This window comes from Sorangium sp. So ce385 (assembly GCF_051474135.1).
In the GTDB taxonomy this organism is placed as follows: domain Bacteria; phylum Myxococcota_A; class Polyangia; order Polyangiales; family Polyangiaceae; genus Sorangium; species Sorangium cellulosum_D.
In genome coordinates, this window is record NZ_CP150337.1 from 7,211,331 (window position 1) to 7,442,016 (window position 230,686).

A 230,686-nucleotide genomic window follows, 5' to 3' on the forward strand; every position below is an offset into this window, starting at 1 on the left:
GTGAGCTGATTGCGCACCTCGAAGACGTCGATCGTTCCGCCTTTTGCCTCGCTCAGGATGAGCTTGTGCCCGCTGGACACCGAGAGGAAGTCGGGAGCCTTCCCCTCGATGGTGCCGGTCGGTGACTCCTTCGGAATGCCGAGCACCGTGCGCACGCCGTCGTCGCCGACCCCAACGAGCGACCGGCCGTCGTCCACCAGGAATTTGGCCGCCTTCTTCTCGAAGATGTTTACCGGCTTGGTCGTCATCGCCCCGGTGAGGTTCTTGTACCCCCTGACGCGGTTCGTCTTGACAATCTGCGCGAACGCCTCCTCGATCTCGGCGATCTCCCCGGCCACCCGGATCGCGGACGGCCTGAGCCCCCCGCTGGTCTTGGCCGCGCGCCACATCGGCCCGACCGCCCCGAGCCCGAACCCCACCCCCGAGAAGATCCGCTCCTCGTCGCTGAGCTCCTGCCCCGACGGCAGGCAGAACGCCCTCCCCGTCACCGCCTCGCACAGGTCGAGCGCCGGCCCCACCACCGGCACGAACCCCACCCCGATGCGCGTCGTCGCGTGCACCAGCGTCTGCATCACCTCCGCGTACGCCTCGACCCCCTCGCCGACCGTCGACATCGCCCCCGCGAACGCGCTGATCGTCTGGTAGAGCTGCGTCTGCTCCAGGTCGAGCCCGTCCCCTGTCCACTGGTTCAGGCTGTCCTTCATCTGGTCCGCCAGCGCATCGAACCGCGGCTTGAGCACCGTGTCCACCACCGCGCGCAGGTCCGCGGGCACCGGCGTGTCCACGAACCAGTCCGACGCATCCATGAACCGCCGCACGACCGCCGTGATCCGGTTCTGCGCCTTCAGGAACGCGTTCGTCTCCGAAAGCGACACGCCCATCCGGTCGCGCAGCGCGATCTCCAGCGCCGCGCTGTTCTCTCGCCACGCCCGCACGTTCGCCACGAAGTCGGCCCGCGCGACCACGACCCCGCCGCTCACGTCGGCCTCCAGCGCCGCGATCACCGCGTCCGCGTACGCCGCATACGGATCCCTCCCCTCCTCGAACGCCCCGTCCACGTCCGCGATGTCCGGCACCTCGACCCACGGCACCTCGCTCTCCCCGAGCGCGTAGTTCCACAGGTCGTCCGGGTCCCACCCCTCAGCGCGCGCGTCCTGCGTCGCGAGGTCCGCCACCGCATCGGCCTGCGCGCCGAACTCGTCGAGCAGCCGCGCGAGCTCGCTCTCCAGGTCGCTGACGCTCTTCTTCAGGTCGTCGACGAGCTGCTCCATCGCCGCCCGCGTCTCCGCGTCGACCACGTCCTTGTACCGGTCGAGGATCGCGTCGAGGTCGGTCCGCGAGATCTCGTCCAGCGGCCGGCTCACTAGGTCGTGCAGCTCCGTGTCGAGCTGCCGCAAGAGGTCCATCCGCGCCCGGAGGTCCGCGACCCTGGCGGCGTTGCGGAGGAGCTCCGTCATCAGCCGGGCGATCCTGACCTCCAGCTCCGCGATGTCGCGCGCCAGCGCCGGGTTGATCTCCGCGAGGCTCAGGTCGACCGCGGTGCTGCCCTCGAACCCGGCCCCGTCGCGGCGGATGTCGAAGAGCGGCTTGTTCAGGCCGAGCGGCTCCGAGACGAGGTGCACCACCTCGTGCGCATGGGTACACCAGTTGCCGCCGTTCGTGGTGTGGACCCCGAAGTGGAAGTCGTTCCTTCCCATGCGGAGCAGCACCGAGTCGAACTCCGCTTCGCGCGTGTTGCTCGCGGAGCCGTCGCCGTGGCTCTGCAGCGCGCCCGGGACCCCGTAGGTGGGCAGCGGCGTCTGGTTCACATCGAAGATGGCGGTGCCCTCCGTCTCCAGCTCAGGGATCCCGCACGACTCGACGTCGTGGTGGCTCCTCCAGAGCACGGTGTATGGCGTGCCGGCCCACGCGAACGACGGCGCCAGCACCGCCAGCATCATGACCAGCGCGACGAGCTTCTGCAGTACCGTGGCGCGAAAGCCACGCCGCGCGACCTCCTCCGACCGGCTCATGTCCCCTCCGCGCCGCGCACGGCGACGTCATACGCGATCGCGGCGGCCTTCACGTCGCCCGCGTCGAGCCTCGCCTGCGCGGCGTCGAGCGCCGCCGCGGCCATCCCCTTCTCCCGCAGCGCCGCTAGCCCCGCCGCGATCTTCCGCGGCAGGCCCGTCTTGAGCTCCGCCTCCGCGGCGTCGAACCGCCCGCGGAGCACCGCGCACCCGGCCTCGCGCCACGACGCCCCCGCCGCCTCGCAGAGCGGCCGCATCTGCATCAGCGCCACGAGCGCCCCGCACCGTTCGGCCAGCAGCGGCAGCCCCAGTTTCTCGCTGACCGGCGGCGCCACCGACAGCGCCTCCACCCGCGCGCGCGCCCCCTCGCCGAACACCTCCGACGCCCTCTCCATCCGCGACCGCGCGATCGCCTCGCGCGCCCTCTCGTCCGCCTGCAGCACGTGGAGCGCCTGCCGCCGCAGCGCGATGCCGCCGATCAGCGCCGTCGCCGTCGCGTCGCTCCGGGCGACCCGCCGCTGCGCGTAGCCCAGCATGGCGCTCAGCGAGCGCAGCGCCCCCGAGGTCATGTCCGGCACGACCGCGCCGTGCGTCGCGAGCACCTCCTCGTGCGGCGCGATCGCCTCGTCGAACGAGACCGCGAGCGCCTGGAGCTCCGCCGACAGCGTCATGATCTCCGCAGCGAGCTCGTTCGGCGCCCGGCTCGCCTCGCGCGCCGCCTCGAGCACCGCCTGCTCCGCGCCGTCGAGGCCGTCGATGCCCGACCGCGACGCCTGCTCCGAGAGCGCCGCGTACGCCGCCGTCTCCGCCGCCTCGGTCGCGCGGTACGCGGCGAACCGCGCCGCGACGCCCGCGTACCGGGATCGCAGCGGCCCGGCGTCGCTCCGGGCCTGCTCGAAGATCGCCTGCACGACCGCCATCGCCTGCTTGTCGGCCGCGAGCGCGGCCATAAGCGGTTCCTCCTCGGCGCTCGCCTTACCGGTCATCGCCTGCCGGAAGTTGTCGGCCGCGCGGACCGGCTCCTCCTTCAAGATCGCCTCCTGGCGCAGCCTGGACTTCAAGAGCAGCCCGAGGAGCCTGCCGTGCAGGGTCGCCCGGAGCGACTCGGCGTTCTTCTGCTCGTCGCGCACGTAGGCCACCGCCCGATCGATGTTGTCGAACCAGGCCTGGAGCGCCGCCGCGTCCGCGGCGAGCTCGTCGAGCATCACGCCGTTCGGCCCGAATGCCCACATCTGGATCGGCAGCTCGCCGTCCTCCTCGGCCTCGCTCCAGGCGCTGCCCGGGCCCTCGCTCGCGTCCACGCAGTGCTCGACGACGCTGGTGTTTGCTTGCGCGCAGAACATACCTGGCGCGTAGTCCTCGCGCGGCCACAAGCACCCGCACGCCGTCGCGCCCAGCGCCAGGGTGGCCACGGCCGCCACCACGATGGCCGCACACCGCCTCGTTATCCTTCTCATATGCATTCCGCCACCCCTGCGTTTTTTCTCACCCACTCACGCTCGCCCGCGCATTCCCCGGGTGCAAGCGCCCACACAGGAGCGGTAGGACATTGCTCAGCCGAGGTGCGCGCCGAAGCGCACTCCCAATCTCAATGCCTCCGTCCTCACCGCTCAGGCCATGAGCTGGGGGGTTACGCCGGTCCGAGGTGGCAAGAAACCGGCGGCCTGAGCGCGACGCGCGCTCACGAATCCTCTTTCAATCACTGAAAGTCCCATTCAGAGCGCAAGCGCCTCAAGGGCCTTGTCGACGTGGCGCTCCGCCCGACATCGCCTCTGCCCGAGCAAACCGAGCTCTCCATGGCCGCGCGACGGAACGAGACGCTCGTCAGGCTGCGCCCTGGTTCGACGGGGGGTCGACCACGGCCCACGCCGCGATCAAGAAGCGCAGCTGCCTCGGCCGCGCGAACTGCAAGGCGCCTCGGCGCAAGCCCGCCGCGACGCCGCCCAGGCCCACCGCCGCGCCGCCCGAGCCGGGCGAAGCGTCCGGCGAGACCGACGTCTAGTAATTGTCCACACAATTGGAACCGCTGGTGCCGGCACGATGGCTTCCCGCGCGCGCCCGAGACCTTCCCGCGCGCTCCGGAAGCTTCCCGCGCGCGCCCGAGACCTTCCCGCGCGCTCCGGAAGCTTCCCGCGCGCTCCCGAGACCTTCCCGCGCGCGCCGGAGCACGAGGTTTCGCGTACTTAGCGGCGTCCGCCGCGTCCCCGGAGCCGTCCAGCGCGCGCCGGGAGACGAATTTCCCGGGAAATTCGACCCTCCGCCCCGCGCGCGAAGCTTCCGGAGCGCGCGCGAAGCCTTCCGGACCGCGCGCGAAGCTTTCCGGAGCGCGCCGGAAGCCTCCGTCCCAGCGACGGAACCGCTCTCGCGCGCGACGGAAGCCCCCCAGCCCACGAAGGGGCCTCCGCCCCCCGCCCCGTCGCTCCGGCGGCGCTCCGACCTTCCGCGCGCCGTCCGCTTCCTGCATCAGCGCGAGCCGCAGTAGATTCGCGCGCCATCATGCGCCGTCCCGCCCCGCTCTTCCTCGCGCTCTCCGCTCCCCTCGCCCTCGCCGCAGCAGGCTGCTCGTCCGGCGCCACGCCCCCGGCCGAGCGCCACGCCGCGCCGCAGGCGGAGGCGCTCGCGACCGCGCCGGCGAGCGCCGCGCCGCCGCCGGCCGATCCGCCCGCGATCGCGGCCGCCTCCGCGAGCGCCGCCACCCCCGCCCCCGCGGCCTCCGCTCCCGCCGCCAGCGCATCAGCCTCCGCCGCCCCCGCCGCCAGCGCCGCGGCCGAACCGGCGGCGACCGCCGCGGCCCCGGCCGACGCCGGGCCGCTCCCGAAGGTGAAGGTCGCGAACATCGGCATGCACATCGGGGGCGGCCCCCACGACGACTTCACCAAGGAGCCGATCAAGCGCTCGGTCGCGCCCCACTTCGACGACTTCCGCCGCTGCTTCGCGCTCGCGGAGGACCCGACCAAGGGCGGCGACTTCGGGATCGACCTGCGCATCGAGAAGGACGGCGGCAAGGCCGAGGTGCGCAAGCCGCGCACGGCGCTCAAGGGCGAGGCGTTCACGAAATGCGTGGTCGGCGTCTTCGAGCGGATCGACTTCCTCAAGCCGAGGCGAGGCCCCACCGTGGTGAGCTACTCGCTCCGGTTCACCCCGTGAGCACGCCCGATCTCACCCAGGGCGCCCATGCTTCGGCAGCGACCCGCGCGACGCCTCCACGGCCGTCTCGCCGGCGCGGTCGAGCGCGTACTTGAAGAGGATCGGGCCGACCACCTCGTTCAGCGCCACGCACCCGATGACGAGCGCGCGGAAGCCGGCGCCCAGGCTCGGGAACGCGCGCTCGATCGTCAGGCTGATGCCCAGCGTGAGCCCGGCCTGCGAGACCAGCCCGCACCACGCCCACTTGCGCAGCACCGGCGGGTCGTCCGCGAGCCGGTTGCCGATGCGGCTCGCCACCCAGGTCACGAAGGCGCGCGACGCGCCGAAGAGCAGCGCGACCGGCCACATCATCTTGAGCAGCGGCAGATCGAGGTGCGCGCCCGCCGTCGCGAAGAACAGCACGAACACCACGCTCGCGGCGTCCTCGACGGCGTGCACCAGCTTCTCGCCCTGCTTCGACAGGTTCGCGACGACGAACCCGGCGACCACGAACACGAGCAGCGCGTCGAAGCGGAGGTAACGCAGCACCTCCGTGGCCCCGAAGCCGAGCGCCACGAACACGAGGATGAGCTGGCGGCCGATGAGCCGCATGTAGGCGGCCAGCGCGAGCCCGAGCGTCGTGCCGATCGAGATGCTCCCGAGGATCTCGCGGCCGAGCAGCTCGATCTCGTGCATCGACATCGTCGTGCCCGGCTCGATCAGCGGCCGCACCGTGGAGAGCGCGACCGCCGTCACGACGATGACGATGATGTCCGACGTCATCACGAACGCGAGCGTGTTCATCGCCACCGGCCCCGTCGCGCGCGTCTGCGAGAGGATGCCGAGCACGGCCGACGGGCTGCGCGTGACCGCGATGACGCCCCAGAGGACCGCCACGCCGAACGCCGCGGCGATCGGGAGGTCGGCCGCGAACGGGACGAGCGAGCGCGCGGCGAAGAAGACGCCGGTCATCGCCACGAACACGAGGACCGTCTGCACGAGGTTGTGCAAGAGGAGGCTCCTCAGGCTCTTCTTGACCATCTCGATCCGGAGCTCGGCCCCGCCGGCGAGCGCGATGAGCGCCAGCGCGAGCGCGTTGACCCGCGAGATCTCCTCGACGGCGTGGTGATCGATGAGCTTGAGGACGTGCGGCCCCGCGAGGATGCCCGCGAGGATGTAGCCGGAGAGGTGCGGCAAGCGGAGCGGCTCGACGAGCTCGCTCGCGAGCGTGCCCGCGAGCAGGAGGAAGCCGATCGAGGCGATGGTGCCCGCCGGGCCGTTGTCGTGCGGGACCGCGCGCGTCGTCGCGTAGAGGACGCCGAACAGGATCACCAGCGCGACCGCGTGCGTGAGGTGGTTCAGCGGGCCCTTGGGGGCCGAGCCGTGATGGCCGGAGGGAGGCGCGCCGTGCGGCTCGGGGGCGGCGGGGGGCCCGGCCGGGCCGGCGGGCGCGTCGGGCCGAGCGTCAGGGAGTGCTGCTGCGCTCACGGGGACACCTCCTACCCCTCGCCCCGCTCGGCCACCGGCGGCGGGACATCGCCCTCGCCCGGCGCGGCGTCGCGCGCGGCGCGGCCGAGCCCGCGGCCGAAGAAGAGCGACTCCCGCTCGGGCGCGGCGAGCTCGCCGGCCTTGCGGAGCGTGGCGCGCAGCGCCTGCGGCCCGACGAGCTCGCCGAACACGGCCGCCGCCGCCGCGGCGACGAGGACCGTGTGCCCGACCGGGCCCGGGAAGCGCAGCGCGAAGGCGAGCCCGACGCTCATGGCGACGGCGCCCGACGAGAGCAGCCCGAGGCCGAGCCAGGGCGAGGCGTCGCGCGCGTCCGGCGACGCGACCCGGAAGACGAGGCCGGTCGCGAGCTTGCCGAGGACGCGCGCCGCCAGCGCGATCGCCACGATCCAGGGCAGGAACGGCGCCGCCTTCGGGTTCACGTGGGCGCCCGCGAGCAGGAGCGCCGGCAGGATGACCGGGCGCTCGGTCGGCGCGATCATCGCGACGATCTCCTCGCGGTGCCGGGAGAGCGCGGCGATGGTCACGCCCATCGCGAACGTCGCGAAGAGCGGCGACAGGCCGACCCGCGCGCTCGTGCCCATCGTGAGCAGCGACGTGCCGAGGAGCACGCCCCAGCTCTGGATCAGGCGGAAATCGCTGCCGAGGAGCACGACCGCGATGAGCCCGAGCACCACGCCGATGAGCGCCGTGACGATCGTCCACCCCCAGAACGGGAGCGGCCAGTGGCCCGTCGCCTGCGGGACGAGCGCGAAGGCGCCGCCCATCATGAGCAGCGGTCCGAGGTCGTCGCAGTCGGCGATGTCGGCGATGAGGTCCGAGAGCTTGCCGCTCGCGCTGTAGCGCTGCGTGACCCAGAGGACGGCGTGCCGCGTCGTCTCGGCGGAGACGGCGCCCACGCCCGCCGCGAGCAGCACCCGGTCGCCGCGCTCCAGCGACGGCGCGCCGCGCGCCGCCGCGAACCACACCGCGGCGGCCACGGCCGAGCCGGTGAGCAGGCTCATGAGCACGCCGAGCGCCATGCGCGACGGGCGGACACGGCGGTTGCCGACGAAGCCGAAATCGAGGCCGACCACGACCGCGAGCCAGCCGAGCGCGACGCCCGCCACGGGCTCGAACGCGGCGAGCGACGAGGGCTCGAGCAGCCCGAGCGCCGAGGGCCCGAGCACGAAGCCGAGCACCACGTACTCGGCGCCCGAGGGGAGGCCGATGCCCCGCAGCACGCGGCCGCTGACGAGCGAGCTGCCGAGGTACGACAGCACGAGCAGCCCCATCAGGAGCCAGATGGCGTTCACGAGGCCGCGCCCCGATCCGGCGACGCGCCGCGCGGCGCGCCGCCGGAGGGCGACGGCGCGCGCCCGAGCGGGATGCCGGCGGCGACGAGCGCCTGCGCCAGGGCGGTGAGCCAGCGGCTGCGCACGTCGTCGCCGTCGCACGCCATCGTGGCCCGGAAGTGCGCGCCCCCCTCGTCGATCGCGACCAGCGCGGCGCGGGCGCGGCTGCCGAGGGTCGATCCGGTCTTGAGGAGCAGCTCCCGCACGCGGTCGAGATCCGCGGAGGGGTCGACGCTGATCTCGACGGACACGAGCGGAGGGCGGCCGCGGACGCGCGTCGGGTGGAACAGGCTGAGCAGGTGGGGCACGCGCACGACGCACCCGTCCTCGTCCTCGAGGCGCGCCTCGAGCAGCGTCAGCTCGCGGACCCGCCCGGACCGGCCGCCCACGTCGGCGACGTCGCCGACGCGCAGGCGCCGCCCGTAGATGACCGAGAGGCCGACGGCCGCCGAGGCGATGAGCGGCGTGCCGGCGAGCCCGGCCGACGCGAGCACCACGAAGCCGACCCGCGTGAGCGCCCCCTCGTCGGTGCCGGTGATGAGCGGCGCCGCGAGCAGCAGCGCGGCCACGAGGATGCCGAAGCGGACGAGGACCCCGGTCGCGACCGCGAGATCCGAGGGGAGCCACCCGAGCGACGTCTCGCCACGGCTGACGCTCCCGAAGAACAGCCCGACGAAGCGGATGAGGACGATGACCGCGAGCGTCGCGAGGATCGCGAGCACCAGCACGGGGACGCTCCGCGCGATGCGCCCCATGAGCTCCGACATCGGCGCGAGCACGAAGCCGGTGAGCTTCTGGCTGTAGTTGCGCGTGGACTCGAACAGGGAGAGCGCGAAGAGGATCCAGATGTAGGCGATGCCCAGCCGGACGAGGACGCCGGCGGCGCCGAGCGCGACCGAGAGCGCGCCCTGGGACGCGGCGGGCCGGAGCATCTCGATGCCGCGGACGTGCAGCGCCGGGAGCCGCTCCGGGTGCTCGGCGACCCACGCGCGCGACCGCTCGACGAGCTCGCCGACCTTGCGGAGCAGGAGCAGCGCGATCAGCCCCGAGAAGACGAGCAGCGAGAAGGAGAACACGCTCGTGGCGAGGCGGCTCCGGCTGTGCTCCTTGGCGAGGACGTCGCGCACCGTGGCGGCGATCGCGGCGGCGTGGACGGAGACGGTGGTGGTGCCCGCCGCGACGGCGTCCTCGGGACCGATGTGGATGAGCGGGCTCTCGCCGACGTAGATCACCGCCACGCCCGCCTGCTCGTCGACGCGGACCTCGGGGATCTGCTTCTCCTGGGCGGCGCGCTCCAGCACCTTCGCCGCCTCGCGGGCGCGCTCCGGGGGGGAGAGGCTGCCGCGGTGCACGCGGATGGCGAACACCGTGCGGCCGAGCAGCTCGACGCGCGCCTCGGGCTGCTCGACCGCCGGCGGCTGCGGCTGGGGGTCGGGCGCGCGCGGCTCGGCCGGATCGGCGGCCGGCGGCGGCGGCGCGGGCGCCAGCACGACCTCCGCGGCCGCCGACCGGGGCGGCGCGGGCGACGGCGCGACGTGCACGATCGGCGGCTGCACGGGCGGCGGCTGGGCCGCGGGCTGCGCCGGCGGCGTCGCGGCCGCCTGCTCGGGCGGCCCAGCCGCGGGCGGCGAATCCGCCGCGGGCTGCGCCGGCGCGGCGGCGAGCTGCGCGGCGGCGAGCTGCGCGGCGGCGAGCTGCGCGGCGGCGAGCTGCGCGGCGGCGAGCTGCGCGGCGGCGAGCTGCGCGGCGGCGGGCGGCGCCGCGGTGGCCTGCGCGGGCGCGGATTGCGCCGGCGGCGCGGAGGCGGCCTGAGCGGCCGGCGCCGACGCGGCCGGCGGGGCCGACGCCGGCGCAGGCGCGAGCTGCGCCGGCGGCGCGGAGGCGGCCTGAGGGGCCGGCGCCGCCGTGGCCCGCGCCGATCGCGGCGCGGCCGCCGAGGCGGCGGGCGGCGCGGGGGTGACCTGCGCGGGCGGCGGCGGCGCGGCCGCGCGCTGAGAAGGCGGCGCTGGCGCCCGCTGCGGCGGCGCGGGCGCAGCCTGCGCGAGGGGCGCGGGCGCAGCCTGCGCGAGGGGCGCGGGCGCAGCCTGCGCGAGCGCGCCCTGCGCCGCGTCGGCGAACGCTGGGCCGGCGAGAGGGACGAGGCCGGCGAGCGCGGCCAGAAGCGCGGGGAACAGCCGCTGCACGCCGGCACTTTCGGCCGGAGGCGGTGCGCCGGTCAAGGCAGGACAGCGCCGAGGCCGCTCGCGGGGACCACGGGCGCCCGCGCGACCGCGGCGGTCGAGGCCGCGGCCGCTCCGACGATCGCCCCGTCCGCGCCCGCCCGATGACGGTTCGCCTTGCCGCCGACGCGGGGCGCTGGCAGGGCGCCCGCGTGGCAAGGACCAAGAAATCCGTGGCCCCGTCGCTGCTCGTCGGCGACATCGGAGGCACGAACACCCGGCTCGCGCTCTACGACGCCTCCGGCGACAAGCCGCTCTCCGAGGCGGTCTTCCGCAGCCGCGAGCACGCGAGCTTCGAGGAGATCGCCCTCCCGTTCCTCGTCCGCAGCGACGCGCCCCACCCCGCCGTCGCCGTGCTCGGCGTCGCCGGCCCCATCAAGGACCACGTCGCCACCATCACGAACCTGCCCTGGCGCCTCGCGGAGCGCGAGCTGTCGCGCCGGCTCAAGATCGCGCGCGTCCAGCTCGCGAACGACCTCGTGGTCGGCGCCCGGGGCTGCCTGCACATCCCCCGCTCCTCGATCGCGCCGCTCACCGAGCGCCGGCCGCGGCCGAAGGAGAGCAACCTGGCCGTCATCGCCGCCGGCACCGGCCTCGGCGAGGCCCGGCTCGTCTGGGACGGCGCCCGCCACCTGACGCTCCCGACCGAGGGCGGCCACACCGACTTCGCCCCGCGCTCCGCCCTCGAGGTCGAGCTGTGGCAGTTCCTCGCCGAGCGCCACCCGGATCACGTGAGCTACGAGCGGGTCCTCTCGGGCGACGGGCTCGGCGCCCTCTTCGATTTCTTCGCCGCACGCGCCGCCCGCGTGCCCCGCGCGATCGAGCGCCGCCTCGCCGAGGGCGACCGCAACGCGGCGATCGCCGAGCTCGGGCTCGCGCGCGCGTTCCGGCCCGCCGCGCGCGCGGTCGACCTGTTCGTCGAGATCTACGGCGCCGAGGCGGGCAACCTCGCCCTGCGCGAGCTCGCGCTCGGCGGGGTCTTCGTCCTCGGCAACATCGCGAGGAACCTCGTCACCGCCCGGCGCGAGCTGTTCATGAAGTCCTTCCTGAAGAAGGGCCGCCTCACGCCCCTCCTCGAGGGGGTGCCCGTCGCCGTGGTCACCGATCCCCTCGTCGGCGTCCGCGGCGCGCTCGCGATCGCGCGGGAGCTCGCCGCGCGCGGCGACGACGCGCCCCGGCGGCGCGCGCCGTCCCGCAGGTCCTGAGCGCGGCGCGGCGCGCGCCTCACCGCGCCCCGCGCGCGCGGCGCCGCCTCAGCGCGCGCCGGCGTCGTCGGCCCCGCCCGCGCCCCCGGGCGCCGGGATCTCGAAGACGAAGCGCGCGCCGCCGCGCGCCCCGGCCTCGACCCAGATCGAGCCCCCGTGCAGCGCGACGATCCGCCGCGCGATGTACAGCCCGAGGCCGGCCCGGCCCGCGCGGCCGCCCCGCCGCTGGAAGCGCTCGAACACCGCCGCGCGCTCCTCGGGCGCGATGCCGGGCCCCGCGTCCTCGACCGAGCAGCGCACGCGCGCGCCCTGCACGTCGAGCGCGATGAGGACCTCGGCCCCCCGCGGCGAGTGCCGGATCGCGTTCTCCACGAGGTTCAGGACGACCTGGTAGAGCCGCCGGGCGTCGCCGTCCACGAGCGCGGCGCCCGCGGCCGCGCGGCGGAGCTGCACCCCCGCGTCGGCCGCGATGAGGGCCACCGTGTCGACCACCTCGGCGACCACGTCGCCCAGGGAGAACCGCTGCGGCTCGATCCGCAGCTCCCCCGCGTCGGCGAGCGCGGCGTCGAGGATGTCCGAGATGAGCGACGTCATCCTGTCGACGTTGCGGAGGAGCCGCCCCGCGATCGTCGCGCGCTGCGCCGCCGTCGGAGGGCTCTCGGCGTGCTCGATGAGCGACCCCTGGAGCCGGATGGCGTGCAGCGAGGCCTTCAGGTCGTGCGACACGATCGACAGGAGCTCGTCGCGGTGGCGCCCGAGCTCCTCGAGCCCGGCGCGCGCCGCCTCGAGCTCGGCGCCCTTCGTCGCGAGCTCGCGGGCGATGTCCGCGAGCGCGGTCGTCAGCGTGATGGCGGCCTCCTTGATCCGGACCGCCTCGTCCCGCGCGGGAGCCCGCCCGAGCAGGATGCGCGATCCGTCCGCGGCCGGGACCACGAGGAACCTCACCGGCTCCTGCCCCTCGCCCTCGCGGCACACCTGGAGCTCCCACGTGGCGGGCGCCTCGTGGGCCAGCGCGGCCGCGAGCTTCTCGCGGCTCTCCTCGTGGAACAGCGACGCGACGTCGGTGCCCGGCGCCGCGGCGCCGCCGAGCCGCCGCTCCACCGCCGCGCTGGCGTGGGTGATCTCGCCGCGCTGCACCACGAGCAGGAGGTCGTCCTCGCTCGCGAGGAGGGCGCCGAGGAGCGCCGCGGCGTCCGGCTGCGTCACCGCCACGCCCGCGCGACCTCCACCGCGCGCGAGGCCGACGCGGCGACCGCATCGGCCCCGAGCAGCTGAATCGCGTCGGGCAGCGCGGCGACGGCGCGGCCGCCCGCGAGGACCTTCACGCCGGGCACGTCCTCGCGCACGCGCTGGACGAGCGCGCGCGCTGCCGGCAGGTGCTCGCCGAGGGTGACCGACACGGCGAAGAGCTTCGTCTCGCTCCGCCGGAGATCCTCGAGCCCGCGCGCGAGCGAGATCCCCCCGCTCGCGAACGTCGTCTGCCAGCCGTCGAGGGCGAGGAGATCGGCGACCATGCGCGCGCCGAACGCGTGGAGCTCGGGCTCGACGTAGCCGACCACCGCCCTCGGGCCTCCCGCCGGCCACCGGATCAGCGGGTAGATGGAGGCGACGGCGGTCTGCGCGACCGCGGTGGCGAGGTGCTCGTCCGCGACGCTGATCCGGTTCTCGTACCAGCGGCGCCCGACCTCATCCATGGCCGGCACGACGATGCGCTCGTAGACGTAGCCGAGCCCGTTGCCGATCGCGGCGTGCAGCACGCTCCGCGCGGCGACGTAGTTGCCCGTCAGGATCGCGGCGGTGAACAGGCGCGCCTCGGCGTCGTCGCCCCCGGCGATCCACGGCTCTCGGCTTGCAGCTCCTCCCTCGCCCGACGGCATCTGCGCGCGTGTCGTGGCTTCTGGCGCAAGGAGCCAGGGCGTCAAGCCTCGCGCCGCGCGGAATCGCCGCGGCCGCGCGCCAGCCGCTCGACGCGCGCTGGAGCGCAGCCGCCGGCGCGCGGCGCGCAAGAGGACGCGCCCGGGCGCCCGCTACCCGGCCTGCGCCGCCGCCGCGTCGAGCAGCCAGACGAGCCGTCCGGCGCCTCCGCGCACGGCGCGCGCCGGCACCTCGTCGGCCGGACCCGGCCGCTTCGCCTGCTCCACGACCGCGCGCTTGCTCGCCCCGCGCGCGAGCAGGAGCTTCATCCGCGCCTCCCGGATCACCGGGGCCGTCAGCGTGAGCCGCGCCTCCAGCCCCTTGTCCGGCTGCGCCGGGATCGCGGCGACCAGGCGATCGTCGATGCCCACCGCCCCCGTCCCGGGGAAGAGCGACGCCGTGTGCGCGTCGTCGCCGATCCCCAGCGTCATCAGGTCGAACGCCACCGCCGACGCGACCCCGAAGCGCGCGCGCAGGAGCGCCTCGTAGCGCGACGCGGCCCCGGCGAGATCGGCCGCCTCCCCCTCCATGCGGAAGAAGCGGTCCTCCGGGATGCGCGCCGCCTCGAGATCCCGGCGCGCGGTGCCGTAGTTCGAGCGGGGGTGGTCGGGCGCGACCGCGCGCTCGTCCACCCAGAACCACTCGGTCTGCGCCCACGGGAGCGACAGCGCCGCGAGCCGCTGGTACGCCGGAGACGGCGTGCCCCCGCCCGAGAGCGCGATCCGCGCGACGCCGCGCGCCTCGATCGCCGCCGCGATCGCGCGCGCCATGAGCTCCGCCCCGAGGATCGCGAGCTCCGCCGCGTCCGCCGCGACGAGCGTCTCTTCACCACCGTTCATCTCGGTCCTCCTCCCGGCCTCGTCAGAGCGCGCTCCACGCCGCGGCGGCGAGCACCGCCTCGCGCAGCAGGCGATCGCCCTCCAGCGAGTCGATCGTCTTCGTCAGCACCCACGTCTCGTCCCGGTAGCCGAGCGGGTGCAGGTGGTCGGCGGACCGCGCCCCCTCCATCGTCCACCGCGCCGTCGCGGGCGCCTTGTCGAGCCGCACGCAGCCGAGCGAGAGCGGCTCGCCGCGCAGCGACGTGAAGAGGCGCACGCCGTCGATCCGGCGCTGCGCCTGCTCCCCGGCCGGCGGCCCGTCCAGGAGCGCGATCTCGATCGGCGCGCCGTCCGCCGCGCGGGCGCGGCCCGAGACGCCGGCGCCGCCGGGCTGCGCCGGCCCCCGCGACTCGAACGTCCAGCCGAGCCGCGACCCCATCCACCCGAGGAGCAGCGCCGCCGGATCCGGCTTCGCCCCCGCGCTGCGCGCGATCTCCACCCGCCGGATCGCGCGGCACGCCTCGGGCATGTCGTCGAAGAACCGGGCCACCAGCTCGCGGAACGAGAACGTCCGCACGAACGCCCGGTCCGCGAGCGGCGCCTTCGTCCCGCGCGCCACCTCCGCGATCCGCTCGATGCACGTCTCGGCCGAGTCGAACACCAGCCGATCGCAGATCGGCGCGAGCGCGTCGCCGAGCACGTTCGGCGCGCCCGGCGCGAGCTCGACGATCACCGCCACGTCGGAGATCGTCAGCGCGCTCACCACCGACGCGACGCGCTCGGCGGCGGCCACCCCGAACGTGAGCTCCACGCGGTCGTAGCAGATCGGCACCTCCCCGGCGCGGCGGCACGTGGCCGACCAGTCGGCCTGCACGCTCAGCGGATCGAGCCGGTCGTCGAGCGTGATGAGCAGCGTCCGGCCCGCGTGCGTCTCCGCGAGCTCCTCGGCCTGCTCCTTCAGGCGCTCGACCTCGGCGCGGCTGCCCACCGCGACGAAGTTCATCGTCGACGCGCGCGTCTTCGGGGCCGGCTCCGGCCGCGACTCGTCGGGCGACGACCAGAACTCGGCGAGCTCCGACTCGACCCGCTTGATCACCTCGGCGATGCGCCCGGCGCTCACGGCCGCCTCCACGCCCGCTCCGGCGGCTTCCGCTCGCCGCACGCCCCGCGCGCGCCCTCGGACGGCTGGACCAGGGCGTCGGCCTCCTGCGGACCCCACGTGCCCGCGGCGTAGCGCGCGATCGGCGCGCTCTGCGTCCGCCACCCCTCGAAGATCGGATCGACGAAGCCCCACTGCGCCTCGACCTCGTCGGCGCGCGTGAACAGCGTGGCGTCGCCGCGCAGCGCGTCGAGCAGGAGCCGCTCGTAGGCCTCGGGCGTGCTCGAGCCGAACGCGGCGCCGTAGCGGAAATCCATGGTCACGCCGCGGATCGCGATGCCGCTGCCCGGGATCTTCGCCGCGAACCGGAGCGAGATGCCCTCGTCGGGCTGGAGGCGCATCACGAGCGCGTTCGGCTCCTCGGTGGCGCCGGGGGCGCCCTTGAACAGGCCGTGCGGCAGCGGCTTGAAGTGCAGCACCACCTCGGCCACCCGCTTCGCCAGCCGCTTGCCGGCGCGCAGGTAGAACGGCACCCCGCCCCAGCGCCAGCTGTCGAGGTGGAGCTTCATCGCGACGTAGGTCTCGGTCATCGAGTCCTTCGCCACGTCGGGCTCCTCGGTGTAGCCGGGCACCTTCTCGCCGCGCACGATGCCGGCCGCGTACTGGCCGCGTACGGTCGACGCCAGCACGTCCGGCCCCTCGATCGGCCGGAGCGTCCGCAGCACCTTCACCTTCTCGTCGCGCACCGCGTCGGCGTCCCACGACGACGGCGGCTCCATCGCGACGAGCGTGAGCAGCTGGAGCGCGTGGTTCTGCACGATGTCCCGGGTGATGCCGACCTTCTCGTAGAACTTGCCGCGACCCTCGACGCCGATCTCCTCGGCCACGGTGATCTGCACGTGGTCGACGTGCTGGCGCGACCAGAGCGGCTCGAAGATCGTGTTGCCGAACCGGAGGACGAGGAGGTTCTGGACCGTCTCCTTCCCGAGGTAGTGGTCGATCCGGTAGATCTGCGACTCGGCGAGGTGGGCGAGCAGATCGCGGTTGAGGGCGCGGGCGCTCTCCAGGTCCTCGCCGAACGGCTTCTCGACGACGACGTGCTGGAACGGCGCGTCCTTCTCGTGCGACGGCGGCGCGACGAGGTTCGCCGCGCGCAGGCCGCGCACGATCGGCGCGAACTGGTCGGGCGCGACGGCCAGGTAGAAGACCCGGTTTTTGCGGGTGCCGCGCTCGGCGTCGAGCCGCTCGAGCTCCGCGGCGAGCCGGGTGTACGTCTCGGCCTCGTCGAACGACCCCTGGACGTAGCTGATGCCCTTCTCGAGCTCGCTCCAGGACGCCTCCTCGAGCGGGCGCCGCGAGTACTTCCCGACCGCCTCGCGCATCTCCTGGGCGAAATCCGGTTTCGGACGCCGCGCCACGCCGACCACGGCGAAGCCGCCGGTCAGCAGGCGGCTGAGCGCCAGGTTGTAGACCGCAGGCAGCAGCTTGCGACGCGTCAGGTCGCCCGAGGCGCCAAAGATGACGAGCGCTGCAGGCGAGGCGGTTCGCTCCTCGGGCATTCCTTCGCGAAGCGGGTTCTTCTCGGCTTGGGTCATGGTGGATGAGCTCCGATCGGCGACGACGGGCACGATGCCCGCGCGCCTCCGCGGCGTAGGGTAGCTCCGATCGCGCCGGCGGAAGGCGGAACGAAGCGCGGGCGGCGCCGCGGCGACGGCTTCGCGCGGGCGTGCGGGCCGAGCGCGGGCGGGTTGGCCGAGCGCGGGCGGGTTGGCCGAGCGCGGGCGGGTTGGCCGAGCGCGCGGCGGCGCCGAGCGTGTCCGCCGGCTCGCGGCGCCCTTCCATCCGATCGCGACCGGTACTAGGCTCCCCCGCGCGATGGCCGCGCCGGTGCTCCCGCGAATCCGCGTCCCCCACCCCCATGTGCGGTGCGACAGCCAGGTGCTCGCCGGCAGCCCGCACGTCACCGGGTCGCGCGTCCCGGTGCGGCGGCTCTGGGCGTGGCACCGCGGCGGCGCGTCGGTCGAGACGCTGCTCAAGCGGTACCCGAACCTCGGGCCCGCGCGCGTGCTCGACGCGCTCGCGTTCGCCTACGACAACCAGGAGCTCATCGAGGCCGACATCGCCCGCGAGCAGGCGCTCTTCGAGAAGCAGGGCGGGCCCACCGTCGGCGCGCGCCCGCTCGCGCAGCTCGACCTCCCCTTCGACGAAGGCGACGAGTGATCGCGGTGGGGCGCGCGGCGCGCCGCCGGACATCTCGGCTCGGCGCGCTCAGCTTGTTTCTTTACAGCCATCGTGACTTAGGGCAATAGGGCGCTCTATCTCTGCTGGGGCCCGGAGTGCGGGGCTGCTCGGCGTTGCGAGCGATGGCCGCGCGGGATCGCGGCTGTCCTGGCTTTCAAGGTCGCGGCCGTTGGTGTAGGGTCCGCGCCCCATGGGGTACCCGTCGAGGTGCCGGAGGGTTTCTGAGATGAGCGTCAATCGATGGAAGTTGGTTGCGATGCCCGTTGCCCTGCTCGGGCTGGCTTCGCCTCTCCTCGTGAACTGTGGCGGCAAGGGGATCCCCGGCGCGGACAGCCTGCCGGGGCCCGCTGGTGACCTGGCGTCCGCCGCGGGCGGCTGCGAGGAGCTGAAGAACGGCGGTATCGCCAACCTCAAGTTCGAGGGCGGCGCCGATGTCGAGGGCAAGATCAAGGGCTTCCTCGAGGCCGCCGCCTCGCTCGACAAGCTCACGGCGGACCTGGAGGCGGACCTCATCGCCTCGTGCGGCAAGCTCGGCAAGGACCTCGGCATGAGCGAGGCGGAGCTCAAGGCCGAGCCGGGCGGCGGCAAGGGCGCCGAGAAGGTCTGCAACGCGGTCTCCGCCAAGGTGAACGCCGCCGTGAAGGCGAACGCCGAGGCGAAGCTCGCGGTCCAGATCGATCCGCCGAAGTGCTACGCCGACATCAACGCCATGCAGAAGTGCCTCGGCGACTGCGGCTCGCCGGTGCAGCCCGGCAAGCTCGAGGCGAGCTGCGAGGGCGGCGAGATCAGCGGCAAGTGCGACGCCGAGTGCAAGGGCAAGTGCACCGTCGACGCCGGCGCGGCGTGCTCCGGCACCTGCAACGCGAGCTGCTCGGGCAAGTGCGAAGCCGGCTTCAAGGGCACCTGCGGCGGCAAGTGCGACGGCAAGTGCGACGGCAAGGACTCGAAGGGCGCGGCGTGCGCGGGCACCTGCGAGGGCAAGTGCGACGCCAAGGCCGAGGGCTCCTGCACCGGCACCTGCGACGGCTCCTGCTCGGGCTCCTGTGAGATCAAGGGCTCGGCCAAGTGCTCGGGCTCCTGCTCGGGCGGCTGCAGCGCCGAGATCAAGGAGCCGAAGTGCTCGGGCGAGTTCAAGCCCCCGAGCGTCGACCCGAGCTGCCAGGTGCAGTGCACGGCGAAGACCGCCGGCGAGGCGAAGTGCGATCCCCCGGCCGTCCGCATCGTGGCGAACGGCAAGGTGAACGCCGACGCGCAGAAGCTCATCGCGGCGCTCCGCACGTCGCTCCCGGCGATCGCCAAGGTCCAGCTCGGGACCGGCAAGAAGCTGGCGGCGGCCGTGTCCGGCGTCGGCAAGGCGGGCGTCGAGGTCAAGGACGCGGCGCTCAAGGCCGGCGGCAAGGCGGTCGCCTGCGTCGCGGCCGCGGTGGACGCGTCGGCCAGCGCGACGGCCTCGATCGACGTCAACATCAAGGCCAGCGCCAGCGTCAGCGGCTCGGCCAGCGGCTCGGCCAGCGGCGGGACCTGATCCCCGGAACGGCGTGAGTCCGGACGCGGCGGCGGTCACCCCCTCCCGGGGGGTGCCGCCGCCGTCGTCATTTTCGTCCCCGACGCGAGATCGACAGCGCAGTTCTGGATGCGGGCTCACGTTCCTTGTCGCCGCGCGGGGCGCGGGCGTCCGGGCGAGCACCGGAATCGCCACCCGGACGTGACATGCACGTTTCTTGTCGAACCCGGCAAGATGCAGCAGGCCCTGAAGGCGCGGCGCGCCGCGAGGCGGCAAGATGGCAAGATGGCTGCAAAAGTGGCCATCGCGCTCCGTCACGGCGCCGCGTCCGGAGTATCATGACGGTTCTGCGGGTGATGACGGGGTACTCGGAAGGGCAGGTACGATGGTCGGCGGTCCCTTGATCGAGCGCGGCGCCAGGATCGGCGAGTACACGATCGACGAGCCGCTCGGCGAGGGCGGCTTCGGCGCGGTGTTCCGCGGCCACGACGAGTCCGGGAACGTCGCCGCCATCAAGATCTTCAAGGAAGTGAGCGCCCAGAACGTCGGGCAGCTCTTCGCCCAGCAGAACGAGATCGAGGCGCTGCTCCGGCTGCGCCATCCGTCGCTGGTGAAGCTCTCCTCGTATGGCGTCCTCGACGGGATCGGCCTCTACCTCGCGATGGAGCTCGTGCAGGGCGAGACGCTCGACCGGTACCTCGCGCGGATGGGCTCGCTCGACACCATCGAGGCCCTGCGCATCGCGCGCCGCGTGGCCGAGGCGCTCGCCCACTGCCACGCGCTCAACGTGCTGCACCTCGACCTCAAGCCGAGCAACATCGTCCTCACCGATCCGTACGAGCCGCGGCTCAAGATCCTCGACTTCGGCCTGGCCACGCTCACGGTGAGCTTTCAGCCCGAGCACGCCCGCGTCAACGCGGGCACCATCGCCTACCTCGCGCCCGAGTGCCTGAAGCGGGGCGGGCTCGCGCGCCCGAGCCCCCGGATGGACCTCTACGCGGTCGGCGTCGTGCTCTACGAGCTGCTCGCCGGCCGCCTCCCGTTCGCGGACGGCACCGTCGACAGCGTCATCAACCAGAAGGTCTACGGCACCCTCGTGCCGCTCTCCACCGTGGCCCCGGAGACGCCGGCGCCGGTCGTGGCGCTCGTCGAAGAGCTCATGCATCGCGACCCCGCGCGGCGCTTCTCGAGCGCGGCCCGGCTCTGCGCGCGGCTCAAGGAGCTCTACTACGTCACGCTCCACGGCACCTCGCAGCCCCCGGCCGCCGACGCGGCCGAGCGCGAGCGCGACGCCGCCCCGCCCGAGGCCCTCGACGACGCGCCGTTCATCGGCCGCGAGCTGGAGCTCGGCCGGCTCGCCGAGCTCCTCCAGGGCGCGGTGTGCGGCGAGCCGCGGCCGGCCGTGCTGGTCGGCGACACGGGCGTCGGCAAGAGCCGCCTCGTCGCCGAGCTGCTCCGGACCGTCGAGCAGACGGGCACGGCCATCGTCGCCTACGGCCGGTGCCGCGAGCTCTCCGGCCTCGTCCCCTACTCCGCGATCCGCGAGGCGCTGACGCAGGTCGCCCTCTGGCTGGAGCGGCACAACGACAGCCGCGCGGCGCGCATCCGCCGGCTGGTCAGCCTCGTGGTCGCCGACGACGCCGCCCTGCTCCAGGGGCTCGTCCCCGAGCTGATGCGGGCGGTCGGGCTCGCCGACGAGGGCGGCGCCATCGGCCCGGGCGGCACGCGCTGGATCGCCGATCTCCTGCTGCGGCTGCTCGGCGCGATCGCCGAGGAGATCCCCGTGGTCCTCGCGATCGAGGACGTCCACTGGGCCGACGAGGCGACGCAGGACGTGCTCCTCCGGATCTCGGACCAGCTCGGCGAGCGGCCGATCCTGCTGCTCGGCACGGCCCGTCCGCCGTTCCCCGGGCGCAGCGCGCACGGCTCGACGCTGCCCCCGCCGGCCTCGGCGGGGCTGCGCGGCTCGCCCGGCTCGTCGCCGATGACGCCGCGCTCGGCGGGGTGGCTCGCCTGGAAGGGCGTCGAGCGCCTCGACCTCGGCCCGCTCCCGCCCGAGGCGAACCGGGCGCTGCTCTCCGCGCTCGGCCGCGGCGCCGGCGACGACCTCGTGCAGGAGCTCGTCCGCCGCGTCCCGCTGCTCGCCGCCGGCAACCCGCTCTTCAACATCCAGGTCGTCCGCAACATGGAGACCGAGGGCTTCCTGCAGCGCGGCCGCGGCGGCGCGCTCGAGATCTCCCGGGCCGACGCGCACTACCGCGCGCCCGCCTCGGTCTCGGACGTCCTCGCCCGCAGCATCGAGGCGCTCGATCCGACGACGGTGCAGGTCCTCGGCGTGGCCGCGCTCATCGGCCGCCAGTTCCTGCGCGACGATCTCGTCGAGCTCGGCCTCTTCGGTCCGGCGGCGGTCGACAGCGCCCTGCGCGACGCCGCCGCGCACCACATCTGCCTGAGCGAGGACGGCGGCCTCACGTCGTTCTCGCACGACGCGGCGCGCGAGCAGCTCGCCGCGCGCGTGCCGCCCGAGGATCGCGGCGAGGTCCACCGGCGCATCGCGCGGCGCATCGAGCTGCGCGGCGGCGATCCGGGGACGCTCGCGCACCACGTCGAGCGCGCCGGCGAGCTCGACCGCGCCGCGGAGACGTACCTGCTCGCGGCGAACGAGGCCGACCGCCTGCAGGACCCGCACGGCGCGAGCCGCCGGCTCAAGCAGGCGCTCGCGCTGCTCGAGCGGCTGCCGCTCGACCCGGCGCGGATCGAGCTCCGGGCCCGCTGCGCCCACGAGCTCGCGCGCGTCGCGTGCCTGCTCGGCAGCACGGCGGAGCCGCTCGATCTGCTCCGGCGCACGCAGGGCGCGCTGCCGGACACGCCGCTCGTCACGGCGGCGCTCTCCAGCGCGCTGTCGCGCGTGCACTACGTCCGCGGGGAGTTCGCCGACGCCGTGGCGCACAGCCGCAAGGCGCTCCAGGCGATCGGCGCGAGCCCCGAGCTCCGCCCGTACCAGTGCCTGCCCGCGAACATCCTCGGGCGCGCGCTGTGCGCGGCGGGCAAGGTGGGCCCGGCGACCGAGCCGCTGCGCCGCGGCTGCGAGCTCGCGGAGGCGGCGGGCGAGTACATCGAGCTGTGCCACTCGCGCGGCATCCTCTGCGTCGCCCTGAGCCAGGCGGGCTGCTACGCCGAGGCCGAGCAGAGCGCCGCCGACGCCGCGCGCCTGGCCGAGCGCCTGCGCGACCCCGTGCGGCTGCTCGGCACGTGGTTCTACTACGCGGTGCTCGCCGAGGGCCGGTTCGACTGGGACCTCGGGGTGCGGTCGACCGCGCAGCTCCTCTCGTACGCCGAGGAGCACGGCCTGAGCGGGCTCTACCTGTACGTCGGCACGATGTACGCGGGCCGGCACCAGTTCCACGTGGGCCACCTGGCGCGGGCGCGCGTGCTGATCGCCAACGCGTGCAACCTGAGCGGCGTGCTCGGCATCGGCATGGGGCGCGGCTGGGCCGAGGGGTACCTGGGCGACGTGCTCTTCGTGCAGGGCCAGCACCGCGAGGCGCTCGCCGCCTACGACCGGGCGATCGAGATCGGCTCGGCGGGCACGGGCGACGCGTACGCCGTGGGGCTCGGCCGGGTCGGCCGGGTGCACGCGCTCGCGCTCCTCGGCGGCGACGCCGGCGAGCTCCGGGCGTACGGCCGGGAGACGCTCGAGCTCATCCGCGCCTCGGGCAACCGGACGCAGCTCGTGACGGCGCTCGAGCGCTGCGCCGAGGCGTTCGACGCGGTGGGCGACGAGGCGGAGGCGCGCGACGTCCGCGCCGAGCGCGAGGTGCTCGTCGACGAGCTCGGCCTCGTCGAGCCGACGTTCTGGCCGCGGCCTCCGGTCGAGGCGGCGTTCCAGGGTCCGCCGCGGTCGTACTGGGCCGACGCGCCGCGCGAGGTCCGGTCGTCGGCGCCGAGCAGCCTGGGCACGACGCAGATCGTCGGCGCGACGGTGGCGGAGCTCGCGGCGGCGGCGACGCTCGCGATCACGGAGGACGACCTCGGCGCGCGGACGCACGTGGCGATCCCGCGGCTGCGCCACGTGACGCTGCTCGAGACGCTCGCCTCGGTGGAGGGCTTCGTCCCGCGCTTCGACGGGCCGGAGGCCCCGCCGGTCGCGAAGTGACGGCGGAGGGGGGCGCCGCCGCGGCGCCGGCCGGTCCGATCGAGGTCGCGCGCACGGCGCTCGCCCACGCCTGGGCGATGCTGTTCCTCGTCGTGCTGCTCCCGGTCGGCCTGCTCTGCTTCCCCTTCGATCCCCGGCAGCGGATGCACGACCGCCTGTCGGTCGTGTGGGCGGCCGGGGCGCTCTGGCTCGTCGGCGTGCGCGTCGAGGCCGAGGGGGCCGAGCGCGTGCGGCCGGGCGAGCGCTATGTGATCGCGGCGAACCACCAGAGCACGCTCGACATCCTCGCGCTCCTCGTGGTGCTGCAGGCGCGCGCGCCGTTCCGCTTCCTGGCGAAGCGGGCGCTGTTCCGGGTGCCGGTGCTCGGCTGGGGCATGCGCCTCTACGGCCACACGCCGGTCGACCGGGGGCGCGCCCGCGGCGCCGTGGCGGATCTCGGCGCGGCGCAGCGCAACCTGATGCGGCGGTGGTCGACGGTGTTCTTCCCCGAGGGCACGCGGAGCGCGACCGGCGGGCTCTTGCCGTTCCGGCCGGGCGCCTTCCGGGTCGCCGCGGCGGCGGGCGCGCGCGTGCTGCCGGTGACCATCGTGGGCGCGGGCGCGCTCCAGCCGAAGGGCCGCTACGCCGCCGCGCCCGGCGTCGTGCGGGTCGTCGTGCACCCGCCGCTCGATCCGCCCGGGCCGTCGCTCGAGGAGCTCCGCGCCTCGATGGAGGCGTGCCGGGCCGCGGTGGCGTCGGCGCTGCCGCCCGCCCTCCGCGGGGCGGGTGAGCCGGGGAGCGGGTGAGCCGCCTGGCGGGCTCTGCTCCCTGGAGCGCGGGCGTCACGGTGGGCAGGAGCGCGGCGCTCGACCTCCCGACGCCCTCGCGCGCCGAGGGGCCCTAGAGCAGGCTCGGCGAGCGCCCTTCACCTTCCTGCGACAACGTCCCTTTACGAGCGACAAGCGATGAGGATTCACCGCGCTCGCGGCGAAGGCTCGCTATCCCGGGGCCGATCTCCGCGACTTCGATCGCGATCCCGCGGAGACAGAAGAGACCCGATGAATCCCGGATCCGTCAACGACTCACTCCTACACGACGTCAACCCAACGGCACCACGCACCTTACGCTCCCCCAACGACTCGACGACAGCCAACAACGTCGCAGACGCCAACAGAATTCTACCTTGCTGGCGTCGGGAAATAGAACATAGTTGCCTGGTTCCAGGTTGCCATGAGAAGCGCACATTTCATGCGCTTCCTGACGCCGCATGACCTTGTTCGCCGGAGACGCTCGTAAGGCTAGCGCTTCAGCCCACGGCGAGGTGAGTCCAGACGGCGCCATACGTCGCCAGACGGCGCCGTCGATCGAGCCGCTTCGTCTTACCACGCGGACGCCGACGCCCTCCGTAGTCTCTTTCTGCCCGCTTTGGACAGCCGTCCATTCGATGCCTGGGGCGGAGCCAGTTCAGCACAGATGTCGTCTTTGTGCAGCGCTGCGAACCGGTGCAAACATGTCGAGCAACATGAAAGAAGGCGAGACGTTAGGCGGCCAGTACAAGCTCGTCCAGCGGCTCGGCAAGGGCGGGATGGGCGAGGTGTGGGAAGCGGCCGACGTGCTCGACGGGCGCAAGGTCGCGCTCAAGTTCATCGCTTGCAAGACCGACGAGCTCCGGAAGCGCTTGCTCAACGAGGCGCGCCTGTGCGGCGCCTTGAGGCACCCGAACATCGTCGAGATCCACGAGGTCGGCGAGACCGACGACAAGGATCCGTTCCTGGTGATGCAGCTCCTGACCGGCGAGACGCTCGCGGACCTGCTGGATCGCAAGAAGCGCATCGATCCGCCCGCGCTCGTCGCGCGGATCGGCCGTGACATCGCGAGCGCCCTCGACGCCGCGCACAGCGCCAACATCATTCATCGTGATCTCAAGCCCGCGAACATCTTCCTCCACCGCGAGCCCGACGCCGAGGAGCGCTCGTTCACGGTCAAGGTGCTGGATTTCGGGGTGAGCAAGAGCCTGACCGCCACCGGGGTCCAATCGACGATGACCGGCCTGGCGGTCGGGTCGCCTGCGTACATGAGCCCTGAGCAGCTGTCCATGAGCAAGCGGCTCGACCACCGAACGGACATCTGGTCGCTCGGGATCATCCTGTACGAGATGCTCACGGGCATGCGGCCGTTCCGGGGCGCGACGGTCAACGACGTGGTGCATCAGGTTCTGTTCGAGCCGATCCGGCCGGTGTCGCACCGGCTGCGGAGCGTGCCGCCCGCGCTCGACGAGCTCGTGGCGCGGTGTCTGGAGCGGGATCGCAACAACCGTTTCCCGGACGCGACGAGCCTCGCGAGGTGCCTCGCGTCCATCGCCGAGGTGGGCGCCGTCTCGCGCGCGATCGTGGACATGTCGTTACCGCCCGCGTCAAATCCCGAGCAAGCGTCGATGGCCTCGATGCCCGACGCTGGTCCAGCGAGCCCGGCGAGCCCGAGGCGTGCTCCGCTGGACTTCGGCCTGGGCGGGAGCCCTCCTGCGTTTCCCCGGCGACCCATGATGTCGTCGTCCCCCGCGACCGCGGTCACGGAGTGGCAGGAGAGCACGCTGCCGCTGCCGCCGGGCGCACCGGCCTCTCCCGGCGCGGCCCATGCCGCCACGGAGGCGGCGGGCGGGACGCGGCGAGCGCCGCGGCTGGCGCCGACAGGAACGCAGCTCATGCCCCCCTCGTCTCCGATCGCATCGCCGCTGCCGGCATGGCGGCGCGAGTCGCCATTGGCAGCCGAGGCGAGGCACCCGGCCGTGGACACCCGGAGCGCCTCGTCGGCAGAGCTCTCGCCTCAGGACGGCGCGCTGGCGCACCCGCCGGAAGAGGCGCTGGGCCATGGGGCGGCCACGGAACACGTCCCCGGGGTCACCACGACGACCGCGCCGATCGCGCGGCCAGCGGCCGAGGGAGCTCCGGCGAGCGCGTCGAAGTCACAAAGGCGCGGTCGGGACGCGGGCGCGTGGCTCTATGTCGCTGTCGGGGCAGGCATCATCTCGACGATCGCAGCGCTCGTGATCGTCGTCATGCTCGGTGCATCGTCGGACGAGCCGAAGCCCGCGGAAGCGCCCACGCCGCCGGCATCTCCCGGGCAAGCGCCTCCTGCGACGGAGACATCAGCGGTGCTGCCGGAGGCTCCGCCGATCCCGGACGCCGCCCCGACGACGACCGAGGAGGCGGCCCCCACGCCCTCGACGAAACTGTCCCCGCCGACAACGTCCCAACCGGCAACTCCAGGCGCTCCCCCCCTACGTCCGCCTGCCCGCGCGGTGAAGCCATCCATCAAAGAGCCGTTGCGCCAGCCCTGTAAACGGTTCATCAAGACTCCCGGCTGCTATGAGCCGAAGCCAAAACAATAGCATTGCCTCGTCATAAGCTGATTTGCCACGGGTGCTGCCTCGCGCGCGGCTTCGGACAGGGGCCGAACCTCCGGCGTTGAGACTGCAACCCGACCAGGGTCGGACAGGACCTCTGAACGGGGTCCGATCGGCGCAGCACGGGCGGTCAGCGGGATGGGGGCGGGGCATCGCTCGCCCCAGAAAGCACAGGTGCAGAGATGGGGGCACGGAGGGTTAACGGGCGATGGTGGGCCGCGGGGCTGGTGCTGACGAGCATGGCGGGCAGCGTGCCGGCCGTGGCGCAGACCGAGGTCGCGCCGGCCGCGGCGCCTGAGGCCTCCCCGGGCGCGGGGGCCCAGCGGGCGCAGGGCGCGGCCGTCCGACAGCGGGAGGCGTCGCGGCTGTACGACGAGGGGGTCAAGGCAGCGAAGGCCGGGAAGTGGGAGAAGGCGCGGCAGCTCATCCTGGAGTCCTTTCAGCTCGAGCCGAACGCTGAGAAGGCCGCGAACCTGGGTAAGGTCGAGTTGCGCGCAGGGAAGCTGCGGGAAGCGGCGGAGCACCTGGCGTTCTTCCTGCGGGAGGCGCAGCAGATCCGGCCAAGGGACCGGGCTGACGCCGAGGGGATGCTGGCCGAGGCCAAGGCGAAGATCGGGACGGTGACGGTCCAAGTCGAGGCAGGCGCCGAAGTGCTGGTGGACGGGCATCCGGTGGGTACGGCGCCGCTCGGGAGACCGGTGTTCGTGGAGCCGGGGAGCCGGCGCTTCGAGGCCAGGAAGCCCGGAACGACGCCCGCGAGCCAGGAGCTGCAGGTACAGGCGGGGTCCGCGCCGGAGGTCCAGCTCACGCTGGCGGCGAGCGCGGGGCCGGCAATCCAGGCGGTGGAGGCGCCGGCGGCTTCCGCATCGGTGATGGAACAGAAGCCGGCAAGCGTGGTCGTGGTGAGGCCGACGGTCGGATCGGGGAACGTGGCCGACACGAGCCCCGGTACGGCAAGCCCGAGCTGGCGGACCTGGGGCATCGTGGGCGGGGCAGGCCTCGCCGTCGTGGGGGTCGGCGTGGGCGTGGGGTTCTCGGCGGCCGCGGCCGCAAACAACGCTGATTTCGTGAAGGAGCGCGACCGGCTCGTGAGGGAGACGCCGATCGGGCAAACAATCTGCCCGGAGCGGGAGAATGACGTTCGATGCCAGGAGTTGACCGACTTCGCGAAGGTCAGGGACAGGGATCAGGCCATCGGCATCGCTGGGTTCGCGGTGGGCGGGCTTGCGGCTGCGGGGACACTGGCGCTCGTCCTCTGGAAGGCCGAGCGACCGGCGCAAGCTGCGCGGACCGAACCGGCTTTTATCGTTGTACCATCTACCCACGGGGTATTTGCGGCAGGCACTTTCTGAACGGATGCAGATGGATGGAGGTCAACACCATGCCACAGCGCGAGATCCGGACATTCGCCTGGGTCGGCTCTGCCTCGATGGGCATCGCCAGTTTGTTCATGCTGCAAGGAGTAGGGTGTTACGAGCGCGTCGAGGCAACTTACAACGACAATGGCGAATGCTCCTACGACAGGGAACGATGCCGAGCGGCGAGCTCCACCACCGGGGCAGGCGGAGCACCGAGCGGATCCGGCACAGGAGGAGCGGAGAGCAGCGCGTGCACATGCGAGGACAACCCGTGCACGACATGCGACGAACAGAAAAACTGCAAACACACTCCACTGGTGGCGGGCACGCCCTGCGACCCCCTGGGGAAGATCTGCGATGGTCATGGCAGCTGCGAATTTTGCCTCAACGGCGACGAGGCATGCTCGACGGAACCGTGCCCCCTATGCATCGGCGCGCCATGCAACGGACACAACAACGACGCTATCTTTTGCAAGGGCGGCTCGTGCGTCGACGGACACTGCAAAGAGTGCGGCGAATGTCGCTCCTGGAACCCCACCAACAAACTATGCACCTACATCGGCTTCAACGTGAAGGACGATCGACCAGGGGTCGCTTCATGCACAGGCGACATGGCGTGCGACGGCAGGGGCGGATGTTATAAGGCGATTGGGGAAGAATGCAACATAAACAACATCGAAAGAGAATGCATCGGCATCTGCGCTCGCAGAAACGACCAGGACCCTTTCACATGCCTGATTGACGAAGGAGACCCATGCAACGAACCCCACGAATGTGTACCCAATTACACGTGCATCGGACCCGCGGACGATAAGACTTGCCAACAGGGGGCCGCGAATTCCGAATAACAATTATCCAGGAAAACTACGGCACCTCGAACACCGAAGCTCCGCTCTTACTCCCCGCCCGTGACGACCTGCGCGTCGCCCCGCTCCTGTTGTTCTTCTTCGGTGCCTTCGGCGTCCCCTGCACGCCGCCCCCAATCACCGCCGACGATGCAGCAGACGCTGAGGTCTCCGCCTTCAACGTCTCGGTCGGTGTCGAGCGCGGCACCTCCGCGCTCGCAGCTGCAGGCGCCCTCTCCTCTCCTCCATGGCGCACCGAGCTCGCCAGCGCCGACGGGCCGCCCATCTGGCTCTCCACCCGTGCCCCGCTCATCCCGAGCACGACCGCTGCAGCCGCTCCCCCGATCGCCAGCGCGACCCCGACCCCGATCAGCAGCCCGAGCTGCCTTCGTGACCTGGTGAGATCTTCCGTTACGACCTCGATCTCCGTCTCCGCGGCGGCGAGCCCCTTCGCGCGCTCGTTCGTCCTTCCCGACCTCGCCCCCACGGCGACCGCCCCATCGCCGCGAGCGGCCATCTCCACGCGCTCGATCCGCTCCCCGCCCAAAGCCCCCGCGGCATCTCCCATCCCCGCCAGCGGCTGGCCCTCATCCGACGTGTGCCCAGCCCGCGCCGGCGCGCCCGCCACCGCGCGCGCGGCCCCTCGCTCCGGCGCTGGCCCCCCGTCGACTCGCTGCCACCCGGCCATCACCGGCTGCCGCGCGCCCCGGACCTCTTGTGCCCCGAAGAGCTGCTCCGCGACCTCCCTGGGCTCGTGCGGCACATCCCCGAGCCGCAGCACCCGGCCGCCCTCTGCTTCGGCCCTGGCCTCGTGCTCCGGCACGAACCGGACCGACACTCCGCCCAGCATGTCCGCCTCTCGACCGTTCGAGATCGCCGTCCAGCGGATATCCGACTCGACCAAGACCCCGGCGATCCGTGCCGCGCACGCCGCGATCGCGTCAAAAGGCTCGTCCGGCCCGTGCACGATCACCACCCGCCTCGGAGGATCTGCCGCCGCCGCCGTCCACCGGAAGCCAAGGAGGCTCGGCTCGGGCGCTGGCAAATCAGCAAAATCCACGATGTACCCGCGGAGGATCGGCAACAGCGCGTCAGCGTTCTGACCGTACCGCACGTACGTGTGGTACCAGCCGCTCCCCGACGCCTCCGAGTCGACCTCCGGCAGCAGCTTGCGATGGAACGAGAGCGCCACCTCGTAGAAACCCGCCGCGTCGAGGTGCCGGTCGATCGCCGCGATCGCGTGGCAGAACGGCGGATCTTGCCTGCCAGCGTGATCCTTGGCGCCCTGGATCCGCAGCCCGAAGAGCAGCGCCACGCCCCCGTGGCCGGGCTCGTGCTGCGTGTCGTCCCGCGACAGGTTGCCGATCGCGAACGCGTACTCGTGCCGGGAGCGAGGCTCGATGTAGTTGATCAGCTGCGTGAGGTGGCTGAAGTGCTGCTGCGTGAGCGGCCCCTGCGGCACATCGGGCCGGTAAATGAAGTCGATCTGGTGCCCGGGCACGTTCCCATGCAGAAAATGATACCAGACCTCTCCCGGGGCGGCCTCGTAGGTCGGCACGACATAGCCCGCCGCCGGCGCGTCGTGTTCCGTCATCGCTCACCCCGCTCCTCACCCCCGTGCGGCGCGGGCGGCTTCGGGGGCGGGCCCGGAATTCTTATCGTGCTCTTCAGCCCGGCCACGCGCTCGGACGTCGCGGCAGCCCTGGGCAGCGGCGGCGGCGCCGCGAGCTCGGCCACCGAGATCACCGGATCTTCCGCGATCGCCGCGGGCTCCGGCGCGGGCGCCGCGGGGGGCAGCTCAGGCGACGGCCGCTCGCTCGGCGCAGGCACCCTCGGCTCCGAGACGTCGGACTTCATGCGCTGGAGCAGCTGGACGTCGTAGGCGCTCTTCGGGAGGATCCGCTCCACGAAATGCGAGAACAGAAGGTGGGTCGAGTGGCCGTAGCTCGCCGACCCCACGAGCACCCGCACGCTGACCTGGGTCGAGAACCTGTTCAGGTTCTCGAGCAACGTCGCGTACAGCTTCTTCGCCTGCTCCTCGACCTGCGCCGGCGTCCCAGCGAGCAGATCGCTCTTGTTGATGAACAGCACGACCGTCTTGCACGAGGTCAACGTCTTCGGCGCGAACAGGAACTTGAGCACCTGGGCCTGGAACTCCTGGAGCTGCTCCTGGATGCGGCTCTGCTCGAACTGCTTGGCCTCCTTGCCGCCGAGGTCCACCACGATCAGCACGCCGTGGATCTCGTCGACGATGAGCTGCTGCACCGCCTCGACGATGTGCTCGCCGCCCCAGTCATGCACCTCGAAGACGTGCTCGATCACCACGTCCTTCTGCGGCACGTGGCTCACCGTCCGCTCGTACCGCTCGAACTTCGTGCCCTCGAGCGTGCCAAGATCGATCAGCGGATTCGCCCATTTGAGCGTGAGCGAGGTCTTCCCCGTCGCCTTCACCCCGAGCGTCAGTATCCTGTACGTCTTCCGGACGATCTTCGGGCGCCGCTCCAGCTCGGCGCTGAGGCTCTTGATGTGCCCGTCCATGTACTCGAGGCAGCTCTCCGCCCTCACGTGCTCCTCGTTCAGCGCGGTGAGCGTGCCGCCGAGCCTGCCGTTCTCGACGTGCAGCAGCTCGATCTTCCGCTCGGCCTGCTCGAGCTCGCGCGCCAGCTTGGACGCGCGGACGCCGATGAGCACGAGGACGCCGACGACGCACGCAGCCACCAGGGCGATGAGGATGATGACGACAGGGATCATACGCGCCTCACGTGAGTAAACGACCAGAGCAGATCGCGGAGCCGTCCGACCATCACGTCGATGCTCATCGTGCCCCGCGCTCGAGCTACCGAGGCCGCATCGGCTGCGGCATCCGCGCCGTCCCGTGTCTGATCGCGGTAGATGGCCGCGTCATCGAGGCCGATGGTGGTGTGTCGCAGAGCAGGTTCGCTCTCGTTCGAAGCGGCCAGTCACCGAACGTCGCGGCAGCGTACATCCTTGCAGCGCCTCCGGCCAGGGCTCGCGCCTTCCATTGTTTCCGGCTCGACGTGAGGTCCGCGCGCGACGGACGGCCAGCGAAGGCAGGGATGTCCGACGTTCATCGACGGCTTCCCTCTCCGGCCCGAGCGGTGCGACCATGCTCGGTCTCGCCGGTCCCGCGGCGGACGCTGCCCGTGGGCGCGCGGGCAAGGGCCGGTATCGAGCGCCGTCAATTTCTCGTGGAGGTAAAGCGCATGCACCAGCGATCTCGATGGGTACTCTCCTGGCTGCTCACAGCGGCCGCCGTGGCGACGGCGGCTCCTGCCGACGCCGACGTCACCATCTCGGGGGACGTCACGCCCGGCAACCCGAGCGATCCGTGGGACCTCGGGCCCAACCCCCTGCGGATCGGCAGCGCCAGCGAATTCGGGGCGCCGACCTCGGGCGAAGTCATCATCAGCCATCAGGGGACGTTGATCAGCGCCGGCGCCAGCGTGGCCACGTGGCCGGAGGCCACCGGCACGGTTCGCGTCACCGGGTACGGATCGACGTGGATCAACAGCGGGCTCCTGTCGATCGCGGCCGGCGGGCAGCTCTACATCCGCACGGGCGCCCAGGCGGTCACCGACGCGCTCCAGGTCGGCCTGTACGGCTATGGGGTCACGGGGTCCGTGATCGTCGAGGGCTATGACTCCGCCCTGACGAGCCAGGCGGACACGCACATCGGCGGCGGCGAGTCGAGCAGCTATCTCGAGCTCAGGCAAGGAGCGACCTTCTCCTCGAACAACGTGTACATCACCACCTGCTGGCCCTGCGGGGGCGCGGCGATCGCCAGGGGCTCCGCGACGAGGTGGTTCAACACGGGCGAATTCGTCGTGGGCGCGGGGGGCTCCGGGTCGCTGCTCGTCGAGCAGGGCGCCCAGCTCTTCACCGTGAACGCGCGGATCCATCTCACCGAGGACGAGCTGGTCGGGCCCACCAGCACCGCGGTCGTGCGCGGCTGGGGCGCCACCTGGACCAACGAGGGGCTCCTGCGCGTCGGGGACTTCGGTCACGGCGAGCTCAGGGTCGGCGCGTACGGCAGCGTCGTGACCGAAGACGCGGAGATCCGCTCGCTCGGCGGCAACGGAGTCCTCGCCGTCGACGGGCCTCATGCGTCATGGCGCAACAGCGGTGACGTGCTGGTCCTCACCGCGGAGCCGACGGCGCCGGCGCTCGTCATCGCGAAAGGCCACGCCAGCATCGGCGGCTCGCTCCGGACTGGACCGCTGCACCCGACGTTCGATCCTCCTCACCCGGGGCCGGTCGCTCGCCTCGCGGGGGGCGACCTCGCCGTGGGCGTCATCGAGCTGCCGGAGGGCGATTTCGACTTCGCCGGCGGGCGCCTCCACGTCGCCGGCGTCGCCGGCGATCTCGTCAACGCGCAGGCCGGCGAGCTCTCCGTGGGCGAGGAGCACGCCTTAACGACCGTCTCCGGCGACTACGTCCAGGGCCCGAGCGCCGCGCTGGCGATCACGGTCGCGGGGGCGGGCAGCGCGCCGCTGCTCCACGTCGACGGGGACGTCAGCCTCGATGGAGCGCTGGAGGTCCTGCCGGCGGACGGGTCCGTGTCCTTCCAGGCCGGGGACATCGTCACCCTGCTCGGCTGGAGCGGCGAGCTCACAGGCACGTTCGCGGCCGTGGACATCGCGCTGCCGCTCGCGCCGGGCCTCGCCTGGGACACCTCGGCGCTGTACACGACCGGCGAGATCACCGTCGTCCCTTCCTGAGGTGTCAGGCGCGACGAACATCGCCGGATAGCCGGAGCCGCGGATGACCAGGCCGAGCAGCGGCGCGCCGAGGAGCGTCCCGGCGTCGAACAGCACGGAGCAGAACATCTGGCGCAGGAAGTATGTCAAGAGCATATGTCTGTCGCCTCCATAGGAGTAGGTGCACACGCGGCCCACCCGCCCTTGCCCCTTCCGCTCGCCCGGCGGACCCTCCGTCGCATGAACAACCGCATCACTCCAGCTCCGCTCGCCGCCCTGGGTCTCCTCTCCTGCCGGCTCACGGGCTGCACGTGTGGTCGCAGGACGAGCTCCTGGACACGCTCCTGGCCGAGGAGGAGGCCGCCGCCCCCGAGGCGAAGCCGCTCACTCATCGTGAGCCCTCCGCGCCAGCGAGGCCGCTCCCGAACAAGCGGGGCTTCCTGCGCCTCGTGACCGAGCCGACGCCCGCGTTGAAGCAGCGCCGCAAGAGCGAGCCTCCGCCTCCGCCGGCGTCCCCGGTCCAGGTCGTTCCTCCGCCTCCTCCCGAGCCTCCGCGCGGCCCGGTCCAGTTGTCCCTGTTCGATCCCCCGGAGGGGTCGTGAGTGCTGCACTTCGCTTGCGCAGAGTGCTGTACTTTGAGCACGAGTGCTGCACTTCGATACAGAGTGCAGCACCATCGCTCAGCTACCCCGACCGCACCGCTTCCGGTTACATCGGCGACCTAATCCCTCGCGCACCGGATCCCGAAGGTGTCATAGGGGTCAAGCGGGTCGAAGGCGACGCGGGAGGAGTTTTTCAGCCTCTCTTCGCGGTCCCTCCAGCACCCGCCCCGGTGCACACGAGGCGCATCGTCCGAGGATCCAGACACGCTGCCACAATCGTTGCATTCTTCGGGAGGTTCTTCCGCATCCACGTCAAGGACCCACTCACACATGCTGCCGGCCAGGTCCGCCTGGTCCCACTTCCCGTCGCCCTTGGGTGACCTCGACCCAACGGGCAGGATGTCGTTGAACGCGCACTGCGGAGCAACGGCCTCGTCGCCACCGCACCAGTACGAAGCGAAGCTGCCGTCTATCAACGCTGAGTCTGCCGGATTCGACCACGGATACACCCGCTGTTCGGCTCCGCCGGCCGCCGCATACATCGACTCCATCTCGGTCGGCAATCGGCCCCCATCCCACGCACAGAACGCAAACGCCTGGTACCACGTGACACAGTTCATCGGCAAATTCTCATGGTTACTGACCTCGTCCGTCCATGTCGGGAAACCCTCCGACGGCCTGCAGTTCACATCTTCCTTCAGCTTCGCCGCATCCACAGGCAGCTCGCTGTCAAACCTCGGATCCCAGCCGCTCCCCGCGATGCGCGGATGCGCCCCCGCTCCCGCTGCGGGCTTGCTCCCCGGATACGCCTCCACGAATTTGCGGAACCGCCCCACCGTCACCTCGAACCGATCCAGCCGGAAGTCGCTCACGGTGGCCGTAAACTCCGGGTCGTCGCTCCGGGTGAACGTTCCCCCGCGCACCATCGCGCTTGCGCAGCAACTCTCCTTTCCCGTAGGCCCGCATGCGGCCGGCAACCCGGCGCAGCTCAATCCGGTGTCCTCCTGCTCATACTCACTCCAGTCCACTCCGACGATCTGCGCGCAGCCAGCCGATGCGCAAACCACGAGCCCGACCAGGGCCGTCGCCGCTGACACCTTCACCCCCGTCGCTCCAACCATGGTGTACAGCGTCTCCCTCGCGCGTCCCCGTCGTCAAGCTCGCGCTCCTGCGGAGCTCGCTGCCCGGTCGGTCGCGGGTTCCTGGCGGGCTCCCGCGGTCGTCAGAAGATCCAGACGGGCGGTCTCGCCGCCGGCGGCGCGGTTCGAGCTGCGGAGAGATCTCGGTCGATCAGGCGGTGATCGGGATCCACGGTGACGCGGGTGACGGGCTCCGCGAACGGGACCTGCGCGCTCGCGCTCGGCGACGAGGGCGCGAGGCCAAAGTCGACGACGACCCGCGCGGCGCCGCTCTCGCCGGCGATCTCCACCTCGACGGCGCAGCCGTAGAGGACGCCTCGCGCGCTCTCCTGGGTCACGGTCACGGTCGCGCGACCGTCCTGCTGCTCCACCTGGACGGCGAAGCTGGGCCACTCCGGCGCGCCCTGGCCGAACACCCACGCGTCGAAATAGGCACCGAGGTCGCTCGACGAGGCCCGCTCGAGCGCGGATTTGAGCTCCGTGACGCTGCGCGCGCCGGGCGTGGAGAGGAACCCCCGGATGCCCTCGAGCACCGCGGCCCGGCCCAGCAACGGCTCGAGCTGCAGGTAAAGCACCATCGGGCCGGGGCCATAGGCATCGCCGTAGAACGTATGCACCGGGGGCGTCGGGTCCTCGGTCGGGCGCGGGTAATGGGCCGCAAAGGACGAGATGAAGTCCCAGTAGCTCCGCGTCGCGGCGGCCTCGCCCGGCGGCCGCCGCTCGTCCTCGAAGACGTACGCCAGGTACTCGGCGGTCGCCTCCTTCCAGACGAAATCCGCGGCCGAGGCGAGCGTGGTCCGGTTGCCAGCCCACTGGTGCGCGATCTCGTGCATGAGCACGTGCATCACGGCGTCCGCATAGCTGCTGCCGAGGTGCGGGAGCTCTTCGTTCAGCAGGATGTTCGCGGGGTGCTCGAAGCCGGCCCACTGGGTCGGCGCCCCGGCCACGCGGAGCTCGTCGCCATAGGGGAACGGGCCGAGCAGGTCGGTGATCCAGGCCAGGAACTCGCCCACGCTCGCGGGGTCGAGCGAAGAGGCGATCTCGCCGCCGGGCACCTCGTAGAAGACGAGGTCGACGCCGCCCGCGCTCGTGAACGGCCGCCGCTGCCACAGCGGGTCGGCCGCGAGCGCGAAGCCCGAGTACGTCGGCGCGAGGGTCCCGCTGATGTCGCAGCGGGTCACGCCCGCGCCAGCGGTGAGCGTGCCGGGACAGAGCACGACGGTCCCTTCCGGGTGGGTCACCTCGAAGTGGAACTCGGCGAGCCGGGAAGGGTCGTTGTCGCAGGGGCCGAAGCGGTCGCATCCGCCGACCCAGCTGAGGAGATAGGTGAACTCGCCGCCCGCCTGGTCGACCCGGCGCGAGAAGCCGACATCCAGGCCGAAGTCCGTCGCCTCGGCGATCACGGTAGACGCCCCGAGCTCGATCGACGCGCCGGGCGCGGCGTCCGCTCCGCAGAGGCGCAGGGCGCCGTCCGCGAGCGTCGCGCTCGCCGCGGGCGCGCCGTCCCAGTGCGGCTCGTCGACGGCCTGCGCACGACAGGCCACGTCGAAGCAATTGCCTCCAGGCGGCAGGACGTGCACCGAGACGCGCGAGGTGGCGCGCGCCGTCGCGAGGTCGAAGGTGTAGTCGTAACGGCGGACCTCGCCCGGGAACGGGTTGGCGGGCGCCGAGCCGCCCGCGCCGCCGGTGCCGTCGCCGCCGGTGCCACCGTCGCCGCCGGTGCCACCGCCGCCGGTGCCGCCGCTGCCCGCGCCGCCGCTGCCCGCGTCTGCGGGGGAATCCATGTCCGCGTTGGAGGAGCAACCGGCGGCTGCCAGCAAGCCGGCGAGGAGGAGACACCCGAAGGAGCGTTGGCGCATGCAGCATGCGTATACTCTCGTCGCGGGCGCGCTGAAACACGCGCGTGCCCAGGTGCGAGATCCGACACATCCCCGCGCGCCGTTTCATCAATTTCTCGCTGAGGATCTCCCGATGCGCATGAGACGATCGCTCGCCGAGGACCGCCCTCCGGCGCCCCGTCGTCGAGCCCGCGCTCCTGCGGAGGTGGACGCCCAGAAAGAGCCGCCCCTCGGAGCACGACGGCGTCAGGCGTCTCTTGCATCTCCATGCTAGGAGAGCCGCGCGCCTTCCTGCGCAGATCGGTCGCCGGCGCTTCGTTTCCGGGGGGAAGGCGCCCTGTCTGGTTTTCTCACACCGCGAGAGGATATGCGCAACGTAGACAGCGCCAGCCGATGGTTCGGGCTCGCGCTCCTGGCAGCAGCGGCGGGCATCGGGTGCGCACGGGTCGTCGTCGATCCGCTGCCCAGCGCGACAGAAGAGCCGGCGCTCAGCGCGACCGGAACGGGGGGCTCCCCTGGCGTCACGACGGGCGACGGCGTGGGCGGGTCGCCGGAGCCGGGGGCAGGCACCGGCGGCGACGCCGGCGGCCACGGCGGCAGCGACGCGTGCGCCGGACCCCTCGAGTTCTCCGACCCGGCGCTCGAGGCCGCGGTGCGCGAGGCCGTGGGGAAGCCCTCGGGCCCGCTCCTCCCGGCCGACGTCGCGTCCCTCGAGGTCCTCGCCAGCGATTTCGGGGTCCAGTCGCTCTCCGGCCTCGAGTGCGTCAAGTCCCTCGTGGAGCTGCACCTCGCCGACAACCTTGTGGCCGATCTCACGCCGCTGTCCTCGCTCGCAGCGCTGCGCTTCCTGAATGTGCAGGGGAACTCCATCACGGACATCACGCCGCTGTCCTCGCTCGTCCAGCTGGAGGCGCTGCTTCTGGACATCAACGACATCTCGGACATCACCGCCCTCGGCTCGCTGACGAACCTGCGTATCCTGGGCATCGGCCTGAACCCGATCAGCGACATCGGCCCGCTCGGCGCGCTGGTCGAGCTCGAGAGCCTGGGCCTGAGCGGCCTGTCCATCTCGACGCTCGCGCCGCTGTCCGGCCTGTCGAAGCTCAGCGAGATCTATGCGACCGAGGCGGGGCTCGGCGACATATCCGTCCTGTCGACCATGCCCAACCTGCGCGCGATGTCCTTCGCGGGGAACCGCATCTCCGATCTGTCTCCGCTCTCGACCCTCTCTCGGCTGACCGACATGGATTTCTACGACAACTCGATCTCCGATCTGTCACCCCTCGCCGCCAACCCGAACATCGGCAGAGGGAGCTCCGTGGAGCTCAACGGTAACCCGATCGACTGCGCCGCGCAGGCGAGCAACATCCGCGCGCTCGAGGCGCGCGGCGCGGAGGTTCACGTGGACTGCCGATGACCCCGCGCGGCGCTCGCCGGGGTCGACGCCGCCGGGCGCGGGCGGCGTCTGCCCGCGGGTGTCGGGCGGACGCTCGACGCCGTCCTAAGGGCCCGTTTCCTCCGCGTCGGGGCGGCCGGCGCCGTCCGCATTCATGGCCGCCTCCTGCGCTTGCTCCATGCGCTTCTGCGCGACCCGCATCGGCTCCTCGAGCGCATACGCAACCCATCCGAGCCGCCCGTTCCGCGCCGAGAACTCCGGCCAGTCGATCGCCGGCTCCTCGCGGCCCCCTGCCTCGAACGCTGCGCAGATGACCTCCACGTCGCGCTGGTGGGCAGCCACGTCCTCCGGCGTCGCCGGCGGCCGCACCTCCACCTCGGCGGACAGCACGCGCGCCACCTGGTCGGGCTTGTAGCCGAGCGCCGTGAGCACGAGCCTCGCCTCTCGCTCGGTCGTCACGCCGACGGCGAGCGCGGACCAGATCCGCTCTGCAGTCTCGTACTCCCAGTCTGCCCAGAGCTCGCGGGCTTCGTGCTCCAGGGCCGCCTCCCACCGCCGGTCCGCGGCCTCGGCCGGCGCCCCCGGCGCGGGCTCCCCCGGCGCCCCCACCGCCTCGCCCCACGGTGTGTCCGCCGCTCTCCCCATGACCCTTACGGGCATGCGGCGGAGGGTACCACGACCGCCGCGCCGGCGTTGGCGACGGTCGATTTCCGAACGGACCCGGTGAGCTCCCCGCAAATCTGGGCATGAGCACACTCTTTTCCCCGGCCGACGACCCCTCCCACGCCCCCAGCTGGAATTCCGTTCACGCCGCCGCGATGAAGCTCCTCCCCCGCTCGCTCCGGCTCCTGGGGGTCGCCGAGCCCGACGTCGACGACCTCGCCCAGGAAGTCCTGCTCGCGGCGTACGAGAGCCTGGATCGGTTCGATCCCGCCTACCCCGCCGCCTCGCCGCCGCCGCAGGAGGCCGGCCCGGCCGGCGACCCGCCGCCGCAGGACGCCCGGCGCCAGCACGGCGACGCGGCGGCGCGCTGGGTGTACGGGATCGCGTGGCGGAAGGTCAGCCACTACCTCGACCGCGCCTACCGCCGCCGCGAGGTGCCGAACGGCTTGCACCCCGGGCCGTACCACCAGGCCGCCGACCCCGCGCCGAACAGCGAGGAGCGCCTCGCCCAGCGAGAGCAGCGCGCGCTCGCGGTCGAGGTGCTCGGCACGATCAGCCCCGAGCGGCGCATCCTGCTCGTCCTGCACGAGGCGTACGAGGTGCCGATCGTCGATGTCGCGCGCGCCCTCGGCATCAACTACAACACCGCCACCAACCGGCTGCGCCTCGCCCGCGAGGAGTACCGCGCGGCCGTCGCGCGGCTGCGCCCGGAACAGCGACAGGCGCTGCGCGCCGGCTGGCTCGTGTTCCCGCTGGCGTCCGACTTCCTCGTGCGCGACGGCGGCGCGAGCGCCTCGGCGCCGGGCGCGCCCGCGCCTGCTCCGGCGGCCGCTGGGCCGTCGAGCGCGGCCGCTGGGCCGTCGAGCGCGGCCCCTGGGCCGCCGCACTCGCCGCCTTCGCCCTCACCGCCGGCTCCCCCGCCCCGCGCGCCGGCCCCTCGGAGCCTGCAGCCGACGCTCCGCCAGCTCGCCCTCGCCCTCGGGTCGGCCGCGGCGGGCGTCGCGGCGACCGTCGCCGTGCTGCTCGCCCTCGCGGCGCCGCCGGCCCTCTGGGCTCGCCGCTTCGGGCCGGGGCTGCCCGAGCTGCCGCCCGCGAGCGTCGCCTGCCTCGCGGCAGCCCCGCCGCCGCACTCGCCGGCAACGCCGGAGATGCCGGCGCCGCGGTCCGCCGCTCCCCTGGCCGAGGTGCTCCACCTGCCGTGCCCTGCCCCTTCGCGCGATCCGCAGGCCGCTCCGCCGGCGGGCGAGCGGGACGACACCTTCGCGCAAGAGCGCCGGCTGCTCACCGAGGCGCAGGAGCGGCTCTCCGCCGGCGACCCCGCCGGGGCGCTCCGGCAGCTCGCCGCGCACGAGGCGCGGTTTCCCGCGGGCCGGCTGAAATCCGTGCGGGAACAGCTCCGCGCCGTCGCCCGGACGCGCCCCGCCGCGAGCGCGCCGAGCGCGCCGAGCGCGCCGGCAGGAGAGCCGTCGCGATGAGCGCGCCCAGCGCCGGGTCGGGGATCGAAGCGCGCGCCGTCGCAGCGGCCGTGAGCCTGCTCCTGCTCGCCGCAGCAGGCCTGGGCCGCATCGCGGCGGCGCACGCCGCGCCGGAGCCGCCCCGGGCCGCGGTGCGGCTCCACCTCGCGCGGGGCCCGGGCGCCGAAGCCTGCCCCGGCGAGGCGTTCCTGCGCGCGGAGGCGGCGCGCGCGCTCGGCGCCGACCCGTTCGAGGCCGGGGCACCGCGGGTGCTCTCGGTCCGCATCGCGCAGGAGGGGCCGGAGCTCACGGCCTCGCTGGCGCTGCGCGACCCCCACGGCGAGACCCAGTGGGCCGAGGCGTTCAGCACCCGGAGCGGCTGCGAGGAGCTGCTCTCCGGCGTGGCCCTCGCGATCGTGGCGCAGCTCCTGAGCGCGCCGGAGCAGGCGCCGCCCCCCGGTCCGCCGCCCGGCGCCTCGCCAGCGCCCGCGCCCTCCCCCGCCCCCTCGCCCTCCGCCGCTCCCGCCCCCTCGCCGTCCCTCGCGCCCTCGCCGCCCCCTCCCCGAGCGCAGCGCGCCCCGCGAGAGCCACCTCCCCGCCCCGCGCTGCCGCCGGCACGCGCGCAGCCCGAAGCGGCGCCGGCCCTGGCCGGGCGGCCGCAGATCGAAGCGGGGCTCGGCGCCACCCTGAGCCTCGGGATCACGCCGGGGCCCGCGGCGGGCATGACGCTCTCGTTCGGCGTGCGCCGGCCCGACTGGTCGATCGCGGTCGAGGGGCGCGGGCTCGTGTCGCTGGCGCAGGAGGTCGAAGCGGTGCCCGTCGGCACCAGGGCCTTCACCGCGGCTGCCCTGGCCTGTCATCGCGGCCGGATCCTGTTCAGTTGCGGGGTTGCGTCCGTCGGCGTGACCCGGTTCGTCCCTCGGGCCCCGTGGACCATCAGCTCACCTGGCCAGCCAATACTCGGCATCGGCCCGCGGTTCGGCAGCGCGTGGCCCTTCTCGGACCGGTGGTCGGCGCACGCTTACGCGGAAGCGGTCTGGATCGTCGCGGACGCGGTCCTTCGACGCCAGAAAGATGGAAGCCAACTCCCCGCCCCCGTCACCTGGTCCTCACCCGCGATCGGCGCCGCCTTCGGATTCGGCGTCACGGCAACCTACTGAGCGCGCTCGAAGGACCACGGAATCTTCCGACACCAAACCTGATAATTTTCAAATGGAACCCGTAATGAGCCATGTAGCCGACGATTTCATCATCGAACTCCGTTGTCAGCGCGGAGCACCGTCAGGTAGCTTGCCCGGTATGCGCACCTTCTCCTGGTTGTTCGTGGGATTGTTCTCGTGGGTGGGCTGCTCCGGCGACGCGATCATCCACGGTCCGTGTCAGCCCCAGGAGTACGGTCACCCTGGCTGCCCGTGGCCCGAGGAAGGCGGCGGCGGCGCCGGCGGCGAGGGCGGCGGCGGCGGCGCCGGCGGCGAGGGCGACGCGGGCGGCGGCGGGGCCGGCGGCGGCGGCGAGGAGAGCGCCTGCGCCGGCGATTGCGTCCCGCCGGCGCCGCTCGGCTGGTTCGGCCCGGCGCTGCTCTGGTACGGCCCGCCGGACCAGGCGCCCGACTGCCCCGCCGAGGCGCCGAACGTCGGCTACCAGGGCTTCGCCGACCTGGCCCCCGCGCCGCTCGCCTGCGCGGCCTGCCGCTGCGACCCGCCCGCGTCGGCGTCGTGCGAGCTCCCGCTGGGCTGGTCGGCGCACGCTTCGGCATGTCCCGGCGACGCCCCCGGCAGCGTCGGGACCGCCTTCGCGGCGCCCGAGGGCTGGGACGGCGCGTGCACCGCCGCGAACGCGATCCCCGCGGGCCAGGACTGCGGCGGGAAGCCGTGCGTGCAGTCGCTCTCGGTCGACGCGCCGGCCGTGCGGGTGACCGCCGCGTGCACGCCCAGGGTGGACGAGCCGCCGCCGCCGGCGCGCGAGGATCCGTGGAGGACCCGGGCGCTCGCCTGCCTGCCCGGCGCCTACACGGAGTGCCCGGACGACCGGAGCACCTGCATGCCGTCGCCCGGGGAGGCCGGGGTGCCGCCGCCCGGCGGCTTCCTGACGTGCATCTTCCACGAGGGCGAGGTCACCTGCGGGGAGCCGTACCTCGACCGGCACGTCTTCTACGGCGGCGTCGAGGACACGCGCGGCTGCTCCGCGTGCGGCTGCGGGGCGCCGGAGGGGGCGTCGTGCACGATCATGGCCTCGGTCTACAGCGACGGCGCGTGCGCCGAGCAGGTCGCGTCGACGCTGATCAGCTCCATGGCGCCGTTCTGCGGGGTCACGCCGCCCGGCGTCGGCCTCGGCAGCAAGTCGGCGGAGATCGTCGCCGTGGATCCCGGCGCCTGCGCGCCGAGCGGCGGCGAGCCGATCGGCGAGCTCGCGCCGGCCGCGCCGTCGACGTTCTGCTGCCAGGCGTGAGGCCGCGCGGGCATCGCCGCTGGGCAGGACGACCCGACAGCTCGGATGGCGCTCTCGTCCCGCGGGCGAGGTAGTGTAGAGAGGCTCGACCGGGCGGCGGTCGAGCTTCGGCAGCAGGACGGCGCACCCATGTACATCCGCAAGATCCGGATCGAAAACATTCGCTGCTTCGGAGGAGGCGAGCGCCGCGTCGAGCTCGACCTCGCCCGCCCGGACGGCACTTTCGCCGGCTGGACCGTCGTCGCCGGCCGCAATGGCGCGGGCAAGACCACCTTCCTCAAGGCCATCGCGCTCGCGGCCGCGGGCCCTGCGGCCGCCCGCAGCCTCGTGCCGAGCTTTGCCGGCTGGGTTCGCAAGGGCGCCACGTCCGGGACCATGGGCGTCGAGCTCGGCGGCTTCGACGGCAACGATGGATTCACGGGCGGAGAGACCGGCCCCCGGGAAGCCTTCTGGGCAAACCTCACCCTCGAGGCTCAACCGGACGGGCCCGAGCCCAGCGTCATGGCCTCGGAGGCCGGCAAGCGCCTCACGTACGCCGAGCGGGGTCCCTGGGCCGAGAACCCGAAGGGTTGGTTCCTCGCCGGCTACGGCCCGTACCGGCGCCTGTCCGGGCACACGGCCGACAGCGTACGTCTCATGGCGGGCCCGGGTCGCCTTGCCCGCGTCGTCAGCCTCTTCCGGGAAGACGCCTCGCTCGCCGAGTGTGTCGACTGGCTGCGCAACGAGGTGTACCTGCGCCGTCTCGAGGGCAAGCCCGGCGCGAAGCAGCTCGAAGAGCGTGTCATCGCGCTGCTCAATCACGACGATCTCCTGCCGGGCGGGATGAAGATCCACCACATCGACTCGGACGGGCTCTGGACCGAGCGTGACGGCGTGCTCCTGCCCTTGCACGACCTCAGCGACGGCTACCGGACCGTGATCGCGCTCGTGCTCGATCTGATCAAGCAGATCCACGGCTGCTTCGGCCATTTCGAGGTCCGCGAGGACGGGAAAGAGAAGGGGTCGCTCTTCGTCCCTGCCGCGGGCGTGGTCCTCATCGACGAGATGGACATGCATCTGCATGTGGCGTGGCAGCAGCGGATCGGCTTCTGGCTCAAGAAGCACTTCCGGGGCATCCAGTTCATCGTGACCACACACAGCCCCTTCATCTGTCAGGCCGCTGATCCGAAGGGCCTCATCCGGCTGCCGGCGCCCGGCAGCGGCGAGCGCGCCGAGCACATGCCCGACGAGCTCCTCAAGGTCATCGTGAACGGCGATGCGGATGCCGCGGCGATGACCGCGCTGTTCGGCCTCGAGCACACGCACTCCGCGGAGGCGGAGCAGCTCCGCGAGCGGGTCGCGGAGCTCGAGGCAAAGCTCATCCGGGATAAGGCCACGAAGGAGGAGGAAGAGGAGCTGGCGCGGCTGGCGGCCGAGCTGCCCGAGACCGGCAGCGCGGCGGTGGAGCGGGCGCTGCGCGCGATGAGGGACACGGGATGAGGCGGGTTTCACGTGAGCCGCTGAGCGAGGCGGCGCTGGCGTTGCTCTGCAGGCGGACATGTCAGATCGCGGACGCCGGCCACAGGCACCGGACGATCTCCGAGCGATGGCAGGCACGCAAAAGGGAAGCCGCCCGCCTGTGGGATCAGGAGAGGACCAGGGCGTTCGACGAGATCAATGCCGTCCTCCGGCGCATGGCGCCGAGCACTGACCTGTGTATGTACTGCGAGCACAGCGCCGGGAGCGACATCGACCACTTCTGGCCCAAGGAGAAGTATCCAGCGCGCGCGTATACCTGGGAGAACTATCTCTGGGCCTGCTCCATCTGCAACACCCATTTCAAAGGCACGCAGTTCCCGCGGGACGAGCGTGGCAAGCCGCTCCTCATCAACCCCGCTGAGGAGGATCCGCGCGACCACCTCGAGCTATCGCCGACGACGGGCAAGCTCCTCGGCAAGACACCAAAGGGCGAGAAGACGCGAATCGTCCTGGGTTTCCACAAGCGCGGCTACCTCGACGAGGCGAGACGCGATGCGTTTCGCGCCATCCAGAAGCTCGTGGCCGCTTATGCCGAGGCGTGCCAGGGCGGCGATGCGGAAGAGGCCCGCGCCTGCCAGCGCCTCATCTGCCGCCACCCGCTGGCCAGCACCTTGAGCACCCTCCTCCAGCTCCTCGATAGCCCCCGCGGAGCCTCGCTGATCGACCCCCGCTGCCGCGCCGCCGTCGAAGCCCACCCCGAGATCCGGACCTGGCCGTGACTCCAGACCTTTCCCTGGGTACGTCGAGGCCAGCGTGAGATGCAGGCCCGCGGAGGAGCCCTGCCGCCCTCGGCGCTCAGCCAGGCGCGCCCTGCGGATCCGCCTCGCCCAGCAGGGCGAGCGGATCGACCCACTGCGTGTGCACGGAAGGCAGGTGGATCGGTCGCTCCGAGGTGATCAGGATGGCGGGGCCGGTCGACAGGTAGCTGACCGGTGGGAGGAGCGGCTCGATCTGCGCGGCGCTGCGGGCGTTGGTGAAGATCAAGATCGGGCGATAGGTCACGATGGTAAAGCGGTAGTTGCCGCGCAGCGTGTCTTCGTCCTGGGGCGGCGGAAAGTCCCGAAATGGGCTCACGCGTTCGAGGACGGACAGCATCGCAGCCCTCAACCAGGACGGCTCCCGCCACGTCGCGCCCCGGAGATCCACGTGGACCTCCGGTCCGTAGTGGGGGGCGAGCTCCTGCGCGAGGCGGCGCGCCAGGCTGACGTTGCCGGCGGGGTCGAGGCTCCAGATCAGCACCGGCCCTTGCGCGAGCCGATCGAGAAGGAGCACGAGATCCTCCTCGCGATCGAGCGGGGCGCGGTCGTTCACCGGCTCCGGTGCGGGCATCGCAGGCTTCTGTTCTTGCGGCTCGGACGCCGGCTCCATGCCCCCTCGCGCAGCGCCTGGCACGCCCATCGGCGACCCTCCAGAGCCCTGAACGGCCAGCGGCGGCGGCGCGGCCGGCCGCGGCGAACCGCCCCACCCCGGCGGCGATCCATATCCACCGAAGCCCTGGCGCGGCGCGGATTGTGCAACAGCCGATTCATCAACAGCCGATTCTGCAATAGCACAAGCGGGCAGGCGCGGCACATCCAGTGACATCACCCCTCCCAACGGGCTATAGCCCAGGTTCGGCGCGCGGTCTCGCATGCGGCGCTCGTCGAGCTCGCGGAGCTGCTCGGCCGCCGCGCGGACGCCGCGCGCCACGGCCGCCCAGGCTTCATGGCGATTGCGCCAGCTCGACACCGGCTTGCCCCCCGTGGGGAGCGGGTCGAGCCTGGCGAAGGGAGCGCTTTGCCAGTCGCATTCGTGCACGAGGATCGCGACGACGCGCGCCTCACCGGCGTCGTGCCGCTCGAGCGCGCGCATCATCTCCCCCTCGTAGCAATCGTCCTGCGCCAGGAAGTGGGCGCTGACCAGCAGCAACACCATGCGCGCGGCTTCCAGGCGCGCGGCGATCTCCCGCGACGGCTCCTCCCCGGGCTCGACGTGCGCCCGGTGCCAGGTGCGGATCAGCTTCTGCCGCACCATCAGGCCCAGGTGGACCTCGAGCCGCGTGCGGTGCGACCTGTCGATCGGCGCGTGGGAGATGAAGACGTCCACGGGCTCCGGCGCGGCGACGGAAGCGGCGGAGACGCCGTGAAACATGTTCATGCTGAAATCCGCCGGCGGCGGCGGGGGCGGCGGCGCGGACGGGGGCGGCGGCGGTGCGTACGCGGCCATCGGCGCCGTGGTGGTTCGTGCGGGCAGGCCGCCGCAGTAGAGGCAGCGCCGCTGCCCCTCTCGGTACACCCACCGCATCCACCCGCACTGCGGGCACCGCTCCTCCCCCATGGGCGAATCCTACTCTGGTACACCCACAGCATCCACCCGCACTGCGGGCACCGCTCCTCCCCCATGGGCGAATCCCACTCTCTCCTGCTCGGCCGTGAAGCCGGGCGACGAAGGGCAAGGCCGGCGTGACATGTCACGGCCCGCCGTGACATGCGACCGTGACATGTCACGGTCGCACCGTGACATGTCACGCAGGCGCAGCCAGCGCCGCCGAGGCCCGGCTCCGGGTGCGCGTCGACGCGACGAGGCGCTCTCCCGCGGCCCGCGCGGCCCCTGAGCCTGAGCGCCGCGAGGACCGGGACCTCGGCGCCGCCGCGGAGGCGAGCGCCCGAGGGAGGCGCGGCTGGCGCGCCGGTTGCTTTGTCTTGCGGCGGCGCGAGGTGTGTCTCTGGGCGTTCCTCCAGGACGTACCTCGCCGCGAGCCCATGACCGCGGCAGTATCCCCGATGCGGCCGCCACCAGCGCAGGCCCCCGAGGGGCGACCCTGCGCTGCTCCCATCCCGTGGAGACCTTATCCTATGAACCAGCTCGGCCGTGCGTCGCTCGTCTTCCTGTCTTCCGTGGCCTCGATCGCGCTCGCGGGGTGCTACGTCGAGAGCGCGGCTGATCCCGTGTTCGAGGAGGGAGAGCTCGGCTCCGCGCAGTCAGCCCTGTGCGACATCGGGGACGTCGTTCCGCATGATTTCCTTGCCGTCCACCAATTAGAGAGGGTCTACTCTCAGTCGCCGTCAGGAGCCTATCACGACTCCAACTGCACCGGAGGTTACGTCGTCGATGCGGCACACGACAGGTTCCTCCATACTCTCCAATTCGAGGCGTCCTGGGAGGACAACGGGCTCCTCAATGAGATCAACTGCATTACGGCCCATGTGGACATGGACATTTACGGCTATGATGCCGATCACCATTATTGGAAGGCCACCAGCGATGTGCCCCCCATGAATGGGACATGGAGCGCGACGAACGGCTGCCAGGTCCGTATGCGTCGTATGGTGGAGGACCCGTATCAGTTCCGCATGTTTCGAGTGTCGGCGAAGGCATGGCGCTACGTCTTCGGCGCTTCGACGTTCAAGCCGGTGACCGTCAATTTCCTGGGATGGTAGTAACGAGCGCCGACCACCCGCGCCTCGATGCTCGACCGCCGGAACGGCGTTGCGCGTGCTATCCTCGCCAGGATGCTCGCGGTGGGGGGAGCCTCTTCATGCCGTCGCTGCCCGCGCTAGAGCGATGCATCGGGCGCGACGCGGCCGTGGACGAGCTGGCCGCCGCGATCGCGCGCGAGCCGCCGACATACACGCTCGTCGTCGGCGCGCCGGGCATCGGCAAGAGCACCGCCCTCCTGGCGGCGCTGCATCGACCGGAGGTGGCGGCGCGGTTCGGGGAGCGGCGGTTCCTCGCGCGGCTCGACGCCGCGACGGACGCCGAGTCCGCCGTCGCCGCGCTGGCCGCGGCGCTGGACATCGCGCCGGGGCCGGACCTGCGCGAGCGGGCGCTCCTCCACCTCGCCGAGCGCCCTGCGGCGCTCGCGCTCGACGACATCGACACGGCCTGGAACTCCTTCGACATGGCGGAGGTCGAGCTGCTGTTCACGCAGCTCTCGCGGGTGCCGGGGCTCTCGCTCGTCGCCGCGGTGCGGGGCTTCCTGCGGCCGAGGCACGTCGCCTGGAGCCGAACCGTGGAGATCCATCCGCTCGATCCGGCGCAGGCCGAGGAGATGTTCTGCTCCATCGCGGGCGAGGCGCACCGCGGGAGACCCGAGCTCGCGGAGCTCCTCGCGCAGCTCTCGGGCATCCCGCTGGCCATCGCGCTCCTCTCGCGCTCGGCCCGAGGCGCCGACCTGCCGGCCCTCCTCACGGCGTGGGAGGCGCGCGGGATAGCGCTGCTGGAGCCCGACGGCGAGCCGGCGGACCGGCTCCGGAGCTGGAGGGCTTCCCTGGAGCTGACGATCCAGTCGCCCCTCGGGGCGGAAGGGTACAACCACCGGATGCTCTCGTTGCTGGGCGTGCTCCCGGAGGGGATCACGCGGAGCGATCTCGCGGCGTTCGTGGACGGGCTGGGGAGCAGCGTGGCGAGCGGTGTGGCAGGGGTCCGTCTGGCGACCTTCGCCGGAGATCGCGTGCGGATGCCCGCGCCCGTGCGCGCGTACGTGGCGGCGGCCTACCCGCCGTCGACCGAGGATCTCGAGGAGGCGATGGATCGTTACGGCTGGCTCGCCGACGAGCTGGGCCCTCTGGCCGGACATCCTGGCGGCGCCGACGCGGTGGCGCGGCTCAATGCCGAGGCGTCGAACCTCGACGCGATGATCCAGCGCGGGCTGCAGCGCGCCGACGCGTCGCGGTGGATCGACGCGGCGGTCGCGCTGACCCGCTTCGCCTGCTTCTCGGGGAACGCGCCGCCTTCCCTGTTCGAGCGCGCGCTCACGGCGGCCCGGCGCGCCGGGGACGCGCGGCGCGAGGCCGCCTGTCTCGAGAGCCTGGGCGATATCGCGATGGCGCGCTCGCGGCACGAGGCGGCGACCGCGCGCTTCGAGGATGCGCTGCCGCTCTACCGGAAGCTCGACGAGAGAAAGCACGCGGCCCACTGCATCAGGAGCCTGGGTGCTATCGCGCTGGCGCGCTCGCAGCACGAGGAGGCGACCGCGCGCTTCGAGGAGGCGCTAGGGCTGTACCGGGAGGTGGGGTCCGTGCCCGGCGAGGCCGGCTGCATCCATCACCTCGGTCGGGTCGCGGTTCGGCGCTCGTGGTACGCGGAGGCGAGCGCGCGCTTCGACGAGGCGCTGCGGCTCTACCGGAAGGCGGGGTCCGTGCTCGGCGAGGCCCATTGCATCGAGGGCCTGGGCGATATCGCGTTCCAGCGATCGCGGTACCAGAAGGCGAGCGAGCGCTACGAGGAGGCGCGGCTGCTCTACCGGAAGGTGGGGAACCTGCGCGCCGTGGGCAGGTGCATCGAGGCCCTCGGCGACATCGCGCAGCGCCGCCGCGACGGTAGCGCCGCGCGCGATCGCTACGCGGAGGCGCTCGCGTGCTACCGGCAGATCCCGGACCCGTTCTTGATCGGCAGCGCTCACCGCCGCCTCGCCGCCATTGCGGCCGAGCCCGCCAGCCGGCAGGCGCACCTGGAGGCGGCGGCCGCGTCGTGGCGCGGCATCGGTCGGGTCGACCTCGTCGCCCTCATCGACCGGGAGCTCGCCGGCTCCGGGGAGCCACGGTGAGCCCCTGAAGAGCGGTGCCGGCTCGATCCCGAGCTCGTCCATGTTCACCTCGACGCCGGCGCGCTCGTCGAGCTCGCGACCCAGGGTCTCGACGCCGGCGCGCCCGTCGAGCTCGCTGACATCTGGTCTCGATCTACCGCAATTCCGCGATTGTAACCACGGCGGCGGGCGCACTCATCACGTTTGTCATCGTCGGCGCGGCAGCGGGGTGGCACAAGGGCAGCGGCCAGGTATGTTTGTTTACAATGACACAGAATAACGGGGACGAAGATACTCCGCCGACGATAGCTCGGCTCATGCGGTGGGGCGATGGGTTCTTCGAAGGCATCGCATGCCTTGAAGGGCTCTTGAACTGGATCGGATCCGGCTCCTCTTCTATAGCGGATTTGGCAGTCGACCCTGCGACGCTGAGCAGTCGAGTAGAGGCGTTCGAGAGCGCACTATCAGAACTCAAGGAAGGCGTTGCAAGCGGGGAAATGGAAGGAGGACCTCCCGTAGGCGATGACGACATCGCTCGGGCGCATCGCCTCAAAACCCTGCTGAAGACCTGGACCCCCGGTAGCGATCTACCATCAGAGGTCGCGACGCTTGCTGAACAGCTCATCGCCAACTTCGGCGATGAACAGGAACCAACAAACACTCCCTAGCCGACGGTCATCTCCTGCCACCCACGTATACACAGTACGCACGCCCTGTGTTGCGCATGACGAAGCATCCATCGCCGTTCGATGGATAGTGGTACACGCAGACTTCCCTCGGCTTCTTTATGCAGCCAGTAAGGTTGCCTCTACCTGCGTTGCTCTTGTACGGATGCTTGTACGATGGCCGGCATACGACGCCCGCCTCAGCACACCTGACCATGCATTCCGCGGAACTCTCATTCTTGCAGTGCACCACCCAACGCAAATCCTGCGCATCCACTGCAACCGGCTCCACCTCGGTCGCATCTGCGGGCGGTTCTTCCACGGTGGAGTTGTCCAACGCTTCCGTCTCTGGAGCGACGCTGCAAGCAGCGTAGAACAAGACCACCAGCGGCACTGCGCACACGACGGCAACAGCCGACTTCATGGCCACTTCTCCTCCACCCTCTCCGTCACACCACCGACCATAGCTCCATGTGGCTCACGCTGGCCTTGCGCATGCGAAGAGCAGGCCAGATGCAGGTCGTCGTCGGATTCGTAGGCCCGATTCACAGCAGCCAGGAGCGATGTTGGAGAACGTCAAGGGTCGTTGGACTGGCCCACCCGACCGGTGCGGCCGAAGGGGCAAGGGGGTAGGACGTCGGCCCTGCACGTCCGTTGGGAGCGGAGCGCCCCGTCGCGTGGGTGTTCGTCAACCATCCGGTGGACGAGCGGCGCGAGGCCGCCTGCCTCGTGAGCCCGGGCGAGCTCGCGATGGCGCGCTCGTCGCCCCGCCGCCATCGCGGCCCGGCTCGCCAGCCGGCAGGCGCACCTGGAGGCGGCGGCCGCGCCGTGACGCGGCATCGGTCGGGTCGCCCCCGTCGCCCTCACCGACCGGGAGCTCGCCGGAGCCGGGAAACCACGGTGAACCCTGAAGAGCGCCGGGCCTGCCACGGCGTCGCTCCCGGGCGCTCCCCGACAGCAGCCCGCCCTCTGCGCAGCCCGTCCGCCGCCGGCGAGCGCGCCCGCTCTCTCTCGAGCGCCCCGCTTTCTCTTGAAAGGCTGTCCCCCGCCGCACATACCCCAGCGTCGCTCCCCGCTCTACGTTCCACGTGTAGTAAAGGCACGCAACGTTTCATGACCGAAGCCCGCTCCAGATCTCAGCTCGTGGTCGTCGGCTGCTCGGCCGGGGGCATCGAGGCCCTCTGCACGCTCCTCTCAACCTTGCGGTCCCCGTTCCCGGCCCCGATCGTGATCGCCCAGCACCTCGACCCCAGGCGGCAGAGCCACCTCGGCGACGTCCTGCGCCGCCGCAGCGAGCTGCCCGTCCGGACCGTCGCCTCCGCCTCCCCGCTCGAGGACGGCGTCGTCTACGTCGTGCCCCCGGGCCGCGACGTGGAGATCACCGACCATGAGCTCCGGCTCCAGACGGAGAGCAGCCCGCGACCCAAGCCGTCGGTCGACACGCTCTTCCGCACCGCGGCCGAGGCCTTCGGCGAGAACCTCGTCGCCATCGTCCTGACCGGGAACGGCTCCGACGGCACCGTCGGCGCCCGCCACGTCAAGAAATGCGGCGGCACCGTCATCATCGAGAACCCCGACACCGCCAAGTTCCGGGGCATGCCCGAGTCGCTGGCCCCGACCACGGTGGACATCGTGGCCGACATCGATCGCATCGGAGGCATCCTCGGCGAGCTCCTCACGGGGGCGTACGTCGAGCCGCCGCCGGACGAGGACAGGCGGCTCCAGTCGCTCCTCGACCTCGTGCGCGAGCGGAGCGGGATCGACTTCAAGAGATACAAGCAGGCGACCATCCTGCGCAGGCTCCGGCGCAGGATGGCGGCCACGGACACCGAGACCATCGACGAGTACATGCGCTACTTCGCCGAGCACCCCGAGGAGCACCAGCGGCTGGTCAACAGCTTCCTCATCAAGGTCACCGAGTTCATGCGCGATCCGGAGCTCTTCGCGCACCTCCGGGACGTGGTCCTGCCCGCGCTCGTCGCGCACGCCCGCAACGACAACAAATCGCTGCGGATCTGGTCGGCCGGGTGCGCCACGGGAGAGGAGGCGTACTCGCTCGCCATCCTGGTCAGCGAGCTGCTCGGCCCCGAGCTCGACAGCTTCAACGTCCGCATCTTCTCGACCGACCTCGACAGCGAGGCGGTCGCCTTCGCCCGGCGCGGGATTTACGGGGCGAGCGCCGTCGAGGAGCTGCCGCACGAGCTCGTCGAGCGCTACTTCGTCTCGATCGACGGCCAGTATCAGGTGAAGAAGCGCATCCGCAACCTCACCGTCTTCGGCGAGCACGACCTCGGCCAGCGCGCCCCGTTCCCGCACCTCGATCTCGTGCTGTGCCGCAACGTGCTCATCTACTTCACGAGCGACCTCCAGCGCCGCACCCTCCACCTCTTCGCCTTCTCGCTGCGGGAGGGCGGCTACCTCGTGCTCGGCAAGGCCGAGACCACGAGCCCGCTGAGCGAGTACTACGTGACCAGCGACATCCACCACAAGGTCTACGTGCGCCGCGGCGAGCGCATCCTCGTGCCCCCCTCGGCCATCGCCGCCCCGGCGCCGCCGCCCCGGCGCGCGCCCCGCGGCAAGTCCTCCCTCGTGCCCCTGCGCGGCGTCACGAAGGACCTCCCGCGCGCCCGCATGTCGATCGACGTGCTGCTCTCGAGCTTCCGCGTCGGGATCGTCCTCGTCGACAGCCGCTACGACATCCTGGAGATCAACTTCACGGCGCGGCGCCTGCTCGGCATCCACGGCACGGCGCTCGGTCAGGACCTCGTTCACCTCGCGCAGTCGGTCCCCCACCGGCCGCTGCTCGAGGCGATCGACGCCGCCTTCCGGGGCGAATCGTCGGACCCGATCGAGGTCGCCGTCGAGCCGACGCCCTCGGGCGAGCCGTCGTACATCCAGATCACCTGCCACGGGCCTCGCGGGGAAGAGCCGGGCAAGGTCGAGGCGGCGCTGATCGTGGTCGAGGACGTCACCGAGGTCGTGCGGCGCCGGAAGGTGAGCCAGGAGATCCTCGGCCGGGAGGCGCAGCTCCGCGCCGAGCTCGCGGCCGCGAAGACCGAGCGCGAGCGCGTCGACGAGCGCTTCGCCGCCGAGCGCGAGCAGCTGCGCCGGGAGAACGAGGCGCTCGGCGCCGCGCTCTCGCAGCTCGAGTCCACCCGCGGGCACGACCAGTCGGCGATCCAGCGGCTGACCGAGCAGAACCGGCGGCTGCTCCGGGCCAACGAGGAGCTCACGTCGGCGCACGAGCAGCTCCGCGCCGTGAACGAGGAGCTGATGGTCTCCACCGAGGAGGCGCAAGCCGCCATGGAGGAGGTCGAGACGCTGAACGAGGAGTTCCAGGCGACGAACGAGGAGCTCGAGACCGTCAACGAGGAGCTGCAGGCGACGATCGAGGAGCTCAACACGACGAACGCCGATCTGGAGGCGCGGAGCCGCGAAATCCAGGAGCTCGCCGCGCCGGTCGAGGCGGAGCGGGCGCGGCTCTCGGCGATCCTGCGCAGCCTGGGCGACGCGCTCCTCGTGGTCGACGGCGCGGGGCGGCCGGTGCTGATGAACGACGCCTACCAGGCGATGTTCGGCGGGAGCCGGGTCACGGCGCACGACGAGAAGGGCCGGCCGCTGCTGTACCAGGACACGCCGGAGCAGCGGGCCGCGCGCGGCGAGAGCTTCCAGATGGAGTTCACGATGCCCGCCCCTGGCGGCTCGACCCGGCACTTCGAGGCCACCGGCCACCCCATCGGCGGAAGCGGCCCGACCGGCAAGGACGCGGCCGAGCGGGGCGTGATCGTCATCCGCGACATCACGGAGCGGAGCATGCGCAAGCTGCAAGAGCGCTTCATGGCGATGGCGAGCCACGAGCTGCGCACGCCGCTCGTTCCGCTGCGCGGCTACCTCGACATGCTGAGCACGCTGCTGCCGGCGGACGGCGATCCGCGCGTCGCCCGCTTCGCGTCGCTCGCCCGCGCCCAGAGCGAGCGGCTCGAGCAGCTGGTCGACGACCTCGTGAGCGCGACCCGCATCCAGACCGGCAAGTTCGAGCTCAAGCTCTCGGCGGTGGAGCTCGCCTCGCTGGTCTCGCAGGTCGCCGAGAGCGCCCAGACGCTCGGGCCGACCCCGAAGATCCACCTCGATCTCCCCGCCGCGGCGGAGCCGATCGTGGTGAACGGCGACGCCGCGCGGCTGGAGCAGGTCCTCATGAACCTGATCAGCAACGCCTTCCGGCACGCCGACGGCTCACCCAAGATCGATGTGCGCCTGCGGCACGCGGGCGGCACTGCCGAGCTCGACGTGGAGGACTACGGCCCTGGCATCCCCGCGGCCGACGTGCCGCACGTGTTCTCGAGCTTCTACCAGGTGGATCGGCCCAAGAACACCTCGTCCGGCGGCATGGGGCTCGGGCTCTTCATTTGCAAGGAGATCGTCAGGGCACATGGAGGGCAGATCTTCGTACGCAGCGCGGAGGGTAAGGGAGCGACCTTCACCATCAGGCTACCCCTGATCCCGAATCGAGGTGCGCACGATTGATGCACTGGGTTCACGCTGCTTTCCTGCGGACGGCGGAGAAGGGATGATGGCGAAGCGGGCGAAGATCCTCGTGATCGAGGATGATCGCGACTCGAGCGAGATGCTCCTGGAGATGCTGGGGATGGCCGACTACGAGGTGGAGTCGGTCCACTCGGCGGACCAGGCGGTCGCCGCGCTGACGGAGCGGCGTTACGGGGCCGCCCTGCTGGACCTGACCGTGAGGGGGGCGACGACGGCCGAGCTCGTCGCGCGGCTCCTGGAAGTACCGGAGCGGCCGCCCATCGTGATCTTCTCGGCGCGCATGCCGGAGGATCTCCGGATGGCGGCGGAGCAGCTCTCGGCGGCGGCGGTGCTCCAGAAGCCGGCCAGCATGGCCACGCTGCTGAGCACGATGGATCGCGTGGTTCGCCCGGCGGCGTGAGCGGTTGCTCCGACGGGGCGCGTCAATGCCAACCGCATTTCCTTGAGGAGGCCCGCTGTGCCAGGACACGACATCATCACGCTCGGGGCGTCGGCGGGCGGTGTGGAGGTGCTGATCGCGCTCATCGGGGGCCTGCCTTCGAACCTGCCGGCGTCGGTGTTCGTGGTCCTGCACCTGCCGTCGACGGCCCGGAGCATGCTTCCGCAGATCCTCGAGCGGACGACCCGGATGCCGGTGGCGACCGCGGTCGACGGCGAGCCGATCGAGCGCGGGCGCATCTACATCGCGCCGGTGGACAACCACCTGCTGCTCGGCGAGGGCGTCGTGCGGGTGGTGTACAGCGCGAAGGAGAACGGCCACAGGCCAGCGGTGGATCCGCTGTTCCGGAGCGCGGCCGCGGCGTACGGCCCGCGCGTGGTCGGCGTGGTGCTGTCGGGCACGCGCGACTGCGGCACCGCTGGGCTCCTGGAGATCAAGCGTGCCGGCGGCGTCGCGGTGGTGCAGGATCCGAAGGACGCGCTGTTTCCGGAGATGCCGCAGAGCGCGCTCGACAACGTGCCGGTGGATCACTGCGAGCCCCTGGCGCGCCTGCCGCCGCTGCTCGTCGATCTGGTGCACCAGGGGACAGGAAAGGCGCCCGAGGAGGCGAAGACGTCCTACGGGCTCGTGGGGGAGAACGTGGAGGCACTCGAGAGCGAGTTCACGTGTCCGGAGTGCGGAGGCAACCTGATCCGGAATGGTGATGGCGCGATGCTCAGCTTCCGGTGCAAGGTCGGCCATCGATACTCGCCGGAGGGGCTGGAGGACGAGCAGGCGGAGGCGCTCGAGGCGGCGCTGTGGGTCGCGCTCCGCACGATCGAGGACACCGTGTCGCTGGCGCGCCGGATGGCGAAGCGCGCGGAGGAGCGGAATCAGCTGCACGTGATGGCCCACTTCGAGGAGAAGGTCCGGGCGGCGGAGGCGCGGGGCGCGCTGGTCCGCCGGGCGCTGATGGGCAAGGAGGCGGGGAACGGGTCGTCGCTGCGCCCGCGGACGAGGCGCTCGTAGGGGCCGGAGGGCCGGGGCGGGCGGGCGAGACGGGCGCTAGCGCGGCTCGCCGCCGGGCAGCTTGCCGAAGCGCTGCTCGAGCTCGGCCAGCCGCGCCGCGAGCAGCTTCGCCTCGTCCTGCGCCGCGCGCGCCCGCTCCTCGGCCGCGCGCGCCTGCTCCTCGGCCGCGCGCGCCTGCTCCTCACCCGTGGGCAGCACACGCCCCTCGGCGTCGAGCCAGCGCAGCCAGTCGACGTCGAGGTTGCGATAGGTGCCGCGGCGGACGCCGAGCCCGAGGTGCAGCCGCGGGCTCGCCACGTCGCCGTTCCCGCCGGGCGCGACGGGCACGTAGGACATCGTGGCGTTATCGAGCGCATACGCCTCGAGGACGCCCGTCGGCAGGCTCGCCGCGGGGAGCGGTTTGCGCGAAAAAAGTTCGTGCGAGCGCGTAATGGGCAGCATGGTTAGGTGAAGGCCATGCATTTCACCGAGGTGATGCGCGAGCTCGAGCGGCTCGGCACCGAGCAGAACCGGAAGGTCTACCTGCGCCACGGCGCGACCGAGCCGCTCTTCGGCGTGAGCTTCGCCCACATGAACGCGCTGGAGAAGCGGATCAAGCGCGACCACGAGCTCGCCGAGGCGCTCTGGGCGACCGGCAACGCCGACGCGCGGACGCTGGCGGCGGCGATCGCCGATCCGGGGCGCTTCACCCGGGACCAGCTCGAGGCGTGGCTCGACGGCCTGCGCTCGCCGCTCCTCATCGACCTGGTGGTGAAGCGCATCGCCGCGAAGACGCCGTTCGCCCGCGAGGCGATGGCGCGCTGGACCGCCTCGGACGACGAGTGGGTCGGCCGCGCCGGCTGGAAGCTGCTCGGCGCGCTCGCGGAGGAGGACCCGTCGCTGCCCGACAGCCTGTTCGAGGAGCGGCTGGAGGCGATCGAGGCGTCGATCCACCGGGCCAGGAACCGCGCCCGCGAGGCGATGAACGGCGCGGTGATCAGCATCGGCGGCCGGAACGAGCCGCTGCGGGGAAAGGCGCTCACGGCGGCGCGGCGCATCGGCAGGGTCGAGGTCGACCACGGCGAGACGAGCTGCAAGACGCCCGACGCGGGCGCCCACATCCTGAAGCAGTGGGCCGGCCGGAAGCCGGCCGCCGCGCCGGCGGCGAAGGCGGTCGGGGCCAGGGGCGAAAAGCCGACCAGGGCCGCCGCTGCCAAGCCGGCCGGCGCTGCAAAGCCGGCCAGGGCCGCCGTTGCCAAGCCGGCCAGGGCCGCCGCTGCCAAGCCGGCCAGGGCCGCCGCGCCGGCCAGGGCCACCAAGGCGCGCCGCGGCGGCGAGGAGGCGGCCTCGTCGGCGGAGAAGCCGAAGAGCGACGCCTCGCCCCGCCCCGCCCCGCGCCGGGGTTGACCGGGGCGCGCGCCGCCCGGCGCCGGATTACGTCGGATGCGCCGCCGCGATGGCCTCGTCCCGCGCCCCGAGCAGCTCCTTGCGCGTGAGCCGCTCGACGACCTCGCGCGTGAGGGCCAGGTGGTCCTCCTCCTCGTGCAGGCGGCACCGGAACGCCTCCCTCGCCTCGGCGTCGTCCGCCTCGTCGGCGAGCTCGAGCAACAGCTGCCAGCCGGCGTTGTCGACGAGCTCCGCGGTGAGCAGCGCGTGGAAGAGGTGGGCCGGGTTCTGGTCGCCGTCGAGCACCACCTGCTCGAGCCCCCGCGACTCGATCTCGATCAGCCGCGACATCTCGGTCTCGGCGTGCGCGTCCCCGCCGAGCGCGCGGATCTGCTCCTCGAGCCACTCCTCGTGCTCCTTCTCCTGATTCCGGTGCTCCCGGAGCCGATCGAGCAGGTTCAGCAGGCTGGGATCGGCCGTGCGGCCGACCTTCTGGATGGTGGAGTCGTACAGCTTCACGCTCGCGCGCTCGAACGTGAGCCGCTCGTTGAGCAGGTCGATGGCCTTGTCCTTGTTCACCTGTGCAAGCTTCTGCATGGATGCCTCCGGCCGGGGCAGATGCGATTCGCAGGCCGCCGAGCGGCAACGCGCGCCCGGCCGGTGCGCGCGGCGGCGCGGCGGCGAGCGGCGGCGCACGGGGGCAGGCGCGCGCCTGCCCGCGCGCGAGGCGAGGGCGCGCCGATCAGAGGTGCTCGGTCAGGTACTCGACGATGGTGCGGTTCGCGAAATGGCTCGCGACCGGCGACCGGTAGCCGTGCCGCTCGCCCGGGAACACGACCATGTCGAACCGCCTGTCCGCGGCCATGAGCGCCTCGATCATCTTGGCCGTGTGCGCGAAGTGCACGTTTTCATCCATGAGCCCGTGCATCAGCAGCAGCTTGCCGCGCAGGTTCCCCGCGTGCTTCGAGAGGTCGGTCGCCTCGTACCGGGCGGCCGCCTGGTCGAGGAGCCCCATGTACCGCTCGGTATAGCCGGTGTCGTAGAGCCGATCGTCGGTCGCCGGCGAGCCCGCGACGCCGACGTGGAAGCGGTCCGGCGCCTTGAGGAGCGCCTCCAGCGCCATCCTCCCGCCATAGCTGTGGCCGTAGATGCCCACGCGACCCGCGTCGACGTACGGCAGCGTCTTCAGGAACTCGAGGCCCGCGATCTGATCGGCGAGCTCGACCTCGCCGAGGCGCCCGTGGATGGGCGCCTCGAACGCGCGCCCGCGGTTGGCCGAGCCGCGGTTGTCGAGCTGGAAGACCACCACCCCGCGGTCGGCGAGGTGGTTCCAGAAGAGGAGCGGCGACCAGGAGTTGAACACCGTCTGGACGCCGGGCCCGCCGTACACGCTCACCACGACCGGGTAGCGGCGGCCGGGCTCGATCGCCCGCGGCGCGAGCAGCGCGCCGTAGAGCGTGTCGCCGCTCTCGGCGCGCACCTGGACGATCTCGGGGGCGCGCAGGCCGAGGTCCGCGAGCTCGGGGTCGATCGGCGCCGGCATCGCGCCGAGCTCGGCGTTGCCCTCGCCCCGCACCGCGGCCTTCCACGGGCGACCCAGGGCCGAGTGGACGTCCACGTACCCCGGCCCCTTCGGCTCCACGGTGACGAAGTGCACCCCCGGCTCCGCCGTGACCCGCTTCACCTCGCCGCCCGCGAGCGGCACCGTGTAGAGGTGCCGCTCGGTCGGGCCGTCCTTCGTGGCCACGAAGCGCGCCTCGCCGCGCTCCTCGTCCGGCGCGGCGAGCGCGGTGATGTCCCAGTCGCCCGCGGTGAGCTTCGCGAGCTCCGCGCCCGAGTCCGCGTCGCGCAGCGCGAGGTGACGGTGGCCGCCCGCGGCGGTCACCCAGAGGAACCTCGGCGAGCGCTCGAGGGGGCGCATCTCGCCGAAGTCCGCCCAGCTCGGCGAGGTCTCGACGACGACCTCGGCGGCCTCGCCCGAGCGCGGGTTCGCGCGGAGGAGCGCGAGGCGCTTCTGGTCGCGCGAGAGCGCCTGGAACCAGAGCGCCTTGCCGCCGTCGGCCCACGCGAACCGGCCGAGATAGCGCTCCTCCTGGCCGCCCTTCCACGCGAGCCAGGTCGTCTTCTTGGTGGCGAGGTCGAGCACGCCCGCCCGGACGCGGGGGTTCTTCCCGCCGACGCGCGGATAACGCACCATCTGGAGATCTTCCTTGCCGTCGCGGACGCCGAAGACGGGCACCCGCTCGACGTCGCGCTCGTCGACCTCGAGGTAGGCCACCCGGTCGCAGCCGGGGGAGATCCAGAAGCCGCTCGGCTCGTCGAACTCCTCCTGGCCGTTGAAGTCGGTGAGGCCGCGCGAGACGCCCTCGGGCGCGCCGCGGGTGAGCGCGGTCTCGCGGCGCGAGGCGACGTCGATCATGAAGAGCTCGCGCCCGCGGACGAACACGACGCGCTCGCCGCCGTCGCACACCTTGGGATCGATCTCCGGCTCGGGCGTGCTGGTGAGCCGCGCGATCGCGCCCGCCGGGTCGCGCAGGAAGAGGTCGCCGCCGAAGGGGATGAGCATCACCTCTGCGCGCTTGGCCCATGAATACGCGGTGATCCCCCGCGAGAACATGCGCTGTCGCTCGCGGCGGAGCTCCTCCTCGCGGGAGAGCGGCTTCGACTCCTTCAGCAGGTCGCCCGACGCGACGAGCTGCCGTGTCTCGCGCGACGCGGTGTCGAAGGCGAAGAGCGCCTGCTCCGGCCCGTCCGGCCGCCGCTGGAGGTAGGTGACCAGCTTGCCGCCGGGCGCGTACTGGACCGCCCTCGGCAACCGCGCGCCGAGCGGCGGCTGCCGGCCGAGGTGCGCATACGTGACCCGGCTCGCCTCCGGCCCGGCGATGGCCGTCTTGCCCCCCGCGTCACCCACCTTCGGCGCCGCGCCGCCGCCCGGCGAGGCCGCGGCCGGCGCGCCCGCCCTCACCGGCGGCGAGCCGGCCGGCGGGGCGCACCCGGCGGCCGACGAGAGGGCCAGCGACGCGAGCGACAACCACGTTGCGGGGAGCGATGTTGCGGTGAGCGGCCTTCGCATGGCCGCGATCTCGCCCGTCGCCGCGACGAAGTCAAACCGCGCTGCGCCCCGCGGGCGCGGGGCCTCACCGCCCGAGGTAGAGCTCCAGGCTCTTCTCGAGGTGCGGCAGGCCGAGCGACTTGGCGATGAATCCATCGGCCCCGCACGCGTCGGCCGTCTGCGCGAGCGCGTCCACCGCCAGCGCAGAATAAAGGACGATCCTGGTCCTCGCGATCTCCGGGTCCCGGCGGATGAGGGTGACCAGGGTCGGGCCGTCGAGCCCGGGCATCCTCACGTCGAGGAGCACGAGCGACGGCCGGTGCTTCGCGATCCGGTTCATCACGCCGAAGGCCTGCGGCACCTGGATGACATCGACCCCCTTGCGCCGCAGGACGCGCTCGACCACCGAGGCCACCGCGATGTCGTCGTCGACGACCATCGCGCTCTGCGCGGCGGCGCGCTCTCGCGCCGAGCCGCCCTCACTCCCATGCACGTCTGACATGTAGTCTTCCGTCCTGTCGCCTTCACGCAGTGTAGCCGCGCCCGCGGCGCAGTCTCGTCGGAATGGGCTGCTCTCACGCGAAACCGGATTTCCCCGATACGCACACATTCGACATGGGATGGAACAGACGTGAACCGCTCACCGCCTCTGCGGGCGCGGCTCAGGCGCCCCGCTCGGACTCGAGGGCTTCGCGCGCGCGCGCCCACTCGGCCTCGAGCGCGTCGAGGCGCTCGCGCGCCTGCCCCGCGAGGTCCTCGCGCGCGGCGCGCTCGAGCGCGGCGCAGCGCTCCGACGCGGCGAGCGCGCCGAACATGGCGCTGCTCCCCTTGAGCTGGTGGGCGGCGGCGGCCAGCGCGCCCGCGTCCCCGCGCGCCAGCGCGGCGCGCATGTCGCCGAGGAGCTCGGCCGCGCTCGCGAGCTGCACGTCGATGAGCCCGGCGAGCTCGCCGGGCCCGTCGATGATGCCCCGCAGCGTCGCCAGCGTCTCGCGGTCGAGGGGCGGCGCCGGCGCCGGGGCGGCCTCGATCGCGGCCGGCCCCTCCGCCCTCGCCGCCTCCGCCGCGCGGCGGAGCACCGCCACGAGGGGGTCGATCTGGATCGGCTTCGCGAGGAAGTCGTCCATGCCCGCCGCCCGGCAGCGCTCGCGATCGTCGGTCATCACGTTGGCCGTGAGCGCGACCACGCGCGGCCGACCGCGGGCGCCCCCGCGCAGGGCGCGGAGCCTCCGGGTCGCCTCGAGCCCGTCGAGCTCCGGCATCTGCACGTCCATCAGGAGGACGTCGTAGGGCCGCCGCTCCAGCGCCTCGAGCGCCTCGAGGCCGTTCGCCACGATGTCGGCCCGGTAGCCGAGCCGCTCGAGCAGGAGGCCGATGACCTTCTGGTTCACGGCGTTGTCCTCCGCGACGAGGATCGCGAGCGGCGCCTCCCGCCCGAGCGAGGCGTCGAGCCCGGACGCCCTCGCCGCCGGCGGCGGCGGATCCGGGGCGCGCCGGGCGGCGATGGCCACGTGGAACGTCGAGCCGACGCCGGGCGCGCTCTCGGCCCACACCCGGCCGCCCATGAGCTCGGCGAGCCGCTTCGTGATCGCGAGGCCGAGGCCGGTGCCGCCGTGGCTGCGCGCGACCGACGCGTCGGCCTGGCTGAACGCGCGGAACAGCCGATCCATGCGATCGGCCGGGATGCCGACGCCCGTGTCGCGCACCTTGATGTGGATCGCGCACGGCGGGTCCACGGCCGCGCCGCCCGGCTCCGCCGGCGCGGCGGGCGCGATCGCCTCGTCCGCGCCCAGCAGGGACACCTCGACCGTCACCTCGCCCCGCTGCGTGAACTTCACCGCGTTCCCCGCGAGGTTCACGAGGATCTGCCGGAGGCGCGTGGCGTCGCCGTAGACGGCGGCGGGCACGTCCGGCGCGATGCGGATCCCGAGCGCGATCCCCTTGCTCGCGGCCTTCGGCGCGAGCAGGTCGAGCGCGCCCTCGACGCACGCGCGCAGCGCGATCGGCCGGCTCTCGAGCTCGAGCAGGCCCGCCTCGATCTTCGAGAGGTCGAGGACGTCGTCCACGATGGCGAGGAGCGCCTCCCCGCTCGTCCGGAGCGTCTCGACGAGGTCGCGCTGGTCGGCGGTGAGCGGCGTGTCGAGGAGCAGCCCGGTCATCCCGAGCACGCCGTTCATGGGCGTCCTGAGCTCGTGGCTCATGGTCGCGAGGAAGCGCGACTTCGACGCGTTCGCCGCGTCGGCGGCCTCGCGGGCCGCCGCGAGGGCGGCGTTGTTCTCGCGGAGCTCCTCCTGCGCGAAGTGCTCGGCGGTCACGTCCATGAAGATCCACAGGCGCCCCCGCTCGCCGAGCACGCTCGTCGGCGTCGTGGCCACGCTGAGCGCCCGGCGGGGCGGCCCGGAGAAGATCCAGCGCCAGTCCCGGAGCTCGGCGCCGGACCGCGAGAAGGCGGCGACCGCGTCCCGCTGGATCTCGGCGCGGTTGTCGGCCCGCGCGCGCAGGTTCGCCATCGCGCGCGCGACGTCGGGGAGGCGCACGACCCCGCCCTCCACGCCGAGCAGCGCGGCGGCCGCGCTGTTCACCCACGCCTCCGAGCCCCACTCGTCGAGGAAGACGATCCCGTGCGGGAGCGTCTGCACGATCGCCTCGAAGCGCGCGCGCAGCGCGTCGGCGCGCAGCGCCTGCCCGCGCAGGTGGACGAGCGCGTGCAGGAGGCCCGGCAGCGCCTCGAGCAGCGCCCGCTCCTCGTCGGCGAACGGCGCGGCGGCGCGGCGGACGAGCACCAGCGCCCCGTCGATCCCGCCGACGCGCGACCACGGCAGGACCGCGGTCGCGCCGCGCAGCGGCTTCGGGATCGCGAAGAGCGCGCTCGTGTCCCGGTAGACGCCGCGGCCGAGCTCGATCGCGCCCCCGAAGAGCGCCGGGGTCGTGACGCTGTCCGGCAGCACGCCGCGCGGGTCGCTCGCGAGCACCTCCGCGGTGACCTCGTCGACCCGCCGCAGCGCGAGCGCCGCGTCCGCGCCGGCCGCGTCGCGCACGACCGGGATCACGCGCCGGAGCGCCGCGTCCGCGTCCCCCTCGGCCGAGGCCTGCGAGAGCGCCGCGAGCACGCGCTTGAGCGGGGGGCCGAGGTCCACCGCCGCCGGCTCAGCTCAGGAACCGGCGCAGCGCCTCGTTGACGGCGGCGGGCGCGCTCAGGTGCGGGAGGTGCCCGTACGCGTCGATGACGGCGAGCCGCGCGCCGGGGATGCGGCCGGCGAGGTACCGGCCGACGGCGACCGTCCTGTCCCCCTCCCCCACCACGCGGACGTTGTTGCGCCGGAACGCCTCGGAAACGCTCATCGCCTCACCCCTTCGCGACGAGCGTATCCGCGGCGCCCCGCCGCGTCTCCCGCCCTGGCCAGGCTCAGCTCGCGATTCGCCGCAGCACGATGACCGGCCGGCCGGCCTCACGCGAGCGCTCGAGATCCACCTTACAGTCGAGCATCCAGTCGTTGTCGTCGTCCGGGTCGGCGATGATCTGCTCCACCACCCACGAGCCGCCGTCCTCGGCCGGGTGGATGATCGTGTTGCTCGGGCTCCGGGCGACCGGATCGGTGCGGATCGCGGCGTGCTCCGCGTAGAAGCCGCGGAGCGCCTCCTCCAGCCGCTCCGCCGTCCAGGGGGCTTCCTCGCCCTCCACCATCTCGGCGGCCACCTCGTAGTCGCGACGGGCGAGCGCGCGCAGGAAGAAGAACAGCTCGTTCCTGACGAGCACCGTGAAGTCCTTCGCGTTGCGGGTGACGTCGAACGCGGACGGCTCCACGGCGCCGCCGGGGGAGGCCGCGCGCGGCTGGTACGACGGGTCGCGCAGCCGCTCCCACTCGTCGAGGAGGCTCGAGTCCACGCCGCGGATGAGCGCCCGGAAATAGGCGATCATGTCGCTCGTGTCGGCGTCCTTCGCGTAGTCGGGGACGGTCTGGACGAGCGCCTTGTACACCTCGGAGACGTACCTGAGCAGGAGCCCCTCCGCCCGCTCCAGGTTGTACTCCCGGATGTACTCGCCGAACGACAGGTATTGCTCGTACATCTCGCGCGCGACGCCCTTCGGCCGGATGTTCTCCTGCCCGACCCAGGGGTGCCGCCGCGCGTAGTCGTTGAACGTGCCGTAGATGAACTCCGCGTTCGGCTTCGGATAATCGAGCTTCTCGAGCTCCTCCATCCGCTGCTCGTACTCCACGCCGGCCGCCTTGAGCTCCGCGAGCTTCTCGGTCTTCAGCCGATCGAGCTGCTTCTGCAGGATGAGATCGGGGTTTTCGAGGATCGACTCGACGAGCGTCAAGAGATCGAGCGGATAGGTGCCGGTGTCGGGATCCAGCTTTCCCACCGTCTCGAGCACGTAGAGCGAGAGCGCGTGGTTCAGCGAGAAATCCTCCTGGAGATCCGCGTTGATGCGGATGCGCTTGCCCGGCCCGTCGTCCTTGGGGACGAACTCGATGATGCGCGCCTCCACGAGGGAGCGGAACAGGAGCATCGCCGTCCTGCCGTGCTGGCGCCGGACCGCGGGCCGGTCGTGGGTGCTGCGGACGAGCCGCTTCATCGCCTGACACCCGCCCTCCTCGCGGCCGAGCACGTTGACCAGCATGCCGTGCGTGACCTGGAACCGCGACACGAGCGGCTCGGGCGGCGACTGGATCAGCCGCTCGAACGTCTGCCGGTCCCAGTGCACATAGCCCTTCTCCGGCGGCTTCTTCTTCACGATCTTCCGCCGCTTGGCCGGGTCGTTCCCCGCCTTGGCCTCGAGCCGCATGTTCTCGATGACGTGCTCCGGGGCCTGCGCCACGACGCTGCCCTGCGTGTCGAACCCCTTGCGGCCGGCGCGGCCGCTGATCTGCTGGAAGTCGCGGACGCTCAGGATGGCCGTCTTCTCGCCGTCGAACTTGCAGAGCTTCGTGAACAGCACCGTGCGGATCGGGATGTTGACGCCGACGCCGAGCGTGTCCGTGCCCGAGATGATCTTGAGGTGCCCCTGCTGGGCCAGCTTCTCGACGAGGAGCCGGTACTTCGGCAGGAGCCCCGCGTGGTGCAGCCCGATGCCGTGCTTGACGAAGCGCTGCACCTCCCGGCCGTAAGGGCTCGAGAACTTCACCCCGGCGAGGGCGGCGGTGATCGCCCGCTTCTCCTCCTTGGTGCAGTAGTCCTGGCTCATGAGGTTCTGCGCCTCCTCGGCGCAGGCCCGCTGGGTGAAGCTCACGATGTAGATCGGCGCCTTGCCGTTCTTGACGAGGGTCGCCACCGTCTCGTGCAGCGGCGTCTCGCGGTACTCGAAGTCGAGCGGCACCGGGCGCACGGTCGACTTGATCACGGCGGTCTGCTCGCCGGTGAGGCGCGCGATCTCCTCCTGGAAGAACTCGGTGCCTCCCATCGTGGCGCTCATGAGCAGGAACCTCGCCTGCGGCAGCGTGAGCAGCGGGATCTGCCAGGCCGCCCCGCGGTCGCGATCCGAGTAGTAGTGGAACTCGTCCATGATCACGTAGTCGCAGAGCGCCTTCTCGCCCTCGCGGAGCGCGATGTTCGCGAGGATCTCGGCCGTGCAGCAGATGATGGGCGCGTCGCGGTTCACCGACGCGTCGCCGGTCAACATTCCCACGTTCTCGGGGCCGAAATCGTTGCAGAGCGCGAAGAATTTCTCGCTGACGAGCGCCTTGATCGGGCACGTGTAGTAGGACTTCATCCCCTCGGCCATCGCCTTGAAGTGCATCGCGGCCGCGACGAGCGACTTGCCCGAGCCGGTCGGGGTGTTGAGGATGACGTTCTTGCCGCCGAAGATCTCGAGGATGGCCTCCTCCTGCGCCGGGTAGAGCTCGAGTCCGCGCTCGGCGACGTAGTCGAGGAAGCCGTTCAGGAGGTCGTCGGCCGTGAAGTCGTGGGGGGACGGCGGGAGGCGGGCGAGGAGCGGAGCGGCGGCTTGGTCCATGGCGGCTGGGACGCCCGTCGAGGGGGCGCACCATGCAGAAGCCTGGTTCCACGGAAAATGCAAGCAAACTCCTCCGTGTCCCGGTCGGATCGCCGGGCCTCGCGCGAGGCCCGGACGGAAAGGGCTCCGAGGACAGGCGGGGTGAGCCGATGACGTGCGCTCGATCCGGCCTGCCATGCTGCCGTAACACGCCGTGTTCGTGATAGCGTGGCCGGACAAGCGGGGGGACGCCGCACGCGCACGTCCGGGGGGCACGTGGGGCGGGCCGGTGGCCTGGAGAGCGGACGGACAGCGATGGGGGAGACCGCCGGACAGCCAGCCTGGTCGATGTGCTCATCCGGCAGGGGGTGCGCGCAGATCGAGGCGCCGGCCGGGCGGCTCCTGCGCGTCAGCGGCTCGCTCTGCCGGCTGCTGGGCTACGCGGAGCGGGAGCTGCTCGGGAAGAGGCTGTTCGACCTGGCGCTGCCGGAGGACCGGACGAGCTCGCTGGCCGCATGGCGCTCGATGGTCGAGGCCGGCGAGGAGGAGCTCACGTTCGAGATGCGCTGCCGCTGCAAGGACGGCGGCGTCCGCTCGCTCCAGCTGACGGGCGTCTCCGTCGGTGACGCCCGCGACCCGCCGTATCGCGTGGTGGTGTTCGTCGAGGACATCACCGAGCGGCGGCGCGCCGAGGAGCGGGCGCTCGCGGCGGAGCAGGCGCTGGCCGAGAGCGAGGCCAGGATGCAGCGGCTGTTCTACAGCAACATGGCCCCGATGGCGTTCTGGATGCCCGACGGGCGCATTGTCCAGGCGAACGACGCGTATCTGCAGCTCGTGGGCTGCACGCGGGAGGAGCTCGCGGCCGGCCTGGTCCGCTGGGATTCCGACGCGCTGCCGGAGGAGCGCCGCGCCGGCGATCGCGCGCGGGCGGAGCTCTTGTCGGGCCGGTGGACGTTCGCGCCGTTCGAGAGGACGTATGTGCGGCGCGACGGGACGCGGATAAGGATGCTCGTGAGCGGCTGTCTGCTGCCCGCGGGGCGGTTCGAGGACGGCGGCTTCGTGCTCGCGCTCGACATGACGGCGCTCCGGCGCGCGGAGGCGGCGTTCCGGCAGAGCGAGCAGGTCTTCCGCGCCATCGGCGACTCCATCGATTACGGCGTCTGGGTCAGCGACCGCGAGGGCCGGAACGTCTATACCAGCGAGGCGTTCCTGCGCATGGCGGGGTTGACCCAGGCGGAGTGCGTGGCGGGCGGGTGGCTCGACGCGATCCACCCCGACGACCGGCACAAGGTGGCGATCTTCCGGCGGTACCTGCGGACGGGTGAGCCGTTCGAAGAAGAGATCCGCTACGTCGGCGCGGACGGCGCCGCTCACCCCACCCTCAGCCGGGCCGTCCCGATCCGCGACGCGCGGGGCGAGATCACCGCCTGGGTCGGCCTGTGCCTGGACATCGGCCGGCTCAAGCGCACGGAGGAGGCGCTGCGCGAGAGCGAGCGCCGGCTCCGGGCGGCGCTCGACGACGCGCGGCGGGTCATCGCCGAGCGCGAGCGCCTGGAGGACGAGCTCCGCCGGCGCGAGCGGCAGCTCGCGTCGCTCATGGCGAACTCGCCCGACGCGATCTACCGCATGAATCTGGATCTGCGCTGCACGTTCATGTCGCCCACCTCGCTGGCGGTCACGGGGCTCCCGCCGGAGCACTACGTCGGCAGGACGCCCCGCGAGAACGGGCTCCCGCTCGAGGTGTGCGAGGCGGGCGAGGCGGCGTGCCGCGAGGCGCAGAGGACGGGCAAGCCGCAGCGGATGGAGTTCGGCCTCGGCGCGCGGAGGTTCCGCGCCCGGTACATCCCCGAGCTCGGTCCCGACGGCGCGGTGGAGTCGTTCATGGGGATCACCGAGGAGGTCACCGCGGAGCGGCTGGCCGAGGAGGAGCGCCAAAAGCTGCTCGAGAGCGAGCGCGCCGCGCGCGACGAGGCCGAGCGCGTCAGCCGCGTCAAGGACGACTTCGTCGCCACCCTCTCGCACGAGCTGCGCTCGCCCATCAACGCCATCCTCGGCTGGGCCCGCATCCTGCGCAGCCGGACCCCCGAGCCGCAGGCCCTCGCGCGCGGGCTCGAGGTCATCGAGCGCAACGCGCGCCTCCAGGCCGACATGGTCTCCGAGCTGCTCGACATGAGCCGGATCGTCTCGGGGAAGCTGCGCCTCGACGTCCAGCCGGTCGACCTGCCCGCGGTCCTCCAGGGCGCGCTCGAGGCGGTCAAGCTCGCGGCCGAGGCCAAGGGCCTCACGGTCGTCTCGAGCGTCGAGCCCGAGCCGCTCTCGCTCAAGGGCGACCCGGCCCGGCTCCAGCAGGTCGCCTGGAACCTGCTGTCGAACGCGGCGAAGTTCACCCCGGCCGGCGGGCGGATCGACGTCGCGCTCCGGCGCGCCGGCGCGCACGCCGAGCTGTCGGTCAGCGACACCGGCCCGGGCATCGCCCCGCAGTTCTTGCCGCACCTGTTCGAGCGCTTCCGCCAGGCGGACGCCTCCTCGACGAGGAAGCACGGCGGGCTCGGCATCGGGCTCTCCATCGTCAAGCACCTGGTCGAGCTGCACGGCGGCACCGTGCAGGTCGACAGCCCGGGCGAGGGACGCGGCGCGACCTTCACCGTCAGGCTGCCGCTCGCCGGCATCTCGCCCCAGGCGCCCGGCGCGACGCAGCGGCCCCCCGCCCCGCGCGCCGAGGCGGCGGCCGTCTCCTCGGCCGACGAGCTCACCGGCGTGCGCGTCCTCGTGGTCGACGACCAGCCCGACGCGCGCGAGGTCGCCCAGCGCGTGCTCGAGGACTGCGCCGCGCGCGTCACCACGGCCGGGTCGGCCGCGGAGGCGATGGCCGTGCTGGAGCGCGAGCGCCCCGACGTGCTCGTCAGCGACCTCGGCATGCCCGGCGAGGACGGCTTCCAGCTCATCCGCAAGGTGCGCGGCCTCGACCCCGCGCGCGGCGGCGCGACCCCGGCCGTCGCGCTCAGCGCACTGGCGCGGGCCGAGGACCGGGCGCGCGCGCTCGGCGCCGGCTACCAGGCCCACGTCGCCAAGCCGCTCGACCCGGCGGAGCTCGTGGGCGTCGTCGCCGCGCTCGCCAGGCAGCGGGCCACGGGGTGAGACGCGGTTGTTCCTGGGGAGCGCGTCGGATAGGTAGAGATCCAGCCAGCGTCGAGCGTCACCGGGCGCACGGTCGACGTGATCACGGCAGTCTGCTCGCCGGTGAGCCGAGTGATGTCCTCCGGGAAGAACTCGATGCCTCCCGTCGTGGCGCTCATGAGCAGGAGTCTCGCCTGCGGCAGCGTGCCTTGAAATGACGGGATTACGCGAGCAAACGCCTCCATGTCCCGGTCGGACTGTCGGGCTCCGAGCGAGACCCGGACGGAAAAGACTCCGAGGACAGGCGGGGTGAGCCGACGACGTGCGCTCGATCCGGCTGCCATGCTGCCGTAACACGCCGTGTTCGTGATAGCGTGGCCGGACGAAACGGGGGGGACGCCGCACGCGCACGTCCGGGGGGCACGTGAAACGGGCCGGCGGCCTGGAGAGTGAACGGACAGCGATGGGGGAAATCGCCGGACAGCCAGCCTGGTCGATGTGCTCATCCGGCAGGGGGTGCGCGCAGATCGACGCGCCGGCCGGGCGGCTCTTGCGTATCAGCAGCTCGCTCTGCCGGCTGCTGGGCTACGCGGAGCGCGAGCTGCTCGGGAAGAGGCTGTTCGACCTGGCGCTGCCGGAGGACCGGACGGGCTCGCTGGCCGCATGGCGCTCGATGGTCGAGGCCGGCGAGGAGGAGCTCACGTTCGAGATGCGCTGTCGCTGCAAAGACGGTTGTATCCGCTCGCTCCAGCTGACGGGCGTCTTCGTCCGCGACGCCCACGACCGGCCCTATCGCGTGGTGGTGTTCGTCGAGGACATCACCGAGCGGCGGCGCGCCGAGGAGCGGGCGCTCACGGCGGAGCAGGCGCTGGCCGAGAGCGAGGCCAGGATGCAGCGGCTGTTCTACAGCAACATGGCCCCGATGGCGTTCTGGATGCCCGATGGGCGCATTGTCCAGGCGAACGACGCGTATCTACAGCTCGTGGGCTGCACGCGGGAGGAGCTCGCGGCCGGCCTGGTCCGCTGGGATTTGGAGCTGCTGCCGGAGGATCGTCCCGAGGACGAGCGCGCCCGGGCGGAGCTTTTGTCGGGCCGGTGGACGTTCGCGCCGTTCGAGAGGACGTATGTGCGGCGCGACGGGACGCGGATAAGGATGCTCGTGAGCGGCTGTCTGCTGCCCGCGGGGCGGTTCGAGGACGGCGGCTTCGTGCTCGCGCTCGACATGACGGCGCTCCGGCGCGCGGAGGCGGCGTTCCGGCAGAGCGAGCAGGTCTTCCGCGCCATCGGCGACTCCATCGATTACGGCGTCTGGGTCACCGACCGCGAGGGCCGGAGCGTTTATGCCAGCGAGGCGTTCCTGCGCATGACGGGGTTGACCCAGGCGCAGTGCGCGGAGGGCAGGTGGCTCGACGCGATCCACCCCGACGACCGGCACGAGGTGGCGACCTTCTGGCGGTGCCTGTGGACGGGCGAGCCGTACGAGAAAGAGCTCCGCTATCTCGGCGCGGACGGCGCCGTCCACCCGGCCCTCAACCGGGCCGTCCCGATCCGCGACGCGCGGGGTGAGATCACCGCCTGGGTCGGCCTGTGCCTGGACGTCGCCCGGCTCAAGCGCACGGAGGACGCGCTGCGCGAGAGCGAGCGCCGGCTCCGGGCGGCGCTCGACGACGCGCGGCGGGTCATCGCCGAGCGCGAGCGCCTGGAGGACGAGCTCCGCCGGCGCGAGCGGCAGCTCACGTCGCTCATGGCGAACTCGCCCGACGTGATCTTCCGGCTCGACCCCGAGATGCGGTGCACGTTCACGACGGCCGCCGTCGAGGCGGTGACCGGGTTCCCGCCCGAGTACTACCTCGGCAAGCACGGCTTCGAGACCGTCCTTCCGCGGGAGATGTGCGAGGCCAGCGAGGCCGCGTGCCGCGAGGCGGCGAGGACGGGCAAGCAGCAACGGATCGAGTTCACCCTGGGCGAGCGGAGATACCGGACGCGCTTCATCCCCGAGCTCGGTCCCGACGGCGCGGTGGAGTCGTTCATGGGGATTTGCGAGGACGTCACCGCGGAGCGGCTGGCCGAGGAGGAGCGCCAGAAGCTGCTCGAGAGCGAGCGCGCCGCGCGCGACGAGGCCGAGCGCGTCAGCCGGGTCAAGGACGACTTCGTCGCCACCCTCTCGCACGAGCTGCGCTCACCCATCAACGCCATCCTCGGCTGGGCCCGCATCCTGCGCAGCCGGACCCCGGAGCCGCAGGCCCTCGCGCGCGGGCTCGAGGTCATCGAGCGCAACGCGCGCCTCCAGGCCGACATGGTCTCCGAGCTGCTCGACATGAGCCGGATCGTCTCGGGGAAGCTGCGCCTCGACGTCCAGCCGGTCGACCTGCCCGCGGTCCTCCAGGGCGCGCTCGAGGCGGTCAAGCTCGCGGCCGAGGCCAAGGGCCTCACGGTCGTCTCGAGCGTCGAGCCCGAGCCGCTCTCGCTCAAGGGCGACCCGGCCCGGCTCCAGCAGGTCGCCTGGAACCTGCTGTCGAACGCGGCGAAGTTCACCCCGGCCGGCGGGCGGATCGACGTCGCGCTCCGGCGCGCCGGCGCGCACGCCGAGCTGTCGGTCAGCGACACCGGCCCGGGCATCGCCCCGCAGTTCTTGCCGCACCTGTTCGAGCGCTTCCGCCAGGCGGACGCCTCCTCGACGAGGAAGCACGGCGGGCTCGGCATCGGGCTCTCCATCGTCAAGCACCTGGTCGAGCTGCACGGCGGCACCGTGCAGGTCGACAGCCCGGGCGAGGGACGCGGCGCGACCTTCACCGTCAGGCTGCCGCTCGCCGGCATCTCGCCCCAGGCGCCCGGCGCGACGCAGCGGCCCCCCGCCCCGCGCGCCGAGGCGGCGGCCGTCTCCTCGGCCGACGAGCTCACCGGCGTGCGCGTCCTCGTGGTCGACGACCAGCCCGACGCGCGCGAGGTCGCCCAGCGCGTGCTCGAGGACTGCGCCGCGCGCGTCACCACGGCCGGGTCGGCCGCGGAGGCGATGGCCGTGCTGGAGCGCGAGCGCCCCGACGTGCTCGTCAGCGACCTCGGCATGCCCGGCGAGGACGGCTTCCAGCTCATCCGCAAGGTGCGCGGCCTCGACCCCGCGCGCGGCGGCGCGACCCCGGCCGTCGCGCTCAGCGCCCTGGCCCGGGCCGAGGACCGGGCGCGCGCGCTCGGCGCGGGCTACCAGGCCCACGTCGCCAAGCCGCTCGACCCGGCGGAGCTCGTGGGCGTCGTCGCCGCGCTCGCCAGGCAGCGGGCCACGGGGTGAGACGCGGTTGTTCCTGGGGAGCGCTTCGGATAGGTAGAGGTCTTTCCGGCGCCGTTCCGGGGGCGATCGCGAGCAGGCCATGGTCCAGCAGATCTCCGTGAAAGAGCTCTTTCTGAAGCTGAAGGCGGGCGAGCCCGTGGTGCTCCTCGACGTGCGCACGCCCGGCGAGCACGAGGTCGCGGCGCTGCCGGGCAGCACGCTGATCCCGCTGACCGAGCTCGCCGAGCGCGCGGACGAGGTCGCGGCCCCCGAGGGCGCGCTGATCGTCGCGTACTGCCACCACGGCGTCCGGAGCCTCTCGGCCGCCGCGATCCTCGAGAAGCTCGGCCACGCGCGCGTCGCCTCGCTCCAGGGCGGCATCGACGCGTGGTCGGTCCACATCGACGAGAGCGTCCCGCGGTACTGACGCGGGGGCGAGCTCCTGCCGCGCGCGCTGGGACTCCAGCCGTCGGCCGTGCTGACCGGAGGCCGCCCGGCCGCCGCGCCGTCATCCGCCTCGGCTTCTCATGTGCTCCAGGGTGCCTCGGGGCGCGTCGCTCGCGATGGCGCTCTCCAGCCCCTCGGCCGCGCCCAGGGCGGCCTCGTGCGCGCGCGGGAGCATCGTCGCCTCGTACTTGCGCACGGCGGTGTCGAGGTCCGGACACGCGCTGATCGCGAGGGCGAGCTCGGCCCCGTCGAGCATGGCCAGGTTGGCGCCCTGGCCGGAGAAGGGCGACATGAGATGCGCGGCGTCGCCGAGCAGGGTGACGCCGGGGCGGGTGGCCCAGGTGTGCGGGACGGGCAGGGCGTACAGCGGCCGCGGGGCAAAGCTGTCGTCGCACGCGCGCAGCAGCGCGCGCAGCTCGGGCGCCCAGCCGGCGAACGCATCCAGCAGCCTGGCCCGCGCTGCGCCGGGGTCGTCGAAGTCGATGCCGCAGGTGTCCACCCAGCCGTCCGGGACCCGGAGGGCGACGTAGGCGCGGACATGGCCGTTGCTGTTGCGCTGGGCGATGAGCCCCTTGTTGTCCGACAGGGCGAACATGCTGCCGCGCCCGACGAGGCGGGCGACGTCGGGGTGCCGGCGGTCCACGTCGTCCAGGCGGATCTCGATGAAGGTCACGCCCGTGTAGCCGGGCGTTGCGGGCGAGACCAGCGGACGCACCCGCGACCACGCGCCGTCCGCGCCGACCACCAGGTCGAACGTCCCGGCGCTGCCGTCGTCGAAGACGGCCTCGTGGCGGCCGTCGCCGGCCGGCCGGATGGCGCGCAGGGGACGGCCCCACTGGACCACGCCGGGGTCCAGCGACTCGAGCAGCAGGCGGCGCAGATCCCCGCGGTCGATCTCGGGATTGAGCTGCTCGTCGCTGCCGGCGATGTGCTCGAAGAGGAGGGTTCCCTCGCCGTCGAACAACCGCAGATCCTGGCCCTCTGGGCGCGAAATCTCGAGGAACCGCTCGTACAGGCCGGCCGCGCGGAGGGCGACTTGCCCGCTGTCGGCCTGCATGTCCAGCGTCCCGCCCTGGGGCCTCGCCGTGGGGGAGGCCTCCCGCTCGAACACCGTCGCGCTGATCCCACGGGTTTGCAGCACACGGGCCAGGGTCAGGCCGCCGGGGCCGCCGCCGACGATGGCGATGCGGGGTGACTTGGGTCGTCCCATCGAAAACCTCCTGATGCCCCGCGCGACGCTCCGCGAGGGACGGGCTCGTTCGCAGCGGCTCGACCCTGGACGACCACGTCCAGAGGCGCCGCTCTGGTCAGCAACCTAGCGAGCGACCCAAAAAGTGCAATGACTAAACTTTATTCGTTAGTCAATTCTTGAGACGCCTACGCTTGTAGGATAAGGTGAGACACATGACGCAGCCGATCGGTCGTCGCGAGCGCAAGAAGGCCCAGACGCGCAAGGCGCTGGCGGACGCCGCGTGGCGGCTGTTCGCGGAGCGCGGGTACGACCAGGTGACGGTCGCGGACGTGGCGGAGGCCGCGGACGTCTCGGTGACCACGCTGTTCAAGCACTTCGAGAGCAAGGAGGCCCTGGTGTTCGACCGGGAGTCCACCGTGGAGGCCGGCCTCGTGGCCGCCGTGCGCGAGCGGGGCCCGGGTCGATCGATCCTGGACGCGCTGCGCGCGCACCTGGCGCGCGCGCCGCCGCTGGACCCGGCCGTGAAGCAGGACCTCCGCCGCTTCACCGAGGTGGTGAGCCGCACGCCGGCCCTGCGCGAGTACGCGCGGCGGATGTGGATGCGCCACGAGGACGCGCTCTCCCGCGCCATCGCCGAGGAGACCGGCGCCGCCGCGGACGACATCGCCGTCCAGGCCCTGGCCCGGTATGCGCTGGAGGCCGTCGCCCTGGCAGAGCATCACCCCGACCCGCAGCGCGCCTTGAGCGTCGTCTTCGACCTCCTGGAGCGCGGATGGGGCAAGTACGGCGCGCGCCCGAGCTCGCCCGGTCCCGGATAGCGCACGTCGTCATCGCGTCGACCCAGCAGGCATGAGCGGCGCCGACCCAGCAGGCGTGAGCGACGCCGAAGTCCGGCCATCCGGCCGGACTTCGGGCGGGCCTACCTGGCGGAGCTAGTTGAGGGCGGCGGCGCCGAGCCGGAAGTAGAGCCTCCGGCGCGCGCCGCACGCGCTGCAGGCGACCTGCGCGACGCGGAGGCGGACGCCGTCCAGCGTCTCGGCCGTGTGGTCCTCCACGCGGAGGGCGCCGCGGCAGCGCGGGCACGGGATCGACCGCGCGGCCACCTCGACCTGCGAGGCTGCGTCGAGCGCGATGGCGCGCTCCGGGGTGTGGCCCGGCTCGAGCAGCGCGAGCCGCTCGATGTCGCGGGTGAGCTTCTCCGCCGCGCGGTCGCCCGCGCGCCGGGCGGCGCGGGCCGAGAGCTTCTTCTTCGCCATGGGTCTCCCTGCGCTCCGGGTCTACCAGCTACCGGTCGTCGCGGATCGCGGGCGCGGGCTCATGAGGGGCCGGCGCCTTGGGGTCGTGCGCGGCGCTGCCCGGCGGGCGCGCCGGAGCGCGCGCCGGCTTGCGCGGCGCCCCGTCCAGCCGGGGGTCGGGCGGCGTCTTGGGCCCGGAGGCGGCGGACGAGGGAGCCGCACCCGGCCCCGCCCCGCCGGCCGCGGCGGAGCCGGGGGGCTGCGACGGAGCCGCCGCGCCGGCCGCGCCCTCCAGCGCCTCGCCGGCCGACGCCGGGGTGTCCGGGGGCTCGGGCTCGCCCGCGGCGTCGAGCGACGAGGCGTGGGCCGGCGCCCGCGAGGCCGGGCCGGACGAGGGGGCGACGTTCGGCGACCTCTCGGGGCGGCGGGGCCAGAGCGTCACCCCGACCGCGACCGCGGCGGTGAGGGAGGCGGCCGCGGCGATCCGCGCGGCCGCGCGGCGGCGCTTGCGCAGCATGAGGGAGCTCTGCTGGCCGGGGCGGCGCTCGGTCACGACGGGCACGCTCCCGATGCTCTCCTCGCCTTCGGTCGGCGGGCGCGCCGCGAGCAGCCGGTAGGGCCAGGGCAGCGTGGGGCCGTCGTCCTGCGCCATCCGCAGCGTGGGGCCGTCCTCGCGCGCCATCGTCAGCGTGGGCCCGTCCTCGCGCGCCATCGTCAGCGTGGGGCCGTCCTCGCGCGCCATCATCAGCGTGGGCCCCTCGTCGCTCGAGACCGGCACCGAGGTGCGCTCGCCCGGCGCGGCGTCGCGGGTGCGGAGGGCGTCGGCCGCCGTGCCCGGGCTGGGCAGGGTCGTCACGTGGTCGCCGCCGGGCGCGACCACGGTGGCGCGGCGGCTGAACCTCCCGTCGGGGTCGTCGTCGGCGCCCGGGCGCGGCCAGGTCGCCGCGGCGCCCTGGAAGCGCGCCGCGCCGGCGGGCGTGGTGCTGGCGGTGGGGTCGGGCGGGAGCGGCGGGGGCGGCAGCGAGGGGAAGGCCTTGCCCGCGGCGATCGCCTCGATCTGGTCGCGCGCGCGCGCCGAGTGCTCGGTGCCGTACGGGGCGAGCGCGCGCGACAGCTCCACGACGCTCTGAAAGCGCTGCAGCACGTCCTTCTCCAGGCAGCGCAGGATGATCTCCTCGAGGTGGACGGGCAGCTCCCACCGGTGCACGCGCGGCGGCCTGGGCGCGTCGGTGACGATGGCCACGAAGAGCGCCGAGATGGAGGGCGCGTCGAAGGGGAAGCGCGCGGTGAGGAGCTGGTAGAGGATGATCCCGAGCGCCCAGACGTCGGTGCGCGCGTCGACGTCCTTCGTGCAGCGCACCTGCTCGGGCGACATGTAGCAGGGGGAGCCGAGCATCATCTCCGACGCCGTGAGCTTCCCGTCCTCCTCGGCGGCGTCCTCGGCCGACTTGGAGAGGCCGAAGTCGAGCACCTTGACCAGGGGGACGCCGCTCGTGCCGGTCGTGAGGAAGAGGTTTCCCGGCTTCAGGTCGCGGTGGACGATGCCGCGCGCATGCGCCTCCGCGACCGCCTCGCAGCTCTGGAGCACGTAGTCGACGGCCTCGGAGACCGGCAGGGGGCCGCGGGCGTCGAGCACCTGCTGGAGGTCGCGGCCGCGCAGGTACTCCATGACGAGGTACGGCAAGCCCATCTCGGCCGTGCCCACGTCGATGACGCGGGCGACGTGGTCGCTCCGGATCGCCGCGGCGGCCCGCGCCTCGCGCAGGAAGCGGGCGCTCGCGCCCGGGAAGTCCTTGGCCCGCGGGAGGAGGAACTTGACCGCGACGCGCTGGCGCAGCGAGACGTGCTCTGCGACGAAGACAACGCCCATGGAGCCTCGGCCCAGGCTGCGCTCGAGGCGATATCTCTGCGCGAAGACCTCACCTATTCTTGGGATGCCTGCGGCGGATGCGGGCGCATCCGGCTTCATGGCCCGACCTCCATCGGCTCACTATAGCCGCACCGGCGTCCATTTTGACGCGAAGATGCGGGCGTCAGGCGCCGCCAGGCGGCGGTATGCGGGGGAAGCGCAGCGCGTGCGCCGCGGTCGCACGGATTGCGTGGGTCGCGCCGGGGCGCGGCGCACGTCCTGCGCAGAGCGGCAGCTCGCGGTAGCGCACGATCTCTGCGGCATGACCGGCAGCGGAAAGACCGGTCTCGTCATGGTCCTCGTCGAGGAGGCGCTGCGCTCGGGCGTCCCGGTGCTCATGATCGACGTGAAGGCGGCCTGGGTCGTCAGGGCGGGAGCAAGGCGAGCTGCTCTTCGAGCTCCTTCGCCTCGCTGGGCATCCGGAGCTTGCGGTAGAGGGCGAGGGCCGCGGACCACCGCGCGCGGGCTCCTGCGGGCCTGCCCTCGTCACGGTCAAAGACGCCCATCACGTCGAGACATCGGGCCTCGTACTCCGTGTGGCGGAGGGCACGCGCCTGCTCGAGGGCCTCTTCGAGATGCTGCCGGGCTTGCAAACGCCGCCCGCTACGGTGATCGAGCATCGCGATCTCGATGCTCGTGGCGAGCCTGCCAGCCTCATTCCCGATGCGCCGCTCCAGCTCCAGCGCCCTCTCGTACAGCGTGCGCGCCTCGTCCACGCGCCCCTGATCCGCGTCCAGGGTCGCGAGCGCGTGCAGCGTCGCCGCCTCCCCCTGCACATCCCCGACGCGCCGCTCCAGCTCCAGCGCCCTCTCGTACAGCGTGCGCGCCTCGTCTATGCGCCCCTGCTGCGCTTGCAGATTCGCGAGCGCGTGCAGCGTCGCCGCCTCCCCCTGCACATCCCCGACGCGCCGCTCCAGCTCCAGCGCTCTCTCGTACAGCGTGCGCGCCTCGTCCACGCGCCCTTGCTGCGCGTCCAGGACCGCGATCTGGTGCAGCGTCGGCGCCTCCCCCTGCACATCCCCGACGCGCCGCTTCAGCTCCAGCGCCCTCTCGTACAGCGTGCGCGCCTCGTCCACGCGCCCTTGCTGCGCGTCCAGGACCGCGAGCTCGTGCAGCGTCACCGCCTCCCCCTGCACATCCCCGGCGCGCCGCTTCAGCTCCAGCGCCCTCTCGTAGAGCGTGCGCGCCTCGTCCACGCGCCCTCGCTGCGCTTCCCGCATTGCGCGCTCGTGCACGTCGGCCCCCGGCCTCCCCTCGTCTCCGGTCGCGTCGGATCGCGGCTGGATCGCTCCAAACGTCGGCGCCATCGCCTGAAGCTTCGGCGAAAGCCGCCCCCCGCAATACCAGGCGAGCGCCGCCATCGCTGCGATCCCCGCAAGCCAAGCCCAACGCTGCCCCGCTTCGCGCACGCCGTCCCTCATTCCACGCCAGGGTCGCGCTGTCATTGGAACAGGAAGGTGGAAGAGCAACCAGGCGTTCTTCCTGCCTTCCCGCCGGCACGTGAGACCAGAAGGGGCTGATGATCGCACCAGCCATGCCTCTGCGCGCGCGAGGTGGCGAGAGCCTGCGCCGCCTCGCGCTCGGAGCATTGCGACGTCGCGCCCGCCGTGGCACGAGCGCGCCCTCATGCCGACCCGCCCCTTCGCCCTGGGCCGCTCTCGCCCGCTGTCGGGTGATCCCGGCGCCGCTGCCGCGCGCCCGCTCGAGCTCCCCGCGCACCACCTCGTGACCCACGGCGTGGTCGTCGGCATGACCGGCAGCGGCAAGACCGGCCTCGTCATGGTCCTCGTCGAGGAGGCGCTGCGCTCGGGCGTCCCGGTGCTCATGGTCGACGTGAAGGGCGACCTGCCCAACCTGCTCTTCACCTTCCCGGAGCTCTCCCCGGCCGAGTTCGAGCCGTGGATCGACCCCTCGGCGGCCGCGCGCGACGGCCGCGGGACGGCCGACGTCGCCGCCGAGCTCGCGGCGCGGTGGCGCGCGGGGCTCGCCGCCTCGGGGCTCGGGCCGGCCGACGTCGCCGCGCTCCGCGCCCGCATGGCGCCGCGCCTGCTCACGCCGGGCACCACCGCGGGCGAGCCGATCCACGTGCTGTCGGCGCTGGAGACGCCCTCGTCGCTCTGGGACGAGGACGAGGAGGCCGCCCGCGAGGCGCTCTCGGCCTCGCTGTCGCTCCTGCTCCGGCTCGTCGGGCGCGACCCGGATCCGGCGCGGAGCCGCGAGCACGTGCTGCTCGCGCACCTCGCCGAGCGGCGGCTGCGCGAGCGCCGGGCCGCGGGGCTCGAGGAGCTGCTCGCCGACCTCGCCGCGCCGCCGATCGCCGCGGTGGGCGCCCTCGACGTCGACGCGTTCTTCGCCCCGAAGGAGCGGCAGGCGCTCGCGCGCGAGCTCAACACCCTGCTCGCCTCCCCCACGTTCGCGACGTGGCGCAAGGGCGCGCCGCTCGACGTCGCGGGGTGGCTCGCGCCGGACGCCCGGAGCGGCAAGACGCCGGCGGTGATCGTGAGCGTCGCGCACCTGGAGGACGACGAGCGGCTCCTCGTCCTCGGGCTGCTGTTCGATCAGCTGCTCTCGTGGGTGCGCGGCCTCGCCGGGACGAGCGACCTGCGCGCCCTCGTGGTCTTCGACGAGGTGTTCGGGTTCCTGCCCCCGCACCCCGCGAACCCGCCCACCAAGCGGCCGCTGCTCGCGCTGCTGAAGCAGGCGCGCGCCTTCGGCGTGGGCGTCGTCCTCGCCACGCAGAACCCGATGGACCTCGACTACAAGGCGCTCTCCAACGCCGGCGCGTGGTTCGTGGGGCGGCTGCAGACCGACGCCGACCGCGAGCGCGTCGTCGAGGGGCTCTCGGGCGCGGACGGGGGCGCCGGCGGCGTCGACGCCGCGGCGCTGTCGGCCACCCTGAAGGCGCTCCCCCCGCGCACGTTCTTCGTGCGCGACGTCCACATGCAGCCGCCCTCGTTCCTGGCCGAGACGCGCTTCAGCCTGTCGTGGCTGCGCGGCCCGGTCACCCGGCGCGAGATCGGCCGCCTCGTCCGGGGCATGTCCCCTCCCCCGCCCGCGCCGCCGCCGGCCTCGCCGGCGCCCGCCGCATCCGCGCCGCACGCCGCCCCCGCGCCCCCGGCGGCGGGCGCCCCCGTGGCGAGGTCGCCGGCGCCGCTCCCGCACCCGCCGCCCGTGGGCCCGGGCGGCACGGTCGTCCTCGATCCGCGCCGCGCGCCGCCCGTCCCGGCGTCGCACGCCGCGCGGCGCGGCGAGGCCGCTCGCGCGAGCGCCGGGGCCGCGGCGCCGGCCTCGCCGCCGCCCCCCGCGTCCCTGGCCGCGCCGCCGGCGCCGCCCGAAGGCTGGCGGAGCCTCTACGCGCACGCCCCGACCGCCGCCCCGGAGGGCTTCCGTTACATCCCCTGGGTGGCGTGCTCGGTCGTCGCCCACCTGCGCGACGCGAAGCTCGGCATCACCCTCAACCAGAGCCAGCTCCTCGCCGCCCCGCTGCTGCCCGACGGCCGACCGGATCTGTCGCGCGTCACCCGGCTCGACCCCTCGCTGCTCTCCCCCTCGCCCGCGGCGGGCGCCCGCTTCGCCGAGCTGCCCGCCCCCCTCGCGAAGCGCGCCGCCGCGCAGGCCGCGGCGCGCGCGCTCCGGGAGCACGCCTACCGCACGACCGAGGCCGCCGTGGCCGTCCACCGGGAGCTCGGGCTCGCGCAGGCCGAGGGCGAGCCGCTCGAGGCGTTCGCCGCCCGCTGCCGCGCCGCCGCGGCCCGGCTCGCCGCGGCCGAGCAGCAGCAGGTGATCGGCCGGTTCGCGCCCAGGATCGCGCGCCTCGGCGAGCGCATCGCCGCCGCGAAGGCGCGGTACGACCAGGCCGAGGCCGAGGTGGCCGCGCTCCCCGGCGCGGTGGGCGCGGCGCTGCTCGGGCTCGTCGCCGGCCGGGAGACCGCGCGGCGCGCCGGGACCCAGCGCGACCGGGCCGCCGCGAAGCTCGAGCGCGCGCGAACGGAGTGGACCGAGGCGGACGCCGCGCTCCGCGACCTCCACGCCGCCCAGGCCGCCGAGCTCTCCGCGCTGGAGCAGCTCCCCCACCGCGCCGCCGAGGGCATCGAGACGAAGCGCCTCGTCCCCAGGAAGAGCGACGTCGAGGTCGCCTTCGTCGCGCTCGCGTGGGCCGCGACGCTCTCCGGCACGGCGTGAGCCTCCGCCACGGCGGCCTGCGGCCCTCGCCCCGCCCCGCAGGCCGCCGTGCCCCCCTGGCACCCCGCCCGCGGGCCAGCTCGCTGCAGCCGGGGCGCAGCCCGCTGCAAAGCGCCCCCGCGCCGCCTTCGCCTGTGCTCTGATCCAGGGGAGCCCCCCTCGGCCCGCCTCCGGCTGGCCAGGGCGAGAGCGCGCCGGCACGACGGCGCGCGCCATGGAGCCGAGCCATGCAGACCTCGCGGCAGCTGAGCCCCCCGGGTGGACCGTGAACGGCGGCGCCGGCGCGACGCACGTCGCGCTCCCGCCCCCCGCCGCCGTCCCGGCGCGCGACCGGGCGCCCTCCCGCGCGCTCGCCGGCCCGAGGTGGGCGCCCGTCTGGCTCGTGGCCGGGCTCTGGATGATCCCGGTGCTCGTCTCGAGCGCGCAGACCTACCTGTTCGTCCAGCAGAAGCAGGAGACACGCCTCCCCCTCTTCGCCGCCTTCGTCTGGCAGGGGCTGCCCTGGCTCTTCTGGGCGCTCATGACGCCCGCGATCGTCTGGCTCGGCCGCAGGTTCCCGATGGAGCGCCGGGGCCTCGTGCGGAACGTCGCGGTGCACCTCGCCGCCAACCTCGCCATGGCCCCGGGCCACGTCGCGGTCAGCGCGCTCATGGGGCGGCTCATCGGCCACGAGCACTACGTGAAGACGTCGTTCCCCGACGTCTTCGTCAAGCTCATCAGCATCTACCTCGACATCGAGCTGCTCATCTACTGGGGGATCCTCGCGATGGTCCACGCGGCGGACTACCACCGCAAGTACCGGGAGCGCGCGGTCGCGGCCGCGCAGCTCGAGACGAAGCTCGTGCAGGCGGAGCTCCAGGCGCTCAAGATGCAGCTCCACCCGCACTTCCTCTTCAACACGCTCCACGCCATCGCGGTGCTCGTGAGAAAGCAGGAGACGCAGGCCTCGGTCCGCATGATCACCGGCCTGAGCGAGCTGCTCCGGATGGCGCTCGAGAGCGCGGGCAAGCAGATCGTGCCGCTCAAGCAGGAGCTCGATTTCCTCGATCGCTACCTCGAGATCGAGAAGACCCGCTTCCAGGACCGGCTGACGGTGCGCAAGGAGGTCGCCCCCGAGGCGCTGGACGCCGAGATCCCGAACCTCATCCTGCAGCCGATCGTCGAGAACGCGATCCGCCACGGCATCGCCCCGCGCGCGTCGTCGGGGAGCGTGACGATCGCCGCGCGGCGGGAGGATCACCGCCTCGTCGTGGAGGTGACCGACGACGGCCGGGGGCTCACGGAGGGCTGGGCCGGCGAGGCGAGCGAGGGGACGGGGCTCGGCAACGTGCGCGCGCGGCTCCGGCAGCTCTACCCGGGCGACCACCGGCTCGCCGTCGCGCGGCGCCCGGAGGGGGGCGTCCTCGTGACGGTCGCGGTCCCGTTCCGGCCCGCGCGCCCGCAGAAGGAGCCGCGCGCGCATGGATAGCCCCGGCGAGATCCGCGCCGTCATCGTGGACGACGAGCCGCTCGCCCGCGAGGGCATCCGCATGCTCCTCGCGGACGACCCCGAGGTCGCGGTCGCCGCCGAGTCGGGCGACGGCCCGAGCGCGCTCGAGACGATCCGGCGGCTGCGGCCGGACCTCGTGTTCCTGGACGTGCAGATGCCCGAGATGAACGGGTTCGAGGTGATGGCGTCGCTCCCGCCGGGCGAGCTGCCCGCGGTGATCTTCGTGACCGCGTTCGACCGCTACGCGCTGCGCGCCTTCGAGGTCCACGCCCTCGACTACCTGCTGAAGCCGTTCGACGACGACCGCTTCCACGACGCGCTCCGCCGCGCCAAGAGCCACCTGCGGCTGTCGCGGATGAGCGACCTGAGCCAGCGCCTGCTCTCGCTCCTGCAGAGCTACGGCGACCCCGGCGCGGCGGCCGCCGCGCGCGGGCGGGCGGGCCCCGGCTCGGAGCCGCCCGCCGCCGGCGCCGAGCACCCGCGGCGGCTCGCGATCAAGGACGGCTGCCGCGTGGTCTTCCTCAGCGTCGAGGAGATCGACTGGATCGAGGCGGCCGACTACTACGTGCAGATCCACGCCGGCGGGAAGAGCTACCTCCACCGCGAGACGATGAACAGCGTGGAGGGCAAGCTCGATCCGGCGCGGTTCGTGCGGATCCACCGCTCGGCGATCGTGAACCGCGACCGGATCAAGGAGCTCCGCACCCAGGGCCGCCGGGACACGGTCGTGGTCCTCGCCGGGGGCGCGGAGCTCAAGGTGGCGCGGAGCCACCGGGAGAAGCTGTCGGTGCTGCGGTGATGGGCGCGGGGCCGCGCGCTCGCAGCGCCGCCCGCGGTGGTCTGCCCCTCAGGGCTTGTCCGTTCCGCTCGACGACGCCATCAAGTCGTCAACGAACCGGCGCATCAGGCGCACCAGGTCGCTGAAGTCTTCCTCGCTCCACGTGGCGAGGATCGGGGCCGCGATCCTCTGACGCGCGGCGTCCAAGGCGTCCGTCATCTGCCGCCCCTTGTCGGTGATCACCGCCTCATGGACGCGGCGGTCGGCTGCGCTGGGTCGACGTTCGATCAGCCCCAGGCCCTCGAGCTTCGCGACCTGGCGGCTGACGGTCGTGTAATCGCGCCCGGCTCGGTCCGCGAGCTCGACCACGCCGATCGGCCCGAAGCGCTCGATCCCCACCAGCAGCCGAAAGAGGGCTTGATCCAGGGAGACGCCCGCCTCCGCGAGCAGCGCTTGATCGCGCTGCGGCTGATTCATGAGCGCGACCAGATCGACCATGGCTCCGTGGAGCTCGCGGAGCTTCTTCTTGGCGATGCGTGTATTTTGCACGAATTCCCTTGACGGTTCGGGGACGTGAATATATGCATGATACACATATCTGAAGCGCAGTCCAACAAAGCGGAGCTCGCCGTGGAACCTATTTTTTCGACGGATGTACTGATCGTTGGCGCAGGTGCTGCTGGGTTGACCCTGGCCATTGAGCTCGCCCGTCGGGGCGTCGCGTTCCGGCTCATCGACCGGCTGGACGGGCCGTTTCGCGGCTCGCGCGGCAAAGGGATCCAGCCGCGCAGCCAGGAGGTGTTCGAGGATCTGGGCATCCTCGACCGGGTCGTTGCGGCCGGCGGCCTGTACCCGCCTCCGCGGGACTATCGCGACGACGGAGGTTACGAGGAGTCGCAGATCATGGAGCCTCAGGCCCCGACGCCTGGCGAGCCCTATCGTCTGCCGCTGCTCGTGCCCCAGTTCCTGACCGAAGCTGCGATGCGCGAGCGTCTGGCGGAGCTCGGGAGCACCCCCGAGTTCGGCCGCGAGCTGAAGAGCTTCGAGCAGGACGGCGAGGGCGTCACCGCCCGCGTCGCCGGCCCGACGGGCGAGGAGACCGTCCGCGCCCGCTACCTCGTCGGAGCGGACGGCGGCCGCAGCGTCGTACGGCACGCGCTCGCGATCGGCTTTCCCGGCAAGACCCTGGGGGTGCGCGCCGTCGTCGCCGACGTCGTCCTGGATGGGCTCGGCAGGGACGCCTGGCATCGCTTCAACGACAGGTCGATGGAGAAGATGATGTGGCTGTGCCCGCTCGCCGGCACCGACATGTTCCAGCTGCAGGCGCCGATCCCTCTGGAGGGCGATGTCGATCTCTCCGCGGAAGGCCTGACAGCGATGGTCGCGGGCCGCACGGGCCGAGGCGACGTCGTGATCCGTTCGGTCTCCTGGGCCTCCGCCTACACCATGAACGCGCGCCTCGCCGACCGTTACCGGGACGGGCGCGTCTTCCTCACCGGCGACGCCGCGCACGTCCACCCGCCGACGGGCGGGCAGGGCCTCAATACGAGCGTGCAGGACGCCTACAACCTCGGCTGGAAGCTCGCCGCCGTCCTGGCAGGTGCGCCGGAGGCGCTGCTCGCGACCTACGAAGAGGAGCGCCGGCCGGTCGCCGCGGAGACGCTCGGCCTGACGACGAAGCTGCTGGAGGCGGCCAAGCAAGGCGTCATGCGCCGCGGCCGCGAGGTGCATCAGCTCGATCTGGGGTACCCGGAGTCGTCGCTGGCCTTGGAGAAGCCGAAGCGCAGCGGCGGCGTCCTCGCGGGCGACCGGGCGCCGGACGCGCCCGTCCGCGGCGTGGCGGGGATGCCGACACGGCTCTTCAAGCTCTTTCAAGGCCCGCATTGGACCTTGCTGGGTTACGGGGTGGACCGGCTCTCGGCCGTCGAGCCGCGCCCCGGGCTCCACATCCACGCCGTCGGGCCGCGCGGCGACATCGTCGATGATGGCGGCCATCTCCGCGCTGCCTATGGCGTGTCGCCCGGCGACTGGGTGCTCGTCCGGCCGGACGGATATATCGGCGCCATCGTGTCGTCGGATCATGCGCCGGAGCTGGAAGCCTATCTTGCCAGTGTCGGCCTCCCGTCGCGGGGATGACGAGGACGAGAGCGCCTCCGCGACCTTCCGGCCGGACGTCCCCGGGAGGCAGGGGCGCGGCGGGTTATTGGGGGATGACGGTCGGGGCGCACGTCGATACGCCGGCGCCGATGACCTCGGCGGGGAGGTCGTCCCGCAGGAGCTCCGGCGGCGCGCCGGAGCCGGGATCGTAGCGATAGACGCTCGACGTGATCCTCTCGACGGGGTCGGGGTTCGTGACGAAGAAGTAGAAGGCGCCTCCCCAGGTCGCGAACGCCCAGCTCGCGTCGTCGTGAATGCTCACTCCGGAGAGTGGTGTCTGCGAGAGCGTGGCGCCGGTCCTCTTGTCGTACTCGCTGAGGGACGCCGGCTCCCCCGGCGCCCCCCTCACGAAGCCGAAGAGCCGGCCGTCGCCCGTGCCGGTGAGGTCCGCGTCCCCGCCCTCGCCCACGCCGAGCGGACGGGCGGTGCGGCTCCGCGCGTCGAACATGGCGAGCGCCCGGACGGGATCCGCCTCGTCGCGCGTCCCGCCGAGCAGCGCCTCGCGGAGGTAAAGGGTCTCCTCGCCGGAGACGCCGTCGGACGCGAACGCCATCCCGAACCTCCAGAGCGGGTCGTTCCCCGGCGGGCTCATGACCGGCTCGCAGACGCCGGTCTCGATATCGAGGCGCACGAGCCGACCGCTATGGCTCCCGATCCAGGCGACGCCGCTCCGATCGACGGCCATCGACAGCGGCGACACGGCCTCGATCCGCCACCGATCCACGGGAGCCGCGCACTCGAACTGGCCGATGAACCGGAAGTCCAGCGTGGCCGGGTGGAACGAGTAGAGCTCGCTGTACGACGAGACCGTGTAGATGTGGTGCGACGTCAGCGCGGAGCACGCGCCGGGAACGGTGACGGACGGAGGGTTCCACACGGCCGGCGGGCCGGGGTTCACCCACGTCGGGTCGATCCACCCGTCGCCGCCCCCGACGCCGCCACCCCCGGCGCCGCCGCCCCCGCCGTCGCCGGGGAGCGCTCCGGCGGAAGGATCGAGCGTGGTGCCGCTCGCGCACGCGGCGAGCGACAGGGAGAGCACGCCAGCACGGATCAGACCCAAAGACGACCGCAGCATACCGATCCCTCGAAGCGCGGTTGAAGCGCTGCGGGTACGTGGGGACGAGCCGTCGTCCCCATTTGAAATTCGACCTGGTGCCCCCTGTTCCCCGGCGGCAGCGGCGCCTCGCGCCCGGGCGCGGCGGGCCAGCTCCCGGCCGCCGCCCTCGCCTCTGGCGGGACTACTGACGCACGGAAGGGGCGCTAAGCTCCGCCGCATGCCCCCGATCGGCTCTCCCTCCGGCGCACGTCACGCAGCGCAGGCCCTCGCAGCGGAGCCCGCGCGGCCCCGCGGGCGGGCGTGACCCCATGCCGCCCTCCCGCTTCCGCCCCGGGCTCGGCCGCCCCAGCGCGCCGGCCCCCGCGATCGCGTGGTTCGCGTTCCGCGGCGACGAGCTCCTCGTCCGCGCGCCGCCCGACGGCGGCGATCGCTTCGACGTCCCCGTCGCGGCCGATCTCGCGGAGCTCGGCGTCGTCGCCGTGCGCGACCAGCCGCTCGGCGAGCTCGACGGGCGACCCTGCCGCTCCGCGGAGCTCGCGCAGGGCGCTCCGGCCCCCGAGGGGCACGCCTACGTCTCGCTGCGGCGCCTCCACGGGCGCATCGATCCGGAGCTGTTCGACGTGGCGGGCACGGCGTACCAGGTGCAGCACTGGGACCGGGCGCACCAGTACTGCGCGGCGTGCGGCGCCGAGCTCGAGGCCGGGCAGGACGAGCGGGTCAAGCGCTGCGTCCGCTGCGCCAGCAACTACTTCCCCCGGATCACGCCCGCGACGATCGTGCTCGTCGAGGACGGGCCGCGCGTGCTCATGACGCGGCAGGCGCGGTTCCCGGCGGGCATGTACGGCCTCGTGGCGGGCTTCGTCGAGCCCGGCGAGACGCTGGAGGCGTGCGTCGCGCGCGAGGTCCACGAGGAGACGGGCGTCGACGTCGCGGACATCGCCTATTTCGGCAGCCAGCCGTGGCCGTTCCCGCACCAGATCATGGTCGGCTTCACCGCGCGCTACGCCGGCGGCGAGCTCCGCGTCGACACGCGCGAGCTCGAGGACGCGCGCTGGTTCCACCGCGACGCGCTGCCGCTCTTGCCGCCGCCGCTCAGCATCGCCCGCAAGCTCATCGACGCCTGGCTCTCTCGCGCAGCGCGGTAGCGGCGCCAGCGCAGCGGATCGGTGCTCCTGCGCGGCCGTGCTATCGTCCAGGCATGCAGGCGCACCGAGCGCTCCTCGAGACAGACGAGCAAGGCCGGCTGAAAGAAATACCGGTCCTCCCGCCTCGCACGCGGGTTGAGGCGATCTTCCTGGTGCTCGAGGAACCGCCCTCGTCGCCGGCCGTAGTGCGCCGGCCACCGGCGGAGCTCGCTGGGCTTCAGATCCTGGGCGACGTGATCGCCCCGGCCATCGATGAGCCCGACTGGAGCGTGAACGACGCGTGATCGTCCTCGACACGCACACCTGGCTCTGGTGGATCCAGGGCACCGCCGACGCGCTTCCTTCCAAAACGAAGGCGCTCATCGAGCACGAGCCCGGCCCCGTCGGCGTCGCCTCGGTCTCCTGCCTGGAGGTTGCATGGCTTGCGAAGAAGGGTCGCATCGTGCTCCCGGTCTCCGTCGAGGATTTCTTCACGAAGGCGATTGAGCAGGCAGGCCTCGTCCTGCTTCCCCTGACGCCGTTGATCGCAGCAAAATCGGCAGCTCTGCCGGATCTGCACCGCGATCCGATCGACCGGGTGATCATCGCCACCGCCATCGAGCACAGCGCCGAGCTGGTGAGCAAGGACGATCTCGTCTCCCGCTACCCCGGCGTCCGCGTCCGCTGGGATTCATGACGCAAGGGAGCGATCGTCGTTAGCGCACCACCTCTCGGTTCGGTCGGTCTCGGCGCTGCGGCTGCCGCGGTCGCTCCCCTCAGACGCGGCGCTGCTTCCAGGCCCCGCGGCGGAACATGAGCCAGCCCGCGACCGCGAGCGTCGAGAACGCCACCGCGATCGCGATGGGCACGCCCGTCGACCCGAGCCCCGCGGCGCGCGCGAGCCCCCAGCCGAGCGGGATCTCCCAGAGCCAGAAGCAGGCGAAGTTCAGCATCGTCGGCGTCCACGTGTCGCCGGCGCCGTTGAAGGCCTGCATGAACACCATCCCGAACCCGTAGAACAGGAACCCGCACGCCACGATCCGCAGCGTCTCCGTGCCGAAGCGGAGCACCTCGGCGTCGCCCGTGAACGCGCCGACGATGGCGCCCGCGCCCACCGCGAAGACCAGCCCGATCGCGCCGAGCATGACCGTGTTCCAGACGCCCGCGCGGTAGACCGCGGCCTCGGCCCGCTCGGGGCGCCCGGCCCCGAGGTTCTGCCCCACCATCGTCGCGGCGGCGTTCGCGAGCCCGAACGCCGGCAAGATCGCGAACGCGATGACCCGCATCCCGATCGTGTAGCCGGCGAGCGCCGCGCTCCCGAAGGGGGCGAGGATGCGCACCATGCCGATCCAGCTCGCCGTGCCGATGAGCGCCTGCAACGCGCCGTTCGCGAACAGGCGGAGCAGCGCCGCGAGCGCCCTCGGGTCGGGCACGAGGTGCCGCGCCCTCACCTTCACGCGACCGCCGCCGCGCGCGAGCAGGAAGACCTGCAGCGCGACGCCGGTCCCGCGGCCGAGCGTCGTCCCGACAGCGGCGCCCGTCACGCCGAGCTCCGGGAACGGGCCGAGGCCGAAGATGAAGCACGGGCCGAGCACCATGTTCAGCGCGTTCGACAGCCAGAGCACCCGCATCGACAGCGCCGCGTCGCCGGCCCCGCGGAAGACCGCGTTCATGACGAACAGCATCAGGATCGTCCCGTTGCCGAGCAGCATGATCGAGGCGAACGGCGCGCCGGTCGCGACCACCCCGGCGCTCGCCCCCATCGCCGCGAGCAGCCGCGACGCGAGCAGCCCGCCGGCCGCCGCGATCGGCAGGGAGGCGAGCACGCCGAGCACGATCGCCTGCCCCGCCATGGCCGCCGCCTCCTCGGGGCGCCCCTCGCCGATCCGCCGCGCGACCGTCGAGGACGCGGCGACCGAGAGGCCCATCCCCAGGGCGTACACCACCGCGAGGAGCGACTCCGTGAGCCCGACGGCGGCGACCGCGTCGGCGCCGAGCCGCGACACCCAGAAGACGTCGACCACGACGAAGAGCGACTCCATGAGCATCTCCATGACCATGGGGATCGCGAGCAGGACGATCGCCCGGTCGATGGAGCCCTGGGTGAAGTCGTGCCCGCTGCCGCCGACCGCGTCGCGGAGCGTCGACCAGACGCCGGCGCCGCGGCGCGGGCCGGGCGAGGGCGCATCGGGTTCCGCGCGCAGGTCGCGGGCAGGGGTCGTGGCGTGGTCGCGCATGGGGCGAGCAAAGCTGATCGCGGGCGCCCGTCCCGTCCAGCGCCTTTGCGGGCCCGCGCGGCCGTCCGGATGGCCGGGCCGCGACGTCAGCGCAGGCGCAGGGCGGCGAGCGCCACGCCGCACAGGCCGCCGAGCACGAAAATGACCGCGCCGAGCAGCGCCAGGCGCGACCTGCGCCCGTGGGCCTGGGCCTCGGCCGGGACCGCGCGCACCCACGCCTCGATCTCCTCCGGCGGAGCCGCCTGCTCGGCGGCGACCCGCTCCTCGACCCAGGCCGCCACCTTCACGAGCGCGCTCTCCACGTCGGGGTCGTCGACCCCGTGAGCCATCATCGAGCGTCGGACCCGCGCGTGGACGAGCCGCTCTTGCCGCGCCTCCGGCGCGCTCGAGCTCCGGACTGGATCGGCCCATGGAGGCGGACGTCTCGGCGTGTCCTTCGGGAATGTCATCGCTTCGCCCTCCACGCGGCGGCGCCCTGCGAGATCCAGGCGAGCGCGGGCGCTCTGCCGCTGCGCTGCCGTCCGGGGTGCCGGCGGTGAATCGCGCCGTCGGCGCTCCGCTCGATCTCACGGCCTCACTGCATAGCCATCCCTATGGCGTGGTCGCCTGGGCCGCCACCGCGGGGGCCATCTCGCAGGCCTGCGCCACCCTTTCCGCCTTCGCGGAGACATTTACCGGTTCCGGCGCCTCCGTCCTGCGCTCAGGTGGTGGCCGGATTTGAACATGAAGGCGGGAAGGCGGGAAGAAGAGATCCATGATCTTCCCGCCTTCATGTGAATCACTCCGGGGCAAATTGGGCCACCACCCTGCGCTCAGACGCCTGCGACAGCCTCCATCCCGTCTGCGCCGAGCTCCCTGGACTTCGATGATGGCCTCTCCTCGTTCCACCTCCCGGATCGCCGCGTCTTCAGCGGATCGTGAACGGATCCCGATCTCGCGCGCTGAGCTCGACGCGGAGCGACGGCACCTCGGCGCGGAGCCGCTCGGCGAGGCGCTTCAGCGCGGCGCGCTCGCTGTTCGAGTGCAGCGCGCACACCACCGTGACGCCGGCGCTCGCGGCGCGCAGGGCGTCGTGGTGGCGCAGCTCGCCGGTGAGGTAGAGCTCGGCCCCCTGGGCGATCGCGTCCTCGAGGAGCGCGCCGCCCGCGCCGGCGCACGTCGCCGCGCGCGCGACGGCGCGCTGCTCGGGGCCGGCCACGAGCAGCGCGCCGACCCCCAGGGCCGCCTTGACGCGGCCGAGCAGATCGCCGACCGGCACGGCGCCGCCGAGCGGCCCGATCCGGCCGATACCGACCCGCAGCGGCTCGACGGCGAGCTCGACGAGGTCGAACGCCACCTCCTCGTACGGGTGCGCGGCGCGCATCGCCTGCAGGACCGCCTCGGTCCGCTCGCGGGGAAAGACCATCTCCAGCCGTACCTCGGTCACGCGCTCGAGCCGGCCCTTCTCGCCCACGGTGGGGTTCGTGCCCTCCTCGCCGAAGAACGTCCCCGTCCCGACCGTGCGGAAGCTGCAGCGCGAGTACCGGCCGATCCGGCCCGCGCCCGCCTCGGCGAGGGCGTCGGCCACGGCGTCGGCGTGGTCCTCCGGGACGAAGACGACGAGCTTGTGCTGCCACGCCTTGGACGGCGCCCGCCGGAGCGGCGCGCGCTCCGCGGACATCCCGAGCGCGTCGGCGAGGACATCGTTGGTGCCGCCCTCGGCGACGTCGAGCGCGGTGTGGGGCGAGTACAGCGCGATGCCGTCCCGGATCGCCGCGAAGATGGGGCTCGGCGCGACAACGCGCTTCACCGCCTCGAAGAGCGGCGGGTGGTAGGCGACGACGAGATCGCAGCCGAGCTCGCGCGCCTCCCGGGCGACCTCGGGGGTGTAGTCGATGGCGAGGAGCGCCGCCGACGAGGGCCGCGCGGGGTCGCCCGCCAGGAGGCCCACGTTGTCCCAGGGCTCGGCGAACCGGAGCGGGGCGATCGACTCCAGCGCGGCCACGACGTCTTGGAGGAGGGTCATACGCGCATCTATACCAGCGGCGGCGGCGGCCGCGGCGCGGGGCGAGGCGAAAGCGCGGCCGCGGCGCCAGCGGCCGCGACGGCGCGGAGGACGCGAGGCGCCGTGTCGCCCCGTCGGACTCCGGACGCCGAGCTCGGTGGAGATCGGGTAAAGAGACGCCATGCACCCGAGCGAGCAGCCCACCGGAACGGTCGTGTCGATCTGGCGATATCCGGTCAAATCGATGCAAGGAGAGGAGATCGACGAGGCGGCGATCACCGACCGAGGCGTGCTCGGCGACCGGGCCTACGCCGTCCTGGACCGGGAGACGGGGCACGTCGCGAGCGCCAAGCACCCCGGCAAGTGGGGCGCGCTGCTCGCGTGTCGGGCGGCCTTCGCGGAGCCGCCGCGCCCCTCGGCGCCCCTGCCGCCCGTGTGGATCACGCTCCCGGACGGCGCCGTGATCAGCAGCGCGCAGCCGGACGTGGATCGGGCGCTCTCGCGCGCGCTCGGCCGCGACGTGGCGCTCGTGAGCCGACCGCCCGAGGCGCCGAAGCGCGAGGCGGATCGGTCGCCCATCGACGGCTCCGCGGCCCAGGCCACGATCGTCGAGGAGCCGATGGCGCTCGCCGCGCCGGCCGGCACGTTCTTCGATGTGGCCGCCGTGCACGCGCTGACCACGGCCACGCTCGATCGCCTGCGCGATCTCCACCCCTCCGGCCGCATCGAGGCCCCGAGGTTCCGCCCCAACCTCGTCGTCGCGACGCCCCCGGGCGAGCGCTCCTTCGTCGAGAACGGCTGGATCGGCCGCGCCCTGGAGATCGCCCCGGAGGTCCGCCTCGACGTCATCGACCCTTGCCCCCGGTGCGTCGTCCCCACGCTGCCCCAGGGCGACCTCCCGCGCGATCCGGGCCTCTTGCGCGCGCTCGCCCGGCACAACGCGGTCGCGAGCGCGACCGTCGCCCCCGGCGTCGTGTTCCCGGCGGTCGCCGGGATCTACGCGGCCGTGCGCCGCGCCGGCGCGATCCGCCGCGGGGCCGCCGTCCGGCTGGAGCCAGCGCCCCCGTCCCGCTGACCGGCCCTGCCGCGGGTCCCCTCGATCTCCGCGCCCCGCGATCCGGCCGCGCCCCCGCCCGACAGGGCGCACCGCGAGCGCGCCAAACCACCCACATCGCCACCCTCGCCCTCACCGGAGAACTCACGTGTTCACCCTCGAGCACGGATTGCCACCCTCGCGCCAAATCGCGCAGAACGCCGGCCCAAATCGCTCGAGCGGGCGAACACGAGCGCTCTTTCGCCAACTCACGTGATGGACTGGGGTGGTGTTTTCATGTCCATTCAGGATCTCTCTCGATCCATGCCAGTCGCGCAAACATAACATCAGGCTGGATCACTGGCCGTTCGTACGTGATTGTTCCGCCGAGACAGGCCAGCTCCCCGTGTCAAGCCGGGAGCACGGCTGTGGCCGCGAATTTGCTCTGAAGGTCCAGACACCCGCGAGACGGCGGCGCGGCGTGACGATCGCGAGCGATGGTCGCGCCGCGCGAAGTGCGGAGTCGCCGTCAAGTTACATCAGCAACGGAGAGGCTGGCGGCGCTTGCGGCCTCTCCTTGGTAGCGCTCCGTCGCGCCGCGCCTGGGCTCCTGAGGGGGAAGGGTGCGGCGCTCTCCGACACGGGGGGAGACGGGCGCATCGGACCGAGCCAGGAAAGGAAGATTCCATGCAGCGCTTCAAGTCACACCTCACCACGGTTGCCCTCACCGCAGCGTGCGCGTTCGCGCCCGGCTGCCTGAGCATCGACGCCGGTGACGAGGGAGCGGGGCCGACCCCGACCGCAACGGGGACGCTGACCGTCGCCGTCGCCAATGGCGAGGCGCGGTACATGCTGGAGCGGGAAGACGGGGAGTTCGTGCGCCTGAACCTGGACTCGATGACGGAGGCGCCGCAGGGCGCCGAGGCGCCGATCGACTGGCGCACGGCGAGCGGCTCCCCGGTGGACGTGTTCGGCAGCGAGACCGACGACGGCGCGATCATCGTCGACGCGATCCGGCCGGCCGAGGGCATCGGCGAGCTGACGAGCGCGCTCGTCACGACCGGGGCCAAGCGCGTCCTGGTGCTGCGCGTGCAGTTCGACGGCGGCCAGACGCTGGGCACGGAGCAGGACGTGCGCAACACCATGGATGGGGCGGCGACCCACCTGGCGGGCTCGTCGTTCGGGAAGATGCAGCTCCAGTACGACGTCGCCGGCCCGTTCAACATCGCCTTCGGCAAGTGCGACGACTACAACCGGTGGCAGAACGAGGCCAAGACGGCGGCGCGCAACGCCGGCTTCGATCTCAACGCGTACCAGCACTACATGATCATGGGCAAGATGGATTGCGGGTACGCCGGCATGGGCGCGCAGCCCGGCAGCGCCACCTGGATCGCCGGCCTCTGGCCCGAGGTCGTCGTGCACGAGCTCGGCCACAACTTCGGCCTGTGGCACGCCTCCTCGCGCACCTGTCGCAGCAACGGCGCGACCGTGACCATGAGCAACGAATGCACCTTCGACGAGTACGGCGACGTGTTCGACCCGATGGGCAACGGCGGCAAGCAGCACTTCAACGCCAACTACAAGGTGAACCTCGGGTGGATCCCGTCGACGCAGGCCGTGACGGTGACCGCCGACGGGACCTACACGCTCGCGCCGATGACCGAGGCGAGCACCGGGACCCAGCTCCTCCGCGTCAAGGGCCCGAACGACATCATGTACCAGATCGAGTTCCGCCAGCCGGCGGCGACGAACGTCGTCGACTCGCGCAACCTCTCCACGAAGGGCGTCCTCATCCATGCGTTCTTCACGCAGTCGCGAGAGAGCGGCCGGGCGCACCTGCTCGACATGATCCCTGGCGGGAACTTCAGGGACGCGCCGCTCGTGGTCGGCGCTTCTCATCAGCTCTTCGGGACGAACGCGACGGTGAAGGTCCTCTCGGTGTCGGCCACGGGCGCGCAGGTCCAGATCTCCGGTCTCGGCGGCACCGGCGGCGACCCCGGCGGCGACCCCGGCGGCGACCCGGGCGGCGATCCCGGCGGCACCGGCGGCCAGAGCTTCGCGGCCGTCCATTCGGGCAAGTGCATGAGCGTCACCGGGGCGAGCCTGGACAACGGCGCCACCATCATCCAGCGGCCGTGCACCGGGGCGGGCGACCAGCAGTGGAAGGTCGAGACGATCAGCGGCACCACGGTGACCGTGAAGAACGTGAACAGCGGAAAGTGCCTCGACGTGCAGGGGGCCAGCCGGAACAACTCCGCGAACATCACGCAGGCGGACTGCGACAGCAGCAGGAACAGCCAGAAGTGGGATGTCCTCGATCGCGGCGACGGCGTCATCTCGCTGCGCTCGGTCAACAGCGGCAAGTGCGTGGACGTCAACGGGGTCAGCACCGCCGACAACGCCAGGTTCATCCAGTACACGTGCAGCACCGGCACGAACCAGCGGTTCCGGCGGCAGTAGCGCGCCTCCGGGGCGCGACGGCCGGGGGCGCCGCGCCCGCCCGCGCGCCGCGGAGCGGCGGATCGTGACCGGCGTCGGGAAGGGATCTCCCCGGCCCGGCGCCGCTCCCGCGGCCTCCTGTCGAGGCGTTGCGCCGTGCAGGAGGATCGATGAACCTCCCCTCGATGAACCGCATCGCTCTCGGGCTCGCGGCCGCCGCGGCGGGCATCGCCCTCTCCGCCGCGGCGCCCGCGCTGGCCAACGGCCGATACCCCACCGCCGGCCAGATCCTTGTCGATCCCGCCGATCCGGAGCACATCGTCGTCCGCGCGACCTACGGCGTCCTCACCACCCGTGACGGCGGCCAGCGCTGGTCGTGGATCTGTGAAGCGGCGGTCGGCTACAGCGGCTTCGAGGATCCCATGATGGTCGTCACCGCCGACGGCTCGATGCTCGCGGGGCTCTTCGACGGGCTCAGCGCGACGCACGACGGCGGCTGCGACTGGCAGATCGCCGAGGGCGCGCTCGCCCAGCGCAACATCGTCGATCTGTCGATCGACCGCGCGGACCCCTCGAGCGTGCTCCTGCTCGGCTCCAGCGTCATGGCGAGCGACGCGATCTTGACCCAGGTCTGGGCGTCGAAGGACGACGGGAGGACGTGGACCCAGGCCGGGGCCGACTTCCCGAGCACGTTCCTCGGCGTGACCCTGGACAGCGCGCCGAGCGATCCCCGGCGCATCTACGTGAGCGGGCGCCGCAACGGCCCCACGTTCCAGGGGATCGTGCGGCGCTCGGACGATCGCGGCGCGACCTGGGAGGAGTTCGACGTCCCTGGCAGCGACGATCGCAACCTGCCCTACCTCGGCGCCGTGGACCCGGAGGACCCCGACGTGGTGTATGTGCGCCGCGACGGCGATGGAGCGGACGCCCTGCTGGTCTCGCGGGACGGGGGCGCCACCTGGCGCGAGGTGTTCCAGGCGGTGAGCCTCCTCGGGCTCGCCCTCTCGCCCGACGGGACCAGGATCGCGGCCGGCAGCGACATGGATGGCCTGTGGGTCGCGCCGACGGATACGCTGGAGTTCACGCAGGTGGGGCAGCTCGGCGTCCGCTGCCTGACCTGGACCGCGCGGGGCCTCTTCGCCTGCGCCGACGAGCTCGTGGACGGCTTCTCCGCGGGCGTCTCCACGGACGGGGGCGCGACGTTCTCGCCGCTCATGACGCTCGACCGCCTCTGCGGCCCGCCGGCGGCCTGCGGGGCCGAGGGCTCGACCGGCCGGACCTGCCCCGACCTCTGGCCGGCGACCGCGAGCTTCGTCGGCGCCGCGCGCTCGTGCGAGGCCGGCGCGGCCTCGGGCGGCGCCGCGGGCGCAGGCGGGAGCGGGGCGAGCGCCGGCGGGGGCGAGGCGGGCGCGGGGGCGGCCGAGCCGAGCGCCGGCGGCGGCTGCTCCTGCGAGGCGTCGGGCGGGGGGCGCGCCGGGGCGCTCGCGGGCTGCCTGGTCGCGGCCGGCGGCGCGCTCCTGCGCGCGCGGCGGCGGGGCGGAGCCGCGCGCGGGCGCCGGGGACGGAGCCGCGCGCGGGCGCCGGGAGCGCCGTGACGGCCCGGGCCGTTCCAGGATCGGGCGCGGGCCATGCGCGCTCGCGCGCTCGCGGCAGAGATGCGGTGGTGAGCGGTGGAGAAGGGAAACGCTGACCGGATGAGCTCGGGTGGCGCGGACAGGCACCCTCCGCGGCGCCGCACAGCGCGGCTCAATACAGAAAGCAGATTCCTGGCTTCTCCTCGCATTGGCCGAGCACGCAGTAGCCCTCGCAATCGGCGTCGCTCGCGCACGCCTTGCGGGCGCAGGCCCCGCCGGTCGGATCGCATGCCTGGTTCACCGGGCAGTCCGCGTCGGCGGCGCACGGCTTCGCGCGGCAACGGTGATCCGGCGCGCAGGCCAGCATCGCCGGGCAGTCGGCGTCGGTCGCGCAGCCGCGGACGCAGACGGCGCTCACCTGCAGGGGCGGAGGACACGTGAAATGCGGCATCTCGCAGATGAACGGGCCGACCGCGCCGCCCTCGTTCCCTCCCGCTCCCCCGCCCTCGCCCGCCATGCCGGCGCAATCCTCGTCAGCCCCGCATTGGACAGCGCTCTGCACCTCGTAACAGGCGGCGTCGCTGACCGGATTGCAGGTGTCGTTGTCGCAATCCTCCCCGCGCCGACACTCGAGCTCACCGAGCGCTCCGCCCCCGTTGCCCCCCTCTCCCGCGGGTTCCTGGGCCGTCCCGCCACAGCCGACGGCGAGGCAGAGGGCCATCCCGACCATCCATCCATCAAGTCCTTCAAGCCGACCAAGCATCACGACAGCGTACCAGAGGCCGCGTGTCCGGGAGATCGCAGCACGATCGCGACCGCCGGACAGCGCCGGGCGCGCGCCGCTCGGCGCGGCCGCCGCGGAGCGAGAGGGCCGCCGCGACGGGCACCGCAGCGATCGGGAGAGCCCGGCCTGCGTGCGAGCGCGCTGACGCCGAGCTCCTGGACGCGCGGAGCGAGCCTGGGCGGAGCGTCGCGGCGCCCGGCGCCGCGACCCGGTTTGTTGGCCAGGCCGGACGCCCCGATGGACAATGGCGAGACGGTCACGATGAAGACGTGGAGCTTTCTCGCCCTGGGACGCAGCTACGAGATCACGGATTATGGCCCCAGATTCGGCATCGAGGTCACGCGGAACGGCTACACGGTGTGGACCGGCTACCGTGACGGCGCGCGGCTCGTGACGGACACGAGCACCCTCCCCGCGCGCGAGCTCGGGGCGCTCCGCGAGGAGCTCCTCCGGCGAGCGGCCTCCCGGGGCGCCGCCCCGGCGGCGGACGCGGGCCTGGGCGCGCGCCGGCCGCAGCGCGCGGTCGAGCAGCTCGACCTGCTCGGGGCGCCCGCGCTCGGCGGCTGCCAGCGCTGAGCCGGAGGGGGCTGCTCCCGGAGGGCTCGCGCGGCGCTCAGACCTCCAGCGCGCTCTCGACGACGCGGTGCACGAGGCCGTACGCCTGGGCCTCGCGCGCGGTCATCCACAGGTTGCGCTCGGTCTCCTGCGCGATCTTCGCGGCATCCTGCCCGGTCGCCTCGGCGAAGATGCGGTTGAGCCGCTCGCGCGCGGCCATGATCTGGGCCGCCTCGATCTCGATGTCCGACGCGGGGCCGCGCACGCCGCCGAGCGGCTGGTGCAGGAGGAAGCGCGTGTTCGGGAGCGCGAACCGGTTCTCCCGCCGCGCGGCGACGAAGATCAGCGCGCCCGCGCTGGCGACCCATCCGGTGCCGATCACCTTGACCTCGGGCCGGATGAAGCGAATCACGTCGTAGATCGTATCTCCCGACTCCACGTGTCCCCCCGGCGAGTGGATCAGGACCCGGATCGGCGCCTCGCTCTGGTTCGCGAGGGCGAGGAGCTGCGCCGTGGCGGCATGCGCCAGCTCGCTGGTGATCTCCCCGAAGATCAGGACGGTCCGGCTCTTCAGGAGGCTGCTCTGGACCTCCTCGGACGGCGCGCGGTGGGGCAGCTGTTCTTCGTTCGGCGTCGCATCGAAGCGCATCATGGCCCCGAGCATCCGGCCGCCCCCGCCCGCGCGCCATGACCGCGAGGCGCGGAGTCATGCTCGCGCGTCTCGATCCCCGAAGGAGCGCTGGACGAGCGGCCTCGGCGCGGGCAACCATGGGGCATGGCGGACGAGATGGAGCGGCAGCTTCCCCGCGGCGTGGCGGTCTCCCGGCATCACGGCCCTCCTGGCGTGCTCTGGCGCGCGGGCGCTGGGGCTCCGCCGAGCCTCCACGTCGTCGTGCAGGGCGCGTTTCGCCTCGAGCACGACGGGGCGTGCACCGTGGGCGGGGGGCGCGCCCTGGAGCTCGACGCCGGCGACCTCGTGCTCCTCGGGTTCGGCGCGCGCGGCGCGGGGCCCGGCGAGCAGAGCCTGTGTTGCGTCGCGCCGCCGGCCGGCGGCGCTGCCGCGGCGGCGGAGCTGATCTCGGCGACCTACGCCGCTGCGCCCGGCGGGGCGCTCGCCTCGCTCGCGCCGGTGGTCCACCTCGCTGCCGGCGAGGTGCGGCGCGCGCCGGGGCTCTCGGCCGTGGTGGGCCTGCTGCGCGCCGCGCTCGCGGATCCGTCCCCGGGGCAGGCCGCGCTGGCGCGCTCGCTGCTCGAGCCGCTGCTCGCCTACGCGCTGCACTGCCACGAGCGGGCGGGCGAGGTGGGCGAGGCGCGCGCGCGGGGCCGGCGTGGGGCGCGCGCCTTCGACCGGCGCGTCGCCCGCGCGCTCCGGCTCATGCAGGAGAGGCCGGCGGAGCGCTGGACCCTCGAGGCGCTCGCGAAGGCGGCGGGCCTCTCCCGCGCCGCGCTGGCGCGGCGGTTCCTGGCCGAGCTGGGCGTCCCGCCGCTCCGCTACCTCGCCGAGCTGCGGATGCAACGGGCGGCCGAGCTGCTCGCCGAGGGCGACGGCTCACTGGCCGCCGTGGCGGCCGAGGTCGGCTACGACTCGGAGTTCGCGTTCAGCCGCGCGTTCAAGCGCCACACGGGCGAGGCGCCGGGCGCGTTCCGCCGTCGCAGCCGCTCCGAGGGGGCCGCGTTCCGGCTGCCGCCGGTGCGCGCGGCGGCGTGAGGGCTTCGCCGGGGCGGCGCGGGAGGTGACGTGCACCTCTGCGTCGCTCATCGCCCGTTCGACCTGCGGCGGAGGGGGCGGCGCCGCCGTGTAGGGGGCCCACCTTCTTGATCAGCCGCGGACCCACGAGGTAGCTCCGATAATCCTGCTCGAGCTGCTCGGGCGAGATGTCCCCCGATCGCTTGCTGAAACACCTGCCGCACCGGCGCGCCGCGCGAGGCAGCCTCGACGAAGCTGGCAAAGCGCCGCACGTAGGGATCGGGGCCATGGATCGGCACGTGCACGAGCGCCCATGAGCTCAGGTAATTGAGCACGACCCGGCGCCGCTCGGCGCCCGACGCATCGTCGGAGCGGCCGTAGAAGCCGTCTCGGCCAAGGTGGATGAGCTCCGTGACGGATCTCGCTCAGAGCCGTGGCTTCCTCGATGGAGGACGCGGTCGCTCCACAACGGTCCTGACCCCCGGAGGCTGCTCCGCAAGATCATCGACGACCCGCGACGCTTGCTCCGACCATCCGCTCCAACTCGGGCAGCTTCTCGCGGTAGCCGGAGATGCCGTGGTCCACGAAGGTGTCGGTCAGGACAGTCACGAGGAGGGCACGCCATATGTAACCAGATAGCGGCCAGACAAAGGCGAACAAGCAGGCTCACGCTCAGCCTTGGCGCTGGCTACGATGGCTCGACGAACCCCCAGCATCTCCTCGCGTACTCTATCACCACCTTTGCGACACCACGCTCGAGCGACGACATCTCCGCACGAATATATTCGCCCTTGAGCGGCGCACCGGAAGCAATGACCGTATACGGGCCATTGTCGGCCAAATCTCTACCGCCATCGATCTTTATTAGCACCACCGCTCCGTCGCCGCGCATGCGCTCAAGGAGCGGAAGCACCACATCAATCCCTTGCCACTGTGCCGGAATTGGGTTCAGACCAAGATAGCGAGCCAGAGACGGGATAAGCACACGTTCATCCATGGCCATCAAACACCTCGAAATTCAGCAGGAATTTCGTTGACAGTCCTGAGCTCACCGCGCGCCACCTGGCCGATAACCGAACGAACCTGGACGCTCGACACACCGCCAGCAATCCCGTTTCGTAACGCCAGCGTCTCGTATACGGCCTGGGCAGTCCGGAGCCCTGACGCGCGCCTTCACCTCATCGCACCTCCCCCGCAGCCGCCCGGCCGGCCGCGCTCCCCCCTAGCGCACCGCGCGCCCGCCCTATCGCTCGGAGGCCTTGCCGCTCGCGCCGGGCGCCGCCGTCCCCGCCCCACCCTCCCCGGGGAGGCACATCTTTCGCCCCGCGCTGTCGGCGATCGCCTCGCAGGTCTTCAGACCCGCCGGGCAATCGTCGGCGCTCTCGCAGTACGCCGAGCAGTGCCCCGGCTGATCCAGGGCGCCGGCCCGGTGCAGGCATCGCCCGTGCTGGCACTCGACCGCCGTCATGCACGCCTCGCCGGGCGCCCGGCCCTGCGGCTTGCTGCACACGCCGTCCGGACCGTCGTCGCGGGAGCGGCACACGTACCCCGCGCCGCACTCCCGGTCGACCCGGCAGCCCTTCGAGCAGACGCCCCCGATCGCCGCGCACACCGACGACGCGCACTCCGCGCCGTCCGCGCACGCCTCGCCGAACCCCTTCTTCGCTGCCGGGCTCACCCCCGCGCGCTCCTCGCAGCCCGCCCCCGCGCCGAGCGCTCCCAGCGCCCCCGCGAGCGCCAGCACCCCGCCGCGCGCCAGCGCCCCACCGCGCGCCATCGCGCCGCCCCCCGCTCCGCCTCGCATCGCCCGCCCTCCGTGGATCATCCGCCGACCTCCCGAGGCTCCGGCGGGCGACGCTCCCCTGGCGCACCAGGTCGCCGGGCCGCCTGCGCTCCTAGCACACCGGCGGCCTGGTGCGATCGCCAACCTCCCGACGCACGGAACCTCACCCGAGCACGTCGCGCAGCCCACCAGCTTGGGCCGGATCCGTCTAAAGTGCGCCGCCATGGCCAACCCGATCGACGTCGATCCCAACCCTCAGAGAGAAACCCCCGCCCAGCGAGAGCCCTCCCAGCGAGACACCCCCGCCGCTTTTTTCCGCGGAAACCCGGCGCCCGACGCGCGCACCGGCATGCACCCGGTCGCGCTCCGCCGCGCCTTCGCGGACCACCTCCACTACTCGCGCGCCCGGGAATCCCTGACCGCCACGCCGTTCGACCGGTACGTCGCCCTCGCCCTCTCCGTGCGCGATCGCCTCGTCGACCGGTGGACCAAGACCCAGCACACCTACTACGAGCAGGACGTCAAGCGCGCCTACTACCTCTCCGCGGAGTTCCTCCTCGGCCGCGCGCTCGTCAACAACCTGCAGGCCCTCGACATCTACGACAGCTACAAGACCGTCCTCACCGAGCTCGGCGTCAACCTCGACGACCTCGTCGATCAGGAGCCCGACGCCGGGCTCGGCAACGGCGGCCTCGGCCGGCTCGCCGCCTGCTTCCTCGACTCCATGGCCACCATCGGCCTGCCCACCTACGGCTACGGCATCCGCTACGAGTTCGGCATCTTCGAGCAGGTCATCCGCGACGGCTACCAGGTCGAGCGCGCCGACGAGTGGCTCCGCTTCGGCAACCCGTGGGAGGTCGAGCGCCCCGAGCACGCCGTCCCGGTCTCGTTCGGCGGCTACACCGAGCGCGTCCCCGACAAGCGCGGCGGCTTCCGCGTCATCTGGCGCCCCTCCGAGCAGGTCATCGGCGTCCCCTTCGACACGCCCATCGCCGGCTTCCAGTCGAACACCGTGAACACCCTCCGGCTGTGGTCCGCCCGCGCCGGCGAGGAGTTCGACTTCGAGCTCTTCAACGCCGGCGACTACGTGCACGCCGTCCACGAGAAGAACCAGTCGGAGGTCATCTCCAAGGTCCTCTACCCGAACGACAACTTCGACAAGGGCAAGGAGCTGCGCCTCCGCCAGGAGTACTTCTTCGTCGCCTGCTCCATCGCCGACATCGTGAACCGCTACAACCGGGTCCACCCGGACTTCTCGCGCTTCGCCGAGAAGAACGCGATCCAGCTGAACGACACGCACCCCGCCATCGCGATCGCCGAGCTGATGCGCGTGCTCATCGACGAGCACCTCGTCAGCTGGGAGGACGCCTGGAAGCAGACCGTCGCGGCCTTCGGGTACACGAACCACACGCTCCTGCCCGAGGCGCTCGAGCGCTGGCCCGTCGCGCTCTTCGAGCGGCTCCTGCCGAGGCACCTCGAGATCATCTACGAGATCAACCGGCGCTTCTTGCGCGAGGTCATGGACGCCCACCCGCAGGACCACGACCGCGTCGCGCGGATGTCGCTCATCGAGGAGGGGCACGAGCGCCACGTGCGCATGGCCTACCTCGCCGTCGTCGGCTCGCACTCGGTCAACGGCGTGGCCAAGCTCCACTCCGAGCTCGTCAAGCGCGACCTGCTCCGCGACTTCTACGACCTCTGGCCCGAGCGGTTCAACAACAAGACGAACGGCGTCACCTTCCGGCGGTGGCTGCTCGCCTGCAACCCCGCGCTCGCCGCGCTCGTCACCGAGAAGGTCGGCCCGCGCTGGGTGACGGAGTTCGAGCGGCTGCGCGAGCTCGAGCGCCACCTCGACGACCCGGAGTTCATCGAGCGGATCGCCAGCGTCAAGCGCGCGAACAAGGCGGCGCTCGCCAAGTTCATCGGGCAGGAGCTCGACATCTCCGTCGACCCCGCCTCGATCTTCGACGTCCAGATCAAGCGCCTCCACGAGTACAAGCGCCAGCTGCTCAACGCGCTCCACATCGTCGCGCTCTACCTGCGCCAGAAGCGCGGCGAGCACGTCACGCCGCGGACCTTCATCTTCGGCGCCAAGGCGGCCCCCGGCTACCGGCAGGCGAAGCTCATCATCAAGTTCATCCACGCCGTCGCCTACGTCGTGAACGGCGACCGGCGCCAGAGCGCGCTCCGCGTCGTGTTCATGCCGAACTACCGCGTCTCGCTGGCCGAGCGCATCATCCCGGCCGCCGACGTCTCCGAGCAGATCTCGACCGCCGGCATGGAGGCGTCGGGCACCGGCAACATGAAGCTCGCGCTGAACGGCGCGCTCACCGTCGGCACGCTCGACGGCGCGAACATCGAGATCCGCGACGCCGTGGGCCCGGAGAACTTCTTCCTGTTCGGTCTCACCGCCGACGAGGTGATCGCCCGCCGCTGCGAGCACTTCGAGGGGCGCGACGCGGTCGCGGCCGACCCGGAGCTCCGCGAGGTGATCGACCTCATCTCGTCGGGCTTCTTCTCGCCGGAGTACCGCGAGCTCTTCCAGCCCCTGCTCGACCGGCTGCTCGGCCGCGACGAGTACATGATGCTCGCCGACTTCAAGGCCTACTCCGCCTGCCAGCGCGAGGTGGAGGCGGCCTACGTGGACCGGAAGAGCTGGCTGCGCAAGTCCGCGCTCAACATCGCCCGCGTGGGCGAGTTCTCCTCCGACCGCACGGTGCGCGAGTACGCGCGCGACATCTGGGGCCTCACGCCCGTCGACATCGACCTCGGCGCCGCCAGGTCGCTCCTGTGACCGCGTGACCCCGCCGCCCCGGCAGGCGCGCCCGCGCCCGCCGGGACGCGCCCGCGCCCGCCGGCAGACGGCGACGCACGCCCGACGACGGCGGCGACGCGCGCCCGCCGGCGGCGGTGCCGCACCGGGCGGACCCGACGGGCCCTCCGGGCAGACCCGACCCCTCTTCAGCTCGCTTCCAGGACGCGGACGCCGCGACGGACGGAAAAATCCCGGTGCGCGCGTGGCGGACCACGCCCCGCCGGAGCATGCTTCCGGAGCGTGAGCTTCCTCCGTCGGCCGCTCGCCGGGGCGGGGCTCTTGCTATCCTTCCCGACGGATTTATGCCGAACGATCCTGAGGAGAGAGAAGACAGGCAGGGCGACCTCGCGACGGAGCGGGAACGGAAGGTCGAGAAGGCCCGCCGCTACAAGGTCGTGTTCCACAACGACGACTACACGACGATGGAGTTCGTCGTCCTTGTCCTGATGAAGTTCTTCCACCGCACCGAGACGGAGGCCACGCACATCATGCTGAGCGTGCACCACCGCGGCCACGGGGTCGCGGGCGTGTACACCAAGGATGTCGCGGAGACCAAGGTCGCCCAAGTCCAGGACTTCGCCAAGGAGCACGGAATGCCCCTTCGGTTGACCGCCGAGCCGGAATGACCATGCGCATCAGCCCCGAAGTTGAGATCGCCTTTTCGCTCGCCACCCGGGAGGCCTCGCGCCGCCGGCACGAGTTCGTGACCATCGAGCACCTGCTCTACGCGCTGCTCTTCGACGAGGAGACGGCCGAGGTCCTCCGGCACGCCGGGGGCGACACCCCGCTCTTGAAGAAGAAGCTGGAGCGCTTCCTCGACGAGGAGATCGAGGCGCTGCCGGAGGACGCGGACACGAGCCCGACGCTCTCGCTCGGGTTCCAGCGCGTGGTCGGCCGCGCCGCCATGCACGTGCAGTCCTCGGGCAAGAAGGAGCTCAAGGGCGCGAACGTGCTGGTCGCGATGTTCGCCGAGCGCGACTGCCCGGCCGTGACCCTCCTCGGGGAGCAGGGCATCAGCCGCTTCGACGTCGTGAACTACATCTCCCACGGCATCTCGAAGACGGGCCAGGACGACAGCCTCCGCGAGGAGTCGTCGTCCGACGAGGGCGGCGAGCCCGGCGGCGCGCAGCCGATCAAGGATCCGCTCGCCGCGTTCACGATGAACCTCAACAAGGAGGCGGCCGAGGGGCGCATCGACCCGCTGGTCGGCCGCGAGAACGAGGTCGCCCGGACGATCCAGGTGCTCGCGCGGCGGCGCAAGAACAACCCGCTGCTCATCGGCGACGCCGGGGTCGGCAAGACGGCGATCGTGGAGGGGCTGGCGCAGCGGATCGAGAAGAAGGACGTGCCCGCGCCGCTCAAGGACGCGACGGTCTACGCGCTCGACATGGGCGCGCTCCTCGCCGGCACGAAGTACCGCGGCGACTTCGAGAACCGCCTGAAGGCGGTGCTGCGCGCGCTGGAGAAGCAGCCGGGCTCGGTCCTGTTCATCGACGAGATCCACACGATCATCGGCGCGGGGGCCGCGAGCGGCGGGACGATGGACGCCTCGAACCTGCTCAAGCCCGCGCTGGCGTCGGGCCGCCTGCGCTGCATCGGCGCGACCACGTTCCAGGAGTACCGCGGCCACCTCGAGCGCGACAGCGCGCTCGCGCGGCGGTTCCAGCGCATCGAGGTGACCGAGCCGTCGGTCGACGACACGACGCAGATCCTGAAGGGCCTGCAGAAGCGCTACGAGGAGTTCCACAAGATCACGTACACCCAGGAGGCGCTCGAGGCCGCGGCGAAGCTGTCGGCGCGCTACCTCCAGGATCGCCGGCTGCCCGACAAGGCGATCGACCTGCTCGACGAGGCGGGCGCGGCGGCGCGCCTGAAGCACGGCGACGGGTACACGGTCGACACCGCGGACATCGAGCTCGTCATCGCGAAGATGGCGCAGATCCCGCCGCGGCAGGTGTCGACGTCGGACAAGGCGCAGCTCAAGGATCTCGAGCAGTCGCTGCGCTCGGTGATCTTCGGCCAGGACGAGGCGGTGAAGCAGCTCGCGTCCGCGATCAAGCTGTCGCGCGCGGGGCTGCGCGCGCCGGAGAAGCCGATCGGCTCGTTCCTGTTCTCGGGCCCGACCGGCGTCGGCAAGACCGAGCTCGCGAAGCAGCTCGCCAAGGCGCTCGGCATCGGCTTCCTGCGGTTCGACATGAGCGAGTACCAGGAGCGGCACACGGTCTCGCGGCTCATCGGCGCGCCGCCCGGCTACGTCGGGTTCGATCGCGGCGGCCTGCTGACCGAGGCGGCGGCGAAGACGCCGCACGCGGTGCTCTTGCTCGACGAGATCGAGAAGGCGCACCCGGACGTGTTCCAGGTGCTGCTCCAGGTGATGGATCACGGCACGCTGACCGACAACAACGGCAAGAAGAGCGACTTCCGCCACATGGTGCTGATCATGACGAGCAACGTGGGCGCGCGGGAGCTCGCGCAGGCGCGGGTCGGCTTCGGCGAGCGGGGGTCGGCGGGCGACGACGACAAGGCCTACAAGAACACGTTCAGCCCGGAGTTCAGGAACCGGCTGGACGCGCGCATCATGTTCCGGTCGCTGGATCCGTCGGTGATGGGGAGCATCGTCGACAAGTTCATCGGCGAGCTCGCGGCGATGCTCGCGGATCGATCGGTCACCATCGACGTGACCGAGCAGGCGCGGGCGGAGCTCTCGACGCGCGGGTACGATCCGGCGAACGGGGCGCGGCCGCTCGGGCGCGTCATCGAGAACGAGATCAAGCGGCGGCTCGGGGACGAGCTGCTCTTCGGGGCCCTCGAGAACGGGGGGAACGTCACCGTCGACTTCGAAGGGGGCGACTTCACGTTCAAGTTCACCGCGGCGAGCGGGAGCGGGAGCGGGGGGGACGCGGAGAAGGCGAAGGCGAACGGGGCGAAGGTGGAGCCGGCGGCCGTCGGCTAGATCGAGGGCAACGGAGCCAGCGGGGAGGGGTGCCCGTGCGCGCGGGCGGCGGGGGCCCCTCCCGCGAACTCGCGCCTCGTAGAAGGCTGTTGCCATGGGCACGGGGAGAGCCGGTCCGGGAGCGACCCGCTGCGATGCGGGCCGGCGCTCGGATTCGCGGGGCCCTACCCCGCCGCCCGCGCGCACGGGCACCCCTCCCCGCTGGCTCTTCGCGGCTGGCCGGCAGACCGACCCGCGAGCGCTACCTCATCAGGTCGGACGGGCGGAGTTGCGGAGCGCTGGATCAATTCAGCGAGTGCGGCATCGCGAGCGTGAAGGGCGCGATCTCGGCGTCGAAGACGCGGCCGTCCGGGCGGTGCATCTGGTAGGTGCCGCGCATCGAGCCGCGCGGGGTCTCGAGCACGCAGCCGCTCGTGTACTCGAAGTGCTCGCCAGGCTTCAGCGAGGGCTGCTGGCCGACCACGCCAGGGCCGCGCACCTCCTCCACCTTCCCGCTGCCGTGCGTGATGATCCAGTGCCTCGTCCTCAGCTGGGCGGGCTCGGTGCCTTCGTTCGCAATCCGCACCGTGTAGGCGAAGACGTAGCGGTGCTCCGTCGGGGATGACTGCGTGGGGACGTACACCGTCGAGACGGTGACCCGGATGCCCTGCGTGATGGCTGTCGACACAACCACGCACTGCCACCGCTGCGCCGCGCGCACAAGGGCCCGGCCGCGCAAGAGACGCTGGGAGACCGGCAGGAGACCGCCAGGAGACGCCGGGACGGAGACGGCCGGGCTCCCCGAGAGGCGGCGTTGACAGCCTCCAGCCTCATCCGCAGGTTTCGTCGAACCTGGGGTCAACGATCCGTGGAGGAACCCGCCGTGGGCGAACATGACTGTACCGGTGCTCGATGTGCTGAAGGCGAACGGTTCGTCCCGATCGCGATCCTGCCGCCGGCGCGCGGCGAGAGGGCGGCGATGGTTCAAAACAGCGATGCCCCTGGAGGCGTGGGAGAAGGCCCCGGGCCCGGGCTCACGGCGATCGGGCCCGTGATGCCGGAGCGCAAGGTCCGCGAATGGGCCCTCGTGCTGCAGTCGAGCGAGCTTTGGCACGCCGTGCGGTACACCCCGGCAGGCTGGGTGCTCCTCGTGCGCGACGAGGACTACGACTTCGCCGCGACCTCGATCGATCGGTACGAAGCGGAGAACCGCGACTGGCCCCCGCGCCGCCCGCGCGAACGCCCGCGCCACCCGCCGTCCATCGCCGCCGGCGTCGCGTTCGTCGCCCTCGCCCTCTTCTTCTTCCTCGTCACCGGCCCCGCCAGCGGCGGCGGGCGGCTGTTCCAGCGCGGCGCCTCGGTCGCCGACCTCGTCGTCGGGCCCGAGCCGTGGCGCGCCATCACCGCGCTCACGCTGCACGCCGACTCGGCCCACGTGATCGGCAACGTCATCTCCGGGACGGTCTTCGCGTCCGCCGTGCAACGCCGCCTCGGGCCCGGCGGCGCCGCGCTCGCCGTGGTCGCGTCGGGCGCGATCGGGAACTTCGCGAACGCGCTCTGGCACCAGAGCCTCGGCCACCACCACGCCTCGATCGGCGCCTCCACCGCGGTGTTCGGCGCGATCGGGCTGCTCGCCGCCACCCAGCTCATGCTCGACCGCGCGCACGACAAGGACAGCGGCGAGAAGCGACACCTCCTCCAGCTCGTCGCGCCGCTCGTGGGCGGCGCCTCGCTCCTCGGCGCCCTCGGCGCGAGCCCGCGCGCCGACCTCGGCGCCCACGCCTTCGGCCTGCTCAGCGGCGCCGCGATCGGCCTCGTCGCCGGCCTGTCCCTGCGCAACCGGCCGGCGCCGCGCCGGCCCCTCGTCCAGGTCGCCCTCGGCGCGACCGCGACCGGGCTCGTCCTCGGCGCGTGGCAGCTCGCGCTCCGCGCCTGACGCGCGCGCTCAGTCGACCGGCCAGATCCCCACCGTCCCGCCCACCCAGGTCAGATCGCGGTTCTGATCGACCCCGAGCATCCGCCCGCGCGACAGCCGCACCAGGTTGAGCACGAGCGAGAGCTCGGGCTCGCCCGGCGCGCGCAGGAACATCATCCGGACCTCGGCCTTCACCCCGCCCCCGTCCGGCATCAGGAGCGCCGGCTCGTACGCGACCTTCTCCTGGAGCAGCCACCTCGAGCGCTCGCCCTGCGGGATCGCGGCGATGTCCTCGCGCGCGACGTCGACCTTCACCCCGGAGCCCGCGAAGGAGAACAGCGGCTTGAGCACGTAGCGCTCGAGATCCGGCGGCACCTCGTCGAGCGCGCTCAGGAGCCGCGCCCGCGGGACGGCCGGGTGATCGAGGTAGGGGAGCGTGTACTTCGACCAGGTCCAGTACCAGTTCGGGTGCGAGCACCACGTGACGTCGAGCGGCTCGTCGTACCGGAACGGGAGCTCGACCCGCTTCGCCTCGAGCTCGTCGAACACGACGCGGTTGTACAGCCGGCGGACGGGGACGAGCCGCCCGCCCACGCGGCGGAACAGCCGGTCCTTCTCCCGGACGAGCGCCGTCGGGCAGACCGCGTCGACGCCGACGAGGAGCTTCGTCGCCACGAAGTCCGGGTAGGTCTTCTGCTTCTCCGGCGAGAGGTCGAGGAGCACCACCGACTCCTCGGGCTCGCCCGCGAGGATCGCGCGGCGCAGGTGCGCGACGACATCGTCGCGGCTCCGGCCCCCGAAGCAGCACGTCCAGCGCCGGTCGAGCCCCGGCATGCCGGCCAGCACCTCGCCCACGATCTCGGTCTGCACGAGCATGAGCGCGTAGAGCGACGGGAACGCCTGGAGCTCGACCACCTTGGCGTCGAGCTCGCCGTCCGGGCCGCGCACGATCGCGAAGTCCACCTGCGCGCAGTTGGGCAGCGCGTCCATGCCGGGGGCGTCGAGGTGCGCGGGGATGGCGCGCTTCATCTGCGCGATGAGCGCGGGGCTCGAGATCTGCTGCACGATCTCCGTCGCGGAGCGCTCGAGGCGCTCGCGCAAACCCGACGGCAGGAACAGCGGCGTCTCGGCGACGCGGAACGGGATCGCGCAGCCGAGCCGCCGCTCGAGGCGGCCGAGGATCTCCGCGTAGGTCGACGGGCCGAAGGCGGCGTTGAAGGCGCGCCGGAAGGTGGGCTCCATGAATTTTGGTGGTATCACGGCGGCGCGCGCGGCTGCACGACCGACGGCGCCGCCGGCTTGAGCGCGGGAAGCGTCCGCGTCGATCGGATCCGGCTTGAGGCTCCGGGCGCGGAGACTACAGTCGCGGCGAACCCACGCCGAGGCACCCACGATGATCAAGCTCCGCTCCGCCATGGTCCTGCCGCTCGTCGCCGCGCTCGCCGCGGCGTGCTCGAAGACACCCGAGCCGACGGCCACGTCGGCGCCCGAGCCGCCCGCGACGAACAAGGCCGCCGCGCCCGCCCCGACGACCCAGGCCCCGAAGCCGGCGCACCCCGGCGGCCAGCAGGCGGCCGGGGCGGAGCTCGCCTGGGACGCGCCCGCGAGCTTCGAGAGCGCGCCAAACCCCAACGCGATGCGCAAGGCGACCTACAAGATCAAGCGCGCCGCGGGCGACGCCGAGGACGCCGAGCTCAGCGTGAGCCAGGCGGGCGGCAGCGTGGACGCGAACATCACGCGCTGGGTCGGCCAGTTCTCCCAGAAGAGCGAGGACTCCCCGAAGCGCGCCGACCTCAAGGTCAACGACATCAAGGTCGCGGTCGTCGAGATCAAGGGGACGTTCGCCGGCTCCGGGATGCCCGGCATGCCCGCCGGGGAGCCGAAGCCGAGCTACGCCATGCTCGGCGCGATCGCGGAGACGCCCTCCGGCGACCTCTGGTTCTTCAAGATGACCGGCCCCGAGAAGACGGTCACCGGGGCGCGCGCCGACTTCGACAAGCTCCTGAACAGCCTGCGGCTGAAGTGATCGGGCGCGTGGCCGCTGCGCGCCGAGCCTCCGCAGAGAGCGCTCGGCCGCGCGCGCCGCGCCCTCAGCACGCGACGTCGCCCGCGAAGAACCGCGCGAACGCGGGCGGAAGCGCCGCGGCGCCGCCCTCGGCGAGCGGGGGGCGCGCGCTCGAGAGCGTCTGCCAGAGGAGGATCGTCTCGCCCGGGTGATCCCGCCCGATCTCGCGCAGCGCGGCGAGCGCCTTGGCGCTGTACGTGACCTCCCCCGGGACGCCGATCAGCCGCTCCACCTCGGGGATCGCCGCGATCGACGCGGGGGTCGGCGCGCCGTAGCCGGGGCCGATCGCGCGGTGGTCGATCGCGAAGCGGACGGGCGGGAGCCGCTGCCGGGTGAAGCGCGGCGCGCGCCGGGCGAGGAGGCGCTTCATGCTGCCGACCTCGTAGCGGACGACGGCGCGGTTCGAGGCGATGCGCTCGGTGATGCGCACGCCGACGATCGTGGTCGGCCAGCCGAGCATCGCCGCGCCGAGCGCGAGCCCCGCCAGCGTCCCGCCCGTCCCCGAGGGGACGACGATGCGATCGGGGCGCGGCGCCTCGCCGCGCCGGACCTGCTCGGCGAGCTCGAGCATGGCGTCGACGTAGCCGAGGCACGGGAGCGCGGCCGAGGCGCCGGGCAGGATGACGTAGGGCCGATCGGCGCGGCGCAGCGCCCGGATCGCCCGGATCGCGGTGGTCGCGTACCCGCCGCCGTGGACGAGCTCGGCGCCGCTGGCCGCGCCGGCGAGGAGCGCGTCGCGACCGAAGCGGGTGATCGGCTGATCGAACAGGACCGCGGTGACCGCGAAGCCGAGCGCCCGGCCGAAGAGGGCCGTGGCCGTGACCTGCGTCGACGCCAGCCCGCCGACCGTGACGAGCGTCCTCGCCCCGCGCCGCTCCGCGTCCGCGAGCAGGAACTCGAAGCGCCGCACCTTGTTGCCGCCGTAGAGCGGCGAGATCCGGTCGTCGCGCTTGACCCAGACGCCGCCGCGGCCGAGGTAGCCCTCGATCGCCGCGCAGGGGACGACCGGCGTCGGCGCGTGCGCGAGCGGGCGCCAGGGGATCTGCCCCGCGAGCTCGGGCAGCTCGGCGAAGAGCGGCAGCTCGCGCGACGCGGGCAGGAAGCCCGGGGTCGCGCCGTCGACGCCCGCCGCGCCGGCGATGCCCGCCGCGCCGGCCGCCCCGGCGCGGGCGGCTCGCCCCTCGTCGTCGCTCGCCACCCCCTCGCCCCTCGCGCTCAGGCCCGCGCCGCCGCGCCGTGCCCCGCCGGAGGGCCGCCCGGCCCCGCCTGCTCGCCGGCGTCGCCGGGGTCGTCCTCCGCCCCGGCGCCGAGCCGGCCGCCGCGCACGACCAGCGGATCGCGGAGGTACGTGTCCGTCAGCCGCTTCGGCCCCGCGAGGCCGAGCAGCCGGAGCGGCAAGAGGAGCACCGAGAGCACCCACGAGGCGAGCCCGAGCGCGAGCTTGCCCGCGTACGCCTCCGCCACGAGCGCGAGCTTGCGGGCGGCCGACATCGACGAGATCGGCGCGTCGGTCAGGCCGATGCGCATCAGCCGGAGCTCCGCGATCCGCACCGAGTGGCGCACCAGGTCGGGCAGGCGCCGGAGCGCCGGGTGGTCCATCGGCAGGCGCTTCTTCATGAACGCCTCGAGCCGCGACACGCCCCAGAGCGACACCAGCGCGAGGCCGAGCAGCCGCCGCCGGAGCGCGGGCCGCCCCGCGATCGCCTTCCTCGTCTGCTGCTCGCCGAAGTCGACGTGGCGCTCCTCCTGCCGCACGCCGCGCTTCAGGATCGCGACGATCTCCGGCTCGTCCACGGTGTCGATCATCGCGTAGAACGCCTGGAGGACGAGGCCCTCGCCGAGGGCCATCTCCAGGGCGACGTGCTCGGACCAGTCGCCGCCCATGAGGCCGGTGGCGAGGAAGCGCACGCTCCAGGCGGCCTTCTCCGGCGGCGCGCCGAGGATCTCGAGGATGCGGAGGAAGTTGCCGACGTGCTGGAACTCCTCGACGGCCTGGCGCGCGAGGAAGCGCGCGGACTCGAGATCCGGCGCGTTGTAGAGCCAGTGGCCGATCTGGACGCCGGTGATCTCGCCGTAGAGGAACTGCTGGACGGCCCAGACGATGACGTCCTTGTCCTTGACGGGATCGAGCTTGGCGCCGTGGAAATCGAACGCCATCTCTTCGCGGGTCACCAGCATCGATCGGCCTCCAGAGCGGTGAATTTAGCCCAGATCGCGCCCCCGGGCAGGCCCGAGGCGCGCGGTCCCTGTGCCCGAGCGCCCGCCGAGCCCCGCCGAGCGCCCGCCGCGCCCGGGCTCCGGCTCGGCCCGCCCGGGCGGAGGCGGCGTCCGCCGTGGTATACGGCCGCGGCGGCGGCATCAGGAACCGCCGACTTGAACCTCAGGAGAAGCACCATGGCGCGCGTCCACAACTTCAACGCCGGCCCAGCCGGGCTCCCCCTCCCCGCCCTCGAGCGCGCTCAGCGCGAGCTCCTCGACTTCGAGGGGACGGGCATGTCGATCATGGAGCACAGCCACCGCGGCAAGGCGTTCGAGGCGGTGCACAACGAGGCGATCGCGCTGCTCCGGCAGCTGCTCGGCCTTTCGGACGACTACCACGTGCTGTTCATGCAGGGCGGCGCGGCCATGCAGTTCGCCGTCGTGCCGATGAACCTCCTGCCGCCCGGCAGGAGCGCCGACTACATCCTCACGGGCGGCTGGTCCGAGAAGGCCCTGGAAGAGGCGAAGCGCGTCGGGACCGTCCGCGTCGCCGCGAGCACCGCGGTCGACAAGCGTTACACCCGCATCCCCCACCAGAGCGAGCTCTCGCTCGATCCGAACGCCGCGTACGTCCACATGACGACGAACAACACGCTGTTCGGGACGCAATGGCACTGGCTGCCCGAGACGGGCAACGTGCCGCTCGTCGCCGACATGTCGTCCGACATCCTGTGGCGCAAGATGGATATCTCCAGGTTTGCCCTGATTTACGCGGGCGCCCAGAAGAACATCGGGCCGAGCGGGATCACGGTCGTGATCGCCCGCAAGGACATCGTTGACAGCGGGCGAAAAGACATTCCCGTCATTTTCCGTTATGCCACTTACGCTGCGAACAACTCGCTCTACAACACACCTCCGACATTCGCAATCTACCTCATGCGCAACGTGCTCGCGTATACGCTTGAGATCGGTGGGCTCGAGGAGGTCGAGCGACGGAATCGCAAGAAGGGTGAGCTGCTGTACGAAACCCTCGATGCACACCCGGATGTGTTCCGGGCCCCGGTCGAGAAGGAGAGCCGCTCGTTCATGAACGTGGTGTTCCGGCTTGCCAGCGAGGAGATGGAAAAACGCTTTGTCGCGGAGGCGGCAAAGGAGGGTATGGTGGGGCTCGCCGGACACAGGTCGACCGGGGGTATCCGGGTTTCGATCTACAACGCAGTATCCGTTGAATCGGTGGAGCGCCTTACGGCGTTCATGCGGGACTTCGCCAAGAGGGCTTGACCGCGCTGGGAACACGACATTCTCGGTAATTCCAGGTTCGCCTCGGTTTCCACCTGCGTCTCCGGCGAACCTCCCCCCAATTCGTCGCGTCCCAACCTTCAGCCCGCTTGACGTTGTTCCGCCCGGTACAACAGGCCCCCCGCGGAAAGGGCCTGTCGGCCTTTCCGCAGCTGGGAGGGAGGCGGTGAACGCCGCTTCCCGATCGGCGCCGGGAGGGGATGGCGAACGCTGAATCCCCGACCGGAACCCGGGAGGGGACGGCCATGCCGGCCTCGGACCCGCCCGGGAGGGGACGGCGAGCGCCGCCCCCTCCCGGCTCAGAGGCCCCGTTCGGAGACCTGAATCGAGCGAGCCAACCGTAAGGAGAGGATGATGGCGAGCATGGATGATCGTGGGATGATTTCCAGGAGTGAGGAGGACCAGGAGGAGAGAGGGGCCTCGCCGAGCGAGCCCCCGCCGTCGTCAGCGACGCAGAAGCAGGCAAATGAGCGGCAGCAGCGTGGGTTCGCCGCCATGGATGAGGAGCGTCAGCGCAAGATCGCCAGCAAGGGCGGGAAGGCAGCCCACGAGAAAGGCACGGCCCACGAGTTCACGCGCGACGAGGCCCGTGCCGCCGGCAAGAAGGGCGGTGAGGTCGTCAGCCAGAACCGCAAGCACATGGCCGAGATCGGTCGCCGGGGCGGCGAGCGCGTGAGCCAGGACCGGGCCCACATGGCCGAGATCGGCCGCAAGGGCGGCGAGGCCGTGAGCGGCGATCGCCAGCACATGGCCGAGATCGGTCGCCGGGGCGGCGAGTCGCGGGGAGATCAGCCGCGGGAGAATCAGCCGCGCTGATCGAGGGGGGAGCGGCCCGGCGCCGAGGCACCGGGCCAGCCCTCGGCACGCTTGCGCGGTCCACGGCCCGGGGCTCCCGGCCGTGGCCGCAAGGTGCGCCCTCGTCAGCTCGGCGCGATCGCGCCCAGCGAGACGTCGCTCGGCGTCTCCTTCGGGCCGGGGATCCACTCCTCGTCCGGCTCTTCCTGCGGGAGCACGACCGGGGCGCCGTCGTAGCGCAGGCGCTTGCCGGGCCAGACGAAGGTACGGAACAGGTAGGCGAGGAGCGACGGCTGATCGAGGTTCGGGTGGATGAACGGCGCCACGCGCCTCGCGTGCTCGGCCGGCAAGAGGCTCCAGTGGAGGCCGGGCTCCATGTGGTGGATGGAGTGGAAGCCGTTGTTGTACGTCCACCAGTTGACCAGCCGGCCGACGAAGTTGCGCGAGTGGTTGTACTCGCTGTCCTCGTCGCAGCCGTCGTGCTGGAGGTAGTTCATCGTGACGATCCCCCACGCGGCGTACTGGTGCGGGATCAGCACGTAGATGAGGAACTTCTCCCAGTCGAGCGCGAGCAGGGCGCCCATCGCGCCGAGGAACACCGCCGACTCGAGGAGCATCTGCCGGAACCACGGTGGGTTGCGCCGGTACATCGCCTTGAAGTAGCGCATGTCGGCGGGCAGGATGTCCCGGACCACGCGGCTCATGAAGAGGAGCCCGTTCAAGAGGTTCCAGCGATAGCGCACCTTGGTCGTGCGCATCACGTCGCGCCGCGACTGCGTGTACTTGTGATGGCTGAGGTTGTGGCCGGGCACGTAGGCGCTGACCGGGTGCCCGTACGTGAGCGTGAGCGCGACCTGGAACGCGCGGTTCATCCACCGCCGCCGGAAGACCGGGCAATGGACCGAGTTGTGGGTCGCGACGGCGCCGAGGAACGAGAACACGCAGGTCATCGCGAGGAGCGGAATCGCGAGCCAGAGCGCGCGCGGCGCGTAGACCCATTGCACCGCCACGAGGGCGAAATAGGTCGCGACGAAGAGGAGCGTCTTGATGTCGGCGCGGTACCGGAGCATGGCTGTTCTTCACGGGTGCGAGGGCCCCGCGCGCCGGACCGACCGGCAGCGCGCCGGGCGCTGGCCGGTCCGAACGGGCGCGGCAGCCCGTCATCCATCGTCTCGGCGCCCTTCGTACCGCATTTCGTCACAGCCGGAAGCCCCGAAGTTGCATTCCGACGGGCGCTGGACGCCATCGCGCGCGACATCCGTGTTTCACGCCGATGTCCCGCGCGCGGTGCGATCGCCTCTACGCACCTCGCGCCCGAGAGCCCGGGTGCGGGAGCGATGCCGCGGGTGCTCTGCGGAGCGCGAGGCGGAGCGCTCCGGCGCGCTCCGCCGCGCTCCGGCGCGCGTTCGGCGGGCACGGCTCGCGCTTGACGATCCCTGCGCGAACCGCCAACGTGGCCGCGTGAGCTCATCCCCTCTCGGTTTCGATCCGAACGGTCCTGCGGTTGGCCACGGGATCTACGGGCTGCCGCACACCGCCGAGGACGCTCGGGTGGTCCTCATCCCGGTGCCCTGGGAGCCGACAGTGTCCTACCGCCGCGGCGCCGCCAAGGGGCCGGCGGCGATCCTGCGGGCCAGCCGGCAGGTCGACCTGTTCGACTTGCACACGGGCCGGCCGTACGAGCAGGGCATCGCGATGCTCGACGTCGACCCGGACATCGTCCGGTGGAACGCGGAGGCGTGCGCGGCGGCCGAGCCGGTGATCGCGGCGCAGGGCGAGGTCGCCGGCGATCGGGACCTGGAGGCGCGGCTCGAGGCGGTGAACGCGCTGTCGCGCCGGTTGAACGAGCGCGTCGCCGAGATCGCGAAGCGGTGGATGGAGCGGGGCAAGCTGGTCGGGGTGGTGGGCGGCGACCACTCCGCGCCCTACGGCACGATCGCGGCGCACGCCGAGCGCTACCCCGGGATGGGGATCCTCCACGTCGACGCGCACGCCGATCTGCGCGACGCGTACGAGGGGTTCACCGACTCCCACGCTTCGATCATGCGCAACGTCGCGACCCGGCACCCGAAGATCTCGCGGATCGTCCAGGTCGGGCTGCGCGACATGAGCGAGGACGAGCTCCGGTTCATCCGCGAGTCGAACGGCCGCGTCGTCGCCCACGTCGACGCCGCGATCGCCGATCGGCTCTTCGAGGGGGAGCCGTTCCACCTGATCGCCGACGCCATCGTGGAGGACCTCCCGGACGACGTCTACGTGACCTTCGACATCGACGGGCTCGATCCGACGCTGTGCCCGAGCACCGGCACGCCCGTGCCCGGGGGCCTGTCGTTCCCGCAGGCCGTCGCGCTGATCGGCCGCATCCACAGGAGCGGCCGGCGCATCGTCGGCTTCGACCTGAACGAGGTCGCCCCCAAGGACGACCACGACGAGTGGGACGGCAACGTCGGCGCCCGCCTCCTCTACAAGCTGATCGGCTTCACGCTCCTCTCGCAGGACAACGCCCAGAACAATCGCTAGGCCGGCGGTCAGGCGAGCGCGCGGCGGTAGGTTTCGATCGCGAGGTGCACGTCGAGCGTGCCGGCCATCTCGCGGCAGGAGTGCATGCTCAGCATCGGCGCGCCGACGTCGACCGTGGCGATGCCGAGCGCGGCCGCGGTGATCGGGCCGATCGTGCTGCCGCACGGGAGGTCGCTGCGCACGACGAAGCGCTGCGGGGCGTAGCCCGCGTCGTGGCAGAGCGCCTCGAGCTCCGCCGCCGTCGCGCCGTCGGTCGCGTAGGACTGGTTCACGTTCGACTTGATCACGAGCCCGCGGTTGATCTGCGGGGCGTGGCGCGGCTCGTGCTGGTCCGCGTAGTTCGGGTGCACCGCGTGGGCCATGTCCGCCGAGACGAGCAGCGAGCCCGCCATCGCCCGGGCGAACGCCTGCGGCTCGCGCGCCGGGTACGTGTCGACGATCCGCGCGAGCACGTCGCGCAGCACGCTGCCCGCCGCGCCCACCGCGCTCCGGCTGCCGCACTCCTCGTGGTCGTAGAGCGCGACGACCCGCGTCGCCGCGCCGGGGGCGCCCGCGCCGATCAGCGCGGCCGTCGCGGCGTGGCAGCTCGCGAGGTTGTCCAGGCGGGATGCGAAGATGAACTCGTCGCCGAGCCCGCCGATCGACGCCTTGAGCGTGTCGTACAGGCAGAGATCGAAGCCGAGGACGGCGTCGCGCGGCGCGTCGACCGCGCGCGCGAGCAGGGCGCTCAGGTCCGCCTCGCGGCCGAGGCCGATCACGGGGGCGAGGTGCTTCTGCGCGTTCAGCACGAGCCCCTCGGAGTTGACCCCGCGGTTCAGGTGGATCGCGAGGTTCGGGACGCGCGCGACGGGGCGGCCGAGGTCGACGAGGTGTCGCTCGACCCGGCCGTCCCTGCGGATGTGGACGCGGCCGGCCACGCTGAGGTCGCGATCGAGCCAGGTCGAGTACAGCACGCCGCCGTAGACCTCGACCCCGAGCTGCTGGTAGCCGCTCCGCGAGAGCTCGGCGCTCGGCTTCACCCGGAGGTTCGGCGAGTCGGTGTGCGCGCCGATGACGCGGAAGCCGCCGACCGCCGGGTGCTCGGCCCCGGCGACGAACGCGACGATCGTCGACCCGCCCCGGATGATGTAGCGGCGATCGCCCGGCGCGACCGCCCAAGCGTCGCGCTCCCCGAGCTCCGAGAAGCCCGCGGCCGCGAGCCGCGAGGCGACCTCGCGGACGGCGTGGTACGGCGTCGGCGAGCGATCGATGAAGGCGCAGAGGTCGCGCGCGGCCAGGGCGCCGCGCTCGCGCAGCGCCGACATCTCGTCCGCGCTCTTCGCGAAGCGCTCGCCAAGGTCGGTCGATGGCTTGGGATCGCCTGGGCGATCGAGGATCTCGGGGGTCGTCATGAGGTGGGGGCGCCGAGTCTAGCAGAGCCGCCGCGCGCCCCGCCCGGCGCGCGCTCGCCTGGCCGCGCCCCGTGCCCGCGCGCGGCCAGGCCAGGCGAGCGCGCTGCGCGCCCTCGCGCCGACATGGCGGCCCACGCGGCCTTTGCGCCATGGTATCGCCCACCGCCGCGCCGCGCCGGACCCTCCGGCCCCGCGCCGCAACGGAGACGCGCCCCGATGTACCGCCTCGTCCGACCGCTCCTCTTCGCGCTGCCGCCCCGCCTGGCGCACGAGCTCGGCATGCTCGCGCTCGCCCCGCTGGAGCACGCCGCCCCGCTCCGCGCCCTCGTGCGCGCCCGCCTCGCGCCCCGGGACGGGCGCATCGCGGTGCGCGCCATGGGGCTCGACTTCCCCTCCCCGCTCGGCGTGGCCGGCGGCTTCGACAAGGACGCCCGCCGGGCCCGCGCGCTCGCCGCCCTGGGCTTCGGCTTCGTCGAGCTCGGGACCGTCACGGCGCAGCCCCAGGCCGAGAACCCGCCGCCGAACCTCTTCCGCCTGCCGGCCGACCGGGCGCTCATCAACCGGCTCGGGTTCCCGAACCAGGGCGCGGCGCGCGTCACCGAGCGGCTCTTGGGCCGCGGCGGCGCCGCGGCGGTCGGCGTGCCGGTGGGCATGTCGATCGGCAAGTCCCGCGTCGCGCCGCTCGATCCGATCGAGCCCGCGATCGAGGACTACCTCGCGAGCTTCCGGGAGGTGCGGCGCGCGGCCGACTTCGTCGTGATCAACGTCTCGTCGCCGAACACGAAGGACCTCCGGGCCATGCAGGGGCCGGCGATCGCGCGGGCGCTGCTCTCGGCGATCATGCGGGAGAACCGCGGCGCCGGGAGGCCGCTGCCGCTGCTCGTCAAGGTCGCCCCCGACCTCGGCGACGAGGAGCTCGAGGCGCTGCTCGCCGTCGTGGAGGAGGTCGGCCTCGCCGGCGTCATCGCGACGAACACGACCGTGCGGCGCGACGGGCTCGCGACGAGCCCGGCCGCCGTCGAGGCGATGGGCGCCGGCGGGCTCAGCGGCCCGCCCTTGCGGCAGCGCTCGCTCGCGATGGTGCGGCGGATCCGCGCGCGCCTCGGGGGCGGCGTCACGGTGATCGGCGCCGGCGGCGTCGAGTCGGCGGAGCACGCGATGGACCAGCTCGAGGCGGGCGCCGACCTCGTGCAGCTCTACACGGGCTTCGTTTACGGCGGCCCCCTCCTCCCCGCCGCGATCGCGCGCGGGCTGTCGGAGCTCGTGGCGCGCGCCGGCGCGCGGTCGGTCCAGGATCTCGTCGGAGGCCGGACGGGCAGCGCTGCGCGCGCTGCTATGATCGGCCATGGAGCTTGAAGCGCACGTCCACGGCACCATCCGCGAGATCCCGGAGAGCGAGTGGAACGCGCTCCACGGCGCGAGCGAGGCGCCGTTCCTCTCGTGGGCGTGGTTCGACGCGCTCGAGCGGACGGGGTGCGTGGGCGAGGAGGCGGGCTGGCTGCCGCACCACATCACGCTCCGGGCCGAGGGGGTCCTGCTCGCCGCCGCGCCCGCGTACCTGAAGGACAACAGCGAGGGGGAGTTCGTCTTCGATCACGGCTGGGCGTCGGCGTCCCACCAGCTCGGCGCGCCGTACTACCCGAAGCTCGTCGTGGCGGTGCCGTTCACGCCCGCCACGTCGCCGCGCCTGCTCGTGCGACGGCCCGAGGATCGCCCGGCGCTCCTCGCGGTGTTCGCGGAGACGCTCCGCGAGCTGGTGGCGCGGAGCCGCATCTCGGGCGCCCACGTCCTGTTCCCGACCGCGGACGAGGCCGCCGCCCTGTCGGAGGCGGCGATGGCCCACCGCTGCGGCATCCAGTTCCAGTTCGAGAACGAGGGGTACGGGTCGCTCGACGACTTCCTCGCGCGCTTCAACGCGAAGCGGCGGCACCAGATCCGGCGCGAGATGCGCGAGGTCGCGAAGCAGGGCCTGTCGATCGAGACGCTGCGCGGCGCGGACATCACGCCCGAGATCGTGGACCTGATGTTCGGCTACTACGTCTCGACGGTCGAGAAGTTCGCCTGGGGCCGGCAGTACCTGAACCGCGCCTTCTTCGAGGAGATCACGGCCCGGCTCCGCTCGTCCGGGGAGCGCGCCGGGGGCAAGGGCGGCGTCGAGGTCGTCCTCGCGCGCGACGGCAAACGGCCCATCGCGGGCGCGTTCAACATCGCCGGGCCGACGACCCTCTATGGCCGTTACTGGGGCGCCTCCGAGGAGCGCCCCTTCCTCCATTTCAACGTCTGCTACTACCACCCGGTCGAGGACTGCATCGCCCGCGGACTGCGCCGCTTCGAGCCGGGCGCGGGCGGGTCGCACAAGCTCGTACGCGGATTCGCACCGAGCATCACCCACAGCGCCCACCACCTCGCGCACCCGCGCCTCGACGCGGCCGTGCGCGATTTCCTCGTGCGCGAGCGCGCCGTCGTGCGCGCGAAGACGGCGGACAGGAGCGTGGCATTCCGCTGAGCGCGCCTCTCGACGCGCGGTGTTGACGGGACGCGCTCCCGGGAGACATGCTGTCGGGCATGCGCGCCTTTCTTGCCCTCCTCACCTCCTCCATCGTCGTCGGGCTCGCCGCGAGCGGCGGCTGCTCGAGCAGCCCGGCGGCCGACGCCACCTCGACGGCCGCGGCGGCGACGGTCGCCGGCGCCGGCGGCTCGCTCGGCTTCGGCTGCTTCGGCGGCAGCCCGGACGGGCGGTGCACGATCCTCGCCCAGGTCTCCGAGGACTGCGGCTGCCCCGATTGCGCGGACTCGGCGAGCTGCCTCGGCTTCTGCAAGGACGACGGCGCCTGCGATCTGCGGCCCGACGCTCCGGACGGCGAGGATTGCACCTGCCCGGACTGCGCCAACAGCGTCGCCGAGTGCAGCCCGTCGCGCGGGTGCAACAGCGACATGGGGTGCAACGCCAACGAGGACTGCACCTGCCCCGATTGCACGGACACGCCGCGGTGCACGGACCATTGCACGGACAACGGCTCGTGCGCGCCGTACTTCGAGGGTTGCTCCTGCGCCGATTGCCGCTCCGCGGAGCGGTGCGGCGGCGACGCGGCCACGACCGCCGCGGCCACGACGGGCGGCGGCGAGGGCGGCGGCGGCGGCGGCGCAGGCGGCGACGCGGCCGGCACCGGCGGCAGCGGCGGCAATGGCGCGGGCGGCGATCCGGCCGGCGCCGGCGGCAGCGGTGGGGTCCCCGGGACGGGCGGCGCGGGCGGCGCCTAGAGCGGTTTTCGCTCGGGTTCGATGCAGGCGTCTTCCGTGCTTCGTCCCTCGTCCCCGTCCCTCGTCCCCGTCTCTCGTCCCCGTGCACGTCTGCGTGCGCGTGCGCGTGCGCGTGCGCGCTGACTCCGGGGAATCGCGCACGCGCACGCGCACGAGGGACGAGCACGGGAGACGGAAGACGGAAGACGGACGGCGGAGGACGGGAGACGGAAGACGGGAGACGGGAGACGGGGACGAGAAACGGCGCACGGTGGTTCAGCCGCAGCTGAAAACCACTCTAGAAAGAACAGAGAGGGCGCGGCCGAAAGACGTGTGCGGCCTCACGGCTTCGCGGTCAGCCCGTGCTTCCTCAAGAACATCCGCACGTGGTGGCGCTCCATGCCGGCGCGGCGCGCCATCTCGCTGACGTTGCCGCCCGTGGCGCGGATCAGCTCGCTGAAGTAGCGCTGCTCGAACGCCGCCACGGCGCTCCGCTTCGCCTCGCCGAAGGCCGACGTCGGCGCGACGACGTCGCCGCCGCCCTCGAGCGGGAGGATCGCCGCGATCGCCTCGGCCCCCGGCGGCAGGCTCGCGGCCACGCTGGTGACATTCATGAGCTCGCGGACGTTGCCCGGGAAATCGTGCTGGCCGAGCGTCGTGGTGATGAGATTGACCATTTCCAGCGAGCGCTCCGGGCACCCGAGGCGCGCGCAGACGCTCTCGACGAGCAGCGGGATGTCCTCGCGCCGCTCCCGCAGCGGCGGCAGCTCGATGCGCATCTGGGCGATCCGGAAGAAGAGATCGCTCCGGAAGCGCCCGGTGTTCATGCTGCGGCCGAGATCGCGCCGCGTCGCCGCGATGATCCGCACGTCGACGGGCTCGTAGACCCGCGACCCGACGCGCTTGAGCTTCCGCTCGGACAGCACGCGGAGCAGCTTCGGCTGGAGCTCGGGCGGCAGCTCGCCGAGCTCATCGAGGAAGATCGTCCCGCCGTTCGCCTCGTGGAAGGCGCCGCCCTTGCGCTCGGTCGCCCCCGGGAAGGCGTCCCGCTCGTGCCCGAACAGGAAGCTCTCGGCCAGCGCGCCGGGCAGCGAGGCGCAGTCGACGACGACGAACGGGCCGCCGCGCCGGCTCGAGCTGTCGTGGATCGCCTGCGCCGCGAGCTCCTTGCCCGTGCCGGTCTCGCCGGTGATGAGCAGCGACAGCTCCGTCGCGGCCACCTCGCGCAGCAGGCGGAACAGGTGGCGCATCCGCGGCGAGGCGCCGATCAGCGGGCCGAAGCTCTCGTCGAAGCCGACGTCGACGCGCTCCTTGTCGAGCGGCTCGAAGCCCAGCACCGAGCCGCCGACCTGGATGGCGCACGCGGCCGTCAGGATCGCCTCGCGGATGCGCACCGTCGACACGAACGTCCCATTCTTGCTGCCGAGGTCGCGGACGAGCACGCCGGGGCCCTCGGCGCGCAGCTCGCAATGCGTCGAGCTGACCTCCGGATCGTCGACGACCACATCGCAGCTGGGATCGCGCCCCACCACGACCGGCGCGATGCCGATCTTGACCGGCTCCCGGCCCGCCGCCCGCAGCGTGCCGCCGCGAACGAACCACTGCACCGCGCGAGCGCGGGTCGCATCCCTCGTCGAGCTCATATCCAACGGTTATTCGATTTCCCCGGACTTGACCACATCCACGTACGACCCCGCCACCACATGGCCGCGCCCACCTCGGCGCACCGGGTACGCGCATTCCGGAGGAGCCGCAGCGTCGCGTCAAAAAACTTCACAATCACGAGAGATATCAGGAAAAAATTCACATCAAGCGATGTACGGAGCGCATGGCGGGAGAACCCCTAGAGGGGTTAGACTACGGGGCTACGCAGGAGATGAAGCGGGCGATTGTCCAGTCCGCTCCATCGGGCGTCGTTGAACGACAGCCCACCTTGGCTGCTTCGACGGTATGTCGATCAACGAGGCTCCGGGGGGCCGCACCCCCGGGTCCTTTCAACGCGGGGGCGCGCGCAGGCGCCCCCGGCTGAGGATGCTTATGCCGAGAACTGGATGGTACCTCCGGAAGCGCGCCGCGACGGCCCTCGGGCTCCTCGGGCTCACCGCGGGCGCGGGCGCGCTCGCGGCCGGGTCGAGCGGCTGCACCGGCGACGCGGGCGGCCCGTGCATCTCCGACGAGCAGTTCTTCGCCGAGAAGGTGTGGGTCCCCATCCTCTCGACGAAGTGCATCGGCTGCCATAACCCGCAGGGGCAGGCCGCGAAGTCGAAGCTGATCCTCGCCGGGAGCAGCGAGGCGGGCTTCCTCGACAAGAACCTCGCGACGTTCAAGTCGCTCGCGGGGCTCGAGCTGAGCGGCGAGTCGTACGTGCTCCTCAAGCCGACGAAGAAGGTCGACCACGGCGGCGGCCACGTCATCGACGCGGACGGCGCCGACTACGAGGCGCTCCGGGAGATGGTCGACCGCACGAAGGAGCCGTCGTCCTGCGAGACGGACGTCAACGCGTCCTTCGCCGGCGTGGTGATGAGCGGGCCGGAGGACACGCTCCGCGCCGCGGCCCTCGAGATCGCCGGCCGCCTGCCCACCGAGGCCGAGGCGCAGGCCGTCGCGCAGAGCGGCATGGACGCGCTGGACCCGATCCTCGACCAGATGCTCACGGAGGAGGCGTTTTACGTGAGGCTGAAGGAGATCTACAACGATCTCTTCCTCACCGACCGCTACCTGAACGGCGAGGCGGCCGTCGATCTGCTGAAGAGCGACGCGTACGACGCGAAGTGGTACAACAGCCTCCCGCAGGATCCCGCGCTGGTCGAGAAATACGGCGCGCGCGACCTGGAGGACGCCATCAACAAGGTGAAGACCTGGACGAACCGGGGCGTCGGGCGGGAGCCGCTCGAGCTCATCGCCTACATCGTGCGCAACGACCGGTCGTTCAAGGAGGTCCTCACGGCCGATTACACGGTCGTGAACCCGTTCTCCGCGAAGGCGTACGGCGTGACGGCCGAGTTCCAGAACGACGCGGATCCGGAGGAGTTCGTGCCGGTGAAGCGCGACCCGATCCCGCTCGCGGGCGTGCTCACCTCGCCGGTCTTCCTCAACAGGCACCCGACGACGAGCACCAACAGGAACCGCCACCGGGCGAGGATGGTCTATCAGTTCTTCCTCGGCACCGACATCCTGAAGACCGCCGAGCAGCCGCTCGACCAGACGAAGATCACCGACTTCAACCCGACGATGAACAACGCGGCGTGCACCGTCTGCCACGCCGCCCTGGATCCGCTGTCCGGCGGGTTCCACAGCTTCGACTCCTCGGGCCGCTACAAGGCGGACGACACCTGGTACGAGGACATGCGGCCGCCGGGCTTCGGCGCCGAGTCGGTGCCGTTCAGCGAGTTCCCGAGCGCGCTCTCGTGGGTGGCGAAGCGCGTCGCCGACGACCCGCGCTTCGCGCTCGCGGCCGTCTACACGATGTACACGGGCCTCACCGGGCAAAAGCCGCTCGTCGCGCCGACGAACGACGATCCGGAGTTCAGCGCCAAGTTCCGGGCGTACCTCGCCCAGTACCACGCGTTCAACGCGATGGCGCACGACTTCGCCGACAGCGATTACAACCTGAAGACGGTCGTCAAGGCCATCGTCAAGAGCCCCTATTTCCGCGCGCGCAACGTCGCGCAGGCGTCGTCCCAGGGCGATCCGCTCGCGCAGCTCGGCGGCACGCGGTTCCTCGGGCCCGAGCAGCTGCACCGGAAGATCTGGGCGGTGACCGGGTATCCGTGGCGGCCGAGGGCGTTCGAGGACGACGGCAACCGCTACGACTACCTGCTCCGGCGCGACGCCTACCGCCTGCTGTACGGCGGCATCGACTCGGAGGAGGTGATCCAGCGGATCACCGAGCCGAACGGGATCATGGCCAACGTCGCCGACCGGATGGCGAACGAGATGGCGTGCATCTCGGTGCCGCGCGACCTCTGGCTGCCGCAGGAGGAGCGGCTGCTCTTCCCCTTCGTCGAGACGACGTTCGAGCCGCGGGACACGAACGATTTCGACGTGCTGCCGGCGGTCGAGGCGATCAAGAAGAACATCCAGTACCTGCACAAGCGGGTGCTGGGCGAGTCGCTCGAGATCGGAGATCCGGAGATCGAGCGGACGTACAAGCTCTTCGTCGAGACGTGGGAGGAGGGCAAGGCGGGCATGAAGAAGCCGGAGGGCGAGGAGGGCCGGCTCTCGACGTGGCTGCCGGGCCCCTGCCAGGTGAACAACGACTACTGGACCCGCGACGGTCTGCCCGACGAGGAGAAGCTCCAGCGGGACCAGAACTACACGATCCGCGCGTGGATGAGCGTCATGACGTATCTCCTGTCGGACTTCAGGTTTCTTTACCAGTAGGAGCAGCCATGGAACGTCGAGATTTCCTCAAACTGGCATCTATGGCGGGCCTGGGCGTCGTCGCGGCGGGCGCGCTGTCGCGGGACGCCGCGGCGGCCGGCCCCTACGAGGGCCCCCTCTGGATCAACATCCACGCGAGCGGCGGCTGGGACCCGACGAGCCTCTGCGATCCGAAGGGCGCGATGAGCGTCGAGGAGCAGAAGACGCGGGACGCGATGAACCGCAGCTACCTGCACGAAGAGATCGGGACCGCCGGCAACATCAAGTTCGCGCCGGTCGGCGGCAACGCCGAGTTCTTCAAGAAGCATTACAGCCGGCTGCTCATCGTCAACGGCATCGACACGTCGACGAACAGCCATGACGCGGGCGTGCGCAACACGTGGTCCGGGACGCTCCGCGAGGGCAAGCCGGGCTTCGCGGCGCTCGTGGCCGGCGTCCACGGCGGCGCGCTGCCGATGGGGTTCATCAGCAACGGCGGCTACGACACCACGGCGAACGTCGTGGCCGTCACCCGCGTGCCCGACACCGGCCTCCTGCAGCGGCTCGCCTACCCGAACAGGACCGATCCGTCGAACAGCGAGAACCGCGAGCAGTACCACACCGACGCCACGATGACGCGGATCCTCGAGGCGCGGCAGGCGCGGCACATGGCGAAGCTCGAGCAGCAGCGCCTGCCCCACGTGAAGCAGGCGATGAGCACGCTCTTCACCTCGCGCGTCGGGCAGAACGAGCTCAAGCAGCTCATCCAGTTCCTGCCCGCGGAGTTCGAGCGGGCGTCGCTGCGTCGGCAGGCGCAGGTCGCGCTCGCGGCCTACCAGGCCGGCATCTGCGTCAGCGCGAACCTGTCGATCGGCGGGTTCGACACCCACGGCAACCACGACGATAGCCACATCCCGCGGCTCACCGACATCTGCGACGGGGTCGACTTCCTCCTGACCGCCGCGGAGGAGCAGGGCATCGCCGACCGGATCGTCATCGTGGTGGGCTCGGACTTCGGGCGGACGCCGGGCTACAACGAGGGCAACGGCAAGGACCACTGGAACATCACGAGCATGATGATGGTCGGCGCGGGCATCCCGGGGAACCGGGTGATCGGCGCGACGGACGAGCGGCACAACCCGCTCGAGGTGGATCCGGTGACGCTCGCGCCCAAGGAGGGCGGCGTGCGGATCAAGCCGGGGCACATCCACAAGGCGCTGCGCAAGCTCGCGAAGGTCGCGGACGACCCGCTCGCGCAGCGGTTCCCGCTCTCCGAGGAAGAGGACCTGCCGATCTTCGGCTGACGCGCGCCGCGGGCGGAGGGCCGCTCCCCTCGCCCGCCGCTCACTCCACCGAGAACGCGATCTCCTCGCCGGCCGACGCGCCGTCCGCCTCGACGCGGAGCCGGTGCGCGCCGGCGACGAGCGGCCAGTCGAGCGAGAACGGCGGGCCGACCTCGATCGGGCGGCCGTCGAGCACGAAGCGCGCGCGGCGCACGCCCGGCGGGACGTCGGCGCGGAGCCGGATGGCCTGCTGCGAGTTGACCGAGGGGTCGAGGACGAACCGGGCGCCGTCGGGCGGGTACGCGACGCGGACGCGCGCGCCGGCCGGCGGGACGCCGTCGCCCCCGGGGAGCGGGCCGCAGAGGGGCGAGGCCTCCTCGGGCGCGATCGGACGCCCGGCGGCGCGCGCCCAGGCGGTGAGCTCCGCGTCGTAGCGCTCGAAGACGCGCTCCTCGACCGCGGCGTCCGGGCAGGCGCCGGCGCGCAAACCGTTCCGGCGATCGACGCGCACGGCCTCGTGCATGTCGCACGGCGCGAGCGCCGCGGCGTCGGCGCGCGGGAGGAGCTCCCGGCGGCGGTGCGGGCAGACGGCGGTCGGCTTCATGCCGGACAGGCCGCAGACCTCGACCTCGGCGAGGAGCTCGGGATCCGGCGGATCGAAGGGGCGCGGCGGCCGGACGCGCGCGGCGGCGAGCATGGCGTCGCGGAAGAGCGGGCCCGCGCCGGTGATGCCGCTGATGCCGCCCATGGGCGAGCCGTCGAAGTTGCCGACCCAGACGGCGACCGTGACGTCGGGCGTGAAGCCGACCGCGAGGTTGTCGCGGAACCCCTTGGAGGTGCCCGTCTTCGCGGCCACGGGGAACGGGAGGTCGAGCGCGCTGCCCTCGCCGAACGAGGCGATGCGCGCCTTGTCGTCAGCGAGGATGTCGACGATCACCCGGGCGCGCGCGGCGTCGAGGACGCGCGCGCCGCGCCCGGGCGGGTCGACGGCGGCGTCTCCCGCGCCGCGCGCGGGCGCCACGTCGGAGACCGCGCCGCGCCCGGGCGCAGCGTCGGAGACAGCGCGCGGCGCGGGCGCCACGCCGGAGACCGCGGGCGACGCGAGCGAGAGCGCGCGCACGGCGCGCACCGGCAGGTAGACGCCGCCGCGCGCGAGCGTGGCGTAGGCGTTCGCCAGATCGAGCAGGCGGACCTCGCCGTCGCCGAGCGCGATCGCGACGCCGTAGCGCGACGGCTCGCGATCGAGCGAGCCGAGGCCGAGCTCGCGGAGCCGCGCGAGGACCCGCTCGGGGCCCAGAGCGGCCGCCGTCCAGACCGCCGGGACGTTGTACGAGCTGGCGAGCGCGTCCCGCAGGCGGACCGGGCCGTGGAAGCGCCCGTCGTAGTTGCGCGGCGCGTAGCTGCCGTCCGCCGTCGGGAACGAGAGCTCGACGTCCGGCAGGACGGTCGCGGCCGTGAACCCGAGCTGCTCCATGGCGAGCTCGTAGACGAACGGCTTGAGGGCGGAGCCGGGCTGCCGCAGCGCGAGGACGCCGTCGTTGTGGCCGAGCCCGGCGGCGTCCTCGATGTCGTGCGAGCCGACGTACGCGAGGATCTCGCCGGTCGCGTTCTCGAGCACCACCACGGCCGCGGCGCCGACGTCGCGGTCCGAGAGGCCGCGGACGGTCTGCTGCGCGAGGACCTCGATCTCGCGCTGGAGGCCGCGGTCGATCGTCAGGGTGATCGAGCTCGCCCGGCCGCGCAGCGGCGCCGCGCCAGCGCCGCCCGCCTCGGGGCCGGCACCCGGGCCCAGCGCGCCGGCGAGCACGGCGCGGACGAGGTGCGGCGCGCCGAGGCCGCTGCCCTTCGGGGCGAGCGCGATCGGCTCGGCGCGGGCGCGGGCGACCTCGGCCTCGCCGGCGAGGCCGGCCGCGAGCATGCGGTCGAGGACGCGGTTCCGGCGGCGCTCGAGCGGGCCGGCGCCGCGGCGCGGATCGTAGAGCGTCGGGCCGCGCGGCATGCTGGCGAGCGCGGCGGCCTCGGCGAGCGACAGGTCCGCGGTGGGCTTGTCGAAGTAGAAGCGGCTCGCGGCCTCGACGCCGCGCAGGCCCGGGCCGAACGCGACGCGGTTCAGGTACTGCTCGAGGATCTCGCGCTTCGAGAGCGACGCCTCGATGCGCAGCGCGAGCGCCATCTCGCCGAGCTTGCCGCGCACGGTGCGGGGGCGCGGCACGAGCGCGCGCGCGAGCTGCTGCGTGATCGTGGACGCGCCCGAGACGACGCGCCGCTCCGCCGCGAGCTGGCCGAGCGCGCGCGCGATCGCGATCGGATCGACGCCTGGGTGAACCGCGAACCGCCGGTCCTCCGCGGCCAGGAGCGCGCGCTGGATGCGGTCGCCGGCCTCGGCGAGCGGCAGCCAGCGCGCGCGGGCGCCGTCGCCCGCGCGGAGCTCGCGGAGCACGGTGCCGTGGCGGTCGAGCAGCACCGTGGAGACGGCGCGCTCCTCGGGGGCCGCGAGCTCCGGCGGGAGCTTCGTGAGGGCCGCGGCGACGGCGAGCAGGAGCCACGGCGCGACGGCGAGGGCGAGCGCGATCCGCGCCGCGCGGCGCAGGAGGAGCGGCAGGCGCGGGCGGGCGGCCGCGAGCCAGCGCCGCGCGCGGCCGGGCCCGGGCGAGGAGGGCGCGCCCACGGCTCAGCGCGGGCGCGGCGCCGCGTCCCGGCTGCCGACCTTGACCGCGAGGGCGCCCGTCCGGCCGAAGACCTCGGGGCTGTACATCTCCTCGGCGCGCGCGGGCGGGACCACGAACGCGCCGAGCGTCGTGGCGCGCGCGAGGTACCGGTAGCGGTACATCCCGGCGGCCATGTGATCGACGAAGAACAGGACCCGGTCGTCGCGGACCTCGCGGACGAAGCGGCTCGGCTCGTACGCGCGGCCGGTCGCGCGCAGGTCGTCCTGGTCGACGTCGGCGTCGGCGCCCTCGTCGTCCGCCTGGGCCTCCGCCGCGTCGACGTCGAGCGAGCGCGCGGACGTCGCGAGGCGGGCGTCGATCGCCTCGAGGCCGGCCGGCAGCGGGTCGTCGATGACCACGAAGTCGCGCGGCGAGGGCGCCACCACGAGGATCTCGCCGAGCACGAGGTCGCCGCCGGCGAAGGCGAGCGACGCGGGGGCCGCGCCCGCCGTGCCGGGCGGCGCGCCGCCGCCGAGCGCCGCGGCGAGGTCCTCGGGCGCGAGCGCGCGCAGCGACTTCTCGATGTAAAAGCCGCGGTCGAGCCCCGCCGTCGGGAGCTGCTTGCGCGCGTAGCGGAGCCGCGCCTCGTAGAAGAGCCGGCCGCGCCCGTCGACGGTGAACGCGAGCGGCGCGCCACCAGCGCTCGCGAGCCGCGCCGCGGGGATCGACGTCTTGACCTGCTCGGTCGTGGGGCCGTGGAACGGCGCGGAGAACAGCTCGGCCTGGCCGAGGAACACCCGCGCCTCGAAGTCGGGCGCCGCCTTCTCCTGCGCCCGCCGGTACGCATCGAGCGCGATCAGCGCCCACGCCGTCTCCTGCGTGCTGCGCCACGTGCCGCCGCGGCGATCCGCGAGCAGGCCGGCCGCGAGCCGCGCGGCGAGCGGGTGCGCGGGGCGGGCCGCGAGCAGCGCGCGCAGCACGAGCGCCGAGGTGCGGGCCTCGGAGTCCATGAGGACCGCGTACGCGTCGCCGTGGTTGTGGACGGCCCGCGCGATCGGGCCGTCGAGGCGCAGCGCGCCCTCGAGCTCGCCCACGAGCTGGTCGACGGCCGCCCGGTCGCTCTTGCCGATCACCATCGCGTGCGCGAGCAGCGCCTTCGAGAAGAGCGGCAGCTTCTCGCGCTCGTCGAACAGCCGGCTCGCGCGCCCCGGATCCGGGGCGCCGTTCGCCGCGAGCACGTCGAGGATGAACGGCGCCGTCGCCCGGAGCAGCGGATCGTCGCCGGCCTCGTTGAGCCGCGCCCGCAGGAACGAGGTCGCGCGCTCCATCGCGTCGGCCGGCACCGCGACCCCGTGGCGCTTCGCCTCGCCGAGACCCCAGAGCGCGTAGGCGGTGGTCCACAGGTCGGCCCTGTCCGACTCGGCGAAGAAGCCGAAGCCCCCCTCCCCGCGCTGGTGCGAGAGGATCTCCCGCACCGTCTTGCCGATCACGGCGGTGAGGTCCTTCGGCAGCGCGATCCCGTAGGCCTTCGCGAGATCGCGCAGCGACAGGAGCGGCACCATGCGGCTCGTCAGCTGCTCGGTGCACCCGTACGGGTACTCGAGGAGCTGCTCCACGCCGCCGCCGAGGCCCACGAGCGCCGTCGGCGCGAGGCTCACCGTGAGCCCGCCGGTGTCGTCGCGGATCGCCGACAGATCCCCGAGCTTCTCCGCGCTCGCGGTGGTCGTGTCGCCGTAGAGCGCGACCGCCTCCGGCGACATGGGCGCCTTGATCTCGCGGCTCACCTCGACCACGTCCGACGCGCCGCCGCCGCTCGCGCGGAAGCGCAGCGTCGCCGGGCCGGCCCGCGGCGCCGAGAGCGCGAAGCGGACCTCGGCCGACGCGCCGGGGGCGAGCTCCACGGCGCGCTTTCCGGCGCCCTGGAGCGTGAGCCCCGACGCGGCGACCTCCACCTCGACCGTCGTCGGCTTGCCGAGCCCCTTCGAGGTGACGACCACGCCCGCGTCGATCGCGTCGCCGGCGCGGAGGAAGCGGGGCAGCGCCGGCCGGGCCATGAGCGGCTGGCTCGCCGTCACGCGCGACTCGCCGTAGCCGAAGCGATCGTCCTCGGCGGCGACGACCGCCATCACCCGGTAGGTCGTGAGCGAGTCCGGCAGCTTGAAGCTCGCGCTCACCTTCCCGGCGGCGTCGGTGACGATCGCGGGGTGGTAGTACGCGCTCTGCCGGAAGTCGCGGCGCACGCCCGTGCTGCCGCTCGCGCCGCCGCCGCCCGCGCGCCCCTTGTCGGCGCCGAGGTCGGCGAACGGGTTGCGCACGCGGGCGAGCGCCTCGCGCGTCTCGACGGTCGCCACCCGCAGGCTGCGCGGCGCGCCGAAGACGGGGATCGGATCCGGCGTCTCGTAGCCGGTCAGCGACAGCACGCCCTCGTCCACGGCGTAGAGCGCGACCTCGGCGCGGGCGGGCCGGCCGGCGCGATCGCGGACGTCGACGTCCACGCGGATCGGATCGCCGGGGCGCGCGTCCACCTTGTCCGGGACGACGCGCACCGCGAGCCGCTGCGCCTCCGGGTTCACGCGGATCGGCGCGTAGCCGAGGCGGAACGCCGGCGCGCCGACGTCGGGCCCCGGGGCCCCGCCCTTCCCGGGCGCGGGCGGCGGCTTCGTGCGCCCGCGCAGGAGCAGCACCGAGACGAACGCGTTCGGCCGGAGGTCGTCCGTGATCGGCACGTCGATCACCGGCATGGCGCCCGACAGCTTCACCCGCCGGTGCGAGGCGATCCCGGCGCGCTCGACCGTGACCAGCGCGTCGGCGGCGGCGAACGGCGACTTCACGATCACGCGCGCCGTCTGCCCGACCTCGTAGCTGTCGCGGTCGGTCACGAGCTCGACCTTGAGCTGGTCGCTGTCGCCGAAGCCGCCGCCGCCCTCGCCCAGCGCGTAGACCCCGGCGGCGGCGCCGACGGGGTTGCCGCGGCGGTCCTTGGCCGTCGCGTGCAGGAGGTAGTAGCCGCCGGACGGCACCGTGAGCTCGCAGCTCCGCGGCGCCGCCGCCGTCGTGACGCCGCAGCGCGCGACGACCTTGTCGACCGGCGCGCTCACGCTGCGGTACGCGCTGCCGCTCTCCTCGCGGGCGAGGGTCCACGTCCGCTGCACGAGCTCGACCCGGACGGCGACCTGCGCGACGCGCGCCCCCTTCGGGTCGACGGCGAGGATCTCCGGCCGGAGCACGTCGCCGGCCTTCGCGAAGCGATCGGGCTCCTTGAGGGCGACGTAGAACTCGGCCGGGTGCACGAGCGCCGTCGAGCTCCCGGCGATCGCCTGCCGCGACACGTCCGTGATCTCCGCCTCGCACGTCACGGACTCGGTGCCGCGCTGCCCCGGCAGGGCGAGCGCCGCGCCGATCGCCGCCTGGCCGGCCGCGTCGAGCTTCTCGCGCCCGCTCTGCACCTCGAACTCGCGCGGCGCCCGGTCCGGCAGCGCGTCGGTGAGCTCGTCCTCGCGGACCGTGAACCCCTCGATCCCCGGCGGCGAGAACGCGGCCGGCGCGCGGGTCACCGAGAGCCGGGCCTCCGCGTTCGTCATCGGCGCCCCGAACAGGTAGTCGCCGCGCGCGATCCAGCGCGCCTTGTCGCCGCGGACGTAGCTCGGCCGGTCGCTCTCGACGCTCACCTTGAACTCGGCGGGGCGGTACTCGGCGACCTCGACGCTGCCGGTCACGTCCGGCCACCCCGCGTCGCCCCCCTGGACCGTGGCGGCGAGGCTGTACGTGCCGAGCCGCGCGGTCTCCGGGATCTTCACGTCGGCCGAGAAGGTGCCGAAGGCGCTGAGCGACGGCGACAGCGTGACGAGCGCCTCGCCGTCGGGCCCCTCGACCTTGAACGCGACGCGCCTGCCCGCGGGCGTCCTCGTCCCGCGCGCCGCCTCCTCGCGGAAGATCCCCTTCACGCGCACGGTGTCGCCCGGCCGGTAGATGCCACGATCCGAGAACACCATCCCGAACGGGCGCGCCTCGCCGAAGTCGGACGGCGCGCCGAAGCGCCACCCGCTGAGCGCGTCGGCCACGCGGCGGTACGTCCAGTCGTCGCCCGAGCGCGCGAAGATCACGCCGCGCTCCGGCCCCGACGCGGTCGAGGGGCGGTACGCCGCCGCGGGCACGACCGCGAACCCGTCGGCGTCGGTGACCACCCCCGCGGGCGCCCGCGCGTCCGGGGTCCGGATCCACACGCTGGCGCCGGGCACCGGCGCGCCCGTCGACAGGCGCGTCACCCACACGAGCGAGCCGTTCGGCGACACCTTCGCGCTGATCCCGAGGTCGGTCACCTGCGCGATCACCGCCTCGGACGCGGCGCGCGCGTGCCGCGTGCCGGGCCGCGCGGTGTAGCTGATCCCGATCGCGAGCGGCCCGCGCTTGCCCTCGCCGCCCAGCACCTCGCTGGCCCGCACGAGGTGCGTCGACGGCGTGTTCGTCGCGGCGGCCGGGCGCAGGACCGACCGCTTGCCGGCGGGCAGCGCCGCGATCTCGTCTATCTTGGGGCTCCGCCCCGGGCTGTGCGGGTCGGCCTCCAGCGCGAGCACCGCCTCCTCGGTCATGGCGCCGACCGCGAGCGACAGCTCGCGCACGTTCACGGACACGACCGGGATCTCGCGCCGCTGCGCCGGCTCGAACACGCTCCCGGTGAGGCCGATCTGCGCCTCGGGCCAGCGGTCGCCGAACGCGACCTCCCGGGCGACGGCGCCGGCGAGCGCCTGGCCGTGCTGGTCGCGCAGGCCGGCGGCGACGCGCACCTGGTAGCTGCGCCCCGGCGCGAAGGCGCCGCCGAGGTGGATGTGGCTCGTGAACGACTCGTCCTCCAGCCACGCGGGCCACCTCAGCTTGACGGCGGGCTCCAGCGAGATCGCCCGCTTGGCGTCGGCGAGGCGGACGGGGTTCGAGAAGGCGAGCGAGAAGCCGCCTTCGGTCGCGCACGCCCCCTGCGGCGTATCGCGATCGCAGTCGGTGCGCACCACCCGGAGCGGCCCGTAGGTGCGGTACGAGAACCGCTGCTCCTCGCCGGCCGGCAGCGGCCCTTCGCGGCCGCGGAGGCTCGCGGCCACGGCGAGCTCGATCTCGCTGTCGCGCGGCAGCGGCGCGCGCGGGACGACCTCGGCGAGCAGCTCGTTCTTCGGGTCGAGGCGCCGGACGTCGAACGCCACCTTGGCGGCGCGGCCGCCCGCCGTGAGGGACACGCTCCGCGCGACCTCGGCGGTGTCGACCGGCTGGTTGAACCGGAGCTCGAAGCGCGCGTCCGGCCGGAGATCGTCCTTGCCCGACCACGGCTCGACGCGCGCGACCCTGGGCAGCTCGGTGCGAAAAGAGAGCACGTACGGCTTCTCGAGCGCGCTGCCGTCGAGCGCGCGGGTGCCGGCCGGGACCTCGACGGTGAACGCGGTGCCGCGCGGCAGGTGCCCGTCGGGGGCGAACGTGAGGCCGCTCGTGCCGACCCAGCGCCAGCGCCCCGGCGCGGGCGGCTTGAGGATCGCGGGCGCGGCGGCCTCGCCGCCGGCGAGGTCGAGCGGCCGCATCGGCCGGTTGAAGACGAGGCTGATCTCGGCGGGGCTCGTCGTCTGCCCGCGGGGCGCGCCGAACACCACCGCGAAGGGGCCTTCTGCGGGCCTTCCGCCGGCGTCGAGCGCGCCGGGGGCGAGAGTCCCGCGGGGCGGGACGTTGGGGGCGCGGGCGCCCTGAACGCACGCCAGGCTGAGGGCGATGGCCGCCAGGGCGGCGGGCGCGAACCGGAGGCGCGAAGCGGCGGACATGGCCCGCGACTCAGCAATGGTGGTGCCGCGGGCGCAAGGGGCATGTCGGCAGCGGAAGCCGGAGCGCGACGTGGCAGGCGAGACACACCCGACGAGCGGCGGTGACGCGCGGCCCCCCGCCCCGGCGTCCTCGACCGTGCCCTTCGTCCGGGCTGCGCGGCCACGCGGCGGTGGAGGTCGAGGCGCGCGTTGGCCAGCTCAGCGCATGTCGTCTGCGCGCCTCGGTAACCCCCTTTGGACATGATGAGAACGCCGAAACAGCCGTGATAGGTTCATCTCTCTTGTTGACGACACCAGCGCGACGAAGGGATCGGGAGCGCTCTGCGGCTCCGCCGAGGCATCCCCGGAATTCTCGTTCGGCGCTCGTGCTCCTGTTCGCGACCTTTGCGATCGCCTTCGGCGCGCCCGCCCCGGCGCTGGCGGACGAAGCGCCGGCGCAGGTCCTGGTCTTCCAGTCGGATGACCCGACCGCGCCGGCGATGTCCTCGATCAGCGGCGAGCTCCGGGAATCGGTGCGGGTCGGGTGGGGCGGGCCGGTCACCTTCAAGCTCGAGTTCCTCGACCTGTCGTGGTTCGACACCCCCGATTACGCGCGCGAGCTCCGCCGCTTCTATCGGGCGAAATACAGCGGCTATCACCCCGGCGTGATCGTCGCGATCCGGCTCGACGTGCTCCGGGTCGTGCTCGATCTGCGGCGCGAGCTGTGGTCCGGCGTGCCCGTGCTCTTCCTGAGCGAGGACCGGAGCGCCGCCCTCGCGGCGCCCGCCGCGCCGGACGTCACCGGGATCTGGCTCGATTACGCGTGGCTCCGGACGGCGGAGGGCGCGCTGCGCCTCCTCCCCGACACGCGAGAGGTCGCGCTCGTCATGGGCGCGAGCCCCTGGGAACGCGCGCGCCACGACGGGATCGCCCGCGATCTCGGCCCCCTCGCCGGCCGCGTCGCGCTCCTGGACCTCGCGAGCCTGCCGCTCGCCGAGCTCGATCGGCGCCTCGCCGCGCTCCCGGAGAACGCCATCGTCCTGTTCGACACGTTCTACATGGATGGCGCCGGGAACCGCTTCGTCGGGCTACAGGCCTTCGAGCGGATCCGAGCGCAGACCCAGCGCCCGTTCTTCTCCGTTCACGGCGTCGGGCTCGGCAAAGGGATCGTCGGCGGGGAGATCGTCGACTACGGGCGGGTCGGGCGCGACCTGGGCGGGATCACGCTGCGGCTCCTCGGCGGCGCGTCCGCGGCGTCGATCCCGATCCGCGCCGCGGACGCGAACGCGCTCGCCTTCGACGCCCGCGAGCTCGCCCTCTTCCGCATCCCCGAGGACCGCGTGCCGCCCGGCGCCGAGGTCCACTTCCGGGTGCCGTCCTTCTGGGATCTTTACCGCCGGTGGGCGGTGGGCGCCGCGGTCGCGGTCACGCTCCAGACCGCCCTGATCGCCGGGCTCGTCATCGAGCGGCGGCGGCGCGGGCGCGCTCAGGCGATGAGCGACGCCGTGCTCGCCTCGATGGTCGGCTTCGTGGCGGTCGTGGACAGGACGGGGGTGATGCTCCGCACGAACCGGACGTGGGCGCGCGCGCCGCTCGAGGGCGCGCCGGGCCCGCTCGACCGTGTCGCCGAGGGGGAGAGCTACCTCGGCGCGTTCCGGCGGGCCGCGGCGTCGGGCGACGCCGGCGCCGGGCGGGTCATCGAGCTCGTGGAGGGGGTGCTCGCCGGGCGCGACGTCGAGGGCACGGTCGAGTACCGCCACGATGGCGCCGAGCGCTGGACCGAGGTGCGGGCGCGGCGGCTCTCGTGGAAGGACGGCGGGGCGGTCGTCTCCCACTTCGACGTGAGCGGCCGGAAGCGCGCCGAGCGCCAGGCGCGCGAGTCGCTCAGCGCGCTCTCGCACCTCAACCGCGTCGCGGCGATGGGCGAGCTCGCGTCCTCGATCGCGCACGAGATCAACCAGCCGCTCTCCGCGGTGCTCACGAGCGCGCAGGCGGCGGAGATCCTGCTGCGCCGCGCGGCGCCGGACGTCGCGGAGGTGGGCGCTGCCCTCGAGGAGATCGTCGCCGGCGCCCGGCGGGCCGGCCAGGTGATCCGGCGGATGCGCGTGCTGCTGAAGAAGGGCGAGGCGCAGAGGGAACGGTGCGACCTCAACGAGGCGGCGCGCGAGGTGGCGCGGCTCGTGGGCAACGACGCGCTCCTGCGCGGGGCGACGATCGCGCTGGAGCTCGCGCCCGACCTGCCCGCGGTGCGGGGCGATGCGGTCCAGCTCCAGCAGGTGGTGCTGAACCTGATCTCGAACGCGCTCGACGCCGTCTCCGGGCGGCCGTACGGCGACCGCCGGGTGATCGTGAGGACGGCGCGCGCCGACGGGCGCGTGGCGCTCGTGGTGGAGGACTCGGGCGAGGGGGGCGCGATGGACGATCTCGAGCGGCTCTTCGAGCCGTTCTTCACGACGAAGTCGGAGGGCCTGGGCCTCGGGCTCTGCATCAGCCGGTCGATCGCGGACGCGCACGGCGGCCGGCTGTGGGCCGAGCGCGCGCCTGCGGGCGGCGTGGCTGCGCGCCTCGAGCTGCCGGGCGAGGCGGCGCAGGAGGAACGATGACGGGCGTGACGGCGAAGGTCGTGGTGATCGACGACGACGGCGCGGTGCTGCGGAGCGTGGGCCGGCTGCTCGGCGCCTCGGGTTACGAGGTGGAGCTGTTTGAGGGGGCGCGCGCGTTCCTCGCGTCCGCGGCGGCGGCGCCGGACGCGCGGGCCGGCTGCGTGATCGTGGACCTGGCGATGCCGGAGCTCGGCGGGCTCGACCTGCAGGCGGCGCTCAGGGCGTCCGGGTGCCGGCTGCCGCTCATCTTCATCACCGGACACGGGGACGTGCGCGCGTCGGTGCAGGCGATGAAGGAGGGCGCGGTCGACTTCCTGCTGAAGCCGCTCGAGGCGGACGAGGTCCTCGCGGCCGTGAGGCGCGCGATGGACCTCGACGCGCGGGCGCGGGCGGCGCGGGAGGAACAGGCGGCGCTCGCGGCGCGGCTCGACGCGCTCACGCCGCGCGAGCGGCAGGTGTGCGACCGGATCGCGCGCGGGCAGCTGAACAAGCAGATCGCGGCGGAGCTGGGGCTCGCCGAGTCGACGGTGAAGCAGCACCGGGCGAGCGCGACGGCGAAGCTCGGGGTGGCGTCGGCGGCGGAGCTCGCGGCGCTGCTGGAGCGGAGCCGCTGGCGCGACGGGTGAGCGCCGCGACGGGGAGCGGCTCTTGGTCTGCGAGGCCTGGCCGAGGACCGAACGCCTGGAGAGCGGATACGGCCTCGGTATCGACGATGTCGGCGGGCGCTGGATCCGGGCGTGACGAACAGCCCGCTTTCCTGAGCCCAAACGCAGGGCGACATCATGGGTGCCGTCGCGCGTCAAGTTGTCCGAAGGGACGATGGCGCGCACGCCTGCGCCGGCGTTAGGTACGTGGCCGCACGCTGCTGAGCGGTGATGGCCCGCCTCGGCAAGAGCGCTCCAGACATCAGAGAGACCTCATGTACTTCGCGTCTCGTGGCGCCGGGGCCGCTGCGTCGCGCCGGCTCGTGTGGCTCGCCCACGTCCTTGATGTGCAGATGCCGGCGAACGCTGCCTGATCGATGATGTGGGTTGCACGACCCCGCGGGGCGCCCTCACCGCCCGAGTCGCTCGCGGCCGCCCGCGCGATAGGCGTCGACCCAGCTCCACAACGTCTCCAGCGACACCCGCGCGCGCGCCGCGATCGCGCGCGGCGCCTCGTCTCCGCGGATCATCGCCAGCGCGGCCGCCTCCCGCGCCTGCGCCCCGGGCGCAGCGCCTCCGGCCGGCGCCTCCGGCAGGGTACACCCCACCTCGGCAGGCGCGGGCGCCTCGGCGCGCAGCGCGAGCTGCTGGAGCGGCAGCCGCGCCGCCGGATCGCCGAGCAGCACGTAGCCGCGGAGATCGTTGCGCAGCATCCACAGGTGAGCGCGATCGGCGCGATCCGTGGGATCGGCGCGGCCCGCCGCGCGCGCGTCGGCCTCGCGCTGGTAGCTCTGCGCGAGATCGTCGTTCGCGCCGCGGTAGAACTCCATCAGCGCCTCCAGCGCGATCCCCGCGCGGCTGCCGCGGACCAGCACCTCGAGCGGGCGATAGATACGGGACTTTTTGCTCTCCGACAGGCTCTTCGTCCCCGAGAAGCCGTACGTCCACGCAAGGTCGACGTGGCCGATGACGGCGAGCGGCCCCGCCGGGTTGGCCAGCGCGGCCTGCGGCAGGGCCGCGACGAAGGGGCGCTGGCCGGACGCGGGGAGGCTGTGCAGCACGGCCCTCAGGCTGCCGCCATAACGATCCTCCTGCGCGAGCTGGGAGAGCCATGCGTGATAGACGCTCTCCGCCGGCGTGCCCGCGCCGAGGCAGGCCAGGTAGAACCACATGCCTCCCGGCAAGAACGCCTGTCCCCGCAGCCGCTCGGCGTCGAGGATCTCGTCGTGGGCGATCACGAGCGCCCCCTGGCGCCGCCAGGCGTCTTCCTCTCTGCGCCAGCCGCGCCGGGGCGCGCCCAGGCCGTGGCTCACCGAGAGCAGCACCGAGGGACGCGCGCCGCCGCCCCCGGCGAGCAGATCGTCCACGCTTCCGGCGGAGATCTCGCGCACCGCGGCCGCGGGGAGCTTGCCCCTGGCGTGCGCTTCCATCGACGTGGCCAGGCTCGGGCCGACGAGCCTGAGCTTGCCCGCGACCGTGGCCGCCGAGCCGTCGGGCGCGGCGTAGAAGAGCAGCTCCGGCGAGGTCTCGGGCGTGCCGCGCTGCGCGTACCGGACGACCTTCTCGGCGTAGGCGGCATAGCCGGCGAGATCCGCCTCTCCCGCGCCGTCCGCGACGTGGACGCGCCCCACGAGCGCGTCATTGGCGAGCGCGTGCTGGAGCTCCACCGAGGTGTGATGGAAATCGCCGAGCATGATCAGGTAAAGGGGCCTGTCGTCCTCCGCCACCTCCTCGGACCAGTAGATGTCTCTCCGGAAGTCCGCAGATCGCTTGGCGTCCATCCCGTGCGGCACGCGATAGACGCGCGCGGGAGAGCCCTGCTCGGCCTCGCGCAGCGCGACGAGCGGCTGGATGGCCTCGAGCATCCGGTCGCCCTCCCGGCCCTCCGGCGCGATCACCGCCCATCGCTGGAGGGTGAGGTCGTTGCGATCGGCGTCGGTGCGGCGCCAGTGGTTGGCGTCGCGGGCCTTCCTGGGCCTCGGCGCGCGCTGGGCGGCGTCGTCGGGCAGCCCCTCGTCGAGCACGGGGCGGCGCTCGTCGGCGTCGGCGAGCAGGAGGTCCAGCCGGTCCTCGCGGGGGATCATGGTCAATGGCTCCTCGGGTGTGTCACGAGGCGTCCTCCAGCGCGAAGGCGTCGAGCTGCTCCGCGAGCTCCACCAGATCTCCGGTGGTGGCCGCGATGTGGCCCGTGCCGGGCAGCCCGCCGCCGTTGCCCCAGATCTCGATCTCGCTCCCTTCGACCCCAGGCGCGAGGACGGCCAGGCTGTCCGGGGGCGCCGGGCGTTGATCGTAGAGCCAGCGCAGCAGCATGCGGTGACGGAAGTCGAGGCTCGAGAGCGCGACGAAGAGGCCGGGCTGGACGCGCGGCCGCGCCAGGAGCTCCTCCATCCATAGCGGCGGCCGGGCGCCGTCAGCGCCGAGGGGGCCGTGGATGTGATCGTCCTCGGTGAGCAGCGGCGGCGAGAAGATGGGGCGCGGCTCGGCCGAGTAGCCGCCGTACAGGCGGAGCACGACGATCTCGCTGTCGAGATCGAAGCGCCTGGGCATGACGGCATCCATCTTCCACGTCGCCGTCCCCGCGGCGCGCTTGACGACGCGCGGCTTGCCGGAAGCGCCCAGGAGGGACGGCTGGATGGCGTACACGGTCCGCTGCGGCAGCTTCTGCGCGATCGCGTGCTCGAGGCAGGGCCGCCAGAGCAGCGTGACGTGGACCCCCGGCCGGACGAAGCGCGCGAGCGCCTCGACGAGCGGCGGGGCGGTCGCAGCGGGAGAGGCGGTCAGCGCCTGCTGGAAGAGCGAGTGCAGCACCTCCTGCCCGAACCGGAGCACGCAGCGCTGGGTGAGCGCGCTCAGCGACATCCCCTGCGCCGCCGGCTCGCCGCTCTCCTGCATGAACTGCTCGAGCTCCCGCTGGAGCGCCGCACGATCGTCCTCGAGATCGCCGAGCACCATCGTGAACGGCCGCTCGAGCAGGCTCTGGAGCGCGGGCGCGAGCGCCCTCGATCGACCCTTCTTCGCCGGCCTCGCCACGCGGCGGCCCTGGAAGTTGAAGACCACCGAGTCCGAGCCGCGGAGGTAGAGGATCGGCGAGAACGCCTCGGCGCTCTGGGACAGCAGCGTCCGCCGCGCCGCCGCCACGCTCGCGCCGATGTCGCCCTGGCCCAGCGAGGCGCCCGTGAGCGCGCGGTAGAGCTCGGTCGAGCACGCGCGCGCCACGTCGGCCTTCACCGGCCAGAGGTGCGCCACCACGGCGTCCGCGCCCGCCCTGGCCAGGATCTCCGCCGCGCTGCCGAGCGCGCCGGCCCTTCCGCCCTCGCAGGCCTCGAGGATCACGAGGCGCAGCTCCTCGCAGAAGGCGGCGGAGAGCTCGCGGCCCAGCGCCTCAGCGGTGATCCAGGCCTCCTCGCCGTCCTCGTCGTCCGAGACGCGCAGGACGGGCTTGCCCGAGAGATCCACGCCGCCGTGGCCGAGCCAGTGCACGACGTGCGGGCTCTTGCCGCGACGGAGCCGATCGAAGAGGGCCCGCGCGCTGATCTCCGGCCCGGCGATCGGATCGAGCCACTCCACCTCGCCGGCGTCGATCGACGGGGCGAGCGCCTCACGCAGCACGTCGAGGGCCCGCTCGCCGGTGCCCGGCGCGATCCCGAGCACCCGGACGGCGCCCTTGACCTCGCGCGGCTCCCACGGCTCCGACGAGGTGACGCCGCGCGCGAAGAGCACCCGGGGGTCGGTCCCCAGAAACCCTTCGGACGTCCCCGGCCTGCAGAGCGCCTCCCAGGGGATGGCCTGGAGCGCGTGATCGCGGGCGAAGAGCCGCACGAGGAGCGGACCGCCCTTCGACGCCTCGCCGAGCCGCACGAGGACGTCGCGCAGCTCCCCTTGGAAGACCTCCTCGTGGAGCGCCTGCGAGTCGCTCACCGCCGCTGGATCGAGCGATTTACCGCCGCGGACCGCCCTCCCGATCTTGTTGGCGAAGGTCTGCAGGGCTCCGAGGCCCTGCTCGGCGGCAATCGCGTGCCCCGCGGGGCGCTCTCCCCGGCTGCCACGCGCGTTGACGCGCACCTCATCACCGCTGATGTCGAGCTCGATCTCCAACCACATCGAAAGACAAGCCTCGCTACGTTGTGCTGCCTGCCATGTCTGACTCCGTGGCTTTGTAGACCGCAGCAGGAGGATTTCTCACCTTAAAAACGATTAAGATCGCATCGGCGGAAACGTCCTTGGGGCGTGATTAATGATGTGTGCCGGCAGGCGTGCGCGACTGAGGAACGGACACGATCATGAAAATCACGGACGATTCTCGCTCACGATGGCTCGGCAGATATGAGACCCCGCGCTCCATCCGCCGTCGCGGCGGCCTCCACGTCGTCGCGGCGACGCGCGCCGGGGACGCGGAGCCCTGCGTGGTCATCGTGCCCGACCCGGCCGTCAGCGCGGCGCGGGCGAGCTCCGTATTTGCCGAGATCGAGCGCGTCCACGCGCTCCTCGATCACCCGCTCATCCCGAAGGTCGCGGCGCGCGGGGTCGCCGACGGCACGCCGTACATCGAGCTCGCCTGTGACGCCGTGATCGACGGCGTCGACCTCACGAGCCTCCTGAACGACGCCGGCTGGAGGTTGCCGCCCAAGAGCGCGGCCGGCCTCATCGCGAGCCTCCGCGAGGCGATGCGGGCGGCCCACGCGGTGACCGATCCGAAGCACGGACGGCCCGTCTGCATCGGTCGCGTCTCGTGCGCTGACGTCCTCTTCTCCCGCGAAGGGCGCTTCTATCTCGTCGGCTACGGCAGGGATGCCCCGCTCGAGAGGGCCGGAGGACAAGAGATCGACAGGGTCCTGGAGTTCCAGGCGCCCGAGGTGGCGGCGGGCGGCGAGCCGACCCCGGCGGGCGACGAGCTCGCGCTGTCGCTCCTCGCGCGGTCGCTCCGCCACGCGGTCCAGGGCAGCGCGGCGAGCGCGCGCGGCGCCGACCGGAACCTCCGCGCGATGGCCCCCGAGCCGCTGGAGCGGCGCGCCCCGTTCGCGCCGGCGCACGCGCGAAGGTGCGCCGACGAGGCGGACCTCCGCCACCACCTCGCGCCCTGCAGCGGGGCGCCGGATCCCGAGGGGTTCGCGTCGCTCGTGGCCAGCTTGCTCGCCGGGCGGCCGCTGCCGCTCGCCGCGGAGGCGCCGCCGGCCTGCCCGCCCACGCTGGTCCTCGGCTGCGAGGTGCGCTGGATCGCGGCGAAGGACGGCGAGAAGCACACGCTCGGGCACGCGCTCAGCCGCATCGTGACGGCCCTCGTCGACCGGCACGACGAGGCGCCGGACGCCTCGCTCTCGCTCCAGGACCTGTTCGAGGCGGGCTGGCCCGGCGAGCGGCCGGTGGCGGGCGCGGGGGCCAACCGCGTCTACGTGGCCCTGACCCAGCTCCGCCGCATGGGGCTCAGGGAGGTCATCGAGCGCAATGAGCACGGTTATCGCCTCGCGCCGCGCGCCGTCGTCCGGTTCGTCTCGCCTCGGACCGACCACGCGCGACCTCAGGACACGCGCTCTGCCCCGTGACGGGCGCGGCGCGCCCGCCGCCGCCGTTACCTCGCCCTCTGCTCCCCCGCGAACGTCTCTGCCACCTTGAGCACGAGCCGCTCGCTGAAGCCGGCGATGAACGCGATCGCGAACGCCTTGCTGTTGTCGGCGTCCCCGAGGTTCAGCACCCTCGACTGGAGGAACGCGTAGGCGGCGAGCCCCGGCAGCGCCCCGAGGACGGCGCGCGAGAGGGTGACCCGCGCGTCCGACACCTGCGCGTGAGCCCTGGGCCGGCGGGAAGAGCCCTTGAGCGATCGAGCGGCGCTGAAGGTGGCTCCCAGGGCGCCAAACGAGAAGACGCCGAGGAGGGTCCGAACTCCCCAGGCAGGCCATTGTTGGACGGGAGCTCGCGCCGTGGCCGTGAGCGCCACGAGGAGCAGCAGGACGACGAGGGCGAGCAGCGCGAGCGTCCAGAGCTGCTCCCTGAGGAGCCGGCTGCTGGTGTTGACGCTGTCGGCGCGATCGCGGGGGCGCGACCGCAGGGCGAGGCGCCGCCGGGCCCTGCGTGGCGGCGCCTCGCCCGCGGGCTCGGCGGGGGGGCGGGCCGGCGGGGGGGCGGGCTCCTCTTCGGGCGCGCGCACCGCTACGGCAGCTCGCCCAGCGCCGCGAGCCCGGCCTCGCAATAGGCGTCGTACCAGCGCTGGAGCTCTTCGCGCGTGATACCGTATCTCTCGGCGATCTTCCTGTCGCCCTCCTCCCCGAGGATCTTCTCGTGGACGGCGCGCTGCATGCGCGCCGCGTCCCGCGCGCGCCCCGCCGGCGGGGCCGGCGGGGCGGTAGGCAGCTGCGGGACGGGCGAGCGCACCTCCGCCGGCGCGGGCGTGGCCTTGACGGCTCCCCTGTCGCGGTCGATCGCGAGCCGCGCCGCCGGATCGCCCAGGAGGACGTACCCCGCGAGATCCTCGCGCAGCATCCACAGGTTCGCCCGCCGCTTCGCGCGACCCTGGTCGGGGGCGAGCGGCTTGCCCGCCGTCTCGGCCCTCGCCTCCTGGTTGTACATCGCGGCGAGCTCGTGGTTGGCGTTCCCCAGATAACGGAGGAGCTCGTTGTACGAGTTGCCCACGCGGGCGCCCTTGACCAGCGAGCTGAAGACGCCCTCGAACCGCGACGCCCTGTCCTTGCCGTCGGGCCCCATGTCCTGGAAGCTGTAGGTCCAGGCCAGATCGATGTGGGCCATGACCGCGAGCGGGCCGCGCGGGCTCGCCAGCGCGGCCTGCGGCAGCGCGGCGATGAAGGGCCGATCGCCCGGCCTGGGGAGGCCGGCGAGCACGCCGTCGACCCGGCCGCCGAAGCCGCCCGCGTCGCGCAGGCGGGCGAGCCAGTGGTGGTAGGCGCTCGCCGCCGGCGTCCCGCCGCCATAACACGCGAGGAAGAACCAGATCCCGCCGGGCAGAAAGGGCCTGTCGCCGAGGTCCTCGGCCGCGATGCGCACGCCGGAGCCCAGGCTCATCGCCCCTTGCACGGCGCGCTGCTCGTCCGCCGACGTCCATCCCCTGCGGGGCGCGCCCAGGCCGTGGCTCATGGTGAACAGCATCGACGGCTCCGGCCGCTCGAGCTGCTCGAGGAGCGCGCTCCTCGCCGCCTCGGCGCCGTCATACCCGATCTCCTCGATGTCCCTCGCCTTGAAGCTGCCCCTTTGACGGGTGTCGCGGCACCGCGCCACGCTGGGCGCGACGAGCGCCCTGTGGCCGATGGTGGTCGCCGCGGTGCCGTCCTGCGCGGTGAAGAAGAGCGCCCGCGCCCGCGCCTCCCTCGGAGGGGCGCGCTCCGAGGAGAGGAGCTTGTCCACGTACGCCGCGTAGCCCGCGGCGGACCGGGACACCAGGCGACCGACGAGCGCCTCGCTCGCCAGGGCCTGCTGGAGCTCCAGCGAGACCTCGTCGAGGTCGCCCAGCACGAGCAGATACCGCGGCAGATCCTCGAGCGCGACCGACTCGTCATGATAGACGCTCTTGCTCCACCGGATCGCCGCGTCCGCGTCCATGCCGGCGGGGACGCGGTAGGGCACGACGGGCGCGCCCTGGTCCTGCTCCCGCTTCCGGATCAGGGGCTCGACGAGCGCGAGCAGGGCGTCGCCCGCCGGCCCCTCGGGCGCGATGACGGACCAGCGCTGGAGCGAGAGGTCGTTGGGATCGTCGGAGAAGTCGGCGAAATCGTGGATCAGCTCCTCGCCGCCGGGCTGCGCCTCGTCCGCGGCGGACTCGAGCGGCAACCCCTCGTCGAGGACGGGTCGTTGATCGTCGGCGTGGCAGAGGAGCAGCTCGATGTCGGACATGACGCCTCCCTCTCAGCGCGCCGCGCCCCCCGGGGGCACGCGCGCGGCCTCCAGGGAGCGGAGCTCTCCATCGTCCCATTGAACGAGCCGCATCGTCGCGCCGCCGTCCGGGTGCGCGTCGAGGAGCACCGCGGTGAGGCGCCGGACGGTCTTCGCCGCTCTCTGCCGCTCGGGCAGGAGCCTCGGGTTGTTGCGCAGCTCTTCGAGGAACTCGGCCCACGCCTCGTCGCCGGCGTCCGAGCGCGGGAGCTGCATCAGCCAGATCCACGTGCCCGTGTTGGCGAAGGCGATGCCGTCGGCCACCTTCCAGCGGGCCGCGTGGGTGTGGCCGAGCACCACCGCGCCGGCGTCGAACTTCTTCGCCAGGCGCCGGGCGTCGGCCCACTCGGCCTCATCGGGCTCGAGGCGGAAGTACTCGTCACCGAGGGTGCCGGCGAGCCTCTTCTGCATGCCCGCGTAGAGCTTCAGGCCGGCGCGCGCGAGCTTGAGGCTCGCGGTCGACATCGTCTCTTCATCGGCGAACGCCGCGGGCCCGTCGCCGAGCGCGGCCTCGAGCGCCGCCGCCTCCTCGGCCTCGAGGCCGGCGTCGGCGAACCGCTCGGCGAGCCCGAGTTCCTCGTCCTCCTCGGCGAAGGAGGCCGCCGACCCCGCCTTCTTGAAGAGCTGCCAGGCGATGTCGAGCGAGGCCGCGCTGAAGAGCTGCTTCACGATCCCGGGCGCGACCGCGAGCGCGGCGAGCGCCGCGCCCTGGAAATCGGGCTTGAGCAGGCTCACGAAGCGCATACCGTGCCGGCGCGCGATGGGGTTCATGAGCTGCTTCACGAGGACCGAGCCGGCCGCGTACCTGAACCGGTCGAGCCGGGCCAGGCGCCCATAGTCGACCTTGTTCCAGTTGTCGTTGTGCTCGCCGTGGGTGACGAGGATCCGGGCGCCGCCGACGTCGAGGATCGCGGGGGCGTCGCCGAGCTGGAACGCGAGGCGCGCTGCGACCTCGGGCGGCTGATCCAGCGCCGCGCGCAGGGTCTCCTGCACCTCCGGGACGGCGAGCTCCACGTCGTGGTTGCCGAGGCGGACGATGACCTCACCGCCGCGCGCGAGGACGCGCCCGAACGCCTCCAGCACGGCGGCGCTCGCGGGCGCGGCGGCGATCGCGCGGGCCTGCGCGGCGGCGCGCGCCGGATCGAGCTCCAGCGGGTCTTCGTTCATGAGGAAGTCGACGCCATCGCCGTTGACCACGACCCGCGCGGGCTCGCCCGCGATCCGGTCGAGGAGCGCGGGCAGCGCCTCTCCCCCGGCGAAGACGTCGTAGTCACCCCCGTTGCCGAGGTGCAGATCACTGATGATGAGGGTACGCATGAGGGTTGTCTCCCGGGTTGCTGGTTCGCCCGCCGCCGCGGCTCAGCGGAGCGCCGCGGGCGGCGCCCAGATCGCCTGGTGAGGGCGGTTGTGCAGGCCCTGGGCCGGGCTCCACGACATCTTCGCGTTGCCCCTGGCATCGCAGAAGACGTCGAGCAGCGGCCGGTTGTCCGGGGCGAGCTTGGTCGGCGCGTCGGACTTCGAGTTGACGCACCACGTGGGCTCGATGCGGTCGTGGAAGGGCGCGCCGCGCAGCGAGCGGAGCAGCCAGGAGATGGGGAGGCCCTCGTCCTCCATCGACATCCACTCCGAGCGATAGAGCAGCGCGCCGTCGCCGCGGCGCCGGAGGAGCAGGCGGGCGCGCCCGCGCGGCTTCAGATCGCTCTTGATCTCTCCGAGGCCGTCGATGCGGGCGATGCCGCGGAACGACCACCGACCGCCGCAGAGCGCCGGCGGGATGAACGGCCACCAGTGCGACTCCCAGAGCATGCGCGCGCCCCTTCCGGCGGCGGCGTGCACCGCGGGGTCGTTGAACGACGTGGTGGTGTCCCAGAGCTGCCATTTGCGCTCGACCGGGTGCTTGCGGATCACCATCGCCACGTGGCCGCTCCCGGCGCCCGCGGCGCCGGACGCCGACCAGAAGAGGCACGAGCCGACCGTGACCTTCTCCCAGAGATCGTCGGGCCAGTCGGCGAGCACCTTCGGGACGGAGGTCCAGCCGTCGCCCAGCCTGGCTGCAGCCGGCAGCGCGTCGGTCCCGCAGCCGATGTCGCCGTACGGGCCGCCGTCCCAGCCGCCGATGCAGAGCGCGGTCGTCACCGACTGCTGGCACTGCCCCACGATCGGGTACCGCCCGCTGCCCGCGATCGCCCTCGCGACCCCTCGTTGCGCGCCGTAGAAGAAGGCTGGCATCGTGTACGGAATGCCGGTCTGGTGCTCGGCGATGGCCCGCGCCCAGTCCTCGCGGTCGCCGGAGGCGGTGTCGTAATCGGGGTGCGAGAAGACGTCGCCGATCCCCTCCCTGGCGCGGGACAGGAGGAACGCGGCGAGGCCCTCGGCGTCCTCGGGCCCGCGCAGGCCGTGCTCGGGCGGGTCCAGCAGGTTCACGGTGCGGACGAGCTGCGGCGGCGGCTCGTCGTCGGCGAACGCGACCGGGCGAGCCAGCCACTCCTCGGGCGGCTCGGCGGGCGCCGGGTCCATGTCCACCCACGCGGGGACGCCCGCCAGCGGCGGGGCGCCCTCATCGCTCTTCTCTGCGGTCATCGGTGCTCCTCCTCTCCTCTTCGATTCGATGTCTCCGCGCCTGTCGCCCGGGTCGCCGCGCCCGCGACGAGGGCCGCGTCGAGGGCCGCGAGCGTCGCCGCGCCGACCACGCCGTCGGCGGCGAGGCCGCGCTCGGCCTGGAACCGCTTCACGGCCGCCTCGAGGCCCGGACCGAACGCGCCGTCGGCGCCGCCAGGCGCGCTCTCGCCCAGCGCGAGCAACGCCTCCTGCAACGCCTTCACCCCCGGTCCCCTCGCCCCTCTCCGGAGCGCGCCCCGACCCGAGGCGACGCTCTCCAGATCGGGTTGCCCGGCGAGGGGCGCGCGCGTGAGGCGCGGCTCCTTCGGCGGGGGCGCCGCCGCGGGCGCGCCCGTCGCGGCGGCGAACGGGTCATCCCCCGGAGGCGCCACGGCCTGGAGGAAGGGCTCGTCCAGGCAATCGAGCCCGTCGTCCTTCATGTGCCGGAAGTAGAGCCGGAACTGCCTGAAGTCCGGGATCCACCTGTGCTTGCGCGCCTTGCCGTAGAAATAGCGGCCCACGAGCGCGGCGAGGCGCCGGTCGCGCTCCTCCGACGGCGACCCGGGGCCGAGCTGCGGTACGGCCCACTCGAGACACCCGATCACGTACCCGGGCGCCCAGTGCTTGAGGTGCGCGATCAAATTGAACAGCGCCTGCGTCGCGATCGCGTCGGCGCCGCAGACGTTGCCCGAGCCATCCATGAACGTGCGGAGCTGGGCCTCGGTCACCGCGTCGCGCGTGGCTGGGTTCCTGGCCAGGTCGATCAGCAGGTGGAGGAGCGGGACGGAGCGGCGCACGATCTCGAGCGCTTCCTTGCCTCCGGTGACGACCGTGCCGGCGTCGAGATCGACGACGTCGTACACGTTGCTGCCGCGGTAGCGAACGCCGGCGGCGCCGAGCGCCTCGCGCACGGCGTCGTTCGCGGTCGCCCGCTCCATCACCTTGCCCAGCCAGCCGCGACCGCCCCAGCCCGTCCCCCAGGTGACGATCTGGTCATCGTAGGTGTTGATGGCGGCGGTGCTGCCCTCGCGCGCCTGGAGCGCGCGAAAGGCCATGATCTTCCGCCGATCGGCGGGGCTCGCCCTCGCCGCCCGGGCGTCGATATACCGGTGCAGGTAAGCGAGGTGGGCCTTGTCCGCGCCGCCTGTGTAGACGTGCCCTGCGCCCCAGGGCTTGAGCCCCGGCTCGACCGGCACGGCGGCGCGAAACCGCGCGATCTCGGCGGTGAGATGCTCGGGCAGCGCGCTCCCTGCCGCCGCCGCGCCCGAGCCGCGCGCGTGATCCTCCCAGACCGGGAGATCGCCGTCCGCGAACGAGAGGGCCCCGCCCGAACCCCCCCTGGCCCGGGCGGGATCGGGGCCGGGCGCGGGGAGCGTCAGGTCGGCGTACGCGGCGGAGGATCGGAGCTCGGCCACGCCCGCGAGCGACGTCTGGATCTGCTCGAGCAGCGCGGCGTGGAGCTCCGCGCGCCGGGCCTCCTCGATCTCGTCGAGGCCGATCTCCCAGGTGTACGACGCGCCCTTCCCGCGCAGGATCCGGTGCGCGAAGAGCGCCGGATCGAGCGTGGGAAAGGCTCCTAGCGCGAGGGCCGAGGCGCGCGAGAGCAGGTCTCGCTCGACCTCCTCCGCGTCGCCCCGCGTGGCGGCGAGCTCGAACAGGAAGACGTTCCGTGACATGGCAGGTCCCTTTCGGCGGTGACGTCTGCGTATGAAACCGACGAGACCGAGCGTCGTCATCTTAAGAGAAATTAAACGGGGTGTTCCTTCAGGCTCCGTCAGCCCGGCGAGGCCGCCGCGCGGCGCGCGTCGAATAGCGCGGCGCGGTGCTTCACCGAGCCGGCGACAGCGAAGGTCGGCTCCCAAGCGAGCGACTTGTCCCACGCGTTCGCCCGCGCCCGTTCGAGCTGGTAGGAGGTGGTCACGCGGTCCTCCCGCTGCTTCACGAGCTCCTCCTTCATCCTGCCGCTCTCGTCCTTCGGGACCGAGAGCTGCCCCGTCTCCGGGTCGATCTCGCCCTTGCGGAAGTAGATCAGCATCCGGATCTCGTCGACCACGGGGCCGTCCTGCTTCTTGCCGACCTTCTCGCGCTCCTCCTGGGTCTTGAGCACGAGGAGCAGCGCCAGGCTCTCCACCGAGTAAAAGATGCTCGGGCTCCGGACGCCGTACAACGTGTGGACGCGGACCGTCCCCCGAGCGTTTCCGGCGAACGCGCGGGACAGCTCGTTCCACAGCTTGTCCGCCTCGGGCGCGTAGTCGATCCCGTTCCCCGAGAAATTGATGCTGTCGAGGAGCTCCCCGGCGATGGTCATCTCCACCGAAGCCGCGTCCAGATTGCCAGCCTGGCTCTCGGACTCGGCGGCCCGCCGGGCGGCGGCCTGAGCGGCCTTGTAGTCGACCCCGCCCGTCCACAGGTGGGTGCCCGCGCCGCCCGAGATCCCCTTCTGCGGGGCCCCACCTCCGGCCCGCAGCTGCGGGTTCGTGGCGTCGATCCTCGCCGCGAGCTCCTTGGCCATCTGCTCCAGGCGATCGTCGAAGACGCCCTTGTCCGCGGGCGTGGCGTCCGCCTTTGCGACCACCTGCTCGATGAACCGGCGCGCCCAGTCGACGACCCAGCTGAGCTTCAGGCCCGGATAGCGCTCCTCCAGGGCGGCGACCCGCTCCGAGAGGCGAAGGTGGGCCGGGTGGGTCTCCCAGTCGAGCTTCGGCGGCGCAGCCGTCCCGGCGGCGCCCGGCAGCGCCGCCGCGAGGGCGGAGGCCGCCTCGAGCAGCCGCTCGGCCCCCTCCGCCGGCTTTTGCGCCAGCGCCTCGGACGCGGCCGTGTCGACCCTCGGCGCTCCGGCCGGCGGCGCGCTCGAGCGCGGCGCCCGCGCGGCGCCCGCCCGATCCGCGAACAGATCAGCTCCGAACGCCCGCTCCAGAGATGCGCGCACCGGCTCGGCCGGCGGTCGGGTCGGCGGCGGCGCCCGCCGCGGCAGGTGCATCGGCGCCGGAGGGCGCGCCCGCGACGTGCGGGCGGCGTTCCCCGAGCTCTTCGGCGTGGACCGGTCAACGACGATGTGCATGAGACTCTCCTCGGCGCGGGCGGAGAGACGAGGCGGCCCCGCGCGTCACCGCGACCTCGCTACCAAGGCCTCACGGGTGGGGCAGCTCCAGGAACGTACGGATGGCGTGATTGAAGGCCCCATACGCGAAATCTCCCGGTCGACTCTTGATGTTCGCGAACCTGATGTAAGCATCCTGCCATCGATCGAAGTGCCGCGCGCCGCCATAGGGCCAGTCGAACCCAGCGTTGTCATGAAGATCGGTGGCGAGCTCGGCGCCCTCGGAGAACGATCCGGCGCTGTCGACGAGCGGCAGCACCGGATCGAACAGCGATCTCTGCCTGTCCTGCTGAAAACCGCTGAACCTCGACATCCCCGTCGTCAGGCTGGTCAGCCGGTCCGCGTCCGTCGCCGCGGCCCTGGCCGCGTCGATGGCTTGCTCCGAGCTGTGCATGTACATGCCGATGGCGCTGTTGTCCCGCCCGGGGCCAGGGATCAGGTTCGGCCGGTAGTTGTTGAGGATCTCGTAGAGATCTTGCCAGGTGCCGTATTGTTCCTCGAAGTGGTCGATCTGAGCTGGTGAGAGCCTGTTTTCCCAGTAGTTCTTCCACGCGGTGAGCGCCGCGACGAAGAGGCTGCTGGGGATGATGTGCCGCCGGTGCTCGCCCGGCCGCAAGGTGATGCTCTGCTGGGTCGACCCCCAGAACGCGGTCCGCTTCGGAGCGGAGCCTGCGTCGAGCGTGCTCTTTCGCTTCCAGCCCCCGGCGCACTGGAGGACGGGCCCGCGCGGGATTCGTGAATACGCCTGCGACACCTGCCCGCCCGCCGGCGACGGCGCGCCGGTCCTCGCCGGCGGCGCGGCGGAGGCCCCCTGCGCCGCCCGCGCCCCCAGCGCGTCCGCCTCTGCCTCCAGCGCTGCGTCGTCGTTGAGCGCGACCCCCTTGTACTGCGCCGTCGCCTGCACGCGCCCCTGTCGCTGCTGCACCACGTGCGCGAGCTCGTGCCCGAGGAGCTCCTGTCCCTGCCTCGTCTCGGGCGCCCACTGCCCCGGCGCCATGTGGATATCGCTCCCCTGCGTGTACGCGAGCGCCCCCAGCTCCGCGGCACGCGACGATCTCGGGTGCACCCGCACGCCGGAGAAGTCGGCCCCGAACGCCGCCTCCATCTTGCCCCTCACCGGCGCCGGGATCGCCGTGGCCGCAAAGAGCTCAGCCCCGAACGCCCGCTCCAGCGTGGCGCGCGCCGGCTCGGCCGGCGGTCGCGCCGGCGTCATCGTCCTCCGCTGCACGAGCAGCGGCGCCGGAGGGCGGGCCCGCGACGTGCGGGCGGCGCTCTCCGAGGTCTTCGGGCTGGACCGTTCGACGGCGATTCGCATGACACTCTCCTCGGCGCGGGCAGAGAGACGAGGCGGCCCCGCGCGTCACCGCCAAGCGTGCGATCCATGAAGCCGCGGTCACCACTCCACAGAGAGCGGCGCCTCCATCCAGGGCTGCTTCACCCAGCTCACCCCCCAGGGAAACCGATCCAGCACCACGTCGTACGAGGCCCGCTCCACGCGGAGGAGCCAGGTGCCGTCGCGGGCAGAGAGCGCGCCCTTGCGCATCAAGAACGAGCCACGGAATCCGGCGATCGACATCTCCCCCAGGATCGGCGCGCTCGCGATCGCCGCCGTGAGCATGCGGACGCACTCCTCGGCCTCTGCCTCGGTGACCGGAGGACCGAAGTCGAAGACCTCGGTCATCGCCATGCCAGAGAGCACGCGGGCCAGGGGAAGCTGGTATTCGGCCGGCTCGAGATCCCCTGTGCAGAGGTGCTGGAGCAGGCCGGCCGCGCGATGGAGGGCGCGTCGATCCTTGAACTGCGTGTCGGCAAAGAGCCCCAGGCGCTCGAACAGGTGCCCGAGGAACGGCCAGAGCACCACCAGCCCGGCGTTGTCCACGTAGACCTCGTCGGCGTCGCTGTACGCTGGATCGAGGGACAGCTCTTGGTCCGCAGCCGCGGCCCCCGGATCGCTCGACGGATGCTCTCCCCGCGTCTCGCGGACCGGCCTCTCGACGACCGCGCCGGGACTCTGCCCGACCGTTCCCGGCGCGGCTGCGCCGGGACTCTGCATGACCGCCCCCAGCGCGCCCGGCCAGGCCGATGGACTCGGCCCCAGAGGCGCGTGCAGCCCCGAGAGGAGAGCCCCGAGGGACACGCCGGCCTGCAGCGCGATCCGGGCCAGCGCGTCGCGAAAGAAGCCCACCCGCCCGTCGCTCCGGCTCTCCTCGAGGCACGCAGTCCGCAGCGCGCCCGTCCAGACGCACGCCCGGAAGCCGTCCGGAGTGGCCCCGGCGACCGCCCGGTGCGCGCGCAGCAGGGCGACGAGCTCCACCGGCATCGAAGGGAGGTCGGATCGCGAGGACGCCGCGAGAGCGTCGAACAGCGCCCAGAGCTGCGCGTCGCGACAGTGGCGGACGATCCTCATCAGCGCGCCGCCTTCGCGCTCAAGCGCCCTGATCAACGCCACGAGCGGGCGCGCTGCGCGCTGTAGGAGCAGCCCCAGGGCCTCGTCCAGGAGCCGCGGCCGCGCGCTGTCTGCCCACCAGGGGAGCGCGCCGGTGCGGGCGAAGGACGCCACGAGCTCCAGCCGGGAGACCACCTCGGGATCTCCGCCCCGGAGCGCGGTCTCCTCGTCCGCCTCACGGAGCCGAGCGGCCAGCCCCTCGCGCAGCAGCGGACCGAGCTTGTCGACCAGATCGCGCTCCAGGTGGTCGGGGTCGATCCTCCCGAGATCCACCTCGACCAGCGCGACCCGCTGGAGGCGGTCTGGAGCGCCGAGCTCGGCGCAACACCGATCGATGATCCCTTCGAGGCGCCGGGCGTGGACGCGGCCCAGCTCGGCTTGCAGCCGCCACGCCGCCTCGTGATCCTGGACGGTCACCTCCAGGACCTGCCTGCGGACCCGATGCCGCGGCGCGGTCACGATTCCGTCGCCGCGGGCTCGGGGGCAGCGCCGAGATCGCTGGGCGAGCTCTCCTCGGCAGCAGGGGTGATCGGGACCGAGCGCCTGGCGACCCACCCGATCCCGGTGCGCGCCTTGATGGCCATCACGTCCACCGCGCCGCCGAGGGGCAGCGGCGCGATGTCCACCAGGGGATCGAGCGGGCGCGCGTGCGCCGGGTCCGAGGCCCCAGGCACCGGCGGATCGCGCGTGATCACGAGATCCATCTCGACCCGGAGCCCCCGGCGCGGAACCTTGTCTGCCGCTTCCGGCTCGGTCGCCGCGATGCCCTTGTTCATCGACGGGTCCCGCTCGTCGCGCCGGTGGAAATACGCCGGCAGGCCGAGCTCACCGGCCTCGTCGCTCGGGTAGAAGTGGTAGAAGACGCCGGGCTGGCCGCCCGAGACGAGCAGCGTGCCGCTCGCGCCGTCGGCGTTCGCCGCGATCTGCAGCACGAGCGGGGGCGCCGGCTCCGGCCTCACCAGGACGATCGCCGCCTGCTCGAGCTGCACCGCGGACTCGAGCGGCGCGCCGGCCGCCGCGTGGATCTTGCGCGCCTGCACCACGACGATGCTGTCGTCCAGGAGCGGCCCCACGCCGAGCTCGAGGACGCCGCCGTTGCCCGGCGCCGCGTCCCCGTGCTGCGCGGAGCCGGCCGGCGCCTGCCAGAGCGCGGGAGGCCGCGGGGTGTACACCTCGACGCCGGACGTGCCGGGGACGGCGATCACCCTCTCGGTGGGCCCCGCGCCGGGCACGAAATCCACCGTGGAGAGCGCGCGGACGTGGGCGCTGTAAAGCGCGCTCGGCTGGCTCGCGGCGATGGTGATGGTGGCGCTGCCCTGCGGCAGGACCGGTGATCCGACGGCCGACACCGCGAGATCCCGGTCGGCGCGGACCGCGATCGGCAGCTCCGTGGCGAGCACGGCGTGGAGCGGGGCGCGCCCTTCGCTCTCGTCGAACGTCCTCTGGACGTCGACGCGGATCACCGTGTCTTCGGTCACCCGGCTGGCCGTCAGCGTGATGGCGCCGTCCTTGTTCCCGCTCACGCGCCCGGGGGGCGTCATGGGGATCGGGCTCCCCGCGCCGTCGACCAGCCCATAGGTCGCGCCCGCCTGGCTGCCCGAGACGCTCACCACCACGCGGCTCCCGTGATCGACGAGGCGAGGCACCTCGGCGATCTCGGGCGTCGAGACAGGGAGATCCGTGGCCAGCCCGACCTTCACCGTCGCGGTCTGGAGCAGGAAGGTCTGGCGCGTCAGGGGATCGAGCTTTGTCGCGCGGATCCGGAAGGTCTTGTCCACCCTGTCGATGATCGGCCCCTTGAGGACGGCCTTCTCCCCGGCACCGTCCACGGAGCAGGCGGGCACCACCGCCGCGTCTCCGTCGAACAGCTCGTACCTGACGCCCGACTGGGCGGGATCGATGGTGATCTCGCAGGGGGCGCCGACGTTCACGGTGAGCTGCGCTTCCTGAACGTTCACGTCCCGGATCGGGGTGGTCTCTCCGAGCCCGAGGAGATCGATGAGCCGGTCCCGGGCGCAGCGCACGTCGATAGGTCTCGCGGTGGACATGGTTCTACGAGCTCCGCTCCTCCAGGTGTACGCCCAGCGTCGCGGCGAGGACCGCTCGCCGCTTCTGCAACCACTGCTCGTGAGCCGTCCGGAATGCCGCCCACGCGTCGGCCGCCATCCAGAGCACATACGGTGTCAGGTGCGCCGGCGTCTCCGCGCGGAGGGTGTTCTCGACGAGCTGCTTGAACGCTGGATCGCTGAATCGCCCCACCCCGTCGGGGAGGACGAACGTCAATCGCAGCGAGTAGGGGTCCTTCTCCCGCGCGGCCGAGAGCAGCGCGGGCGGCCTGTCGGTGGGCGCGTCCGTCGGCCCGGGGCGCTCCTGCGCCTCGTCGCCCGCCATCGGTCGGAGCAGGATGTGCTCGACGACGGTGATCTCCTCGCCGCCGGCGAGCCCGAGCGTGATGCGGAGCCGCTCCTCCAGCCCCGACAGGTTGGCGGGGCCAGCGGGCGCGAGGCCATCGAACCCCGTCCCCCGCGCGCTGCTGATCCGGGGGTATCGCTGCAGGAGGCGCTGCTTGCGCCGCACGCGCTCCGTCGGAGGGATCGGCGCGGAGGCCGCGTCGTGACCGGCGATCGGCTCCGCGAAGCGGGCGAGGAGGTGATTCAAGAAGCGGTTCTTCCGCTCCAGGGACGCGGCCTCGTCCGGGGTCTCCACGAGGTCGCCGAGCCGGGTCCGGTGCGCATCGTCGAGCGCGCGGATCTCCTCGAGCCGGAGGCCGGGCTGGTCCAGCGCCTGCGTGAAGTACGTCCGCGTGCCGCCGTCGTAGGAGAACAGATCCTTGACGTGGGCGAGCTGCGCGAAGGCGTTGGCGAGGAGCTGATCGAAGAACATCAGGTACGCCGCGAGCTGCCGCGCCTGCGCCTTGCGTGCGGGCGTCGCCGAGTCCGGTAGCCCCGCCTCTCCGACCCCGTAGAGCATCGGGAGGTGCTGCCGTATCGAGGTGTACGCGCCGACGTTCCGGTTGCGCCCCACGGGCACCGCGAGCGCGCCGTCGCCCGCGCCCCAGGGCGCGTCCGGCGCCCTCTCCGGCTTCGCCTGGGCGATCACCCGCCCGGCGCTCATCAGGGTGATGACGGATGCATCGAAGTTCATCTTCGGGACCCGATCCGGGTCGACCCGTAGGGACCACTCCTCCTTGGCGCCGCCCGTGGAGACGCGGATCCGGCTCACCGCCCGCACCGCCGCGATGTCCGTGATCGCGCGCATCAGATCGGAGGTGTGGATCACGGTCCTCCGCGTCGCGCTCGCCAGCACCTCGTCGGAGAGGAACCCGCGATCGAGCCGGGGCCCCTCGAACATCGCCTCGACGCTGGCGCCGGCGCCGAGCCGCTGCGAGAGCGTCGCGAAGCGGACGGGCGGCGCGATCTCGTCGGCGATCGCGCCGCCGATCTCGTTCAGCAGCGCCGCGGGGTCGTCCACCGGCGTGATCTCCACCGTGGCCTCGACCTGGATGAGCTGCGGCTCCAGCACCGTGATCTCGGCGAAGTCCTCGCACAGAGGGCGGTTCCGGTGGAGCCTCCGAGCGACCTCGGCCCTGACCTGGGTGCCCTGGCTGTGGTCCGACGCCTCGATGAGGACGCGGTGGAGGCCACGCAGGCGGACCGGCTCGGCGACGACGTCCTTGGGCGCGAGGCGGAGCTCCCGCCCCACGGGATGATAGTAAAGCTGGAGCGCGTCCGCCGTGGCCGGCTCGACCCAGGCGTTCTTGACGCCTTCCACGTCGAGGACGAGCCGGCGGAGGTCGGCTGCCGTCACCGGGTGCGAGGTGAGAATCTCCGCCGGCAGGTGGAGGCTCTGGTACGGATCGTCCCCGCCGTCGGCGAGCAGATCCGGGATCTCGTACCCGGCGCGGTAGCCGAGATCCGAGAGGGCATAACAGAGCTGCTCCAGGATGGTGATCCCTGGGTCGTGCGTGTTGAAGTCCGTCCATTGCCCGCCGGTCATCCGCTCGAGCTGGCGGATCCCCTCTTGGCGCAGAAGAGCGTAGTCCATCGGATGGCTCCAAGTGTCGCGCTCAGGTGGCGCGCGCGAGCTTCAGCGCCTCGACCTCGGCGGCGAGCTCCTTCACCGCCTCAATGAGCGGCGCCACGAGGCGCGCGTAATCGACGCCCTTCGTGCCCTCGTGGGTCGAGGACACCAGCTCGGGGAAGACAGCCTCCACGTCCTGCGCGATGAGCCCGATCTGCAAACCGGAGCCGATCTTCTCGTCGACCCAGCGGTAGTGCACCCCCTGGAGCCGGAGCACCCGCTCCAGTGAGGGGCCGAGCGGCACGATGTCGCGTTTCAGTCGGCGATCCGAGGATTGCTGGAAGCTGCTGCTAAAGATCGCGATGTAGCTGTCGTTGTTGAGGTCGCCGTGCTTGAGGTGGAACCCGTTATCGCGGGCCTCGATTCGGTAAAAGTACCTGCCGCGGTGATGGAACCTGATGCTGGGATAGACGGTCGGTACCACGACGTACGGGTCCTCTTGGTAGAGCTCGAGGAAGAGTTGCTTGCCGCCCGTGGTTTCGGTCGGCTCGCGCCGCAACTGCAGGTGGTTGGTCGAGCTCGAGACGGTGAGCCTATAGTCTCCAGTTTGAATCGTCCCAATCCCCACGTTGCCCCCGCGCCTCAGGGTGATGCCCTTGGCCGAGTCCCAGGCGCCGTTGCTATCGTCGCTCGTGATCTGCAGGAAGTCGCCTCCGGTAGCCGTCCGTGAGTGGAACATGAACTTCGCGTTGTTGGCGTCCAGCCCCAACACCAGATCGCCCACAATGTGATGCTTGCCTTTGGGTGTCGTCGTTCCGATCCCCACGTTGCCGTCCTTGATCACGAGCATCGCGGCGCCGTCCGTGCCGGGTTCGAACGCACCGTCGCTGTGCGCACCACCCTTGTAGAAGGCAAAATTCGAGGGACTGCGGAAGTATGTGGTGCTGTTCTGGACGCCGATCCCATGCACTTCGGCATAGAGGTTGAGCATCTGGCGATTGCCGGAACCGAAGCTCACGCGCGCCTTGCCGTCGGCGCCATCGACGAGGACGTTCCCCGCCACCCGGAGCTTGTTGCCGGCCGGATCGGCCGTGCCAATGCCCACGTTTCCGGTCGCGCCATCAATGAAGAGGCGGTTTTTGCCGTCACCGTCGCCGATGCCGAAGCCCTTCTTGCCGTCGGCTTGCAGGCTCAGCACCCAGGCGGGTTTGGTGTCCGTCGCGAAGCTCTCATAGAGGTGGATCGCCGGCTTGTCGCTGGCCGTCGCCGCCGCGATCTGCACCGGCTGATCGGCCGACTTGACGAGGCCGTCGTCCTTCTGGTTGAGCCCCGCGTCGATGAGGTCCCTGAAGTTGCCCTCCGTCGGCAGGGCGTTCTTGACGAAGTACGCCTTCAGCTCAGTACGGCTCTTCTTGTTGATTTCCATGGTATGCGATTGCCTTTCTCACCGAGCGGCCGGCACGTCGCCTCGGGCGCCTGAGCTTGATCCCAGGCTTTCAGTGGATGAAGAAATCGAGCTCGAGCTTCATGAAGTTGATGCCCGTCATGAGCGTCTCTTCGTACAGACCGTCGCGGAGGACGTCGATCTGGTGTTCCCGAGCCGCGGTGAGGACCGCGTCGGGCCTCGTCGTTCCGACGAAGGCGCCGCTCCCGTCGGCCGGGGGCGGCACCAGCTGAAAACGCTCTCCGTCGTCGCTGCGAAAGAGCTTGATGCCCGCGACGAAGTCCACATAAGGGCGGCGCTCGACGAAATCGACGATGCTGTTGGCGTAGATCCTCCCGCCGATGGCGAGGTCGGCGCCCTCGGCGTACGCCCAGGGGGCGAGGAATCGGTTGAGATCGTCGTTGAGCCGCTGGGTGTAGTAAGCGTCATCGCCGTCGGCCCGGAAGCGCACGCCGAGGCGGACACGGACGTCCACGTAGTGGGCGTTCACGACCGCGATCGAGGCGGCGGCGGGGGCCCGCACCGCGAGGTGCTCCCGGATGTCCGCGAGCAGGTTCGTGGGCGCCTTGGGCTTGTAAGGATCTGCCGGCAGCTTGTTCCGGACATCGGGGATGACGACCACCTTCACCGCCCCGGGCTCGTCGATCGTCGCCGGGACGCACTTGGCCCGGTAGATCGCCGGAAACCGATCGAGGACCAGCCGCTCGTAGTCCCACAAGGTGAGCGCGCGCTGCTTGTGGCGGAGGCGCTCGCTGACGCGCGTGGCCCAGGTGTCCGCGCCCTCCACCGTCCGGCCCCCGTAGGACGCGTAGGGCTGGCGCACGCCCGCGATCTCCGGGATCGCCGAGCTGAGCTTGGTGATGGTCCCGGCGGGGAGCGGCGCACCGAAGTGATCCGGCGCGTTGTCGTCGTCGACGAAGGTGGCCGTCACCGCCTGGGTGTGGACCGCGACGGTGTCGCAGAGGCTCCGTGGGTCCCGCTCCACGGCGGCGCGGATCCAGGTGAGATCGCCGCGCAGGCGGGTGCTGGGCTCCACCGGGTCGAGGGCGAGCTCGACGATGCCGGAGTTGGTGAGGCCGCGCGTCGAGTCCGAGAGCAGATGGTGCCCGAGGGGGATCCAGCGGTCGCCGCTCAGGTAGCTGAAGCGGACGGGCTGCGGCGGCAGATCCGGGTTGGCGCTGCCCTCCGCCATCTGGAAGAGGATGGAGACGGTCTGGGGCGGGGCGAGGTCGCGCAGGCCGAGGTAGAGCTCGCCGTCGTTCTCGTACCTGGGCAGGAAGGGAAGGCCGGCGCTCGATCGCGCTCTCTCCCCGTCACAGGCGCCGAAGGGATGAACGTGGAACACCCGATCCACGCCCGCGACGCGCGGCGCGCCGTCGAAGCGGAGCTCCAGCGAAGACGCATAGTCGAGCGTCAGGCTCTTCAGCTTCGGCGTGTATGGCGGGTTCACCTGGTACTGCGCGGCGTTGACCGTCGACGGGTTGCCGGCGACAGCAACCGACAGGGCGAGCGCCTTGCTCGAGGCCACCACGGGGTAGCTCCCGTGCTGGAAATCCGGGGCGTTCAGCTCCCATTGCAGGGTGCGCCCCGAGGCCGGCAGATCCCCGTCGCTCGAGCCCTCGACGAGCGCCCGGGGGTCGGCCGCCGCGGCCGCGGCCAGGGCGGTGGTGACGGCGATCGACGTCGGATCGGAGCTCTTCGCGCCGAAGAGCGGCGCCGCCTTGGCGAGCTCCGTCTCCCCGCGCCGATCGATCAAGCTGACCCTGGCGGTGAAGGCGAAGGGGGCCGACGGATAGTTGACGTAATGAGCCGCGAGGTCCGCCGGCGCCCCCATCCACTGGAGGCTCATGGCCAGGCTGTCGAGCTTCTTGCCGGCGACCTCGCGATGTCCGATGAGGAGGCGTGATCCGACGGCCGGCGCGCTGCCGAACGGCTCGAAGGGCTTCGTCGCGTCCAGGGTCGTCTCGTCGTTCTGGAGCTTGATCGCCTTGAGCCCTCGGGCCTCCACCTTGACGTGCGCGGACACCATCAGGAGGTCGCGGAGCTCCCGGTAGCGGACCACGTACTTCTGGTCTGCCCCGCTCCAGATCGGCCGGAGCATCAGCCGCAAGACGGGCCACGGGCTGTCCATCCCGGCGAGCCCCGCAGGCGGCGCCGCGATCGGGTCGACGCCGGGCGCGAGGGTCAACGTGAATCGAGCGCCGAGCGGGTCGCCCTCGGACGTCGTGCCGGTCAGATCCTTGTACGAACCGATCTGCACTCCGACGGAGGAGCACTCGATCCAGCCCTTGGCGGTGCTGAGCTGGAAGAGCAGCGGGAGCTCTCCGCCGTTGGGGAAGAGGTCCTCGAGCGGGACGCGCGCGGCGCTGAGCCCCAGGGTGAGGGTGATGACGCGCTCGCCTTCGCCGAGCACCAGCAGCGGAGAGCAGAGGGCCCAGCCGAGGACGGGCCGCGGAGCGGGGCCCGCGCTCGAGGAGGGCCGCGCCGCCCCGAAGGTGGCCCACGCGGGCGCGCCCCCCGCGGTGGCCGCCGGGCGGGTGGACACCGAGGTGGCGTCCTCCGCCGGGAACAGGTTGAACCACTCTTCCCGCTCCGCCGGCGGCTCGCCGAGCCGATTGCGCTCGGCGATCTCCAGGAGGACATCGATCTCCTCCCAGTCGCTCGCCGCCTCGGCCGCCCGGAGCTTGGCGAGATCCGGCTTGCCGAGGTAGGGCTCGAGGCGGTCCATCGCGGCGGGGTCCTCGTCCGGGCTCGGGGCCTCGCCCAGCACGTACCGGATCAGGTCCACGAGCCGCGCCGGCGGCGTGGCCTCGTGGAGCCGCCGGAGCTCGTCTCTGCGGTCCTTGCGGAGCTTCTCCCGGTGGGCCTCCTCGAGGATCGAAAAGACCTGGTTCCAGTCGTTCTGCGGCGTGTCGAGGACCTCGCCCATGGCGACGCCGAAGCGCTCCGCCGGGATGTAGAAGTACCCCTCGAGCGCGAGGACCTGTCCCCAGTACGCCTCGATGCCGTCCGTGCCGACAGCCGCCTTCGCGTTGTCGGCGAAGGCCGTGACGTCGGCCGGCGACAGCCGGTAGTCGGGGTCGTTGCGCCGCTTCTGCCCGGCGCTCTCGAGGATGCGGTTGATCTCGCCCCACGCGGCGTCGAACCGCCTCTTGAGCTGCATCATCCGCTCGAAGTCGGCGAGCGCGAAGCACAGCGTCCCCTCGATGAACGCCTGGACGTCGCCGCGCGCCCGGTGCTCGTAGAGGTCGTCCACGGTCCTCACCTGGGCGAGCGTGCCGTAGGCGAAAGGCCCCACGGCCTCCTGGAGGTTCGCCTCCAGGTCCCGCGAGCTCCGGGCGAGCGTGAACGGTGCGCCCCGCTTCTTCGCGCCCGCGCGCTCCAGCGCCGCGTAGATCTCGCCCCACTCGGAGGGCGTCTCCGCGCGCAGCTTCCGCCGGTTCATCAGGTCGCGCAGCGTGGGAGGCGACATGAAGAAGTCGCTGTCCGAGCGCCTCACGAGCTCGCGGAGGGCCGTCAGCTGGGCGAAGTCGACCGGCCGAGCCAAGCCGGGATAGGGCGGGAGCGGGTCTCCGATCGCGAGCGCGAACATCGCCTCGCACGCCCGCTGCTTGTCGTTCGCGTGGCGGATCGAGATCTCGCGGAGCCCCACGCGCCGTCGATCGATGAAGAGGGAGCTGATCGCTTCGATCTGCGTCCGGTTGACGACGAGATCCCGATCGGTCGCATAGATCCGGGCTCGTCCAAGGCTGTCCGGGCCCGCGTCGAGGCGCGTCCCAGCCGGCAGCAGGACCTGCCGGCCGCGGGAGGCGAGATCGACGATCAGGCTCACCCGATCCGGGACGGGCGGCCTCCGGGCCATCCGCAGGACCTGGCGATAGTAGAAGTCGAGGTGCCGTCCTGTCAGCGTGTTGAGCTCGGCCCGCGATTTCTCGAGGAGCTGCAGGAACGCGAGGAAGAGGACGAAATGCGGCCGGTAGAGCTCGGGCGCGGCCTCGGGGGTGAACTTCCCGGGATCCCGGAGGAACGCCGCGACGTCCTCGGGCCGGAGCTTCGCGCCGACGAACCCGCTCCAGTCGCCCTCCGGCTTACCGCCGGCGCCGTAGTACGTGAGCTCCTTGCCGTAGGCGCGCGCGAACGAAAGGAGCTCCGCGGACGTCCGCTCGTCCACCGAGACGTGGCCGGGATCGAGCGCGGCGAGCGCGCGCCCCGCCTGGCTCGTACCGTCGCGCTCCGCGCCCGCAGGCTCTCTCGACGTGCTCGACATGGATGGCTCTGCCTTTCAGGTTCCCTTGAAGATCTTGTTGGTCGTCTTGAACATGCCCTTGCCTGTGTACGTCGGGGTCGAATCCGGGATCGGCGGCCCTGGCCCCTTCGGCGGCTGCTTCGCCGGGTTCTGGACCTCGAACGTCGCGGTGAACGTGGTCCCTTTCAGGAGGACCGCCTTGTCGCCGGTCTTCGTCTTCTTCGCCTTCTGATCGCTCTCGAGGGCAGCGATCTTCAGCGTCCCCGTGCCCGGGATGGAGTACCCCGGCTTCACGTACGAGCAGTTGGCGACCGAGACCTCGCCCTCGTCGCCTTCGACGCAGATCTTCTTCCCGTTCAGCGTCGCCGGGCCGCTCCCCTTCAGCTTTCCGGGCCTGGGCAGGACGAGCGCGTCCCCGAAGCTGGGCAGGAAGATCGCCTTATCGCCCTCGATGAGGATGAGTCTCTCCATGCGCGCTCACCACCCCGGGAGGGTCGCCTCCGTGAGATAGAACGGGAAGACCATGTTGAAGCGCGAGTTCGTATCCCTGATGGTGTAGTTGACCCCGATGAGCACGCAGCCAGGCTGGGTGTCGCTCGCCGCGACATCGATCCGATCGACCTGGATCCGGGGCTCGTGCTCGAGGATCGCGTCCGTCAGGAGCCGCTCGATCGTGTTGATCAGGCCCTGATCCAGCTCCTCGAACACCAGGCTCGCGAGGTCGCAGCCGAACGTCTCCGCGAGGACCCGCTCGCCCGGCGAGGTCCCCACCAGGATCTGCAGGCTCTGCTGGATGTCTGCGGGGCCGGAGACCATCTCCACGTCAGCCCCGCCGCGGCTGAACGAGGGCGGGAAGGCCCAGCCTCGACCGAGGAAGGAGCTCTCAGGTCGCATCTGGCTCCTCCCGGGCGGGCTTGCCGCCGAGCTGCTGGCTCGCCTGCTGCTGCACCTTGGCGACCAGCGCGTAGACCCTGGCGAACGGGAGCAGCCCCACCCCCTCCAGGATCAGGTTCGCCTCGTCCACCGTCACCGAGAGATGGATTTCTCTCACTTCTTGTCCCGACTGGCTCATTGGATGTCGACCTTCTTGCCGCTGATCGTGACGTCGCCCTCGATCTTGAGATTGAGATGCTTAGTGCTCGTGATCTCGATCCCATCCTTACCCAGCGTGATCGAGCTCTGCGTGTTCGCGCCCTGATCCCCATTGCTCTTGATCTTGATGCCGTCCTTACCCATGGTGATCGAATTCTCGTGCTGGTCGGAGAGGACGATCGATTTTGCGCCGTCGTCGATGAGCAGCTTGTTCTTGTTGGCCGTCTCGATGGACACCGACGCCTTATCCTTGTCGGGGTCGAGGAGCTGTATCTTCGTCCCGAACTTGGTGACGATCCCGCTCTTGTCGTTCTTTTTGGTGGGCTTTCCCATCGTCTCCGGGGGCGCGTTCTTCGACCCGAAGAGGGCCCCCAGGATCACGGGGCGGCGCGGATCGTCGTTGAAGAAGCCCACCACCACCTCGTCCTTGGGCTCCGGCCGGAAGAAGCACCCGCGGGCCTTGCCTGCGCCGGGCGCGGCGAGCCGGGCCCAGACCGCCTTGTCCTGCTTCGCGTCGACCCCGGGGAGGATGACCTTGACCCGGAGCTCCTCGTCGGGATCGTCCTCGAAATCTGCGACGACGCCGATCTGCAGCCCGCTCACCGCGGGCAGGAGCCCGGCCGCCGGCGCCTCGCGGAGCTCCTCCTTGCGGGAGAGCTCCTCGGGCGAGAGCCCGAACTGCACGTCGGTGCGCCAGCCCGACGCGTCGACCCGGTGGCGAAACCCCGTCACCAGCGTCGTGCCGTTGAATCGCTTGCCGACCCCGGCGACCTCCATGACGTCGAGCGGCCTGATGCCGGCGAAGCCCGGCACCGCGATGCGCCCGCGGAGCAGCGCCATCCGGCTCCTCGCCATGCGGGCATCGGCCCAGGCCTGGAGCTCCTCCGCGGCGACGGGGACCGGGTGGGAGAGCGTGCAGGTGCCGTTGCCGACGGCGTCGCCGAGCTTGCCCCCGTCGAGGTTCCCCTGGGTGGCGCGGACGCTCTTCGCCTTGCTGGCCGCGGTGGGCTTCTGCTCCTTCACGTCCCACGCGACGCTCTCCACGGCGCGGTACTGGTGCTCGGCGTCAGCCTCGATCTCGAGGTCGAAGATCTCGGTGATGCCATGAGCGAAGCGGTGCCTGGGCGCGCCTTCGATGGCCATCTTCCGGAGCGAGATCTTGCCGTCCTCGACGACCACGAGGAGGCCGAGCGCGCCTGCCCGTGCGAGGATGAAGTCCCACGGCGTGGCGTGGTATTGCACCATCTCCGCGTGCTCCGGCCTGGTCTCGGCGATGGTGCCGACCTCGAGCTCCGCCGCCTCGATCAGCTGTTTCACGATCGCGCCGTCGGTCATCTTCCGGAAGACGGCGCTCCGCCGCGCGCCGGTCAGCCTGACCGCGGCGTCCTTGAGCCCGATCACGAGGACGGAGCCGTCGCCGCCCGCCTCCACCCCGTGCCGAACCACCACCCCCTTGAAGACGCACCGGTCCTCTTCCCCCTCGTACCGGAGCTTGATCTCGATCTTCGCCCCCGGCGCGAAGAAGCCCGTATCGCTGATGGCGAACGCCTGCTGCGCGGCGTCGCCGTCGAGCACGCGCAGCTCCGCTCGGGGGATGCGGTCGACCTCTCTCCGAATGTCGATGGAGAGGAGCTCGTAGGCCGGGTCCATCGGCTTGCCGTCGCTGAGGATGGTGGGAGTCACCGCGGGCATGGCGTCTACCCTTCCCCGGAGGTGCCGGCGCCCAGGTTGGCGAGCGGCGGAAAGAAGATCTCCTGGCCGGGGATCAGCCGCCTGAAGTCGTCCAGCCGGTTCCACCGCGCGACGTCCAGGTAGCGGGCGGACGAGCCGTAAATGTCCCTGGTCAGCAGCGGCAGCGTGTCCCCGCTGCGCACGATCCGGCTGTGGGTCAGATCCGGCGACGTCTTGCCCTCCTCCCTGGCGCGCGCCTTGGCGGCCTTGTCGGAGATCAGCGTCACCTCGATCTCTGCCCGGAGCGGGGTGCCGTCGCGCTCGAACGCGGTGTACTTGATGTCGACCGCGGAGAGGCGACAGGAGAAGATCAGCGATCCCCACTCCACGAGCAGATAATTGGGCTCGTGGATGACCCCGTTGTAACGGAAGGTGACGTCGAGGAACGTCTTGACGCGATCCTTCACGCTCTTCCGCGCCGGCGCGGCGATCCCCAGCGACTCCACGCCGGTGCCGTCGACCACCAGGGTGAGCGTGAGCTCGCTCGGCTTGCTCCGGCTGTACGAGAGCTGCGGCCCGCTGGAGCCCACCCCCTGCCTGGCCCCCCAGGCGATCGCGTAGCGCTGCGAGAACGACGCCGGGTTGAACATCGCCTCGAACGGCGCCCCGATCGGCTGCCGGCGTCCGACGTCCTTGAACGCCTTGATCTTGAGCTTCTCGAGCTTGAAGAGGTTCAGTCCCACGATCATCTCTCCTTCGACGCCCTGAGGACCCGGAGGACCTCCTTGACCGCCGCCTCGACGACGGCCTCCAGCCCGGCGGCGTCGGGCGCGGCCTCGCGCGCGCCCGGCGCCCCCTCCGGGGGCGCGACGACGGCGCGGATCACCAGCTCTTTGATCTCCACAGCCATGGTCACACCCTCATGATCTGCATCCGGGCGTAGGCGAGCTCGAGCGTGTCGACGAGCACGCCCGTCGATGCTGCGTCGAGGTCCGAGATCGCCCACCTGACCGGATAGGCCTTGAAGAAGAACCACGCCGACACGGGCACGTACGCGTCGTTGAAGAGGGTGACGACGACGTTCGAGGGGGCGAACTTGAAGAGCGACAGGGCGGCCTCGACCTCGAGGTGCAGCGGCGAGCCCACGATCAAGCCGCGCTCGAGGACGAGGTTGCCATACTCGACCCCATCGGGCAGCCGCTGGGTGTAGAGGTTCTGTCCGCCCTCCGCGAGCGGCGTCGTCTTCACCGTCGCCGAGAGCCCCTTCACCCGCTTGAACCGGATGTCGAGCGGGTTCGGCGCCACGCCGCCGACGAGGAAGAAGACGCCGAAGCGGAAGTCGACGACCAGCTCGCGCTGCGGGAGGAGAGCCGGGATGGGCGTGATCATGTGCTTGACCTCCAACCCCGGAGCCCGGGGCGTAGACCGAGGCGACTGCCGTCGTCGCGAACGTCAGAGCCTGACAACGGAGACCTCCCTGACCTGCAGATCGAGCGCGTCCACGACGACCTCGTTCGTGGCGGCGCTGAAGGTGGGCGCCTTGAGGCTGACGGGGATCGCGACGGCGACCCTCCAGGCGAGCACCGCCGCGCCGGTCGCGTCGCAGAGGCTGACCTCCATGCGCCGGCCGTCCCCCGCCTCAAGCCAGTCGAAGAGAAACAGCGGATCTGCCCCGAGGACGGCGCCGCGCTTGCAGGTGACGGGCGTGAAACGCCTGGAGTTGAACCTCATGAGCACGGGGCCCTCCCGGAAGCTCAGGCCGTGCTCGTACGTCACGTGCTCGCGCTCCACCGCGAGACCGGAGACCTCGGTGAAGCTCATCGAGGTCTCGCCCACCTTCACGCGGAAGTTGTACGCGGCGAGCGGGTAGCTCGTCCGCTGGTTGTCCGTCGACTGGGCCATCGCGCCGCTCTACGCCTCTTCGATCAGGATCGCGTCCGCCATCAGCTCCATGCTCTCGATGGCGGCCTCGTTGGACGTGGCCGTGAAGGTGGGCGCGTCGAGCCTCGTGGGGAAGGCGTTCTGCACCTTCCAGCTGATCACCGCGTCGCCCTTCTCGTCGCAGAGGCGGACGTAGATGTCCTTCTTCTCGACCTGGTTCACCTGGATCGCGCTGATCCAGGCGTAGAGCGTGGACACGCTCGCCTTCTTGACGATGCCCTTCTTCAGCGTGAGCGTCGGCGCGGTGCGCTGCGCCGGCATGTTCATCACCACCGGACCGGGCGCCGCCCCGCCGACGGGGCTCTCCTTGTAGGTCGTCGTCTCGCGCTTGATGCTGAGCCCGGAGACCTCCGAGAAGCCGACCGCGGCGCCCGCGATCTCGACTCGGTAGTTGTACGACGGGAGAGGATACGCGGTCACGATCTCGCTCTTGGTCAGTGCCATGGCCTATGCCTCCTGCATCTTGTGGGAGAAGCGAAGGACGACGAACTCGGCCGGTCGCACCGCCGCGATCCCGATCTCGACGATCATCCGCCCCTCGAGGACGTCCTGGTTGGTCATCGTCTTGCCCAGGCCCACGTTGACGAAGTAGGCCGCCGCCGGGGACGCCCCGGCCAGGGCGCCGCGCTCCCAGAGGCCGTAGAGGAAGCTCTCGATCATCCCCTTGACCTTCAGCCAGGTCGTCATGTCGTTGGGCTCGAAGACCGCGAAGGAGGTCGCCTTCCGGGCCGACTCCTCGATCATGATGAAGAGCCGCCGGACCGAGATGTACCGCCACTCGTTGTCGTTGCCGGCCAGGGTCCTCGCCCCCCACACGATCGTCCCCTTGCCGGTGAACGCGCGCACCGCGTTGATCGATTTACCCGCCGTCGGATCCACGTTGAGGGCGTCCTGGGCCTCGCTCGTGATCTTCAGCACCGGCCCGATGACGGCCGCGACGCTGACGTTGGCGGGCGCCTTCCACACGCCGCGATCCCGGTCGACGCTGGCGTAGATCCCTGCGATCGCCGCACTCGGCGGGAGGACGACCCGCTCGGCCGCGAGCCTCGCCTTGACCTGCTGGTAGATCGCCGTCCGACTCGCCTTGAGGGTGTCGAGGGCGACCCCGGCCGCCGCCCCGTCCTGGATCGTGACGTCCGGGTCCGCGTACGCGTAGCTCAGGGAGGTCTGGAGGTACGGGTAGTAGGCGGCGCCATAGGCGAGATCGCTCGTCCCGATCCCGTCGCGGAACACGTCGATGTCCTTCTTGCCCGGCTCCGCGTCCTTCTTGACGTCGAAGATCGCGAAGCGATCACCGAGCCTCGCGCACTGGGCGAGGGCCGCCTGGCAGAGCTCGTGGTAGTCCGCGGCGGCGAGGCTCACGGCGTCGGTCAAGACGATCAGCGTCGGCTCGTCCTCCTTCTCGAGCAGCGAGAGGCCGTCGGCGAGCTTGTCCTTGGCGGGCGGCGACGAGTAGTCACCGGCGGACACGATATAGCACTTCCCGCCCCCGTTCTTGAAGTAGTGGCTCACGGCGTAGTACAGCAGGAACCCGGGATCGGGGCTCCGCGTCACGCCGGTCACCTGGGACGAGGTGTCCACCGTGACCGTGAAGCTCGCGAGCTTGGGTCCGCCGAAGAGCTGCTCGTACTCGAGCATCGTGCTCACCTGGGCGAGCGACGGGCCCTTCTCGGTATATCCTATGAAGGCGGGGACCGCGGTGGAGACCTCCGCCACGGAGGGCGGCAGGGTCGACACCTCTTCCACGTAGACACCGGGCGTCATATAAGCAGGCATTGTTCCTCGATCTCAGGGGGTTTGAAACGGTTGCGCTCGATACATGATGATCTGAAACAGCAGATCCTCCTTTGCAGCGCTCTGCAGCGACGGATTGGGCAGCGGGCCCGCCACGCGGTCGGGGCCGAGCCGGAGCTCGAGGCTCCTCCTCGGCTCCGCGCGAGCGGCGACGGGCTGGTCGGAGACGAAGCACGCGCAGCGCATCCCGGGATACCGGCGCTCGATCTGCGCCGCGACCGGGTCCGTCGGCTCGAGCGTCACCGCGCTGAAGCGCAGCGCGCCGGCGGCCCCGGCGGGCGAGGCGTCCACCACCGCGAGCTCGCCCGCGGCAGGCGCCAGGTCGGTGACGCAGTAGTAGGCCCAACGCGCCTGCCTGGCCGGGAAGCTCACCTGGAAGCGGGCGGGCCGCGGCGCGCTCCCGGGGCGGATCTCGACGGCGGCGAGGACGCCCGGCGGGAGCCGCGGCCGCGCGGGGTCGGCGGGGGCTAACCGCAGCTCGCCGTCGGTCCCCGCGCCGGCGTCCGCGAAGACCGGCGCCGAGCGCCCGCGGAGGCTGGTGAGATCGGTGATGGCGGCGAAGTCGCCGCCCCGGACCGCCAGGTAGAAGAGCAGCGCGGCGTCCCCCGGGAGCGGGAGGAACGGTTGTCCCGTGGGGTCGAGCGGAGAGAGGACCCGGACGCCCTGGGAGCTCGTTCGCCAGAGACAGCGATGATCGCGGAGCAGGCGCGCCGTGGCGTCGCTCGGCTCGATCGAGAGGTCCGGACACCGGAGGTCGGTGTAGAACGCGTGCTGCAAGAGCACCTCGATGATCGCGGCGTGCTTCACGGGTGGATCCTCAGCACCGGCTCGGTGATCTGCGGCGCGTTGAGGCCGTCCTCGTCCTGGAAGACGACCATCCGGACCTTGTAGAGGAGCGACGGTTGATACGCGCTCCGGAGCACGCCCCAGAGCTGGTTCAGCTCGGAGAGGGGGAGCGTCAACAGCTCCAGGGTGAGCCTCTCGATCCTGCCGCTCAGCGCCGGCGTGTTCTCGTGGTCGAGGACCCGGCGGCCCTGGAAGAGCTGCAGGATCAGCGAGATGCACCGCAGCCCTTGCTCGTACTCCTTGAAGCGGGCGGCGAAGAGGACATAAGCGTTCATCTGGATCGCCGGCTGGACGCGCTGCGTGGTGCCGTCCGGCAGCGTCACCCGGAACGGGTCGGCCGGCCTCAGCGTGTGATCCTCCTCGAGGTTGACCAGGAGGAGCGTGACGGCGCCGAGCTTGAGCTCGAGGCCGTCCGCCGCCTCGCTGTCGAGGAAGGCGACTGGCCCCTGGTCGGGCACCGGGCCGCGCCAGCCCGCGCTCGCGGTCAGGTGCTCGTTCACCGTGTTCCTGAGCAAGACGAGGAGTTCGCTGATCACGGCTGATGGCTCCTGGAGCCCTGAGCTTGTCCCGCGCTCATGGGCTCTCATCCTCGAAGGCTTGGGGTCAGGGCGTCCTCGGCCCGACGCCTCGGCGTCGGGCGGCGTCGAGCGGATCGCCACGCTGAAACGGCGCCTCGACGCCGGCGGGCGACGTCCTGGGTCGCCCGCCGGCGCCGAGCTCGACATCCGTAGTACCCACGAACGGCCGCATCGACAACTTAAGCCATTTTAAGGAGCCTCGTATTTAGCGGCGCGACCGGGGCGCGTCGTGCCACCGTTCGCGCAGCGGTTCTGGAGCGAGGAGGAGCGCCGCGGCTCGATGGGTATGGAAACGATGACCAAGATCGTGGAGAACGCCGCCGACCTCGAGCGGGAGCTGATCTGGTTTCGCAGTGTCCTGGAGGCGCGGATCAAGATCCGTTTCGGCGAGGACGCGACCGACGGGAGCGTGCTCGACATCGCGCCGCCCGACCTCGGCGGGTCGAGCTCGGAGTACGCCGGCTTCGTGCGGCGCCATCAGCTCTCCTTCGTCGAGCGCCTCGCCCTGGTGCTCGCCCTGGTCCCGCACCTGCGGCCCCAGCTCCTCGACGTCTGCTTCGGCCGCGACGCCGCCCTGGATCGGAGGCTCACCGAGTTCGGCGGCGCCCAGCTCAGCGCCGGCGGCGAGCTCCTGCCCACGGCCGAGACGCTGGCGTTCCTCCTCGGCGGCGACGACCTCGCGGTCCGGTTCTCGGCGCAGCTCCTCCTGGATCCAGAGCACCTCTTCGCCAGGCACGACGTCCTCAGGCTCGGGGGCGGCGACGAGCTGACGCCGATGAAGGCGCCCCTCCGGATCTCGGAGGAGCTGCTCTGCCTCTTCACCACCGGCGAGCCGCGGCGGCGCCGCTGCGGGCCCGGCTTCCCCGCCCAGCGGATCGAGACGCGCCTCGGCTGGGAGGACGTGGTGCTGCAGCCCAGCACCCGCAAGCACCTCGAGGAGATCGAGACCTGGATCGAGCACGGAGAGACGTTGATGGCGGACTGGGGCATGGCCGGGAAGCTGCGCCCCGGCTACCGCAGCCTCTTCTATGGCCCGCCGGGCACGGGCAAGACGATGACCGCCTGCCTGCTCGGCAAGTCCGCCGGCCGTGAGGTCTACAAGGTGGATATCTCCCTGGTGGTGTCGAAGTACCTCGGGGAGACGGAGAAGAACCTCGGCCGGGTCTTCGACCAGGCCGAGCGCAGGGGCTGGATCCTGTTCTTCGACGAGGCCGACGCGCTCTTCGGCAAGCGCAGCGAGACGCGGGACGCGCACGACCGTTACGCCAACCAGCAGGTCTCCTTCCTCCTCCAGCGCATCGAGACCTTCGACGGGCTCGCGGTCCTGGCGTCCAACCTGCGCGACAACCTCGACGACGCCTTCGCGCGGCGGTTCGAGTCGATCATCTACTTTCCGATGCCGCGCGCCGAGGAGCGCGCGCGGCTGTGGCGGCAGGGGCTCTCGCCCAAGGCGAGGCTCGACGGATCCGTGGACCTCGAGAAGATCGCGCGCGAGCACGCGCTCGCGGGGGGCGCGATCATGAACGTGATCCGCTACGCCTCGCTGCAGGCCTTGAGAGAGGGCGGCCGCCCCCTCACGGCAGACGACCTCCTGCAGGGCATCCGGAAGGAGTATGCCAAGCAGGGGAAGGCGGGTTGAGCGGACGCTCGCGCGACACGCCCGGCCACGCCGCCGGATCCGACGCGCATTAAAATAGCTTAAGTTGTCAGCGCGACCGACGACGGGTACGACCGGTATCGCGATGGCACCGACGGAATGACGATGGCGTTGTCCGTGGGCCTCGAAGCGCCGTTCCATCGGGGCGATCTGCTCGACGGAGCCTGGCGCCGAATGGACGAAGGAGATAGACATCATGCCCCTCACGCTCAGCACGACCATGACGCAGATTTCCGCCGTCTCTTACCCTGTTCGAGGCCAACCCCATCTCTGGGGGGTTGACGGCGCCCAGAACATCTTCCGTTACACCGGAAGCAGCTGGACGCAGATCCCTGGCTCGCTCGTCCAGGTGAGCGCCTCGACGGACGGGACGGTGTGGGGAGTCAATGCGGCGGGCAACGTGTACAAGTACAACGGAACAAACCCCTGGGTCCAGATGCCCGGCTCGCTGGTTCACGTGGCCGTTGGGGTCAACAACGGATCTGGGGTCTGGGGGGTCAATGCGGCAGGCAACGTCTTGCAGTACAATGCAAGCACGAACTCCTGGAACACGCTCAATGGTGGCGGGATGAAGCAGGTGAGCGCCTTCTGGAACTCAGGGGGGAGGAATTGGTATCTGATGGGGCTCACCACTTCTGGCAACATGCGCCAGTACATCTTCGCGAACAACAGCTGGACTGACCCCATCCCCAACAACAACACCAGCGGAACCCTGGTCCAGGTGATGTCCGCAGGCGCCATGTCGTACTATGCCCTCGATTCAGCCGGCAACACGTGGATGTATGCGGGCGCCCCCGACTGGTGGTACCCGCTGGACTTGCTCCCGAAGGCGAAGTCCATCAGCTTCCCTCCCGACTACTCCTATGCGCTCATCGACACCACCGGAAAAACCATCGTTTATGATCCGAACGGTGACTGACACCGCAGCCCTCCTCGAGAGAGCGACCGATCCCGCGGCGGGACGGCGCTGCTCCGAAGCTCACGACGTCCGGCGCGGCCTCTCGTGAACGCGTTGCTCCTTAATTTCTCTTAAGCTGACAAAACGCGGCGTCGTCCGTTTCATGGCAGGTATGCCCGTGCCAGCGGAAGAACACATGAATCGGGATGAGCCCATCGCGTTCGGCGGGTCGTCGTGGATGACGGTCGGCGTCTCTCTTCGTACGCGGCTCGGCCCCGGCGAGCCACCGAGGCGTGCGGTACAGGCCTTGCTGCGGTCGGTGGGCAAGGCCCTGTCCGTCCATTTCGAGGGCCGCGCGGCCGCGCGCCTCGACGCCGAGCGCGCCACGGCCTCGGTGACCCTGCGGATCCCCGAGCCGGAGGGCAGCATCAAGGTGTGCGAGCTCTCCGTCACCCTGCTCGCCGACGAGCTCACCGAGGACGAAGAGCTCGTGGTCGTCCCACGGATCCGCGCCGAGGTGTACCGCCGGAAGGACGATGTCGACTGGCTCGCCAGCGACGCGTCGGCGGACGTCGACCAGCTCGCCGCCGAGATCGAGGACGTCCTCTCGGCCGTCTCGCCCTGACCGCGGCCACGGCGCGGTCGAAGGAGATCCACCGTGAAGATTGACGATGACAGAAGCCGCTCACCGATCCGCCTCGCGATCGCGGCGCTGGCCGCGCTCCCGGTCGCGGCCTGCGCGAGCACCGCGACGGTCACGCTCGACAAGGCGATCAAGGACCTCGCGCCGGACTACCGCGCGCGGACGCCGGCGAGCGGCGCCGCGGGCCTCGGACGCCGGCTGCTCGGGGGCCAGCCCGAGACCAACGCCTGCTTCGACGGCGACCAGGGCACCGCGGCGCCGAGCTGGTCGAAGGTGACGCTCCATTACGGGGACGTTCTCGACGGGAAGCTCTCCGGCGACTTCGGCGCTGCCGTCAAGGTCGCCCCCTCGGCCGGCGTGTCGTCGCAGCGGAGCGCGAGCATCACGCTGACGGACCTCGTGGAGAGCAGGCTCTCGGCGGTGTACCTCGACGCGAGCGGCGCGTGCACGAGCCTGTTCGCCGAGACCGGGACGAGCTACGTCAGGGTGCTGACGCGCGCGATCAAGGCGGGGACGCTCGAGGTGGCGGCCGAGGAGGCGGTCGCCGCGACCCTGGCGATCGACGCCTCCTCGCTCGGAGGGACCTCCGTGAGCGCGTCGAGCACGTCGGGCCGGAGGCTCCAGGGGACCTCTCTCTTCTTCGCGGACTACCCCGAGTGCTTCAGCGTGGTTTACCAGAAGAGGGACTGCGCCGGCGCGGCCGTGGGTCCGGGCAACGTCTGCGATCTCGACGCGTGCTCGTTCAACATCGCGGCGCTCGACACCGCCGGCGCGGCCTGGAGGGGAAAGCTCTCGTGCGAGGGCGGCGCGTCGATCGATCTCGACGGCACCCTCGGCGCGTGGGGAAAGGCGCAGAGGACGGCGCCCGGCGTCACCTACAACGTCCGCGTGCTCAAGGGAGCCTTCCTGGGGACGGTGAACATCGACCTCCGTCGCTGGGTGACCCGCTCGGAGTCGCCCGACAAGTGCGCGCCCCCCGGGAGCGCGCCACACCCGGGTCGGTCGCGAGCCCCGGAGCGCCCTCTGGATCCTTAAGAATCAATAAGGTGTTTGCGCCGAGTCCGTCTGTTACTCGCTCTCCCTCGCTCTTCCTCGCGCTCGCTGCCCCGCAATGCAGAACCCCTTTCCAGGTCCGCAACCTTACCGCGCTTCCGACCGTGATCGCTTTTACGGGCGAGGCGACCTGGCCTACCGGCTCGAGGCATCCATCCTCGCCAACCGCTGCGTCACCGTGTTCGGGCCGTCCGGCGCGGGCAAGTCCTCCCTGGTGCAGGCGGCGGTCCTCCCGTCGCTCATCGAGAAGCAGGAGGTCCGCGTGGCGCGGGTCGACGCCTGGCCCGAGGATCAGGACCCGACGCGCTGGCTCGCGGACGCGGTGTACGGCGCCCTCGGCCTCGGCGACCGGCCGGCCGGCGTCTCGCCCGCGGACGCGCTGCTCACGGCGGCGCAGCGCGCGGCGCGCGGGTCGCCGCGGCTCGCCGTCGTCTACCTCGATCAGATCGAGCAGCTGCTCTACGCGACGCGCGGCGCGGCCGAGGCCGAGGCGCTCTTCGGCTGCGTGGACCGCCTCGCCGGGCTGCCCACCCGCAACCTGCGCCTCGTGCTGTCGCTCCGCGAGGACTACCTCGGCCGCTTCCGCGATCGGCTGCGCGAGCACCGCCGGCTCCTCGATCACGGCTTCCGCGTCGGCCCGCTCACGGTCGCCGAGCTCTGCGAGGCCGTCTGCCAGGCGGCCGCCGCCGGCGAGCCGCCGCAGGCGTGGGCGCCGGCGGACCTGCGCCCGCTCCTGCTCCAGGTGCGCGTGCCCGGCCAGGCCGCGGGCGACGAGGCCGAGGCGCAGGCCGCGTACGCGCAGATCGTGTGCCGCGCGCTCTTCGAGCAGCGCGCGAAGGGAGCGGCGGCCGATGCGGTCGAGGCCGAGGCCATCCTGCGCCGGTACCTGGAGGCGACGCTCGCCGGCCTCGGCCCGCTGCGCGGCGGGGCCGAGCGGCTGCTCGAGGATCACCTGGTGACCGCGGACGGCAGCCGCACGCTGCGCACCGAGAAGGAGCTGCTCCGGGTCCTCCCCGCGGACGAGCTCGGGCCGGCGCTCGCGGCGCTGGAGGGGGCGGCCATCCTCCACGCGGCGGAGCACCAGGGGAGCCGGTACTTCGAGATCGGCCACGACTGGCTGGCGCGCGAGGTCTTCGAGCAGCGGCAGCAGCGCCGGCAGCTGGAGGCGCGGCGGCGCGAGCGGGCCGAGGCGGAGGCGAGGCTCGCCGAGGAGCGCGCGCGGCGGCGCCGCTCCGCCGCCGTCGCCGCGGCGGCGCTCGTGGTCGCGGCCGGCGCGGCGGCGCTCGGCGCGGTGGCGTACGGCCAGAAGCTCCGCGCGGACCGCCTGCGCGTCGAGGAGGCCCGGGCTCGACGCGAGGCCGACCGGCAGCGGGACGCCGCGGAGGAGCGGCGCTCCGAGGCGCACGACGCCAGGATCCTCGCCGGCTTCCGCGAGCTCGCGGTGCGCGCGCAGCTCCCGCTGGCGATGAAGCTCCTGCCCGAGGCGGAGCTGCCAGGCGCGCGCCGCGGCTGGATCGAGCTGGCGAGCGACGCCCTCAACGCGAACGCGCTCCGCGCGACCCTCCGCGGGCACGCGGGCGCCCTCGCCGCGGCCGTGTGGAGCCCCGACGGCACGCGCGTGCTCACGGCCTCGGCCGACGGCACCGCGCGCGTGTGGCGCGCCGACGGCACCGGCCAGCCCGTGGTGCTCGAGGGCGGCGGCGGGGCCATCCTCGCGGCGGCGTGGAGCCCCGACGGCGAGCGCGCGCTCGCGGGCTCGGAGGACGGCACCGCGCGCGTGTGGCGCATCGGCGGCGCCGGTCAGCCCGTGGTGCTGAGCGGCCACCGCGGCGCCGTCACCGCGGTGGCCGCGAGCCCGGACGGCGCGCGCGTGCTCATGGCCTCGGCGGACGGCACCGCGCGCGTGTGGCGCGCCGACGGCGAGGGCGCTCCGGTCGTCCTCGCGGGCCACCGCGGCCGCATCAACGCGGCCGCGTGGAGCCCCGACGGCGCGCGCGTCGTCACCGCCTCCGACGACCGGACGGCGCGCGTCTGGCGGATCGCGACGGGCAGGAGCCGCGTCCTCCGCGGGCACACCGGCGAGGTGATCTCCGTGGCCGTGAGCCCCGACGGCGCGCGCGTCGTCACCGGCTCGCGCGACGGGACGGCGCGCGTCTTCTCGCTGGCCGGCGCCGGCGCGCCCGTGGTGCTCGCCGGACACGAGGACAGCGTCCTGCACGCGGCCGTGAGCCCCGACGGCCTGCGCGTGGCCACCGCCTCGGCCGATCGGACCGTGCGCGTCTGGAGCGCCGCCGGCGACGCCGAGCCGGTCGTGCTCTCCGGCCACGCGCTCGCCGTGACCTTCGTCTCGTGGCGCCCCGACGGCGAGTACGTCGCCAGCGCCTCCGCGGACCGGACGGCGCGCCTCTGGCCGGCGGACGGCAGCGGCCCGCCGCTCGTCCTGGTCGGGCACCGCGCGCCGCTCCGCTCCGCGGCGTGGAGCCCCGACGGCGCGCGCGTCGTCACCGCGGCGTCCGATCCGTGGGAGCGCTCGTCCGATCGCACCGCGAAGGTGTGGAGCGCCGAGCCGCTCCGGGCGATGCCGCGCCGGCGGCGCGACCTCGGCTTCTTCCACGCGGCGTCCATCCTGGAAGGCGGCGAGCGCGTCGTCGCGGCGCACGAGGACCGGACGGCGCGGATCTTCCGGGTCGACGGCGAGGGCGAGCCCGTCGTGCTCAGGGGTCACGAGGGGTGGGTGGCGAGCGCGGCGCCGAGCGCCGACGGCGCGCGCGTCGTCACGGCCTCGTTCGATCGCGCGGCGCGCGTATGGAGCGCCGACGGCAAGGGCGAGCCCGTCGTGCTGAGGGGCCACGAGGCCGAGGTGCGGGCCGCCGAGCTGAGCCCTGACGGCGCGCGCGTCGTGACGGCGTCCGACGACGGGACGGCGCGCGTGTGGCGCGCCGACGGCGAGGGAGCGCCCGTCGTGCTGCGCGGGCACGAGGACTGGCTCACCTCGGCCGCGTGGAGCCCTGACGGCGCCCGCGTGCTCACCACGTCGCTCGACCACACGGCGCGCGTGTGGCGCGCCGACGGCGAGGGCGAGCCCGTCGTGCTGCGCGGGCACGACGGCGGCGTCCACGCCGGCGCGTGGAGCCCTGACGGCGAGCGCGTCGTGACGGCGTCCGACGACGGGACGGCGCGCGTGTGGCGCGCCGACGGCGAGGGAGAGCCCGTCGTGCTGCGCGGGCACGACGGCGCGGTCCTGCGCGCCCTCTTCAGCCCCGACGGCGCGCGCGTGGCCACCTCGTCGGCCGACGCCACCGTCCGCCTCTGGAGCGCTGCCGGCGAGGGCGCGCCCATCGTGCTCGGCGCGTCGGCGCCGGTCATCGCGCTGGCCTTCCTCGACGGAGGGCAACGGCTGATGACCGTCGCCATGGACAACGGCATTCACACCTGGAGCATCGACGTGGACACCCTGAAGAAGCGCCTGCTGACCGCGCACACCGATTGCCTGCCGCCGAACATGCGCGTCACCTACCTCGGGGAGACGGCGTCCGCCGCCCGGGATCGGCACGCGGCCTGCGAGCGCTCGTACCAGCGCGCGCCGCTCCTCGCGGAGGGCCGGGGGCGATGATGGCGCGCGACGCGGCCGCGGCGGCGGCGCTGGTGCTCCTGTCGGCCCTGGGCGCTTGCGGGCAGCCCGGCGTCGAGGAGGGCGGCGCCGAGCCGGCGACGTCCGCCGGCGAGACCGCCGTCGAGACCCGCGCCCCCGCAACGCCGCGGCCGGCGGCGCGCAGGCTCGGCGCCGGCGAGCGCCGGGTGAAGCTGCTCGTCCTGCCCGCCGACGCCGTGGTCGAGGTCGACGGCGTCCCGGTGCGGCGGCGGGACGGCGTCATCGAGCTCTCGGGCAAGGTCGGGCAGGCGCACCGGGTGCGCGTCTCCAGGGGGGCACGGCACGGCGAGACGACCGTGACCCTCACGGACGCCGGCGCCTCGCCGCCCTCGCTCGATCTCGCCGCGCTGGCGCGGGCGGCGCGCCGCTCCGGGCGCGGCCTCCTCCCGGCCGCGCCCGCCGAGGCGCCGGCCGCCGGAGCCGCCGACGCCGCCGCGCCGGAGCTCGCCGAGCCGCCGGAGCCGTCGCTCGAGTCCATGGTGCCCGGTGAGGCCACCGAGCACGACGTGCTGGCGGGTCCCATGGCGATGGAGTCGCCGCCCGGAACCGCGCTGGGCGCTGCGCTCGGCGCCGCGTTGCCGGGCGAGGGTCCGGCGTGCGTCTGCCCCCCGGCGGCGCCGGTCACCCCCAGGTGCCCGGCCGGCGCGGCCGCGGAGGCGTACGGCAAGCCGCGCAGCGGCGTGCTGGTCGGAGACGCCTTCGAATGAGGGCGCGCGCGATGCCGGGCACGGCGCGCCGACGCTCCGCGCAGGGCGGCCTCCTCCTCGCGGCGGCGCTCCTGGCGCCGCTGCCCTTCGGCTCGCCCGCCGCCGCGCAGCCGGGCGGGCCCGGCGAGGTCCGGCGTCGCGAGGACGCGCGCGCGCACTTCCAGCGCGGCATCGCGCTGCGCGACCAGGAGCGCTGGGCCGAGGCGCTCGCCGAGTTCCAGGCGTCGCGCGCGTTGTTCATGACGCTGAACGGGACGACCAACGCCGCCGCGTGTCTCATCCAGCTCGAGCGCTACCTGGAGGCCATCGAGCTGTACGAGAGCGCGCTGCACGACTTCTCCGAGCGGCTCAAGGGCGAGGACAAGCGCGATATCCTGCTGGTCCTCAAGCTCCTTTCCAATGCCGTCGGGGCCATCGGGATCGTGGGCGCCGAACCGGGCGCGACGGTCCTGCTCGACGGCGTGCCGCGCGGCGAGCTGCCGCTCGGCGCTCCCCTGCGCGTGCCTCGCGGCCCCCACACCGTCCGCGTGGTCAAGGCGGGGTACCAGCCGTTCGAGCAGCGCCTCGACGTGGACGGCGGGGAGACGGTCCAGGTGACGGCACGGCTGATCCGGCTCCAGGACACGGGCGCGCGCGAGATCGCCGAGCCGCCGAGGGAGTGGCCGGACGCACGCCGGCTCCGGCTGGCGCGAGACGCCGCGGCCATCGACGATCGCGAGGAGCGCGGCCCGCGCCATACGCCCCGCTTGCTCGTCGAGGTGAGCGCCGCGGCGCCGCTCGTGGCGTCGTTCGGCGGAGGCACGCCGACGGCGTGCCTGGGGTCCTGCAGCGAGCCCCTCGGGTCCGGCGTCAGCTTGATCGTCCACGGAGGGTACGGCGTCGACCCTCTCTCGTTCGGCGCCTCCGCGGGCTATCTGGGCGTGCAGCAAGCCGTCCGCGGGCGCGTCGCGACGATCGAGGCCGTCGGCGGGGCGTCGTACGCGGTGCGCGTCGACGACACGACGGCGCTCCGCAGCGCGCTCTTCGGCGCCTGGGTCGGGTACTCGTCGGGCGAGCGCCTCCGGCTCCACGCGCGGCTGGGCGCCGGCGGGCTGTTCGGCGCGGTCGCGGGGTCGCGCACGAGCGCGCGGGCGTCGACGAGCGGCGCGCCGTCGTTCGGCCCGATCGAGCGGAGCGCGGCGGCGCGCTTCGTGTACGTCGCGCCCGAGGTGCGCGCCGGCCTCAGGCTGGCCAGGCGGGTCGAGCTCACCCTGGGGCTCGGGGTGCCCCTGCTCATCGCCGTGCCGAGGCCGGCGTCCAGCCAGCGGGTGTTCGTCGACACCGCGGCTGGGGTCGATCAGGCCTCATCGGCCTGGTTTCCAGCCGAGCCCCTCACGGCCCCGCTCTTCCCGCTCTTCCTGCCTGCCCTGAGCGCCAGGTACGACTTCTACTGACGCCGAGCTGCCTCCGGCGCGCTGCCGCGAGCGGGCGTTTCGGTTGAGCGAGCATGGTCGAGGTTCGTGCCGTACGACGGCATGGCCCCGTCGGCGGCGGTGCCGAAGAAGACGACCTCGCCGTCGTGGGTGGCTGTGCCGAGATGCTGGATTTTCCGGTCGCTGAGGATCCTGCGCGCCCCGCCGGAAGGTTTTTTGGGGCAGACCTCCACCTCCGGCCGCCGGAGGAGCGGTCGTCGCGGCACGCGCAGGCTGGCAGCGGCGATCCACCCCGGGTGGCGAGAGCGCGGTCCGCACATCACGTCGGGAGTCGCGGCCGTGGAGGGGTGTTAGGGCGTGGCGTGGTCTTCAACGGAGGGAGGAGGATCGTCGCCACCGGCGACCCGAGGTGAGCCGCCGGGCAGGATGCGCCCTACGACTGAACGACGTAGGCGACGAACGAGAAGTTCGCGTCTTCCAGCGCACCGCTCGCCTTGTCGACCGAGCAGACATACACCGCCGGTGGGCTGTGCTCGTGGTTGTACGTCGAGAACTGGTTGTCGGCGGACTGTCTGCCGGCATCATCGACCGGCGTGACGACGACGATCGGAGCCTGCGACGACGTGGCATTGAAGGTGATTTTGTACCTCCCCGTCGAAACCCTCGTGGAAGACCAGCCCCCGGAGCCGGGGTTCAGCATCCCGCCGTCAGACTGCCTCACCGAACCAAACACTACGGACGTTGCCATTTCTCTTCTCCTATCTTGCTGTCAGCGACGCGCGCGCCCGTGGAGGCCAGGACCATCAAGGCCCTGTGACCTCCTACGCGATTCGAGCATGTCGCTGCTCCACGACTGGTAACGTCGAGCTCGTCCGATGTCGCCTTAATCATTCCTAAGAACATCTAACAAACAGGCGTTTGCTCGAACGCAAGCGACCTGCAGCCGTCCGCGTAGATGTAGAGATCGTAGGCCGTGGCGGTCCTGCGAGAGAAGGAGAACTGGCCTCGTTCGCGGCGTCGTTCGTGGTTCCGGCCCATGAGGACGAGGGCGTCCAGCCCCACGAACGACGCGATGCGCTCCTGCTTTGGCGTGCCGGTACAGGAGGTCGGCGTTCCTCACGCGACGGCGGACGGCCTCACGGCCAGGTGGCCAGCACCGCGGCAATCCACCGTTCCGGATCGCGAAACCCGGGGTGCTGCTCGATGTGCACGAAGCGCCGGGAGGGGGGCGCGGCGGCGCCACCGTAGGTCCACCCCGTCGGCGCGCTATTCAGGTAATGACCCTGAATGTTGCTCGTCCCGTTCAACGCGCACTCACGGCCGCCGGCGACGCCGATCCGCCATGTCGGCTCGTGGGCGCGCAAATGGTCCCTGAGCTCCATGATCTTGTCGCCCGCCGTCGGGGACGTATCCACCCCGTGGGACAGGTGCACGTCGACCACCTCGCACGTGTCCTCCGACATGCCATGCCACTGAATGGCCCACCACGGCTTCTCCCCGTAGTAGGCCGCGATCTCCACGTGGGTCGCGTGGAACATGGTCGCCGCGCTGTGGGCGGCGTCCGAGCTCACCGAGGATCCATAGAATCCGCTCACGCCCGGGCTCGCGTCGCGATGGGCCCCGGCCAGCAGGAAGGTGCGAGATCTCGTCTCCTTGAAGACCGTGACGGCCTGCGTCTCCGTCCCCGCGTCCGCGATCGGGTGCGCCACCTGGTGGCTGAGCTCCCGCTCCGCGCCCGCGTCGACGATGAACGCGCCGAAGCCCCGATCGACGATCCCGTCCCCGTTCCAGTCGGCGGTCTCCAGGAGCACGCAGTAGCTGCGGCCGCTCTCGGCGTCGCGGAAGGGCCGGATCCGCACCAGCGGCGACAGGCTGTACGGGAGCGCGAAGCCGCAATCGCCGCGCAGCATGGCGGAGACGACGCTCCGCCAGGCGCTCATCTCCAGGAAGCTCGGGGCGACGAGCGAGCGTGAGCCCCTGCCAGGCATCTGATCGCGGATGCACGAGACGAGCGCCTCCAGGGTCGCGCTCGATGCACAGGTCAGCTCGACGGCGCCCGTCGCGCGCGTCGGGACCATCGCCAGAACAACGCTGGTGCCCAGGACGAGCAGAAACGATCCGCCGCACCGCATGCCAAGACACCTCCAGATCGGGGCTCACCGGGCCGAGGGGCGCCGCGTGCAAGGCCGGGACCCGGAGGGAAACGGGCGCGCTGTGCGGATCGTTCGCGGTCGCCGCGGCCACCACATCGCACCAGCCCTCGCGACCACCGTCGCGGACCCGCAAGATCCCCGAAAAAGGGCGGAAATATTGGACCCCTTATCCTCGGCGGCGTGAAGCTCCTCCCGCAAGGGCTGCTCGGGCGCGAGACAGCCGAGGCGATCGTCATCCCCGTCGGGGCCCTCGCGGCCTCGCTCCTCGCGTTCGGCGCCTTCGTGGCCGCCCAGGGGGCGAACCCGCTGAGCGTCTATTACGAGATGGTCCGCGGCGCCTTCGGCACGTGGTTCTCGTTCCAGAACACCCTCCTGCGCGCCGCCCCGCTCATGCTGACGGCGCTCTGCACGGCGCTGCCGGCGCGCCTCGGCCTCATCGTCATCGGCGGCGAGGGCGCGGTCGTCGTGGGCGGGCTCTCGGCCGCGTCGGCCGCGCTGGCCTCGCGGGCGTGGGGCGCGCCGCCCGCCGCGGCGCTCGCCGCGATGGCCCTGTCGGGGCTCGCCGCCGGCGCGCTCTGGATCGGCCTCGCCGGCGCGCTGCGCGTCTACCGCGGCGTCAGCGAGACGATCAGCAGCCTGCTCCTCAACTACATCGGGATCGCGCTCCTGAACCACCTCGTCGAGGGCGCCCTGCGCGACCCGGCGAGCCTGAACAAGCCGTCGACGGCCCCGATCGGCGCCGAGTACGCGCTCGGGAACCTGCCCGGCGTCGAGGTCCACGGAGGCCTCGCCTGCGGCGTCCTCGCCTGCGCGCTCTGCTACGCGCTCATGCACCGGACGACCTTCGGCTTCGCCGCGGCGATGAGCGGCGGCAACGTCCGCGCGGCGCTCCTCGCCGGCCTGCCGGTCAGGCGCCTCGTCGTGATCACCTGCATGCTCGCCGGCGCGTGCGCGGGGCTCGCCGGGATGGTCGAGGTCGCGGCCGTCCACGGCCGGGCGAACGCGTCGCTCGTCAGCGGCTACGGCTACACCGGCATCCTCGTCGCCTTCATCGCGCGCCACAACCCGCTCGCGATCCTGCCGGTCGCCCTCCTGCTCGGCGGCATCGGCGCGAGCGGCGGCCTGCTCCAGCGCACGGCGCAGCTCCCCGACGCGGCGGTGAACGTGCTCCAGGGGATCCTGTTCCTCGCGATCCTCGCGAGCGAGACGCTCTATGGACGCGCCCGCGTCGCCCGCGAGCCCGACGTCCGGCAGGCGGCGCCCGCGCCGTCGGTGGCGTGATGAGCGACGCAGCCGCGCTGGGCCTCTGGGGCATCCCCCTCGCGGTCGCCGCCGGGGCGATCCGCATCAGCACGCCGTTCCTCTTCGTGAGCCTCGGCGAGTGCCTCACCGAGAAGAGCGGCCGCGTGAACCTCGGCCTGGAAGGCACGCTCGTCATGGGCGCGATGGGCGGCTACGGCGTCTCGTACCTCACCGGCTCCGCCTGGCTCGGCGTCCTCGCCGCCGGCCTCCTCGGCGCGGCGCTCGGCGCGCTCCACGCGTGGCTGTGCGCGAAGCCGCGGGTCAACGACATCGCGGTCGGCATCGCGCTCATGCTCTTCGGCGTCGGCCTCGCCTTCTTCCTCGGCAAGCCGCTCATCAAGCCGACGGCGCCCCGCCTGCCCGCGATCCCGCTCGGCTCCTTCAGCGATCTCCCGCAGGTCCGCGCCGCGCTCCAGGTGAACGCGCTCTTCCTCGTCGGCGCCGCGCTCGCCCCGCTCCTCCTCTGGATGCTGCGCCGCACCCGCCTCGGCCTCGTGCTCCGCACCGTCGGCGAGAGCGCCGACGCCGCCCGCGCGATGGGCGTCGACGTGAACCTCGTCCGGCGGCGCGCGACGATGGCCGGCGGCTTCCTGGCCGGCGTCGGCGGCTCGTACCTCTCGCTCTTCTACCCCGGCAGCTGGAACGAGGGCCTGTCGAGCGGACAGGGGCTCATGGCCGTGGCCCTCGTCATCTTCGCGCGCTGGAACCCGGTGCGCTGCCTCGCCGCCTCGCTCCTCTTCGGCGGCGCGAGCGCGCTCGGCCCGGCGCTCCAGTCCGTGGGCATCACCTGGGGCTACCACCTCTTCAACGCCGCGCCCTACATCGTCACGCTGGCCATCATGGTCGCCGCGAGCTCCGCGACCCGGACCCTGCGCGACCAGCCCGCCGAGCTCACGCTCGCCCGATGAGCCCCGGGGATCCCGAACGACGCGAACGACGACGACCCCGAGACAACCGCTGAAGGACAGGAGGACCCGACGCATGACCTACGTGGCCGCTGACCCCTACGCCTGGCCGTACGACGGGGCGCTCCGCCCCGAGACGACGGCCCTGATCGTCATCGACATGCAGACCGACTTCTGCGGCAAGGGCGGGTACATCGACCTGCTCGGCTACGACATCTCGCTCACGCGGGCCTGCGTCGCGCCGATCCAGCGCGTGCTCGCGGAGGCGCGCCGCCGCCGCTACCACGTCCTGCACACGCGCGAGGGGCACCGGCCGGACCTCTCGGATCTCCCGGCGAACAAGCGGTGGCGCTCGCGCCGGACCGACGGCGGGCGCGGCACGGGCGTCGGCATCGGGGATCCGGGGCCGCGCGGGCGGGTGCTCGTCCGCGGCGAGCCCGGCTGGGAGATCATCCCGGAGCTCGCGCCGCTGCCCGGCGAGCCGATCATCGACAAGCCCGGCAAGGGCTCGTTCTGCGCGACCGATCTCGATCTCATCCTCCGCCAGCGCCGCGTCGAGAACCTGATCCTCACGGGGATCACGACGGACGTCTGCGTGCACACGACCATGCGCGAGGCGAACGATCGCGGCTACGAGTGCCTGCTGCTCTCCGACTGCTGCGCGGCCACCGATCCCGGCAACCACGCCGCGGCCCTGAAGATGATCACGATGCAGAACGGGGTGTTCGGCGCGGTCTCGACCTCCGCCGCGCTCCTGGAGGCGATCGCGTCGTGATGGACCCGCGCGCCCTCTCGAGCCCGGCGGCGCGGCCGATCCGCGCCGCCGCGGCGCCCCGCGAGCCCGGCCCGCCCGCGCCGCCGCCGGAGCTCTCCGCCGCGGGCATCACCAAGCGGTTCGGCCCGCTGCTCGCGCTCGACGACGTGTCGCTGCGCGTCGCGCCCGGGAGCTTCCACGCGCTCCTCGGCGAGAACGGCGCCGGCAAGAGCACGCTGGTCAAGTGCATCATGGGCTACCACCAGGCCGACGCGGGCGAGGTGCGGGTCGAGGGCGCCGCCCTGGCCATCCGGAGCCCGCGCGACGCGCGGTCGCTGGGGATCGGCATGGTCTACCAGCACTTCACCCTGGTGATGAACATGACGGTCGCCGAGAACCTCGTGCTCGCGCGCCCGTCGCTCCCGCTCGTGATCGACTGGCGAAAGGAGCGCGAGGCGATCCGCGCGTTCATGGCGCGCATGCCCTTCCGGCTCGGCCCGGGCTCGGCCGTGCGCGAGCTGTCGGCGGGCGAGAAGCAGAAGCTCGAGATCCTGAAGCAGCTCTACCTCGGGAGCCGGATCATCCTCCTCGACGAGCCGACGTCGGTGCTCACGCCCGCGGAGGCCGACGAGGTGCTCGGGACGCTCCGCGGCATGGCCGAGGCGCGGCGGATCAGCGTGCTCATGATCTCGCACAAGTTCCGCGAGGTGATGGCGTTCGCCGACGAGGTCACGGTGCTGCGGCGCGGCCGGGTCGCGGGCCGGGGGAAGGTCGAGGACCTCACGCCCGCGGCCATGGCCGAGATGATGGTCGGCGCGCAGCCTCCGCAGGTCTTGGTGGCACGTGGCGGCGCGCGCGGCGACGCGCCCGCCGGGGAGCCGGTCCTGCGCATCGAGGGGCTCGCCGCGGCCGACGACCGCGGGCGGCCGGCGCTCGACGGCGTGACGCTCACGGTCCGCCGCGGCGAGATCGTCGGGATCGCCGGCGTCTCGGGCAACGGGCAGGAGGAGCTCGTCGAGGTGCTCGCCGGGCAACGGCCCGCGCGGGCGGGGAGCGTGCTGGTCCACGGCGAGCCGTACGGCGCGGGGCGCGACGAGACCCGGCGGCACCGGGTGCGGTGCCTGCCCGAGGAGCCGCTGCGCAACGCGTGCGTGCCGGCGATGTCGGTGGCGGAGAACATCGGGTTCCGCGTCTTCGACACGCCGCCGTTCACCGCGCTCCGCTTCGGCGTGAGCCGCGCCGCCCTGCGGCGGTCGGCCGAGCGCCTCGCCCGGGACTACGCCATCAAGACGCCCTCGGTCGACGCGCCGATCGGCAGGCTCTCCGGCGGGAACGTGCAGCGCGCGGTGCTCGCGCGCGAGCTCGGGACGGGCTCGGACGAGGGGATCGAGCTGCTCATCGTCGCGAACCCGTGCTTCGGCCTCGATTTCGCGGCCGTGGCCGAGATCCGCGCCCGCATCCTCGGGGCGCGCGACCGCGGGACGGCGGTGCTCCTCGTGAGCGCGGATCTCGACGAGATCTTCGCGATGGCCGACCGGATCCTCGTGATGAGCGAGGGGCGCGTCGTCCACGAGTCGCAGGTCGGATCGGCGGACGTCGCGGAGATCGGCCGCGCGATGGCGGGGCACGCATGACGGCGCGCGCCCCCGAGATCGCGGCGAAGCCGTACCCGTTCCGCCTCGCCGAGCCGGACGCCCTGGCGCTGCTCGTCATCGACATGCAGCGCGATTTCCTGGAGCCGGGCGGCTTCGGCGCGGCGCTCGGCAACGACGTCCGCAGGCTCCAGCGCATCGTGCCGACGGTGCGCCTGCTGCTCGACGCGTTCCGCGAGCGCGGCCTGACCATCCTCCACACCAAGGAGGGTCACCGGCCGGATCTCTCGGACTGCCCGCCCGCCAAGCGGAGCCGCGGCGCGCCGGGCATGCGGATCGGCGATGTCGGGCCGATGGGGCGCATCCTCGTCCTGGGCGAGCCGGGCAACGACTTCGTCCCGGAGCTCGCGCCCGCGCCCGGGGAGCTCGTCATCCCCAAGCCGGGCAAAGGCGCCTTTTACCGGACGGGGCTCGACGCCCGGCTCGCGGCGCTCGGCGTCTCGCAGCTGCTCATCGCCGGCGTGACCACCGAGGTCTGCGTCCAGACCACGATGCGCGAGGCGAACGATCGCGGCTACGAGTGCCTGTTGATCGAGGACGCCACCGAGAGCTATTTCCCCGAGTTCAAGGCCGCGACCCTGGAGATGGTCCGCGCCCAGGGCGCCATCGTCGGCTGGACCGCGCCGGCCGCCGCGGTCCTCAAGGCGCTCTGAGCGCTGGAGGACTACATCGCTCTAGTGTCGAACGGAGCCGATGGCGCCCTCGACCAAGTAGTTCATGCTCTCCAGCACGAGGTCGGTCTGCTTCTGCTCGGCGGCCTCGGCGATGACCACCTTGCCCTCGTTGTCCTTGATCGGCCCCTTGAAGATGACGAGCGTCCCGTCCGTGAGCCCCGCCTTCGCCTCCTCGGCCTTCTTCTTCGCCTCCTCGGAGACGGCGGGGCCATACGGCGAGAGCTTGATGAATCCTTCCTTGAAGCCGCCGCGCAGGAGGTGCTGATACGGCTTCCCTTCGCGGATCCACGCCATGTAGTCGGTGTACACCTTGGCCCAGTTCCATTCGGCCCCGGTCAGGTACCCCTTGGGGGCGAGCGTCGCCTGGCCCGTGTGATAGCCGGTGCTGAAAATGCCGCGGCGCTCGGCGAGCTCGATGATCACCTTGGGCGAGTCCACGTGGGCGGTCAGGACGTCGACGCCCTGGTCGATGAGGCTGTTCGCCGCCTCCGCCTCCTTGACGGGCATCGACCAGTCGCCCGTGAAGATCACGGCCGTCGTCGCGCTCGGGTTCACGCTCCGGACACCGAGCGTGAACGCGTTGATGTTGCGGAGCACCTGCGGGATCGGCTTGGCCGCGATGAACCCGAGCTTGCCGCTCTTCGTCGTCATCCCGGCGACGATGCCGGACACGTACTCTGCCTCGTCGATGTATCCGAAATAGCTGCCGACGTTGCTCGGGTGCTTCGACGCATCGTAGAGGCCGCCGCAGTGGAGAAAGACCTTGTCCGGGTACTTCTCCGCCACCTTGAGGATGTGCGGATCGAAGTAGCCGAAGGACGTCGGGAAGATCACGGCCGCGCCGTCGAGGTTGATCATGCTCTCGATCGTCTTCTGCACGGCGACCGTCTCGGGGACGTTCTCCTCCTCGCGGGTCTTCACGCCGGCCAGCTTGGCGACCGCGGCGGCGCCCTCCGCGTGCGCCTGGTTGTAGCCGTAATCATCCCGGGCGCCGACGTAGATGAAGCCCACCGTGAGCGGCTGATCGCCCGGCGCCTCCTTGCTGCAGCCGACCGCCGGCAGCAGCGAGAGCGAGACGAGCAGCGGGCCAAGGAGGGCGAGGGAGCTCCGGCGGCGTGGCGCGTCGGCCCCACCGGCGAGGCGCGGAGTTCTCAGGGTGCTCTTCACGCCCTGGATCTGTACGCGCGTCTTCATTTCTGAAAGTTTTCCCGTCCATGAATTGTTCGCGTCCCACGCGATTGCCATTGAGCGCGCGCGGCGCGCTGTGGCAAGGTCTCACCAACACGGGAGATTCGCGATGATGTCGACGAATGCAGCAGCAACGCGGGATGCAGCACCTGTGCAGTTGCCGTTCATCGTTTCGGATGTGGCGGCGCTCACCGCCAATCCGGATTTGATCCCGTGGCGTCGATTCCGGGAAGGCGTCGAGATCCACCAGCTTTACGGGAGCGGCGACGCCGGCGCCTCGGCGGCGCTCCTGCGGTATGCGCCGGGTGCGTCGGTGCCGCAGCACGTCCATCGCGGCCATGAGCACATCTTCGTGCTCGCGGGCTCGCAGTCGGACGAGCGCGGGCACCACCGCGCCGGCACGCTGGTGGTGAACACGCCGGGCACCCGTCACAGCGTGTCGAGCGCCGAGGGCTGCATCGTCCTCGCGATCTGGGAGCAGCCCGTCGTCTTCATCTGACTCCCCGCCGGGCCGCCCATCTGGATACGGGGGCCGCCCATCTGGACATCCGGGCCGCTCATCTGGACATCCGGGTCGCTCATCTGGACACCGGGGCCGCTCATCTGGACACCGGGGCCGCCCATCTGGACATCCGGGCCGCTCATCTGGACACCCGGCCGACCATCCGGACACCCGGGTCCCCTCACCTCCGGATCTGCGCGCCGTCGTTCCTGCCCCTGATGCCCTGGATCAGGCGCAACGCCTGCTGGAGCCCCGCGAGCACCGACCGGAGCATCTCCAGCACCGGCCCGTTGACGCCGCGCATCAGGGCCATCGTCGCGGCGTTCTCCACGGCCTGCGCCGCCTGCGCCGGCGACGGAGCCGTCCCCGCGAGCGCCTCGATCCGCTCGCGCGTCGCGCCGAGCGCGAGCGCGTGCACCGGCTGGCCGCGGGGACCCGACACCTCCATCGCCTGCCGCAGGATCTCCTCGGTGAGCTGCCGCGTCCGGATCTGATCGGGCCGCGCCGGCCCGTCCATCGCCTCGGGTGGGGTCCGCACGAGGCGCCCGAGCTCCGTGAGCCGCGCGGCGAGCTCCTCCGGCGACGCCACGTCCCCGGTCCCCGGCGCGCCCGCCCCCTCCCCGCTCGCTCCGCCGCGCGCCGCCGGCGCGCCGCCGCGCCCGCCGCCGCCGAGCTGCTGCACGAGCCCCTCGAGCTGCCGCCACATCGGCGCGAGCCGCTCGACGCCCTGCACGAGCTGCACGGCGGGGTTGGCCTCCTCCACGGGGACCGCGCGCGCTGGGGTCTGACCGACGATGCGCCCGATGGTGTTGCCGGATCCCATGGTGTCACCTCACCTCGGCTGGCCGACGGGGACGATCGGCTCCTCGCCGCGCTGCCGCATCCGCTCGCGCTCCACCTCGGGGGGGTCGGGCGGCCACCGCACCCCCGCCCGCACGATCCGGTCGCGGAGCGCCGCCATCTTCCGGAGCGCGGCCGAGCCCGGGAGCTGCCGCGCCATGAGCTCCTCCAGCACGCGCGCGAACGACTGCCCGAGGCGGTTCACCGCGCGCGGATCGGCGCCGCGGTCGAGCAGCTCCTCCACCTGGTCGAGCTGCAGCGCCCGCAGCGCGTAGGTGATCGCCGGCGTCCCGAGCGAGTCGCGGGCGTTCACGTCCGCGCCGCGGTCGAGCAGGAGGCGCATGCTCTCGACCGTGGCCTCCGAGGCCGCGTGGAAGAGCGCCGGCGTGTGGCCGCGGCCGACCCGCGCGTCGGGCGACACGCCGCCGTCGAGCATCGCCCGCAGGAACGCCGGGCTCTTCGCCAGGATCGCCAGATCGAGCGCGCTCGAGAGGTGCGGCACCACGTGGTGCACGTCGGCGCCCGCGCGCACGAGCTCGGTCACGATCTGCAAACGCGCGCGCTCTTGCCCCGACGCCCAGTGCATCGCGAACACGAGCAGCGTCATGTGCTCGGCGCCGGGCGCGTTCAGCTCGGTCGCCGGCGCGAGCGCGCGGACGGCCGCGGGATCGCCGGCCGCGATGGCCCGCGCGAGCTCGCGCTGCGGGCCGAGGAAGAAGCGGTCGGGGTCGGGCGCGCGCATCGTGGCTCCGCTCAGCATCGCTTGCCGGTCTTCTCGGCGATCTTCCGCTGGTCCGCCTGCTTTTGCTTCTCGATGCCGTTGATGACGTCGGGCATCAGGTGACGGTTATAAGGGTCCAGGCTCGACGCTGGCAGCTCGTGCTTCGTGCCGACGGCGTCCGGCATGACGGCGCTCAGGCCCACCTTGGCCAGGGCGCCCCACAGCCCGCCGGCGGCCCACGCGGCCAGGGTGCCCTTCCACCCCTGCTCCTGGAAGCCCGTGAGCACCTCGTCCTGGACGCGGTACGCGGCGATGTCGGCCGGTCGCTCCGTGCCGCCGTAGCCCGTGACCGTGCCCGGGTTGAGGCCCGCCGCGTTGAACGTCCAGCCCCGCGAGCCGCCCGCCGTCGCCGCCGCCGACGCCAGGCCCCCGCCGAGCGAGTGGCCCGTGTAGTCCACGCTGTTCCCGAGCGTGTTCCCCACGCGCACGGCGTCGCGGTAGTACGGCGAGTCCATGTTGAGCCCCTGCGCGAAGTTGTTCTGCCAGTCCGCGCCGTTCTCCGTCCCCCGGAAGGCCACCGTCGGCCGCATGTCGCCGCCGAAGACGTCCGGGTCGGGCTCGTAGAGCCGCGTGGCGCCCGGGCGGCTGCCGTCCAGGTCGCCGGGCGTGAGCCCGTAACGCGCGAGCGCCTCGGGGTCGTCGCTGATGTCGCGCCACCCCGTCGGCGCGGGCTTCGAGGGGTCGTAGGTGTGGCCCGAGAGCGCGGCCTTCTCCGCGGCGATCGTGTTGCGCTCGAAGCGCGCGGCGGCCTCGCGCGTCGCCGGGTCGTCGCCGTTCTTGCCCGCCTCGATCTGCTCCTTGCGGCAGTTGTAACGCGCCCTCTTGTCGGCCTTGTCCTGCGCCGCCTTGTCGCCGTTCATCTGCGCCAGGTCGTCGTGGCGCACGACCGGGTGCGCGTTGACCAGGACGCTCGGGCTGTGCGTCTGCGACCAGCTCTGCTGGCCGACGGTGCCGCTCACGACGCCCTTGGCGCTGCCCGGCTCGTCGCCCTCGGTCGTGGGCATCACGGTCGCGGCGTGCTTCTGCACGCGCCCGTCGTTGGCGTGCACGTCCTCGCTCGCGCCCTGCGCCGGCTCCAGCCTGGAGATCACGTTGTACGGCACGGGCGGCGTGCTCGACCCCATCGGCGTCTTGCACACGTCGGGCGCGCACGACACCGCCATCCACGGCTCCTGCTTGCGCGAGAGGACGTTCTCAGCCACGGCCCACCGCCATCTTCAGGAGCGGGGCGCGCGGATCGACCTCGAAGCGCGCCTCCATCCGCTGCACCCCGAGCGCGCGGGCCACGAGCGCCCGCCACACGCACGTCACGACCATCGACTCGGCGTCGACCGAGAGCGTGTCGAGCGCCGCGGGCACCGGCACCGGCAGCCCCGCGATCCAGGCCATCGCGAACGCCCGGTGCGGCGGCAGCTCGAACGCGACGCGCCCGTCGCACGCGAGCGCGGGGCGCGCGAGGTTCCAGAGCTCGACCCGCAGGCCGACGTCGGGGTGCGGGATCTGCTGGTCGTCGGGCGCCGCGTTCCAGTACGCGAAGGAGAAGTCGTCGGGGAGGAACGGGTGCCGGCCCGCCACCCACGCCTCGCCGTAGGTGCCCGCGCGCTGGAGGCGCGGCGTCCACGCGCGCCCCACGCACCCGAGGCCCGCCGGCGCGAACGGGTAGTCCGCCGCGATCTCCGCCATCTGCGGGGCCTCCACCGCGTGCGGCGGGTGCGACGCCACGGCGAGGCGCGTCACCCGGCTGTCGGGCCGCTCGATCTGCGGCGCGGCCACGCGGTCGGGCGCCGGCGCGCCGGCGTCGCGCAGCGCGTCCAGGGTGCGCGCCTCCATCCACCCGCAGCCGACCGGGTTGGTGAAGCACACCTCGTCGAGGAGCGGCGCCCCCCCGGGCGCGGCGCGCACGAGGCTGCGGCCGCCGAAGGCGCGCTCCCAGCGCACCGGCACGCTCGCCGCCGGCTCGGGCCGGGTGAGCTGCCAGCCCTCCGCCGCGCGCTCGAACCACCGCGGCCCGCACACCTCCAGCGCCTTGTCGACGAGCGCGCGCCGCGGCGGCTCGCGGCCGCCGGCGTCGCCTCCGGGCGGCGGCGCGCCGCGCCCCGTCACGCGCAGCCGGGCCGTCCAGCGCTCCGCGGGCTCCTCCCCGGGCGCCCACGCGGTCGCGCGCACGAGCACGTCGCAGCGCGGCTTGAACGGCGCGAGGTCGCTCTCGGCGCGGACGCTCGACGCGTTCGCCTCCCCCTCGAAGACGTCGCGCAGGAGCAGCCGCCCGGCGACGTCGTCCGGGAGGAGCTCGCAGCGGTGGGTCGCCTCTCCGCCGCCCCCGGGGACGAGCCGGTAGGCGGCCTTGAGCGCGAGCACATGGTGCTCCTCGTCGTGCGCGTCGAGGGCGCTGTAGGCCAGGGCGTCGAATGGGGTGAGGTTCCGGCACTCCATCGTCGCATCCCGACGCTAACGGAGGGCACCACCGCCTTCAATGGCCGACGCGCGCGGGATGCCGCGGTGCCGCGCGGCGTCGCGCGGCGCGGCGCCGCAGCGTCGCGCGCGTGGCCGCGGCGTGACGGCGGAGGTTCGCCCGGACGCCGTCCCGCGGCTCGGATATCCTGAGGGACATCGCTGGGATGCACGTCGCCCCGGAGCGCGCCTGATCCATCGCCGATGCACCTCGTCTGCCAAGGCCTGATACGCGCCAGCTCGCTGGAGTGGCGACCCAGACCCGACGCGTGGGTGCTCACCGTCGCGTGCCATGCGCTGTTCGAGCTCGCGCCGCTCGAGTCGCCGATGACGAGCGGCCCCGCGCCCCCGCTGGAGGGCGAAGCGGACGAGCGGCGGCTCGTCGAGCCGTGGGGCCCGGTCGCGCCGTTCAAGCGGTGGAGCGAGGTGCTCGTCGTCGGCCACGCGCACGCGCCCGAGGGCGGCGCGGTGACGTCGCTCATCGCGCGGCTCGCGGTGGGCGACATCGACAAGGCGATCGAGGTCCGCGGCGACGCGTGCTTCACGCGCGACGGCGCGCTCGGCGAGCCCGCGCCCTTCACGCGCATGCCGCTCCGCTGGGAGCGCGCCGCGGGAGGCCCGCACACCTCGAACCCGATCGGCGTGCCGACGGGCCATGGAGCGCCCGCGGATCGATGGGGGCGAGCGCGCGCGCCGAACCTCCTGACCGCGGCCTCGTCGACCGCGATCCGGCAAGGCCACCTCTGGCCCGCCGGCTTCGGCCCGCTCCGGCCGGAGTGGCCCGACCGCGCGCAGCGCCTGCGCCGGCACGCGGCGGGCTGGGATCACGCGCGCTGGGCCGAGCGGCCGCTGCCCGAGGGCATCGACACCGGGTACTTCAACGCCGCGCCGCTCGATCAGGTGACGAACGAGCTGACGGGCACGGAGCCGATCGTGCTCGAGCACCTGCACCCGCGCTTGCCGCGGCTCGCGACGCGCCTCCGCGCGCCGGCGCCGAGCGCGATCGCGGTGACGAACGGCGTCGAGCTGCGCGTGCCGCTCCGCTGCGACACGCTCGTCATCGACGCCGATCACGGCGTGGCGGCGCTCGTGTGGCGCGGGCAGCTCATGCTCGATCGCCCGCCGCGCGAGGGCGCCGTGCTCATCACCGAGGGCGAGCCCGCGCCGAGCCTCACGGGCACGATGACGGCCCCGCTCTCGTCGAGGCCCTCCGCGGTGCTCCCGTTCCTGCAAGGCGCCGCGCAGCTCGCCCCGGCGCCGCCGGCCGGAGCCGCGCCGGACGCGGCCGATCCGCGCTTCTCGGCGGCGCCGCCGTCGCCGCCCCCGATCGACGACGAGGACACGTCGCAGACGCTGGTGCCCGCCGTGGTGCTCCCGAGGCCCGCGCTCCCGTTCCACGCGTCCGCGCCGGAGCCCTCCCGCGGCCCGCCGCCCGCGCCGCACGAGCGCGAGCCGGACGACGGGCCGCCCACGCCGCCGGCGCCCCCCGCGTCGCTCGCGCTCCTTTTGCCGCTCCCCCCGCCGGCGCGGCTCGCCGCGGAGCCCGCGCCCGCGCCGGCGCTCGCGCCCGCCGCGGAGGTCCCCGAGCCGCGCCCCGCGGCGGCTCCGGAGCCGGCGGACGGGCCCGCGGAGCCGGCCTTGCCCGTCGACGCGTATCCCCTCGCCCGCTGCGCGGCGATCGCGGCGCGGCTCGCGGCGCGCCCCGGCGCGGAGGACGCGATCCTCGCGGCGGAGTCGCTCTCGCCGGACACGTGGGAGGCGCTGCACGCGCACTGGCTCGACGCGATCCGCGCCGAGGTCGGGCGCGGGAAGCGGCGGCTGCTCTCGTCGTACGACGCGGCGTACATCGCGGCGCTGGAGGCCGAGCGAGGCCCGATCACGGCGGTCGACTACGCCCGGCTCGCGATCGCGTCCGAGCGCGGGAACGACGCGCAGGCGCTCAGGGAGCTCCGCTTGCCCGAGGGCGCGCTGATCCGGCTCCGCCGCGTGTGGCTGGAGCGGGTCGTCAAGGATCCCGCGGCGGCCCAGCAGGTGCGCGCGGCGATGCGCGCGGCGGCCGAGGCCCCGTGACCTCGACGGCTAGTTGAGATCGATCGGGTCGCCGAAGACCTGCGTGTGGCCGCTCGAGTGGATCGTGATGTCGGTCCCCGAGATCACGATCTTGCCCGACTTCTCCATCACGATGCTCGACTTGCCGCAGACGATCTCGACCCTGTCCCCGACCCGGGTCGCCTGCACGCTGCCGATCTCCACCGTCTCGTTGACGCCCACCACGCGCGATCGGTTCATCCCGACCACCTCGCGCGCGCTGTTCATCACCAGCTTGGTGAAGTCGTTGCCGACGGTCTGATCCTCGTTGTTGCCGATCGCGCTCACGCGATCGTTGCCGATGTTGACCTGCTCGTCGTGCTTGACGAGCTTGTTCATGTCGCGCTCGGCCTGCACCCGGACGAGCTCCTTGCCCGCCGCGTCCTCGAACATGAGCTCGTTGTAGCCGCCGGTCTCGGGCGACGAGCTGGTCTTCCAGCCGCTCTGCGTCTTGTTCTCGGGGAGCTTGTACGGCGTCTTCTGGAGGTTCGTGTACACCCGGCCCGTGATGATCGGCCGGTCGGGATCGGCGCCGAGGAAGTCGACGATCACCTCCTGGCCGATGCGCGGCAGGTTGGTGCCGCCGAAGCCGGCGCCGCCCCAGGGCTGGCTCACGTGGATCCAGCACGACGACGCGTCGTTCATGCGGCCCTCGCGATCCCAGTGGAACTGCACGCGCACGCGGCCGAACTCGTCGACGTGGATCTCCTGGCCGGGCGGGCCGACCACGGTGGCGGACTCGACCCCCTGGACGCGCGGCTTCCGCGTGCGGAGCGGCGGCCGGTACGGGGCGTCCGCGGTCACGGCGCGGCACGCGTGCCGGAAGATGCCCGGGACCTCGCCCGCGAGCGTCGACTCGAGGACGAGCAGCGGCTTGTCCGGCGCGAGCTCGGCCTTCGGGTGGTCGAGGAACGAGAGGACGGTGCCCGGCGCGGGATCCATCGTGTTGGTCTCGAACGTGATCTCGCGGGCCGAGGCGCGCTTCGCCTCGAGGCGCCGCTGCGCGAGCGCGGCCCCCTCGGCCTCGTCCGCGCGGTACTTGCCCTTGTCGTCGGCGGCCGGCGTGCTGTCGCCCCTGTCGCTCTCGTAGAGGAACGCCCCGGGCACGTAGTGGAAGCGCTCGAGCCGCTCCTCGACGCCGCCGGGACCGGCGGCGCTCGCCAGGAGCTCGTACGACGCCGGCCGCCGGTAGTCGTGGTCGCGGACCGTGTACTTGCCCGGCCGCAGCCGGCGGCCGACGCGCACCTCGGTGACGTGCTCGAGGTCGGCGTCGGTCGGGTGGTCGCGGAACGCGATCGGGGTGCGCCGGGGGTTGCCGTGAGGCCCGTCGTCGAGGACGAGCCGGCTCTCGCCGTTCTCGAAATAGAAGCTCACCCCCGCGTCCTCGAGCATGCGGCAGAGGAACGTGTAGTCGCTCTCGCCGTACTGGACGCGGAACTTGCGCTTCCGGTAGCTCCCGGTGAGGCGCAGCGCCGGGGAGATCCCCCACTCGTCGAGGATCTTCAGCGCGATGTCGATCTCCGACAGGTGCTGGAAGACGCGGTGGTTGCGCCGCTGCGTGGCGAGCCACAGCGCGGGGACGAGCGTGAGCTCGTAGGTGGAGAGGTGGCGCTCCTCGACGGCGATCTGCCGGAGCTGGCTGCAGACGCCGGACCACGCGCGGGCCTGCTCGCGCTGCGCGGAGAACCGCATCGGCCGGCCGATGACGGCCTCGAAATCGATGTCCGGGTTGTCCGACACGGCGACGACGCGCACCTCGAAGAGCGCCGACATCCGATCCGTGGCCGTGAACTGGCGCACGTCGAGCGCGTCTCCGGAGGCGACGTGCACCTCTGCCCGGGCCTCGCCGCGCGCGCTCAGCGCGCCGGCCATGCCGCTTCCCTTCCCCTGATGAGCCGGGTTCGCACCGTCCATACATGCTCCCATGCCCGCTCCTCCCGCACGGGACGCGACGGGACCGACCGCCGGATGGTACCCGGCGATGCGAGCGCGCCACAAGGCCGGCCCCGCGCCGTTGCGGTGTCGATCCGGTGACACCGGAGAATGACGACCCGCGCGCCGGCGTCACGGCAACACCACGCCGCGGTAGCGCCAGGGTACGACATCGCCGCACGCACATTTTCACCGGCGTCGCCGGACGAGCGGGCGCCCGGCGCTCGCTTGCTTCTTCATCCTTCTTCCTCGCGGCACAGAGGTTCAGGTGCACCGCACTTTGCCGTAGGCTGGACCTCCATGGATCCACGCGGGAAGTCGCTCCCCCCGGCGCCGCTCGTCACGGACGAGGACATCCGGGCAGAGCTCCGGCGGCTGTTCGACGCCGGCCCCGACTCGGGGCTCGTCATCCGGGTCTACGGCGAGTCGGGCGAGGGGGCGGCCGCGGCGGACGCCTTCCGCGAGATGTTCGCGTCGCTGCGCATGTACGAGGGGAAGGCGCAGGATCAGCCCCTGGAGATCCTCGTCGACGCGCCGAGCAAGGCGCACATCGCCCGCGCGCTGTCGGTGCTCGGCCACGAGCAGCACCAGAAGCGGATCCTCGATCACATCCTCACCACGTTCGGCCGCCGGCTGATCGACCCGCTCGCCGAGATCCTCGACACGACCCCGACCGGCTCGGTGACGGCGCGCCTGACCGTCCTGCGCGACATCTTCCTCGCGCAGATCGCGGATCTGCGGATGACGCCCGAGTCGCAGCAGATCCTCTCGAGCGACCTGCGCAAGCTCCTCAGCGACGACTACCTGGCGATGATCGCGGAGAACGAGGAGCGCGTGCAGCGCCCGCGCGTGGCGAGGCTCGCCCAGCAGATCCTGCGGCTCGTCGGCTCGACGTTCCACCGTGCGCTCAAGCGCTGGCCCGCGCACGCCGAGCAGATCGCGTCGTCGATCGCGCGGCGGAGCCCGAAGAAGGTCCGGCTCAGCGAGGTGCCGAGGCTCATCCGCGGCCAGATCACCGACGGCATCGAGGAGTTCCTGTGGATCGAGACGAGCGCGGACATCGAGGGCGCGCTGCGCCCGATGCTCGCCGAGCACCAGGACGTGATGCCGGTGAAGCAGGCGACGCTCGACCGCTCCACCTACCGGGAGTTCGCGGACGCCTGCTGGGCGATCATCGCCGAGCACTGCTGACGCCGGGGCGAGCGCGGCGGCGGATCGCCGCCCGGCGCCCCTCATCGCCGGAGCGGGGCATCCTCGCCGGATGCTGAGATCCGTCACGTCCTGGTCGCTCCGCTCACCGCGCGCGCGGCGTGTCCCGGTCGTTTCTCCTACCGCGCGGGGATCGCGCGCCGGAGGGCGGCCCGCGCGCGCCGCGTCGGGAATGATTTCCGTCACCCGCTGTTGTAAGGGGCCGCTGGCGCCTGGACCGCCGCGCTTCGCGGCGTCCGATTCGCCGGCGCGGAGAGCTTCTTCCCTGTGCGGAGGGGTGCACGGCCGTGATCGAAATCAGCGACCTATACAAGTACTATGGCGACCGGAAGGCCATCGGGCCCCTGTCGTTCTCGATCGAAGCGGGAGAGATCGTCGGCCTGCTCGGCCTGAACGGCGCCGGCAAGACGACGACGCTCCGGATCCTCGCCTGCGACCTCCTGCCATCCGCGGGCCGGGTCCTCGTGGACGGGCTGGATGTCGTCGACCACCCGCACGAGGTGCGGTCCCGCATCGGGTACCTCCCCGACCGGCCGCCGCTCTACGACGAGATGAGCGTGCGCGCCTTCCTCCACTTCGCGGCGCGCCTGCGCGGCGTCGACGCCGGCTCGGCCGACAGGCGCGTGGCCGAGGCGCTCGCGGTGACGCAGCTCGAGGACGTCGCCGCCGACCCGATCAGCGCGCTGTCGCACGGCTACAAGCAGCGCGTCGGCATCGCCCAGGCGATCGTGCACAAGCCGCGGCTGCTCGTCCTCGACGAGCCGATCAGCGGGCTCGACCCGGTGCAGATCGTCGAGATGCGCGCCCTGCTCCGGAGCCTGCGCGGCGAGCACACCATCCTGCTCTCCAGCCACATCCTCTCCGAGATCAGCGAGACCTGCGATCGCATCCTCGTCATCCGGGACGGCGAGATCGGCGCGCAGGGGACCGAGCAGGAGCTCTCGGCGAAGCTCCTCCACGGCGTCCGGGTCGAGCTCACGGTGCGCGGCCCCGCGGCCGAGGGCGCCGGCTACCGCGTGACGCGCGGCGAGGCGGCGCGGGCGCTCGACATCACGCGCGCGGTCGCGGGCGTCACGTCCGTCGAGCAGCTGCCCACGACCGAGCCGGGGAGCGACGTCGTGAGCTTCGCGGTCGAGGCCGATCGCGACGTGCGGGCGGCGCTGTGCGCCGAGCTCGTGCAGGCGGGGATCGGCATCCTCGAGGTGAAGCGGAGCGAGCGCGAGCTCGAGTCGGTGTTCCTGCGGCTCGCCACGCGCGCGCCGCAGGCGAAGGCGAGGCCCGCCGCGGCCGACGCGGCGACGGCCGGCGGCCAGGCGAACAAGGCCCCTGCGAGCGAGCAGGCGGAGGAAGGCGAGGGCGAAGCATGAGAGGGACATTGCTCGTCGCGCGGCGGGAGCTGTCCGCGTACCTGAGGTCACCGCTCGGGTACGTCGTCGCCGCCGCGGCGTTGCTCATCGACGGCATCTACTTCCAGGTCGCGGCGCTCGGCTCGGGCGCGCGGCTGTCGGCCGAGGTGCTGCTCAAGTTCTTCGACGGCACGGCGTTCATCATCATGGTCGCGGCGCTCATCCTCTCGATGCGGCTCATCGCCGGCGAGCGCGAGAGCGGCACGCTCATCCTGCTCAAGACGGCGCCCGTGCGCGACGGCGAGATCATCGCCGGCAAGTTCCTCGCCGCGCTGGCGCTGGTCGGCCTGATGACCGCGATCACGATCTACATGCCGATGCTCATCTTCGTGAACGGCAGGGTGTCGGTCGGGCACATCCTGGTCGGCTACTCCGGGGTGCTGCTGCTCGGCGCCGCGTCGCTCGCGATCGGGCTCTTCGCGTCGACGCTGGCGGCGAGCCAGGTCATCGCGGTCATCCTCGGGGCGGCGATCATCGGGACGCTCGGCTTCCTGTTCCTCGTCGCCCGCGTGACGGAGCCGCCGCTCAACGACTTCGTGAGCGCGCTGAACCTCTACCCGCTCAACCAGAAGCCGTTCCTGAACGGCGTGCTCCGGCTGGAGAACGTCCTGTACTACGTCGCGGTCGCGTACTTCTTCCTGCTCGCCGCGACCCACACCCTGAGGGCACGGAGGTGGCGGTGAAGGACCAGAACGCTCAGGCCGCCGAGGCCGAGAACAGCGGCAACGACGCGAGCGCCGCGCCGGGCGCGCAGCACGAGGCGCCCCAGGCCGAGAGGCCGGCGCCCGCCGCGCCGCGCGGGGCGCCCGCGCTGCGCGCCGGGGGCTGGATGGTGCCGGCGTACGCGGGCGCGCTCCTCGCCATCTTCCTGGGCGAGCGCGTGGTGCCCACGGTCGACGGGCTCCGCTACGCGCTGTCGGGGCTCGGGCTCCTGACGCTCGCGCTCGTCACCGCGCTGCGCTTCGCGACCGCCGTGCGCGAGACGGGCGAGCGCCGCGCCGTCGAGCGCGCGCTCGCGATCCTGTCGGCGCTCGGGCTCGTCGCGGTGGCGGCGTACTTCACGACGACCGACGCGGGGCGCAACCTGCTCGGCGTCTCGCGGGCCGCGCCCGAGCTGCGCGCGCGCATCGAGGCGGCGACGACGGTCGGCTGGATCGCGCTGCTCGTCATCGCGACGGTGCCGCTGTTCTTCGGCGAGGCGGCGCTCGCGCCGATGCGGCGCGCCGAGCGGATCGAGGGCCGGCGGGTGCGCGCGGCGACGCTCTCGGGCGTGACGCTCGCCTTCGCCGCGGTCTACTCGGCGCTCTTCGTCTACGCCGCGAGCCAGCTCGAGCTCAAGGCGGACTTCTCGTACTACCGCACGGCCCGCCCCGGCGACTCGACGAAGCGCGTCGCCGAGAGCCTGACCGAGCCGCTCAAGATCACCGCCTTCTTCCCGCAGCTGAACGAGGTGGGCGCCGAGGTCGAGGGCTACCTGCGCGAGGTGAAGGCGGCGTCGCCGCAGATCACCGTGGAGATGCAGGACCGGCTGCTCGTCCCCGCGCTCGCCAAGGAGGCGAAGGTCACGCAGGACGGCGTCATCGTGCTCTCGCGCGACACCTCGCGCGAGACGCTCAACATCGGCGCCGACATCAAGACCGCCGGCGCCAAGCTGAAGAGCCTCGACGCCGACTTCCAGAAGGCGCTGCTCAAGGTGATCCGCGCGCAGCGCACCGCGTACCTGACCGTCGGCCACGGCGAGATGAACGAGTCGACGAACGCGGCCGAGGGGCGGACGGCCAAGAACCTCCGCAAGCTGCTCGAGTCGCAGAACTACGTCGTCAAGGATCTCGGGCTCGCCCAGGGGCTCGGCAGCGAGCTCCCGAAGGACGCGGGCGTCGTCGTCGTGCTCGGCCCGCAGAAGGAGTTCCTGCCGGAGGAGGTCGCGGCCCTGAAGCGGTACGCCGACGAGGGCGGGCACCTCCTGCTCGCGCTCGATCCGGAGGCCAAGGTCGACCTCTCGCCGCTCGCCGGCGCCGTGGGCCTCACGTGGAAGCCCGAGGTCCTGGCGAACGATCGGGTCTACGTGCGGCGGCGCTTCAACGAGTCGGACCAGGCGATGCTGGTCACGACGCGGTACTCCTCGCACGCGTCGGTCTCGACCTTGAGCCGCCACGCGCAGCAGGCGCCGACGATCTTCCCGGGCGCGGCGTCGCTCGACAAGGCGGACGGCGGCGACCTGAAGATCGACTTCGTGGTCCGCTCGCTGGGCGAGACGTTCGCCGACGCGAACGGCAACTTCAAGTTCGACGAGGGTGAGAAGCGGAACGCCTACAACCTCGCCGCGGCGGTCTCGAAGGAGCTCGCGCCCGGCGGCGGCGACGGCAAGGACAAGAAGGAGCTGCGCGCGTTCGTCGTCGCCGACGCCGACGTGTTCAGCGACGCAGCGTTCAGGAACGAGCCCAACATCGTGCTCGCGCTCGACGCGTTCCGGTGGCTCGGCGGCGAGGAGAGCTTCGCCGGGGAGATCACGACGAACGAGGACGTCCGGATCGAGCACACGAAGGAGAAGGACCAGGTCTGGTTCTGGGCCACGATCCTCGTGGCGCCGGCGATGGTGCTGGGGCTCGGGCTCTTCATCACGCGCCGCGGGCGGCGCGCGAGCGGGAGGCGCGCATGAGGTTGGATCGCAGCTTTTTCGTGCACCTCGGCCTCGTTGTGGTCGCGGCGTTGTTCGCGGTCCTCGTCTGGACGCGCGACAAGACGGCGGCCGCGCTCTCGGCCGGGGATGTGACCGTCTGGGCCGGCCGCGCCGAGGACGTCGAGCGGATCACCTTCGAGGCCAAGTCGAAGACGGTCGTCCTCGAGGCGAAGAAGGACAAGGACGGCCGCTACTTCGTCGGCACGACGGAGCGCAAGGCGACGCCCCCGGCCGAGAAGCCGAAGGACGACGTGCACGGCCACGACGACGAGGCGCAGGACGAGCCGCCCGCGGAGCAGGAGCCGACGGTCAAGACGACCACGTTCGTGTCGGTGACCGCCGGCAACAAGCTCGCCGAGGCGATCGCGCCGCTGAAGGCGCTGCGCTCCGTCGGCCGCATCGGGGACGACCGCGCCAGCGAGTTCGGCCTGGCCGAGCCGGAGGGCACGCTCACCGTCAAGCTGCGCGGCGGCGAGCGCAAGCTGGTCGTCGGCGGCGCGACGCCCGGCGGCGCGGACCGCTACGCGCGCGACGAGGCCACCGGCGAGGTGTACGCCATCAAGGGCGACATCTACCGCGATCTCGACACCGCGGAGTCGCGGCTCATGGAGCGGGAGCTGCACGAGTGGAAGGACGTCGATCTCACCCAGGCGCGCGTGATCGTCGGCGACAAGCGCCGCGAGCTCACGCGCAGCGGCGATGAGGGCAAGAAGTTCTGGGCCGATCCGGCCAGCCCCGAGCAGAAGGACGAGACCGTCGGCAACTGGATGAGCAAGCTCGACCGCCTGCGCCCCACCGAGTACGTGGCCGCGCCCCCCGAGCAGAAGGAGGTCGTGGTGCGGGTCGAGTACACCGGCCGCGCGGGCGACATCGGCTTCGCCGAGCTCGTGAAGGGGCCTCCCGGGGCGAGCGGCAAGCCCGACTACTTCCTGGTCACGGAGCGCACCCGCCTCTACGGCAAGGTGCCGGTGGGCGTCGCCGAGCAGGTCGAGCAGGACGTCGGCGCCGTCGTCAAGTAGCCCCTGCACCCCGCGAGCGCGCCGGAGCAGCCGCCCGGCGCGCTCGCCCTTCCCTGCGGCCCCGGCCGCGCCCCGCGGCGCAAGCCGCCCCCGGGGATCGCTCTTTACTTGCCGTCCCGGGGCCGGTCCTGCAACGCTCGTCCGCAATGTTCTTCCGACGATGGCCCACCCTGGCGCTGAGCGCTGCGGCGGCGCTCGCCGCGGCGTGCAGCTCGCCGCCTCCACCGCAACCCGTAACGCCGGAGCCGCCCGTGACCGCGGCGCCTCCGCCTCCGCCCCCGCCTGCCCCGAAGCCCTGCAAGGCGCTCGACGAGCAGTGCCAGGCAGAGGAGTCGACCCGCGCGAAGATCGCCGGGAGCTCGCTCGTGCTCACGCCCGTGAAGGGCTGGACCTACGCCCAGGGCGAGAGCGCCACGATCGCGCAGGCCGCTGACGAGGGCCCTGCCCTGGCGACGGCGCAGGTCGACACGGGCGAGGGCAAGCAGGCGACCGAGAAGCGCGACGCCGCGCTCGACGCGCTGGCGCGCGAGATCAACGTCACCTTGCCCAAGAAGAAGGTGAGCTGGAAGAAGCCCGACGACGTCAAGGAGATCGCCGGAAGGAAGATCGGCCTGTGGCAGAAGGAGGGCGCCGCGCGCGGGACCAAGAAGGGCCCGCTGCTGATCTTCGCCGACACCGGCAAGGACGGCGAGATCGTGATCGGGCTCGGGTTCGTGCCGGACGACGACAGCTCCGGCGCCGACGCGACCATCCTGCAGTCGATCGAGTCGATCGCGGTCGCGGGGGAGTGATCTCGTGACGGCACCGAACGTCGCGCCGGGCAGCGTCGTCGCGGGGAGGTTCTCCGTCCGCTCGCTCCTCGGCTACGGGGGCGCGACGGCCACCTACCGCGCGGTGACGGCGCAGGCGCGCGACGTCGCCCTCAAGCTGTACTCGCCGATCATCGGCCAGCGGCCGGACGCGATGCAGCACCTGCAGCGGTACGTCGCCGAGACGAATCGGCTGCCGCACGAGCTCGTCGCGCACATCCTCGAGGCCGGCTACGACCCGGCGACGGCCGCGCCCTTCACGGTGACGGACATGATCCACGTCCCGTCGCTCGCGGAGCTCGCGCTGCGCCGGCCCCTGAGCTTCGAGGAGGTCGGGGCGATGCTCCGCTCGCTCGCGGCGGTGCTGGACGCGGCGCACGCGCGCGAGGTGCCCCACCACGGCCTCAAGCCGACGAACCTGTTCATCGACCCGAGCGCTCCGGGCAGCGTGAGGGTCGCCGACTTCGGGCCGTCCCTCGCGCGGAGCATGCTGCCGACGTCGGAGGGCTACGTCCTCGCCGCCCCGTGGCTCGCGCCCGAGCAGCTGCAGCCGGGCGCCCCGGCCGGCCCCGCCGCGGACATCTTCTCCGCGGCGCTGGTCGCCTTCTTCGCGCTCACCGGCCGCTCGTACTGGCGATCCTGCCAGGGTCAGGTCGACGTGCCGGGCTGGCAGCGCGAGATCATGGCGCCGCGCCCCTCCGCGTCGGCGCGCGCGGCGGAGCTCGGCGTTCCGGTGAGCCCCGTGCTGGACGCCGCCTTCGCGCGCGCGCTGGCGCACGATCCGCGCGAGCGTTTCCGCTCCGCGAGCGAGCTCGCGGCCATGCTCAGCGGCTTCTCGGCGGCGGCGATCGAGGTCGGCTCGACGCTCGCCCTGTCCCCCTCGGCGAACGAGGCGCCCGCGCCCGCGCCGCCGGCCCACGCCGCCCGCGCCGCGAACGCGCCAGCGCCCGTCCCGCCGGCCCACGCGGTCGCCGCGGCGAGCGCGCCCGCGCCGATGCCGGCGCCCGACGCGACGCAGCTGGCCGCCTCGCCGTTCGCGGCCGCGCCGCCCCCCACGCCGTTCTCCCCCGCGCCGCCGCCCTCCCCGCTCTCGCCGACGCCCTCGCCGGCCGCGTCGCCTTCGCCGCAGCCTCCGGTCGACGCGGGCCTCGCGCAGGCGGCGCCCGTGCCGCCGTCCCCCGCCGCCGCCGCGTCTCCGAAGAGCCCCATCGCGATGATGACCGCGGTCACCGCGCCGCGGTCGCCCTGGGGCAAGGCGGCGTCGCTGACGGTGGGCATCGTCGCGGTGCTGCTCGTCGGGGGCACCGCCGCCGCGTGGTACGTCATGGATCGCCGGGAAGAGCCGCAGCCGAGCCCGAGCGCGTCGGCCACGGCGTCCGCCGTGGTCCCCGCGCCGACGGCCGAGCCCACGCAGCCCGCGCCGGCCGCGACCGCGCCGCCGGCCGAGCCCACGCAGCGCGCGCCGACCACCGCGCCTCCGATCGACGCCGGCGCCCCGGCCGACGCGGGCGCCCCGGCCGACCCGCTCGTGAAGGTCTCCTGCAAGCCCGTCGCGTGCGAGGAGATCACCATCGACGGCAAGACGACCCAGGCGCCGGAGGTCGAGCTCGGGCTCAAGCCGGGCGTGCACAAGGTGAGCGTCAGGCGCACCGGCTACATCGCGCGCAGCACGAACATCGTCGTCAAGGCCGGCACGCCGATCGTGCAAGAGTTCCAGCTCACCGAGATCCCCCCGGCGCCGGCGCAGCCTGCGGGGCAGGCCACGAACAAGCCGTGCGGTAAGTTCCTCAAGCGCTGCAAGTAGCCGCGGCCCGCCCGTTCACGCGCGAGGGTGCGCCCGCCGGTAGGCGGCGCGCACGTGATCGTCGGCGAGGTGCGTGTAGATCTCGGTCGTCACCACGTTCGCGTGGCCGAGGAGCGCCTGGACGCTCCGGAGATCCGCGCCCCCTTCGAGCAGGTGCGTCGCGAAGGAGTGGCGGAGCTTGTGCGGCGAGCTCGGCTTGGCGATGCCCACGCCGCGCGCGTATCCGCCGAGGAGCTTCCACACCGCCTGCCGGGTGAGCGGTCCGCCGCGCGGCGACAGGAACAGCACCTGCGTCGCCGCGCTGCGCGGGTGCGTGGCGCGCACCTCCAGGTACGCGTCGATCGCCGCGAGCGCCGGCTCGCCGAGCGGCACGAGCCGCCGCTTCCCGCCCTTGCCGAGCGCCGTCACGATCCCCTTGCGCCGCTCGATGTCCGACAGCTTGAGGCGCACCACCTCGCTGACGCGCAGGCCGGCCGCGTACATCACGTGGAGCATCGCGCGATCGCGCAGCCCCTTGAACGTCCCCTGCTCGGGCGCCTCGATGAGGAGCGCGATCTCGTCGAACGAGAGCACCTTGGGCAGCCGCCGCCCGACCCTGGGTCGCTCGATCAGCGCGCACGGATCCCGCTCGATGCGGCGCTCGCGGAGCAGGAAGCGGATGAACCCGCGGACCGCGGAGAGGTGGCGAGCCGCCGAGCTCGCGCTGATGCCCGCCTGGCCGAGCGCGACCAGGTAGGTGCCGATCAGCGCCTGGTCGAGCCCGTCGACCGACGTGATCCCCGCCGCGTCCGCATGGGCGACCAGCTTGGCCAGATCGTGGCCGTACGCCTCGAGCGTCAGGGGCGCCAGAGCCCGCTCGACGCGGAGATGGTCCAGGTAGGCGTCCACCCAGGTCGCGAGATCCACGGCCAACGCTACAGCGAAAGCGGCCAAGTACGCCAGAAAGCCGGGGCGGAGCAGAGGCACCCAGGACGCCCTGGACGGCAACACTTCTTCCTTCCTTCCGGCTTGGAACCTCCCCGTCCTGCCCCGTCATGCCCCGTCCTGATTCCAGCCGGACGCGGAATGCGTCACAGTGAGCCCCGTGGTGTCACCCTTCGAGGTCGTCGAGCCCCGCGGAGCGGAAAGCCCGGTCCTCGTCGAAGTACCGCACGCGGGTGTCCACATGGATCCCGAGTCGCTGTCCTGGACCGTCGCGCCTGCGCGCAGCATCGGGCGCGACGCCGATCTCTACGTCGACGCGCTGTTCCAGGACGCCCCGGCCGAGGGGGCGACGCTCCTGTTCTCGCGGATGAGCCGGCTGGTCGTCGATCTCAACCGCAGCGAGGCCGACTGCGACGGCGACGCGGTCGAGGGCGGCGGCCGCGCGCCGTTCCCGCGGGGGCTCATCTGGCGCGTGACCACGGACGGCGAGCCCGTCCTGGTCGCCCGGCTCCCGAGGCGCGAGGTGGAGCGCCGGCTCGACCGCTTCTACCGGCCCTACCACCGCACCCTCAGCGAGATCCTCGCCCGCAAGCGCGAGCGCTTCGGCTTCGCGATCCTGCTCTGCGCGCACTCGATGCCGAGCCAGAGCCGCCGCGGCCACGCCGAGGGCGCGGTCGGCCGGGCCGACATCGTCCCCGGCACGCGCGGGCGGACGACCGCCGCGAGCGCGGTGATCGACGCGGTCGATCAGCACGCGCGCGCCTGCCGCTTCTCGGTGCGCCACGACGACCCCTACAAGGGTGGGTTCAGCACCGCGCACTACGGCCAACCGCACCGTGCCGTCCACGCCGTGCAGATCGAGATTGCGCGCCGGCTGTACATGGACGAGCAATCCCTCGCCATGGATGGGCAAGGATTCACCGCCGTGCGAGACTTCGGGCGCACCCTGGTCGCGCGGCTCACCTCGGCCGAGCTGCTCGGGCAGCTCCGCAAGAACCCCCTCGACGCCCGTGAGATCTGATCCAGCTCCATCAATGGAAAAGCCTTACGGAGAGGCGAACCGCGACCGCCCGCCAGCGAGCCGTCGCGCGATCGCCGAACGGGACAAGGCAGCAGCAGCCCAGCCGGAGGGCGCCGCGGCCGGCGACAGCCCGGGCGAGCGGCCCTCCGCGGCGTCGATTGGCGCCGCTCAGGTCGAGCGGCCCTCCGCGGCGCCGCTCAGCGCCGCTCAGGTCGAGCGGCCCTCCACGGCGCCGCTCGGCGCCGCTCAGGTCGAGCGGCCCTCCGCGGCGCCGCTCGGCGCCGCTCAGGTCGAGCGGCCCTCCACGGCGTCGATCGGCGTCGCGCAGGTCGAGCGGCTCTCCGGGTCCAGCCCGGCCATCACGATCGAGGAGCCGCCCCCGAGCGCGCGCGAGCATGTCACCAAGCCGCTGCTCGCGTCCGAGGCGCTCATGGAGGACCTGGCGCCGATGCGTCCGGCGCAGGACGCGGCCCGGGTTTGGTGCGCCGTGGTGGGCGTGGGTTTCCTTCTGTTCGGCGGCCTGTCGGTCGCGGGGCTCCGCCCGGACGGCGTCGTCGCGGGGCCGCCTGCGTTCGTGCTGGGCATTGTCGCGCTGTTCACCGCGCTCACGTCGGTGAGCTACCGGCAGCGCGCCATCGCGATGGTGGTGCTGGGGACGATCGCGACCGTCATCGGCCTCCAAAGCTCGGGTCCTGCGGTCGGCTGGGGCGCCGCCCGGGCCGTGGCGGCGATAGCGCTCCCGGCGGCGCTCGTCTTCCGGTCTCGCTACCGGGCGTATGCCGGCGCGCGCTGGCTGCTCGTCGCCGCGTTCCTCGTCGCGCTCCCCGCGTTCGGGCACGCCGCCGCGCAGCTCACCTTGCTCGATCCGCACCTGGCCCAGCTCGGCGCCCTGATGGTGATCCTGGCGGTGCTCTCCAGCCTCACCGGCTTCATGGGGGCGGAGACGACGGGCGCAGGCTCGTCGCTCGCGGTCGCGGTGGTGCTCGCCTTCACGGCCGACCTGGTCGTCGGCAGGCTCGCCCAGCTCAGCGCCTTCGCGCCGCGCGACCTCGTCAGCGTGCTCTCCGCGGGCCTGGCGTTCGCCGCGACGTCCGCGCTCACGAGCCTCGGCCTCTTCCAGATCCTGGCCTGGCGCCTCGCCGCCGACGCCCGGCGCATCGACCTGCACCGCCCCGAGAACGACAAGGACGGCCGGGATCGCCGGCCGCCCTCGGGCGGCGAGTGGCTCACCTAGGCCTGCGCCGGCACTCCCTCGACCCTTCCGCGGGCGATCTCCGGTGCGCTGCGGCGAGATACCCCCCGGTGGACGCTTGACATGTCCCCCGGCTTCCTTCACTTTGCCGCGCTCCCGAGCCCCCCTGCTCCCCCGCGCAGGGCGTGCGCTCGGCCAGCTTGATCGAACTAGGGTCGGGGCACCGAGATCGGTCCCCTTCCAACCGAGGACGTCATGGCGAAGAGCGACATCACTGGGAAGCGGAAGCTTCTGGCGCAGAATGTCTCCCACTCCAACATCAAGACGAAGCGCTGGCAGCTCGTGAACATCCAGACCCGGCGCGTCTGGGTCCCCGAGCTCAACCGCTTCGTGAAGCTCAACCTCACGACGCGCGACATCCGCACGATCGACAAGATCGGCGTCGTCGCCTACGCGAAGCGCTACGGCGTCACGCTCTAGCTGGAGCGGAGCCCGGTCGCGTCTGGGCAGCACGCCGACGACTGCGACCTGAGCCAGAACCGCCGGGACGCCAAGCACGCCAGGAGAGCCGAGCGTTCTCCTCTTGGCGTCCTTGGCGCTCTGGCGGTTTTTTGTTGCTCTCATCGAGCGCTGCACGGCCCCGCGCCGACACGCTGGGCTCGGTCGGCCCCCTGGGCGCCAGCCCCGGACGATCCGCGCCCCCCGGCGACGACGCCACCTCAGCCTTCTGCCGGCGACGACGCCACCTCAGCCTTCTGCCGGCGACGACGCCGCCTCAGCCTTCTGCCGGCGGCGACGACGCCGCCTCAGCCTTCTGCCGGCGGCGACGACGCCGCCTCAGCCTTCTGCCGGCGGCGACGACGCCGCCTCAGCCTTCTGCCGGCGGCGACGACGCCGCCTCAGCCTTCTGCCGGCGGCGACGACGCCGCCTCAGCCTTCTGCCGGCGGCGTCCCTGCTCCTGCCGAGAATCCGGGCGCGAGGTGGACCGCGCGCGCGTCGCGGTCGTCGCGCAGGACGGCGAGGGCGCCGTCGGCGCTCAGCTGCGTGCGGACGTCGTGGAGGGCCGCCTCGAGCGCGGTGCCACGGAGGAGCGCGCCGAGGGCGCTCACCTCGAGCTTGGGCCTGCCGGTCAGCGCGACCGCGGCCGCGAAGGCGCTGCGCTGGAGGATCGCGATCGGCGCCGCCGCCGGCAAGGGCGTGCCGGGCGCGAGGCGCGTGATCCCGCGGCGCACCGGGACGGCGTCGCGGCCGAGCACGATGTCGAGCTCGGGCACGGCGATCCCGTCGTCGGTGCGCGCGTAGGCCAGCGCTGCGATCGTACCCCAGCCGTCGCACGCGACGATGGCGTCCGCGGGCCGCGCCTCATCCCCGACGGGCCACGGCGCCTGGAGCGCCGTCGCGCCCTCCGCGATCGTGGTCGACGCGGCCTCCACCTCGGCCGGGACCGCCTCGGCGAGGTCCTCCGCGGTCAGCGTCCCGCCGGCGACCGGCCCGCCCACGGCGAGCAGCGCCCGCTCCACGTCGCGCGCCCGCAGCGCCACGGCGCCGAGCGAGCCGACCTCGCGGAGCAGCGCGGCGCGCCCGCTCGCGCCCGCGCGCTCGGCCGCGGCCACGCCCGCGCGGACCAGCTCGCGGAGCCGCGCGCGGCCGAGGTAGCCGTGCAGCAGCACCAGCATCCCGAGCGAGCGCGGAACCGCGACGCGCGCGGCCTCCGGCACGCTCTGCCCGTCGACGAACCCGCGCGGCCGCGGCGCGCCGCGCCCGGGCTGGATCGCCCGGCCATCGAAGGCCCGCGCGCCCACGCCGACGCCGGCCGCGAGCGCCACGGCCGGCGCGAGCAGCACGTCGGGCTGCGCGCCAGCCGCCGCGAAGAAGCCGGCGACGATCGCGTCGATCGCGCTGCCGGACGACTCGAGCGCGGCCCGCGCGGCCGAAGCCGCGGAGGCGTCGCTCGCCGTGGCCGCCGCGCCGCGGATCACTGCTCCTCGTCCTCGGCGACGAGGGTGTTCGGCATAGGCATGGTAGGCCTTACCACGGCCGAGGCCGTCGAGCGATCGGGCTTGCGCGCGAGCGACGCCGCGAGCTGCGACTTGATCTGGGACGCGCGGTCTCCCTCGACGACCAGGAACACCTCACGCCGTCCGCGCAGGCGATCGGCGACGCGCTCGAGCGCGGCCGCTCCGATCGACGACGACTTTCCGAGCGCGCGCAGCCGCGTGTAGACGATCGGCCCGGGCGGCGCCGCGTCGCGGGCGACGTCGAGCACCGGGATCACCTTCGCGGCGCGCGCGGTCGCGACGATGTCGTCGCGCTCCCAGATCCCCGCGGGCTCCCAGCAGCGCACGACCCCTTCGGCGGGCAGGCGCTCGAAGAGCGCCGCGAGCTTCTTGCGGTTGCTCGCCGTCGGGCGGAGCGACGCCGGCGTCTGGAGCACGACGCACCGGGCCTCGAGCACGGACGCCACCTCGAGCGAGGTCGACAGCGCTTCGTCGAGCTCTTTCCCGGCCGCGAGTTCGCCGACCACGCGCGGCAGCACGACGCTGAAGACGAAGCCCGGCGGCACCGCCTTGCGCCATTTGCGCAGCGTGGTCGCGCGGGGCAACGACGTATCGAGCGGACGGAGCTCGACCAGATCGAAGCGATCTTTGTACTTCTGGATATCCCCCTTGAGCGAGGGCAGTCCGACGAGGAGGCGGGCCATCAGCGCGCACTCTTAACCCAGCTTGCGCGCCGATGCAGCGCATGGCCGACCGCGGCGCGATTTCTCATTAAAGGCTCAAAATCCTTGATTTATTCGAAGTGGAACCACTGCGTCGGGTTCTCCCGCAGGAAGCGCTCCATCTCCGCCGTGATCTGCCGCGCCGCGACGTCGAGCTCGGACGGTCCTGGCCGCCTGGGCAGCGAGACGGGCGGCGCGATGCAGATCTCGTATTCCATGAAGCCGGTCCGCCGGGTGAACACCGGGACGATCGGCGCGCCGCTCACCGCGGCGAGCTGGAGCGGCCCCTCCGGGACGCGCCAGGGCATCCCGAAGAGCTCGACGTCGCGCCCGCGCATCCCGGACGGGAGCCGATCGATCTGGATGGCCACGACGCCCTGCCGCCGCAGGTGCGCGAGCAGCGGGAGCACCGCGAGCGGATCGTCGTCGACGTGCTGCATCCGCACGCCGACCCGATCGCGCGTGCCGTCCTGGATGGCCTGCGCCCGGCTGTCGCGTTCGCGCTGCATCACGACGAGCACGTCGGCCGCGTGCACGGAGCGGAGGAGCGGCGCGGCGGCCTGCCACCCGCCGGTGTGCGCCGTGACGACGATCACGCCGAGGCCGCGCCGGTATGCGTTCGTGAAGTGCTCGTCGTTCACGCACAGGCCGGTGAGCCGGTCGGGCCGGTTGCTGCCCGCGATGAACGCGTCGGTGAGGCAGCTGGCGAAGTTGATGAACACCCGCGCGACGTCCCGGTACTCGTCGAGCGCCCCGCGCTCGCCGAGCGCCAGCCGCAGGTTCCTGCGCACGGCCCTCCGCTGCTCCGGCAGCACGGCCCCGAAGACGAGCCCGAACAGCGCAGGGCTGTGCCGGACGAGGAGGTCTGGGCCGTACGTCACCCCGGCGTCCACCGCACGCCGCCAGAGGACGGAATCGTGCTGGCGCAGATCGTCGAGGAGCGCTCGGAGCCTGGGAGGGAGATCCACGTTCGTGCTCGTGCGCGCGGCGTCTTGCCGGCGGACACCGTAGCGGATCCTCGGCCGCCCGCGAAGAGCGCCCGAGCACCGCCGCGCCCGAACGCCGCGCGCCGCGATCGACCCCGACCCCGGCGCCCTCTGCGCTTCAACCGGCGCCGGGCTCGTCGAGCGAGCCGGCAGGCTCCGGCGCGGCCGGGCTCGCCGGCTCGCCGCGGCCCGCGCGGCGCATGCCCCACGCGGCGACGGCGCGCACCTCGGGGTCGTCGTGGGCGAGCGCCGCGGCGAGCGCGCGCTCCGCGCGCTCCGCGACCTCGCCTTCCGCGCCGCGCGCGAGCCGGTTCGCGGCGACGATGGCCGCGTTCCTGGCGAGCCCGCCGCGCCGCGCGCGCTTCACCGGCGTGCCGACGGTCAGCGCCTCGAACCCTCGCTCGTCCAGCGACGCGAGGTCGTCGACGTCCCGCCCCTCCCAGCGCGGCAGCGGATGGAACGGCGCGGTGCGCTCGAGGGGCGGCGGCGCGGTCCGGTTGAACGGGCAGACCTCCTGGCAAGCGTCGCAGCCGAAGAGGTGCTCCCCCATGCCCGGCCGCAGCTCCTCGGCGGGCGCGCTCCGCTGCTCGATGGTCAGGTACGCGACGCAGCGCCGCGGATCGAGCACGAAGGGCGCGTCGAACGCCTGCGTCGGGCACGCGTCGAGGCAGCGCGTGCACGAGCCGCAGCGCTCCGCGATGGGCACGTCGGGGACGAGCGGCAGCGTGGTCACCACCTCGCCGAGCAGCTGATAGCTCCCCTGCCCCGGCGTGATGAGCAGCCCGTTCTTGCCGACGAAGCCGATGCCGGCGCGCGCGGCCCAGACGCGCTCCATCACCGGCTCGACGTCGCAGAGCGGCCGCGCGAGGACGGACGGCGCGAGCGATCGGATGAACGACGCGAGCCGCCGCAGCCGGCGCTTCAGGTGGTTGTGGTAGTCCTGCCCGCGCGCGTACCGCGCGACCGCCTGCGCGAGCGGCGGGTCGCGCCCCTCGCTGTCCTTGGGCCGGGCATACCTGCGGCCGACGCACACGACCGAGCGCGCCCCCTCGAGGATCGCGTCGGTGTCCAGCCGGCGCCGCTGCTCCGCGTACTCCGCGAGGTAGCGCATCTCGCCGTGCATGCCGCGCTCGACGAACTCGAGGTACCGCGCGTGCTCCACCCCGAGCGGCTCGTCCGCGCGCGCGACGCCGACGACGTCGAACCCGAGCGCGAACGCCTGCTCGCGCACCAGCCGATCGTGCGTCCGTCGCTCCGAGCTCGCCTCCTCGGGGCGATGGGCCTCGCGCTCGCTCATGGCCGTAGCATGGACCGCGGGGCCGGCGGCGGCGCTGGCATCGCGCTCGCCGCGCGCGCCGCGAGCGCTCACCCGGCGTGCTGCCGGTCGCCGAGCAGCCGGTCGAGCGTGATCGCGCACGCCGCGCGCACGCTCAGGTGGTTGTAGCCGGTGCTCGCGGCCGCCCGGATGGGCTCGATCCGGAGGTCGGCGTCGGCGATGATCTCGGGCGTGAGGCCCCAGCCCGTACCGAACAGGATCAGCACGGGGCGGCTCGCCTGCGCGAGGCGCGCGCGGGTCTCCGCGTAGCTCGTCACCGGGAGCCCTCGCGACGCCGCCGCGGTCGTCCAGACCTCGACGCCGGCGCGCCCTTCGCTGCTCAGCGCGCCGTACACGTCCTCCAGGCTGGGGAGCACGGACAGCACGTCGAGGGCGACGGCGCGATCCGGGATCCGGCGCTTGCCGGACCCGAGCACCCAGTGCTCCCGGATCCGCTCTGCCAGCGCGCGCTGGGCGGCGACCGGGTGCACGACGAACAGCCGCTCGGCCCCGTACGTGCGCGCGCTCCGCGCCATGTCGTGCAGGTCGAGGTTCGTGATCGCGGTGGTCACCGCCTCGCCGGCGCGGTCGAGCACCGGGTAGTGGACGAGCGCGAGCGACAGCCTCATCGCCGCGCCTCGCCGCCATCTTTCGTCGGAGGGCTCGGCAGAGGGCTCGGCGCAGGCTCTCCCCCGCGCGCCTTACGCCACAGATCGGGCCGGCGCTCGGCCGTGCGCTGCTCTGCCTGCGCGCGTCGCCAGCGAGCGATCGCCGCGTGGTTGCCCTGCTGCAGCACCTCGGGGACCTTGTGCCCGCGGAACTCCACCGGGCGCGTGTACTGCGGGTACTCCAGCAGCCCGGACATCGCGGGGCTGTGCGACTCGTGCTCCGCCGACACGGCGTTGCCGAGCACCCCGGGGAGCAAGCGTACGCACGCATCGATCACCGCCATCGCCGCCACCTCGCCGCCCGTCATCACGAAGTCGCCGAGCGAGATCTCCTCGTCGACGAACGCGCGCACCCGCTCGTCGAACCCCTCGTACCGGCCGCACACGAGCGCGACGGCCGGGCGCGCCGCGAGCTCGATCGCCTTCTCCTGGCGGAACGGCTGCCCCTGCGGCGTGAGCAGCACGCGGTGCGCCCGCGGCGCAGGGGCCGGTCCCTCTGCGCCGGGAGGCGCGCCCTCCGCGGCGGCCTCGTCGAGCGCCTCCAGGCAGCGGACGATGCAGTCGACGCGCATCACCATGCCGGAGCCGCCGCCGTAGGGCGTGTCGTCCACGCTCCGGTGCCGGCCGAGGCCGAACTCGCGCGGGCTGCGCGTGCGGACGGCGAGCGCGCCCGAGGCGAGCCCGCGCCCGACCATGCCGATCGCCAGAAATCCCTCGAAGAGCTCGGGAAACAGGGTCACTACATCGATGCGCATCGAACCTGCCGCGGCGGGCCGCCTCGAGCCGGACGGCGGCTCAGACGAGGCCTTCCAGCGTCACCAGCTGAACGATCTGCCGCTCCACGTCCACGCTGCCGACGAAGCTCTCGGTCAGCGGGATCTCGAGCGGATCTGCGCCGCTCCTCTCCACGACGAGCACCTCGCAGGTCGGATACGACTGGAGCGACCTCACGTGCCCGATCGGGTCGCCCTCGGGGCTCAGCACGCGCGCCCCCTCGATGTCGCACGCGTAGAACTCGCCCTCGGCGAGCGGCGCGAACGCATCCCGCGGCACGCACACCGCGGCGCCGCGCAGCGCCTCGGCCGCGTCTCGATCGCCGGTCCCGGCGATCCGCACGAGCAGCGCTTTGTCGACCGGGCGCGCCGCGATGATCTTCGCGTCCCGCTCGGAGCCGTCCGGAAGGCGCAGCCGGATCGGAGGCCGCGTGAGGAGCAGGTCGGACCCCTCGTTGTACACGCGGAGCCGCAGCTCCCCCTGGACGCCGTGCGGCCGGGAGACCTCCGCGACGGGAACGTAGCGTCGCTCCACGTCGGGTTCGTCTCAGTCGAGGATGTCGAGGTGCGCGCGCCGCCCCGACTTGCTCGCGGCGGCGCTCAGCAACGTCCGGATCGACTGGGCGGTGCGCCCGTCCTTGCCGATCACCTTGCCGATGTCCTCGCGCGCGACCGTCAGCTCGATCCGGGGGAAGCGGTCGCCCACGACCTCGCGCACGACGACCCGGTCCGGCTGATCGACGAGCGCGCGGGCGACGAGCGACACGAGATCGACCAGCGGAGACGACGAGGAGGCCATGCTACTTCGCGGCGTCCGCCGGGGCGGCTGCCTGGGCGAGCCCAGGGTGCTTCAGGAGCAGCGCCACCGTGTGCGTCGGCTGGGCGCCGTTCGAGATCCAGTGCCTCACGCGGGGCACGTCGAGGCGGATCTCGGTCCTGCGCGGGTCGTACGTGCCCAGCCGCTCGATGAACCTGCCGCCGCGCGGGCTGCGCTGATCGGCGACGACGATGCGGTAGAAGGGCGTCTTCTTGGTGCCCGCGCGGGCGAGGCGAATATGAACGGCCATCTGTAGAACCTCGATCGAATGGAAGAGCCCGTGCTCACGTTGCGCACGGCCTGCTCTGAGGCGCCGGAGCGTAGCTCGTTCAGTGCCCGGCGCCAGAAGTGGGGGCGCAACCTAGGCGAAGATCCCGCCTCGGGTCAACCCCGCACGAGCGTGGCGAGCCCCACACCGGTCAACTTTTCAGCCCCGCACCGCCCGCTGCCATGCCGCGCACGGGCCCGGGCGGTCCAGACACACGGCCACGCCGTCCGCACCGGACGGGCTCGGCTCGGCCGAGAAACCGAGCGTCATGCGCACGCATCGGAGGATGCGTGGACGCCGGGGTTTCGGGATTTGCGGGGAAAGCGGAGCGGGCTCGGGGGGACGTCCCGCGGGCTCGACCGCTGGGACGGCGTCTCCGCTGGGAGCGCGGAGGGGCGTGCTGTACGTGGCGTCAGCCCAGGTCGAGGATGATGACGCCCCGGTTGGGATCGTCCTCTTCCGTGTCGGGAAGACGACGAGGTGCGGGGTAGCGTTCGATCGGCAGCTCGAGGCGCGGTCGAATTTCTTCTCTTCGGGACCGATCCTTCTCTTCTTCGCGCTGCCGTATTTGCTCGATGATGAACGGAGGAAGCATCGACTAACCCCTCCACCTCGTAGAGTGCTCGGCCGATTTGGTGGAACGAGGTCTGGGAGAAAGCACCCCGCTCTTAGAAGCGAATCTAGCAATGTGGGATGGCGGGTCAAGGTTATCGCTCGGGCCGACAGTGGTATGTTCGCGGCGCTCATGACGCGGCACGGCGCGTGGCTTGCGCACGCATCCTTCGAATTTCACAGGGATCGTCGGCGTCTGCCGGTGCGCCGGCGGGCGACATCCTGCTCCCTCCGGGCCGCGCTCGCGGCGCTCGTCGCGCTGATCGCGCTGCTCGCGTCCGCTCGAACAGCGAGCGCGGCCTTCGACGTGAACGACACGAGCTGGGAGGGGTGCTCGGAGTTCCTCGAGATCGCGCGCGCGGAGCTCGGCGTCGCCAGGGTCCACCCCGTCGCTGTGCTCGACTGGAGCCAGATCGGCCCGGAGGACGGCATCCTCGTGCTCCACCCGATGCAGTCGCTCGACGCGGACGAGACGACCTCGTTCATGAAGGCCGGCGGGCGGCTCGCGATCGTCGACGACTTCGGCCGCGGCGACGACACGCTCCGGCGGTTCCAGATCGAGCGCATCCCGACGCCGACCCGGCCGCTCGCCGCGCTCCGGAACCGCGCCGCCCTCGCCATCGCGGAGCCCGTCGCCGACACCGTCGGGGGCCACTCGGTCGGCCGGCACCCGGTCGTCAGCCACGTCGATCGGCTCGTCACGAACCACGCGACCGGCCTCCGGCACCCGAACCTCTCGCCCGTGCTGCGGATCCGCGCGCTCAGCGAGCCGGACGTGATCGTCGCCGTCGCCGGGCAGGTCGGCAAGGGCCGGCTCTTCGCGATGGGCGACCCGTCCGCGCTGATGAACATGATGCTCCGGTACCCGGGCAACCGCGCCTTCGCCTCGGGCCTGACCCGCTACCTGGTCGACGAGGATGGAGCTCAGCCGCGCAAGGGTCGGCTCTACATCGTCGCGAACCGGTTCGACGAGGAGAGCTCGTTCGGCGGCGAGACGTCGCTCCGCAAGGACTTCGACGCGCAGCTGAAGGCGCTCGCGTCCGCTGTCGAGGACGCCCGCCGCGACGGGCTCCCCGGCGGCGCCCTCCTCGCGCTCGCCGCGCTCGCGGGCCTCGCCCTCGCGATCTGGACCGCGCGCGCCTCGGCGAGGCCCTACCGGGGCCCGCTCCCTCGGTACGCCCGCCCCACGCCGCTCGTCGCGCAGGGAGGCGCCGCCGGGCGCTTCGCCGTCCTCGCCGCCCCCTCGTCCCCGCGCGGGCTCGCGTTCCTCGAGCTGAAGAGCGCCCTGTTCGAGGCCCTGTCCGTGCGGTTCGGCCTCGAGACGAACCCGCCGCAGGAGGCGGTCGCGCGGCTCGTGGCCCGAGAGGGAGCCCTTGACGAGCGGGCCCTCTCGGCATTCAAGGAGGTACTGGGCACCATGTACCGAGTCGAAGCGTCCGTCGTCGCCGGGAAGCCGGCGAACGTGTCCCGGCCCGCGCTCCTGCACGCCGCCGACGTCGTGCGGAGCGTCCTCGCCGCCTGCGGCGCCGACGGCCGGAAGCCGCCTCGGGGACCTCACCCCGGCGCGCCCTCCGCCCCTTTGACCGCGTCCCCCGAGGCGCGGCCCTCACCCGCGGCAGCGAAGCCCGCAACACCACCCTCTGACAAAGGCGCTCGATGAACCAGGTTCAGGCCGTCGCCGTCGACGAAATCTCCGCTGCCAGGGAGCGGATCGAGGCGGTCCGGCGGGAGATCACGCGCGTTTACATCGGATCGCCGCGCGCGATCGATCTGATGCTCACCGCCCTGCTCGCGCAGGGACACGTGCTGCTGGAGGGCGTCCCCGGCGTCGCGAAGACCACGCTCGTCAAGGCGTTCGCGGCCGCGCTGGGCGCGTCCGTCCGGCGGATCCAGTTCACGCCCGACCTCCTGCCCGCCGACATCACCGGGACCTACGTCCTGTCGCCGAAGGAGGGGACCTTCACGCTGCGCCCCGGCCCGATCTTCGCGAACCTCGTGCTCGCCGACGAGATCAACCGCGCCCCGGCGAAGACCCAGTCGGCCCTCCTCGAGGCCATGCAGGAGCGGCAGGTGACGATCGAGGGCGATCGCTTCGAGCTGCCGTCGCCCTTCATGGTGCTGGCGACGCAGAACCCGATCGATCTCGAGGGGACCTACCCGCTTCCGGAGGCGCAGATCGACAGGTTCCTCATCCGCGTGAGCCTCGGCTACCCGCAGCACAAGGACGAGGTGGCGATGCTCCGCGCGCACAACGTCGAGCCGCCCCGGGCGCGGGCGACGCTCGCCGTCCAGGACCTCCTCATGCTCCAGGGCGTCGCGCGCCGGATCCACGTCGAGGAGGACCTGTACGAGTACGCGGTCAACCTCACGGGGTTCACGCGGACGCACCCCCGCGTGCTGCTCGGCGCGTCGCCGCGCGCCACGCTCGCGCTGATCCAGGCGGCCAAGGCGGCGGCGGTGATCGGCGGGCGTCCGTTCGTGACGCCGGACGACGTGCGCGGCATGGCGCCCGCGACGCTCGCGCACCGCCTGGTGCTCGTGCCGGACGCGGACGTGGACCCGAAGGCGCGCGACGCGATCATCGAAGAGGCGGTGCAGCGCGTGGGCTACCGCCGCGCGGCGCGGCCGGCGTAGCTCCCCATGCAGCTCTACCCCACGCGCACCGCCGCCCACCTGGCCATCGCCGGCGTCGCGGTCATGGGCGCAGGGCTCATCGCGCGCGAGCCGGCGATCGTCGGCTGGGGCGGGGCGATCCTCGTCGCGATCGCGCTCGCCCGCGGCGTGACGCTCGTGTCGGTGGCGCGCATCCGCGCGGCCGGCTTCGAGATGCTCTGGGGCGGCTCGCGGCGCGTCCTCCGGTCCGCGCGCGGAGGCACCGTGGAGATCGAGGCCGAGGTGCGGAACCGCGACACGCTCGCGGCCCGCTACGTCAAGCTGCGCGCGATCGCCTCGTCGCAGCTGGACGTCCGCATCGAGCCGAGCCGCGGAGAGGTCTCCGCCTCGGGGCGCCTCAAGGTGAAGGTCGTCGTGCGCACGCCGCGCGTCGGCCAGCACGGGCTCCACGGGCTCGCGCTCGAGGTGCACGGCGCTCCGGGCCTCTTCGAGGTGCCCCTGACCTTCGCGAACCCCTACGGGATCGAGGTCCTGCCGCGCCCCTTCATGCCGTACCTGACGCAGCCGCGCGGCGGGCGCAGCCACCTGCTCGCGGCCTCCGGCAAGCCCGGGCGCGTGCGCGGCGAGGGGGACGATCTCCGCGAGCTGCGAGAGCACCAGCCGGGGGATCCCTTCCGGAAGATCGCGTGGAAGGCGAGCGCGCGCCGGGGCACGCTGCTCGTGCGCGAGTTCGAGCGCGAGGAGCGGGATGTGGTCTGGATCCTCGTCGACGCGGCCGTGGAGCTCTGGGCGGGGCCGCTCGGCCGCGCGCCGCTCGACCTGATGATCGACGAGGCCTCGGCCATCGCCACGCGGCACCTCGGCCGCGGCGACCGCGTCGGGCTCGTCATCCTGGCGCCCGGCCCTCGCGTGACGATCGCGCCCGATCACGGCCCTGGGCACGGCCAGAAGATCGCGCACGCGCTCACCGTCGGGTGCGGCACGTACGACGCGGATCGCAGCGAGCTCGACGAGACGGACGTCGCGGCGCGCGTCCTCGAGCACCTCAGGCCGCTCGACGCGCGAGGCCTCGACGATCTCCGCCGCGGCGATCTCGACCGGCTGGCCGCCCGCGCCGAGTCGATGCGCTCGCGCGCGCCGTTCTCGGCGCCGGCGCCGCTCGGGCGCTCGCAGCGCGAGCGCACGCTGCGCCGCTACCTCGCGAGCTACGGCATCGAGTCGCCCGCGCGGTCCGAGCCGGACCGGCGCGATCCCGCCGTGAGCGTCGCGGAGTCGCTCACGCACATCGCGCGCAGCAAGCCGCGCGCGAGCATGGTCTACGTCCTCGCGCCGCCGCCCGCCGACGCGCAGCTGGGCCGGCTCTCGGAGGCCGTGCGACGGCTCTCGCGCAGGGCGGTCCACGTGATGTGGACGCTCCCCGACCTCGCGCCGGGGCTCGCTCCTCCCTGGGAGCCTCCGCGGCTGCAGGAGAGCGAGGCGGACGACGAGCAGAGGAGCCCCACGCCGGCAGACAAGGCGTTCCAGGAGCTCGCGCCGATCGCGGCCGAGGCCGTGCTCATCCGCGCGCGGGTGGCGCAGACCCGCCGCGAAGCGGCGCTCCGAAAGGCGGGCGTGCGCGTGGTGCGGCTCCGCGCCACCACCGCTGCCACGCCGAGCCCAACCGCGGCCGCCCCCCACGACGGGGCGCCCCCACCGCAGACCTGAGGACGAGCGATGTCCATCGCAGAGCTGCTCCGCGCGCGCGGCCTCGCCCCGAAGAAGGGGTTCGGGCAGAATTTCCTCGTCGACGTCGAGGCGGCGCGCCGGATCGCCGAGGCCGCGACGACGCCCACGGGCGGCGCGGTGCTCGAGATCGGCGCGGGGCTCGGCGCGCTCACGCGGCCGCTCCTCGATCGCGCCGCGCACGTCGTCGCGGTCGAGCGCGATCGCGACCTCGTCCCGATCCTTCGCGAGCAGCTCGCCGATCCGATCGAGGGCGGCCGGCTGACGCTGCTCGAGGCCGACGCCGCGCAGGTCGACTGGGTCGCCTCGCTCTCCGGACGTCCGCGCCCGCACGCGGTGGCCGGGAACCTCCCGTACCAGCTCACGGGCCGGCTCCTCGAGCAGGCGACCACGATCGCGGACCAGATCGATCGCGCGGTGTTCATGGTGCAGCTCGAGGTGGCGGAGCGCCTCGTCGCCGCCCCCGGCAGCGGCGACTACGGCGCGCTCTCGGTCTTCGTGCAGGCCGCGTTCGACGTGCGCCGCCTCCTCGTCGCGCGGGCCGGCGCGTTCTACCCGAGGCCCGAGGTCGACTCCGCCGTCGTGGTCCTGACGCCGTGGCGCCCGCGGCGCGCCGAGGAGACCGACGCCTTCCGCGCCGCCGTGCGCGCCGCCTTCTCGGCCCGCCGCAAGACGCTCCGGAACGCCTGGAAGAACCTCTACGGCTGGTCGTCCGAGGAGCTCGAGCGCCACGCGAAGGACGCCGGCATCTCGCTCGACGCGCGCGGCGAGACGCTCAGCGTCGAGGCGTTCGCGCGAATCGCCGCCGAAAAGGGCCGCTGACCGCGGCCGAGCGCGGACGCCCCTTGCCGAGGGCGATCGTGAGCTATGGGGCCACGCCCCAGGAAGACAAGGCCTCGCGCCGCACGCGCCTCGCCTCGAGACATCGGCGAGAAGCTCCGCGGGATTTCTGGTATGCGGCCACTAGTCGGACGCGCAGGCCCGTGCTAGTGGGCCGCGCGACTCGTCAAAGCTCGTACGAGGAGGGCTCCCGCTCCATGGTTGTTGGAAAGATCACCCAGGTCATCGGACCGGTCGTCGACGTCGATTTTCCGTCGGGCCAGCTGCCCAAGATTCTGAACGCGCTCAAGGTGAGCAACCCGAGCATCTCGGCCGAGCCCGACAACCTCGTGCTCGAGGTCGCCCAGCACCTCGGCGAGTCGACGGTGCGCACCATCGCGATGGACTCCACCGACGGCCTCGTGCGCGGCATGGAAGTCCGCGACACGGGCAAGCCCATCATGGTGCCTGTCGGCAACGAGTGCCTCGGCCGCATCCTGAACGTCGTCGGCGTGCCGATCGACGAGGCCGGCCCGGTGCACGCCAAGAAGCTGGCGCCCATCCACAGGGAGCCGCCCCCGTTCGTGGAGCAGTCCACGAAGGTCGAGGTCTTCGAGACCGGCATCAAGGTCATCGACCTCATCGCCCCTTACCGCAAGGGCGGCAAGATCGGCCTCTTCGGCGGCGCCGGCGTCGGCAAGACGGTGCTCATCCTGGAGCTCATCAACAATGTCGCGAAGGCGCACGGCGGCGTGTCGGTCTTCGCCGGCGTCGGTGAGCGGACGCGCGAGGGCAACGACCTCTTCCTCGAGATGAGCGAGTCGAAGCTCGCCGACGGCAGCCCCGTCATCTCGAAGGCCGCGCTGATCTACGGCCAGATGAACGAGCCGCCGGGCGCTCGCGCCCGCGTCGCGCTCTCGGCGCTCGCCGTGGCCGAGCACTTCCGCGACGAGGAGGGCCAGGACGTGCTCCTGTTCGTCGACAACATCTTCCGGTTCACCCAGGCGGGCTCCGAGGTGAGCGCGCTCCTCGGCCGCATCCCGAGCGCCGTCGGTTACCAGCCGACCCTCTCGACCGAGATGGGCGCCTTCCAGGAGCGCATCACCTCGACGACGAAGGGCTCCGTCACCAGCGTGCAGGCGATCTACGTCCCCGCCGACGACCTGACCGATCCCGCGCCGGCCACGGCCTTCGCCCACCTCGACGCGACCACCGTGCTCTCGCGCGCGATCTCGGAGCTCGGCATCTATCCGGCCGTCGATCCGCTCGACTCGAACTCGACGATGCTCGATCCCCAGATCGTCGGCGAGAAGCACTACTCCGTCGCGCGGCGCGTGCAGCAGACGCTCCAGCGCTACAAGGATCTCCAGGACATCATCGCCATCCTCGGGATGGACGAGCTCAGCGAAGACGACAAGCTCATCGTCTCGCGCGCCCGCAAGATCCAGAAGTTCCTGTCCCAGCCGTTCTTCGTCGCGGCCCAGTTCACCGGCCTCGAGGGCAAGCTCGTCCCGCTCAAGGACACGATCGCGGGGTTCGAAGAGATCCTGGATGGCAAGCTCGACCACGTCGCCGAGCAGGACTTCTACCTGGTGGGCGGCATCGACGAGGTGAAGGCTCGGGCTTCGAGAAAGGCGGCCTGACGCGGCCATGGCCGACACCATCCTCCTCGAGATCGTGACGCCGACCGGCGTCGCCCTGCGCGAGCAGGTCACGGACGTGACCGCGCCGAGCGTCGCCGGCGAGTTCGGCGTGCTCCCGGGCCACCTGCCCCTGCTCGCCGCCCTCCGGACCGGCCTCGTGACGTATCACCAGAACGGCCAGGAGCACCGCCTGGCCGTTCATCACGGATTCGTCGAGGTCGCCAACGATACCGCGCTGCTGCTCACCGAGCGCTTCGCCAAGAAGGATGACGTCGACGTCGTGCGGGTGCGCCGCCGGCTGAAGGAGGTCGATGCTGAGCTCGACCACTGGCAAGGCGACCTGACTGATCCGCGCCGTCGTGAGCTCATCGAAGAGGAGCAGTGGCTCGCCACCGAGCTCGAGCTCATCGGCGATCCGCCCCCTCCGATGGTCCGCGAGGACACGCGTTTCCTCGTCGACCACGCCGAGGCGCCGTCGGTCGAGGAGATGGTCGAGGCCTCCCAGCCCGACGAGAGCCTCACGGACCACAAGAGGCCCGGCTCTCCGTTCCCCGATCCGAAGTGACGTACCTGGCGGCTACCGCCTTGCGCGTGCGGCCGCCGCACAGGACACTGTTCTTCACACAAGCCGCGAGGGGCTGGGGGATCTCCCGCTTCGCGAGCTATCCGCACCGCCGAGGCGCTGGCGCGAACCGCGCCATGCTGTCTGGGTCCACCCGTGAAGTTCTGCGGGCCCCGCGCGCACGGGGCCCTCAAGGCAGCCCATGATCTCTCCGGAGACGATCGCGCTCGTGAAAGAGCGCACGGATCTCGTAGCGCTCATCGGCGAAAGCGTGCGCCTCACGCGCCGCGGGGTCTCCTTCACCGGGCTCTGCCCGTTCCACAAGGAGAAGACGCCCAGCTTCCACGTGAACCCGAACCGCGGGTTTTATCACTGCTTCGGCTGCAAGGAGACCGGCAGCGCCATCGACTTCGTGATGAAGCTCGAGGGCCGGACGTTCGCCGAGGCGGTGCGCGCGCTCGCCGAGCGCGCCGGCATCGAGGTGGCGGAGTCGATGACCGAGGCCGAGCGGCGCGAGGCGCAGGCGGCGCGCAGGTCGAAGGACGACCTCTACGCCGTCAACCACCTCGCCGCGACGTTCTTCGAGCACAGCCTCCGCGGCGGCCCGGGCAGCGGCCCCCACCCGCTCGCGCGCTACGCCCACGAGGAGCTAGAGCGACGCGGTCTGCCCCTCCGCGACGGCGACGGCGGCG

The 230,686-nt window shown here is 72.6% G+C and carries 175 protein-coding genes and 1 pseudogene (2 of these 176 only partly in view); 86 read left to right on the top strand and 90 right to left on the bottom strand.

The features are described 5' to 3' along the window. Window positions 1-2,012, bottom strand: partial view of a hypothetical protein gene (locus WME83_RS26145; protein WP_437312411.1) — the 5' portion only. 193 nt of this gene lie to the left of the window's left edge; the window shows 2,012 of its 2,205 coding nt (coding positions 1-2,012); the start codon lies at window positions 2,010-2,012; its stop codon lies beyond the left edge, outside the window. Continuing rightward, window positions 2,009-3,421 carry a hypothetical protein gene (locus WME83_RS26150; protein ID WP_437312412.1) on the bottom strand — a complete coding sequence of 471 codons (1,413 nt, stop codon included), beginning with the start codon at window positions 3,419-3,421 and terminating at the stop codon, window positions 2,009-2,011. The genes WME83_RS26145 and WME83_RS26150 overlap by 4 nt, the downstream gene beginning before the upstream one ends. 1,084 nt (window positions 3,422-4,505) lie before the next feature. On the opposite strand from WME83_RS26150, the gene WME83_RS26155 reads away from it, so the two are divergent. Next, window positions 4,506-5,156, top strand: coding sequence for a hypothetical protein (locus WME83_RS26155; protein WP_437312413.1), 651 nt, complete (start codon window positions 4,506-4,508; stop codon window positions 5,154-5,156). Between the two features lie 12 nt (window positions 5,157-5,168). Here the strand turns inward: WME83_RS26155 and WME83_RS26160 are convergent, their stop codons facing one another. The 3 genes from WME83_RS26160 to WME83_RS26170 are packed head-to-tail and all read right to left on the bottom strand — an operon-like array spanning window position 5,169 to window position 10,158. Next, window positions 5,169-6,623 carry a cation:proton antiporter gene (locus WME83_RS26160; RefSeq protein ID WP_437312414.1) on the bottom strand — a complete coding sequence of 485 codons (1,455 nt, stop codon included), beginning with the start codon at window positions 6,621-6,623 and terminating at the stop codon, window positions 5,169-5,171. An 11-nt stretch (window positions 6,624-6,634) separates the two neighbouring features. Continuing rightward, entirely contained in the window at window positions 6,635-7,936 is a 1,302-nt protein-coding gene (locus WME83_RS26165) for a cation:proton antiporter (RefSeq protein ID WP_437312415.1), read from the bottom strand. Next, the gene (locus tag WME83_RS26170) at window positions 7,933-10,158 is read right to left on the bottom strand and encodes a mechanosensitive ion channel domain-containing protein (RefSeq protein WP_437312416.1); all 2,226 of its coding nucleotides are present in this window, start codon (window positions 10,156-10,158) and stop codon (window positions 7,933-7,935) included. Before WME83_RS26170 ends, WME83_RS26165 begins: the two co-directional genes overlap by 4 nt. 140 nt (window positions 10,159-10,298) lie before the next feature. On the opposite strand from WME83_RS26170, the gene WME83_RS26175 reads away from it, so the two are divergent. After that, window positions 10,299-11,399, top strand: coding sequence for a glucokinase (locus WME83_RS26175; protein ID WP_437312417.1), 1,101 nt, complete (start codon window positions 10,299-10,301; stop codon window positions 11,397-11,399). Between the two features lie 48 nt (window positions 11,400-11,447). Here the strand turns inward: WME83_RS26175 and WME83_RS26180 are convergent, their stop codons facing one another. The 5 genes from WME83_RS26180 to zwf form a co-directional block, all read right to left on the bottom strand. Beyond that, window positions 11,448-12,611: a sensor histidine kinase gene (locus WME83_RS26180; RefSeq protein ID WP_437312418.1), complete on the bottom strand. Its 1,164-nt coding sequence runs from the start codon at window positions 12,609-12,611 to the stop codon at window positions 11,448-11,450. Further along, window positions 12,602-13,276 (bottom strand): cobalamin B12-binding domain-containing protein, encoded by a 675-nt coding sequence (locus WME83_RS26185; protein ID WP_437312419.1) that lies wholly within the window; start codon window positions 13,274-13,276, stop codon window positions 12,602-12,604. The genes WME83_RS26180 and WME83_RS26185 overlap by 10 nt, the downstream gene beginning before the upstream one ends. A 150-nt stretch (window positions 13,277-13,426) precedes the next feature. Next, on the bottom strand, window positions 13,427-14,152 hold the full coding sequence (gene pgl / locus WME83_RS26190; protein ID WP_437312420.1) for a 6-phosphogluconolactonase: 726 nt from the start codon (window positions 14,150-14,152) through the stop codon (window positions 13,427-13,429). 22 nt (window positions 14,153-14,174) lie between these two features. Further along, on the bottom strand, window positions 14,175-15,251 hold the full coding sequence (locus WME83_RS26195) for a glucose-6-phosphate dehydrogenase assembly protein OpcA (RefSeq protein ID WP_437312421.1): 1,077 nt from the start codon (window positions 15,249-15,251) through the stop codon (window positions 14,175-14,177). Next, window positions 15,248-16,825 carry a glucose-6-phosphate dehydrogenase gene (gene zwf / locus WME83_RS26200; RefSeq protein ID WP_437312422.1) on the bottom strand — a complete coding sequence of 526 codons (1,578 nt, stop codon included), beginning with the start codon at window positions 16,823-16,825 and terminating at the stop codon, window positions 15,248-15,250. Before zwf ends, WME83_RS26195 begins: the two co-directional genes overlap by 4 nt. A gap of 292 nt (window positions 16,826-17,117) precedes the next feature. Between zwf and WME83_RS26205 the strand changes: the two genes are divergently transcribed. The 6 genes from WME83_RS26205 (at window position 17,118) to WME83_RS26230 (ending at window position 27,865) form a co-directional block, all read left to right on the top strand. Continuing rightward, window positions 17,118-17,450, top strand: coding sequence for a DUF433 domain-containing protein (locus WME83_RS26205; protein ID WP_437312423.1), 333 nt, complete (start codon window positions 17,118-17,120; stop codon window positions 17,448-17,450). A 277-nt stretch (window positions 17,451-17,727) separates the two neighbouring features. After that, on the top strand, window positions 17,728-18,996 hold the full coding sequence (locus tag WME83_RS26210) for a hypothetical protein (protein WP_437312424.1): 1,269 nt from the start codon (window positions 17,728-17,730) through the stop codon (window positions 18,994-18,996). Between the two features lie 379 nt (window positions 18,997-19,375). Further along, window positions 19,376-23,131 carry a serine/threonine-protein kinase gene (locus tag WME83_RS26215; protein WP_437312425.1) on the top strand — a complete coding sequence of 1,252 codons (3,756 nt, stop codon included), beginning with the start codon at window positions 19,376-19,378 and terminating at the stop codon, window positions 23,129-23,131. Beyond that, window positions 23,128-23,916, top strand: a complete 789-nt coding sequence (locus WME83_RS26220) for a lysophospholipid acyltransferase family protein (protein ID WP_437312426.1) — start codon at window positions 23,128-23,130, stop codon at window positions 23,914-23,916. The genes WME83_RS26215 and WME83_RS26220 overlap by 4 nt, the downstream gene beginning before the upstream one ends. Before the next feature lie 638 nt (window positions 23,917-24,554). Beyond that, a complete protein-coding gene (locus WME83_RS26225; protein WP_437312427.1) occupies window positions 24,555-26,498 on the top strand; it encodes a protein kinase domain-containing protein in 1,944 nt (647 codons plus the stop codon). A gap of 242 nt (window positions 26,499-26,740) precedes the next feature. After that, a complete protein-coding gene (locus WME83_RS26230) occupies window positions 26,741-27,865 on the top strand; it encodes a hypothetical protein (RefSeq protein WP_437312428.1) in 1,125 nt (374 codons plus the stop codon). Between the two features lie 870 nt (window positions 27,866-28,735). Here the strand turns inward: WME83_RS26230 and WME83_RS26235 are convergent. Both WME83_RS26235 and WME83_RS26240 read right to left on the bottom strand, forming a co-directional pair. After that, complete coding sequence (locus WME83_RS26235; protein ID WP_437312429.1) at window positions 28,736-30,310, bottom strand: hypothetical protein; 1,575 nt, start codon at window positions 30,308-30,310, stop codon at window positions 28,736-28,738. Next, complete coding sequence (locus WME83_RS26240; RefSeq protein ID WP_437312430.1) at window positions 30,307-31,467, bottom strand: GTPase domain-containing protein; 1,161 nt, start codon at window positions 31,465-31,467, stop codon at window positions 30,307-30,309. The genes WME83_RS26235 and WME83_RS26240 overlap by 4 nt, the downstream gene beginning before the upstream one ends. Before the next feature lie 473 nt (window positions 31,468-31,940). Between WME83_RS26240 and WME83_RS26245 the strand changes: the two genes are divergently transcribed. Together WME83_RS26245 and WME83_RS26250 are read left to right on the top strand one after the other, a co-directional pair. After that, window positions 31,941-33,455, top strand: coding sequence for a hypothetical protein (locus WME83_RS26245; RefSeq protein WP_437312431.1), 1,515 nt, complete (start codon window positions 31,941-31,943; stop codon window positions 33,453-33,455). Between the two features lie 290 nt (window positions 33,456-33,745). Continuing rightward, a complete protein-coding gene (locus WME83_RS26250; RefSeq protein ID WP_437312432.1) occupies window positions 33,746-34,036 on the top strand; it encodes a hypothetical protein in 291 nt (96 codons plus the stop codon). A 119-nt stretch (window positions 34,037-34,155) separates the two neighbouring features. On the opposite strand, the gene WME83_RS26255 is transcribed toward WME83_RS26250, so the two are convergent. Next, a complete protein-coding gene (locus WME83_RS26255) occupies window positions 34,156-35,157 on the bottom strand; it encodes a formylglycine-generating enzyme family protein (protein WP_437312433.1) in 1,002 nt (333 codons plus the stop codon). Window positions 35,158-35,258: 101 nt separating this feature from the next. Next, window positions 35,259-36,959: a M1 family metallopeptidase gene (locus tag WME83_RS26260; RefSeq protein ID WP_437312434.1), complete on the bottom strand. Its 1,701-nt coding sequence runs from the start codon at window positions 36,957-36,959 to the stop codon at window positions 35,259-35,261. A 421-nt stretch (window positions 36,960-37,380) separates the two neighbouring features. Here WME83_RS26260 and WME83_RS26265 point away from each other — a divergent pair, with 421 nt between their 5' ends. Next, window positions 37,381-38,430 (top strand): leucine-rich repeat domain-containing protein, encoded by a 1,050-nt coding sequence (locus WME83_RS26265; protein WP_437312435.1) that lies wholly within the window; start codon window positions 37,381-37,383, stop codon window positions 38,428-38,430. An 84-nt stretch (window positions 38,431-38,514) separates the two neighbouring features. Here WME83_RS26265 and WME83_RS26270 read toward each other — a convergent pair whose 3' ends face one another. Then, window positions 38,515-39,069 (bottom strand): hypothetical protein, encoded by a 555-nt coding sequence (locus WME83_RS26270; protein ID WP_437312436.1) that lies wholly within the window; start codon window positions 39,067-39,069, stop codon window positions 38,515-38,517. An 86-nt stretch (window positions 39,070-39,155) separates the two neighbouring features. Here WME83_RS26270 and WME83_RS26275 point away from each other — a divergent pair, with 86 nt between their 5' ends. The 5 genes from WME83_RS26275 to WME83_RS26295 all read left to right on the top strand — a co-directional run bounded on the left by WME83_RS26275 (window position 39,156) and on the right by WME83_RS26295 (window position 45,211). Beyond that, a complete protein-coding gene (locus WME83_RS26275) occupies window positions 39,156-40,547 on the top strand; it encodes an RNA polymerase sigma factor (RefSeq protein ID WP_437312437.1) in 1,392 nt (463 codons plus the stop codon). Further along, window positions 40,544-41,686, top strand: coding sequence for a hypothetical protein (locus tag WME83_RS26280; RefSeq protein ID WP_437312438.1), 1,143 nt, complete (start codon window positions 40,544-40,546; stop codon window positions 41,684-41,686). Before WME83_RS26275 ends, WME83_RS26280 begins: the two co-directional genes overlap by 4 nt. Before the next feature lie 139 nt (window positions 41,687-41,825). Next, complete coding sequence (locus WME83_RS26285) at window positions 41,826-42,974, top strand: hypothetical protein (RefSeq protein WP_437312439.1); 1,149 nt, start codon at window positions 41,826-41,828, stop codon at window positions 42,972-42,974. 129 nt (window positions 42,975-43,103) lie between these two features. Beyond that, window positions 43,104-44,453, top strand: a complete 1,350-nt coding sequence (locus tag WME83_RS26290; protein WP_437312440.1) for an AAA family ATPase — start codon at window positions 43,104-43,106, stop codon at window positions 44,451-44,453. Then, window positions 44,450-45,211, top strand: coding sequence for a hypothetical protein (locus WME83_RS26295; protein WP_437312441.1), 762 nt, complete (start codon window positions 44,450-44,452; stop codon window positions 45,209-45,211). Before WME83_RS26290 ends, WME83_RS26295 begins: the two co-directional genes overlap by 4 nt. Window positions 45,212-45,287: 76 nt before the next feature. Here the strand turns inward: WME83_RS26295 and WME83_RS26300 are convergent, their stop codons facing one another. Further along, window positions 45,288-46,577 carry a toll/interleukin-1 receptor domain-containing protein gene (locus WME83_RS26300; protein WP_437312442.1) on the bottom strand — a complete coding sequence of 430 codons (1,290 nt, stop codon included), beginning with the start codon at window positions 46,575-46,577 and terminating at the stop codon, window positions 45,288-45,290. A gap of 749 nt (window positions 46,578-47,326) precedes the next feature. Here WME83_RS26300 and WME83_RS26305 point away from each other — a divergent pair. From WME83_RS26305 to WME83_RS26330, 6 genes are all read left to right on the top strand, one after another. Continuing rightward, window positions 47,327-47,911: a hypothetical protein gene (locus WME83_RS26305; protein ID WP_437312443.1), complete on the top strand. Its 585-nt coding sequence runs from the start codon at window positions 47,327-47,329 to the stop codon at window positions 47,909-47,911. A 98-nt stretch (window positions 47,912-48,009) separates the two neighbouring features. After that, the gene (locus WME83_RS26310; protein ID WP_437312444.1) at window positions 48,010-50,019 is read left to right on the top strand and encodes a tetratricopeptide repeat protein; all 2,010 of its coding nucleotides are present in this window, start codon (window positions 48,010-48,012) and stop codon (window positions 50,017-50,019) included. Between the two features lie 245 nt (window positions 50,020-50,264). Continuing rightward, the gene (locus WME83_RS26315; protein ID WP_437312445.1) at window positions 50,265-50,666 is read left to right on the top strand and encodes a hypothetical protein; all 402 of its coding nucleotides are present in this window, start codon (window positions 50,265-50,267) and stop codon (window positions 50,664-50,666) included. Window positions 50,667-51,776: 1,110 nt separating this feature from the next. Further along, window positions 51,777-55,187: a CheR family methyltransferase gene (locus WME83_RS26320; RefSeq protein WP_437312446.1), complete on the top strand. Its 3,411-nt coding sequence runs from the start codon at window positions 51,777-51,779 to the stop codon at window positions 55,185-55,187. Window positions 55,188-55,230: 43 nt separating this feature from the next. Beyond that, a complete protein-coding gene (locus WME83_RS26325) occupies window positions 55,231-55,608 on the top strand; it encodes a response regulator (RefSeq protein ID WP_437312447.1) in 378 nt (125 codons plus the stop codon). Between the two features lie 57 nt (window positions 55,609-55,665). Continuing rightward, window positions 55,666-56,655 carry a chemotaxis protein CheB gene (locus WME83_RS26330; RefSeq protein WP_437312448.1) on the top strand — a complete coding sequence of 330 codons (990 nt, stop codon included), beginning with the start codon at window positions 55,666-55,668 and terminating at the stop codon, window positions 56,653-56,655. Between the two features lie 36 nt (window positions 56,656-56,691). On the opposite strand, the gene WME83_RS26335 is transcribed toward WME83_RS26330, so the two are convergent. Continuing rightward, entirely contained in the window at window positions 56,692-56,991 is a 300-nt protein-coding gene (locus tag WME83_RS26335) for a hypothetical protein (RefSeq protein ID WP_437312449.1), read from the bottom strand. A 120-nt stretch (window positions 56,992-57,111) separates the two neighbouring features. Between WME83_RS26335 and WME83_RS26340 the strand changes: the two are divergent. After that, a pseudogene (locus WME83_RS26340) lies at window positions 57,112-57,762 on the top strand (DNA alkylation repair protein); the annotation flags it as partial. Between the two features lie 306 nt (window positions 57,763-58,068). Here WME83_RS26340 and WME83_RS26345 read toward each other — a convergent pair. The 6 genes from WME83_RS26345 to WME83_RS26370 form a co-directional block, all read right to left on the bottom strand. After that, entirely contained in the window at window positions 58,069-58,617 is a 549-nt protein-coding gene (locus tag WME83_RS26345; RefSeq protein WP_437312450.1) for a DUF892 family protein, read from the bottom strand. A gap of 145 nt (window positions 58,618-58,762) precedes the next feature. Next, on the bottom strand, window positions 58,763-61,093 hold the full coding sequence (locus WME83_RS26350; RefSeq protein ID WP_437312451.1) for an alpha/beta fold hydrolase: 2,331 nt from the start codon (window positions 61,091-61,093) through the stop codon (window positions 58,763-58,765). 64 nt (window positions 61,094-61,157) lie between these two features. Beyond that, the gene (locus tag WME83_RS26355; RefSeq protein ID WP_437312452.1) at window positions 61,158-61,574 is read right to left on the bottom strand and encodes a response regulator; all 417 of its coding nucleotides are present in this window, start codon (window positions 61,572-61,574) and stop codon (window positions 61,158-61,160) included. 160 nt (window positions 61,575-61,734) lie between these two features. After that, window positions 61,735-64,206, bottom strand: a complete 2,472-nt coding sequence (locus tag WME83_RS26360) for an ATP-binding protein (RefSeq protein WP_437312453.1) — start codon at window positions 64,204-64,206, stop codon at window positions 61,735-61,737. Between the two features lie 10 nt (window positions 64,207-64,216). Beyond that, window positions 64,217-64,411 carry an alpha/beta fold hydrolase gene (locus WME83_RS26365; RefSeq protein WP_437312454.1) on the bottom strand — a complete coding sequence of 65 codons (195 nt, stop codon included), beginning with the start codon at window positions 64,409-64,411 and terminating at the stop codon, window positions 64,217-64,219. Between the two features lie 64 nt (window positions 64,412-64,475). Then, window positions 64,476-67,025 carry a DEAD/DEAH box helicase gene (locus WME83_RS26370; protein ID WP_437312455.1) on the bottom strand — a complete coding sequence of 850 codons (2,550 nt, stop codon included), beginning with the start codon at window positions 67,023-67,025 and terminating at the stop codon, window positions 64,476-64,478. Between the two features lie 327 nt (window positions 67,026-67,352). On the opposite strand from WME83_RS26370, the gene WME83_RS26375 reads away from it, so the two are divergent. The 3 genes from WME83_RS26375 to WME83_RS26385 all read left to right on the top strand — a co-directional run bounded on the left by WME83_RS26375 (window position 67,353) and on the right by WME83_RS26385 (window position 73,813). Next, window positions 67,353-70,142, top strand: a complete 2,790-nt coding sequence (locus tag WME83_RS26375; RefSeq protein WP_437312456.1) for a hybrid sensor histidine kinase/response regulator — start codon at window positions 67,353-67,355, stop codon at window positions 70,140-70,142. A 475-nt stretch (window positions 70,143-70,617) separates the two neighbouring features. Continuing rightward, window positions 70,618-73,407 (top strand): PAS domain S-box protein, encoded by a 2,790-nt coding sequence (locus WME83_RS26380; protein WP_437312457.1) that lies wholly within the window; start codon window positions 70,618-70,620, stop codon window positions 73,405-73,407. Between the two features lie 79 nt (window positions 73,408-73,486). Then, on the top strand, window positions 73,487-73,813 hold the full coding sequence (locus WME83_RS26385; protein ID WP_437312458.1) for a rhodanese-like domain-containing protein: 327 nt from the start codon (window positions 73,487-73,489) through the stop codon (window positions 73,811-73,813). Window positions 73,814-73,894: 81 nt separating this feature from the next. Here WME83_RS26385 and WME83_RS26390 read toward each other — a convergent pair whose 3' ends face one another. Then, window positions 73,895-75,043, bottom strand: coding sequence for an FAD-dependent oxidoreductase (locus tag WME83_RS26390; protein WP_437312459.1), 1,149 nt, complete (start codon window positions 75,041-75,043; stop codon window positions 73,895-73,897). Window positions 75,044-75,237: 194 nt separating this feature from the next. Here WME83_RS26390 and WME83_RS26395 point away from each other — a divergent pair, with 194 nt between their 5' ends. Further along, window positions 75,238-75,843, top strand: a complete 606-nt coding sequence (locus WME83_RS26395; RefSeq protein ID WP_437312460.1) for a TetR/AcrR family transcriptional regulator — start codon at window positions 75,238-75,240, stop codon at window positions 75,841-75,843. A gap of 114 nt (window positions 75,844-75,957) precedes the next feature. On the opposite strand, the gene WME83_RS26400 is transcribed toward WME83_RS26395, so the two are convergent. The 3 genes from WME83_RS26400 to WME83_RS26410 all read right to left on the bottom strand — a co-directional run bounded on the left by WME83_RS26400 (window position 75,958) and on the right by WME83_RS26410 (window position 79,389). Further along, window positions 75,958-76,281 (bottom strand): hypothetical protein, encoded by a 324-nt coding sequence (locus WME83_RS26400; RefSeq protein ID WP_437312461.1) that lies wholly within the window; start codon window positions 76,279-76,281, stop codon window positions 75,958-75,960. A 28-nt stretch (window positions 76,282-76,309) separates the two neighbouring features. Continuing rightward, on the bottom strand, window positions 76,310-78,229 hold the full coding sequence (locus tag WME83_RS26405) for a serine/threonine-protein kinase (RefSeq protein ID WP_437312462.1): 1,920 nt from the start codon (window positions 78,227-78,229) through the stop codon (window positions 76,310-76,312). A 305-nt stretch (window positions 78,230-78,534) separates the two neighbouring features. Next, window positions 78,535-79,389 (bottom strand): tetratricopeptide repeat protein, encoded by an 855-nt coding sequence (locus tag WME83_RS26410; RefSeq protein ID WP_437312463.1) that lies wholly within the window; start codon window positions 79,387-79,389, stop codon window positions 78,535-78,537. 406 nt (window positions 79,390-79,795) lie between these two features. Here WME83_RS26410 and WME83_RS26415 point away from each other — a divergent pair, with 406 nt between their 5' ends. The 3 genes from WME83_RS26415 (at window position 79,796) to WME83_RS26425 (ending at window position 84,639) form a co-directional block, all read left to right on the top strand. Next, window positions 79,796-82,351: a helicase HerA-like domain-containing protein gene (locus tag WME83_RS26415; protein WP_437312464.1), complete on the top strand. Its 2,556-nt coding sequence runs from the start codon at window positions 79,796-79,798 to the stop codon at window positions 82,349-82,351. Between the two features lie 214 nt (window positions 82,352-82,565). Beyond that, window positions 82,566-83,819: a sensor histidine kinase gene (locus WME83_RS26420; RefSeq protein WP_437312465.1), complete on the top strand. Its 1,254-nt coding sequence runs from the start codon at window positions 82,566-82,568 to the stop codon at window positions 83,817-83,819. Further along, window positions 83,812-84,639, top strand: a complete 828-nt coding sequence (locus tag WME83_RS26425; protein WP_437312466.1) for a LytR/AlgR family response regulator transcription factor — start codon at window positions 83,812-83,814, stop codon at window positions 84,637-84,639. The genes WME83_RS26420 and WME83_RS26425 overlap by 8 nt, the downstream gene beginning before the upstream one ends. 48 nt (window positions 84,640-84,687) lie before the next feature. Here WME83_RS26425 and WME83_RS26430 read toward each other — a convergent pair whose 3' ends face one another. After that, a complete protein-coding gene (locus WME83_RS26430) occupies window positions 84,688-85,116 on the bottom strand; it encodes a MarR family winged helix-turn-helix transcriptional regulator (protein WP_437312467.1) in 429 nt (142 codons plus the stop codon). Between the two features lie 87 nt (window positions 85,117-85,203). Between WME83_RS26430 and WME83_RS26435 the strand changes: the two genes are divergently transcribed. Further along, a complete protein-coding gene (locus WME83_RS26435) occupies window positions 85,204-86,754 on the top strand; it encodes an FAD-dependent oxidoreductase (protein ID WP_437322045.1) in 1,551 nt (516 codons plus the stop codon). Window positions 86,755-86,818: 64 nt separating this feature from the next. Here WME83_RS26435 and WME83_RS26440 read toward each other — a convergent pair whose 3' ends face one another. Beyond that, entirely contained in the window at window positions 86,819-87,850 is a 1,032-nt protein-coding gene (locus tag WME83_RS26440; protein ID WP_437312468.1) for a hypothetical protein, read from the bottom strand. 290 nt (window positions 87,851-88,140) lie between these two features. Here WME83_RS26440 and nudC point away from each other — a divergent pair, with 290 nt between their 5' ends. The 3 genes from nudC (at window position 88,141) to WME83_RS26455 (ending at window position 89,653) form a co-directional block, all read left to right on the top strand. Beyond that, window positions 88,141-88,977, top strand: a complete 837-nt coding sequence (gene nudC, locus WME83_RS26445) for an NAD(+) diphosphatase (RefSeq protein ID WP_437312469.1) — start codon at window positions 88,141-88,143, stop codon at window positions 88,975-88,977. 152 nt (window positions 88,978-89,129) lie between these two features. Continuing rightward, window positions 89,130-89,261 (top strand): hypothetical protein, encoded by a 132-nt coding sequence (locus tag WME83_RS26450; RefSeq protein ID WP_437312470.1) that lies wholly within the window; start codon window positions 89,130-89,132, stop codon window positions 89,259-89,261. Continuing rightward, the gene (locus WME83_RS26455) at window positions 89,258-89,653 is read left to right on the top strand and encodes a type II toxin-antitoxin system VapC family toxin (RefSeq protein ID WP_437312471.1); all 396 of its coding nucleotides are present in this window, start codon (window positions 89,258-89,260) and stop codon (window positions 89,651-89,653) included. The genes WME83_RS26450 and WME83_RS26455 overlap by 4 nt, the downstream gene beginning before the upstream one ends. Window positions 89,654-89,732: 79 nt before the next feature. Here WME83_RS26455 and WME83_RS26460 read toward each other — a convergent pair whose 3' ends face one another. From WME83_RS26460 to WME83_RS26470, 3 genes are all read right to left on the bottom strand, one after another. After that, window positions 89,733-91,193 (bottom strand): MATE family efflux transporter, encoded by a 1,461-nt coding sequence (locus WME83_RS26460; protein WP_437312472.1) that lies wholly within the window; start codon window positions 91,191-91,193, stop codon window positions 89,733-89,735. 86 nt (window positions 91,194-91,279) lie between these two features. Then, window positions 91,280-91,525 carry a hypothetical protein gene (locus WME83_RS26465; protein ID WP_437312473.1) on the bottom strand — a complete coding sequence of 82 codons (246 nt, stop codon included), beginning with the start codon at window positions 91,523-91,525 and terminating at the stop codon, window positions 91,280-91,282. 575 nt (window positions 91,526-92,100) lie between these two features. Beyond that, on the bottom strand, window positions 92,101-93,198 hold the full coding sequence (locus WME83_RS26470; protein ID WP_437312474.1) for a Nif3-like dinuclear metal center hexameric protein: 1,098 nt from the start codon (window positions 93,196-93,198) through the stop codon (window positions 92,101-92,103). A 160-nt stretch (window positions 93,199-93,358) separates the two neighbouring features. Between WME83_RS26470 and WME83_RS26475 the strand changes: the two genes are divergently transcribed. The 3 genes from WME83_RS26475 to WME83_RS26485 all read left to right on the top strand — a co-directional run bounded on the left by WME83_RS26475 (window position 93,359) and on the right by WME83_RS26485 (window position 98,244). Continuing rightward, window positions 93,359-94,252 carry an MOSC domain-containing protein gene (locus WME83_RS26475; protein ID WP_437312475.1) on the top strand — a complete coding sequence of 298 codons (894 nt, stop codon included), beginning with the start codon at window positions 93,359-93,361 and terminating at the stop codon, window positions 94,250-94,252. Window positions 94,253-94,897: 645 nt separating this feature from the next. Further along, on the top strand, window positions 94,898-96,670 hold the full coding sequence (locus WME83_RS26480; RefSeq protein WP_437312476.1) for an RICIN domain-containing protein: 1,773 nt from the start codon (window positions 94,898-94,900) through the stop codon (window positions 96,668-96,670). A gap of 149 nt (window positions 96,671-96,819) precedes the next feature. Next, entirely contained in the window at window positions 96,820-98,244 is a 1,425-nt protein-coding gene (locus WME83_RS26485; protein WP_437312477.1) for a WD40/YVTN/BNR-like repeat-containing protein, read from the top strand. A gap of 151 nt (window positions 98,245-98,395) precedes the next feature. Here the strand turns inward: WME83_RS26485 and WME83_RS26490 are convergent, their stop codons facing one another. Next, a complete protein-coding gene (locus WME83_RS26490; protein WP_437312478.1) occupies window positions 98,396-98,944 on the bottom strand; it encodes a hypothetical protein in 549 nt (182 codons plus the stop codon). Between the two features lie 300 nt (window positions 98,945-99,244). Between WME83_RS26490 and WME83_RS26495 the strand changes: the two genes are divergently transcribed. Next, a complete protein-coding gene (locus WME83_RS26495) occupies window positions 99,245-99,583 on the top strand; it encodes a hypothetical protein (protein ID WP_437312479.1) in 339 nt (112 codons plus the stop codon). Between the two features lie 37 nt (window positions 99,584-99,620). Here WME83_RS26495 and WME83_RS26500 read toward each other — a convergent pair whose 3' ends face one another. Further along, window positions 99,621-100,211: an ATP-dependent Clp protease proteolytic subunit gene (locus tag WME83_RS26500; protein ID WP_437322046.1), complete on the bottom strand. Its 591-nt coding sequence runs from the start codon at window positions 100,209-100,211 to the stop codon at window positions 99,621-99,623. A 126-nt stretch (window positions 100,212-100,337) separates the two neighbouring features. On the opposite strand from WME83_RS26500, the gene WME83_RS26505 reads away from it, so the two are divergent. Further along, window positions 100,338-101,270, top strand: a complete 933-nt coding sequence (locus WME83_RS26505) for an AraC family transcriptional regulator (protein WP_437312480.1) — start codon at window positions 100,338-100,340, stop codon at window positions 101,268-101,270. A gap of 667 nt (window positions 101,271-101,937) precedes the next feature. Here WME83_RS26505 and WME83_RS26510 read toward each other — a convergent pair. Then, window positions 101,938-102,246 carry a hypothetical protein gene (locus tag WME83_RS26510; RefSeq protein WP_437312481.1) on the bottom strand — a complete coding sequence of 103 codons (309 nt, stop codon included), beginning with the start codon at window positions 102,244-102,246 and terminating at the stop codon, window positions 101,938-101,940. 246 nt (window positions 102,247-102,492) lie between these two features. Then, on the bottom strand, window positions 102,493-103,053 hold the full coding sequence (locus WME83_RS26515; RefSeq protein ID WP_437312482.1) for a hypothetical protein: 561 nt from the start codon (window positions 103,051-103,053) through the stop codon (window positions 102,493-102,495). Between the two features lie 202 nt (window positions 103,054-103,255). On the opposite strand from WME83_RS26515, the gene WME83_RS26520 reads away from it, so the two are divergent. From WME83_RS26520 to clpA, 3 genes are all read left to right on the top strand, one after another. Next, window positions 103,256-105,826 (top strand): glycogen/starch/alpha-glucan phosphorylase, encoded by a 2,571-nt coding sequence (locus WME83_RS26520; RefSeq protein WP_437312483.1) that lies wholly within the window; start codon window positions 103,256-103,258, stop codon window positions 105,824-105,826. Window positions 105,827-106,149: 323 nt separating this feature from the next. After that, the gene (gene clpS / locus WME83_RS26525; protein ID WP_020737250.1) at window positions 106,150-106,473 is read left to right on the top strand and encodes an ATP-dependent Clp protease adapter ClpS; all 324 of its coding nucleotides are present in this window, start codon (window positions 106,150-106,152) and stop codon (window positions 106,471-106,473) included. Continuing rightward, window positions 106,470-108,800 (top strand): ATP-dependent Clp protease ATP-binding subunit ClpA, encoded by a 2,331-nt coding sequence (clpA, locus tag WME83_RS26530; RefSeq protein ID WP_437312484.1) that lies wholly within the window; start codon window positions 106,470-106,472, stop codon window positions 108,798-108,800. Before clpS ends, clpA begins: the two co-directional genes overlap by 4 nt. Before the next feature lie 283 nt (window positions 108,801-109,083). Here clpA and apaG read toward each other — a convergent pair whose 3' ends face one another. After that, complete coding sequence (gene apaG / locus WME83_RS26535) at window positions 109,084-109,467, bottom strand: Co2+/Mg2+ efflux protein ApaG (protein ID WP_061627952.1); 384 nt, start codon at window positions 109,465-109,467, stop codon at window positions 109,084-109,086. Between the two features lie 321 nt (window positions 109,468-109,788). Here apaG and WME83_RS26540 point away from each other — a divergent pair, with 321 nt between their 5' ends. Next, a complete protein-coding gene (locus WME83_RS26540; protein WP_437312485.1) occupies window positions 109,789-110,715 on the top strand; it encodes a rhomboid family intramembrane serine protease in 927 nt (308 codons plus the stop codon). A gap of 9 nt (window positions 110,716-110,724) precedes the next feature. Here WME83_RS26540 and WME83_RS26545 read toward each other — a convergent pair whose 3' ends face one another. Beyond that, complete coding sequence (locus tag WME83_RS26545) at window positions 110,725-111,936, bottom strand: hypothetical protein (protein WP_437312486.1); 1,212 nt, start codon at window positions 111,934-111,936, stop codon at window positions 110,725-110,727. Window positions 111,937-112,087: 151 nt separating this feature from the next. Here WME83_RS26545 and WME83_RS26550 point away from each other — a divergent pair, with 151 nt between their 5' ends. After that, entirely contained in the window at window positions 112,088-112,720 is a 633-nt protein-coding gene (locus WME83_RS26550; RefSeq protein ID WP_437312487.1) for a hypothetical protein, read from the top strand. 64 nt (window positions 112,721-112,784) lie between these two features. On the opposite strand, the gene WME83_RS26555 is transcribed toward WME83_RS26550, so the two are convergent. Then, the gene (locus tag WME83_RS26555) at window positions 112,785-113,957 is read right to left on the bottom strand and encodes a 1-aminocyclopropane-1-carboxylate deaminase/D-cysteine desulfhydrase (RefSeq protein WP_437312488.1); all 1,173 of its coding nucleotides are present in this window, start codon (window positions 113,955-113,957) and stop codon (window positions 112,785-112,787) included. A gap of 17 nt (window positions 113,958-113,974) precedes the next feature. Continuing rightward, the gene (locus tag WME83_RS26560; RefSeq protein WP_437312489.1) at window positions 113,975-114,937 is read right to left on the bottom strand and encodes a ferritin-like domain-containing protein; all 963 of its coding nucleotides are present in this window, start codon (window positions 114,935-114,937) and stop codon (window positions 113,975-113,977) included. Window positions 114,938-115,153: 216 nt separating this feature from the next. Here WME83_RS26560 and serC point away from each other — a divergent pair, with 216 nt between their 5' ends. Both serC and WME83_RS26570 read left to right on the top strand, forming a co-directional pair. Beyond that, window positions 115,154-116,239, top strand: a complete 1,086-nt coding sequence (gene serC / locus WME83_RS26565; RefSeq protein ID WP_437312490.1) for a 3-phosphoserine/phosphohydroxythreonine transaminase — start codon at window positions 115,154-115,156, stop codon at window positions 116,237-116,239. A 513-nt stretch (window positions 116,240-116,752) separates the two neighbouring features. Further along, window positions 116,753-117,073 (top strand): KGG domain-containing protein, encoded by a 321-nt coding sequence (locus WME83_RS26570; protein ID WP_020737259.1) that lies wholly within the window; start codon window positions 116,753-116,755, stop codon window positions 117,071-117,073. Between the two features lie 104 nt (window positions 117,074-117,177). Here the strand turns inward: WME83_RS26570 and WME83_RS26575 are convergent, their stop codons facing one another. After that, complete coding sequence (locus WME83_RS26575; protein ID WP_437312491.1) at window positions 117,178-118,122, bottom strand: fatty acid desaturase family protein; 945 nt, start codon at window positions 118,120-118,122, stop codon at window positions 117,178-117,180. Between the two features lie 391 nt (window positions 118,123-118,513). Here WME83_RS26575 and WME83_RS26580 point away from each other — a divergent pair, with 391 nt between their 5' ends. After that, complete coding sequence (locus WME83_RS26580) at window positions 118,514-119,572, top strand: agmatinase family protein (RefSeq protein ID WP_437312492.1); 1,059 nt, start codon at window positions 118,514-118,516, stop codon at window positions 119,570-119,572. An 8-nt stretch (window positions 119,573-119,580) separates the two neighbouring features. Here WME83_RS26580 and WME83_RS26585 read toward each other — a convergent pair whose 3' ends face one another. Beyond that, window positions 119,581-120,876 carry a M18 family aminopeptidase gene (locus tag WME83_RS26585; protein ID WP_437322047.1) on the bottom strand — a complete coding sequence of 432 codons (1,296 nt, stop codon included), beginning with the start codon at window positions 120,874-120,876 and terminating at the stop codon, window positions 119,581-119,583. Between the two features lie 303 nt (window positions 120,877-121,179). Here WME83_RS26585 and WME83_RS26590 point away from each other — a divergent pair, with 303 nt between their 5' ends. The 3 genes from WME83_RS26590 to WME83_RS26600 are packed head-to-tail and all read left to right on the top strand — an operon-like array spanning window position 121,180 to window position 124,224. Beyond that, window positions 121,180-122,319 (top strand): quinone-dependent dihydroorotate dehydrogenase, encoded by a 1,140-nt coding sequence (locus tag WME83_RS26590; RefSeq protein WP_437312493.1) that lies wholly within the window; start codon window positions 121,180-121,182, stop codon window positions 122,317-122,319. Continuing rightward, the gene (locus WME83_RS26595; RefSeq protein WP_437312494.1) at window positions 122,309-123,469 is read left to right on the top strand and encodes a GNAT family N-acetyltransferase; all 1,161 of its coding nucleotides are present in this window, start codon (window positions 122,309-122,311) and stop codon (window positions 123,467-123,469) included. Before WME83_RS26590 ends, WME83_RS26595 begins: the two co-directional genes overlap by 11 nt. A gap of 59 nt (window positions 123,470-123,528) precedes the next feature. After that, entirely contained in the window at window positions 123,529-124,224 is a 696-nt protein-coding gene (locus WME83_RS26600) for a hypothetical protein (RefSeq protein WP_437312495.1), read from the top strand. Between the two features lie 320 nt (window positions 124,225-124,544). Here WME83_RS26600 and WME83_RS26605 read toward each other — a convergent pair whose 3' ends face one another. Further along, window positions 124,545-125,846, bottom strand: a complete 1,302-nt coding sequence (locus WME83_RS26605) for a sigma 54-interacting transcriptional regulator (protein WP_437312496.1) — start codon at window positions 125,844-125,846, stop codon at window positions 124,545-124,547. 394 nt (window positions 125,847-126,240) lie between these two features. Here WME83_RS26605 and WME83_RS26610 point away from each other — a divergent pair, with 394 nt between their 5' ends. Then, window positions 126,241-128,586, top strand: coding sequence for a DUF1588 domain-containing protein (locus WME83_RS26610; protein ID WP_437312497.1), 2,346 nt, complete (start codon window positions 126,241-126,243; stop codon window positions 128,584-128,586). 8 nt (window positions 128,587-128,594) lie between these two features. After that, window positions 128,595-129,869 carry a DUF1501 domain-containing protein gene (locus tag WME83_RS26615; RefSeq protein WP_437312498.1) on the top strand — a complete coding sequence of 425 codons (1,275 nt, stop codon included), beginning with the start codon at window positions 128,595-128,597 and terminating at the stop codon, window positions 129,867-129,869. Window positions 129,870-129,909: 40 nt separating this feature from the next. Here the strand turns inward: WME83_RS26615 and pbpC are convergent, their stop codons facing one another. Beyond that, on the bottom strand, window positions 129,910-132,516 hold the full coding sequence (gene pbpC, locus WME83_RS26620; protein ID WP_437312499.1) for a penicillin-binding protein 1C: 2,607 nt from the start codon (window positions 132,514-132,516) through the stop codon (window positions 129,910-129,912). Between the two features lie 3 nt (window positions 132,517-132,519). After that, window positions 132,520-138,291 carry an Ig-like domain-containing protein gene (locus tag WME83_RS26625; protein WP_437312500.1) on the bottom strand — a complete coding sequence of 1,924 codons (5,772 nt, stop codon included), beginning with the start codon at window positions 138,289-138,291 and terminating at the stop codon, window positions 132,520-132,522. A 365-nt stretch (window positions 138,292-138,656) separates the two neighbouring features. Between WME83_RS26625 and WME83_RS26630 the strand changes: the two genes are divergently transcribed. Next, entirely contained in the window at window positions 138,657-140,873 is a 2,217-nt protein-coding gene (locus tag WME83_RS26630; RefSeq protein ID WP_437312501.1) for an ATP-binding protein, read from the top strand. Further along, a complete protein-coding gene (locus WME83_RS26635; RefSeq protein WP_437312502.1) occupies window positions 140,870-141,499 on the top strand; it encodes a response regulator transcription factor in 630 nt (209 codons plus the stop codon). Before WME83_RS26630 ends, WME83_RS26635 begins: the two co-directional genes overlap by 4 nt. Window positions 141,500-141,927: 428 nt before the next feature. Here the strand turns inward: WME83_RS26635 and WME83_RS26640 are convergent, their stop codons facing one another. Together WME83_RS26640 and WME83_RS26645 are read right to left on the bottom strand one after the other, a co-directional pair. Then, window positions 141,928-143,601, bottom strand: a complete 1,674-nt coding sequence (locus WME83_RS26640) for a hypothetical protein (protein ID WP_437312503.1) — start codon at window positions 143,599-143,601, stop codon at window positions 141,928-141,930. A 22-nt stretch (window positions 143,602-143,623) separates the two neighbouring features. Then, window positions 143,624-145,618, bottom strand: a complete 1,995-nt coding sequence (locus WME83_RS26645; RefSeq protein ID WP_437312504.1) for a CHAT domain-containing protein — start codon at window positions 145,616-145,618, stop codon at window positions 143,624-143,626. Window positions 145,619-145,920: 302 nt separating this feature from the next. On the opposite strand from WME83_RS26645, the gene WME83_RS26650 reads away from it, so the two are divergent. Beyond that, window positions 145,921-147,057 (top strand): hypothetical protein, encoded by a 1,137-nt coding sequence (locus WME83_RS26650; protein ID WP_437312505.1) that lies wholly within the window; start codon window positions 145,921-145,923, stop codon window positions 147,055-147,057. 26 nt (window positions 147,058-147,083) lie between these two features. On the opposite strand, the gene WME83_RS26655 is transcribed toward WME83_RS26650, so the two are convergent. From WME83_RS26655 to WME83_RS26770, 24 genes are all read right to left on the bottom strand, one after another. Further along, window positions 147,084-147,659: a hypothetical protein gene (locus WME83_RS26655; RefSeq protein WP_437312506.1), complete on the bottom strand. Its 576-nt coding sequence runs from the start codon at window positions 147,657-147,659 to the stop codon at window positions 147,084-147,086. Window positions 147,660-147,661: 2 nt separating this feature from the next. Then, window positions 147,662-149,353: a hypothetical protein gene (locus tag WME83_RS26660; RefSeq protein WP_437312507.1), complete on the bottom strand. Its 1,692-nt coding sequence runs from the start codon at window positions 149,351-149,353 to the stop codon at window positions 147,662-147,664. A gap of 12 nt (window positions 149,354-149,365) precedes the next feature. Next, window positions 149,366-150,709: a metallophosphoesterase gene (locus tag WME83_RS26665; RefSeq protein ID WP_437312508.1), complete on the bottom strand. Its 1,344-nt coding sequence runs from the start codon at window positions 150,707-150,709 to the stop codon at window positions 149,366-149,368. A gap of 42 nt (window positions 150,710-150,751) precedes the next feature. Beyond that, window positions 150,752-151,972: a hypothetical protein gene (locus tag WME83_RS26670; protein ID WP_437312509.1), complete on the bottom strand. Its 1,221-nt coding sequence runs from the start codon at window positions 151,970-151,972 to the stop codon at window positions 150,752-150,754. Continuing rightward, the gene (locus WME83_RS26675) at window positions 151,969-153,666 is read right to left on the bottom strand and encodes a peptidoglycan-binding domain-containing protein (protein ID WP_437312510.1); all 1,698 of its coding nucleotides are present in this window, start codon (window positions 153,664-153,666) and stop codon (window positions 151,969-151,971) included. Before WME83_RS26675 ends, WME83_RS26670 begins: the two co-directional genes overlap by 4 nt. 98 nt (window positions 153,667-153,764) lie before the next feature. After that, window positions 153,765-155,051, bottom strand: coding sequence for a hypothetical protein (locus tag WME83_RS26680; protein WP_437312511.1), 1,287 nt, complete (start codon window positions 155,049-155,051; stop codon window positions 153,765-153,767). 70 nt (window positions 155,052-155,121) lie between these two features. After that, the gene (locus WME83_RS26685; protein ID WP_437312512.1) at window positions 155,122-156,405 is read right to left on the bottom strand and encodes an eCIS core domain-containing protein; all 1,284 of its coding nucleotides are present in this window, start codon (window positions 156,403-156,405) and stop codon (window positions 155,122-155,124) included. A 78-nt stretch (window positions 156,406-156,483) separates the two neighbouring features. Then, window positions 156,484-157,995: a contractile injection system tape measure protein gene (locus WME83_RS26690; protein ID WP_437312513.1), complete on the bottom strand. Its 1,512-nt coding sequence runs from the start codon at window positions 157,993-157,995 to the stop codon at window positions 156,484-156,486. Then, window positions 157,992-159,584: a hypothetical protein gene (locus WME83_RS26695; protein ID WP_437312514.1), complete on the bottom strand. Its 1,593-nt coding sequence runs from the start codon at window positions 159,582-159,584 to the stop codon at window positions 157,992-157,994. Before WME83_RS26695 ends, WME83_RS26690 begins: the two co-directional genes overlap by 4 nt. Before the next feature lie 4 nt (window positions 159,585-159,588). Further along, the gene (locus WME83_RS26700) at window positions 159,589-161,580 is read right to left on the bottom strand and encodes a hypothetical protein (RefSeq protein WP_437312515.1); all 1,992 of its coding nucleotides are present in this window, start codon (window positions 161,578-161,580) and stop codon (window positions 159,589-159,591) included. Between the two features lie 22 nt (window positions 161,581-161,602). After that, window positions 161,603-162,982: a tail fiber domain-containing protein gene (locus tag WME83_RS26705; RefSeq protein WP_437312516.1), complete on the bottom strand. Its 1,380-nt coding sequence runs from the start codon at window positions 162,980-162,982 to the stop codon at window positions 161,603-161,605. Between the two features lie 70 nt (window positions 162,983-163,052). Beyond that, window positions 163,053-167,267: a baseplate J/gp47 family protein gene (locus tag WME83_RS26710; protein ID WP_437312517.1), complete on the bottom strand. Its 4,215-nt coding sequence runs from the start codon at window positions 167,265-167,267 to the stop codon at window positions 163,053-163,055. Window positions 167,268-167,282: 15 nt separating this feature from the next. Then, window positions 167,283-167,717 carry a hypothetical protein gene (locus WME83_RS26715; RefSeq protein WP_437312518.1) on the bottom strand — a complete coding sequence of 145 codons (435 nt, stop codon included), beginning with the start codon at window positions 167,715-167,717 and terminating at the stop codon, window positions 167,283-167,285. A gap of 6 nt (window positions 167,718-167,723) precedes the next feature. Then, window positions 167,724-168,140, bottom strand: coding sequence for a GPW/gp25 family protein (locus WME83_RS26720; protein ID WP_020737288.1), 417 nt, complete (start codon window positions 168,138-168,140; stop codon window positions 167,724-167,726). Further along, on the bottom strand, window positions 168,130-168,297 hold the full coding sequence (locus WME83_RS26725; RefSeq protein ID WP_437312519.1) for a hypothetical protein: 168 nt from the start codon (window positions 168,295-168,297) through the stop codon (window positions 168,130-168,132). The genes WME83_RS26720 and WME83_RS26725 overlap by 11 nt, the downstream gene beginning before the upstream one ends. Window positions 168,298-168,314: 17 nt before the next feature. Then, complete coding sequence (gene vgrG, locus WME83_RS26730) at window positions 168,315-170,030, bottom strand: type VI secretion system tip protein VgrG (RefSeq protein WP_437312520.1); 1,716 nt, start codon at window positions 170,028-170,030, stop codon at window positions 168,315-168,317. Window positions 170,031-170,035: 5 nt separating this feature from the next. Beyond that, complete coding sequence (locus WME83_RS26735; RefSeq protein ID WP_437312521.1) at window positions 170,036-170,758, bottom strand: CIS tube protein; 723 nt, start codon at window positions 170,756-170,758, stop codon at window positions 170,036-170,038. Continuing rightward, window positions 170,755-170,919 carry a DUF5908 family protein gene (locus WME83_RS26740; protein ID WP_437312522.1) on the bottom strand — a complete coding sequence of 55 codons (165 nt, stop codon included), beginning with the start codon at window positions 170,917-170,919 and terminating at the stop codon, window positions 170,755-170,757. Before WME83_RS26740 ends, WME83_RS26735 begins: the two co-directional genes overlap by 4 nt. 2 nt (window positions 170,920-170,921) lie before the next feature. Continuing rightward, window positions 170,922-171,398, bottom strand: a complete 477-nt coding sequence (locus WME83_RS26745) for a phage tail protein (protein WP_437312523.1) — start codon at window positions 171,396-171,398, stop codon at window positions 170,922-170,924. A 63-nt stretch (window positions 171,399-171,461) separates the two neighbouring features. Beyond that, window positions 171,462-171,911, bottom strand: coding sequence for a phage tail protein (locus tag WME83_RS26750; RefSeq protein WP_437312524.1), 450 nt, complete (start codon window positions 171,909-171,911; stop codon window positions 171,462-171,464). A gap of 9 nt (window positions 171,912-171,920) precedes the next feature. Next, window positions 171,921-172,394 (bottom strand): phage tail protein, encoded by a 474-nt coding sequence (locus WME83_RS26755; RefSeq protein WP_437312525.1) that lies wholly within the window; start codon window positions 172,392-172,394, stop codon window positions 171,921-171,923. Between the two features lie 3 nt (window positions 172,395-172,397). After that, window positions 172,398-173,714 carry a phage tail sheath family protein gene (locus tag WME83_RS26760; protein ID WP_437312526.1) on the bottom strand — a complete coding sequence of 439 codons (1,317 nt, stop codon included), beginning with the start codon at window positions 173,712-173,714 and terminating at the stop codon, window positions 172,398-172,400. A gap of 24 nt (window positions 173,715-173,738) precedes the next feature. Next, window positions 173,739-174,551 (bottom strand): hypothetical protein, encoded by an 813-nt coding sequence (locus WME83_RS26765; RefSeq protein ID WP_437312527.1) that lies wholly within the window; start codon window positions 174,549-174,551, stop codon window positions 173,739-173,741. After that, complete coding sequence (locus WME83_RS26770; protein ID WP_437312528.1) at window positions 174,548-175,126, bottom strand: DUF4255 domain-containing protein; 579 nt, start codon at window positions 175,124-175,126, stop codon at window positions 174,548-174,550. The genes WME83_RS26765 and WME83_RS26770 overlap by 4 nt, the downstream gene beginning before the upstream one ends. 322 nt (window positions 175,127-175,448) lie before the next feature. Between WME83_RS26770 and WME83_RS26775 the strand changes: the two genes are divergently transcribed. From WME83_RS26775 to WME83_RS26805, 7 genes are all read left to right on the top strand, one after another. Then, entirely contained in the window at window positions 175,449-176,807 is a 1,359-nt protein-coding gene (locus tag WME83_RS26775; protein ID WP_437312529.1) for an ATP-binding protein, read from the top strand. A 214-nt stretch (window positions 176,808-177,021) separates the two neighbouring features. Continuing rightward, window positions 177,022-177,744, top strand: a complete 723-nt coding sequence (locus WME83_RS26780) for a tectonin domain-containing protein (RefSeq protein WP_437312530.1) — start codon at window positions 177,022-177,024, stop codon at window positions 177,742-177,744. Window positions 177,745-177,919: 175 nt separating this feature from the next. Then, entirely contained in the window at window positions 177,920-178,348 is a 429-nt protein-coding gene (locus WME83_RS26785) for a hypothetical protein (protein ID WP_437312531.1), read from the top strand. A gap of 33 nt (window positions 178,349-178,381) precedes the next feature. Continuing rightward, window positions 178,382-179,401: a hypothetical protein gene (locus WME83_RS26790; RefSeq protein WP_437312532.1), complete on the top strand. Its 1,020-nt coding sequence runs from the start codon at window positions 178,382-178,384 to the stop codon at window positions 179,399-179,401. Window positions 179,402-179,477: 76 nt separating this feature from the next. After that, complete coding sequence (locus tag WME83_RS26795; protein WP_437312533.1) at window positions 179,478-183,032, top strand: nSTAND1 domain-containing NTPase; 3,555 nt, start codon at window positions 179,478-179,480, stop codon at window positions 183,030-183,032. After that, window positions 183,029-183,778: a hypothetical protein gene (locus tag WME83_RS26800; RefSeq protein ID WP_437312534.1), complete on the top strand. Its 750-nt coding sequence runs from the start codon at window positions 183,029-183,031 to the stop codon at window positions 183,776-183,778. Before WME83_RS26795 ends, WME83_RS26800 begins: the two co-directional genes overlap by 4 nt. 11 nt (window positions 183,779-183,789) lie before the next feature. Beyond that, the gene (locus tag WME83_RS26805) at window positions 183,790-185,211 is read left to right on the top strand and encodes a PEGA domain-containing protein (protein WP_437312535.1); all 1,422 of its coding nucleotides are present in this window, start codon (window positions 183,790-183,792) and stop codon (window positions 185,209-185,211) included. A 412-nt stretch (window positions 185,212-185,623) separates the two neighbouring features. Here WME83_RS26805 and WME83_RS26810 read toward each other — a convergent pair whose 3' ends face one another. Together WME83_RS26810 and WME83_RS26815 are read right to left on the bottom strand one after the other, a co-directional pair. Next, the gene (locus WME83_RS26810) at window positions 185,624-185,938 is read right to left on the bottom strand and encodes a hypothetical protein (RefSeq protein WP_129576976.1); all 315 of its coding nucleotides are present in this window, start codon (window positions 185,936-185,938) and stop codon (window positions 185,624-185,626) included. A gap of 388 nt (window positions 185,939-186,326) precedes the next feature. After that, window positions 186,327-187,322 carry a hypothetical protein gene (locus WME83_RS26815; protein ID WP_437312536.1) on the bottom strand — a complete coding sequence of 332 codons (996 nt, stop codon included), beginning with the start codon at window positions 187,320-187,322 and terminating at the stop codon, window positions 186,327-186,329. Window positions 187,323-187,523: 201 nt separating this feature from the next. On the opposite strand from WME83_RS26815, the gene WME83_RS26820 reads away from it, so the two are divergent. The 5 genes from WME83_RS26820 to WME83_RS26840 all read left to right on the top strand — a co-directional run bounded on the left by WME83_RS26820 (window position 187,524) and on the right by WME83_RS26840 (window position 192,609). Then, window positions 187,524-188,624 (top strand): ABC transporter permease, encoded by a 1,101-nt coding sequence (locus tag WME83_RS26820; RefSeq protein WP_437312537.1) that lies wholly within the window; start codon window positions 187,524-187,526, stop codon window positions 188,622-188,624. Then, window positions 188,624-189,553 (top strand): ABC transporter permease, encoded by a 930-nt coding sequence (locus WME83_RS26825; protein WP_437312538.1) that lies wholly within the window; start codon window positions 188,624-188,626, stop codon window positions 189,551-189,553. Before WME83_RS26820 ends, WME83_RS26825 begins: the two co-directional genes overlap by 1 nt. A 73-nt stretch (window positions 189,554-189,626) precedes the next feature. Then, on the top strand, window positions 189,627-190,325 hold the full coding sequence (gene biuH / locus WME83_RS26830) for a biuret amidohydrolase (RefSeq protein ID WP_437312539.1): 699 nt from the start codon (window positions 189,627-189,629) through the stop codon (window positions 190,323-190,325). Then, complete coding sequence (locus WME83_RS26835) at window positions 190,325-191,938, top strand: ABC transporter ATP-binding protein (RefSeq protein ID WP_437322048.1); 1,614 nt, start codon at window positions 190,325-190,327, stop codon at window positions 191,936-191,938. Before biuH ends, WME83_RS26835 begins: the two co-directional genes overlap by 1 nt. Continuing rightward, window positions 191,935-192,609: a cysteine hydrolase family protein gene (locus WME83_RS26840; protein WP_437312540.1), complete on the top strand. Its 675-nt coding sequence runs from the start codon at window positions 191,935-191,937 to the stop codon at window positions 192,607-192,609. The genes WME83_RS26835 and WME83_RS26840 overlap by 4 nt, the downstream gene beginning before the upstream one ends. Before the next feature lie 21 nt (window positions 192,610-192,630). Here WME83_RS26840 and WME83_RS26845 read toward each other — a convergent pair whose 3' ends face one another. Continuing rightward, window positions 192,631-193,824: a BMP family ABC transporter substrate-binding protein gene (locus WME83_RS26845; RefSeq protein ID WP_437312541.1), complete on the bottom strand. Its 1,194-nt coding sequence runs from the start codon at window positions 193,822-193,824 to the stop codon at window positions 192,631-192,633. Window positions 193,825-193,927: 103 nt separating this feature from the next. Here WME83_RS26845 and WME83_RS26850 point away from each other — a divergent pair, with 103 nt between their 5' ends. Further along, window positions 193,928-194,317, top strand: coding sequence for a cupin domain-containing protein (locus WME83_RS26850; protein ID WP_437312542.1), 390 nt, complete (start codon window positions 193,928-193,930; stop codon window positions 194,315-194,317). A gap of 184 nt (window positions 194,318-194,501) precedes the next feature. Here WME83_RS26850 and WME83_RS26855 read toward each other — a convergent pair whose 3' ends face one another. Genes WME83_RS26855 through WME83_RS26870 form a run of 4 tightly spaced genes read right to left on the bottom strand, consistent with a single transcriptional unit; the run spans window position 194,502 to window position 198,374 of the window. Further along, window positions 194,502-195,143, bottom strand: coding sequence for a hypothetical protein (locus WME83_RS26855; protein ID WP_437312543.1), 642 nt, complete (start codon window positions 195,141-195,143; stop codon window positions 194,502-194,504). Between the two features lie 9 nt (window positions 195,144-195,152). Beyond that, window positions 195,153-195,920 (bottom strand): ankyrin repeat domain-containing protein, encoded by a 768-nt coding sequence (locus tag WME83_RS26860; protein ID WP_437312544.1) that lies wholly within the window; start codon window positions 195,918-195,920, stop codon window positions 195,153-195,155. Beyond that, window positions 195,914-197,143 (bottom strand): DUF4150 domain-containing protein, encoded by a 1,230-nt coding sequence (locus WME83_RS26865; protein ID WP_437312545.1) that lies wholly within the window; start codon window positions 197,141-197,143, stop codon window positions 195,914-195,916. The genes WME83_RS26860 and WME83_RS26865 overlap by 7 nt, the downstream gene beginning before the upstream one ends. Then, window positions 197,136-198,374 (bottom strand): DUF2169 family type VI secretion system accessory protein, encoded by a 1,239-nt coding sequence (locus WME83_RS26870; RefSeq protein WP_437312546.1) that lies wholly within the window; start codon window positions 198,372-198,374, stop codon window positions 197,136-197,138. Before WME83_RS26870 ends, WME83_RS26865 begins: the two co-directional genes overlap by 8 nt. A 222-nt stretch (window positions 198,375-198,596) precedes the next feature. Here WME83_RS26870 and WME83_RS26875 point away from each other — a divergent pair, with 222 nt between their 5' ends. Continuing rightward, window positions 198,597-200,462: a DUF2169 family type VI secretion system accessory protein gene (locus WME83_RS26875; RefSeq protein ID WP_437312547.1), complete on the top strand. Its 1,866-nt coding sequence runs from the start codon at window positions 198,597-198,599 to the stop codon at window positions 200,460-200,462. A gap of 9 nt (window positions 200,463-200,471) precedes the next feature. Here the strand turns inward: WME83_RS26875 and WME83_RS26880 are convergent, their stop codons facing one another. After that, complete coding sequence (locus WME83_RS26880) at window positions 200,472-202,352, bottom strand: type VI secretion system Vgr family protein (protein ID WP_437312548.1); 1,881 nt, start codon at window positions 202,350-202,352, stop codon at window positions 200,472-200,474. A gap of 360 nt (window positions 202,353-202,712) precedes the next feature. Between WME83_RS26880 and WME83_RS26885 the strand changes: the two genes are divergently transcribed. The 7 genes from WME83_RS26885 (at window position 202,713) to WME83_RS26915 (ending at window position 211,339) form a co-directional block, all read left to right on the top strand. After that, complete coding sequence (locus tag WME83_RS26885; protein WP_437312549.1) at window positions 202,713-203,603, top strand: hypothetical protein; 891 nt, start codon at window positions 202,713-202,715, stop codon at window positions 203,601-203,603. Window positions 203,604-203,908: 305 nt separating this feature from the next. Continuing rightward, complete coding sequence (locus WME83_RS26890) at window positions 203,909-204,988, top strand: ABC transporter ATP-binding protein (protein ID WP_437312550.1); 1,080 nt, start codon at window positions 203,909-203,911, stop codon at window positions 204,986-204,988. Then, on the top strand, window positions 204,985-205,710 hold the full coding sequence (locus WME83_RS26895; protein WP_061622651.1) for an ABC transporter permease: 726 nt from the start codon (window positions 204,985-204,987) through the stop codon (window positions 205,708-205,710). Before WME83_RS26890 ends, WME83_RS26895 begins: the two co-directional genes overlap by 4 nt. Further along, a complete protein-coding gene (locus tag WME83_RS26900) occupies window positions 205,707-207,686 on the top strand; it encodes a Gldg family protein (RefSeq protein ID WP_437312551.1) in 1,980 nt (659 codons plus the stop codon). Before WME83_RS26895 ends, WME83_RS26900 begins: the two co-directional genes overlap by 4 nt. After that, window positions 207,683-208,726, top strand: coding sequence for a DUF4340 domain-containing protein (locus tag WME83_RS26905; RefSeq protein ID WP_437312552.1), 1,044 nt, complete (start codon window positions 207,683-207,685; stop codon window positions 208,724-208,726). The genes WME83_RS26900 and WME83_RS26905 overlap by 4 nt, the downstream gene beginning before the upstream one ends. A 146-nt stretch (window positions 208,727-208,872) precedes the next feature. Further along, window positions 208,873-209,517, top strand: coding sequence for a hypothetical protein (locus tag WME83_RS26910; protein ID WP_437312553.1), 645 nt, complete (start codon window positions 208,873-208,875; stop codon window positions 209,515-209,517). 4 nt (window positions 209,518-209,521) lie between these two features. Beyond that, window positions 209,522-211,339, top strand: coding sequence for a serine/threonine-protein kinase (locus WME83_RS26915; protein WP_437312554.1), 1,818 nt, complete (start codon window positions 209,522-209,524; stop codon window positions 211,337-211,339). A gap of 15 nt (window positions 211,340-211,354) precedes the next feature. Here the strand turns inward: WME83_RS26915 and xerD are convergent, their stop codons facing one another. Further along, entirely contained in the window at window positions 211,355-212,245 is an 891-nt protein-coding gene (gene xerD, locus WME83_RS26920; RefSeq protein WP_437312555.1) for a site-specific tyrosine recombinase XerD, read from the bottom strand. A gap of 181 nt (window positions 212,246-212,426) precedes the next feature. Here xerD and WME83_RS26925 point away from each other — a divergent pair, with 181 nt between their 5' ends. The 3 genes from WME83_RS26925 to rpmB all read left to right on the top strand — a co-directional run bounded on the left by WME83_RS26925 (window position 212,427) and on the right by rpmB (window position 214,956). Continuing rightward, complete coding sequence (locus WME83_RS26925) at window positions 212,427-213,284, top strand: N-formylglutamate amidohydrolase (protein WP_437322049.1); 858 nt, start codon at window positions 212,427-212,429, stop codon at window positions 213,282-213,284. A gap of 13 nt (window positions 213,285-213,297) precedes the next feature. Further along, window positions 213,298-214,518, top strand: a complete 1,221-nt coding sequence (locus WME83_RS26930) for a hypothetical protein (RefSeq protein ID WP_437312556.1) — start codon at window positions 213,298-213,300, stop codon at window positions 214,516-214,518. Between the two features lie 213 nt (window positions 214,519-214,731). Continuing rightward, window positions 214,732-214,956, top strand: coding sequence for a 50S ribosomal protein L28 (gene rpmB / locus WME83_RS26935; protein WP_020737334.1), 225 nt, complete (start codon window positions 214,732-214,734; stop codon window positions 214,954-214,956). A gap of 450 nt (window positions 214,957-215,406) precedes the next feature. Here the strand turns inward: rpmB and WME83_RS26940 are convergent, their stop codons facing one another. The 10 genes from WME83_RS26940 to WME83_RS26985 all read right to left on the bottom strand — a co-directional run bounded on the left by WME83_RS26940 (window position 215,407) and on the right by WME83_RS26985 (window position 222,618). Next, entirely contained in the window at window positions 215,407-216,456 is a 1,050-nt protein-coding gene (locus WME83_RS26940; RefSeq protein WP_437312557.1) for a hypothetical protein, read from the bottom strand. Continuing rightward, entirely contained in the window at window positions 216,453-217,178 is a 726-nt protein-coding gene (locus WME83_RS26945) for a DUF72 domain-containing protein (protein ID WP_437312558.1), read from the bottom strand. Before WME83_RS26945 ends, WME83_RS26940 begins: the two co-directional genes overlap by 4 nt. 89 nt (window positions 217,179-217,267) lie before the next feature. After that, the gene (locus tag WME83_RS26950; RefSeq protein WP_437312559.1) at window positions 217,268-218,164 is read right to left on the bottom strand and encodes a lysophospholipid acyltransferase family protein; all 897 of its coding nucleotides are present in this window, start codon (window positions 218,162-218,164) and stop codon (window positions 217,268-217,270) included. A 136-nt stretch (window positions 218,165-218,300) separates the two neighbouring features. Then, complete coding sequence (queG, locus tag WME83_RS26955; RefSeq protein ID WP_437312560.1) at window positions 218,301-219,479, bottom strand: tRNA epoxyqueuosine(34) reductase QueG; 1,179 nt, start codon at window positions 219,477-219,479, stop codon at window positions 218,301-218,303. 68 nt (window positions 219,480-219,547) lie between these two features. Beyond that, window positions 219,548-220,126, bottom strand: coding sequence for an RNA methyltransferase (locus tag WME83_RS26960; protein ID WP_437312561.1), 579 nt, complete (start codon window positions 220,124-220,126; stop codon window positions 219,548-219,550). Beyond that, window positions 220,123-220,920, bottom strand: coding sequence for a tRNA (guanosine(37)-N1)-methyltransferase TrmD (gene trmD / locus WME83_RS26965; protein WP_437312562.1), 798 nt, complete (start codon window positions 220,918-220,920; stop codon window positions 220,123-220,125). Before trmD ends, WME83_RS26960 begins: the two co-directional genes overlap by 4 nt. A gap of 40 nt (window positions 220,921-220,960) precedes the next feature. Next, a complete protein-coding gene (rimM, locus tag WME83_RS26970; RefSeq protein WP_437312563.1) occupies window positions 220,961-221,473 on the bottom strand; it encodes a ribosome maturation factor RimM in 513 nt (170 codons plus the stop codon). A 12-nt stretch (window positions 221,474-221,485) separates the two neighbouring features. After that, a complete protein-coding gene (locus WME83_RS26975; protein ID WP_437312564.1) occupies window positions 221,486-221,737 on the bottom strand; it encodes a KH domain-containing protein in 252 nt (83 codons plus the stop codon). A gap of 1 nt (window position 221,738) precedes the next feature. Next, entirely contained in the window at window positions 221,739-222,005 is a 267-nt protein-coding gene (gene rpsP, locus WME83_RS26980; RefSeq protein ID WP_012237071.1) for a 30S ribosomal protein S16, read from the bottom strand. A 430-nt stretch (window positions 222,006-222,435) separates the two neighbouring features. Then, window positions 222,436-222,618 carry a hypothetical protein gene (locus WME83_RS26985; protein WP_080682315.1) on the bottom strand — a complete coding sequence of 61 codons (183 nt, stop codon included), beginning with the start codon at window positions 222,616-222,618 and terminating at the stop codon, window positions 222,436-222,438. Window positions 222,619-222,837: 219 nt separating this feature from the next. On the opposite strand from WME83_RS26985, the gene WME83_RS26990 reads away from it, so the two are divergent. The 7 genes from WME83_RS26990 to dnaG form a co-directional block, all read left to right on the top strand. Further along, window positions 222,838-224,295: a DUF4350 domain-containing protein gene (locus tag WME83_RS26990; protein WP_437312565.1), complete on the top strand. Its 1,458-nt coding sequence runs from the start codon at window positions 222,838-222,840 to the stop codon at window positions 224,293-224,295. Beyond that, entirely contained in the window at window positions 224,292-225,269 is a 978-nt protein-coding gene (locus tag WME83_RS26995) for an AAA family ATPase (protein ID WP_129577008.1), read from the top strand. Before WME83_RS26990 ends, WME83_RS26995 begins: the two co-directional genes overlap by 4 nt. Window positions 225,270-225,275: 6 nt before the next feature. After that, window positions 225,276-226,952, top strand: a complete 1,677-nt coding sequence (locus WME83_RS27000) for a DUF58 domain-containing protein (RefSeq protein WP_437312566.1) — start codon at window positions 225,276-225,278, stop codon at window positions 226,950-226,952. A gap of 9 nt (window positions 226,953-226,961) precedes the next feature. Then, the gene (gene rsmA / locus WME83_RS27005) at window positions 226,962-227,792 is read left to right on the top strand and encodes a 16S rRNA (adenine(1518)-N(6)/adenine(1519)-N(6))-dimethyltransferase RsmA (RefSeq protein WP_437312567.1); all 831 of its coding nucleotides are present in this window, start codon (window positions 226,962-226,964) and stop codon (window positions 227,790-227,792) included. 215 nt (window positions 227,793-228,007) lie between these two features. Beyond that, window positions 228,008-229,432: a F0F1 ATP synthase subunit beta gene (gene atpD, locus WME83_RS27010; protein WP_437312568.1), complete on the top strand. Its 1,425-nt coding sequence runs from the start codon at window positions 228,008-228,010 to the stop codon at window positions 229,430-229,432. A gap of 7 nt (window positions 229,433-229,439) precedes the next feature. Then, window positions 229,440-229,997: an ATP synthase F1 subunit epsilon gene (gene atpC, locus WME83_RS27015; protein WP_437312569.1), complete on the top strand. Its 558-nt coding sequence runs from the start codon at window positions 229,440-229,442 to the stop codon at window positions 229,995-229,997. Between the two features lie 199 nt (window positions 229,998-230,196). Continuing rightward, a protein-coding gene (gene dnaG / locus WME83_RS27020) for a DNA primase (RefSeq protein ID WP_437312570.1) crosses the window boundary here: on the top strand, window positions 230,197-230,686 show its beginning. Its footprint extends 1,460 nt past the window's final position; 490 of the gene's 1,950 nt are visible here — the first part of the coding sequence; its start codon is at window positions 230,197-230,199; its stop codon lies beyond the right edge, outside the window.

Coding starts and splice junctions, on each gene's coding strand:
- WME83_RS26155 (WP_437312413.1), top strand. CDS start 4,506: ATGCGCCGTCCCGCCCCGCTCTTCCTCGCGCTCTCCGCTCCCCTCGCC.
- WME83_RS26175 (WP_437312417.1), top strand. CDS start 10,299: ATGACGGTTCGCCTTGCCGCCGACGCGGGGCGCTGGCAGGGCGCCCGC.
- WME83_RS26185 (WP_437312419.1), bottom strand. CDS start 13,276: ATGCCGTCGGGCGAGGGAGGAGCTGCAAGCCGAGAGCCGTGGATCGCC.
- pgl (WP_437312420.1), bottom strand. CDS start 14,152: ATGAACGGTGGTGAAGAGACGCTCGTCGCGGCGGACGCGGCGGAGCTC.
- zwf (WP_437312422.1), bottom strand. CDS start 16,825: ATGACCCAAGCCGAGAAGAACCCGCTTCGCGAAGGAATGCCCGAGGAG.
- WME83_RS26210 (WP_437312424.1), top strand. CDS start 17,728: ATGCCCGTTGCCCTGCTCGGGCTGGCTTCGCCTCTCCTCGTGAACTGT.
- WME83_RS26225 (WP_437312427.1), top strand. CDS start 24,555: ATGCCTGGGGCGGAGCCAGTTCAGCACAGATGTCGTCTTTGTGCAGCG.
- WME83_RS26235 (WP_437312429.1), bottom strand. CDS start 30,310: ATGACGGAACACGACGCGCCGGCGGCGGGCTATGTCGTGCCGACCTAC.
- WME83_RS26240 (WP_437312430.1), bottom strand. CDS start 31,467: ATGATCCCTGTCGTCATCATCCTCATCGCCCTGGTGGCTGCGTGCGTC.
- WME83_RS26245 (WP_437312431.1), top strand. CDS start 31,941: ATGCACCAGCGATCTCGATGGGTACTCTCCTGGCTGCTCACAGCGGCC.
- WME83_RS26255 (WP_437312433.1), bottom strand. CDS start 35,157: ATGGTTGGAGCGACGGGGGTGAAGGTGTCAGCGGCGACGGCCCTGGTC.
- WME83_RS26260 (WP_437312434.1), bottom strand. CDS start 36,959: ATGGATTCCCCCGCAGACGCGGGCAGCGGCGGCGCGGGCAGCGGCGGC.
- WME83_RS26265 (WP_437312435.1), top strand. CDS start 37,381: ATGCGCAACGTAGACAGCGCCAGCCGATGGTTCGGGCTCGCGCTCCTG.
- WME83_RS26270 (WP_437312436.1), bottom strand. CDS start 39,069: ATGCCCGTAAGGGTCATGGGGAGAGCGGCGGACACACCGTGGGGCGAG.
- WME83_RS26275 (WP_437312437.1), top strand. CDS start 39,156: ATGAGCACACTCTTTTCCCCGGCCGACGACCCCTCCCACGCCCCCAGC.
- WME83_RS26280 (WP_437312438.1), top strand. CDS start 40,544: ATGAGCGCGCCCAGCGCCGGGTCGGGGATCGAAGCGCGCGCCGTCGCA.
- WME83_RS26285 (WP_437312439.1), top strand. CDS start 41,826: ATGCGCACCTTCTCCTGGTTGTTCGTGGGATTGTTCTCGTGGGTGGGC.
- WME83_RS26290 (WP_437312440.1), top strand. CDS start 43,104: ATGTACATCCGCAAGATCCGGATCGAAAACATTCGCTGCTTCGGAGGA.
- WME83_RS26295 (WP_437312441.1), top strand. CDS start 44,450: ATGAGGCGGGTTTCACGTGAGCCGCTGAGCGAGGCGGCGCTGGCGTTG.
- WME83_RS26305 (WP_437312443.1), top strand. CDS start 47,327: ATGAACCAGCTCGGCCGTGCGTCGCTCGTCTTCCTGTCTTCCGTGGCC.
- WME83_RS26310 (WP_437312444.1), top strand. CDS start 48,010: ATGCCGTCGCTGCCCGCGCTAGAGCGATGCATCGGGCGCGACGCGGCC.
- WME83_RS26315 (WP_437312445.1), top strand. CDS start 50,265: ATGACACAGAATAACGGGGACGAAGATACTCCGCCGACGATAGCTCGG.
- WME83_RS26320 (WP_437312446.1), top strand. CDS start 51,777: ATGACCGAAGCCCGCTCCAGATCTCAGCTCGTGGTCGTCGGCTGCTCG.
- WME83_RS26325 (WP_437312447.1), top strand. CDS start 55,231: ATGATGGCGAAGCGGGCGAAGATCCTCGTGATCGAGGATGATCGCGAC.
- WME83_RS26335 (WP_437312449.1), bottom strand. CDS start 56,991: ATGTCCTACGTGCCCGTCGCGCCCGGCGGGAACGGCGACGTGGCGAGC.
- WME83_RS26345 (WP_437312450.1), bottom strand. CDS start 58,617: ATGCAGAAGCTTGCACAGGTGAACAAGGACAAGGCCATCGACCTGCTC.
- WME83_RS26350 (WP_437312451.1), bottom strand. CDS start 61,093: ATGCGAAGGCCGCTCACCGCAACATCGCTCCCCGCAACGTGGTTGTCG.
- WME83_RS26355 (WP_437312452.1), bottom strand. CDS start 61,574: ATGTCAGACGTGCATGGGAGTGAGGGCGGCTCGGCGCGAGAGCGCGCC.
- WME83_RS26365 (WP_437312454.1), bottom strand. CDS start 64,411: ATGAGCGTTTCCGAGGCGTTCCGGCGCAACAACGTCCGCGTGGTGGGG.
- WME83_RS26370 (WP_437312455.1), bottom strand. CDS start 67,025: ATGGACCAAGCCGCCGCTCCGCTCCTCGCCCGCCTCCCGCCGTCCCCC.
- WME83_RS26375 (WP_437312456.1), top strand. CDS start 67,353: ATGTGCTCATCCGGCAGGGGGTGCGCGCAGATCGAGGCGCCGGCCGGG.
- WME83_RS26380 (WP_437312457.1), top strand. CDS start 70,618: ATGTGCTCATCCGGCAGGGGGTGCGCGCAGATCGACGCGCCGGCCGGG.
- WME83_RS26385 (WP_437312458.1), top strand. CDS start 73,487: ATGGTCCAGCAGATCTCCGTGAAAGAGCTCTTTCTGAAGCTGAAGGCG.
- WME83_RS26390 (WP_437312459.1), bottom strand. CDS start 75,043: ATGGGACGACCCAAGTCACCCCGCATCGCCATCGTCGGCGGCGGCCCC.
- WME83_RS26395 (WP_437312460.1), top strand. CDS start 75,238: ATGACGCAGCCGATCGGTCGTCGCGAGCGCAAGAAGGCCCAGACGCGC.
- WME83_RS26400 (WP_437312461.1), bottom strand. CDS start 76,281: ATGGCGAAGAAGAAGCTCTCGGCCCGCGCCGCCCGGCGCGCGGGCGAC.
- WME83_RS26405 (WP_437312462.1), bottom strand. CDS start 78,229: ATGAAGCCGGATGCGCCCGCATCCGCCGCAGGCATCCCAAGAATAGGT.
- WME83_RS26410 (WP_437312463.1), bottom strand. CDS start 79,389: ATGCGGGAAGCGCAGCGAGGGCGCGTGGACGAGGCGCGCACGCTCTAC.
- WME83_RS26415 (WP_437312464.1), top strand. CDS start 79,796: ATGCCGACCCGCCCCTTCGCCCTGGGCCGCTCTCGCCCGCTGTCGGGT.
- WME83_RS26420 (WP_437312465.1), top strand. CDS start 82,566: ATGGAGCCGAGCCATGCAGACCTCGCGGCAGCTGAGCCCCCCGGGTGG.
- WME83_RS26425 (WP_437312466.1), top strand. CDS start 83,812: ATGGATAGCCCCGGCGAGATCCGCGCCGTCATCGTGGACGACGAGCCG.
- WME83_RS26430 (WP_437312467.1), bottom strand. CDS start 85,116: ATGGTCGATCTGGTCGCGCTCATGAATCAGCCGCAGCGCGATCAAGCG.
- WME83_RS26435 (WP_437322045.1), top strand. CDS start 85,204: ATGATACACATATCTGAAGCGCAGTCCAACAAAGCGGAGCTCGCCGTG.
- WME83_RS26440 (WP_437312468.1), bottom strand. CDS start 87,850: ATGCTGCGGTCGTCTTTGGGTCTGATCCGTGCTGGCGTGCTCTCCCTG.
- nudC (WP_437312469.1), top strand. CDS start 88,141: ATGCCGCCCTCCCGCTTCCGCCCCGGGCTCGGCCGCCCCAGCGCGCCG.
- WME83_RS26460 (WP_437312472.1), bottom strand. CDS start 91,193: ATGCGCGACCACGCCACGACCCCTGCCCGCGACCTGCGCGCGGAACCC.
- WME83_RS26465 (WP_437312473.1), bottom strand. CDS start 91,525: ATGATGGCTCACGGGGTCGACGACCCCGACGTGGAGAGCGCGCTCGTG.
- WME83_RS26470 (WP_437312474.1), bottom strand. CDS start 93,198: ATGACCCTCCTCCAAGACGTCGTGGCCGCGCTGGAGTCGATCGCCCCG.
- WME83_RS26475 (WP_437312475.1), top strand. CDS start 93,359: ATGCACCCGAGCGAGCAGCCCACCGGAACGGTCGTGTCGATCTGGCGA.
- WME83_RS26480 (WP_437312476.1), top strand. CDS start 94,898: ATGCAGCGCTTCAAGTCACACCTCACCACGGTTGCCCTCACCGCAGCG.
- WME83_RS26485 (WP_437312477.1), top strand. CDS start 96,820: ATGAACCTCCCCTCGATGAACCGCATCGCTCTCGGGCTCGCGGCCGCC.
- WME83_RS26490 (WP_437312478.1), bottom strand. CDS start 98,944: ATGGCCCTCTGCCTCGCCGTCGGCTGTGGCGGGACGGCCCAGGAACCC.
- WME83_RS26495 (WP_437312479.1), top strand. CDS start 99,245: ATGGACAATGGCGAGACGGTCACGATGAAGACGTGGAGCTTTCTCGCC.
- WME83_RS26500 (WP_437322046.1), bottom strand. CDS start 100,211: ATGCGCTTCGATGCGACGCCGAACGAAGAACAGCTGCCCCACCGCGCG.
- WME83_RS26505 (WP_437312480.1), top strand. CDS start 100,338: ATGGCGGACGAGATGGAGCGGCAGCTTCCCCGCGGCGTGGCGGTCTCC.
- WME83_RS26510 (WP_437312481.1), bottom strand. CDS start 102,246: ATGGATGAACGTGTGCTTATCCCGTCTCTGGCTCGCTATCTTGGTCTG.
- WME83_RS26515 (WP_437312482.1), bottom strand. CDS start 103,053: ATGCGAGGCGGAGCGGGGGGCGGCGCGATGGCGCGCGGTGGGGCGCTG.
- WME83_RS26520 (WP_437312483.1), top strand. CDS start 103,256: ATGGCCAACCCGATCGACGTCGATCCCAACCCTCAGAGAGAAACCCCC.
- clpS (WP_020737250.1), top strand. CDS start 106,150: ATGCCGAACGATCCTGAGGAGAGAGAAGACAGGCAGGGCGACCTCGCG.
- clpA (WP_437312484.1), top strand. CDS start 106,470: ATGACCATGCGCATCAGCCCCGAAGTTGAGATCGCCTTTTCGCTCGCC.
- WME83_RS26545 (WP_437312486.1), bottom strand. CDS start 111,936: ATGGAGCCCACCTTCCGGCGCGCCTTCAACGCCGCCTTCGGCCCGTCG.
- WME83_RS26550 (WP_437312487.1), top strand. CDS start 112,088: ATGATCAAGCTCCGCTCCGCCATGGTCCTGCCGCTCGTCGCCGCGCTC.
- WME83_RS26560 (WP_437312489.1), bottom strand. CDS start 114,937: ATGCTGGTGACCCGCGAAGAGATGGCGTTCGATTTCCACGGCGCCAAG.
- serC (WP_437312490.1), top strand. CDS start 115,154: ATGGCGCGCGTCCACAACTTCAACGCCGGCCCAGCCGGGCTCCCCCTC.
- WME83_RS26570 (WP_020737259.1), top strand. CDS start 116,753: ATGGATGAGGAGCGTCAGCGCAAGATCGCCAGCAAGGGCGGGAAGGCA.
- WME83_RS26575 (WP_437312491.1), bottom strand. CDS start 118,122: ATGCTCCGGTACCGCGCCGACATCAAGACGCTCCTCTTCGTCGCGACC.
- WME83_RS26585 (WP_437322047.1), bottom strand. CDS start 120,876: ATGTCGGCGCTGCGCGAGCGCGGCGCCCTGGCCGCGCGCGACCTCTGC.
- WME83_RS26590 (WP_437312493.1), top strand. CDS start 121,180: ATGTACCGCCTCGTCCGACCGCTCCTCTTCGCGCTGCCGCCCCGCCTG.
- WME83_RS26595 (WP_437312494.1), top strand. CDS start 122,309: ATGGAGCTTGAAGCGCACGTCCACGGCACCATCCGCGAGATCCCGGAG.
- WME83_RS26600 (WP_437312495.1), top strand. CDS start 123,529: ATGCGCGCCTTTCTTGCCCTCCTCACCTCCTCCATCGTCGTCGGGCTC.
- WME83_RS26605 (WP_437312496.1), bottom strand. CDS start 125,846: ATGAGCTCGACGAGGGATGCGACCCGCGCTCGCGCGGTGCAGTGGTTC.
- WME83_RS26610 (WP_437312497.1), top strand. CDS start 126,241: ATGCCGAGAACTGGATGGTACCTCCGGAAGCGCGCCGCGACGGCCCTC.
- WME83_RS26615 (WP_437312498.1), top strand. CDS start 128,595: ATGGAACGTCGAGATTTCCTCAAACTGGCATCTATGGCGGGCCTGGGC.
- WME83_RS26625 (WP_437312500.1), bottom strand. CDS start 138,291: ATGTCCGCCGCTTCGCGCCTCCGGTTCGCGCCCGCCGCCCTGGCGGCC.
- WME83_RS26635 (WP_437312502.1), top strand. CDS start 140,870: ATGACGGGCGTGACGGCGAAGGTCGTGGTGATCGACGACGACGGCGCG.
- WME83_RS26640 (WP_437312503.1), bottom strand. CDS start 143,601: ATGATCCCCCGCGAGGACCGGCTGGACCTCCTGCTCGCCGACGCCGAC.
- WME83_RS26645 (WP_437312504.1), bottom strand. CDS start 145,618: ATGTGGTTGGAGATCGAGCTCGACATCAGCGGTGATGAGGTGCGCGTC.
- WME83_RS26660 (WP_437312507.1), bottom strand. CDS start 149,353: ATGTCCGACATCGAGCTGCTCCTCTGCCACGCCGACGATCAACGACCC.
- WME83_RS26665 (WP_437312508.1), bottom strand. CDS start 150,709: ATGCGTACCCTCATCATCAGTGATCTGCACCTCGGCAACGGGGGTGAC.
- WME83_RS26670 (WP_437312509.1), bottom strand. CDS start 151,972: ATGACCGCAGAGAAGAGCGATGAGGGCGCCCCGCCGCTGGCGGGCGTC.
- WME83_RS26675 (WP_437312510.1), bottom strand. CDS start 153,666: ATGTCACGGAACGTCTTCCTGTTCGAGCTCGCCGCCACGCGGGGCGAC.
- WME83_RS26680 (WP_437312511.1), bottom strand. CDS start 155,051: ATGCACATCGTCGTTGACCGGTCCACGCCGAAGAGCTCGGGGAACGCC.
- WME83_RS26685 (WP_437312512.1), bottom strand. CDS start 156,405: ATGCGAATCGCCGTCGAACGGTCCAGCCCGAAGACCTCGGAGAGCGCC.
- WME83_RS26695 (WP_437312514.1), bottom strand. CDS start 159,584: ATGTCCACCGCGAGACCTATCGACGTGCGCTGCGCCCGGGACCGGCTC.
- WME83_RS26700 (WP_437312515.1), bottom strand. CDS start 161,580: ATGGACTACGCTCTTCTGCGCCAAGAGGGGATCCGCCAGCTCGAGCGG.
- WME83_RS26705 (WP_437312516.1), bottom strand. CDS start 162,982: ATGGAAATCAACAAGAAGAGCCGTACTGAGCTGAAGGCGTACTTCGTC.
- WME83_RS26710 (WP_437312517.1), bottom strand. CDS start 167,267: ATGTCGAGCACGTCGAGAGAGCCTGCGGGCGCGGAGCGCGACGGTACG.
- WME83_RS26715 (WP_437312518.1), bottom strand. CDS start 167,717: ATGGAGAGACTCATCCTCATCGAGGGCGATAAGGCGATCTTCCTGCCC.
- WME83_RS26720 (WP_020737288.1), bottom strand. CDS start 168,140: ATGCGACCTGAGAGCTCCTTCCTCGGTCGAGGCTGGGCCTTCCCGCCC.
- vgrG (WP_437312520.1), bottom strand. CDS start 170,030: ATGCCCGCGGTGACTCCCACCATCCTCAGCGACGGCAAGCCGATGGAC.
- WME83_RS26735 (WP_437312521.1), bottom strand. CDS start 170,758: ATGATCGTGGGACTGAACCTCTTCAAGCTCGAGAAGCTCAAGATCAAG.
- WME83_RS26740 (WP_437312522.1), bottom strand. CDS start 170,919: ATGGCTGTGGAGATCAAAGAGCTGGTGATCCGCGCCGTCGTCGCGCCC.
- WME83_RS26745 (WP_437312523.1), bottom strand. CDS start 171,398: ATGATCACGCCCATCCCGGCTCTCCTCCCGCAGCGCGAGCTGGTCGTC.
- WME83_RS26750 (WP_437312524.1), bottom strand. CDS start 171,911: ATGGCCCAGTCGACGGACAACCAGCGGACGAGCTACCCGCTCGCCGCG.
- WME83_RS26755 (WP_437312525.1), bottom strand. CDS start 172,394: ATGGCACTGACCAAGAGCGAGATCGTGACCGCGTATCCTCTCCCGTCG.
- WME83_RS26760 (WP_437312526.1), bottom strand. CDS start 173,714: ATGACGCCCGGTGTCTACGTGGAAGAGGTGTCGACCCTGCCGCCCTCC.
- WME83_RS26775 (WP_437312529.1), top strand. CDS start 175,449: ATGGGTATGGAAACGATGACCAAGATCGTGGAGAACGCCGCCGACCTC.
- WME83_RS26780 (WP_437312530.1), top strand. CDS start 177,022: ATGCCCCTCACGCTCAGCACGACCATGACGCAGATTTCCGCCGTCTCT.
- WME83_RS26785 (WP_437312531.1), top strand. CDS start 177,920: ATGAATCGGGATGAGCCCATCGCGTTCGGCGGGTCGTCGTGGATGACG.
- WME83_RS26795 (WP_437312533.1), top strand. CDS start 179,478: ATGCAGAACCCCTTTCCAGGTCCGCAACCTTACCGCGCTTCCGACCGT.
- WME83_RS26800 (WP_437312534.1), top strand. CDS start 183,029: ATGATGGCGCGCGACGCGGCCGCGGCGGCGGCGCTGGTGCTCCTGTCG.
- WME83_RS26805 (WP_437312535.1), top strand. CDS start 183,790: ATGCCGGGCACGGCGCGCCGACGCTCCGCGCAGGGCGGCCTCCTCCTC.
- WME83_RS26810 (WP_129576976.1), bottom strand. CDS start 185,938: ATGGCAACGTCCGTAGTGTTTGGTTCGGTGAGGCAGTCTGACGGCGGG.
- WME83_RS26815 (WP_437312536.1), bottom strand. CDS start 187,322: ATGCGGTGCGGCGGATCGTTTCTGCTCGTCCTGGGCACCAGCGTTGTT.
- WME83_RS26825 (WP_437312538.1), top strand. CDS start 188,624: ATGAGCGACGCAGCCGCGCTGGGCCTCTGGGGCATCCCCCTCGCGGTC.
- biuH (WP_437312539.1), top strand. CDS start 189,627: ATGACCTACGTGGCCGCTGACCCCTACGCCTGGCCGTACGACGGGGCG.
- WME83_RS26835 (WP_437322048.1), top strand. CDS start 190,325: ATGGACCCGCGCGCCCTCTCGAGCCCGGCGGCGCGGCCGATCCGCGCC.
- WME83_RS26840 (WP_437312540.1), top strand. CDS start 191,935: ATGACGGCGCGCGCCCCCGAGATCGCGGCGAAGCCGTACCCGTTCCGC.
- WME83_RS26845 (WP_437312541.1), bottom strand. CDS start 193,824: ATGAAGACGCGCGTACAGATCCAGGGCGTGAAGAGCACCCTGAGAACT.
- WME83_RS26850 (WP_437312542.1), top strand. CDS start 193,928: ATGATGTCGACGAATGCAGCAGCAACGCGGGATGCAGCACCTGTGCAG.
- WME83_RS26855 (WP_437312543.1), bottom strand. CDS start 195,143: ATGGGATCCGGCAACACCATCGGGCGCATCGTCGGTCAGACCCCAGCG.
- WME83_RS26860 (WP_437312544.1), bottom strand. CDS start 195,920: ATGCTGAGCGGAGCCACGATGCGCGCGCCCGACCCCGACCGCTTCTTC.
- WME83_RS26870 (WP_437312546.1), bottom strand. CDS start 198,374: ATGGAGTGCCGGAACCTCACCCCATTCGACGCCCTGGCCTACAGCGCC.
- WME83_RS26875 (WP_437312547.1), top strand. CDS start 198,597: ATGCACCTCGTCTGCCAAGGCCTGATACGCGCCAGCTCGCTGGAGTGG.
- WME83_RS26880 (WP_437312548.1), bottom strand. CDS start 202,352: ATGGCCGGCGCGCTGAGCGCGCGCGGCGAGGCCCGGGCAGAGGTGCAC.
- WME83_RS26885 (WP_437312549.1), top strand. CDS start 202,713: ATGGATCCACGCGGGAAGTCGCTCCCCCCGGCGCCGCTCGTCACGGAC.
- WME83_RS26895 (WP_061622651.1), top strand. CDS start 204,985: ATGAGAGGGACATTGCTCGTCGCGCGGCGGGAGCTGTCCGCGTACCTG.
- WME83_RS26905 (WP_437312552.1), top strand. CDS start 207,683: ATGAGGTTGGATCGCAGCTTTTTCGTGCACCTCGGCCTCGTTGTGGTC.
- WME83_RS26910 (WP_437312553.1), top strand. CDS start 208,873: ATGTTCTTCCGACGATGGCCCACCCTGGCGCTGAGCGCTGCGGCGGCG.
- WME83_RS26930 (WP_437312556.1), top strand. CDS start 213,298: ATGGAAAAGCCTTACGGAGAGGCGAACCGCGACCGCCCGCCAGCGAGC.
- rpmB (WP_020737334.1), top strand. CDS start 214,732: ATGGCGAAGAGCGACATCACTGGGAAGCGGAAGCTTCTGGCGCAGAAT.
- WME83_RS26945 (WP_437312558.1), bottom strand. CDS start 217,178: ATGGCCCGCCTCCTCGTCGGACTGCCCTCGCTCAAGGGGGATATCCAG.
- queG (WP_437312560.1), bottom strand. CDS start 219,479: ATGAGCGAGCGCGAGGCCCATCGCCCCGAGGAGGCGAGCTCGGAGCGA.
- WME83_RS26960 (WP_437312561.1), bottom strand. CDS start 220,126: ATGAGGCTGTCGCTCGCGCTCGTCCACTACCCGGTGCTCGACCGCGCC.
- trmD (WP_437312562.1), bottom strand. CDS start 220,920: ATGCGCATCGATGTAGTGACCCTGTTTCCCGAGCTCTTCGAGGGATTT.
- WME83_RS26975 (WP_437312564.1), bottom strand. CDS start 221,737: ATGGCCTCCTCGTCGTCTCCGCTGGTCGATCTCGTGTCGCTCGTCGCC.
- rpsP (WP_012237071.1), bottom strand. CDS start 222,005: ATGGCCGTTCATATTCGCCTCGCCCGCGCGGGCACCAAGAAGACGCCC.
- WME83_RS26985 (WP_080682315.1), bottom strand. CDS start 222,618: ATGCTTCCTCCGTTCATCATCGAGCAAATACGGCAGCGCGAAGAAGAG.
- WME83_RS26995 (WP_129577008.1), top strand. CDS start 224,292: ATGAACCAGGTTCAGGCCGTCGCCGTCGACGAAATCTCCGCTGCCAGG.
- WME83_RS27000 (WP_437312566.1), top strand. CDS start 225,276: ATGCAGCTCTACCCCACGCGCACCGCCGCCCACCTGGCCATCGCCGGC.
- rsmA (WP_437312567.1), top strand. CDS start 226,962: ATGTCCATCGCAGAGCTGCTCCGCGCGCGCGGCCTCGCCCCGAAGAAG.
- atpD (WP_437312568.1), top strand. CDS start 228,008: ATGGTTGTTGGAAAGATCACCCAGGTCATCGGACCGGTCGTCGACGTC.
- atpC (WP_437312569.1), top strand. CDS start 229,440: ATGGCCGACACCATCCTCCTCGAGATCGTGACGCCGACCGGCGTCGCC.